At 71.2% G+C, this 202,234-nt stretch carries 183 protein-coding genes, 12 tRNA genes, 1 other RNA gene, 1 pseudogene and 1 riboswitch; of the genes and pseudogenes, 99 read left to right on the top strand and 98 right to left on the bottom strand.

Features of this window, described 5'->3' with window-relative positions:
• The 6 genes from ACIQWR_RS30560 to dnaA all read right to left on the bottom strand — a co-directional run.
• The coding region (locus tag ACIQWR_RS30560; RefSeq protein WP_404016063.1) for an ATP-binding protein at positions 1-1,301 on the bottom strand (1,301 nt) is incomplete at its 3' end.
• Positions 1,302-1,626: 325 nt separating this feature from the next.
• Positions 1,627-2,175, bottom strand: a complete 549-nt coding sequence (locus ACIQWR_RS30555) for a DUF721 domain-containing protein (RefSeq protein WP_404016060.1) — start codon at positions 2,173-2,175, stop codon at positions 1,627-1,629.
• Positions 2,172-3,323, bottom strand: coding sequence for a DNA replication/repair protein RecF (gene recF / locus ACIQWR_RS30550; protein ID WP_404016058.1), 1,152 nt, complete (start codon positions 3,321-3,323; stop codon positions 2,172-2,174). Before recF ends, ACIQWR_RS30555 begins: the two co-directional genes overlap by 4 nt.
• Positions 3,324-3,424: 101 nt before the next feature.
• On the bottom strand, positions 3,425-4,300 hold the full coding sequence (gene gnd, locus ACIQWR_RS30545; RefSeq protein ID WP_404016055.1) for a phosphogluconate dehydrogenase (NAD(+)-dependent, decarboxylating): 876 nt from the start codon (positions 4,298-4,300) through the stop codon (positions 3,425-3,427).
• Between the two features lie 176 nt (positions 4,301-4,476).
• A complete protein-coding gene (dnaN, locus tag ACIQWR_RS30540; RefSeq protein ID WP_354378837.1) occupies positions 4,477-5,607 on the bottom strand; it encodes a DNA polymerase III subunit beta in 1,131 nt (376 codons plus the stop codon).
• Between the two features lie 844 nt (positions 5,608-6,451).
• On the bottom strand, positions 6,452-8,251 hold the full coding sequence (gene dnaA, locus ACIQWR_RS30535) for a chromosomal replication initiator protein DnaA (protein WP_404016052.1): 1,800 nt from the start codon (positions 8,249-8,251) through the stop codon (positions 6,452-6,454).
• 355 nt (positions 8,252-8,606) lie between these two features.
• Here dnaA and rpmH point away from each other — a divergent pair, with 355 nt between their 5' ends.
• From rpmH to ACIQWR_RS30490, 9 genes are all read left to right on the top strand, one after another.
• A complete protein-coding gene (gene rpmH, locus ACIQWR_RS30530) occupies positions 8,607-8,744 on the top strand; it encodes a 50S ribosomal protein L34 (RefSeq protein WP_112448007.1) in 138 nt (45 codons plus the stop codon).
• Between the two features lie 24 nt (positions 8,745-8,768).
• The gene (gene rnpA / locus ACIQWR_RS30525; RefSeq protein WP_354378839.1) at positions 8,769-9,143 is read left to right on the top strand and encodes a ribonuclease P protein component; all 375 of its coding nucleotides are present in this window, start codon (positions 8,769-8,771) and stop codon (positions 9,141-9,143) included.
• On the top strand, positions 9,140-9,421 hold the full coding sequence (gene yidD / locus ACIQWR_RS30520; protein WP_385773742.1) for a membrane protein insertion efficiency factor YidD: 282 nt from the start codon (positions 9,140-9,142) through the stop codon (positions 9,419-9,421). The genes rnpA and yidD overlap by 4 nt, the downstream gene beginning before the upstream one ends.
• 3 nt (positions 9,422-9,424) lie before the next feature.
• Positions 9,425-10,534, top strand: coding sequence for a membrane protein insertase YidC (gene yidC / locus ACIQWR_RS30515; protein ID WP_404016047.1), 1,110 nt, complete (start codon positions 9,425-9,427; stop codon positions 10,532-10,534).
• Positions 10,535-10,549: 15 nt separating this feature from the next.
• Positions 10,550-11,068, top strand: coding sequence for a protein jag (locus ACIQWR_RS30510; protein ID WP_404016044.1), 519 nt, complete (start codon positions 10,550-10,552; stop codon positions 11,066-11,068).
• Positions 11,069-11,176: 108 nt separating this feature from the next.
• Positions 11,177-11,893, top strand: coding sequence for a 16S rRNA (guanine(527)-N(7))-methyltransferase RsmG (gene rsmG, locus ACIQWR_RS30505; protein WP_385773736.1), 717 nt, complete (start codon positions 11,177-11,179; stop codon positions 11,891-11,893).
• A 269-nt stretch (positions 11,894-12,162) separates the two neighbouring features.
• Positions 12,163-13,251 carry a ParA family protein gene (locus ACIQWR_RS30500; protein ID WP_404016040.1) on the top strand — a complete coding sequence of 363 codons (1,089 nt, stop codon included), beginning with the start codon at positions 12,163-12,165 and terminating at the stop codon, positions 13,249-13,251.
• Complete coding sequence (locus ACIQWR_RS30495) at positions 13,248-14,339, top strand: ParB/RepB/Spo0J family partition protein (protein WP_404016037.1); 1,092 nt, start codon at positions 13,248-13,250, stop codon at positions 14,337-14,339. The genes ACIQWR_RS30500 and ACIQWR_RS30495 overlap by 4 nt, the downstream gene beginning before the upstream one ends.
• A 105-nt stretch (positions 14,340-14,444) precedes the next feature.
• Entirely contained in the window at positions 14,445-15,062 is a 618-nt protein-coding gene (locus ACIQWR_RS30490) for a GNAT family N-acetyltransferase (protein ID WP_385773732.1), read from the top strand.
• Between the two features lie 127 nt (positions 15,063-15,189).
• Here the strand turns inward: ACIQWR_RS30490 and trxA are convergent, their stop codons facing one another.
• From trxA to ACIQWR_RS30455, 7 genes are all read right to left on the bottom strand, one after another.
• Complete coding sequence (gene trxA / locus ACIQWR_RS30485) at positions 15,190-15,534, bottom strand: thioredoxin (RefSeq protein WP_399264459.1); 345 nt, start codon at positions 15,532-15,534, stop codon at positions 15,190-15,192.
• Between the two features lie 59 nt (positions 15,535-15,593).
• The gene (gene trxB, locus ACIQWR_RS30480) at positions 15,594-16,553 is read right to left on the bottom strand and encodes a thioredoxin-disulfide reductase (RefSeq protein WP_399264461.1); all 960 of its coding nucleotides are present in this window, start codon (positions 16,551-16,553) and stop codon (positions 15,594-15,596) included.
• Between the two features lie 125 nt (positions 16,554-16,678).
• The gene (locus ACIQWR_RS30475) at positions 16,679-17,608 is read right to left on the bottom strand and encodes a hypothetical protein (protein ID WP_404016033.1); all 930 of its coding nucleotides are present in this window, start codon (positions 17,606-17,608) and stop codon (positions 16,679-16,681) included.
• Positions 17,605-18,300, bottom strand: coding sequence for an RNA polymerase sigma factor SigM (sigM, locus tag ACIQWR_RS30470; RefSeq protein ID WP_399264465.1), 696 nt, complete (start codon positions 18,298-18,300; stop codon positions 17,605-17,607). Before sigM ends, ACIQWR_RS30475 begins: the two co-directional genes overlap by 4 nt.
• Positions 18,301-18,326: 26 nt before the next feature.
• Positions 18,327-20,060, bottom strand: coding sequence for a serine/threonine protein kinase (locus ACIQWR_RS30465; RefSeq protein ID WP_404016030.1), 1,734 nt, complete (start codon positions 20,058-20,060; stop codon positions 18,327-18,329).
• Positions 20,061-20,177: 117 nt separating this feature from the next.
• Positions 20,178-22,352 carry a murein biosynthesis integral membrane protein MurJ gene (gene murJ, locus ACIQWR_RS30460; RefSeq protein WP_404016027.1) on the bottom strand — a complete coding sequence of 725 codons (2,175 nt, stop codon included), beginning with the start codon at positions 22,350-22,352 and terminating at the stop codon, positions 20,178-20,180.
• A 46-nt stretch (positions 22,353-22,398) separates the two neighbouring features.
• Positions 22,399-24,678 (bottom strand): DUF6049 family protein, encoded by a 2,280-nt coding sequence (locus ACIQWR_RS30455; RefSeq protein ID WP_404016024.1) that lies wholly within the window; start codon positions 24,676-24,678, stop codon positions 22,399-22,401.
• Between the two features lie 184 nt (positions 24,679-24,862).
• On the opposite strand from ACIQWR_RS30455, the gene ACIQWR_RS30450 reads away from it, so the two are divergent.
• A complete protein-coding gene (locus tag ACIQWR_RS30450) occupies positions 24,863-26,305 on the top strand; it encodes a CCA tRNA nucleotidyltransferase (protein ID WP_404016021.1) in 1,443 nt (480 codons plus the stop codon).
• Positions 26,306-26,373: 68 nt separating this feature from the next.
• On the opposite strand, the gene ACIQWR_RS30445 is transcribed toward ACIQWR_RS30450, so the two are convergent.
• From ACIQWR_RS30445 to ACIQWR_RS30435, 3 genes are all read right to left on the bottom strand, one after another.
• A complete protein-coding gene (locus ACIQWR_RS30445) occupies positions 26,374-27,642 on the bottom strand; it encodes an MFS transporter (protein WP_404016019.1) in 1,269 nt (422 codons plus the stop codon).
• A 116-nt stretch (positions 27,643-27,758) separates the two neighbouring features.
• Complete coding sequence (locus ACIQWR_RS30440; RefSeq protein WP_404016016.1) at positions 27,759-28,841, bottom strand: inositol-3-phosphate synthase; 1,083 nt, start codon at positions 28,839-28,841, stop codon at positions 27,759-27,761.
• Between the two features lie 48 nt (positions 28,842-28,889).
• Positions 28,890-29,492, bottom strand: a complete 603-nt coding sequence (locus ACIQWR_RS30435) for a helix-turn-helix transcriptional regulator (RefSeq protein ID WP_404016013.1) — start codon at positions 29,490-29,492, stop codon at positions 28,890-28,892.
• 267 nt (positions 29,493-29,759) lie between these two features.
• Between ACIQWR_RS30435 and ACIQWR_RS30430 the strand changes: the two genes are divergently transcribed.
• Together ACIQWR_RS30430 and ACIQWR_RS30425 are read left to right on the top strand one after the other, a co-directional pair.
• Positions 29,760-32,282 (top strand): transglycosylase domain-containing protein, encoded by a 2,523-nt coding sequence (locus tag ACIQWR_RS30430; protein WP_404016010.1) that lies wholly within the window; start codon positions 29,760-29,762, stop codon positions 32,280-32,282.
• Between the two features lie 86 nt (positions 32,283-32,368).
• Entirely contained in the window at positions 32,369-33,826 is a 1,458-nt protein-coding gene (locus tag ACIQWR_RS30425; RefSeq protein ID WP_404016007.1) for a glycosyltransferase family 87 protein, read from the top strand.
• 25 nt (positions 33,827-33,851) lie between these two features.
• Here the strand turns inward: ACIQWR_RS30425 and ACIQWR_RS30420 are convergent, their stop codons facing one another.
• From ACIQWR_RS30420 to ACIQWR_RS30410, 3 genes are all read right to left on the bottom strand, one after another.
• Positions 33,852-34,883 (bottom strand): alanine racemase, encoded by a 1,032-nt coding sequence (locus ACIQWR_RS30420; protein ID WP_354378859.1) that lies wholly within the window; start codon positions 34,881-34,883, stop codon positions 33,852-33,854.
• 59 nt (positions 34,884-34,942) lie between these two features.
• A complete protein-coding gene (locus ACIQWR_RS30415) occupies positions 34,943-36,061 on the bottom strand; it encodes a lipid II:glycine glycyltransferase FemX (protein WP_404016003.1) in 1,119 nt (372 codons plus the stop codon).
• 129 nt (positions 36,062-36,190) lie between these two features.
• Positions 36,191-36,493 (bottom strand): hypothetical protein, encoded by a 303-nt coding sequence (locus tag ACIQWR_RS30410; protein ID WP_351038210.1) that lies wholly within the window; start codon positions 36,491-36,493, stop codon positions 36,191-36,193.
• 256 nt (positions 36,494-36,749) lie between these two features.
• Here ACIQWR_RS30410 and rpsF point away from each other — a divergent pair, with 256 nt between their 5' ends.
• The 4 genes from rpsF to rplI all read left to right on the top strand — a co-directional run bounded on the left by rpsF (position 36,750) and on the right by rplI (position 38,478).
• Positions 36,750-37,040 (top strand): 30S ribosomal protein S6, encoded by a 291-nt coding sequence (gene rpsF / locus ACIQWR_RS30405; RefSeq protein WP_004950685.1) that lies wholly within the window; start codon positions 36,750-36,752, stop codon positions 37,038-37,040.
• A 76-nt stretch (positions 37,041-37,116) separates the two neighbouring features.
• Positions 37,117-37,734 carry a single-stranded DNA-binding protein gene (locus ACIQWR_RS30400; RefSeq protein ID WP_404016000.1) on the top strand — a complete coding sequence of 206 codons (618 nt, stop codon included), beginning with the start codon at positions 37,117-37,119 and terminating at the stop codon, positions 37,732-37,734.
• A 42-nt stretch (positions 37,735-37,776) separates the two neighbouring features.
• A complete protein-coding gene (gene rpsR / locus ACIQWR_RS30395) occupies positions 37,777-38,013 on the top strand; it encodes a 30S ribosomal protein S18 (protein ID WP_003956534.1) in 237 nt (78 codons plus the stop codon).
• 18 nt (positions 38,014-38,031) lie between these two features.
• A complete protein-coding gene (gene rplI / locus ACIQWR_RS30390) occupies positions 38,032-38,478 on the top strand; it encodes a 50S ribosomal protein L9 (protein ID WP_399264490.1) in 447 nt (148 codons plus the stop codon).
• A gap of 154 nt (positions 38,479-38,632) precedes the next feature.
• On the opposite strand, the gene ACIQWR_RS30385 is transcribed toward rplI, so the two are convergent.
• Complete coding sequence (locus ACIQWR_RS30385) at positions 38,633-39,970, bottom strand: MATE family efflux transporter (RefSeq protein WP_404015997.1); 1,338 nt, start codon at positions 39,968-39,970, stop codon at positions 38,633-38,635.
• Positions 39,971-40,422: 452 nt separating this feature from the next.
• Here ACIQWR_RS30385 and dnaB point away from each other — a divergent pair, with 452 nt between their 5' ends.
• Positions 40,423-41,886 carry a replicative DNA helicase gene (gene dnaB, locus ACIQWR_RS30380; RefSeq protein ID WP_404016114.1) on the top strand — a complete coding sequence of 488 codons (1,464 nt, stop codon included), beginning with the start codon at positions 40,423-40,425 and terminating at the stop codon, positions 41,884-41,886.
• A gap of 9 nt (positions 41,887-41,895) precedes the next feature.
• Complete coding sequence (locus tag ACIQWR_RS30375) at positions 41,896-43,305, top strand: serine hydrolase domain-containing protein (protein ID WP_404015994.1); 1,410 nt, start codon at positions 41,896-41,898, stop codon at positions 43,303-43,305.
• Between the two features lie 35 nt (positions 43,306-43,340).
• Here ACIQWR_RS30375 and ACIQWR_RS30370 read toward each other — a convergent pair whose 3' ends face one another.
• Together ACIQWR_RS30370 and ACIQWR_RS30365 are read right to left on the bottom strand one after the other, a co-directional pair.
• Positions 43,341-43,793: a GNAT family N-acetyltransferase gene (locus ACIQWR_RS30370; RefSeq protein ID WP_404016111.1), complete on the bottom strand. Its 453-nt coding sequence runs from the start codon at positions 43,791-43,793 to the stop codon at positions 43,341-43,343.
• 26 nt (positions 43,794-43,819) lie between these two features.
• Positions 43,820-44,707, bottom strand: coding sequence for a GNAT family N-acetyltransferase (locus ACIQWR_RS30365; protein ID WP_404015991.1), 888 nt, complete (start codon positions 44,705-44,707; stop codon positions 43,820-43,822).
• 130 nt (positions 44,708-44,837) lie between these two features.
• On the opposite strand from ACIQWR_RS30365, the gene ACIQWR_RS30360 reads away from it, so the two are divergent.
• Positions 44,838-45,488 carry an HAD family hydrolase gene (locus tag ACIQWR_RS30360; RefSeq protein WP_404015988.1) on the top strand — a complete coding sequence of 217 codons (651 nt, stop codon included), beginning with the start codon at positions 44,838-44,840 and terminating at the stop codon, positions 45,486-45,488.
• 18 nt (positions 45,489-45,506) lie between these two features.
• A complete protein-coding gene (locus tag ACIQWR_RS30355; RefSeq protein WP_404016108.1) occupies positions 45,507-46,817 on the top strand; it encodes a globin domain-containing protein in 1,311 nt (436 codons plus the stop codon).
• A 25-nt stretch (positions 46,818-46,842) separates the two neighbouring features.
• Here ACIQWR_RS30355 and ACIQWR_RS30350 read toward each other — a convergent pair whose 3' ends face one another.
• From ACIQWR_RS30350 to ACIQWR_RS30330, 5 genes are all read right to left on the bottom strand, one after another.
• A complete protein-coding gene (locus tag ACIQWR_RS30350; RefSeq protein WP_404015985.1) occupies positions 46,843-47,322 on the bottom strand; it encodes an NUDIX domain-containing protein in 480 nt (159 codons plus the stop codon).
• 53 nt (positions 47,323-47,375) lie between these two features.
• Positions 47,376-48,272, bottom strand: coding sequence for a LysR family transcriptional regulator (locus ACIQWR_RS30345; RefSeq protein WP_404016105.1), 897 nt, complete (start codon positions 48,270-48,272; stop codon positions 47,376-47,378).
• A 173-nt stretch (positions 48,273-48,445) separates the two neighbouring features.
• Entirely contained in the window at positions 48,446-49,591 is a 1,146-nt protein-coding gene (locus ACIQWR_RS30340; protein WP_404015982.1) for a cystathionine gamma-lyase, read from the bottom strand.
• On the bottom strand, positions 49,588-50,031 hold the full coding sequence (locus ACIQWR_RS30335) for a low molecular weight protein-tyrosine-phosphatase (RefSeq protein WP_404016102.1): 444 nt from the start codon (positions 50,029-50,031) through the stop codon (positions 49,588-49,590). Before ACIQWR_RS30335 ends, ACIQWR_RS30340 begins: the two co-directional genes overlap by 4 nt.
• Before the next feature lie 59 nt (positions 50,032-50,090).
• Positions 50,091-50,471 carry a phage holin family protein gene (locus tag ACIQWR_RS30330; protein ID WP_399264506.1) on the bottom strand — a complete coding sequence of 127 codons (381 nt, stop codon included), beginning with the start codon at positions 50,469-50,471 and terminating at the stop codon, positions 50,091-50,093.
• Positions 50,472-50,560: 89 nt separating this feature from the next.
• On the opposite strand from ACIQWR_RS30330, the gene ACIQWR_RS30325 reads away from it, so the two are divergent.
• From ACIQWR_RS30325 to ACIQWR_RS30310, 4 genes are all read left to right on the top strand, one after another.
• A complete protein-coding gene (locus ACIQWR_RS30325) occupies positions 50,561-50,878 on the top strand; it encodes a cupin domain-containing protein (RefSeq protein ID WP_330331521.1) in 318 nt (105 codons plus the stop codon).
• Positions 50,879-51,050: 172 nt separating this feature from the next.
• The gene (locus tag ACIQWR_RS30320) at positions 51,051-51,257 is read left to right on the top strand and encodes a DUF5326 family protein (protein ID WP_404016099.1); all 207 of its coding nucleotides are present in this window, start codon (positions 51,051-51,053) and stop codon (positions 51,255-51,257) included.
• A gap of 279 nt (positions 51,258-51,536) precedes the next feature.
• The gene (locus ACIQWR_RS30315) at positions 51,537-52,274 is read left to right on the top strand and encodes an IclR family transcriptional regulator (RefSeq protein ID WP_404016096.1); all 738 of its coding nucleotides are present in this window, start codon (positions 51,537-51,539) and stop codon (positions 52,272-52,274) included.
• A gap of 97 nt (positions 52,275-52,371) precedes the next feature.
• Positions 52,372-52,821, top strand: a complete 450-nt coding sequence (locus ACIQWR_RS30310; RefSeq protein WP_399264509.1) for an SsgA family sporulation/cell division regulator — start codon at positions 52,372-52,374, stop codon at positions 52,819-52,821.
• Positions 52,822-52,846: 25 nt separating this feature from the next.
• On the opposite strand, the gene ACIQWR_RS30305 is transcribed toward ACIQWR_RS30310, so the two are convergent.
• Complete coding sequence (locus ACIQWR_RS30305; protein ID WP_404015978.1) at positions 52,847-54,277, bottom strand: YibE/F family protein; 1,431 nt, start codon at positions 54,275-54,277, stop codon at positions 52,847-52,849.
• Between the two features lie 39 nt (positions 54,278-54,316).
• A riboswitch (TPP riboswitch) is annotated at positions 54,317-54,455 on the top strand.
• On the opposite strand from ACIQWR_RS30305, the gene thiC reads away from it, so the two are divergent.
• A complete protein-coding gene (gene thiC, locus ACIQWR_RS30300) occupies positions 54,449-56,236 on the top strand; it encodes a phosphomethylpyrimidine synthase ThiC (protein ID WP_404015975.1) in 1,788 nt (595 codons plus the stop codon). It overlaps the preceding riboswitch by 7 nt.
• Positions 56,237-56,355: 119 nt before the next feature.
• Here the strand turns inward: thiC and ACIQWR_RS30295 are convergent, their stop codons facing one another.
• From ACIQWR_RS30295 to ACIQWR_RS30285, 3 genes are all read right to left on the bottom strand, one after another.
• A complete protein-coding gene (locus ACIQWR_RS30295) occupies positions 56,356-57,162 on the bottom strand; it encodes a hypothetical protein (protein WP_404015973.1) in 807 nt (268 codons plus the stop codon).
• 147 nt (positions 57,163-57,309) lie between these two features.
• Positions 57,310-58,575 (bottom strand): metallophosphoesterase, encoded by a 1,266-nt coding sequence (locus ACIQWR_RS30290; RefSeq protein ID WP_404016093.1) that lies wholly within the window; start codon positions 58,573-58,575, stop codon positions 57,310-57,312.
• Between the two features lie 193 nt (positions 58,576-58,768).
• On the bottom strand, positions 58,769-59,884 hold the full coding sequence (locus tag ACIQWR_RS30285; protein WP_354378879.1) for a LacI family DNA-binding transcriptional regulator: 1,116 nt from the start codon (positions 59,882-59,884) through the stop codon (positions 58,769-58,771).
• 350 nt (positions 59,885-60,234) lie between these two features.
• Here ACIQWR_RS30285 and hisC point away from each other — a divergent pair, with 350 nt between their 5' ends.
• On the top strand, positions 60,235-61,317 hold the full coding sequence (hisC, locus tag ACIQWR_RS30280) for a histidinol-phosphate transaminase (RefSeq protein ID WP_404015969.1): 1,083 nt from the start codon (positions 60,235-60,237) through the stop codon (positions 61,315-61,317).
• A 35-nt stretch (positions 61,318-61,352) separates the two neighbouring features.
• Here hisC and ACIQWR_RS30275 read toward each other — a convergent pair whose 3' ends face one another.
• Positions 61,353-61,721 (bottom strand): cyclophilin-like fold protein, encoded by a 369-nt coding sequence (locus ACIQWR_RS30275; RefSeq protein ID WP_385773669.1) that lies wholly within the window; start codon positions 61,719-61,721, stop codon positions 61,353-61,355.
• Positions 61,722-61,909: 188 nt separating this feature from the next.
• Between ACIQWR_RS30275 and ACIQWR_RS30270 the strand changes: the two genes are divergently transcribed.
• From ACIQWR_RS30270 to ACIQWR_RS30255, 4 genes are all read left to right on the top strand, one after another.
• Positions 61,910-63,415, top strand: coding sequence for a cytochrome ubiquinol oxidase subunit I (locus ACIQWR_RS30270; RefSeq protein ID WP_404015966.1), 1,506 nt, complete (start codon positions 61,910-61,912; stop codon positions 63,413-63,415).
• Between the two features lie 18 nt (positions 63,416-63,433).
• Positions 63,434-64,435: a cytochrome d ubiquinol oxidase subunit II gene (gene cydB, locus ACIQWR_RS30265; RefSeq protein WP_404015963.1), complete on the top strand. Its 1,002-nt coding sequence runs from the start codon at positions 63,434-63,436 to the stop codon at positions 64,433-64,435.
• A gap of 31 nt (positions 64,436-64,466) precedes the next feature.
• The gene (gene cydD, locus ACIQWR_RS30260) at positions 64,467-68,018 is read left to right on the top strand and encodes a thiol reductant ABC exporter subunit CydD (protein ID WP_404015960.1); all 3,552 of its coding nucleotides are present in this window, start codon (positions 64,467-64,469) and stop codon (positions 68,016-68,018) included.
• A gap of 63 nt (positions 68,019-68,081) precedes the next feature.
• Complete coding sequence (locus ACIQWR_RS30255; RefSeq protein ID WP_399264526.1) at positions 68,082-69,797, top strand: GAF domain-containing sensor histidine kinase; 1,716 nt, start codon at positions 68,082-68,084, stop codon at positions 69,795-69,797.
• A gap of 53 nt (positions 69,798-69,850) precedes the next feature.
• Here the strand turns inward: ACIQWR_RS30255 and ACIQWR_RS30250 are convergent, their stop codons facing one another.
• The gene (locus ACIQWR_RS30250; RefSeq protein WP_404015957.1) at positions 69,851-70,735 is read right to left on the bottom strand and encodes a Cof-type HAD-IIB family hydrolase; all 885 of its coding nucleotides are present in this window, start codon (positions 70,733-70,735) and stop codon (positions 69,851-69,853) included.
• Between the two features lie 69 nt (positions 70,736-70,804).
• On the opposite strand from ACIQWR_RS30250, the gene ACIQWR_RS30245 reads away from it, so the two are divergent.
• Positions 70,805-71,707 carry an LLM class flavin-dependent oxidoreductase gene (locus ACIQWR_RS30245; RefSeq protein WP_404015954.1) on the top strand — a complete coding sequence of 301 codons (903 nt, stop codon included), beginning with the start codon at positions 70,805-70,807 and terminating at the stop codon, positions 71,705-71,707.
• 100 nt (positions 71,708-71,807) lie between these two features.
• Here ACIQWR_RS30245 and ACIQWR_RS30240 read toward each other — a convergent pair whose 3' ends face one another.
• The 3 genes from ACIQWR_RS30240 to ACIQWR_RS30230 all read right to left on the bottom strand — a co-directional run bounded on the left by ACIQWR_RS30240 (position 71,808) and on the right by ACIQWR_RS30230 (position 77,622).
• Positions 71,808-74,978 (bottom strand): tetratricopeptide repeat protein, encoded by a 3,171-nt coding sequence (locus ACIQWR_RS30240; protein ID WP_404015952.1) that lies wholly within the window; start codon positions 74,976-74,978, stop codon positions 71,808-71,810.
• A complete protein-coding gene (locus tag ACIQWR_RS30235; RefSeq protein WP_404015949.1) occupies positions 74,975-76,870 on the bottom strand; it encodes an HSP90 family protein in 1,896 nt (631 codons plus the stop codon). Before ACIQWR_RS30235 ends, ACIQWR_RS30240 begins: the two co-directional genes overlap by 4 nt.
• Positions 76,871-77,082: 212 nt before the next feature.
• Complete coding sequence (locus tag ACIQWR_RS30230) at positions 77,083-77,622, bottom strand: RNA 2'-phosphotransferase (protein ID WP_404015946.1); 540 nt, start codon at positions 77,620-77,622, stop codon at positions 77,083-77,085.
• 143 nt (positions 77,623-77,765) lie between these two features.
• On the opposite strand from ACIQWR_RS30230, the pseudogene ACIQWR_RS30225 reads away from it, so the two are divergent.
• Positions 77,766-78,530, top strand: a pseudogene (locus ACIQWR_RS30225) (aquaporin); the annotation flags it as partial.
• 365 nt (positions 78,531-78,895) lie between these two features.
• Here the strand turns inward: ACIQWR_RS30225 and ACIQWR_RS30220 are convergent.
• Genes ACIQWR_RS30220 through ACIQWR_RS30205 form a run of 4 tightly spaced genes read right to left on the bottom strand, consistent with a single transcriptional unit; the run spans position 78,896 to position 83,504 of the window.
• Complete coding sequence (locus ACIQWR_RS30220; RefSeq protein WP_385773651.1) at positions 78,896-79,852, bottom strand: MerR family transcriptional regulator; 957 nt, start codon at positions 79,850-79,852, stop codon at positions 78,896-78,898.
• Between the two features lie 54 nt (positions 79,853-79,906).
• Positions 79,907-80,809, bottom strand: a complete 903-nt coding sequence (locus ACIQWR_RS30215) for a metal-dependent hydrolase (protein WP_404015943.1) — start codon at positions 80,807-80,809, stop codon at positions 79,907-79,909.
• The gene (locus ACIQWR_RS30210; RefSeq protein ID WP_404016090.1) at positions 80,806-82,569 is read right to left on the bottom strand and encodes an SDR family oxidoreductase; all 1,764 of its coding nucleotides are present in this window, start codon (positions 82,567-82,569) and stop codon (positions 80,806-80,808) included. The genes ACIQWR_RS30215 and ACIQWR_RS30210 overlap by 4 nt, the downstream gene beginning before the upstream one ends.
• Positions 82,570-82,574: 5 nt before the next feature.
• On the bottom strand, positions 82,575-83,504 hold the full coding sequence (locus tag ACIQWR_RS30205; RefSeq protein WP_404015940.1) for a M24 family metallopeptidase: 930 nt from the start codon (positions 83,502-83,504) through the stop codon (positions 82,575-82,577).
• A gap of 223 nt (positions 83,505-83,727) precedes the next feature.
• Here ACIQWR_RS30205 and ACIQWR_RS30200 point away from each other — a divergent pair, with 223 nt between their 5' ends.
• From ACIQWR_RS30200 to ACIQWR_RS30180, 5 genes are all read left to right on the top strand, one after another.
• Positions 83,728-84,699, top strand: coding sequence for an ABC transporter ATP-binding protein (locus tag ACIQWR_RS30200; RefSeq protein WP_385773645.1), 972 nt, complete (start codon positions 83,728-83,730; stop codon positions 84,697-84,699).
• Positions 84,689-85,576 (top strand): ABC transporter permease subunit, encoded by an 888-nt coding sequence (locus ACIQWR_RS30195; RefSeq protein WP_404015937.1) that lies wholly within the window; start codon positions 84,689-84,691, stop codon positions 85,574-85,576. The genes ACIQWR_RS30200 and ACIQWR_RS30195 overlap by 11 nt, the downstream gene beginning before the upstream one ends.
• Entirely contained in the window at positions 85,573-86,484 is a 912-nt protein-coding gene (locus ACIQWR_RS30190; RefSeq protein WP_404015934.1) for an ABC transporter ATP-binding protein, read from the top strand. Before ACIQWR_RS30195 ends, ACIQWR_RS30190 begins: the two co-directional genes overlap by 4 nt.
• 16 nt (positions 86,485-86,500) lie before the next feature.
• Positions 86,501-87,220, top strand: coding sequence for an ABC transporter permease (locus tag ACIQWR_RS30185; protein WP_404015931.1), 720 nt, complete (start codon positions 86,501-86,503; stop codon positions 87,218-87,220).
• An 85-nt stretch (positions 87,221-87,305) separates the two neighbouring features.
• Positions 87,306-88,007 (top strand): rhomboid-like protein, encoded by a 702-nt coding sequence (locus ACIQWR_RS30180; RefSeq protein WP_404015929.1) that lies wholly within the window; start codon positions 87,306-87,308, stop codon positions 88,005-88,007.
• A 129-nt stretch (positions 88,008-88,136) separates the two neighbouring features.
• On the opposite strand, the gene ACIQWR_RS30175 is transcribed toward ACIQWR_RS30180, so the two are convergent.
• From ACIQWR_RS30175 to ACIQWR_RS30135, 9 genes are all read right to left on the bottom strand, one after another.
• Complete coding sequence (locus tag ACIQWR_RS30175; RefSeq protein ID WP_404015927.1) at positions 88,137-88,949, bottom strand: HAD family hydrolase; 813 nt, start codon at positions 88,947-88,949, stop codon at positions 88,137-88,139.
• Complete coding sequence (gene serS / locus ACIQWR_RS30170) at positions 88,946-90,235, bottom strand: serine--tRNA ligase (protein WP_404015924.1); 1,290 nt, start codon at positions 90,233-90,235, stop codon at positions 88,946-88,948. Before serS ends, ACIQWR_RS30175 begins: the two co-directional genes overlap by 4 nt.
• Positions 90,236-90,792: 557 nt before the next feature.
• Entirely contained in the window at positions 90,793-91,728 is a 936-nt protein-coding gene (pheA, locus tag ACIQWR_RS30165; RefSeq protein WP_404015922.1) for a prephenate dehydratase, read from the bottom strand.
• 42 nt (positions 91,729-91,770) lie between these two features.
• The gene (gene efeB, locus ACIQWR_RS30160) at positions 91,771-93,030 is read right to left on the bottom strand and encodes an iron uptake transporter deferrochelatase/peroxidase subunit (protein WP_404015919.1); all 1,260 of its coding nucleotides are present in this window, start codon (positions 93,028-93,030) and stop codon (positions 91,771-91,773) included.
• 5 nt (positions 93,031-93,035) lie between these two features.
• On the bottom strand, positions 93,036-94,970 hold the full coding sequence (locus ACIQWR_RS30155) for a copper resistance CopC/CopD family protein (protein ID WP_404015916.1): 1,935 nt from the start codon (positions 94,968-94,970) through the stop codon (positions 93,036-93,038).
• Positions 94,971-94,993: 23 nt separating this feature from the next.
• On the bottom strand, positions 94,994-95,467 hold the full coding sequence (locus tag ACIQWR_RS30150; protein ID WP_404015913.1) for a copper chaperone PCu(A)C: 474 nt from the start codon (positions 95,465-95,467) through the stop codon (positions 94,994-94,996).
• Positions 95,464-96,114, bottom strand: a complete 651-nt coding sequence (locus ACIQWR_RS30145; RefSeq protein ID WP_404015910.1) for an SCO family protein — start codon at positions 96,112-96,114, stop codon at positions 95,464-95,466. Before ACIQWR_RS30145 ends, ACIQWR_RS30150 begins: the two co-directional genes overlap by 4 nt.
• A gap of 46 nt (positions 96,115-96,160) precedes the next feature.
• Complete coding sequence (locus ACIQWR_RS30140; RefSeq protein WP_404015907.1) at positions 96,161-96,883, bottom strand: YcnI family protein; 723 nt, start codon at positions 96,881-96,883, stop codon at positions 96,161-96,163.
• A 113-nt stretch (positions 96,884-96,996) separates the two neighbouring features.
• Positions 96,997-97,821 (bottom strand): hypothetical protein, encoded by an 825-nt coding sequence (locus tag ACIQWR_RS30135; protein WP_404015904.1) that lies wholly within the window; start codon positions 97,819-97,821, stop codon positions 96,997-96,999.
• Between the two features lie 201 nt (positions 97,822-98,022).
• Here ACIQWR_RS30135 and ACIQWR_RS30130 point away from each other — a divergent pair, with 201 nt between their 5' ends.
• Positions 98,023-98,514: an ATP-binding protein gene (locus ACIQWR_RS30130; RefSeq protein WP_404015901.1), complete on the top strand. Its 492-nt coding sequence runs from the start codon at positions 98,023-98,025 to the stop codon at positions 98,512-98,514.
• Between the two features lie 67 nt (positions 98,515-98,581).
• Here ACIQWR_RS30130 and ACIQWR_RS30125 read toward each other — a convergent pair whose 3' ends face one another.
• A complete protein-coding gene (locus tag ACIQWR_RS30125) occupies positions 98,582-100,048 on the bottom strand; it encodes an aminopeptidase P family protein (RefSeq protein WP_404015898.1) in 1,467 nt (488 codons plus the stop codon).
• 86 nt (positions 100,049-100,134) lie between these two features.
• Positions 100,135-101,691, bottom strand: a complete 1,557-nt coding sequence (locus ACIQWR_RS30120; RefSeq protein WP_404015896.1) for a PP2C family protein-serine/threonine phosphatase — start codon at positions 101,689-101,691, stop codon at positions 100,135-100,137.
• Between the two features lie 406 nt (positions 101,692-102,097).
• On the opposite strand from ACIQWR_RS30120, the gene ACIQWR_RS30115 reads away from it, so the two are divergent.
• Together ACIQWR_RS30115 and ACIQWR_RS30110 are read left to right on the top strand one after the other, a co-directional pair.
• The gene (locus ACIQWR_RS30115) at positions 102,098-102,883 is read left to right on the top strand and encodes a bifunctional DNA primase/polymerase (protein ID WP_404015893.1); all 786 of its coding nucleotides are present in this window, start codon (positions 102,098-102,100) and stop codon (positions 102,881-102,883) included.
• Positions 102,884-103,021: 138 nt separating this feature from the next.
• Entirely contained in the window at positions 103,022-103,570 is a 549-nt protein-coding gene (locus tag ACIQWR_RS30110) for a hypothetical protein (RefSeq protein ID WP_404015890.1), read from the top strand.
• Between the two features lie 256 nt (positions 103,571-103,826).
• Here the strand turns inward: ACIQWR_RS30110 and ACIQWR_RS30105 are convergent, their stop codons facing one another.
• From ACIQWR_RS30105 to ACIQWR_RS30095, 3 genes are all read right to left on the bottom strand, one after another.
• Complete coding sequence (locus ACIQWR_RS30105) at positions 103,827-104,801, bottom strand: DUF5926 family protein (protein WP_404015887.1); 975 nt, start codon at positions 104,799-104,801, stop codon at positions 103,827-103,829.
• 247 nt (positions 104,802-105,048) lie between these two features.
• A complete protein-coding gene (locus tag ACIQWR_RS30100; protein WP_404015884.1) occupies positions 105,049-105,651 on the bottom strand; it encodes an ATP-binding protein in 603 nt (200 codons plus the stop codon).
• A gap of 85 nt (positions 105,652-105,736) precedes the next feature.
• On the bottom strand, positions 105,737-106,573 hold the full coding sequence (locus ACIQWR_RS30095; protein WP_399264579.1) for a glycerophosphodiester phosphodiesterase: 837 nt from the start codon (positions 106,571-106,573) through the stop codon (positions 105,737-105,739).
• A gap of 241 nt (positions 106,574-106,814) precedes the next feature.
• Between ACIQWR_RS30095 and ACIQWR_RS30090 the strand changes: the two genes are divergently transcribed.
• The 15 genes from ACIQWR_RS30090 (at position 106,815) to ACIQWR_RS30020 (ending at position 121,596) form a co-directional block, all read left to right on the top strand.
• Positions 106,815-108,398, top strand: a complete 1,584-nt coding sequence (locus tag ACIQWR_RS30090) for a S1C family serine protease (protein WP_404015882.1) — start codon at positions 106,815-106,817, stop codon at positions 108,396-108,398.
• A gap of 157 nt (positions 108,399-108,555) precedes the next feature.
• Entirely contained in the window at positions 108,556-109,461 is a 906-nt protein-coding gene (locus ACIQWR_RS30085; protein WP_354378917.1) for a LysR family transcriptional regulator, read from the top strand.
• 101 nt (positions 109,462-109,562) lie between these two features.
• Positions 109,563-110,117, top strand: a complete 555-nt coding sequence (locus ACIQWR_RS30080) for a cysteine dioxygenase (RefSeq protein ID WP_404015879.1) — start codon at positions 109,563-109,565, stop codon at positions 110,115-110,117.
• Complete coding sequence (locus tag ACIQWR_RS30075; protein WP_404015878.1) at positions 110,117-111,169, top strand: YeiH family protein; 1,053 nt, start codon at positions 110,117-110,119, stop codon at positions 111,167-111,169. The genes ACIQWR_RS30080 and ACIQWR_RS30075 overlap by 1 nt, the downstream gene beginning before the upstream one ends.
• Before the next feature lie 220 nt (positions 111,170-111,389).
• On the top strand, positions 111,390-112,343 hold the full coding sequence (locus ACIQWR_RS30070; protein WP_404015875.1) for a trypsin-like serine peptidase: 954 nt from the start codon (positions 111,390-111,392) through the stop codon (positions 112,341-112,343).
• A gap of 46 nt (positions 112,344-112,389) precedes the next feature.
• Positions 112,390-112,476 (top strand) — tRNA-Ser (locus ACIQWR_RS30065).
• 209 nt (positions 112,477-112,685) lie between these two features.
• Entirely contained in the window at positions 112,686-113,027 is a 342-nt protein-coding gene (locus ACIQWR_RS30060) for a DUF6344 domain-containing protein (protein WP_404015872.1), read from the top strand.
• 747 nt (positions 113,028-113,774) lie between these two features.
• Positions 113,775-114,086, top strand: coding sequence for a hypothetical protein (locus tag ACIQWR_RS30055; RefSeq protein WP_399264591.1), 312 nt, complete (start codon positions 113,775-113,777; stop codon positions 114,084-114,086).
• A gap of 154 nt (positions 114,087-114,240) precedes the next feature.
• The gene (locus tag ACIQWR_RS30050) at positions 114,241-115,407 is read left to right on the top strand and encodes an acyl-CoA dehydrogenase family protein (protein ID WP_404015869.1); all 1,167 of its coding nucleotides are present in this window, start codon (positions 114,241-114,243) and stop codon (positions 115,405-115,407) included.
• A gap of 77 nt (positions 115,408-115,484) precedes the next feature.
• Positions 115,485-116,441 (top strand): bifunctional MaoC family dehydratase N-terminal/OB-fold nucleic acid binding domain-containing protein, encoded by a 957-nt coding sequence (locus tag ACIQWR_RS30045; protein ID WP_404016087.1) that lies wholly within the window; start codon positions 115,485-115,487, stop codon positions 116,439-116,441.
• A complete protein-coding gene (locus ACIQWR_RS30040) occupies positions 116,441-117,511 on the top strand; it encodes an acyl-CoA dehydrogenase family protein (protein WP_404015866.1) in 1,071 nt (356 codons plus the stop codon). The genes ACIQWR_RS30045 and ACIQWR_RS30040 overlap by 1 nt, the downstream gene beginning before the upstream one ends.
• Positions 117,512-117,529: 18 nt before the next feature.
• On the top strand, positions 117,530-117,922 hold the full coding sequence (locus ACIQWR_RS30035; RefSeq protein ID WP_404016084.1) for a MaoC family dehydratase: 393 nt from the start codon (positions 117,530-117,532) through the stop codon (positions 117,920-117,922).
• A complete protein-coding gene (locus ACIQWR_RS30030; protein WP_404015863.1) occupies positions 117,919-119,085 on the top strand; it encodes a lipid-transfer protein in 1,167 nt (388 codons plus the stop codon). The genes ACIQWR_RS30035 and ACIQWR_RS30030 overlap by 4 nt, the downstream gene beginning before the upstream one ends.
• A gap of 170 nt (positions 119,086-119,255) precedes the next feature.
• The gene (locus ACIQWR_RS30025) at positions 119,256-119,828 is read left to right on the top strand and encodes a SigE family RNA polymerase sigma factor (RefSeq protein WP_404015860.1); all 573 of its coding nucleotides are present in this window, start codon (positions 119,256-119,258) and stop codon (positions 119,826-119,828) included.
• A gap of 118 nt (positions 119,829-119,946) precedes the next feature.
• Entirely contained in the window at positions 119,947-121,596 is a 1,650-nt protein-coding gene (locus tag ACIQWR_RS30020) for a long-chain fatty acid--CoA ligase (RefSeq protein WP_404015857.1), read from the top strand.
• A 51-nt stretch (positions 121,597-121,647) separates the two neighbouring features.
• Here ACIQWR_RS30020 and ACIQWR_RS30015 read toward each other — a convergent pair whose 3' ends face one another.
• The 3 genes from ACIQWR_RS30015 to ACIQWR_RS30005 all read right to left on the bottom strand — a co-directional run bounded on the left by ACIQWR_RS30015 (position 121,648) and on the right by ACIQWR_RS30005 (position 126,098).
• The gene (locus ACIQWR_RS30015; protein ID WP_404015854.1) at positions 121,648-122,223 is read right to left on the bottom strand and encodes an antibiotic biosynthesis monooxygenase; all 576 of its coding nucleotides are present in this window, start codon (positions 122,221-122,223) and stop codon (positions 121,648-121,650) included.
• A 13-nt stretch (positions 122,224-122,236) separates the two neighbouring features.
• The gene (locus ACIQWR_RS30010; protein WP_404015851.1) at positions 122,237-125,539 is read right to left on the bottom strand and encodes a PAS domain-containing protein; all 3,303 of its coding nucleotides are present in this window, start codon (positions 125,537-125,539) and stop codon (positions 122,237-122,239) included.
• Positions 125,540-125,669: 130 nt separating this feature from the next.
• Positions 125,670-126,098 carry an SSI family serine proteinase inhibitor gene (locus ACIQWR_RS30005; RefSeq protein WP_404015847.1) on the bottom strand — a complete coding sequence of 143 codons (429 nt, stop codon included), beginning with the start codon at positions 126,096-126,098 and terminating at the stop codon, positions 125,670-125,672.
• A gap of 189 nt (positions 126,099-126,287) precedes the next feature.
• Between ACIQWR_RS30005 and ACIQWR_RS30000 the strand changes: the two genes are divergently transcribed.
• The 11 genes from ACIQWR_RS30000 to ACIQWR_RS29950 all read left to right on the top strand — a co-directional run bounded on the left by ACIQWR_RS30000 (position 126,288) and on the right by ACIQWR_RS29950 (position 136,208).
• Positions 126,288-126,378, top strand: a tRNA-Ser gene (locus tag ACIQWR_RS30000).
• Between the two features lie 240 nt (positions 126,379-126,618).
• A tRNA-Arg gene (locus tag ACIQWR_RS29995) sits at positions 126,619-126,691 on the top strand.
• 87 nt (positions 126,692-126,778) lie between these two features.
• Entirely contained in the window at positions 126,779-127,144 is a 366-nt protein-coding gene (locus tag ACIQWR_RS29990) for a PH domain-containing protein (RefSeq protein WP_330331580.1), read from the top strand.
• A gap of 118 nt (positions 127,145-127,262) precedes the next feature.
• The gene (locus ACIQWR_RS29985) at positions 127,263-127,697 is read left to right on the top strand and encodes an Lrp/AsnC family transcriptional regulator (RefSeq protein WP_404015844.1); all 435 of its coding nucleotides are present in this window, start codon (positions 127,263-127,265) and stop codon (positions 127,695-127,697) included.
• Between the two features lie 17 nt (positions 127,698-127,714).
• Positions 127,715-128,593: a DUF2797 domain-containing protein gene (locus ACIQWR_RS29980; protein ID WP_404015840.1), complete on the top strand. Its 879-nt coding sequence runs from the start codon at positions 127,715-127,717 to the stop codon at positions 128,591-128,593.
• 46 nt (positions 128,594-128,639) lie between these two features.
• The gene (locus tag ACIQWR_RS29975; protein WP_404015837.1) at positions 128,640-129,548 is read left to right on the top strand and encodes an amidohydrolase family protein; all 909 of its coding nucleotides are present in this window, start codon (positions 128,640-128,642) and stop codon (positions 129,546-129,548) included.
• Positions 129,549-129,661: 113 nt separating this feature from the next.
• Positions 129,662-130,429, top strand: a complete 768-nt coding sequence (locus ACIQWR_RS29970; protein ID WP_399264617.1) for a response regulator transcription factor — start codon at positions 129,662-129,664, stop codon at positions 130,427-130,429.
• A complete protein-coding gene (locus tag ACIQWR_RS29965) occupies positions 130,426-132,036 on the top strand; it encodes a sensor histidine kinase (protein ID WP_404016081.1) in 1,611 nt (536 codons plus the stop codon). Before ACIQWR_RS29970 ends, ACIQWR_RS29965 begins: the two co-directional genes overlap by 4 nt.
• Before the next feature lie 25 nt (positions 132,037-132,061).
• Positions 132,062-133,330, top strand: coding sequence for a glycosyltransferase (locus ACIQWR_RS29960; RefSeq protein WP_404015833.1), 1,269 nt, complete (start codon positions 132,062-132,064; stop codon positions 133,328-133,330).
• Positions 133,331-133,346: 16 nt separating this feature from the next.
• A complete protein-coding gene (locus tag ACIQWR_RS29955; RefSeq protein ID WP_404015830.1) occupies positions 133,347-135,503 on the top strand; it encodes an ArnT family glycosyltransferase in 2,157 nt (718 codons plus the stop codon).
• A gap of 93 nt (positions 135,504-135,596) precedes the next feature.
• A complete protein-coding gene (locus ACIQWR_RS29950; protein ID WP_404015827.1) occupies positions 135,597-136,208 on the top strand; it encodes a TetR/AcrR family transcriptional regulator in 612 nt (203 codons plus the stop codon).
• Here the strand turns inward: ACIQWR_RS29950 and ACIQWR_RS29945 are convergent.
• Together ACIQWR_RS29945 and ACIQWR_RS29940 are read right to left on the bottom strand one after the other, a co-directional pair.
• Positions 136,205-137,872, bottom strand: a complete 1,668-nt coding sequence (locus tag ACIQWR_RS29945; RefSeq protein ID WP_404015825.1) for an MDR family MFS transporter — start codon at positions 137,870-137,872, stop codon at positions 136,205-136,207. The genes ACIQWR_RS29950 and ACIQWR_RS29945 overlap by 4 nt on opposite strands.
• Before the next feature lie 15 nt (positions 137,873-137,887).
• On the bottom strand, positions 137,888-138,334 hold the full coding sequence (locus ACIQWR_RS29940; RefSeq protein ID WP_404015822.1) for a MarR family winged helix-turn-helix transcriptional regulator: 447 nt from the start codon (positions 138,332-138,334) through the stop codon (positions 137,888-137,890).
• 120 nt (positions 138,335-138,454) lie between these two features.
• Between ACIQWR_RS29940 and ACIQWR_RS29935 the strand changes: the two genes are divergently transcribed.
• Positions 138,455-138,673, top strand: a complete 219-nt coding sequence (locus ACIQWR_RS29935; protein ID WP_404015819.1) for a hypothetical protein — start codon at positions 138,455-138,457, stop codon at positions 138,671-138,673.
• 51 nt (positions 138,674-138,724) lie between these two features.
• Here the strand turns inward: ACIQWR_RS29935 and ACIQWR_RS29930 are convergent, their stop codons facing one another.
• The 9 genes from ACIQWR_RS29930 to ACIQWR_RS29890 all read right to left on the bottom strand — a co-directional run bounded on the left by ACIQWR_RS29930 (position 138,725) and on the right by ACIQWR_RS29890 (position 144,924).
• Positions 138,725-139,492 (bottom strand): hypothetical protein, encoded by a 768-nt coding sequence (locus tag ACIQWR_RS29930; RefSeq protein WP_404015816.1) that lies wholly within the window; start codon positions 139,490-139,492, stop codon positions 138,725-138,727.
• An 84-nt stretch (positions 139,493-139,576) separates the two neighbouring features.
• Positions 139,577-140,437, bottom strand: coding sequence for an RNA polymerase sigma factor SigF (locus ACIQWR_RS29925; RefSeq protein ID WP_399264635.1), 861 nt, complete (start codon positions 140,435-140,437; stop codon positions 139,577-139,579).
• 220 nt (positions 140,438-140,657) lie between these two features.
• The gene (locus ACIQWR_RS29920; protein WP_404016078.1) at positions 140,658-141,467 is read right to left on the bottom strand and encodes an RNA polymerase sigma factor SigF; all 810 of its coding nucleotides are present in this window, start codon (positions 141,465-141,467) and stop codon (positions 140,658-140,660) included.
• Between the two features lie 499 nt (positions 141,468-141,966).
• Positions 141,967-142,128, bottom strand: coding sequence for a hypothetical protein (locus ACIQWR_RS29915; protein ID WP_351050749.1), 162 nt, complete (start codon positions 142,126-142,128; stop codon positions 141,967-141,969).
• A gap of 422 nt (positions 142,129-142,550) precedes the next feature.
• Positions 142,551-142,841: a hypothetical protein gene (locus ACIQWR_RS29910; RefSeq protein WP_404015814.1), complete on the bottom strand. Its 291-nt coding sequence runs from the start codon at positions 142,839-142,841 to the stop codon at positions 142,551-142,553.
• Between the two features lie 230 nt (positions 142,842-143,071).
• A tRNA-Ser gene (locus ACIQWR_RS29905) sits at positions 143,072-143,158 on the bottom strand.
• Between the two features lie 105 nt (positions 143,159-143,263).
• Positions 143,264-143,767: a tRNA adenosine(34) deaminase TadA gene (gene tadA / locus ACIQWR_RS29900; RefSeq protein ID WP_404016075.1), complete on the bottom strand. Its 504-nt coding sequence runs from the start codon at positions 143,765-143,767 to the stop codon at positions 143,264-143,266.
• Positions 143,768-143,820: 53 nt separating this feature from the next.
• Positions 143,821-144,378, bottom strand: a complete 558-nt coding sequence (locus ACIQWR_RS29895; RefSeq protein ID WP_404015812.1) for a hypothetical protein — start codon at positions 144,376-144,378, stop codon at positions 143,821-143,823.
• A gap of 348 nt (positions 144,379-144,726) precedes the next feature.
• Complete coding sequence (locus ACIQWR_RS29890; protein WP_404015809.1) at positions 144,727-144,924, bottom strand: hypothetical protein; 198 nt, start codon at positions 144,922-144,924, stop codon at positions 144,727-144,729.
• A gap of 296 nt (positions 144,925-145,220) precedes the next feature.
• On the opposite strand from ACIQWR_RS29890, the gene upp reads away from it, so the two are divergent.
• The gene (gene upp, locus ACIQWR_RS29885; protein ID WP_399264641.1) at positions 145,221-145,856 is read left to right on the top strand and encodes a uracil phosphoribosyltransferase; all 636 of its coding nucleotides are present in this window, start codon (positions 145,221-145,223) and stop codon (positions 145,854-145,856) included.
• Between the two features lie 123 nt (positions 145,857-145,979).
• Here the strand turns inward: upp and ACIQWR_RS29880 are convergent, their stop codons facing one another.
• Together ACIQWR_RS29880 and ACIQWR_RS29875 are read right to left on the bottom strand one after the other, a co-directional pair.
• Positions 145,980-146,648 (bottom strand): LytR C-terminal domain-containing protein, encoded by a 669-nt coding sequence (locus tag ACIQWR_RS29880; protein WP_404015807.1) that lies wholly within the window; start codon positions 146,646-146,648, stop codon positions 145,980-145,982.
• Between the two features lie 183 nt (positions 146,649-146,831).
• Positions 146,832-147,128 carry a type II toxin-antitoxin system VapB family antitoxin gene (locus ACIQWR_RS29875; protein WP_330331599.1) on the bottom strand — a complete coding sequence of 99 codons (297 nt, stop codon included), beginning with the start codon at positions 147,126-147,128 and terminating at the stop codon, positions 146,832-146,834.
• Positions 147,129-147,216: 88 nt separating this feature from the next.
• Between ACIQWR_RS29875 and ACIQWR_RS29870 the strand changes: the two genes are divergently transcribed.
• Together ACIQWR_RS29870 and opcA are read left to right on the top strand one after the other, a co-directional pair.
• Positions 147,217-148,800, top strand: a complete 1,584-nt coding sequence (locus ACIQWR_RS29870; protein WP_404015803.1) for a helicase HerA-like domain-containing protein — start codon at positions 147,217-147,219, stop codon at positions 148,798-148,800.
• A gap of 130 nt (positions 148,801-148,930) precedes the next feature.
• On the top strand, positions 148,931-149,863 hold the full coding sequence (gene opcA, locus ACIQWR_RS29865; RefSeq protein ID WP_404015801.1) for a glucose-6-phosphate dehydrogenase assembly protein OpcA: 933 nt from the start codon (positions 148,931-148,933) through the stop codon (positions 149,861-149,863).
• Here the strand turns inward: opcA and ACIQWR_RS29860 are convergent.
• Positions 149,812-150,318, bottom strand: coding sequence for a cupin domain-containing protein (locus ACIQWR_RS29860; protein ID WP_404015799.1), 507 nt, complete (start codon positions 150,316-150,318; stop codon positions 149,812-149,814). The genes opcA and ACIQWR_RS29860 overlap by 52 nt on opposite strands.
• Before the next feature lie 63 nt (positions 150,319-150,381).
• Entirely contained in the window at positions 150,382-150,984 is a 603-nt protein-coding gene (locus ACIQWR_RS29855; protein WP_404015796.1) for an HhH-GPD-type base excision DNA repair protein, read from the bottom strand.
• Between the two features lie 153 nt (positions 150,985-151,137).
• On the opposite strand from ACIQWR_RS29855, the gene ACIQWR_RS29850 reads away from it, so the two are divergent.
• Positions 151,138-151,950 (top strand): VOC family protein, encoded by an 813-nt coding sequence (locus tag ACIQWR_RS29850; protein WP_404015793.1) that lies wholly within the window; start codon positions 151,138-151,140, stop codon positions 151,948-151,950.
• 29 nt (positions 151,951-151,979) lie between these two features.
• Here ACIQWR_RS29850 and ACIQWR_RS29845 read toward each other — a convergent pair whose 3' ends face one another.
• Positions 151,980-152,495: an SRPBCC family protein gene (locus ACIQWR_RS29845; protein ID WP_404015789.1), complete on the bottom strand. Its 516-nt coding sequence runs from the start codon at positions 152,493-152,495 to the stop codon at positions 151,980-151,982.
• Positions 152,496-152,640: 145 nt separating this feature from the next.
• Between ACIQWR_RS29845 and ACIQWR_RS29840 the strand changes: the two genes are divergently transcribed.
• Both ACIQWR_RS29840 and ACIQWR_RS29835 read left to right on the top strand, forming a co-directional pair.
• Positions 152,641-153,789: an alpha/beta hydrolase family protein gene (locus ACIQWR_RS29840; protein ID WP_404015786.1), complete on the top strand. Its 1,149-nt coding sequence runs from the start codon at positions 152,641-152,643 to the stop codon at positions 153,787-153,789.
• Positions 153,790-153,829: 40 nt separating this feature from the next.
• Positions 153,830-154,699 (top strand): class I SAM-dependent methyltransferase, encoded by an 870-nt coding sequence (locus ACIQWR_RS29835; RefSeq protein WP_404015784.1) that lies wholly within the window; start codon positions 153,830-153,832, stop codon positions 154,697-154,699.
• Positions 154,700-154,718: 19 nt separating this feature from the next.
• On the opposite strand, the gene ACIQWR_RS29830 is transcribed toward ACIQWR_RS29835, so the two are convergent.
• The 3 genes from ACIQWR_RS29830 to ACIQWR_RS29820 form a co-directional block, all read right to left on the bottom strand.
• Positions 154,719-155,165: a molybdopterin-dependent oxidoreductase gene (locus tag ACIQWR_RS29830; RefSeq protein WP_404015782.1), complete on the bottom strand. Its 447-nt coding sequence runs from the start codon at positions 155,163-155,165 to the stop codon at positions 154,719-154,721.
• Between the two features lie 82 nt (positions 155,166-155,247).
• Positions 155,248-158,016 (bottom strand): molybdopterin-dependent oxidoreductase, encoded by a 2,769-nt coding sequence (locus tag ACIQWR_RS29825; RefSeq protein ID WP_404015779.1) that lies wholly within the window; start codon positions 158,014-158,016, stop codon positions 155,248-155,250.
• Positions 158,013-158,900 (bottom strand): FAD binding domain-containing protein, encoded by an 888-nt coding sequence (locus ACIQWR_RS29820; RefSeq protein ID WP_404015777.1) that lies wholly within the window; start codon positions 158,898-158,900, stop codon positions 158,013-158,015. The genes ACIQWR_RS29825 and ACIQWR_RS29820 overlap by 4 nt, the downstream gene beginning before the upstream one ends.
• Before the next feature lie 283 nt (positions 158,901-159,183).
• Here ACIQWR_RS29820 and ACIQWR_RS29815 point away from each other — a divergent pair, with 283 nt between their 5' ends.
• Positions 159,184-160,710 carry a helix-turn-helix domain-containing protein gene (locus ACIQWR_RS29815; RefSeq protein ID WP_404015774.1) on the top strand — a complete coding sequence of 509 codons (1,527 nt, stop codon included), beginning with the start codon at positions 159,184-159,186 and terminating at the stop codon, positions 160,708-160,710.
• A gap of 55 nt (positions 160,711-160,765) precedes the next feature.
• Here the strand turns inward: ACIQWR_RS29815 and ACIQWR_RS29810 are convergent, their stop codons facing one another.
• Entirely contained in the window at positions 160,766-161,197 is a 432-nt protein-coding gene (locus ACIQWR_RS29810; RefSeq protein ID WP_404015772.1) for a TOBE domain-containing protein, read from the bottom strand.
• Between the two features lie 384 nt (positions 161,198-161,581).
• Between ACIQWR_RS29810 and ACIQWR_RS29805 the strand changes: the two genes are divergently transcribed.
• On the top strand, positions 161,582-161,785 hold the full coding sequence (locus ACIQWR_RS29805) for a cold-shock protein (RefSeq protein ID WP_399264669.1): 204 nt from the start codon (positions 161,582-161,584) through the stop codon (positions 161,783-161,785).
• Positions 161,786-161,958: 173 nt separating this feature from the next.
• Entirely contained in the window at positions 161,959-162,252 is a 294-nt protein-coding gene (locus ACIQWR_RS29800) for an SCO5918 family protein (RefSeq protein ID WP_354378972.1), read from the top strand.
• Between the two features lie 85 nt (positions 162,253-162,337).
• On the opposite strand, the gene ACIQWR_RS29795 is transcribed toward ACIQWR_RS29800, so the two are convergent.
• Positions 162,338-163,243 carry a phosphorothioated DNA-binding restriction endonuclease gene (locus tag ACIQWR_RS29795; protein ID WP_404015769.1) on the bottom strand — a complete coding sequence of 302 codons (906 nt, stop codon included), beginning with the start codon at positions 163,241-163,243 and terminating at the stop codon, positions 162,338-162,340.
• 158 nt (positions 163,244-163,401) lie between these two features.
• Between ACIQWR_RS29795 and ACIQWR_RS29790 the strand changes: the two genes are divergently transcribed.
• Both ACIQWR_RS29790 and ACIQWR_RS29785 read left to right on the top strand, forming a co-directional pair.
• On the top strand, positions 163,402-163,677 hold the full coding sequence (locus ACIQWR_RS29790) for a hypothetical protein (RefSeq protein WP_404015766.1): 276 nt from the start codon (positions 163,402-163,404) through the stop codon (positions 163,675-163,677).
• Positions 163,674-164,120, top strand: a complete 447-nt coding sequence (locus ACIQWR_RS29785; RefSeq protein ID WP_404015763.1) for a type II toxin-antitoxin system VapC family toxin — start codon at positions 163,674-163,676, stop codon at positions 164,118-164,120. Before ACIQWR_RS29790 ends, ACIQWR_RS29785 begins: the two co-directional genes overlap by 4 nt.
• Before the next feature lie 106 nt (positions 164,121-164,226).
• Here the strand turns inward: ACIQWR_RS29785 and ACIQWR_RS29780 are convergent.
• A tRNA-Ser gene (locus ACIQWR_RS29780) sits at positions 164,227-164,314 on the bottom strand.
• Between the two features lie 117 nt (positions 164,315-164,431).
• On the opposite strand from ACIQWR_RS29780, the gene ffs reads away from it, so the two are divergent.
• From ffs to ACIQWR_RS29750, 6 genes are all read left to right on the top strand, one after another.
• Positions 164,432-164,530: signal recognition particle sRNA small type (gene ffs / locus ACIQWR_RS29775), an RNA gene on the top strand.
• Positions 164,531-164,666: 136 nt separating this feature from the next.
• Positions 164,667-166,826: a DNA polymerase III subunit gamma and tau gene (locus ACIQWR_RS29770; protein WP_404015761.1), complete on the top strand. Its 2,160-nt coding sequence runs from the start codon at positions 164,667-164,669 to the stop codon at positions 166,824-166,826.
• A gap of 60 nt (positions 166,827-166,886) precedes the next feature.
• The gene (purD, locus tag ACIQWR_RS29765) at positions 166,887-168,140 is read left to right on the top strand and encodes a phosphoribosylamine--glycine ligase (protein WP_404015758.1); all 1,254 of its coding nucleotides are present in this window, start codon (positions 166,887-166,889) and stop codon (positions 168,138-168,140) included.
• 308 nt (positions 168,141-168,448) lie between these two features.
• Complete coding sequence (locus tag ACIQWR_RS29760) at positions 168,449-170,125, top strand: hypothetical protein (RefSeq protein ID WP_404015755.1); 1,677 nt, start codon at positions 168,449-168,451, stop codon at positions 170,123-170,125.
• Between the two features lie 319 nt (positions 170,126-170,444).
• Complete coding sequence (locus ACIQWR_RS29755) at positions 170,445-171,920, top strand: N,N-dimethylformamidase beta subunit family domain-containing protein (protein WP_404015753.1); 1,476 nt, start codon at positions 170,445-170,447, stop codon at positions 171,918-171,920.
• A gap of 85 nt (positions 171,921-172,005) precedes the next feature.
• A complete protein-coding gene (locus ACIQWR_RS29750; RefSeq protein ID WP_404015750.1) occupies positions 172,006-172,917 on the top strand; it encodes a phosphoribosylaminoimidazolesuccinocarboxamide synthase in 912 nt (303 codons plus the stop codon).
• Positions 172,918-173,027: 110 nt separating this feature from the next.
• Here the strand turns inward: ACIQWR_RS29750 and ACIQWR_RS29745 are convergent.
• The 8 genes from ACIQWR_RS29745 to ACIQWR_RS29710 form a co-directional block, all read right to left on the bottom strand.
• Positions 173,028-173,100 (bottom strand) — tRNA-Gly (locus tag ACIQWR_RS29745).
• Between the two features lie 22 nt (positions 173,101-173,122).
• Positions 173,123-173,719 carry a response regulator gene (locus tag ACIQWR_RS29740; RefSeq protein ID WP_404016072.1) on the bottom strand — a complete coding sequence of 199 codons (597 nt, stop codon included), beginning with the start codon at positions 173,717-173,719 and terminating at the stop codon, positions 173,123-173,125.
• Positions 173,720-173,802: 83 nt separating this feature from the next.
• Positions 173,803-175,104, bottom strand: a complete 1,302-nt coding sequence (locus tag ACIQWR_RS29735) for a sensor histidine kinase (RefSeq protein ID WP_404015747.1) — start codon at positions 175,102-175,104, stop codon at positions 173,803-173,805.
• 15 nt (positions 175,105-175,119) lie between these two features.
• Positions 175,120-175,929, bottom strand: coding sequence for an ABC transporter permease (locus ACIQWR_RS29730; protein ID WP_404015744.1), 810 nt, complete (start codon positions 175,927-175,929; stop codon positions 175,120-175,122).
• A complete protein-coding gene (locus tag ACIQWR_RS29725) occupies positions 175,926-176,873 on the bottom strand; it encodes an ABC transporter ATP-binding protein (protein ID WP_404015741.1) in 948 nt (315 codons plus the stop codon). The genes ACIQWR_RS29730 and ACIQWR_RS29725 overlap by 4 nt, the downstream gene beginning before the upstream one ends.
• 188 nt (positions 176,874-177,061) lie before the next feature.
• Positions 177,062-177,134: transfer RNA gene (locus tag ACIQWR_RS29720), tRNA-Gly, on the bottom strand.
• Between the two features lie 93 nt (positions 177,135-177,227).
• Positions 177,228-177,299, bottom strand: a tRNA-Gly gene (locus ACIQWR_RS29715).
• An 88-nt stretch (positions 177,300-177,387) separates the two neighbouring features.
• Entirely contained in the window at positions 177,388-177,705 is a 318-nt protein-coding gene (locus ACIQWR_RS29710) for an Lsr2 family protein (RefSeq protein WP_354378979.1), read from the bottom strand.
• 327 nt (positions 177,706-178,032) lie between these two features.
• Between ACIQWR_RS29710 and purS the strand changes: the two genes are divergently transcribed.
• The 4 genes from purS to ACIQWR_RS29690 all read left to right on the top strand — a co-directional run bounded on the left by purS (position 178,033) and on the right by ACIQWR_RS29690 (position 182,286).
• Positions 178,033-178,278 carry a phosphoribosylformylglycinamidine synthase subunit PurS gene (gene purS, locus ACIQWR_RS29705; RefSeq protein WP_030009438.1) on the top strand — a complete coding sequence of 82 codons (246 nt, stop codon included), beginning with the start codon at positions 178,033-178,035 and terminating at the stop codon, positions 178,276-178,278.
• Positions 178,279-178,280: 2 nt separating this feature from the next.
• Positions 178,281-178,985, top strand: a complete 705-nt coding sequence (purQ, locus tag ACIQWR_RS29700) for a phosphoribosylformylglycinamidine synthase subunit PurQ (RefSeq protein ID WP_404015738.1) — start codon at positions 178,281-178,283, stop codon at positions 178,983-178,985.
• The gene (gene purL / locus ACIQWR_RS29695) at positions 178,982-181,255 is read left to right on the top strand and encodes a phosphoribosylformylglycinamidine synthase subunit PurL (RefSeq protein WP_404015735.1); all 2,274 of its coding nucleotides are present in this window, start codon (positions 178,982-178,984) and stop codon (positions 181,253-181,255) included. The genes purQ and purL overlap by 4 nt, the downstream gene beginning before the upstream one ends.
• A gap of 239 nt (positions 181,256-181,494) precedes the next feature.
• Complete coding sequence (locus tag ACIQWR_RS29690) at positions 181,495-182,286, top strand: sterol carrier family protein (protein WP_404015732.1); 792 nt, start codon at positions 181,495-181,497, stop codon at positions 182,284-182,286.
• 12 nt (positions 182,287-182,298) lie between these two features.
• Here the strand turns inward: ACIQWR_RS29690 and ACIQWR_RS29685 are convergent, their stop codons facing one another.
• Together ACIQWR_RS29685 and ACIQWR_RS29680 are read right to left on the bottom strand one after the other, a co-directional pair.
• Entirely contained in the window at positions 182,299-183,744 is a 1,446-nt protein-coding gene (locus ACIQWR_RS29685; RefSeq protein ID WP_404015729.1) for a sulfatase-like hydrolase/transferase, read from the bottom strand.
• Positions 183,745-183,854: 110 nt separating this feature from the next.
• On the bottom strand, positions 183,855-183,950 hold the full coding sequence (locus ACIQWR_RS29680; protein ID WP_404016070.1) for a putative leader peptide: 96 nt from the start codon (positions 183,948-183,950) through the stop codon (positions 183,855-183,857).
• A 158-nt stretch (positions 183,951-184,108) separates the two neighbouring features.
• Between ACIQWR_RS29680 and purF the strand changes: the two genes are divergently transcribed.
• Both purF and purM read left to right on the top strand, forming a co-directional pair.
• Positions 184,109-185,626, top strand: a complete 1,518-nt coding sequence (purF, locus tag ACIQWR_RS29675; protein WP_404015726.1) for an amidophosphoribosyltransferase — start codon at positions 184,109-184,111, stop codon at positions 185,624-185,626.
• Between the two features lie 49 nt (positions 185,627-185,675).
• The gene (gene purM / locus ACIQWR_RS29670) at positions 185,676-186,746 is read left to right on the top strand and encodes a phosphoribosylformylglycinamidine cyclo-ligase (RefSeq protein ID WP_404015723.1); all 1,071 of its coding nucleotides are present in this window, start codon (positions 185,676-185,678) and stop codon (positions 186,744-186,746) included.
• A 118-nt stretch (positions 186,747-186,864) separates the two neighbouring features.
• Here purM and ACIQWR_RS29665 read toward each other — a convergent pair whose 3' ends face one another.
• Both ACIQWR_RS29665 and ACIQWR_RS29660 read right to left on the bottom strand, forming a co-directional pair.
• Positions 186,865-187,134, bottom strand: coding sequence for a DUF3073 domain-containing protein (locus ACIQWR_RS29665; protein WP_404015720.1), 270 nt, complete (start codon positions 187,132-187,134; stop codon positions 186,865-186,867).
• A gap of 348 nt (positions 187,135-187,482) precedes the next feature.
• Complete coding sequence (locus ACIQWR_RS29660; protein WP_404015717.1) at positions 187,483-188,589, bottom strand: Leu/Phe/Val dehydrogenase; 1,107 nt, start codon at positions 188,587-188,589, stop codon at positions 187,483-187,485.
• A 190-nt stretch (positions 188,590-188,779) separates the two neighbouring features.
• Between ACIQWR_RS29660 and ACIQWR_RS29655 the strand changes: the two genes are divergently transcribed.
• On the top strand, positions 188,780-189,634 hold the full coding sequence (locus tag ACIQWR_RS29655; RefSeq protein WP_404015714.1) for a hypothetical protein: 855 nt from the start codon (positions 188,780-188,782) through the stop codon (positions 189,632-189,634).
• 512 nt (positions 189,635-190,146) lie between these two features.
• Positions 190,147-190,353 carry a developmental transcriptional regulator BldC gene (gene bldC, locus ACIQWR_RS29650; protein ID WP_003949541.1) on the top strand — a complete coding sequence of 69 codons (207 nt, stop codon included), beginning with the start codon at positions 190,147-190,149 and terminating at the stop codon, positions 190,351-190,353.
• 346 nt (positions 190,354-190,699) lie between these two features.
• On the opposite strand, the gene ACIQWR_RS29645 is transcribed toward bldC, so the two are convergent.
• From ACIQWR_RS29645 to hrpA, 3 genes are all read right to left on the bottom strand, one after another.
• Positions 190,700-190,903 carry a DUF6274 family protein gene (locus tag ACIQWR_RS29645; RefSeq protein WP_404015712.1) on the bottom strand — a complete coding sequence of 68 codons (204 nt, stop codon included), beginning with the start codon at positions 190,901-190,903 and terminating at the stop codon, positions 190,700-190,702.
• Positions 190,904-191,052: 149 nt separating this feature from the next.
• Positions 191,053-191,126 (bottom strand) — tRNA-Asp (locus ACIQWR_RS29640).
• A gap of 79 nt (positions 191,127-191,205) precedes the next feature.
• Positions 191,206-195,129, bottom strand: coding sequence for an ATP-dependent RNA helicase HrpA (gene hrpA / locus ACIQWR_RS29635; protein ID WP_404015709.1), 3,924 nt, complete (start codon positions 195,127-195,129; stop codon positions 191,206-191,208).
• A 118-nt stretch (positions 195,130-195,247) separates the two neighbouring features.
• Between hrpA and ACIQWR_RS29630 the strand changes: the two genes are divergently transcribed.
• The 3 genes from ACIQWR_RS29630 to ACIQWR_RS29620 are packed head-to-tail and all read left to right on the top strand — an operon-like array spanning position 195,248 to position 197,310.
• Entirely contained in the window at positions 195,248-195,643 is a 396-nt protein-coding gene (locus tag ACIQWR_RS29630) for a hypothetical protein (RefSeq protein ID WP_404015706.1), read from the top strand.
• Between the two features lie 60 nt (positions 195,644-195,703).
• Positions 195,704-196,459 carry a DsbA family protein gene (locus ACIQWR_RS29625; RefSeq protein WP_404015703.1) on the top strand — a complete coding sequence of 252 codons (756 nt, stop codon included), beginning with the start codon at positions 195,704-195,706 and terminating at the stop codon, positions 196,457-196,459.
• A complete protein-coding gene (locus tag ACIQWR_RS29620) occupies positions 196,456-197,310 on the top strand; it encodes a cytochrome c biogenesis CcdA family protein (RefSeq protein ID WP_404015701.1) in 855 nt (284 codons plus the stop codon). Before ACIQWR_RS29625 ends, ACIQWR_RS29620 begins: the two co-directional genes overlap by 4 nt.
• 37 nt (positions 197,311-197,347) lie before the next feature.
• Here ACIQWR_RS29620 and ACIQWR_RS29615 read toward each other — a convergent pair.
• From ACIQWR_RS29615 to ACIQWR_RS29600, 4 genes are all read right to left on the bottom strand, one after another.
• Positions 197,348-197,424: transfer RNA gene (locus ACIQWR_RS29615), tRNA-Phe, on the bottom strand.
• Between the two features lie 22 nt (positions 197,425-197,446).
• Positions 197,447-197,520, bottom strand: a tRNA-Asp gene (locus tag ACIQWR_RS29610).
• Positions 197,521-197,559: 39 nt separating this feature from the next.
• Positions 197,560-197,632: transfer RNA gene (locus ACIQWR_RS29605), tRNA-Glu, on the bottom strand.
• Positions 197,633-197,754: 122 nt separating this feature from the next.
• Entirely contained in the window at positions 197,755-198,105 is a 351-nt protein-coding gene (locus ACIQWR_RS29600) for a metallopeptidase family protein (protein ID WP_404015699.1), read from the bottom strand.
• Between the two features lie 101 nt (positions 198,106-198,206).
• Here ACIQWR_RS29600 and ACIQWR_RS29595 point away from each other — a divergent pair, with 101 nt between their 5' ends.
• From ACIQWR_RS29595 to ACIQWR_RS29580, 4 genes are all read left to right on the top strand, one after another.
• A complete protein-coding gene (locus ACIQWR_RS29595; RefSeq protein WP_404015696.1) occupies positions 198,207-198,734 on the top strand; it encodes a CrcB family protein in 528 nt (175 codons plus the stop codon).
• The gene (gene crcB, locus ACIQWR_RS29590) at positions 198,731-199,108 is read left to right on the top strand and encodes a fluoride efflux transporter CrcB (protein WP_404015694.1); all 378 of its coding nucleotides are present in this window, start codon (positions 198,731-198,733) and stop codon (positions 199,106-199,108) included. The genes ACIQWR_RS29595 and crcB overlap by 4 nt, the downstream gene beginning before the upstream one ends.
• 115 nt (positions 199,109-199,223) lie before the next feature.
• A complete protein-coding gene (locus tag ACIQWR_RS29585) occupies positions 199,224-199,766 on the top strand; it encodes a hypothetical protein (RefSeq protein ID WP_404015691.1) in 543 nt (180 codons plus the stop codon).
• Between the two features lie 317 nt (positions 199,767-200,083).
• The coding region (locus ACIQWR_RS29580) for a DEAD/DEAH box helicase (protein ID WP_404015689.1) at positions 200,084-202,234 on the top strand (2,151 nt) is incomplete at its 3' end.

Below are 202,234 nucleotides of genomic sequence, written 5' to 3'. Positions count from 1 at the left end.
CGGGCCTTGCGGGCCGCGACGCGCGCCGTGGCGGCCTGGATCGCCTTGCGGATGATGTCCGCGGCCTCGGTCGGGTTCCGGTCGAACCAGTCGTTGAGGTGCTCGTGGACGACCTTCTGCACGAAGGTCTTGGCCTCCGTGTTGCCCAGCTTGGTCTTCGTCTGGCCCTCGAACTGCGGCTCGCCCAGCTTCACCGAGATGATGGCCGTCAGACCCTCGCGGATGTCCTCGCCGGCGAGGTTGTCGTCCTTCTCCCGCAGGAACTTCTTCTCGCGCGCGTAGCGGTTGACGAGGCCCGTCATCGCCGCACGGAAGCCCTCCTCGTGCGTGCCGCCCTCGTGCGTGTGGATCGTGTTCGCGAAGGAGTAGACCCCCTCGGTGTACTGCGAGTTCCACTGCATCGCGATCTCGACCGAGAGCATGCGCTCCTTGTCCTCGGCCTCGACGTCGATGACGGTCGGGTGGATCAGCTCGCCCTTGCGGGAGTTGAGGTACTTCACGAAGTCGACGATGCCGCCCTCGTAGTAGTACTTCACCGTGCGCGCCTGGTCGTCGTCGGCCTCCTCGGCCGAGTCCGCGCCCATCGTCGCCTTCGCCGACTCGCGCTCGTCCGTCAGCGTCAGGGTGAGGCCCTTGTTGAGGAAGGCCATCTCCTGGAAGCGGCGCGAGAGCGTCTCGAAGGAGTACTCGGTCGTCTCGAAGATGTCGCCGTCGGCCCAGAACGTCACGGACGTGCCGGTCTCGGCCGTCTCCTCGTTCTTCGCCAGCTCGGCCGTGGGGGCGCCCACCTTGTAGTCCTGCGTCCAGCGGAAGCCGTCACGCCGCACCTCGACCGCGACCCGCTTCGACAGGGCGTTGACGACGGACACGCCGACGCCGTGCAGACCGCCGGAGACGGCGTAACCGCCGCCGCCGAACTTGCCGCCCGCGTGCAGGACGGTCAGTACGACCTCGACCGCGGGCTTCCCCTCGGAGGGGACGATGTCGACGGGGATGCCTCGACCGTTGTCGATGACGCGGACGCCGCCGTCGGCCAGGATCGTCACGTCGATGGTGTCCGCGTGCCCGGCCAGGGCCTCGTCGACCGAGTTGTCGACGACCTCGTACACCAGGTGGTGCAGGCCGCGCTCGCCGGTCGAGCCGATGTACATGCCGGGGCGCTTGCGCACGGCGTCCAGGCCCTCGAGGACCTGGATCTGGCTGCCGGTGTACTCGACGGGGTCAGCGTTCTCGCCGGCGGTGGACTGGTTGTCGTTGGGGTTGCCGGAATCGGCCACGAAGCGCCCTTTCTGGCACAGCACAGGCCGTACTCCGGGCCAGCAGGCATGCGAGCAGGAGCGGCTGCGTCAATCTGCGTTGTCAGCTTTTGTCGACTGGATCCCGCAAGGCGGCGGGATTCCCGTCAGTCTACCGGTACCACGGACATGAATGGGGGTTTGCCAGTACCTGAGTCCGCATGTGCCGCCCTCAACCCGCACTCTCCGACTCCCCATATCCGGGCAGGGGCTCAAAGAGGCTCACACGGGCATCCAGCGCTTCGGCCTGTCAACCTCCCACCACCGTGAGCGAGACCACTGGCACGTCCGCGCGGGGCGGCTTGCCCGCACGCCCCCGGACGGTCCCGGCTCAGCCGTACGTGTCCCCCGGACCGCTGGTCCCCGGGGCCCGCAGCGGCCCGTACCGCGGGCGCCGCCCGCCCGGTCCCTGCACCTTGATCAGCCGGACCGTGCCCTGCCCGAGGTCCTCGTTGAGCCGGGCCACCAGCTGCGGGGCGAGCAGCTTGAGCTGGGCCGCCCAGGCCGAGGAATCGCAGCGCACTACCAGTTCACGGTCCTCGTAGCGCTCCGGTTCACAGTGCGCCGCCACTTCCGGGCCGACGATCTGCGCCCAGCGCTCCATCACGCCCGCGACCGCCATCGGCATCTCCCAGCCGCGCTCCGTGCGCAGCCGGTCCAGCGCCGCCATCAGCGGCATCGGGTCCCGGCCGTCCGCCCGGGCGCCCGAGCGCAGGCCCGGCTGGCCGTGCCGGGACTTCTTGCCGCCGGCCGTCAGCCCGCGCGCCCGCGCCTGCTCCCGCGCTGCCGCCAGGGCCTGGCGGGCCAGGTCGACGCCCGAGGGCTCGGGCGCCTTGCGCGCCGGCCCCTGCGCCCCGGAAGCGTTCCCGTCCTCGCTCACCACCGCGTCACCTCACCGCCGGACACCCCGAACCGAGCCCCCGCCAGCACCCCCGGAACATCGTCGTCCACGGCTGCCGTCACCAGCACCTGCTCACCGCCGGCCACCAGCTCCGCCAGCCGCTCCCGGCGCCGTGCGTCCAGCTCCGCGAAGACGTCGTCCAGGATCAGCACGGGCTCGCTGCCCTCGGAGCGCAACAGCTCGTAGGAGGCCAGGCGCAGCGCCAGCGCGTACGACCAGGACTCGCCGTGGCTCGCGTACCCCTTCGCGGGCAGCTCCCCGAGGCGCAGCAGCGCGTCGTCGCGGTGCGGTCCCACCAGGGTCACCCCGCGCTCGATCTCCTGCTTGCGGGCCTCGCCGAGGGCGCCCATGAGCACCTCGTACAGCGCTTCGCGGGTCCGCGCGGCGCCGGAGTCCACCGCTTCGCCCGCCGCTCCGGCCAGCGAGGTCGGCCGGTAGACGAGCCCGAGCGGGCCGCCGCCGGGCGCGAGCTGCTCGTACGCCTTGTCCGCCAGCGGCAGCAGGGTCGCGATCAGGTCGAGGCGCTGGGCCAGCAGCTCGGCGCCGGTGCGGGCCAGGTGCTGGTCCCACACGTCCAGGGTGGAGAGGTCCATGGAGCGGCCGCCGTGGCGGCGGGCCATGGCGGCCGACTTCAGCAGGGTGTTGCGCTGCTTGAGCACCCGCTCGTAGTCGGAGCGGACCGCGGCCATCCGCGGCGAGCGCGCGGTGACCAGCTCGTCCAGGAACTTGCGGCGCTCCCCCGGGTCCCCCTTGACCAGGGCCAGGTCCTCCGGCGCGAAGAGCACCGTCCGTACGATCCCCAGCACGTCCCGGGGTCTGACCTGCGAGGACCTGTTGATCCGGGCCCGGTTCGCGCGCCCCGGGTTCAGCTCCAGCTCGACGAGCTGCTGGCGCTCGCCCTGGGTCACGGCCGCGCGGATGACGGCGCGCTCGGCGCCCATCCGCACGAGCGGGGCGTCCGCGGAGACGCGGTGGCTGCCCAGGGTCGCGAGGTAGCCGATGGCCTCGACCAGATTGGTCTTGCCCTGGCCGTTGGGGCCCACGAAGGCGGTGACGCCCGGGTCGAGCGGAACCTCGACCCGGGCGTACGAGCGGAAGTCGGCCAACGACAGATGCGATACGTGCATGACGGCGCCGACCTCCCCCGGCCACTCACTCCTTGGTACTGCTGGTGCTGCTGGTACTGCTCGTGCTGCTGGTACTGCTCGTGCTGATGTGGCGCTCGCGGCTACTTCTTCTCGACCGCGTGGCCGCCGAACTGGTTGCGCAGCGCGGCGATCATCTTCATCTGCGGGGAGTCGTCCTGGCGCGAGGCGAAGCGCGCGAAGAGCGACGCGGTGATCGCCGGCAGCGGCACCGCGTTGTCGATCGCGGCCTCGACCGTCCAACGGCCCTCGCCGGAGTCCTGCGCGTAGCCCTTGAGCCCCGCGAGGTGCTCGTCGTCGTCCAGCGCGTTCACCGCCAGGTCCAGCAGCCAGGAACGGATGACCGTGCCCTCCTGCCAGGACCGGAAGACCTCGCGCACGTCGGTGACCGAGTCGACCTTCTCCAGGAGCTCCCAGCCCTCGGCATAGGCCTGCATCATGGCGTACTCGATGCCGTTGTGGACCATCTTCGCGAAGTGGCCCGCACCGATCTTGCCGGCGTGTACGGCGCCGAAATCACCCTCGGGCTTGAGGGCGTCGAAGACGGGCTGGACGGCGGCCACGTGCTCCGGCGCACCGCCGTACATCAGGGCGTAGCCGTTCTCCAGGCCCCAGACGCCGCCGGAGACGCCGCAGTCCACGAAGCCGATGCCCTTGGCGGCCAGCTCGGCGCCGTGCTTCTCGTCGTCCGTCCAGCGGGAGTTTCCGCCGTCGACCACGATGTCGCCGGGCGAGAGCAGCTCGCCGAGTTCGTCGACGGTGGACTGGGTGGCCGCACCGGCCGGGACCATCACCCACACCACGCGGGGAGCCTGCAGGCTGTCCACAAGTTCGGACAGGCTGTGGACATCGGCGAGGTCCGGGTTGCGGTCGAATCCGATGACGGTGTGGCCTGCGCGGCGGATGCGCTCGCGCATGTTGCCGCCCATCTTGCCGAGACCGACGAGACCGAGCTCCATCAGGTGGTTCCTTAAGCGTCGAGGCGATTCTTCCCGGGATTTCCCCGCGTCCGAGCCTACGCCGGGCCGCGCGGCCCGGCCCAGCTGGCGCCCCGGGAAGGCGGCAGGCCCGGATCCGCGGGCGGCGGGTCCGGGCCTGGGCGGCCTGCTGAGGGCGGGGTGCGGACGGCTCCGGGTCAGCCGGAGAGGCGCACCGGCATGATCAGGTACTTGTACGCCTCGTCCGCCTCGGCGTCGACGGCCGGGCGGCCGCTCAGCAGCGCGGGCTTGGTCGAGGTGGTGAAGCTGAGCTGGGCGGCGGGCGAGTCGATCGCGCTCAGGCCGTCCAGCAGGAAGGTCGGGTTGAAGGCGATCGAGATGTCGTCGCCCTCCAGCTTGGCGTCGACGCGCTCCACAGCCTGTGCATCGTCGCTGGAACCGGCTTCCAGGATCAGCACGCCCTGCTCGAAGCTCAGGCGGACCGGGGTGTTGCGCTCGGCGACCAGGGCCACGCGCTTGACGGCCTCGACGAAGGGCGCGGTCTCGATCACGGCGACTGAGTTGAACTCGGTCGGGAAGAGCGTGCGGTACTTCGGCAGGTCGCCTTCGAGCAGGCGGGTGGTGGTGCGGCGGCCCGCGCCCTCGAAGCCGATCAGGCCCTCGCCCTTGCCGGAGCCGGAGAGCGCCAGGGTGACCGTGTCACCGCTGGTCAGCGACTTGGCGGTGTCCAGGAGCGTCTTGGCGGGCACCAGGGCCACGGCCGAGGCCTCCGGGTCCTCGGGCTTCCACAGGAACTCGCGGACCGCGAAGCGGTAGCGGTCGGTGGAGGCCAGGGTGACGCGCTCGCCCTCGATCTCGATGCGCACGCCGGTCAGCACCGGCAGCGTGTCGTCGCGGCCGGCGGCGATGGCCACCTGCGCGGCGGCCGAGGCGAAGACGTCACCGGGAACGGTGCCGGTCGCGGTCGGCATCTGCGGCAGCGCCGGGTATTCCTCCACAGGCAGGGTGTGGAGTGTGAATCGCGAGGAGCCGCAGACCACGGTCGCCCGTACACCGTCTGTGGAAATCTCCACCGGCCGGTTGGGCAGGGCGCGGCAGATGTCGGCGAGCAGCCGGCCGGAGACGAGGACGGTGCCGTCCTCCTCGACGTCCGCCTCGACCGAGACCCGGGCCGAGACCTCGTAGTCGAAGCCGGAGAGGCTCAGGGAGCCTTCCTCGGCCTTCAGCAGCAGGCCCGCGAGAACGGGCACCGGCGGCCGGGCCGGGAGGCTACGGGCGGCCCAAGCCACCGCCTCCGCGAGTACGTCGCGCTCCACCCGGATCTTCACCGGAAACCGCCTCCTGCTGATTGCTGGCCTTCGTCGTCGGCTGGAGGCCTGCTGGCCCCGATGCCGGAGACCAGTCTGACGTACGGCGCCGACAGGCGTCGCTGCTGGCGGTCAAGTCGGGTGGGAGGTGTCGGGAAGCCGCTCTCGACGAGTTGTGCACAGGGCCTGCTTTAAAACCAGACCAGGCCTAACTGTCTATGGGAGTAGTAGTAGGGGCTGTGGATACGGTGGATAACTCCCTTTCCGCAGGTCAGCAGCCCTTTTTTGTCCACCGACCCTGTGGGTGGAGCCGGTGGAAAACCCATGGTGTCTGTGGAGAACAAAAACTTCTGCACAGGCCGTCCCCAGGAGGGCCCGGTTACTCCACAGGTGCGTCCCCAGGTTTCCCCCGGTACTCCACAACCCAAACGTCCACATCGGTGTGACGGCTTTCACTCGGGCCGGTGAGAAGGCCCCTCGTGTTGCCGAACAGTGGACAACGGTGTGGAGAAGCACGCCGACCCTGTGCACTGCCGCTTCAAACCTGTGGGTTGCCGGTGGACAGAGCCGTGGACGAACCTGTGGACAAAAAGTTGTCCACACCCTGTGGACAACGTTTGTGCACAATTCCACAGGGTCATGACCTGGGCTGATGATCGCTCAGGCGGTACCCCTGTGGACAGATTGTGGGTGACGGGAACAGTCCCCAGGCTGTGGACGACGGAAAGTCCCCCGATCTGTGGATGAGTTGGCCCGCGGGGGGCGTATTCGAACAACTTGGGGGCGCACGCACGAAGAAGGGCGCCCCCGGTGTGGTCCGGGAGCGCCCTTCGAGGGTGCTCGCTGGCGGGCCAGAGGCCCGGAATCAGGCGTTCTTGATGCGGTTCGTGAGCTCCGTGACCTGGTTGTAGATGGACCTGCGTTCGGCCATCAGCGCGCGGATCTTGCGGTCCGCGTGCATCACGGTGGTGTGGTCGCGGCCGCCGAACTGCGCCCCGATCTTGGGCAGGGAGAGGTCCGTCAGCTCCCGGCAGAGGTACATGGCGATCTGCCGGGCCGTGACGAGCACCCGGCTGCGCGAGGAGCCGCACAGGTCGTCCACGGTCAGCCCGAAGTAGTCGGCGGTGGCGGCCATGATGTCCGAGGCCGTGATCTCGGGGGCCGAGTCCTCGCCGCCCGGGATCAGGTTCTTCAGTACGTCCTCGGCCAGGCCGAGGTCCACCGGCTGCCGGTTCAGGCTGGCGAAGGCCGTCACCCGGATCAACGCCCCCTCCAGCTCGCGGATGTTGCGCGAGATCCGCGAGGCGATGAACTCCAGCACCTCCGGCGGGGCGTGGAGCTGCTCCTGGACCGCCTTCTTGCGCAGGATCGCGATCCTGGTCTCCAGCTCGGGCGGCTGGACGTCGGTGATCAGGCCCCACTCGAAGCGGTTGCGGAGCCGGTCCTCCAGGGTGACGAGCTGCTTGGGCGGCCGGTCGGAGGAGAGCACGATCTGCTTGTTCGCGTTGTGGAGCGTGTTGAAGGTGTGGAAGAACTCCTCCTGCGTCGACTCCTTGCTCGCGAGGAACTGGATGTCGTCGACGAGCAGGATGTCCATCTCGCGGTAGCGCTTGCGGAAGGCGTCGCCCTTGCCGTCGCGGATCGAGTTGATGAACTCGTTGGTGAACTCCTCGGAGCTCACGTACCGCACCCGGGTGCCCGGGTAGAGGCTGCGCGCGTAGTGCCCGATCGCGTGCAGCAGGTGCGTCTTGCCGAGGCCCGACTCCCCGTAGACGAAGAGCGGGTTGTAGGCCTTGGCCGGGGCCTCGGCGACGGCGACCGCGGCGGCGTGCGCGAAGCGGTTGGAGGCACCGATGACGAAGGTGTCGAAGAGGTACTTGGGGTTCAGCCGGGCCGTGGGCTCCAGCGGGCCGGAGGAGGAGCCGCCGGAACCGCCGGTCGACCCCGACTGCCGGCCGGTGCCGCTCTGTCCGCCGGGACCGCCGGGACCGCCGGGACCGGTGCGTCCGGGCGCGGGGCGGGGCGCGGGCTGCTCGTATTGCTGCTGCTCGTAGCCCTGCTGACGGTTCGACTCGTACTGCTGCTGTTCGTACGAGGGCTCGTAGCCCTGGGGTTCGGGCTGCTGGAGGTAGCCGGGCTGCGGGGAGGCGTACGGGTCGCGCTCCGGGTAGCCGCCGAGGCGGGGCTGCTGCCAGCCGTACTCGTCCTGCTGTCCGCCGCGCGGCCAGGCGCCGGGCTCGGGGCGCTGCTGCTGGTAGTCCGGGTAGGCGGGCCGCCCCGTCGGGAGCTGGTCGTCGGTGGGGCCGGTGTGACCGCCGGTGCGCGAGCCGGGGTAGGGCCCCGGCTCGTAGGAGTCGTGCTGCGGGGCCGGGGGCTGGGGCGCGGGCTCGCCCGCCGAGTCGTCCACCGTGATGGCGATCCGGATGGGGCGGCCGCACTCGCGGCTCAGCGCGTCACTGATGAGGGGGGCGAGGCGCCCTTCCAGTACCCGCTTCCCCCATTCATTGGGAACGGCGAGCAGCGCGGTGTCGGCGACGAGCGCCAGCGGCTGGCAGCGCTCGACCCACTGCTTGTCCTTGGGCTCGATGCCCTGCTGACCTTCCCCGAGCAGCTTCTCGAGCACGCGCGGCCACACTGCGGCAAGATCGGCAGGTACGTCAGCCACAGAGCACGCTCTCTCACGGGGGTCCCACGAATGTGTGGTTCTTTGGGACGGTCGGGACAAAAAATCAGGGGTCGGGCAACGGTAGTCAGGCCGACGGGTACGGTTCAAGTCGTTGTCCACAGCCTGTGCACAGTGGACCACGTCACCGGCTCGGTTTGACCGGATGGCGTAGCCGCGCGTACCGTAACGAGGTCGAGTTGTCGATGGCTGCTGCCGCCTGCCTACCGATGGGCGAAGATCACTGATTGTGATCATGTAGCGGTGCCACTCGGGCGAACACGTGAGTTTCCTCGTGGGCGCACGGTGACAGCCAGGCGATGTCCCGCCACAACGATTCATTCTCTGGAGCCCCCGAGTGAGCAAGCGCACCTTCCAGCCGAACAACCGCCGTCGTGCCAAGACCCACGGCTTCCGTCTCCGGATGCGTACCCGTGCCGGTCGCGCGATCCTGGCCAACCGCCGCGGCAAGGGCCGTTCCGCCCTCTCCGCGTAACCAACGCACACAGGTCGTGACGTCGTGCTGTCTCCCGAAAATCGGCTGAGGCGGCGCGAGGACTTCGCGAGCGCGGTACGCCGAGGTCGCCGGGCTGGTCGCCCGCTTCTCGTCGTTCACCTACGTACCAGCGGTGCCACGGACCCGCACGAGCCGGGGGAGATCGATCCCTCGACGCGTGCGGGTTTCGTCGTCAGCAAGGCCGTGGGTGTCGCCGTCGTCCGTAACCGGGTCAAGCGCCGACTCCGCCATCTGGTCCGCGAGCGGCTCTCCGAGCTGCCCGCCGGTAGCCTGGTGGTGGTGCGTGCGCTGCCCGGAGCGGGTGATGCCGACTACGCCGATCTGGCCCGGGACCTGGATGCCGCACTGGCGCGGCTCCTGGGAGGCGTGGCTCGATGAAGTACCCGCTGCTCGCCCTGATCAAGCTGTACCAGTGGACGATCAGTCCGCTGCTCGGACCGGTGTGCCGCTATTACCCGTCGTGCTCTCGCTACGGGTTCGCGGCCATCGACCGGCATGGTGCGGTGAAGGGGACAGTACTGACCGCCTGGCGGATCCTGCGGTGCAATCCGTGGAGTCCTGGCGGTGTGGATCATGTCCCACCTCGTAAACGCCCGCGTTGGCACGAGCAGCTGCGCAGTGCGTTGCGTCGATCTCGCAATGCTCAAGGAGCCTGATTAGTGGACACGATTGCCAGTCTGTTCAGCTTTATCACCTATCCCGTCTCGTGGATCATCGTTCAGTTCCACAAGGTCTACGGCGCGGTCTTCGGTGCGGACAGTGGGTGGGCCTGGGGCCTGTCCATCGTGTCCCTGGTGATCCTGATCCGTATCTGCCTGATCCCGCTCTTCGTGAAGCAGATCAAGTCGACGCGGGGCATGCAGGCGCTCCAGCCGAAGATGAAGGTCATCCAGGAGCGCTACAAGAACGACAAGCAGCGTCAGTCCGAAGAGATGATGAAGCTGTACAAGGAGACGGGTACCAACCCGCTCTCCTCGTGCCTTCCCATCCTCGCGCAGTCGCCGTTCTTCTTCGCGCTCTACCACGTGCTGTCGAGCATCGCCAATGGCACGACCATCGGCGTCATCGACAAGCCGCTGCTGGAGAGCGCCCGCCAGGCGCACATCTTCGGTGCCCCGCTGGCCGCGAAGTTCATGAACACCTCTGAAGAGGTCGCGCGCCTGGGCGCCTCTATCGTCGACGTGCGCATCGTGACCGCGGTCATGATCGTCATGATGTCGTTCTCGCAGTTCTACACCCAGCGCCAGCTGATGGCGAAGAACGTCGACCTCTCGGTCAAGACGCCGTTCATGCAGCAGCAGAAGATGCTGATGTACATCTTCCCGCTGATCTTCGCGGTGATGGGCATCAACTTCCCCGTCGGTGTTCTCGTCTACTGGCTGACCACCAACGTGTGGACCATGGGCCAGCAGATGTACGTGATCAGCCAGAACCCGACGCCGGGCAGCAAGGCGCAGGACCAGTACCTGACCCGCCTGGTGAAGCACCTCGGTTCGCACGGCGAGGTCAAGGGCCGCGGCAAGAAGAAGATCGTCGCGGCGATCGTGGCCAAGGGCCCGGACCGCAACGACAACGAGCGCAAGTTCATCACCACGCTGGCGAAGCAGGGGCTGGCCGCCCAGGCGGACGGTTCGGTGATCAAGAGCTCCGAGGCCACGGCGGACGCGGACGCGGCGAGCGGTGGTGCCGCGAAGCGGCAGCAGCCGAAGCGGCAGTCGAAGTCGCAGCGGCACAGCCCGCCCCCCAGCAAGCCCTCCACCAAGAAGTAAGAAGGAGTCCATCCCGTGACGGAAGGCACCATCTCCGCCGCCGCCGCTGCCGAGGGCGGCGACACCCTGACCCGCCTGGAGCAGGAGGGTGAGATCGCGGCTGACTATCTTGAGGGTCTGCTGGACATCGCGGATCTGGACGGCGACATCGACATGGACGTCGAGGCCGACCGGGCCGCGGTGTCGATCGTCAGTGATTCGGCCGGCCGTGAGCTGAACAAGCTGGTGGGGCGGGATGGTGAGGTGCTGGAGGCTCTGCAGGAGCTGACGCGTCTGGCCGTGCACCGGGAGACCGGGGACCGCAGCCGGCTGATGCTGGACATCGACGGCTTCCGTGCGAGGAAGCGCGAGGAGCTGTCGATCCTGGGCGCGCAGGCCGCGGCCGACGCGAAGGCCTCGGGCGAGCCGGTGAAGCTGGCTCCGATGACTCCGTTCGAGCGCAAGGTCGTGCACGACGCCGTCGCGGCGGCCGGCCTGAGCAGCGAGTCCGAGGGCGAGGAGCCGCAGCGCTTCGTCGTTGTGCTCCCGGCCTGATCGCAAGCGTGAGTGTTCGGCCCCGTCTGTGTCGCAGGCGGGGCCGAAGTTTGTCAGCCTGACTGTTGAACTACACGATTTTTAGTGCGGTACGGAAGGACGGTCCCCGTGACGGAGACAGCGGAGCTTCCCCCGGCGCCGGAAGAGGCGCACGCGGTATTCGGTGAGTACTTCCCGGAAGCTGTCCGCTACGCGGAGCTGCTGGCTGACGCGGGAGTGGAGCGCGGCCTGATCGGGCCGCGCGAGGTCCCACGGCTGTGGGAGCGGCACCTGCTGAACTGCGCGGTGCTGTCCGAGGTGGTGCCCGAGGGCGTCACCGTGTGCGACGTGGGTTCCGGGGCGGGGCTGCCGGGGATTCCGCTGGCCCTGGTGCGGCGCGACCTGAAGATCACCCTGCTGGAGCCGCTGCTGCGGCGCACGAACTTCCTCCAGGAAGCCGTGGAGCTGCTGGGCCTCGACCACGTGACCGTGGTGCGCGGCCGCGCGGAGGAGGTCCTGGGCAAGGTGCAGCCGGTGCACGTGGTGACGGCGCGCGCCGTGGCCCCGCTCGACCGGCTGGCCGGCTGGGGCGTGCCGCTGCTGCGTCCGTACGGGGAGATGCTGGCGCTGAAGGGCGACACGGCCGAGGAGGAGCTGGTGGCGGCGAAGGCCGCGCTGGCGAAGCTCGGTGTGGTGAAGACCTCGGTGCTGCACGTCGGCGAGGGCGTCGTGGATCCACTGTCGACCGTGGTCCGCGTCGAGGTCGGAGAAAGCCCCGGCGGGGTGAGGTTTGCGGCCAAGCGGGCTAAGGCGGCCCGGGTCTCCCGTACTCGTCGACGTCGTTGACCGGCGGGCCGACCGGCCCCCGCTGATCCAACCATGGGTCCGTTGCGCCCTATAGGTATGGATTTCGGAGTGTCGTAGCGGGCTGATGACTCCGTCCGGGCATCGTGTTTCACGTGAAACGTCGCTCTCTGCTGCACGGAATCATCAGCCGTGGCCGCGCGGCCACCTCCCCGCGCGACCGCAAGGACAACCCGAGGGTGATCGAGTTGTCCACAACGGGGGAATCATCCACAGGAGTACGGGCCCCGCTGGTTCGCGACCCCGATGGCATGGCAGGCTCTGTTCATCGCGAGCCTGATGTCGAGGAGAGTGAACCCGTGCGGTCTGACGCCAACCTCGCGGGGCCGATGGCCGACCCGGTCCCCGGTCCCCGCTCAGAGTCGGCGGGCGACGATGTTTCACGTGAAACATCGCCTCCGCCCCTTGTAGACAACGACACCCCCATCGGCCGTGCCGCCCAATTGGCGGTAGAGGCGTTGGGCCGGGCCGGTGAAGGTCTGCCACGACCTGACCAGACCCGGATCATGGTGGTCGCCAACCAGAAGGGCGGCGTCGGTAAGACCACGACGACGGTGAACCTGGCGGCGTCACTGGCGCTGCACGGTGCGCGCGTCCTGGTCATCGACCTCGACCCGCAGGGCAATGCCTCCACCGCGCTGGGCATCGATCACCACGCTGATGTTCCGTCGATCTACGACGTGCTGGTCGAGAGCAGGCCGCTGCTGGAGGTCGTGCAGCCGGTGGCCGATGTGGAGGGCCTCTTCTGCGCTCCGGCCACGATCGATCTGGCGGGTGCCGAGATCGAGCTGGTGTCGCTGGTGGCCCGCGAGAGCCGGCTGCAGCGGGCGATCCAGGCGTACGAGCAGCCGCTCGACTACATCCTGATCGACTGCCCGCCCTCGCTGGGCCTGCTGACGGTGAACGCCCTGGTCGCGGGCGCGGAGGTGCTGATCCCGATCCAGTGCGAGTACTACGCGCTGGAGGGTCTGGGACAGCTGCTGCGCAACGTGGACCTGGTACGGGCGCACCTCAACCCGAATCTGCACGTCTCCACGATCCTGCTCACCATGTACGACGGCAGGACCCGGCTGGCCTCCCAGGTCGCCGAGGAGGTGCGCAGCCACTTCGGCAAGGAGGTGCTGCGGACGAGCATCCCGCGGTCGGTGCGCATCTCGGAGGCGCCGAGCTACGGCCAGACGGTGCTCACCTACGACCCGGGCTCCAGTGGCTCCCTCTCCTATCTGGAGGCGGCGCGAGAGATCGCGTTTCGGGGGGTCGGAATCCAGTACGACGCCCGGCACGCCCATCTGGGCGCCGGTGTGAACAGCACGCAGAGCATGTCGGAGGGGATCCAGTGAGTGAGCGACGTAGGGGTCTGGGGCGGGGACTCGGTGCGCTGATCCCCGCGGCTCCGCAAGAGAGGACTCCGGCGGCCGTGGCCGCCGGATCGACGTCACCGTCGGCCGTGCCGCTGCTGCCGTCGGAGCGGGGGATCGCGGCGGCGAAGCTGGCGTCGCTGGCGCAGGCCGATGTTTCACGTGAAACGGAGCGGGCCGCGGCCGCTGTCGAGCCGGAGTCGACCGGGCTGTTGGAAGCGACACCGGTGGCCGGGGCGACGTTCGCCGAACTGGCCATGGACGCGATCACGCCCAACCCGCGTCAGCCGCGCGACGTGTTCGACGAGGACGCGCTGGCGGAGTTGGTGACCTCGATCCAGGAGGTGGGCCTGCTCCAGCCGGTGGTCGTGCGGCAGTCGGCTCCGGGTCGCTACGAACTCATCATGGGTGAGCGGCGTTGGCGGGCCTGCCGCGAGGCGGGGCTGGAACGCATCCCGGCGATCATCAGGGCGACCGATGACGAGAAGCTGCTGCTGGACGCGTTGCTGGAGAACCTGCACCGGGCACAGCTGAACCCCCTGGAGGAGGCGGCGGCGTACGACCAGCTGCTCCAGGACTTCCACTGCACCCACGACCAGCTGGCGGACCGGATCGGGCGTTCGCGTCCGCAGGTCTCCAACACGCTGCGGCTGCTGAAGCTGTCGCCGCCGGTGCAGCGGCGGGTGGCGGCCGGTGTGCTGTCGGCCGGGCACGCGCGAGCGCTGCTGTCGGTGGAGGACTCCGAGGAGCAGGACCGATTGGCCCACCGGATCGTGGCCGAGGGTCTGTCGGTGCGTGCGATCGAGGAGATCGTCACGCTGATGGGGTCGGAGCCGACGAGTTCGGTGAAGCCGAAGGGACCGCGGGCGGGGACGCGGGTGGCTCCGGCGCTCACCGATCTGGCCTCGCGCCTCTCGGACCGCTTCGAGACGCGGGTGAAGGTGGATCTGGGTCAGAAGAAGGGCAAGATCACCGTCGAATTCGCGTCGATGGAGGACCTGGAGCGCATTCTGGGGACGCTGGCGCCGGGTGAGGGCCGCGTACTGGAACAGGGGCTCGCCGGGGAGTGATCCCCGGCCGCCGCGGGGGCGGGGCGTGCCGGTGAGAACCGGTACGCCCCGCCCCTTTGCCGTGCTCCGGTGTGGGAGAGCGGGGCCTGTGGATACGATGCGTTCATGGGTCGCCGGGTCGTACCGCTCACGCTGGACAACCTCCGGGACCTGCCCAGGCGTTGCCGCTCCTGTGTGTTCTGGGAGCTGGACCCCGTCAGCGGCAATGCCGCGGTGAAGTCCGGTACCGCGGAGCAGGAGAAGGAAGCGTGGATCTCCGCGGTCCTGCTGGAGTGGGGTTCCTGCGGCCGGGTGGTCTACGTCGACGAGGTCCCGGTGGGTTTCGTGCTGTACGCCCCGCCCGCCTATGTCCCGCGGTCGATCGCCTTTCCCACCAGTCCCGTGTCGCCGGACGCCGTGCAACTGATCACGGCGTGGATCATGCCCGGTTACCAGGGGCAGGGTCTGGGCCGGGTGATGGTGCAGACGGTCGCGAAGGACCTGCTGCGGCGCGGGTTCCGGGCGATCGAGGCCTTCGGGGACGCGCGCTGGGAAGGGCCGGCCTGCTTGCTGCCCGCCGACCACCTGCTGTCGGTGGGCTTCAAGACGGTGCGGCCGCATCCGGTGCATCCGCGGTTGCGGCTGGAACTGCGGTCCACCTTGTCGTGGAAGGAAGACGTGGAGATGGCGCTGGACCGGCTGTTGGGCGGCGCGCGCAAGGAACCGGCGCTCCGGCCGTTGTGAGCCGGGTGGTGGAGAACGCGCGGACGGGGCCGCCCCCGCAGGGGCGGCCCCGTCCGTGTTCCCGCACGTCTCAGCGGGTGGAGGTCTCGGAGACGCGGCGTCCAGGACGCCGTGGGTCCCGGACTGCTCAGGCGACCGGCTTGATGGTCACGAAGGCGTCGAGGTCGCGCAGGATGGCGGCCTTCGGCTTGGCGCCGACGATGGTCTTGACGACCTCGCCGCCCTGGTAGACGTTCAGCGTCGGGATGGACATGACGCCGTACTTGGCGGCCGTGTCCGGGTTCTGGTCGATGTTGAGCTTGACGATCTCGATCTCGTCGCCGTACTCGGCCGCGATGGCCTCCAGGGACGGGGCGATCTGGCGGCACGGGCCGCACCATTCGGCCCAGAAGTCCACCAGAACGGGCTTGTCGCTGGCCAGGACGTCTGCGTCGAAGCTCGCGTCGGTCACAGTCTTCAGGGTGCCGGCCACAGCGGCCTCCTTTTTCTTCTGCGGGGTGTGGGGTGTGGGGTGGTGCCGTTGAGAGGGACTCAGACCGCCGCGGCGGCGTGCTCGGCGTCCGTGAGGGCGGCCAGGAAGCGCTCGGCGTCGAGGGCGGCGGAGCAGCCCGTGCCGGCAGCGGTGATGGCCTGGCGGTAGGTGTGGTCCACGACGTCACCCGCGCCGAACACGCCGGTCACGTTGGTGCGGGTGGAGGGGGCGTCGACCTTGAGGTAGCCCTCGCCGTCCAGCTCCAGCTGGCCCTTGAAGAGTTCGGTGCGCGGGTCGTGGCCGACGGCGATGAAGAGGCCGGTGACGGGCAGCTCGGACGTCTCGCCGGTCTTGGTGTTGCGCAGCGTCAGACCGGCCAGCTTCGGGTCGCCGTGGATCGCGGCGACCTCGCTGTCCCAGGCGAACTTGATCTTCGGGTCGGCGAAGGCGCGGTCCTGCATCGTCTTGGAGGCGCGCAGGCTGTCACGGCGGTGGATGATCGTGACGGTCTTGGCGAAGCGCGAGAGGAAGGTGGCCTCCTCCATCGCGGTGTCGCCGCCGCCGACGACGGCGATGTCCTGGTCCTTGAAGAAGAACCCGTCGCAGGTGGCGCACCAGGAGACACCGCGGCCGGAGAGCGCGTCCTCGTTGGGCAGGCCGAGCTTGCGGTGCTGGGAACCGGTGGTGACGATGACGGCCTTGGCGCGGTGCACGGTACCGGCGGTGTCGGTGACCGTCTTGATGTCACCGGTGAGGTCGACCGAGACGATGTCGTCCGGGACCAGCTCGGCACCGAAGCGCTCGGCCTGGTCGCGCATGTTGTCCATGAGGTCGGGGCCCATGATGCCGTCACGGAAGCCGGGGAAGTTCTCGACCTCGGTGGTGTTCATGAGCGCACCGCCCGCGGTGACGGCGCCCTCGAAGACGAGGGGCTTGAGCGAGGCACGTGCGGTGTACAGGGCAGCCGTGTAGCCGGCCGGCCCGGAGCCGATGATGATCACGTTTCGGACGTCGCTCACGGGTACTTTCCTCGTCTCTGCGGACTGCTTCTTGCCTACCGGGGGGCCGGTGCGGACTCTCACCCCACCCAACGGATCCTACGGCGCGAGCATTCCCGAGTTGTCCTCGTGGCGTCCGTGACGGTTCAGCGTCGCGGGTAGGTAGTGGTCAGCAGTACCTTTCCGGGTCCGGCTCCGGGGGTGTCCGCGCAGCCGGATTCGACGAGATACGCGTCCACCCGGGCGGCGTCGCCGGAGTGCGGCAGGACGACCAGGTAGACCGGGGTGCCCTGGTAGCTGCCCGGCCCGCTCGCGAGCGGCGTCTCCGGTCGGCCGGTGCCCTCCTGGACGCACTGCGGCAGGGCATCGGCGGTCCGGCGGTCCTGGGGGGCGACCGCGCCGTCGGGGGCGACGTTCTGGAGCCCGGGGCTCTGCTGCGTCGTGGTGGCCCGCCCGGTGCTGCTCGCCGCGGTGAGCAGCTGCTCGACGCTGGAGCGCAGGTTCTGGGCGGAGTACTCCCCGGATGCCTTGGGCTGGGACAGTGTGCTGGCCGCGTCCGTGCGGGCCCGGTCCCCCGAGGGGGAGTCCGGCAGAGCGGCGAACAGGAAGATCCCGAGGGCGCAGGCGGCTGCTGTGACCAGTCCCGTCACCACGGCGAACCGCCTGCGGGCCCGGCGGCGCCCGGGGCCGGTGGACCCGCCGGGACGGCCTTCGGGGGCTCGGGTGGCGGGAGGTGTTTCACGTGAAACATCGGGCCCGGAGCGGTGAACGGGAGTCGAGAGGGGCTGCGGGGCGGGAGCGCGGGAGTCGAGGAGCGCTTCCGCGGCCAGTGCCGCGTCGATCCGGCCCGCGATCCCCACGGGCATCCGGGGCGGCCCGGGCAGGGTGCCGAGCAGGGAGCGGATCTCGTCCAGGGACGCGCGGACATCGGCGCACAGGGCGCAGTCGGCCAGGTGTCGCCGTACCTCGGACGTCCGTGAGGGAGACAACAGGCCCTCGGTGAGGTCGGAGATCTCCGAGACGTCCGGGTGTCGGATCGTGCCGGTCGCACCGGTCGCACCGTTGGTAGGGCTCATGCTCGTCCACCTCCGCCCTTCACCGAGTCTGGGTCTGGATGCCTGGGGTCTGCCGCTGGTGGGACGGATGTCCCCTGCGTCCGGTTCCTTCCCCGCTCAGCGGGGGTGTTATCCCCGGGATCGGCGCGCAGATGAGTGAGTAGTGGGACGAGTTTTGCCCGGCCACGGGCGCACCGGCTCTTCACGGTCCCGGTGGGGACGTCGAGGATCCGGGCGGCTTCGGCCACGGGATAGCCCTGCATGTCGACCAGGACCAGGGCGGCCCGCTGGTCGGCGGGCAGGGTGGCCAGGGCGGCCAGGAGCTGCCGGTGGAGCTCATGGCGCTCGGCGGGCGCCTCGGCGGACTCGTGGGGCTCCAGGAGCCGCTCCAGGCGGTCCGTGTCGTCAAGGGGCGCCGTCTTGCGCGAGGCGGCCTTGCGGGCCCTGTCGAGGCAGGCGTTGACGGTGATCCGGTGCAGCCAGGTGGTGACGGCCGATTCGCCGCGGAAGGTATGGGCGGCCCGGTAGGCGGAGACGAGGGCGTCCTGGACCGCGTCGGCGGCCTCCTCGCGGTCGCCGAGCGTGCGCAGGGCCACCGCCCACAGCCGGTCGCGGTGGCGCCGCACGAGTTCACCGAACGCGTCGGGGTCTCCGGCGGCGTGCAGCGCCAAGAGTTCCTGGTCACTACGACCACCGGGTGCGGCGTCGTCCAACGGTGAGCCCCTCCCCTGCTGCGGCCTCAGCCGGAGAACTTCACGTCCGTCACGCCCTGCTTGTAGCCCTCGCCGCTGTACTGGTCGACACCGGACATGGGCATCGCCGTGAACCAGACGAGGACGTAGCGCGTCTTGACGGGCTTCTCCGCCGTCAGGGCCAGGCTGGTCTCCGAGGTGGTGCCCGTGGTGATCTTCTTCATGGAGCCGACCTGGGTCGACGAGGACATGGAGTCGGCCGCGTAGAGCGTGACCGTGGTGTGGTCACCCGCGTAGCGCAGCCCTATCGAGGCGGCGGAGACCTCTTGTTCGGATCCGAGGTCGTAGACGATCCCGACACCCGCCTTGTAGTGGGCCTTCATCTCGGGGCCGTCGACGAAGCTCCTGGTGTGCCAGTAGCTGGAGGCGTCCCCGTCGTAGGTGTTGGGGACTCCCGCCGTGTCCTGGGCCTTGCCGTCCGGGTAGTACTCCTGCGCGGTCTTGATCGCGATGGGGGCGGGAGTCTTCTTCGCCGGCGTGTCGTCGCCCTTGGGCTGCGGGTTCTGGTCCCCGGCGCTGCCCTGGTTGCCCCGCAGGAGGGTGTCGGCCAGCTGCCAGCTGCCCAACCCGAGCGCGGCGATGAGCAGCGCCGCGACACCCCACTTCAGGGCGCGGCCGGTGCGGCTCTGGAGCGGGGGCGGCGGAGGGAGGGGGGCCAGCGGCGTGGCGGTGGTGACCCCGTTGTGCGTCGCCGGACGGCCGTAGCTGCCCTGCTGGTAGGTCGTGTGCTGGTATTCGGGCGGAGCGGTGAACGCGGGCTCGGGAGGCCGGATGCGGGGCATCGCGGCGACGGCCTTGGCCAGCTCCTCCGGGGTGGTGCAGGCGGGCTCCTGGCGGGAGGCGGTGGCCCCGTCGTTGGCGAGCGCCCGCATGGCGAGTTCGCCGAGACCGCGGTGGACGCCGGCGCGGACCTGGTCCGGGGCGATCAGGCCGACGCCCTTGGGCAGGCCGGTGAGGCCGTAGGCGTCGTTCTCGTAGGGCCAGCGCTGGGTGAGGGAGGCGTAGAGCAGTGCGCCGATCGCCTCGGTGTCCGCACGCTGCGGGGTCTCACTGGTGATGCCGCGCAGCGCGGCGTTCACGGCGAGGCCGCGGATGCGGTACTGGCCGGTGGAGGTGCGCAGTATGGCGCTCGGGGTGAGCCGCAGATGGGCCAGGCCCTCGCGGTGGGCCGCCGTCATGGCCTGGGAGATCTGGCTGACGAGCTGGTAGGCGTCGTGGGGCTCCAGCGGGCCCGCGGCCAGCAGGGCCGTCAGCTCGGTGGCGTCGGGCAGCCATTCGTGGACGACGTAGACGAGGTCGTTCTCCTCCACGGCGTCGAGGACCTGGACGAACCGGGGGTCACCGAGCAGGGCGGAGGAGCGGGCGGCGGCCAGGACCGAACGGGCCCTGGGGTGGTCGGCGGGCAGCAGGTGGACGCCCACGGCCCGGCGCAGCTTCTCGTCCATCGCACGCCAGCTGCTGAATCCGTCCAGACGGGTGACGCACTCCTCGAGCCGGTAGCGGCGGGCGAGCTTGTGACCGCTGTGCAGCTCGGGGGCGGCGGTGGGCGCGGTGGCCTTGGCCTTCTTGGGTTCGCCGTCCGATTCGGGCATGGGTCCGTCCGCGGCTCGTCCGTCCTGGATCTCAGCCCCGTCGGCCGTGGCCTTGGCCGCCTCGGCGGCCGGCGGCTCTTCGCCGCTGTTGTCGGCCACGTCGACGGCAGCCGTGCTACGTTCCGCCACCGTCGTTCCTGCCTCCCCATTCGATACGCGCTGTCGGCCAGTCTGCGAAGCCGTGCCAATTGTGCCCACAGTCCGACGCTATGCACGACACGCTAGGGGGGCCGATGGTTGTGCGCATCAGCGCCCCAGACGTCCGCGCACCATTCCGACCATGGCGTTGAGTTCCTCGATCCGCATGCGCTTGGCGGCGATGAGGAATACGGCCGCCAGAGCGATGCCGCCGGCGACGAGGGAGGCCAGGGAACCGGTCACTCCGCTGCCGAGCAGTCGGGTGACGCCGAAGGCCACGCCACCTCCCACGACGGCCGCGGGGAAACAGGCCCCGGCGAGGCGGGCGTAGGTCCGCATCACGTGCGCGCCGTCCAGGTCCCCGCCCAGGCGGGTGCGCAGGCGGCGCCAGGCCACGCCGACCCCGACCGCGTAGCCGAGGCCGTAGGCGGCGGCCATGCCGACCACGGCCCAGCGCGCGGGCAGGACCATGAACGCGGCGATCGAGACCGCCGCGTTGACGCCCGCGACGATGCAGGTGTTGTAGAAGGGGGTGCGGGTGTCCTCGTAGGCGTAGAAGCCGCGCAGGACGACGTACTGCACGGAGTAGGGGATCAGCCCGAGGCCGAAGGCCATCAGCACGTAGCCGATGTTCTGCGCGCCGGCGCCGGAGCCCGCGTAGAGCAGGGTGGCCATCGGCACGCCCAGGGCGAGGAACGCGAAGGCGCAGGGGACGATCGCGACGGCCGAGGTGCGCAGCCCGTAGGAGATGTCGTCGCGGACCGCGGCGACGTCCCCGTCGTGGGCCGAACGGGAGATCCGGGGCAGGACCGCCGTCATGACGGACACGGTGATGATGGCCTGCGGCATCTGCCACAGCAGCAGCGCGTAGTTGTAGGCGGTGATGCCGGTACCCGGGTGGCCCTGCTTCTCGGCGACCGAACCGGCCCAGGTGGCCAGCTGGGTGACGACGACCAGACCGACCTGGTTGGCGAGGACGAAGAAGAACGTCCACTTGGCCAGCCCGGCGGCCTTGCCCAGGCCGTGGCCCTTCCAGTCGAAGCGCAGCTTCGGGGAGAATCCCGCGTCCCGCAGGTAGGGCAGCATCGCCAGGGCCTGGACGGTGAGGCCCAGCAGGGTGCCCAGACCGAGCAGCCGGACGCCGTCGGCGGTGACGGTCGCGGCGTTGACGCCGGAGGTGGTGAAGCCGCCGAAGGCCCAGATGAAGGCGCCGAAGGTGGCGATGACGACGATGTTGTTGAGGACGGGGGTCCACATCATCGCGCCGAACCGGCCGCGGGCGTTGAGGATCTGGCCGAGGACCACGTGCACGCCCATGAAGAACATGGTCGGCAGGCAGTAGCGGGCGAAGGCGACCGCGACGTCCATCTGCTCCGGGTTCGAAGCGATCTTCGGCGACATCATCGTGATGAAGAGTGGCGCGGCGAGCACACAGACCGTGGTGATGCCCGCGAGCAGGACCACGACGAGGGTCAGCAGCCGGTTGGCATAGGCCTCTCCCCCGTCGTCGTCGTTCTTCATGGCCCGCACGAGCTGCGGGATGAAGACCGCGTTGAGGGCGCCGCCGCCGACGAGGACGTAGATCATCGTCGGCAGGGTGTTGGCGATCTGATAGGTGTCGTTGAAGGTGCCGACACCGATCGCACCGGCGATGACCAGGGTGCGCAGGAATCCGGTGAGCCGCGAGACGATCGTGCCCGCCGCCATGAGCGCGCTCGACTTGAGCAGGCTCGACGCGCGCCCGGCGGGCTTGCTGGGCGCGGGGGCGGCGACCGGGGGTTCTTCGGTCGCGGTACGAGGGGCCGCCTGCTGGTCCCGGTACAGGTGCGCGAAGGCGTCCGGTTCCGGCTGCTGGTCGGTGGCCTGGGTGACGAGCGAGTCGACGCCGACGAACTGCGTGGTGGTCGCGTGGTCGCCGTACGGCATGTGGCGGGAGGGGCCGTCCGGCTCGGGCGGCGGGGTCTGGGCCCAGACGCGCGGGTCCGGGGCGTAGGCGGGGGCCGCCGGGGCCGCGTAGAGCGGACCGGGCTCCTGGTAGGTGCCGGGAGGCGGCGGCGGGTGTGCGGCCCGGTCGTAGAGGACCTCGGCCACCGGATCCTGCGCCGACAGGTCCTGCGACCGGTACGGGTCGTACTCGTAGGCGCCCTGGACATACGGGTCGTGTTCCGGCGCGGCGGCAGGCGGAGGTACCTGCCCCGGTACCGGGGTGCCCGGGGCAGTGCCCTGGGCCGGCGCGGGACCGCCGGCGCCCTGCCCGTGGTCACCGTCGTACGGCGCGTTCATCGAAACCCCACCTCATCGTCCCCAGGCCGACCGGCCACGGCGTCGCTCAACGGTCCACTGTCTCACCCGTGCCGGACCCGCTGGTGCTTTGCGGTCCGGTGTCCGGGGTCTCGTCACTCTGCTGCGTGCTCTCTTCGGCGGCGGCGCGCGCGGCGACGCGCTTGCGACTGGCGTACATCTTGATGCCTGCCACGACGAGGAGGAGCACCCCGCCCGCGATGACGAGCATGACAGTCGGAGTGATCTCCGTTGCCTCCACGGTGAACCTGCGTTCCTTGCCGTACGGAACGCCGTCCCGGGTGTAGAGCTGGGCGGTGACCTCGACGGGACCACTGGCGGTGGCGTTGGCGTTGAACTTCAAGGTCTGGCTGTGCTCGGCCTGGACGTTGACCTCCTTCTCCGCCTCGCCGGCCTCGCCGAACATCAGGCGGGTGGGATTGGCGGACTTCAACCGCAGGACCAGGCCCCGGACGTCCTGAACGAGGCTGTTCTGGATCGTGACGGGGATCGTCGCGCTGTGCCCGGACAGGGTGGCGTCCGATTTGGGGACCAGCTGGACCTGCTCGGTGAGACCGATCAGGTACTGCTGGACGCCGTCGCGGTAGAGCGCGGCCTCCTCCGGGCGACCGCGCCAGGAGGCGGACATCTCCCGGTTGGTGGTGTTGCCGAAGGGGATCTCGACCCGGTCGGGGGCCGAAAGGATCACCTTGAAGTGGTCGAGGGTGTTCTGGGTGGTGCGGATCTTCTCGAACGCGGAGAGCGGGAGCTCCTGCTTGCGCAGGCCCTCGGGGTACTGTCCGGCGCCCGGCACCTGCGTGGCGGCTCCGGGGTCCGGCTTGGCGGCCGCGGCCGCCTCCAGGTCCTGGGGCTGGCTCCAGCGGCCCGGCTGGAGACCGCGCAGGGCCGCTGCCATCGTCTGGACCTGGCTGGAGGAGGGCATCCGTTGCGGGGCGACGACGAAACTGCGCTGCTCGTCGGTGCCCTGCTGGTTCAGTACGAGGCTCTGGGCGAGGAACTGCTGGACCGCGAGGACGGAGTTCCCGGCGTTCAGCATGTCGCCCTCGAAGGCGGTGGAGAGCCGTGCGTCGGCGACCACGGCGGTGGCCCCGGCCCCGATCGGGCGGGCCGCCGAGGGCACGTGGCCGAGGCCGGCGTTCTCCTGGAAGCTGTCGCTGCGGGTGAGGACGTTGTGGGCGCCGGCCGAGGTGGCGACATTGACGATCGACGGGTCGATGGCACCGTCCACGGGCCACGAGAAATCGGTGGACGGGGTGACGTGCAGGACCGTCTCCACCGCCTGCTTCGCCTTGTCGGTGGCGGGGCGCAGCTGGCCCAGGGTGCCCGAGACGTCCTTGCCGCGGTGTGCGAGCGAGGCGAGGTCCGGATCGGCGAAGGGCAGGGCGACGACCTTCTTGCCCTGCACGGCCGTTTCCAGGGCGCTCAGCCAGTGCTCGGCGACGGCCTTGTTCTTCCCCGGCACCGGCTTTCCACCGGGAACCCGGATCCGGTAGCCCTTGGTCATCGCGTCGACCGTGTACAGCAGGTCCGGGTCGATGACCCAGGTGATCGGCAGGTCCTTGCCGAGCGAGACCATCTGCTCCAGCCGTCCTCCGGGCCGCAGCTCGTCGGCGAGGTTGTCGTCCTCGAAGACGGGGGTCTGCAGTTCGTCGGAACCGGTCTCGGCCGTGAGGTGGACCCGGGAGATCAGCGGCCATACGTAGCTGAGCTGGGCGCGCTTCGCGGCGGCTTCGGGCTGCCAGGGCAGGACCGTCCGCTGGATGCCGAGCACCTGCTCGGTGGGCCGGCTCTCGCTCTCCCCCGAGACGGAGATGCCGATCTGGTAGACGCCGTCCTTGTCGAGCCCCAGCTTGTCGACGGGGACCTTCAGGGTGAAGGGCTGGCTGTTCTTCGCGGGCAGGGCGGAGAGCTTCGCGGCGAAGGCGCCGTCGATCTCCACGGGATCGCTGCTGGACCGGTACCCGGTCTGCTCCGCGGCGTCGCCGATCGCGTCGCGATCGCTCAGCACCGGCCCGACCCGCAGACCGACGTGCGCCTCGGTGATCGTCTCGCGACTGTTGTTGGTCACGGTGCCGGAGATGGTGAGGGTGTCGCCCTTCACCGGCGCGCTCGGCGTCAGGGCGTCCAGCTGGACGTCGACCGCCGCGGCGGCGGAGGCGGCGTTCTCGGTGGCCTGCGCGGCTGGGGCGGGGGCGTAGACGAGGGCGGCGAGAACCGGAGTCCCGGTGAGCATGACGATCGCGCGCCGCAGCCAGCGGCGCCTGACAGGGGCAGGTGCTGTCCCCTGGATGTCTGCCGCCTCGGCCACGCGCCCGCCCGTCCTCGAAGTGTCAGTGGTCGTCGTTTATGCGTCCACGCATGGTAACGAGGCCCGCTGTGCGCGAGTGCCGCGCCTTGCTCCACATGATCGGGGCCGCCGCGTGGGGGCGCTGCGTCAGGGTGCCCAATAAGAAGGGAGCCCCGGCCGGGCGGGGCACGTACCCTTTTCTGTTGTGCCGAACGCCAACGAAGACAACCCCAGTGCCCTGAGTCAGGTGCAGCACCGCGCGGTCAGTGAACTGCTGCGGATCGCTCCTGTCGCCGATGAGCTCGGCCGCCGTTTCCAGGAGGCGGGCTTCAGCCTCGCGCTGGTCGGCGGGTCCGTTCGCGACGCGCTGCTCGGGCGCCTCGGCAACGACCTCGACTTCACCACCGATGCCCGGCCCGAGGACGTGCTGAAGATCGTCCGACCGTGGGCGGACTCCGTCTGGGACGTCGGCATCGCCTTCGGGACGGTGGGGGCGAACAAGGGCGGCTTCCAGATCGAGGTGACGACCTACCGGTCCGAGGCCTACGACCGCTCCTCGCGCAAGCCCGAGGTGTCCTACGGCGACTCGATCGAGCAGGACCTGGTCCGCCGCGACTTCACCGTCAACGCCATGGCGCTGGCGCTCCCGCAGCAGCGGTTCATCGACCCGCACGGCGGTCTGGAAGACCTGGAGGCCCGTGTGCTGCGGACCCCGGGCACTCCCGAGGAGTCCTTCTCCGACGATCCGCTGCGCATGATGCGCGCCGCACGTTTCGCCGCGCAGCTGGACTTCGAGGTCGCCCCCGAGGTCGTCGCGGCGATGACGGCGATGTCCGACCGGATCGAGATCGTCTCGGCGGAACGGGTGCAGGCGGAGCTGAACAAGCTGCTGCTCTCGGAACGGCCCCGCACGGGCCTGGGCCTGCTCGTGGATACGGGCCTGGCCGAGCGGGTGCTGCCCGAGCTGCCCGCGCTGCGCCTGGAGAGCGATGAGCACCACCGGCACAAGGACGTGTACGAGCACTCCCTGATCGTGCTGGAGCAGGCGATCGACCTGGAGGAGGACGGCCCCGACCTGGTGCTCCGGCTGTCCGCCCTGCTGCACGACATCGGCAAGCCCCGCACCCGCCGCTTCGAGAGCGACGGGCGGGTCTCCTTCCACCATCACGAGATGGTGGGCGCGAAGATGACCAAGAAGCGCATGACGGCGCTGAAGTACTCCAACGACATGGTCAAGGACGTCTCCCGGCTGGTGGAGCTGCACCTGCGCTTCCACGGCTACGGGGCGGGCGAATGGACGGACTCCGCGGTCCGCCGGTACGTGCGGGACGCGGGTCCGCTGCTGTCGCGGCTGCACAAGCTGACCCGTTCCGACTGCACCACGCGCAACAAGCGCAAGGCCAAGGCGCTCTCCCACACCTACGACGGCCTGGAAGCGCGGATCGCGCAGCTCCAGGAGCAGGAGGAGCTGGACTCGATCCGGCCCGACCTCGACGGCAACGACATCATGCAGGTCCTGGACGTCGGTCCGGGTCCGGTGATCGGCAAGGCCTACGCCTTCCTGCTGGAGCTGCGGCTCGAAAACGGCCCGATGGAGCGGGAGGCCGCGATCGCGGCCCTCAAGGAGTGGTGGGCGGCTCAGAACTGAGGCGGTCCCGTGTCGATGTTTCACGTGAAACATCGACACGGGGTGCGAGAGGGGTCAGGGGCGATGTTTCACGTGAAACGTCGTCCCTGCCGGATGAGCAACGCGGCGGTCAGGGCATAGAGGGCGGCCACGCCCAGGATCAGCGGGACGGACTTCCCGTCGAGCGGCAGCACCAGCGAGGCCACGGCGGCGGCTCCGACGAAGGCGACGTTGAAGAGCACGTCGTAGACGGAGAAGATCCGGCCGCGAAAAGCGTCGTCCACCTGTGACTGCACGACCGTGTCGGTGGCGATCTTCGCTCCCTGCGTGGCCATTCCCAGCACGAACGCGGCGACCAGCATCGGCGCGGGCGCGAAGAAGAGACCCAGACCCGGCACCAGAACGGCCGCTATCGCCGCGCAGAGCGTGATCCAGCCCCGGGTGCCGAGCCGCCCCACCAGCCAGGGCGTGATGACGGCCGCCGCGAAGAACCCGGCCCCCGACACCCCGACCGCGATCCCCAACAGGGCGAGCCCGTCGGACTCGTTGTCCGACCAGGCGTAGCGGCAGAGGGTCAGCAGGGTCACCGTCAGCGCCCCGTAGCAGAAGCGCATCAAGGTCATGGCGGTGAGCGCCTGGGCGGCGTCACGGCGCTCGTACAGGTGCCTCAGGCCCTGGGCCATGCCCCGCACGGTCAGAGCGATCCCTTCGGCCACCGAGGGGTACTGCCGTGCGGGGGTGGAGTCGGGGCTGAGGAGCCGGACGTCGAGCCGTAGCGAGACGAGCGCCGCGCACAGGTAGAACGCGGCGCCGAGCAGGACGATGACGGCATTGGATTCGGCGGCGAGCAGGCGCACCAGGAAAGCCAGCCCCCCGCCCAGGGTTGCCGCGAGGGTCCCGGCGGTCGGGGAGAGGGCGTTCGCGGTCACCAGTTGGTCGACCCCGACGACCCGGGGCAGCGAAGCGGAGAGCCCGGCCAGGACGAAGCGGTTGACGGCGGTCACCGAGAGCGCCGAGGCGTAGAACAGCCAGTCGGGCACCTGCGCGACGATCAGCATCCCGGTGACGCAGGCCAGGAAGGCACGCAGCAGATTGCCGTAGAGGAACACCTGGCGGCGCGGCCAGCGGTCCAGGAGCACTCCGGCGAAGGGGCCGATCGCCGAGTAGGGCAGCAACAGGACGGCCATGGCCGAGGCGATGGCCACGGGCGAGGCCTGCTTCTCCGGGGAGAACACCACGTAGGTGGCGAGCGCGACCTGGTAGACGCCGTCGGCGGCCTGGGACAGGAGCCGCACGGAGAGCAGGTTGCGGAAGTCCCTCAGGCGCAGGAGTACGCGCAGATCACCTACGACAGGCATGTGGGCAAGCGTCACATACGCCGAGGGTCCCCGGGCGGATTGCCCGGGGACCCTCGGCGGAAGACCAGTCGAAGTCCAAGTGCTGGAAGCCCTTGGCGCATCGTGCTGCGTCCTGTTTAGCGCTCGACCTCGCCCTTGATGAACTTCTCGACGTTGGCCAGGGCCTCGTCGTCGAAGTACTGGACCGGCGGGGACTTCATGAAGTAGCTCGAAGCCGACAGGATCGGGCCACCGATGCCGCGGTCCTTGGCGATCTTCGCGGCGCGCACGGCGTCGATGATGACACCGGCGGAGTTCGGGGAGTCCCACACCTCGAGCTTGTACTCGAGGTTCAGCGGAACGTCACCGAAGGCGCGACCCTCGAGGCGGACGTACGCCCACTTGCGGTCGTCGAGCCACGCGACGTAGTCGGACGGACCGATGTGGACGTTCTTCTCGCCCAGCTCGCGGTCGGGGATCTGCGAGGTGACGGCCTGCGTCTTCGAGATCTTCTTCGACTCGAGGCGGTCGCGCTCCAGCATGTTCTTGAAGTCCATGTTGCCGCCGACGTTGAGCTGCATGGTGCGCTCAAGACGGACACCGCGGTCCTCGAACAGCTTCGCCATCACGCGGTGCGTGATGGTGGCGCCGACCTGCGACTTGATGTCGTCGCCGATGATCGGGACGCCCGCCTCGGTGAACTTGTCAGCCCACTCCTTGGTGCCGGCGATGAAGACCGGAAGGGCGTTGACGAAGGCGACCTTCGCGTCGATGGCGCACTGCGCGTAGAACTTCGCAGCGGCTTCGGAACCGACGGGCAGGTAGCAGACCAGAACGTCGACCTGCTTGTCCTTGAGGACCTGGACGATGTCGACCGGAGCCTCGGCGGACTCTTCGATCGTCATCCGGTAGTACTTGCCCAGGCCGTCCAGGGTGTGGCCGCGCTGAACGGTCACGCCCTTGCTGGGGACGTCGCAGATCTTGATCGTGTTGTTCTCGCTGGCGCCGATGGCGTCCGAAAGGTCGAGGCCGACCTTCTTCGCGTCAACGTCGAAGGCGGCAACGAACTCAACGTCGCGGACGTGGTAGTCGCCGAACTGGACGTGCATCAGGCCGGGGACCTTGGCCGCCGGGTCGGCGTCCTTGTAGTACTCGACGCCCTGCACCAGCGAGGCGGCGCAGTTGCCTACGCCGACGATGGCTACGCGAACCGAACCCATTCCGGTTGCTCCCTGTTTGTTCTCGGACGAGGCCTGCGAATGCGGGCCTCATTTTGCAGTTTCGTCGGACGAGTCGGGTCGTCTGCGATCCCGTCCCGCCCGCTCGCTCTCGATCAGCTCGTTCAGCCAGCGCACTTCGCGCTCCACGGATTCCATGCCGTGCCGCTGCAGCTCAAGGGTGTAGTCGTCGAGGCGCTCCCGCGTACGGGCGAGCGAGGTGCGCATCTTCTCCAGGCGCTCCTCCAGCCGACTGCGGCGGCCCTCCAGTACCCGCATGCGCACGTCCCGTTCGGTCTGACCGAAGAACGCGAAGCGGGCGGCGAAGGACTCGTCCTCCCAGGTGTCGGGGCCGGTGTGGGAGAGCAGCTCTTCGAAGTGCTCCTTACCCGCGGCCGTCAACCGGTAGACGATCTTTGCGCGGCGTCCTGCGAGTGAAGCGGCGACCGCGTCTTCCAGGGCATTGCCCGGTTCTTCGATCAACCACCCGTGGGCGACGAGCGTCTTGAGGCAGGGATAGAGGGTTCCGTAGCTGAACGCCCGGAACACCCCCAGCGAGGTGTTGAGCCGCTTGCGCAGCTCATAGCCGTGCATGGGGGACTCGCGAAGCAGGCCGAGGACAGCGAACTCGAGAATGCCTGAGCGCCGGCTCATCCGCCTGCTTCCTCCTCGCCCCTGAGTTCTTTATGCCGAGCTGATGTATCGACTCGATACATCCAGACGATAGAACGGGCGGCCCGTTACGACAAGGGGAGACGTGGTGACCGGCGTCACATCACTAATTCGTAGGAGGCAAGTTGCCTGATTTGGGGTGAACTTCGGCACTGGTTGGGTTTTGAGCGTGCGTAGTCTGTGCGCCGGGGGAACCGGAATACGCCTGCCGCTTCCAGGCCACTCGCCTGCCCGAGGAGTAGTCGTTCGATGAGCGAGCACCGCCGCAAACCGCCGCAGCAAGGCGGTGGACGGGCCGCGGCCCGCCGGGCCGCCCAGCAGCGGCCCGCCCGGGGCGCCGCGCCCGGGCACGACGCCCCCACCGCATCGCCCGGTGGGCCGTACGAGGGACAACCGGTCCACGACGGCCGTGCCGGGGCCCGTAGGGACGCCCGAGGAGCCGGCGGAGGCCGTGGCGGCAAGGGATCCGGCCGCGGCGACAAGCGGCTCATCAACTACCCGCGGTCCGACAGGGACGGCTGGAAGCGATTCCTTCCCTCCTGGAAGCTCGTCGGGGGCACGGCCCTGGGCTTCTTCGCCGTCATCACGGCCGGCTCGGGCATCGGCATCGCGATGGTGGGCACCCCCGACGCGAACAAGGCCGCCGAGGCCCAGAACAACGTCTTCTACTGGGCCGACGGGACCCAGATGGTCGCGACCGGCGGGTCGACCAACCGGCAGATCGTGCCCATCGACAAGATCCCCCGGTCGATGCAGAACGCCGTGATCTCGGCGGAGAACGAGTCCTTCGAGACCGACAAGGGCGTCGACCCGATGGGCATCGCCCGCGCCGTGGTCAACATGGCCAAGGGCGGTTCGACCCAGGGCGGCTCCACCATCACCCAGCAGTACGTGAAGAACACCTTCCTGGACTCCGACCAGACGCTGAAGCGGAAGGTCACGGAGCTGTTCATCTCGATAAAGCTGGGTGTCACCGCGGAGAAGGACACGATCCTCGCGGGCTACCTGAACACGGCGTACTACGGCCGGGACGCCTACGGCATCCAGGCCGCTTCCCGTGCGTACTTCGACAAGGACTGCGACAAGCTGACGCCCTCCGAGGGCGCCTTCCTCGCCTCGGTCCTCAAGGGTCCCAACCTCTACAACCCGGACGGCGGCATCGGATCGGCGGCCACCCCCGAGGCCAACACCAAGAGGGCCCAGAGCCGCTGGGCCTGGGTGCTCGACCGCGAGGTCGCCGTGGGCCGGATGACCCCGACCGAGCGGGCCCAGTTCCGCGAGTTCCCCAAGCTGGTCGACTCCGCGCAGGCCCGTTCGCTCGGCGGCCAGACCGGATACCTGGTCGAGACGGCCAAGCAGTACGTGATGAAGGCCAAGGGCTTCACCGCGGAGCAGATGGCACTGGGCGGCTACCAGATCACCACCACCTTCCAGAAGCCCAAGGTGGACGCGCTGGTCAAGGCCGTCGAGGACACCCGCAACGGCTTCCTGGACGAGAAGGCGCGGCCCGACTACGACACCTTCGTCCAGTTCGGCGCCGCGTCCGTGGACGTGAAGACCGGCGCCGTCGTGGCCCTCTACGGCGGGCCCGGCTGGGACCACAAGCACTTCACCAACAACGCCAACACCATCGGTGTCCCCGTCGGCTCCACCTGGAAGCCGTTCGTCCTGGCCGCGGCACTGGAGTACGGCACCCAGAACTCGCGCGGCGAGGGCATCTCGGTCAGCAGCAAGTACAACGGCAACGACCAGACCGTCATCAACAACCGGGAAGGCAAGCCGCTGCGCGCCGCCGACGGCACGCCCTTCCGGCAGAAGAACGAGAGCCCCACCGCCTACGGGTACGTGACCCTCAACGAGGCGATGGAGAAGTCCATCAACACGCCGTTCGCCCAGCTCGTCTTCGACGTCGGCCACGACAAGGTGCGCGGGGTGGCCAAGGCCTCCGGCATCCTCGACGAGTCGATGGACCCGGCCGACAACGCCTCGTTCGCCCTCGGCACCTCGACCCCGTCGGCCATCCGCATGGCCGACGCCTACGGCACCTTCGCCGACTCCGGCACGCACCACGAGCCCTTCTCGGTCACCAAGGTGCTCAAGGACGGCAAGGAGCTGTCCGGCTTCGAGGCACCGAAGTCCCAGCGGGCCATGGACAACTCCATCGCCGACAACATCACCAAGGTCCTGCGCAACGTCGTGGAGAACGGCACCGGTACCAAGGCCAAGAAGCTGGGCCGCCCCGCGGCGGGCAAGACCGGCACCACCGACCAGAACAAGTCGGCCTGGTTCGTCGGCTACACCCCGCAGCTCTCGACCGCCGTCACCCTGTTCCGCAACGACCCGAACTCGGCGGACAAGAAGTTGATGTCCATGAACCGGGTGGGCGGTGTCGACTCCATCCACGGTGGTGACATCCCCGCGGTGATCTGGACCGAGTACATGAAGGCCGCCCTCAAGGGGTCTCCGGAGAAGGACTTCCCCGAGGCCGAGGACATCGGCGTGACGGCCGACGCCGCGGGCGCTCCCACGCCGACACCCACCCCGTCGCCCTCGCCCTCGCCGTCCGTGACGGAGTCGCCGCAGGTCTCGCCGTCCCCGACGGTCTCCCCGTCCCCGTCCGCGGGGGGCAAGCCCAGCTGCAACCCGTGGAAGCTGTACTGCGACCCGGACCCGAGCGGCACGCCCACCGGGAAGCCCAGTCCGACCAAGACGGGCAGGCCCGGCCGGCCGGGCAACAGCGTCTGGGGACCCTCGGGCGCCGACACCGGCTGATCGGCCGCCTCCGCGCCCCGAGGGCCGTCGCATTCCGATGCGGCGGCCCTCGGCGCGTTCACAGCCCCGTACGGCAGGATGAGCGCATGACGAAGGTGCACGAGGACCGCCCCGTACTGCCGACCCAGCAGGACGAGGTCGCGGCGGCCGGCAGCGAGCTGATCGGCGGACCGATGGGCAGGTACGCGCGGCTGGGCGGGCACTGGCTGAGCCCCGTGCGCGTCATCGTCCTGGTGGCGATCGGCATGTTCGCGCTCGGGATGGTGCAGAAGCTGCCCTGCTACGACTGGGCGTGGTTCCGCGGCGCGGGCTCGCAGTACACCCACGCCTGCTACTCCGACATCCCGCACCTGTACGTCGTGCGCGGCTTCGCCGACGGTCTGACGCCGTACTTCGACCGGCTCAGCGGCGACATGCAGTACCTCGAGTACCCCGTGCTCACCGGGCTCTTCATGCAGGTCGCGTCCTGGCTCACGCCCACCGGCGGCTCCATGCAGCACCGCGAGCAGATGTACTGGATGGTCAACGCGGGCATGCTGATGGCCTGCGCCGCCGTCATCGCGGTCTGTGTGGCCCGTACGCACCGCCGCCGTCCCTGGGACGCCCTGCTCTTCGCCCTCGCGCCCGCCTTCGCGCTGACCGCGACGATCAACTGGGACCTCTTGGCCATCGCGCTGACCGCCGCCGCGATGCTCATGTGGTCCCGCGGTCGGGCACTGGCCTTCGGCGTCCTGATCGGCCTGGCCACCGCCGCCAAGCTCTACCCCGTGCTGCTGCTCGGACCGTTGTTCGTCCTGTGCTGGCGGGCCGGCAAGTGGCGTGCGTTCGCACTGGCCGCCCTCGGCACGGTGGCGTCCTGGCTCGTGGTGAACCTGCCCGTCATGCTCTACGCCTGGGACGGCTGGTCGAAGTTCTACACCTTCAGCCAGGAACGTCCGATCGACTTCGGGTCGGTGTGGCTGCTGATCTCCCAGCGCTCCGGGAACCCGCTGGAGGGCGCGAACACCTACGCGACGGGCCTGACCCTGCTGCTCTGCGGCGCCATCGGGTTGCTCGGGCTCACCGCCCCCCGGCGCCCCCGCTTCGCCCAGCTGGTGTTCCTGGTCGTCGCCGTCTTCATCCTGGCCAACAAGGTCTACTCGCCGCAGTACGTGCTGTGGCTCATCCCGCTGGCCGCCCTCGCCCGACCGCGCTGGCGCGACTTCCTCGTCTGGCAGGCCTGCGAGGTCATGTACTTCCTCGGGATCTGGTCCTACCTCGCCTACACGACCAGCGGGGACAAGCACCAGGGCCTGCCCATCGAGGGCTACCAGCTGGCCATCGCCGCGCACCTGCTCGGCACCCTGTACCTCTGCGCCGTGATCGTGCGGGACATCCTGCTCCCCGAGCGGGACGTGGTGCGCCAGGACGGCTCGGACGACCCCTCGGGCGGTGTCCTGGACGGCGCCGAGGACGCGTTCGTGCTCTCCCACGCCGCGAGGGCGCCGCAGGATGCGACGCCCTCGGAGGGACAGCGGGTCGAGTGGGGTGCCTACCGGGATTGATCCCGGCGGGCACCCGTACCCGGGATCAGGCGTCGAGCGCCCGGTCGAACTGGGTCGTGGTGTGCCGCAGGTGGGCCACCAGCTCGTCGCCCACGCGCGGCTCGGTCGCGTCCGAGGGCACGAACAGGATCGACACCTGCATGTGCGGGGGCTCCGCGAACCAGCGCTGCTTGCCCGCCCACACGAAGGGCGACAGGTTCCTGTTCACGGTGGCCAGCCCGGCCCGGGCGACCCCCTTGGCGCGCGGCATCACACCGTGCAGGGCCTTGGGAGCCTCCAGGCCCACGCCGTGCGAGGTACCGCCCGCCACGACCACCAGCCAGCCGTCCGAGGCGGCCTTCTGCTGGCGGTAACCGAAGCGGTCGCCCTTGGAGACCCGAGTGACGTCCAGTACGGCGCCGCGGTACTGGGTCGCCTCGTGGTCGCCCAGCCACAGCCGGGTGCCGATCCGGGCCCGGAACCGGGTCTGCGGGAACTGCTGGCGCAGCCGCGTCAGCTCCTCGGCCCGCAGGTGGCTGACGAACATCGTGTGCAGCGGCAGCCTGGCCGCGCGCAGCCGGTCCATCCAGGCGATGACCTCCTCGACGGCGTCGGAGCCGTCGGGGCGGTCCAGCGGCAGGTGCAGGGCGAAACCCTCCAGCCGCACGTCCTCGATCGCCGAGTGCAGCTGCCCCAGGTCGTGTTCGGAGATCCCGTGGCGGCGCATCGAGCTCATGCACTCGATGACGACACGGGCGCCGACCAGGCCGCGCACCCCGTCCACGGAGGACACCGAGCGGATGACCCGGTCGGGCAGCGGTACCGGCTCCTCGCCCCGCCGGAACGGGGTGAGGACCAGCAGGTCCCCGCCGAACAGATCCTTTATCGCGGCGGCTTCGTACGTCGTTCCCACGGCCAGGATGTCGGCGCCCATGCGGGTCGCCTCTTCGCACAGCCGCTCGTGGCCGAAGCCGTAGCCGTTGCCCTTGCAGACCGGGATCAGCCCGGGGAACTGATCCTGAATCTGCTTCTGGTGCGCACGCCAGCGCGCGGTGTCGACGTAGAGCGTGAGCGCCATGCCCGTCCGGAACCTCTCTAGAAAAGAACTGCTCGGTGCAGCGGGGGGTGGGGTGGGAATCAGCGGCGGGACATGTAGATGTCGAGCGCCTTGTGCAGCATCTTGTTGAGCGGGAAGTCCCATTCGCCGACGTACTCGACGGCTTCGCCGCCCGTGCCGACCTTGAACTGGATCAGGCCGAACAGGTGGTCGTTCTCGTCCAGCGTGTCGCTGATGCCGCGCAGGTCGTACACGCTCGCGCCGAGCGCGTAGGAGTCGCGCAGCATGCGCCACTGCATCGCGTTCGACGGGCGGACCTCGCGCTTGTGGTTCGCGGAGGCGCCGTACGAGTACCAGACGTGCTGGCCGACGGTGAGCATCGTGGCGGCGGCCAGCGGCTCCCCTTCGTGCGTGGCGATGTACAGGCGCATGCGGTTCGGGTCCTCGGAGTTGAGGGCCGTCCACTGGCGCTGGAAGTAGCTGAGCGGGCGCGGGCGGAACTTGTCGCGCTCGGCGGTGATCTCGTAGAGGTGCTGCCAGGTGGGCAGGTCCTCGTAACCGCCCTGGACGACCTCTACGCCGGCCTTCTCGGCCTTCTTGATGTTGCGGCGCCACAGCTGGTTGAAGCCCTTGAGGACGTCGTCCAGGGAGCGTTCGGCGAGCGGGACCTGGAAGACGTAGCGCGGCTGGACGTCACCGAAGCCGGCGCCGCCGTCCTCGGCCTGCTGCCATCCCATGCGGCGCAGCTTGTCGGACACCTCGAAGGCGCGGGGCTCGATGACCGAGGCCTCCACGTCGCGCAGGCGCTTGACATCCGGATCCTGGATGCCGGCCTTGATGGCCGTCGAGTTCCAGCGGCGGATGACGACGGGCGGGCCCATCTTCACGGTGAAGGCGCCCTGCTGCTTCAGGTGCGCCAGCATCGGCTGGAGCCATTCCTCCAGATTCGGGGCGTACCAGTTGATGACGGGGCCCTCGGGAAGGTACGCGAGGTACCGCTTCACCTTGGGCAACTGCCGGTACAACACCAGTGCGGCACCGACGAGTTCACCGGAGTTGTCGAACCAACCGAGGTTCTCCGAACGCCATTCGTTCTTCACGTCGGCCCACGCCGGAACCTGGCAGTGGCTCGCCGAGGGCAGGCTCTGGAGATATGCCAGATGCTGCTCTCGGCTGATGGTCCTCAGGGACAGGCTCATGCGGGGCGTCTCCTAGGCGGCTTCGCTGGCTATGGCGCGAAGCCTACTGCGACAAGGGCGCCACCCATCTGGGGGACGGACCCGGTCCGGGCCGAGGGCCGGCCGGCGCCCTGTCGCGGAGGTGCCCGGCTACCCGAAGAGACCGCCGTGCGCCATGGCGAGATAGAACCCGACCGCGGACGCTCCCAGGCCGACGATCAGTGCGAAGCGTTCGCGTGTCGTGGCCGAGATGAACTGTCCGTAGGCGCCGGTGAGGATGCCGATCAGCCCGGTCCACGAGCTGAGCAGGTGCAGATTGTGGAAGAACGCCGTGACGAACGCCACGATGCCGAGGATCAGGGTGACCGCCACAAGGGTGTCCTGCAGCGGGTGGGGCTTGCCGTCGGTGGAGAAGAGCGAGATGGACGACTGGGGTCGCATTGCCTGTGCCATCGGAAGGCACCTCCTGGCTGACGCAGAGCGGTGCAGCGGAGCAGCCGTCCGGCGGAGCCGGGGGCATAGCACCGAGCACACCCGATGGGTACAGGGTGTGGCCTTCAGGTGCCGGATTTCAACCGGAAGGAGGGGAGCAGGTACTCTGTACGGTCTGCACCTGTGTCCGTTCGCTCGGGCCCGGTGCGATTACGCATCACGACCCTCCTGCCACGGAACGACCGTGGCCGCTGAGTCCAAAGGAGGTGGGTTCCACATGCGTCACTACGAAGTGATGGTCATCCTCGACCCCGATCTCGAGGAGCGCGCTGTCTCCCCGCTGATCGAGAACTTCCTTTCTGTCGTCCGTGAGGGCAACGGAAAGGTCGAGAAGGTCGACACCTGGGGCCGTCGTCGTCTCGCTTACGAGATCAAGAAGAAGCCCGAGGGCATCTACTCGGTCATCGACCTTCAGGCCGAGCCTGCGGTCGTCAAGGAGCTCGACCGACAGATGAACCTGAACGAGTCGGTCCTCCGGACCAAGGTCCTCCGTCCCGAAACCCACTGAACTTCCCAGTTCAGCGGTAATCGGGATTTCGAGTAGCACAAGCAGCCAGCAGCAAAACCCGCCGAGAGGTTCATCCATGGCAGGCGAGACCGTCATCACGGTCGTCGGCAATCTCGTCGACGACCCCGAGCTGCGCTTCACCCCCTCGGGTGCGGCGGTCGCGAAGTTCCGTGTCGCGTCCACTCCCCGCACCTTCGACCGCCAGACCAATGAGTGGAAGGACGGCGAAGGCCTGTTCCTGACCTGCTCGGTGTGGCGGCAGGCGGCCGAGAACGTCGCAGAGTCCCTTACGCGGGGCATGCGTGTCGTCGTTCAGGGCCGGCTGCGCCAGCGGTCCTACGAGGACCGTGAGGGTGTCAAGCGCACGGTCTACGAGCTGGACGTCGAGGAAGTCGGCCCCAGCTTGAAGAACGCCACGGCCAAGGTCACCAAGACCACGGGTCGCGGCGGCCAGGGCGGCCAGGGTGGCTACGGCGGCGGTGGCGGCGGCGGCCAGCAGGGCGGCGGCGGTGGCAACTGGGGCGGAGCCCCCAGTGGCGGCCAGCAGGGCGGCGGAGCACCTTCCGACGACCCGTGGGCGTCCAGCGCGCCGGCCGGCGGCCAGCCGCAGCAGCAGCAGGGCGGCGGCGGGGGCGGCTGGGGCGGAAGCTCCGGCGGCTCCGGCGGTGGCTACTCGGACGAGCCGCCCTTCTAAGGGCAGCTCTACCCCACTTCTTGATCACACAGGAGAGACACAATGGCGAAGCCGCCTGTGCGCAAGCCTAAGAAGAAGGTCTGCGCGTTCTGCAAGGACAAGACCGTGTACGTGGACTACAAGGACACGAACATGCTGCGGAAGTTCATTTCCGACCGCGGCAAGATCCGTGCCCGCCGCGTCACCGGCAACTGCACGCAGCACCAGCGTGACGTCGCCACGGCAGTCAAGAACAGCCGTGAGATGGCGCTGCTGCCCTACACGTCCACCGCGCGATAAGGAAAGGGTGACCGAATAATGAAGATCATCCTGACCCACGAGGTCTCTGGCCTCGGAACTGCCGGCGACGTCGTCGACGTCAAGGACGGCTACGCTCGCAACTACCTGGTCCCGCGTGGTTTCGCGATCCGCTGGACCAAGGGTGGCGAGAAGGACGTGGCGCAGATCCGCCGCGCCCGCAAGATCCACGAGATCGCGACCATCGAGCAGGCCAACGAGTTCAAGGCCAAGCTCGAGGCCGTCAAGGTGCGTCTGGCCACCCGCTCGGGTGACACCGGCCGCCTCTTCGGCTCCGTGACCCCGGCCGACATCGCCACGGCGATCGAGGCTTCCGGTGGTCCGAAGGTCGACAAGCGTCGCGTCGAGCTGGCGTCCCCGATCAAGACCCTCGGTTCGTACCAGGTCTCCGTGCGTCTGCACGCCGAGGTCGTCGCGAACCTGGGTGTCGAGGTCGTCGCCGCCTAAGTGCCGCGCACGAAGGGCCGTACCCCTTGGGGTACGGCCCTTCGTCGTTCCCGAACGGCGTCGGAGCTCCTTCGTGCGGCGGTGTTTCACGTGAAACACCCTGTTTCACGTGAAACCATCCGTTTCACGTGAAACAGCGTGCGGTGGACCGCGGTCAGCGCGAGGCGCCCGTGACCAGCCAGCGGCCGGAGCGGGCCCTCAGCTGGAGCGTGACCATCCGTACCAACATCATCAGCGTCATCGCCCACCAGAGCGTGGTGAGGCCACCACCGATGCTGGGGACGAGCAGGGCGGCCGGGGTGAAGACGGCCAGCGTCACGACCATCGCGCCGGCGAGGTAGCGTCCGTCGCCCGCGCCCATCAGGACCCCGTCGAGGACGAAGACGATGCCGGAGACCGGCTGGGAGACCGCCACGACGAGCAGGGCGGGCAGTAGGGCGTCCTTGACCGTGGGGTCGCCGGTGAAGAGCGGTACGAACAGGGGCCGGGCCGCGACCACCAGGATGCCGAGGACGACTCCCGAGACGATCCCCCACTGCACCATGCGGCGGCACACGGCCTTGGCCCCTTCGGTGTCGCCCGCGCCCAGGTACCGGCCGATGATGGCCTGTCCGGCGATCGCGATCGCGTCCAGAGCGAAGGCGAGCAGGCTCCACAGGGAGAGCAGGATCTGGTGCGCCGCGATGTCGGCATCGCCCAACCGGGCGGCCACGGCCGTCGCGATCATCAGGACGGCCCGTAGGGACAGGGTCCGCACCAGCAGCGGTACCCCGGCCTGTGCGCAGGCGCGGATGCCCGCGGCGTCGGGCCGCAGGGAGGCGTGGTGGCGACGGGCTCCCCGGACGACGACGATCAGGTAGGCGGCGGCCATGGCGCACTGGGCGATGACCGTGCCCCACGCTGAACCGGCGATGCCGAGGCCCGCGCCGTAGACCAGGGCCACGTTCAGGCCGCCGTTGAGGGCGAACCCGCCGATGGCGACGTAGAGGGGGGTGCGCGTGTCCTGGAGGCCGCGGATCACACCGGTGGCGGCGAGCACCACGAGCATGGCCGGGATGCCGAGGGCGGAGATGCGCAGATAGGTGACGGCGTAGGGGGCCACGGTGTCGGAGGCGCCGAAGAGCGAGATCAGCCAGGGAGCCGTGGGCAGCACGAGGGCGATGACGGCTCCACCGAGCAGGAGGGCGAGCCAGATGCCGTCCATGCCCTGCCGGATGGCGGCTTGGAGGTCGCCCGCTCCGACCCGGCGGGCGACCGCCGCGGTGGTGGCGTAGGCGAGGAAGACGAAGACGCTCACGGCGGTCATCAGGAGGGCCGCGGCGACTCCGAGGCCGGCGAGCTGGGGAGTGCCGAGGTGCCCCACGATGGCACTGTCGGCCATGACGAAGAGGGGTTCGGCGACGAGTGCGCCGAAGGCGGGAACGGCGAGTGCGAAGATCTCGCGGTCGTGCCGTCTCGGGGCAGCCTTCGGGGGCTCGGTGGCCTGTGTCATGTGCTCAATCTAATCTTCCACAGGTAATAGATGCAAGACTCTTTGGATCCTTACTGGGGCGCTGACTTGGGCGTTCTTCGCACCCCTTTGGAGGCGATCTTGAGGTAGCGGCGAAGAAATTTTTCCCACGCTGCCCGTGGATGACGAAATTGCAGGTCAGTGGGGGTGCCGTGGTGGGTCGGGTGATTTTGTCCACAGCGTCGTCCCCCGGTCCGTACACAGCTTCCGGCGAGTTACCCACAGCATTCGGCTCGTCATCCACATCTCATCCACACAGCCTGTGGATAACAAGATTGGCTGACGTCGCCGGCGGCTCTACCGTGGTGCGTTGCCCGACGCGCCGAGAGCCGATCCGGGTGCCCCAAATGTCAGAGCCGTGTCGTAGAAAGAGTGACACGGCAAGGTCCGCTTTGCGGACGGGAGGAGGCGGCCCGGTGAGCAGTCCCGAGCCCATGGACGACCCTTGGGCCGACAGCGGTCCCGGTGACCGTCTGCCCGCCCGTCCACGACGCAACGGCGAAGGCCGCGGCCGCGGGGACGACCAGTCCGATCGGGGCCGTGAGGGCGGCTCCTGGGACGGCGGAGGCGGTGGCTTCGAGCGGGTCCCGCCGCAGGACCTGGACGCCGAGCAGTCGGTCCTGGGCGGCATGCTGCTCTCGAAGGACGCGATCGCCGACGTGGTCGAGGTCCTCAAGGGCCACGACTTCTACCGGCCCTCGCACGAGACGATCTACCAGGCGATCCTCGACCTGTACGCGAAGGGCGAGCCCGCCGACCCGATCACGGTCGGCGCGGAGCTCACCCGGCGCGGCGAGATCAGCAAGGTCGGCGGCGCGTCGTACCTGCACACGCTGGTCCAGTCCGTGCCGACGGCGGCGAACGCGGAGTACTACGCGGAGATCGTCCACGAGCGGGCGGTCCTGCGCCGGCTGGTCGCGGCGGGCACGAAGATCACGCAGATGGGCTATGCGGCGGACGGGGACGTCGACGAGATCGTCAACAGTGCCCAGGCCGAGATCTACGCCGTCACCGAGCAGCGGACCTCCGAGGACTACCTGCCGCTCGGCGACATCATGGAAGGCGCCCTCGACGAGATCGAGGCGATCGGCTCGCGCAGCGGCCAGATGTCCGGAGTCCCGACGGGCTTCACGGACCTGGACTCGCTGACCAACGGTCTGCACCCCGGCCAGATGATCGTCATCGCGGCCCGCCCCGCCATGGGCAAGTCCACGCTCGCGCTCGACTTCGCGCGGGCCTGTTCCATCAAGGCCAACCTGCCCAGCGTCATCTTCTCCCTCGAAATGGGGCGCAACGAGATCGCGATGCGCCTGCTCTCGGCGGAGGCCCGGGTGGCGCTGCACCACATGCGCTCGGGCACCATGACCGACGACGACTGGACCCGGCTGGCCCGCCGGATGCCGGACGTCTCCGCGGCCCCGCTCTACATCGACGACTCCCCCAACCTGTCGATGATGGAGATCCGCGCGAAGTGCCGTCGGCTCAAGCAGCGAAGCGATCTGTCGCTCGTCGTCATCGACTACCTGCAGCTGATGCAGTCCGGTGGCTCGCGCCGCCCCGAGAGCCGCCAGCAGGAGGTCTCGGACATGTCCCGAAACCTCAAGCTGCTCGCCAAGGAGCTGGAGGTCCCGGTGATCGCGCTGTCGCAGCTGAACCGTGGTCCCGAACAGCGCACCGACAAGAAGCCGATGGTCTCCGACCTTCGAGAGTCCGGCTCCATCGAGCAGGACGCCGACATGGTGATCCTGCTGCACCGCGAGGACGCGTACGAGAAGGAGTCGCCCCGCGCCGGTGAGGCGGACCTGATCGTGGCCAAGCACCGTAACGGCCCCACGGCGACGATCACGGTCGCTTTCCAGGGCCACTACTCCCGGTTCGTGGACATGGCCAACACCTAGAGTCTGATCATGAGTTCCGTAGACGCAGTTGACACAGCAGGCACGGCCGAAGACCGGGACCTGCTCCCCTCGACCCGGCGGGCGCTGCGCCACCGCCTCGCCGTCGCGCAGAGCGAGGGACGGGCTCCCTCGATCGTGGCCGCCGTGGCTCGTGGCGGCGAGATCGTCTGGGAGGGCTCCCGCACCTGTGTGGACGGGCACGGACCCGACGGTGACGTGCAGTACCGGGTCGGTTCGATCAGCAAGACCTTCACCGCCGTGCTCGTGCTGCGGCTGCGCGACGAAGGTCTGTTGAGCCTGGAGGACCCGCTGGAGAAGCACCTCCCGGGTACCGGCGCCGGCGAGGTGACCATCGCTCAACTGCTCGCCCACACAGGCGGGCTCGCGGCGGAGACCCCCGGGCAGTGGTGGGAACGCAGCCCGGGCTCGCTGAGGCCCGAACTGGCCGATGTCCTGGGCGAGGAGCCGTTCCGACACGTGCCCGGGCAGCGCCACCACTACTCCAACCCGGGCTACACCCTGCTGGGATCGCTCGTGGAGGCGGTCCGTGGGAAGGCGTGGGCCGAGGTGCTCCGGGCCGAGGTGCTGGAGCCGTTGGGGCTGGAGCGCACCACCGTGCTGCCACAGGCACCGCACGCGGGCGGTTGGGCCGTCCACCCCTGGGCCGACGTGATGCTGCCGGAGCCGCTGGAGGACCTCGGGCTCATGGCACCGGCCGGGCAGCTCTGGTCCACGACGCGGGACCTGGCCCGCTTCGCGGTGTTCCTCACCCGGGGCGACGAGCGGGTCCTGGCCGCGGACACGGTGCGCGAGATGCGCACGGCGGCCTCGCCGCCCGAGCCGGGCGTCGCGGAGGGCGGGTACGGGCTGGGCATGCAGCTGATGACCTCCGGCGGCCGCTCCCTGGCCGGGCACAGCGGTTCGCTCCCGGGATTCGTCGCCTGCCTGTGGCTGAGCGAGGCGGAGGACCTCGCCGTGGTCGCCCTGGCGAACTGCACCTCCGGCCTACCGGTCGCGCTGGTCGCCTCCGAACTGCTGGGCATCGTGGCGGAGGCGGAACCGCGGATCCCCGAGCCCTGGAAGCCCTTCCGGGAAGCCGACGAGGTGGCTCTGGAGCTGACGGGGCCCTGGTACTGGGGAGCGGCTCCGTTCGTGCTCCGACTGACCGCGGACGGGACCCTGGCGCTCGGCCCGGTCTCGGCGACCGGACGGGCGGCCCGCTTCCGGGCGGCAGCGGACGGGAACTGGACCGGGGTGAGCGGCTATTACGCCGGCGAGACCTTGCGCGCGGTGCGGCGCGAGGACGGGTCCCTGAGCCACTTGGACCTCGGTTCGTTCGTGTTCACCCGTGCGCCCTACGACCCGTCCGCGCCGGTCCCGGGGGGCGTCGATCCCCTGGGGTGGCGCGGCGTGGGCTGATCGAGCGGCCGGCGCGCTGCGCCGGCCGCTCGCCGTCAGAGCTGGTACTTGAAGCCGACGTGCGAGGCGACGAAGCCGAGCCGCTCGTAGAACCGGTGGGCATCGGTACGGGTGACGTCCGAGGTGAGCTGCACCAGCTGGCAGTTCTCCGCCCGGGACTTTTCGATCGCCCATTCGATGAAGAGCGTGCCCAGTCCGCTGCCCCGTTCGTCGGCGTGCACCCGGACGCCTTCGACGATGGAACGGGTGGATCCCTTGCGGGACAGGCCCGGGATGACGGTCAGCTGGAGGGTGCCGACCACCCGGTCCCCGCGGACGGCGACGACGACGTGCTGGTTCGGGTCGTCCGTGAGCCGCTTGAGGGCCGCGATGTAGGGCGTGAGGTCGTCCGGGGACTCCCTGGTGGCACCGAGCGGGTCATCGGCGAGCATCGCGACGATGACGGGAAGGTCGGCCTCGGTGGCGGGCCGGATGTCCAGCTGGGGCAGGTCGTTCATGGAAGGGTGTTCCTTTCTCAGCCCGCGGCCACGGTGAGCGGGGCCCAGCGGCGGGTCCAGTCTCCGGGCAGGTCGGGGAGGTCCCGGGTCATGACGGTGTTGAAGGTGATCGAGTCGAGACCGCGGTCCTTGAGCCAGTCGCGCAGTTCCTCGTGGCGCACGTCGATGTCCGTGCGCAGGGGGCGGTCGGTCGTCGCCGCGAGGGCCGTGATGAGGGCCTGGGCGCCGGCGGTGTCGCGCGCGATCAGTGGGCCGACGACATGGGTGTCCATGTTCGGCCAGATGGCGGCGTACCCGACGAGGTCGCCGGTGCGGTCCTCGGCGACGACCAGCCGGTCCGCGAAGGCGGGCAGCCGGGCGATGATGTGGGTCCGGTCGGTGCCGAAGACCTCCGCGTCGAGCCGCAGGATCCGCGGGAGGTCCTCCGCGGTGGCCGGGCGGACCGGGACGGTGCCGGCGCCGGGCACCGCGGGGTCGGGCCGGAAGGCGCCCTTGAGCATTTCGCCCCGGCCCGTGGTGGCGAAGCCGAGTTCCTCGTAGAGGGGCCGGCCGTACGGGGTGGCGTTGAGGGTGAGCGGGACGCCCTTGAGGACGTCGTCGCAGACGTACGCCATCAGATGGCGGCCCAGTCCCCGTCGGGAGTAGCGCTCGGCGATGAGGACCATGCCGATGGCGGCCAGCTCCGCCGTGTCGTACGTCTGTCCGTACCGGGTGACGACGCACGCGGCTGCGAGGCCCTGCCCGTCGGGTGCGTCGACCCCGTAACCGCTTCCGGCGGCGAGGAGCAGGCCCCATTTGTGGTCCTCGCGAGGCCACCCGCGGTCTTCGGAGAGGTCGGCGCAGCGCCGGAGATCGTCCAGGGTCAGTGCGCGGATCGGTAGATCGATGAGCTGTGGTGGTGTCACCGGCCCAGCCTGGATCACTGGCTGGGGAGCGTCCAGAGGTTTTGGAGGCGGATGTTTCACGTGAAACCAGCCGCTGTTTCACGTGAAACGCGCTGTTTCACGTGAAACGGACGGACTAATCTCACCTCTCATGACTCGCCTGCACCTCTTCGACCTCGACGGCACGCTCATGTTCGGCTCTGCGGCGCCGGTCGAGATCTCACGGCAGCTCGGCCTGGGCGCCGAGATCGCGGAGCTGGAGAGGGCCTTCGGAGCGCGGGAGATCGGGCCCCAGGAGTTCTCCGTGGGAGTGCACACGCTGTGGACGCAGCTGACGCCGACGCACGTCCGGGCGGCATTCGACGGTGCGCCGTGGATCGAGGGCATTCGCGAGGTGTGGCAGGAGATCCGCGAGTCCGGGGACTACTGCGCGGTGGTCTCCCTGTCGCCGTCGTTCTTCGTGGAACTCCTGCTGGAGTGGGGTGCGCACGCGGCGCACGGCTCGGTCTTCCCGGAGGTGCCGTTCACCCGACCCGTGGACGTGACGGGGATCTTGACCCCGGAGGGCAAGCTGGAGGTGGCGGACCGGCTCTGTGCCCGGTTCGGAGTGAGCCGGAGCGACTGTGTCGTCTACGGGGACTCCATGACCGATGCGGTGCTGTTCGGTGCGCTGCCGGTCTCGGTGGCGGTCAACGCGCGGCCCCAGGTGGCTGCCCTGGCGACGTACGTCTACGAAGGAAGGGATCTTCGAGAGGCCTATCGGCTCGCCGGGACGCTCGCCCCGAAGGTCGAGGCATCTTAAGCGGAGGGTCGGTGAGAACTGCGGATTTTCCGCATTTCCCCGCAAGCCACTCCCTCGGCTGGCATGCTGCGAAGCCCGGAACCACGGATTCGAAGCCGTGGCGCGTGCAAACCGACCGAGATGCTCGAAGCGAGGCACCGCATGGACGCTCCGCCCACCAGATCGGCCAGATGGGGGACCGACGGGATACCCACCGGGGGCGGCGCGACCGAGCCTTCCCCCGATGCCGTGCTCATCCGCAAGACCCTCGCCGAGGTCGGCCCGATAGCCGACAAGGTGACGTCGTACTTCTACGCCCTGCTCTTCACGGGGCATCCGGAATTACGGTCGATGTTCCCCGTGGCCATGGACGTGCAGCGGGAACGGTTGCTGAAGGCCCTGCTCACGGCTGCCGAACACATCGACAATCCGCAGGTGCTCGCCCCGTATCTGAGCCGACTGGGTACCGGCCACCGCAAGTACGGCACGATGGCCGGGCACTACCCGGCCGTGGGCGAGGCCTTGATCGGCGCGCTGGCCCGGTTCGCGGAACGGACGTGGGGCCCGGAGGCGGAAGCCGCCTGGGTGCGGGCGTACACCGCGATCTCCCAGATCATGATCGACGCCGCCGCGGCGGACGAGCAGAAGGCCCCCGCGTCCTGGCAGGCCGAGGTGATCTCCCACGAACTGCGCACTCCTGACATCGCCGTACTGACGGTCCGCCCCGATCAGCCCTACCCCTTCCTGGCGGGTCAGTACACGAGCCTGGAGACCCCGTGGTGGCCGCGGGTGTGGAGGCACTACTCCTTCGCCTCGGCGCCGCGCTCGGACGGCCTGCTGGCCTTCCACGTCAAAGCCGTCCCCGCCGGGTGGGTCTCCAACGCGCTGGTGCGCCACGCCCGCCCGGGCGATGTCCTGCGGCTGGGGCCGCCGGCGGGCTCGATGGTGGTCGACCACACCACGGACAACGGGATGCTGTGCCTCGGGGGCGGCACGGGCATCGCCCCGATCAAGGCATTGATCGAGGACGTCGCGGGACACGGCGAGCGCCGGCCGATGGAGGTCTTCTTCGGAGCGCGCAGCGACGGGGACCTCTACGACAAGGACACCCTGTTGGGCATGCAGCGCACGCACCCGTGGCTGTCGGTGCGGCCGGTGGTGTGCGACGGTCTGGCCGGGCAGTTGCCGCAGGCGGCCGGTGAGCACGGACCGTGGAACTCCTACGACGCCTTCGTCTCGGGTCCGCCCGGAATGATCCGCAGTGGTGTGGACGCCCTCAAGCAGATCGGGATCCCGGGCGACCGGATCCGGTACGACTCGGTCGAGGAGCCGGTGGGGGTCTCCGGCTGAGCCGGAGACCCCCACCGGGCCCGGCTCAGCCCAGGTCGGGAGCGTGCATGGCACGGACTCCCTCGATGTTCCCGTCGAGGTAGTGGCGCAGGGACAGCGGAACGAGGTGGACGGCGGCGATGCCGACGCGGCTGAAGGGCACCCTGACGATCTCGTACTCGCCTTCGGGCTGATCGATCTCGGGCCCGTGGCGCAGGCTGGGGTCCATCGATTCGAGGTGGCAGACGAAGAAGTGCTGCACCTTGACGCCGGTCACCCCGGCCACGGCGATGTGCTCGACGGTGTCGACGAAGCAGGGCACCACATCGGTGATCTTGGCCCCGAGTTCCTCGTGGACCTCTCGGTGCAGGGCGTCGACGACGGTGGCGTCCGTGGACTCCACTCCGCCGCCGGGGGTGAGCCAGTACGGATCGACGCCGGGCCTGGTGCGCTTGATCAGGATCAGATCGTCACCGTCGAGCAGGATCGCGCGAGCGGTGCGTTTGACCACAGGACGTTCGGTCATGGATGAAGCGTGGCCCAGGACTCCGCTTCTGAAACGCGCTACCGCGAATCGGGTCACCAATGCGCCGCGGCGCGCAGGAGGTGGTCGTGGGCGCGCGCGAGGTGGGCGAGGGCGAGACTGCCCGCGCGCACCACGAGGAACCAGGTGCGCAGCGGCGGCACGACGGGCTCCATGAGGGCGACGACCCGACCGCTGTCGAGGGCGTCCTGGCACAGGTAGCGGGGCAGTACGGCCAGTCCGCCGCCCGTGGCCGCGCACTCCAGGACCGCCCGCAGGTCGGGAGCGACGACGGTGGCCGCGGCCGTGGGGAGAGCGTCGAAGACCGCTGCCCAGTAGCGCGTGATCAGGGGCAGGGACTCGTGCACTTCGACGAGCGGGATCCCGTCCATGGCGGCCGGGCCCTTGGCGCGGAGCAGTTCGGGGTCGATCAGCGCGGCCCAGTAGGGAGCCGCGACCAGGACGTGCTCCTCGTCGCACAGGGCGGTCGCGGTGAACATCGAGCCCCGGGGGCGGGTGGTGGTGACCCCGAGGTCGAACTGGCAGGCGGCCAGCCCTTCCACCACCTGAGCCGCTTCCGTGGGAAGGGAGGCGCGCAGGCTCTGTCCTTGGCCCACGAGCGGCGCCAGCGCCGGGAGCACCCGCAGGCACAGGAACTCCGGCGGCCCGGCCAGATGAAGGGTGCGGACCGCCCCGGCCGCTTCCTGCTGGGTCCCGGCGATCTCCAGCAGGGCGTCCAGGTGCGGGGCCGCCTTGCGGGCCAGCTCGTCGCCGATGGCGGTGGAGGTGACGCCGCGGGACTGGCGGTGGAACAGCGGTCGCCCGAGCTGGCGTTCGAGGGTGCGGATCTGCGAGGTGACGGCGGGCTGGGAGAGTCCCAGCAGCGCGGCGGCCCGGGTGAAGGAGCCGGCCCGGTGCACGGCGACGAAGGTGCGCAGCAGCGCCAGGTCCATGGCCACCCCTCTCGGTGAGGCCATCCACTATAAATATGTCGATAGCTACCTGTCGCTACCGTGATTGGACACTGACAGAGAGTCAATTAGCCTTCTCCGTGTGGTTCTTCACGCGGGAACCCGGGGCGGTCCGAGCCACCAGGGGGGAGGCTCGGACCGCCCGCGCGCGCTGGTCAGGCCCCGGAACCGGCGACGTCAAGGGCCCGCAGGACGTCCGCGACGAGGTCCTCGGTGTCCTCGGCTCCGGCGGAGAAGCGGATGAACCCCTCCGACACGGCGTCACCGCCCCATCGGCGGCGCCGCTCGGCCGTCGAGCGGACCCCACCGAAGCTCGTGGCGTCCTCCACCAGGTGCAGAGCGCTCATGAACCGTTCGGCACGGGACCGGTCCGCCAGGGTGAAGGAGACCACCGAGCCGTAGCCCGCCATCTGCCGGGCGGCCGTCTTGTGGGACGGGTCATCGGGCAGCCCCGGGTAGCGCAGGCCGGTGACGTCGGTGCGCTCGGCCAGCGCCTCGGCGACCGCCAGGGCGTTGTCCCACTGACGGTGGGTCCGCAGTTGCAGGGTGGCCAGGGAGCGGTGGGCCAGCCAGGCCTCCATGGGTCCCGGGATCGCACCGACGACCTTGCGCCACAGGCGGACCCGGGCGGCGAGCTCCGGGTCGCGGCAGCTGACGTAGCCGAGGAGCAGGTCGCCGTGGCCGGTGAGGCCCTTGGTGCCGCTGGCCACCGAGAAGTCCGCGCCGAGTTCCAGGGGGCGCTGCCCCAGGGGGGTGGCGAGGGTGTTGTCCACGGCGACCAGGGTGCCGCTCGCGCGGGCCGCCTCGACCAGCCGCCGTACGTCGCAGACGTCGAGCCCCGGGTTGGACGGGGTCTCGATCCAGAGCAGCCGGGCCCCGTCGAGCACGGCGAGCTGTGCCTCCTGCGCGGTCGGGGCGGTGCGCACGTGGACCCCGTACGCCTCCAGCTGGGCCCGGACGAGCGGCAGGGCCTGGTACCCGTCGTCCGGCAGGACGACGGTGTCGCCGGCGCGGGTCTGGGAGAGCAGGACGGCGGACACCGCCGCCATGCCGGAGGCGAAGACGACGGTCTCCACCTCGTCCCCCGGGGCTTCGAGTTCCCCCACGGCCCGTTCGAGCAGGGTCCAGGTGGGGTTGGTGTCACGACCGTAGGTGTACGGACCCTCGACGTCGCCGGGCAGGTGGAAGTGGGCGGCGAAGACCGGCCCCGGCAGGGTCGGTTCGTTCTTGACCGGCTCGGGCAGCCCGGCGCGCACCGCGCGGGTGCCTTCGCCGATGCGGGATCGGTCCTGGGGGTTCACGGGGTGTGCTCCTTCAGCGCGGTGCGGACGGCTGCCAGCAGGCCGGGTCCTGCTGCTTCGACCAGCTCCAGGCACGCCTCGAACCCGTCGAGGGGTCCGTAGTACGGATCCGGTACGTCCGGGTCGAGGCCGTCGGCGGCCGGATCGTAGGACCGCAGGAGCCGGACCTTGGCGGCGTCCTCCCGGGTCGGGGCCATCCTGCGCAGGTCACGCAGGTGTCCCGTGTCGAGCGCGATGACGAGGTCGAGGCGGCCGAACCACGAGGCGCGGAACTGCCGGGCCCGGTGTCCGTGTCCGTATCCGGCGGCCGCCAGCACGGAGACCGTGCGCGGGTCGGCGCCGTCGCCCTCGTGCCAGCCCCCGGTGCCGGCGCTGTCGACCTCGACCAGGTCGCTCAGCCCGGCCTCGGCGACCTGGGCGCGGAAGACCGACTCGGCCATGGGCGAGCGGCAGATGTTGCCGGTGCAGACGAAGCACACGCGGTACACGGGCAGCTCGCTCAGTCCTTGTCGGGCAGGACCATGTTCACGGCCCAGGAGACGACGGAGATGATCAGGCCGCCGATGACCGCGGTCCAGAAGCCCTCGACGTGGAAGGACAGGTCGAGCTTTCCGGCCAGCCAGGAGGTCAGGAGCAGCATCAGGGCGTTCACTACCAGGGTGAACAGGCCGAGGGTGAGGATGAACAGGGGCAGCGAGAACAGCTTCACCACGGGCTTGACGATGAGGTTGACCAGGCCGAAGACCAGGGCGACCACGATCACGGTGAGGGTCCGGTGACCCATGCTGCTGCCGTCGTCGAGGGAGATGTCGGGGACCAGCCAGATCGCCACGGCCAGGGCCGCGACGTTGGCGATCGTCTTGACTACGAAATTCGTCATGTGTCTGATCGTTGCAGAGAAGATCCGGCTGGGACATCAGCACGACAGCCGAAGCCAGGGCACGAAAGAGCGCGAGGGGCGTAAGAACGATGAAGGCATTCCGGCTGGACGAGCTAGAGGCCGAGCGACTGGCCAATGACGGGGCCTACCTCCAGTTCCTGCGGGAGCGGAACATGTCCGTCGGTCTGTACGCGTTGGACGCCGGGCAGAGTGATCCCCAGCAGCCGCACGCCCAGGACGAGGTCTATTTCGTCGTCAGCGGTCGGGCCTCGATCACCGTCGGGGAAGAGACGACGACGGTGGCGCGCGGGGGCGTGGTCTACGTTCCGGCCGGAGTCCCGCACCGCTTCCACCACATCACCGAGGACCTGAAGGTGCTGGTCGTCTTCTCGCCGCCGGAGGGCTGACCCGCTCCCCGAGCCGGTGGACCCCTGACTCCCCGGTGGTCAGGGGGGTGGGGGCCCCTAGGGGTCGGGTCAGGGGACTCCAAGGGATCTGGAGCCCCCATCGCGTTTCTCCGCCTCCTAGCATCGGAGTCAGGAAGTCACGCATCAGGAAGAGGTTGAGGACATGGACGGCATCCGGGAGACATTCGCAGGTATGCCCTGGTGGGTTAAGTGGGTCGCGGTTCCGCTGCTGGCGCTGTTCGTCTTCGGCGGCCTGCTCACCGCCCTCATCGGTTTGATCTTCAAGGTGCTGCTCTTCGTCGGCCTCGTCGGCGGTCTGATCTTCGTCGTGAAGAAGTTCGCGGGCGGCGGTTCGAAGTCCTCTTCCAGCGACTGGTAGGGAGCGGCTCCGCAGCGGATTAACCCAGGTGGGCGAACATGGAGCCCTGGACCGCTCGTTCAGCGGGAGGCCGCCGATACAGTGGCAATCTGTGCATTTTCCTGGGTACCGACGCCGGTGATCCGCTCTGACCCGCGGTGCCTTCACGTATCAGCCGAGCACGACCCCCAGGAAGCGCGGACATGCGGGGGCGGCCCCCGCGAGCGGGCCGGCCCCAAGGTCCGCCGCCACGCCTGGGGGTGAGCTTTGGCATCGCTTCACAATGCCGGTGTGCCGACTCTGATCGGCTCCGTGCAAAGGGCCCTGAGGCTGCTCGAAGCGGTCGGCTCCCATAGTGAGGGAGCCCCGGCGAAGCAGCTGGCGCGCGAGGCGGGGCTGCCGCTCCCCACCGCGTACCACCTGCTGCGGACCCTCACCCACGAGGGTTATCTGCGCCGCGAGGGCGGGGTGTTCATCCTCGGGGACGCCGTCGGGCGACTGGCCGGCGGTGGACTCCAGCAGAAACGTCGCACCATGATCCTCGACTCCCTCGCGCACTTCCGCGAGACGGTCGGGGCCCCCGTGTACTTCGCTGTCTACCGCGAAGGTGAGATCGAGGTCGTCGGCGTCTCGGACACGCCGACCGGCCCGGCCGTCGAGGAATGGGCCGCCTTCCGCGAGACCGGCCACGCGCACGCCATCGGGCAGTGCCTGCTGGGACAGCTCGACGAGAAGGTCCGCAAGGACCACTACGCCCGCCATCCGGTCCAGCCCGTCACCCCGTACACGGTTTCGGACGTGCACGCTCTGGAGCAGAAGATCGGAACGCTGGGTAACATGCAGCCGGTTACGGAGCGTCAGGAATATTCTCTCGGCACGGTATGCGCGGCCATCCCGATTACGGCCGGAGACACCGCTGCGACCATGGCTATTTCCCTTCCGCTGCACTTGGAAGGCCGGTTGCCCCATGCGCTCGAACGGCTACGGAGTGAAGTAGGCGCGCTGTTGAGCTCGCTTTCGTTCTCTATCAGTATCTGAAAACTCACTCCTTGTGATCTCCCGGCGCTTACACCACTCTTGTCAAGAGGGCCTTGGGGGACCATTCCTGGCCACTTCCACAACAGCGGGGTAGTCAATGCGCGAGTCGGTACAGGCAGAGGTCATGATGAGCTTCCTCGTTTCCGAGGAGCTTTCGTTCCGGATCCCGGTGGAACTCCGGTACGACGCACGGGACCCCTACGCAGTGCGTCTGACGTTCCACCTCCCCGGAGATGCGCCCGTGACCTGGGCGTTCGGCCGGGAACTGCTTCTCGACGGCATCAACAAGCCGTGTGGTGACGGCGATGTGCACATCGCTCCCAGTGATCCGGAGGAGCTGTCGGACGTGCACATCCGACTTCAGGTCGGTACGGACCGGGCCCTGTTCCGGGCGAGTGCGGCGCCCCTGGTGGCGTTCCTCGACCGCACCGACCGGATCGTGCCGCTCGGTCAGGAGCGCAACCTCGGTGATTTCGAGGAGAACCTGGAGGAGGCGTTGGACAAGATCCTGGCCGAGGCCCGGCAGAACGAGCAGAACGCCGGCTGAGCCACCGTCACGCCGTCACACCGAGTCACCGCTTCCGGCGACGACCGCGCCCACTGCGGCTCGGCCCCGAGGCCGCTCCGGCGGTCGGGGACCCCGGCCGGTCGGCGGAGACGACGAGTGCGGCCAGGGCCGTGGTCACCGGGACCGAGGCGACGAGACCGATCGAACCCACGAGGGTCCGCACGATCTCCTCCGCCACCAGCTCGCTGTTGGCCACCGCTCCCACACTGCTGTTCGCGATGGAGAACAGCAGCAGCAGCGGCAACGCGGCGCCCGCGTAGGCGAGTACCAGGGTGTTGACGACGGACGCGATGTGGTCGCGACCGATCCGGATGCCCGCCCGGTACAGAGCGCGCGGCCCCATCGACGGGTCCGCCTGGTGGAGTTCCCATACTGCGGACGTCTGGGTGACCGTCACGTCGTCGAGCACGCCGAGCGATCCGATGATCACGCCTGCCAGCAACAGGCCGCTCATGTCGATGTGCGGGTAGAGCCCGTGGATCAGACCGGTGTTGTCGTCGGTGTTGCCGCTGAGGAAGGCCCAGCCGATGAACACCGAGCCCAACAGCCCGATCAGCAGCAGCGAGGCCAGGGTCCCGAGCACGGCGACCGAGGTCCTGGCGGTCAGGCCGTGGCACATGTAGAGCGCGATCAGCATGATCGCGCTGGCGCCGACCACCCCCACGACCAGCGGATTCGAACCCTGGAGGATGGCGGGCAGGATGAAGAGGGTCAGCACGGAGAAGCTGACCGCGAGGGCGATCAGCGCGAACAGACCGCGCAGCCGGCCGACCACGACCACGGCGACGGCGAAGATCCCGGCCAGCAGTGCCAGCGGAAGCTTCCGGTTCACGTCGATCACGGAGTACTGCAGGTCGCGCGGAGCAGCCGGTGCGTACGCCACCACGATCCCCTGGCCGGTCTCCAACTGCCGCGGTGCGCCCGGCTGGACGATCTCGACGAACCGGTGTCCTCGATCGGGCCCGGTGCCGATCTCGACCGTGGCCTTCTTACAGTCGCCGGACGGGGCGGCCTTGCCCCCCTTGGGAGCGGGCGTGCCACTGGACGGCGGGACCTGGGCGGCGTTGACGGACTTGCAGTCGACCAGCTCGATCGACACGACCTTGCCCTGCTGGGTCTGTCGGTCGAAGCCGACTCCGGTGCGCTCGTGCGCGGGGGCGCCTCCCGGCCACAGGACGATCATGCCGACGAGGACGGCGGCGGCGAAGGGGATCAGGACCGCCGCGATGACCTTGCGCAAGTGCTTCGATACGGGGGCCGCCGGGCCGTGGCTGTGGGAGTGCGAGTGCCCGTGGGACGCGCCGGCGGACGGTTCGTGCGAGGACCCGCGGGGAGGGTGGGCATGGCCCGAGTGATCCGTGTGATCCGTGGGCTCGGTGGGGGGCTGCGGCGAGGACGTCACCGAGTGATCATCGCAAGAGATGAGGGGGCCCACTGTTCAGCACGCCAAGGATGACGCTAGCGTGGGGGCACCTTTGCACAACGCGGGAGCTCGGAGCACCGGGCTGAGAGGGCGCTGATCACCGTACGTGGACACGTACGGGAGGAGGCTGCGCCGACCGCCGAACCTGTTACCGGGTAATGCCGGCGTAGGGAGATAGGTCTTATGACCATTCAGGACGCACACACGCCTGCCGTCAGCCAGGACAGCAACGGCCAGGAAGAGCGCCAGCCTGGCTGGCACAAGGGGTACGTTGCGGGCTCCCGCCCGGACCTCCGCGTGCCGGTTCGCCAGGTGCACCTCACCAACGGCAAGGACGTGACGCTCTACGACACGTCCGGCCCGTACACCGACCCGCAGATCGAGACCGACGTCCGCCGGGGCCTCGCGCCGCTGCGCGAGAACTGGATCATCAGCCGCGGTGACACCGAGGAGTACGCGGGTCGCCCCGCGCGCCCCGAGGACGACGGCATCAAGCACACCTCGCCCCGCGGCGGACTCAAGAACCTCGACGCGGTCTTCCCGGGTCGCCCGCGGCTGCCCCGCCGGGGCCGCGACGGCCAGGCCGTGACCCAGCTCGCGTATGCCCGCCGCGGTGAGATCACCCCGGAGATGGAGTACGTCGCGATCCGGGAGAACGTCTCCCCCGAGGTCGTCCGTGAAGAGATCGCGGCGGGTCGTGCCGTCCTCCCCGCGAACGTGAACCACCCCGAGATCGAGCCGATGATCATCGGCAAGCGCTTCCTGGTGAAGGTCAACGCCAACATCGGGAACTCGGCCGTCACCTCCTCCATCGAGGAGGAGGTGGACAAGATGACCTGGGCCACCAAGTGGGGCGCCGACACGGTCATGGACCTCTCCACCGGCCGCAACATCCACACCACCCGCGAGTGGGTGCTGCGCAACTCCCCCGTCCCGATCGGCACCGTCCCGCTCTACCAGGCGCTGGAGAAGGTCGACGGCCGGGCCGAGGACCTGACCTGGGAGATCTACAAGGACACGGTCATCGAGCAGGCCGAGCAGGGCGTCGACTACATGACCGTCCACGCGGGCGTGCTGCTGCCGTACGTGCCGCTGACCGCGCGCCGCAAGACGGGCATCGTGTCCCGCGGCGGCTCGATCATGGCCGCCTGGTGCCTCGCGCACCACAAGGAGAACTTCCTCTACACGAACTTCGAGGAACTCTGCGACATCCTGGCCGCCTACGACGTCACGTACTCGCTGGGTGACGGCCTGCGCCCCGGGTCCATCGCGGACGCCAACGACGCGGCGCAGTTCGCGGAGCTGAAGACGCTGGGCGAGCTGAACACGATCGCCAAGCGCCACAACGTCCAGACCATGATCGAGGGCCCGGGCCACGTCCCGATGCACAAGATCAAGGAGAACATCGACCTTCAGCAGGAGATCTGCGAGGAGGCCCCGTTCTACACCCTGGGTCCGCTGACCACGGACGTCGCACCCGCCTACGACCACATCACCTCGGGCATCGGCGCCGCGATGATCGCCTGGTGGGGCACCGCGATGCTCTGCTACGTGACGCCCAAGGAGCACCTGGGCCTGCCCAACCGTGATGACGTCAAGACCGGAGTCATCACCTACAAGATCGCCGCGCACGCGGCCGACCTGGCCAAGGGGCACCCTGGCGCACAGGAGTGGGACGACGCGCTGTCCGACGCGCGTTTCGAGTTCCGCTGGGAGGACCAGTTCAACCTGGCGCTCGACCCCGTCACGGCACGGTCGTTCCACGACGAGACCCTGCCGGCCGAGCCGGCGAAGACCGCGCACTTCTGCTCCATGTGCGGTCCGAAGTTCTGCTCGATGAAGATCTCCCAGGACATCCGCCGCGAACACGGCGGTGACCTGAAGGCCGACGAGATCCAGGCGGGCATGGCGGAGAAGTCCGCCGAGTTCGCTGCCGCGGGCAACCGCGTCTACCTGCCGCTGGCCGACTGACACCGGCGCCGTCGCGTCGCTTCCGGGGGCCGTCCCCCTCGGGAGCGGCACCGGGCGGGGCGGGGCGTAACGGTGAGCGCTGTTTCACGTGAAACAGCGCTCCGTCGACCCTGCCGGCCTCACTCCGGTTCGTGCTCCGGGCCGCCGAAGTCGGGGCTGGTGAAGTCCGGCGGCGTATAGCCGGGGCGGGGGCTCTGCCCACCCGTACCCCCGGGGCTGGTGAAATCGGGCGGGGTGTAGCCGAGCTGGGGGATGCGTCGTGGCTGACGGCGCGGTGCCGGGAAACCGCCACCGGCGCTGGGATCTGCCAGTGCGTCCCGCAGGAACGGCATGATGCCCCGCTCCAGCAGCGCGTGCCGCCAGGCCTCCCGGGCGCGCGAGACCTCGTCCGGGACGGCCTCGGCCACATTCACCGTCACTTCGGTGGAACTGTTGCGGATGGCGGTGACCAGCAGGCCTATCGCCGCGAAGAGGATGGCCGCCGCGGTGAGGGCGCCGAAGAGCCAGCCCGCCGTCAGCATGGTCTCGGCGAAGGCGGGCTCCGGTTCGATCATCTTCAGGATGTAGCCCACCAGCAGGAAGATGAGCATGGCCGTGCCGGCCAGGACCGGCGCGAGGACGGCGACCACGGCGCTCACTCCGGCGCCGCCGCCCTGATCGTCGTCCGACGCGGTCGCGGGGGTGGTCGCCGTCTCCTCCCGCAGATCACCGCGGATCTTCACGTAGTGGTCGTACTCGGCCGCGGCCGCGGCCGTCAGCAGCGCACTGGCGTCGAGAGCCATGGTGCGCAACTGTTCGGCGTTCAGCCGTTCGCCCAGACTCGCGAGTTCGGGCCGTTCGTGTGCGGTGCGCAACGCCTCGTCGAGGAGCCGATCGAACTCCGGTCGGTCTTCGGTCAGCAGGTGCGGAGCGCTGGTCATGTGCATCCCCCGATGCTCCGTGGAGGCCGGTTGGCCCGCGTGGACCGGGCGCCGGCACAAACGGAGGAGAGCCTGCTACGGACAGTGCGATGGTAGAGCGCCCACGCCACGCGGTGACAGGGGCTTTCCGGAAATACCCCGCTCCAAGAACACTCAGTCGTTCAACGGGAGTTGTACGACCAGCAGTTTTCCGGCCATAGTGACCCCGCCGTCCATGGCGATGGCGAGGCCGTCCGCGTAGACGTGGGGGCCGTCGATGGACTCGGGCCCGTGGGTGTGCTCGCCGTCCTCGGCGCCCACTTCGCCCAGCAGGTACGGGATGGGACTGTGCCCGTGCACCACGCGCCCGCCCCCGTAGGTACCGAGCAGCTCGCGCACGGCCTGCGGTCCGGTCTCCTGGTCGCGGAAGGCGAAGCGCTTGGTGAACTTGCGGAACAGGTCCCAGGTCTCGTCCGCGTCGTGCTGGTTGAGCAGCTCGTGGACCTTGTCGTTGACGTCCTCGATGGAATCGCCGTAGTCCAGGTAGGCCGTGGTGTCGGAGTGCAGCAGCAGGTGGCCGTCCTCCAGGGCGGCCGCGTCCAGCCGGGACATCCACTGCAGGTGTACGTCCTCCAGGCGCTCCATGTCGGTGCGCTGGCCGCCGTTGAGGAGCCAGGCGGCCTGGAAGGTCGCGGTGCCCGCGCCGGACATGACCGGGGTGTCGCCGAACCTCTTGGCGCCGATCAGGAGCAGCTCGTGGTTGCCCATGAGGGCCTTGCAGTAGCCGCCCGCGGCGGCGGCCTCGGCGGAGAGCCGCATGACCAGGTCGATCACGCCGATGCCGTCGGGCCCGCGGTCCGTGAAGTCGCCGAGGAACCAGAGCCTGGCGTTGCCGGCCGACCAGTGTCCGTCGGCGTCGATCAGATCCTGGGCCTGGAGCTCGGTGTACAGCTCGTCCAGGTAGCCGTGCACGTCGCCGACGACGTAGAGCGGCCCGGGCCCGTCGGCGGGCGCGTCCTGGTGGACGTACTGGACCTGGACGGTGTCGCCCGGTCCGCCGCGACTGATGACGGGGAGGTCGCGCTGGGTCGGCGTGTAGTCCTCGGAGTCCGCGCCCTGATCGGACCGGCCGTGCTGCTCGGGGTGTTCGGACACCACCGCGGCGAAGGCCACGTCGGGATCCGGAGCGGAGTGCGGGCCGGGGCCGTGCGCGGGAGCGGGGGTGGGAGCGTAGGCGGGCCGTGGCGGCGGCACGGGCGCGCCGTCGTCGTAGTACGCCGGGTACTCGCCGTAGACGGGGACCTCGCCCGGCATCGCGGCCGCGGCTGTGTCCGTGCCGTACGCGACGGGTGGGGCGGTCGGCACTCGGAAGTCCCGCAGCGTCGCCGTCCGCATCGCGGGTCCCTGACCGGCCCCCTGAGTCATCGACCCCTCCACCACCGTCGCGCTGCCGTACATCTGCGGACCCTCCTGACCTCCAGGGTCGGAGGGTCCGTGATGTCGTGCGCCCATCATAGGAATGTGGCTCGCGCTCTGTGACGCACCAGGGGTGGTGAATCCTGGCCGGAGCGATCCGTTCCTACCGTTTTCTTCCGATATGTGTGTTGCGGGATGGTGCGGGAATCCTCGAAGGTCAGTCTCCGGCCGGGGATCGGGGCGGACTGACGGTGGTGCGCGGCTGCCTGCGCTGTGAGGAAGTTCTGACGATCAGTTCGGTCGGAACCACCTGTTCGACGGGTCGTCCGGTGTCCACTCCCTCGATCGCGTCGATGAGCAACTGCACGACGGCCGTGCCGATGCGACGCGGTTTGAGGGAGAGGGTGGTGATGGGCGGTTCGGTGGTGGCGTACACGGTGGACTCGCTGCAGCAGACCAGGAGGAGGTCCTCGGGGACCCTCAGGCCGTACCGCCGGGCGGCGGCCAGCAGGTCGGTGCCGTTGGGGTCGAACAGCCCGTAGACGGCATCGGGGCGGTCGGGGCGCGCGAGCAGCCGGTCGGCGGCCACGGCTCCGGCGCACGGGTCGTGGGCGGGGTAGGACTCGTAGACGGGATCCTGTCCGACCCGCTCGCACCAGCTGAGGTAGGCGGTGGTCGAGAGCCGGGTGTAGGTGTCGGTGGTGGTGCCGGTGAGGAGTCCGATGCGACGGGCTCCCGCGGCGGCGAGGTGGTCGAGCAGGTTGAGGACGGCGGCCTCGTGGTCGTTGTCGACCCAGGCCGTGACGGGGAGCGATCCCGCGGGGCGGCCGTCCGACACCACCGGCAGGCCCTGGCGGACCAGCTCGGTGACGACGGGATCGTGGTCGGAGGGGTCGATGACGACGGTGCCGTCGAGGGCGACGTTCGACCAGACGTCGTGTCGGGAGGTGGCGGGGAGGATGACCAGGGCGTAGCCGCGCGCGAGCGCGGCGGAGGTGGCCGCCCTGGCCATCTCGGCGAAGTACGCGAACTCGGTGAAGGTGAAAGGTTCATCCCCGTACGTGGTCACGGTCAGGCCGATGAGGCCCGATTTGCCGGTACGGAGGGTGCGGGCGGCGGCGGAAGGGCGGTAGCCCAGCCGGTCGGCCACCTCGCGGACGTGGCGGCGGGTGGCGTCCGGGAGCCGCCCTTTGCCATTGAGCGCGTCGGAGACGGTCGTGATCGAGACGCCGGCCGCGGCGGCCACGTCCCTGATTCCCGCGCGGCCCGGACGGCCTGCGGTCCGCCGGGGGGTGTCGGTCCGGCTCACCTGATGCTTCCCTGCTGCTGTCATGGCGAGCCGATAGTAGGGCTCGGTGGGGTGGCTGGTCCGTATGCATATGCAGGCGTTGACAGGAACGGTTCTGCATGGTTCGCCACCCCCAATGACCTTGGAAATAAAGGCATTTAGTAGCAATGAGTGACCATGGCGCTTGTCGTCGGGTACGAGCATGCCAAAGTGAGGAGGTCTCGGACCGGTCTCAACTCACCTGCACGAGGGACGCGCGCCACGGCGCAGGCCACCGGCGCACGCATATATGCATGCGCTCCCCCTCATTCCTGGCACCGGCCATTCTCGGGAGCGCGGAATCCTCATAAGGTGAGCAGTATTGAGTTGCACGGGATGGTCGAGGAGGACCTGCGGTGAGCGAGAAGAGCCCGAGGCTGCGCGCCGAGCTGGATGGCATTCCCACCTACAAGCCGGGGAAGCCCGCCGCCGCCGGAGGCCCGGTGGCGTACAAGCTGTCCTCCAACGAGAACCCCTACCCGCCGTTGCCGGGCGTGCTGGAGAGCGTCGTGGCGGCGGCCGGGGACTTCAACCGCTACCCCGACATGGCCTGCACGGGGCTCGTCAACGAGATCGCCGAGCGCTTCGGCGTGCCGGTCGAGCACGTAGCGACCGGCACCGGGTCGGTCGGCGTCGCGCAGTCGCTGATCCAGGCGACGGCCGGTCCGGGCGACGAGGTCATGTACGCCTGGCGGTCCTTCGAGGCGTACCCGATCATCGTCCAGATCTCCGGGGCGACCTCGGTGAAGGTGCCGTTGACCGCGGGTGACCTGCACGACCTGGACGCGATGGCCGACGCGATCACCGAGCGCACCCGGCTGATCTTCATCTGCAACCCCAACAACCCGACCGGCACCGCCGTGCGCCGGGCGGAGCTGGAGCGGTTCCTGGACCGGGTGCCCTCGGACGTCCTGGTGGTGCTGGACGAGGCCTACCGCGAGTTCGTGCGCGACGCCGAGGTGCCGGACGGGATCGAGATCTACCGGAACCGGCCGAACGTGGCGGTCCTGCGCACCTTCTCCAAGGCGTACGGGCTGGCCGGCCTGCGGGTCGGCTTCGCGGTGGCGCACGAGCCCGTGGCGGCGGCGCTGCGCAAGACGGCGGTTCCCTTCGGCGTCAGCCAGCTCGCCCAGGACGCGGCGGTCGCGTCGCTGCGGGCCGAGGACGAGCTGATGGGCCGGGTCGGCTCGCTGCTCGGTGAGCGTGCGCGGGTGTACGAGACGCTGATCGCGCAGGGCTGGTCCGTGGTTCCCGAGACCCAGGCGAACTTCGTGTGGATGCGGCTGGGGGAGCGCACCGCCGACTTCGCGGCGGCCTGCGAGAAGGCCGGCGTGGTGGTCCGACCCTTCGCGGGTGAGGGCCTGCGGGTCACGATCGGTGAGACCGAGGCGAACGACCTGTTCCTGCACACGGCAGAGGCCTTCTTCAAGGAGCTGTGAGGGGCCGCGGCCGCAGGCCGCGCCCCGCGGAACCGTTACGCCAGTTCCACCCGGATGGGGTCGCCGTCATGGACGGTGGCCAGCAGGCGGGGGTCGCCGTCGAACGAGCCCAGGACGTTGCAGGGGCTCGCCAGGCGACTCTCGCCTCCCCGTGAGATGGGGGTCGGGCCGTAGGGCAGCGCGAGCGCGTCGCCCTCGGTCCAGAAGGCGACCGTGCCCGGGTCGACGACCTGCCGGGCGTCGTCCTCCAGCGCCACGGAGACCCCGGTGTCGAAGTAGACCTCCTCGCCCCAGGTGTTGGCGGAGGCGGAGATCGGGAGTGCCTCCAGCAGGGCCTTGGCCGTGGGGGTGTCGTCGAGGGTCGCGGTGAGCTGGCCGGAGGGCCAGGAGATTCGTATCTGCATGGGCCGCATTCAACAATCTGTTGAATCAGTTGGCTAGGGGTACCCCGCCTGAAAGATGCCGACAGGTGTGCGACATAATGCTTGTGAATGTGAACGCTTTCACAAGCGTGTCTTGTTCCTCCCGTATTGGGTGGGATGTAAGGGGCACACTGCGGCTGTGACCACGGCGACGCGAAGGAGAAGACGACGTGGACCTAGCTTTGGCGCCGGAGACCCTGGCGCGATGGCAATTCGGCATTACCACCGTCTACCACTTCCTCTTCGTCCCCCTGACGATCTCGCTCGCCGCCCTCGTCGCGGTGTTGCAGACGGCATGGGTGCGGACGGAGAAGGAGAAGTACCTCAAGGCCACCAAGTTCTGGGGCAAGCTCTTCCTGATCAACATCGCGATGGGCGTCGTCACCGGCATCGTCCAGGAGTTCCAGTTCGGCATGAACTGGTCCGACTACTCGCGGTTCGTCGGTGACGTCTTCGGTGCCCCGCTGGCCTTCGAGGCGCTCATCGCCTTCTTCTTCGAGTCGACCTTCATCGGCCTGTGGATCTTCGGCTGGGACAAGTTGCCGAAGAAGATCCACCTCGCCTGCATCTGGATGGTGTCGATCGGCACCATCCTGTCCGCCTACTTCATCCTCGCGGCCAATTCCTGGATGCAGCACCCCGTCGGGTACCGCTTCAACAAGGAGACCGGCCGCGCGGAGCTGACCGACTTCTGGCTCGTGCTGACCCAGAACACCGCGCTCAGCCAGGTCTTCCACACCCTGACGGCGGCCCTGCTGACCGGCGGCGCCTTCATGGTCGGCATCGCCGCCTTCCACCTGCTGCGCAAGAACCACATCGCGGTGATGCGCACCTCGCTGCGCCTCGGCCTGGTCGCCGTGGTGATCGGCGGCCTGCTGACCGCGATCAGCGGCGACACCCTCGCCAAGGTCATGTTCAAGCAGCAGCCGATGAAGATGGCCGCCGCCGAGGCGCTGTGGGACGGGGAGAAGGGCGCGCCCTTCTCGGTCTTCGCCGTCGGGGACGTGGACAAGGGCCACAACAAGGTGGCCATAGAGCTGCCCGGCCTGCTGTCCTTCCTCGCCGACAGCGACTTCGACTCCTTCGTGCCCGGCATCAACGACGTCAACAAGTCGGAGCAGCAGAAGTACGGGCCCGGCGACTACCGCCCGAACATCCCGGTCGCCTACTGGGGCTTCCGCTGGATGATCGGCTTCGGCATGACCTCCTTCGCCATCGGCGCGCTGGGGCTCTGGCTGACCCGACGCAAGTTCCTGCTCCCACCGGCCCTGCGGACCGGCGAGGACGAGCGGCCCCACCTGGTCCTCTTCAAGAGCGCCCTGAGCCCGCGGCTCACCCGCCTCTACTGGCTCGGCGCGATCTGGACGCTCGGCTTCCCGCTGATCGCCAACTCCTGGGGCTGGATCTTCACCGAGATGGGCCGTCAGCCCTGGGCCGTCTACGGGGTCCTGCGCACCGCCGACGCGGTCTCGCCGTCGGTCTCCCAGGGTGAGGTGATCACCTCGATGGTCGTCTTCACCGCGCTCTACGCCGTCCTCGCTGTGATCGAGGTGAAGCTCCTCGTGAAGTACGTCAAGGCCGGCCCGCCGGAGTTGACCGAGGCCGACCTCAACCCGCCCACCAAGATCGGTGGCGACGACGCCGACGCCGACCGGCCGATGGCCTTCTCGTACTGAGGCTGGGGAGACCACACCATGCAACTCCACGACGTCTGGTTCGTACTCATCGCCGTCCTCTGGATCGGCTACTTCTTCCTGGAGGGATTCGACTTCGGGATCGGCGTACTGACCAAGCTGCTGGCCCAGGACCGCAAGGAGAAGCGGGTCCTGATCAACACGATCGGGCCCGTCTGGGACGGCAACGAGGTCTGGCTGCTCACCGCGGGAGGCGCGACCTTCGCCGCCTTCCCCGACTGGTACGCCACCCTCTTCTCGGGCTTCTACCTGCCGCTGCTGATCATCCTGGTGTGCCTCATCATCCGGGGCGTGGCCTTCGAGTACCGGCACAAGAGGCCCGAGGACAAGTGGCAGTCCAACTGGGAACACGCCATCTTCTGGACCTCGCTGATCCCCGCCTTCCTGTGGGGCGTCGCCTTCGCCAACATCGTGCGCGGCGTGAAGATCGACGAGCACAAGGAGTACGTCGGCACCTTCTTCGACCTGCTCAACGTCTATTCGATCCTCGGCGGTCTGGTCACCCTCACCCTGTTCACCTTCCACGGCGCGGTCTTCGCCTCGCTCAAGACGGTCGGTGACATCCGGGGCCGCGCGCGGGCGCTGGCGACCCGGCTGGGTGTGGTGACCGCCGTGCTGGCGCTGGTCTTCCTGATCTGGACCCAGGTCACCAAGGGCGACGGCGCGAGCCTGGTCGCGATGGCCATCGCGGTGCTCGCCCTGCTCGGCGCGCTCGGCTGCAACCTGGCGGGCCGCGAAGGCTGGTCGTTCGCCCTGTCCGGGATCACCATCGCGGCCGCGGTCGCGATGCTGTTCCTGACGCTCTTCCCGAACGTCATGCCCTCGTCGCTGAACGACGCCTGGAGCCTCACGGTCACCAACGCCTCGTCCACGCCCTACACCCTCAAGATCATGACCTGGTGCGCGGGAGTGGCCACGCCGCTCGTCCTGCTCTACCAGAGCTGGACCTACTGGGTGTTCCGCAAGCGGATCGGCACGCAGCACATCGCCGACGCGCACTGATCCCACTCTCCTGCCCGACCCTCCTTGGGGGATGTTTCACGTGAAACCGATCGACCCGCGCCTGCTCCGGTACGCCCGCTCCACCCGTCTCTTCCTGGGGGCCGTGGTGGCTCTGGGACTCGCCGGAGCGGGGCTGGTCGTCGGTCAGGCGATGCTGATCGCCGAGATCGTGGTCGGCGCCTTCGAGGACGGGCTCGACGGGGAGGCCCTCCGGACGCCCCTGTTGCTGCTCGCGGCGGTGGCCCTGGGCCGGGGCCTGGTGGCCTGGCTCACCGAGCTGGCCGCCCACCGGGCCAGCGCCGCGGTCAAGTCGGAACTGCGCGGCCGACTGCTGGAGCGCGCCGCTGACCTGGGCCCGTCCTGGCTCAGCGGGCAGCGGACGGGCTCCTTGGTGGCACTGGCCACCCGGGGCGTGGACGCACTGGACGACTACTTCTCCCGGTACCTGCCGCAGCTCGGGCTCGCGATCGTGGTGCCGGTGGCGGTCCTCGCCCGGATCGTCACGGAGGACTGGGTCTCGGCGGCCATCATCGTGGTGACGCTGCCGCTGATCCCCGTCTTCATGATCCTCATCGGCTGGGCCACCCAGTCCCGGATGGACCGCCAGTGGAGGCTGCTGTCCCGGCTCTCGGGCCACTTCCTCGACGTGGTCGCCGGACTGCCGACGCTGAAGGTCTTCGGGCGCGCCAAGGCACAGGCCGAGTCCATCCGGACCATCACCGACGACTACCGGCGCGCCACGATGCGCACGCTGCGGATCGCCTTCCTCTCGTCCTTCGCGCTGGAACTGCTCGCCACCCTTTCGGTGGCCCTGGTCGCCGTGACCATCGGCATGCGGCTCGTGCACGGTGACCTCGATCTGTACACCGGGCTGGTCATCCTGATCCTGGCGCCCGAGGCGTACCTGCCGCTGCGCCAGGTCGGTGCGCAGTACCACGCGGCTGCCGAGGGACTGGCGGCGGCGGAGGAGATCTTCGAGGTCCTGGAGACGCCGGTGACCGGCGCGGGCGGGACGGCCGCCCCGGCGCCCGTCGCCAGCGCCGCGCTGAGCTTCGAGGGCGTCGCCGTGCGCTACGAGGGCCGGGCCGAGCCCTCGCCCGGGCCGCTCTCGCTGACGGTCGCGCCGGGGGAGTGCGTCGCGCTCACCGGTCCCAGCGGGGTGGGCAAGTCCACCCTGCTCCAGGTGCTGCTCGGATTCGTGACGCCGACCGAGGGGCGGGTGCGGATCGGGGGCGTGGACCTGTCCGAGCTCTCCCTGGAGCAGTGGCGCGAGCGGATCGCCTGGGTGCCGCAGCGCCCCCACCTGTTCGCGGGGACCATCGCGGAGAACGTACGGCTGGCGCGCCCGGGGGCCTCGGACGAAGAGGTCGCACGGGCGCTGCGGGACGCGGGGGCCGAGGAGTTCGTGGCCGCGCTGCCGGCCGGAGCGGAGACCCTGCTGGGCGAGGGCGGGGTCGGCCTCTCCGCCGGCCAGCGGCAGCGGCTCGCGCTCGCCCGGGCGTTCCTGGCGGACCGGCCGGTGCTGCTGCTGGACGAGCCCACGGCCGCCCTCGACGGGCAGACCGAGGCCGCGGTGGTGGACGCCGTGCGCCGACTGGCCGCCGGTCGCACGGTGCTGCTCGTGGTGCACCGGCCGGCGCTGCTGGCGGTGGCGGACCGGGTGGTGACGGTGGGCTCCGGAGCCGCGCCGGCGGCCCCGGTGCCCGCGCCGGCCCGGGCACCCCACGCGCCGGCGGAGCCGCACGCCGAACCCGGGGGCTGGATCCTCGGGGAGGTCGCCGAGAGGGAGGCGGCCGCCGCGACCGGTGGCGGGCGCGATGGAGGCCACCCGCTCGCCCGGGTGCGGGCGGCCGCGGCGCAGTGGCAGGGGCGGTTCCGGCTCGGCCTCTTCCTCGGCGCGCTGGCCGTCGGGTGCGGAGTCGCTCTGATGGCCGTCTCCGGCTGGCTCATCTCCCGGGCCTCCGAGCACCCTCCCGTGCTCTACCTGATGGTCGCGGTCACCGCGACCAGGGCCTTCGGCATGGGCCGGGCCGTCTTCCGCTACGCGGAGCGCCTCGTCTCCCACGACGCCGTGCTGCGGATGCTCGCGGAGCTGCGGGTCTCCGTGTACCGGCGGCTGGAGCGGATCGCGCCCGGCGGGCTGCGCGAGCGGCGCCGTGGTGACCTGCTGACCCGGCTGGTGGCCGACGCCGACGCCCTGCAGGACTACTGGCTGCGCTGGCTGCTGCCGGTCGGCACCGCCGTGCTCGTCGGGCTCGGCTCGGTCGGCTTCACGGCCTGGCTGCTGCCGGAGGCCGGAGCCGTGCTCGCCGTCGGGCTGCTGGCCGCGGGGATCGTGGTGCCCCTGGTCAGTGGTGCCTGCGCACGACGGGCTGAGCGCAGGCTCGCCCCCGCACGCGGTGAGCTGGCCACCCGGGTGGCGGATCTGCTGTCCGGCACCGCCGAGCTGACCGTCGCCGGGGCGCTGGGCGGCCGTAAGGAGCGGGCGCGCGAGAGCGACGCGGTCCTCACCCGGATCGCCGCCCGGGGCGCCGCGGCCACCGGCATCGGCAGCGGGCTGTCGGCCCTGATCTGCGGCCTGACCGTGGCGGCGGCCGCCGCGGTCGCCGCGGGCGCGGTGCACCAGGGCCGGCTCGGCGGGGTGGCCACGGCCGTGGCGGTGCTCACCCCGCTCGCCGCCTTCGAGGCGGTCAACGGGCTTCCGCTGGCCGTCCAGTACCGCCAGCGGGTGTGGCGCAGTGCGGAGCGGGTCCACGAGGTCATCGACGCCCCGGCGCCGGTCGTCGAGCCCGAGGTGCCCGGCCGGGCGCCCGCGTCCGCCTTCCCGCTGCGGCTGACCGGGCTCGCCGCCCGCCACCCCGGGCAGGAGGGCGACGCGCTGCGGGGGATCGACCTGACCCTGGAGGCGGGCCGCCGGCTCGCCGTCGTGGGACCCTCCGGCGCGGGCAAGACCACCCTGGCCCAGGTGCTCCTGCGGTTCCTGGACGTGGCCGAGGGCGCGTACACCGTCGCGGGGGTCGACGTACGGACCCTGGACGGGGACGACGTACGCCGCAGCGTCGGCCTGTGCGCGCAGGACGCGCACATCTTCGACAGCTCGGTCCGGGAGAACCTGCGCCTGGCGCGGACCGGGGCGAGCGAAGCGGAGCTGCGCGCGGCCCTCGCCGCCGCCCGGCTGCTGGAGTGGGCGGACGGGCTGCCCGAGGGGCTGGACACGCTCGTCGGCGAGCACGGCGAGAGGATCTCCGGCGGTCAGCGCCAGCGGCTCGCCCTGGCCCGGGCGCTGCTGGCCGACTTCCCCGTACTGGTCCTGGACGAGCCCGCCGAGCACCTGGACGTGGTCACCGCGGACGCGCTGACCGAGGACCTGCTGCACGCGACCGAGGGGCGGACGACGGTGCTGATCACGCACCGGCTGGCCGGCCTGGACGCGGTGGACGAGATCCTCGTGCTGGACGCTGGAAGGGTGGTGCAGCGCGGTCCGTACACCGAGCTCGTCGCCGTACCGGGCCCGCTGCGGCGGATGGTCGAGCGGGAACGGGAAGGGGACCTGGCCGGTGCCGGGCAGCTGGAATCGGCTTGATCGGGCGGTGGGAAGGCCGGTGCCGACTTTCCCCAGCAAAAGGGACTAACTAGTCTCAAGGACATGTCAGTGCAGGAGTCGCAGGAATCGCCGGACCCGATGGAGGCCGCCACTCAGGCCACCCGGAGTCTGCAGGGGCTGTCCACCGAGCTCACCGCCCGTGTCCCGCAGCTGCTGGAGGCGATGCGGTCGGTCGGCACCGGCCTCGAACTGCACTCCACGCTGGACCGGATCTGCGAGACCGCCGCGGAGCTGGCCGCCGCCCGCTACGCGGCGATCGGAGTGGTGGACACCGAGGGGCGCGGCCTCTCCGACTTCGTCACCTACGGCATCGACGACGAGACGGCCCGGCTCATCGGGCACCGCCCCGACGGCAAGCGGGGCCTGCTCGGGGCGCTGATCGAGCATCCGGACGCGGTCCGCCTCGCCGATCTGTCGAGCGACCCGCGCTCGGCGGGCTTCCCGGCGGGCCACCCGCCGATGAAGACCTTCCTCGGCGTACCGATCCGCGTCCAAGGAGAGATCTTCGGCAATCTGTACCTCGCCGAGAAGCACGGCGGCGCCGAGTTCAACGACTACGACGTCCACATGGTCCGGGTGCTGGCGACCGAGGCGGGCATCGCCATCGGCAACGCCCGCCTGTACGAGGCCGCCACCCAGCGCGAGCGGTGGATCGACGGATCGGTGGCCGTCACCACCGCGCTGCTGTCGGGCGGTGACGCCGACGACGCGCTGGCCGTCGTCGCGGAACAGGCCCGTCGGCTGGCGGACTCGGCGGCCGGGATCGTCATGCTGCCCTCGGAGGAGGGCGGGATGGAGATCGTGGCGGTCTCCGCCGACCACCCGGGCAACTCGCTCGGAGTGCTGATCCCCGGCGACAGCCCCGTGGTGGACAAGCTGCTCCACGGGGAGCCGGTGTTCGTGGACGACGCGTCCGCGGATCCGCGGATGATCGGCCGCCTGACCAGTCAGTACGGACCCTGCATGATGCTCCCGCTGCACAGCGGCGGGCGGGTGCTGGGCGCGCTCGTGACGCCCCGGGCACGCGGGAAGCGGCCGTTCAGCGAGGCGGAGCGGACCCTGGCCACGCAGTTCGCCTCGCAGGCCGCCCTCGCGCTGATGATGGCCGAGGCCCAGCGCGACCGGGAGCGGCTCGCGGTGTTCGAGGACCGCGACCGGATCGCCCGTGACCTGCACGACCTGGTCATCCAGCGGCTGTTCGCCACCGGGATGATGCTGGAGGGCGCCCAACGCCGGTCCATCGTTCCCGAGGTGCGCGACGGGGTGGGCAAGGCCGTCGACGAGCTGGACGTGACGATCCAGGAGATCCGGACCGCGATCTTCGCCCTCCAGCAGGGCCCGGCGGAGGCCCCGTCGGGTCTGCGCACGCGGGTGCTGCGCGAGATCAACATGGCGGCTGTACCGCTGGGCTTCAAGCCCGCGCACCGCTTCCTGGGGCCGATCGACGCGGTGGTCGGCGAGCTGGTCGGCAAGAACCTGATCGCCGCGCTGCGCGAGGCGCTGTCCAACGCGTTCCGGCATTCGGAGGCGGGTCGGATCGAGGTGGTGCTGGACTCGACGATCACGCTCGCGGACGGGCGGCCCGGTGTCCGGCTGGAGGTCGCGGACGACGGGGTGGGCATCCCCGAGGGCGGTCGGCGCAGCGGGCTGCGGAACCTGCGGCGCCGGGCGGAGTCGCTGGGCGGGTCCAGCTCGTACGGCCCGGGCATCGGCGAGGACGGCGGCGGGACCACCCTGGTGTGGGAGGCCCCGCTCTGACGGGACGCCTGTGACCGGGCCGCCTGTGACCGGGGTGGGTCCGGCTTCCCGCGTCAGTGCGGGCGGTGGGCCAGGTCCGCCAGGATCTGCTCGATGACGAGGGCGACCCCGTCCTCGTTGTTGGCGAGGGTGCGTCCGGACGCGGCCGCGGTCACGGCGGGGTGGGCGTTGCCCATCGCGTACGAGGTGCCCGCCCAGCTCAGCATCTCCACGTCGTTGGGCATGTCCCCGAAGGCGACGACCTCGGCGCTGGAGATGCCGCGTTCGGCGCAGCAGAGTTCCAGGGTGCTGGCCTTGGACACGCCGAGGCCGCTGATCTCCAGCAGCGCGGTCGGGCTGGAGCGCGTGATCGAGCCGTACTCCCCCGCGGCGGCCCGGGCCAGGGTCAAGAACGCGTCCGGCGACAGCTCGGGGTGGTGGGCGAGCAGCTTGAGCACGGGCGCGGCCGGCGTGGCCGGGTCCGCGTACAGGAGCTTCTCGGCGGTGGCCACCGTGGCGCCCGGGTCCTGGTAGAAGGGCGGGTACGCGGGCTCGTAGTGGATGCCGGTGGTCAGCTCGACGGCGAAGGAGCTGCCGGGGGCGGCGGCGCGCAGCGCGTGCACGACGGCCAGTGCGTCGGCCCGGGGCAGCTCGCGGACCTGGACGAACTCCCGGCCGGCGTGCAGATCGACGACGGCAGCGCCGTTCGCGCAGATGGCGAGGCCGTGGCCGTGCACGTGCTCGGCGACGACGTCCATCCAGCGGGCCGGCCGGCCGGTCACGAAGAAGACCTCGATCCCGGCTTCCTCGGCCGCCGCGAGGGCGGCGACGGTGCGGTCGGACACGGACTTGTCGTCGCGCAGCAAGGTGCCGTCGAGGTCGGTGGCGATGAGGCGGGGCGTGGGTGCGGGCCCGTCCGGGCGCTGGGGAGCCGAGGTCACCGGTCCATCTTCGCCCATGGGCCCGCCCGGCCCGACCAGGGCCGCGGCGGACGGGGTGGTCGTCCGGACCGCCGTAGGCTCTGTGACATGAGTCTGCGTCTGAGCACTGTGATTCTTCCGGTACGTCGCTGGCACGAGGGCGGCCGCGACGAGTGGGTGCGAGCCGAGGAGCTCGGCTTCCACACCGCTTACACCTACGACCACCTCTCCTGGCGGACCTTCCGCGACGGCCCGTGGTTCGGCGCCGTGCCCACCCTTACCGCCGCGGCCGCCGCGACCGGGCGGATGCGCCTGGGCACCCTCGTGACCTCGCCGAACTTCCGGCACCCGGTGACCCTCGCCAAGGACCTGATGTCGCTGGACGACATCTCCGGCGGCCGGATCACCCTCGGCATCGGGGCGGGGGGCAACGGCTTCGACGCGACCGCGCTCGGGCAGGAGGCGTGGACCCCGCGCGAGCGGGCCGACCGGTTCGCGGAGTTCGTGCCGCTGCTCGACCGGCTGCTGACCGAGGAGTCGGTGACGTACGAGGGCACCTTCTACTCAGCGGACCAGGCCCGCAACATCCCCGGCTGCGTCCAGGGGCCCCGGCTGCCGTTCGCGGTGGCCGCCAACGGCCCGCGCGGGCTGAAGCTGGCCGCCCGGCACGGGCAGGCCTGGGTGACCACGGGGGACCCGAAGCTCTTCGAGGCGGGCACCGGGGAGCAGTCGGTCGAGGCGCTGCGGGGCCAGATCGAGAAGCTGGGCAAGGCCTGTGCCGAGATCGGCCGGGATCCGGAGTCGGTCGAGAAGATCCTGCTGACCGGGTTCACCCCGGAGGCGAACACGATGCTGAGCTCGCTCGACGCGTTCGTCGACTTCGTGGGACGCCACCGCGAGCTGGGCTTCAGCGAGCTGGTGATCCACGCGCCGATCCCCGACTCGGACTTCGCGGTGGACCAGGACGTGTTCGAGAAGATCGCCACCGAGGGGCTCGCCCAGCTGGCCTGACGCGTGGAGTGCCCGACGCGTGGGCTGCCGGGCGGTCCGGGGTGGTCGGTCCGGGGTGGGCGGTTCGTCAGCCGTCCCGAACCGCCCACCCCGATCGACCTCAGGGCGCCAGCTGGTCCCGTGCGGCCTCGGCCCGGGTCAGCAGCCAGTCCGGCGCCGCCCCCTGCGGCAGCGCGCGCAGGTCCTCGACGAGGGCGGTCAGCCGGGCCGTCGCCCGCTCCGTCCGGCCCAGCTCCCGGTCCGCCCGGGCGGCGCTCCGCACGCACCAGAACCGCTCCGAGACGCGCTCGGACCCGAGTCCGGCGTAGCGCGAGGCCGCCCGGTCCCAGAGGTCGACCTGCTCCTCCCGGAGCAGCCGCACCTCCGCTCCGGTCAGCGGCAGGTAGCCCTCGGCGCTCTCCTCCTCCTCCTCCTCGCCCGTGGTGCCGTCCTCGTCCTCGTCGAAGTGGCCCTCGTCCTCGGGTGTCAGCCGGCGGTCGATCAGCTGGGCGAGCTGCTGCCAGGTCTGGGCGAGTTCGAAGCGCAGTCGCGGGTCGTCGGCCGCTTCACCGGACGCCTCCCCGGCCGCCGCCTCCAGCACGGCCACCGCCGCGTCCATCAGGGCCCGGGCCCGGGCGAACCGCTCGTCGGCGCTCTCCCCCTGCTTGTCCTGTCCCTGTCCCTGCACCGTCAGCCAGGCCAGTGAGCGCAGCATCCGCACCTCGGACACCGGGTTGTCACCGATCGCCCGGCGCAGTTCCAGCGCCCGCTCGTAGGCGGCGACCGCGTCCGACCACCTGCGGGCGGTGGACAGGGCGTCGGCCGCCGACTGCGCGAGGTGGGCCTGGGGCCGGGGATCCTCCCAGCCCTTGGTGACGTCGGCGGCCAGCAGGTACTGCTCGGCCGCACCCGCCGCGTCGTGCAGCGCGCCGAGCAGGTCGCCGAGCAGCTCCCGTGCCTGTACCTCGGGGTACTCCCCCTGTCCGGCCAGGTCCGCCACCGCGGACTGGAGCACCTCCACCGCCTCGACCGTGCGCCCGGCCGCCGCGTAGGCGCGGGCGAGCAGGAGCCGGGCCCGCGCCCCGCCGGCCTCGGCGAGGCCGGCCAGATCGAACCAGTGCGCACTGTCCAGGGCGTGCCCGGCGGCCTCCGCCACGGCCTCCTCGTCCCCGCGCAGCAGGATCTCCGCGAGGGTCAGGCGTACGGAGCCGTGCGTCTCGGCGTCGGTCACCTCGGCCGAGTGCGCCACGGCGGAGCGCGCCGCTTCCTCGGCCTCCGCCGGGCGCCCGAGCGAGAGGAGCACCTGCGCCCGCAGGGCCAACGGGTCCACCGCCAGCCACGGCCGGCCCGCCCCGACACCGTGCTCGGCGGCCGAGGCGAGCAGGGCCACCGCCCGCTGCGCGTCGCCCTCCTGGAGCCGTAGGCGCGCCGACAGCTCCTCGGCGTCGGCCGCCAGGTCGGACAGGTCCGTGCCCGTGGTGGCGGCGACGAGGGCGTCGAGCCCCGCGATCAGCTCCGGGTCCACCTCGCGGTGGTCGTGGTCGTCCTGCGCCGCGCGCAGGTACGACTCCACGCGCATCCGGGTCAGCTCGGCCGACGCGATCCGGCGCGCGCGCAGCGGATCCGCCGGGTCCAGCGCCGCGGCGGCTCCGACGGCCGCCGCCAGCAGCTCGCGCAGCTCGGCCGGTTCGGCGCCCGCCTGGAAGGCCGCGCTGACCAGCCACAGCTGCGCCAGCGCCGCCCGGTCCGGCTGGCCGGCGGCCCGCTGGGCGTCGCGGGCTTCGGCGAGCAGGACCCGTACCCGCTCGGGCCCGGTGTCGCCGGCGGTCGCTCCCGTGGCCGGTTCCCGGCCCGCGGTCCGCGCGGCCGTCAGGGCCCGGTGCTCCAGCAGGTCGGCGGCCAGCGCGGCGTCCACCGGAGCGGCGGGGCCGGACGCGCTGGTCTCCTCCCGAGCAGCCCCGTCCACCGGGGCGGTCGCGGCCCGCGCCGCCACCTGGGCCCACAGCGCCGGCGCCCCCGGACGGCCCTCGGCCCGCGCCGCCCGGGCCCGGGCCACCAGCTCCGCGAAACCGATCGCGCCCGGGGCCGTCCCCGCGACGACCGCAGCCGGGCCCGCTGCCGTGTTCGGAGTCGTGTTCGGAGCCGGGGCCGCGGTCCCGTCCGGGCGGGCACCGGGCAGCGGGGCGCTGCGCACCCCGAGCGGCAGTGCCCGCGCCAGCGGTGCCTGTTCGATCCGCGCCGTGAACCGGTCGGAGGCCCGGGAGTTCCCGTTGCGCGCGTCGAAGCGCCGTACGCCTTCCCACGCGTCGGCGTGCAGCAGCGCGTACAGCTCGCGCACGCTCCGGACGGCTCCCTGGTGGGCGACGGCCGGTCCGTCGCCGAGGCCCAGCTCGGTCAGCCGGCGCAACAGGACGAGGACGCCGCCGTAGAACTCCACCAGGGCGTCGACGTCGTTCGGTCGGCCGAGGTGCGTGGCGTGCTCGGCGAGGATCTCCAGTCCGCGCGGCTCGTTGCCGGTCAGCGCGCAGAACTCGATGTGCTTGCCGATCGAGCGCAGCAGGCTGTCGTTGCCCCGGGCCATCCGGTAGCCCCGCAGGTGGTGCGAGCGGGCCTCGTCGAGCCGGCCCAGCCGCAGCAGCGGCAGCAGGGACTGGGCCAGCACCCGGTGCGGCTCCTCCGCGCAGACCTGCTCGCCCGCGAGGACCGGCCGCCAGACCTCGATGGCCTTGGCATCGTCGCCCTTGTGCACCCGGAACCAGCCCTGGACGTTGATCTCACAGGCGTGGCAGTCCGTCATGCTGTCCCGATCGGCGGCCATCCACCGGGAGACGGCCAGCTCGGCGCGCTCGTCGTCGGCGAGGGCGTCCGCGAGGAACAGCTCGGCCTCGCGCACCGGACGTTCCCCGTAGCCCGCGAGCCGGTAGCGGCGTTCCATCTCGGTGAGCCAGCCGCTGGCCTGGTCGAGCGATATCTCGGGGGAGTTGGCAATCGCCGAGGCGACCCACTTGAACTGCCAGAAGAGGGATCTGACCTCGCGCTGCGCGAACGCACCGGGATCGCGGTCGTACTCCTGGAGCAGCCGGGCGAAGGGCACGAGCATCCGCGGCCGCTCGGAGGAGTACTCGTAGGCGTTGATCTGGTGGTCCAGGGCCGTGCGGAAGAGCGCCCGGTCGCCGCAGGCTTCGGCGGCGGCGCTCAGCTCCTCCGCGCGCGCGTTGCGCGCGGCGCCGTTGGGCGTGCTCGCATTGGCCTGGAGGGCCTGGCGGATCTCGTCCGGGGTCATCGCGCTCACTTCTGCGTCCCTTCGGTTCCGGTGGAGTGGGTCGCCCATTCCAGGAGTCCGAGGAAGGCCCGGTTGAGCAGGCTGGAGTCCGCCGGGCGCAGCGGGCGCTGCGCCATCAGCAGGGCCTGTCCGTACAGCGATTCGACCGCCGTACCGGCCAGTGCCGGGTCCGGGATCGAGGCGATCCGGCGGACCAGCGGGTTGTTGTGGTTGAGCACGAGCCGGGCGCGCGGGGCGGCGCCGCGCAGCGAGCCGAGGATGCCGCTCCACAGCGAATCGGCGCTCTCCTGCGCGCTCGCCCGGTCCTTCTCCTGCCGGGTCCGGCGGTCGTCGAGGAAGAGCGCGGGCACGGAGACGGGTTGGAAGGCGCGCAGCACGACGTCGCAGCTCTGCGCCTCCAGCCGGATCCGCGCGGTGGAGAGGAAGGAGGCGAGGGCCAGTTCGGCGTCGGCCGGAACGGGGTCGAGCCGGTCCGTGACGGCGCCGGCGTCGAGCTCGGTGACCTTGATGCCGGGGCGGACGGTCGGCAGCAGGGCCAACAGATCGGCGTCGTAGGTGTATCCGGCGTTGATGACGCCCAGGCCGTGGGCCGCCGCGATCGGGGCGATCTGGCGGAACTCCTCGACCGTGCGCGTGAAGTGGATCTCGCGGTGCGCCGCGGCGAACTCCTCCAGGCTCATGGAGCCGTCGCTCGTCTCGAACGGCAGCCAGGGCAGCATCAGCCCGAGCAGCTCGGCGTCGTGGCGGGCGAGGGACTTCACGCCGAGGTGGTGGACGCGCAGGAAGGCGGCCAGCCGGTCCGGCTCGCTGGCGGCGAGCTCGGCCAGCCAGGTGCGGATGCGGGCGCCGAGGGCTTCGCGCACGGCGGCGAGGGTCTCGTCGTCGTAGAGGTTCTCGCGGGAGGCGGTGGGCCGCAGGGTGTCCGTGTCCAGGACGGCGCGGACGAAGAAGGCCCAGTCCGGCAGCAGGTTGTCGGCCCGGTCGGTGAGCAGCATGCCCTTGAGGTGGACGCGGTGACCGGCGCGGTGGGCGGGGCTGGTCGGCTCGGGGAGCACGTACGCGACGCCGCGCACGCCCGCGACGGGCAGGTCGAGGTCGATGCTGTCGAGGGGGCTGAAGCCGAAGAGGGCCGTGCAGTGTCCGGCGAGGGCGACCCGGCGGGCGTCGGGGGTGGCGTACGGGCGGTCCCAGACGGCGGGTCGGTCGGTGATCGGGCGGGCGGCGCCGCCGGAGCCCGGGTCGGTGGCCCGCGCCGCTTCCTCGAAGGTGATGTCGTAGGGCAGCAGGGAGCCGTAGTCGCGGGCGAGCTGCTCGACCTTGGCGGGCACGGTCCATTCCTCGGCGCCCGGACGCGCTTCCAGGTGGACGGTGGTGCCGGGCTCGGGGCGGGCCTCGTGGGGGAGTTCGCGCACGGTGTAGGAGCCGTCGTCGGTGGCGAGCCACTCGACGGGCGCGGCCCGCGGGTCGCGGGCGGAGCGGGTGACGACGCGGATCTGCCGGGCGACGACGAAGCAGGCCAGCAGGCCGATGCCGAACTGGCCCAGGAACTCCTGCCGGGTGGTCTCCAGGCCGTGCTCGCCGCCGCGCTTGGAGCTGCGGCCGATGGTGGCGAGCAGCGAATGCGCCTCGGCGGCCGTCAGGCCGATGCCGCTGTCCTCGATGGTGACGCGCCCGGCCCCGGCGGACAGCCGGATGCGGACGACCGCGTCCGGATCGTGCGCCCGGCGGGCGGTGACGGCGTCCACCGCGTTCTGGAGCAGCTCGCGGACGTAGACGCGCGGGCTGGAGTAGAGGTGGTGGGAGAGCAGGTCGACGAGTCCGCGCAGGTCGACCTGGAAGGAGTTGGCAGCCGCTTCGGACGGCGTGTCCGCAGCTCCGGTGGGCGGGACGGTGGACGTCATGGAAAGTCACCTCGCGTGTGCTGGGGTTGTCCGGTGATCGCGAGGTACCCCCCTCTCAACCGACCGTGCGCACCAGGGTAGGGGGCGGCCCTGACAGGGCGCCCCGGCAATTTCTCGGGGGATGCGGAGCGGGGGCGTGGGGGTGTGGCGTGGGGTTGTGGGGCGCGGGGTCCGGGGGCGTGAGGTCCGGGGTCCGGGCCGTGTCCGCCCGGCTACGGAAGGCGCAGGAATTCCGGAGGGACGGCGTCCACGAGCCACACCCCGTTGGCGCTCACCCGGAACACGTGCCCGGCCGCCCGCATCGCGCCCGCGTCCACGCTGAGCACCACCGGCCGGCCGCGCCGCGCGCCCACCCGGGTGGCGGTCTCCCGGTCGGGGGACAGGTGCACGTGGTGGCGCCGCATGGGCCGCAGGCCCTCGGCGCGGATCGGGTCCAGGGCGGCGGCGACGGTGCCGTGGTAGAGGTAGGCGGGCGGTTCGGCCTCGGGGAGGTCCAGGTCGACCTCGACGGTGTGGCCCTGGTTGGCCCGGATGCGGGTGCCCACCACGGCGAAGCGCTGCTTGTCGTTGGCGGCGACGACGTGGTCGAGTTCGGCGCGGGTGATGGGGAAGCGGTGGTCCGCGGCCGCGCGCAGGAGGTCGTCGATCTCGACCCAGCCCTGGGCATCGAGCACCAGTCCGATCCGTTCCGGCTGATGTCGCAGGTGTTTCGAGACGTATTTGGACACCTTCACGGTGCGTTTCTCGTCCATGGACGCCAGGTTGCCCGGTGGAGCGCGGCCTGCCAACGGCTTTACGTTCCCTCGGGCCCTCCGGCTCCCGGTGAGACCCCTCTATCGCACTTTCGGTATACGGAATACTTTTTCCGTTGGACTTGAATCCTGGGGGAGACACCATGACCGCACCCGCCGTGACCGCAGCCGCGGTGACCGCATCGGCCGCGCCCGCCGCGCCCGTCGTACCGGCTGTGACCGCACCCGCCGTGCCCGCCGCGGCCTCGCTGCCGCGCCGCGCGGCTGCCGAGCTCATCGGCACCTGCGGGCTCCTCGTCGTCGTCATCGGTTCCGGAATACAGGCCGCCGCCCTGAGCCGGGACGTGGGCGTGGCCCTCGTGGCCAACTCCCTGGCCTCGGCGATCGGCCTCGGCCTGATCATCACGCTGCTCGGGCCGTTGTCCGGGGCGCACCTCAATCCCGTCGTCAGCCTCACCTCCTGGTGGGCGCGCCGGGGCGGGGGCGAGGGCCTGGACGGTCGCGAGGCCCTCGTCTACACCGTGGCCCAGACGCTGGGGGCGATCGGCGGCGCGGTGCTCGCCGAGGCCATGTTCGGGCGGGTGCCGGGGAACTTCGCCACCCAGGTGCGGGGCGGTGGGCACCTTCTGGTCGGCGAGGTCGTGGCCACGGCCGGGCTGGTCCTGGTCATCCAGGGACTGGGGCGGATCGGGCGGTCGCGGCTGATACCGGTGGCGGTGGCCGCGTACATCGCCGCCGCGATCTGGTTCACCTCCTCGGGCTCCTTCGCCAACCCCGCCGGGACCGTCGGGCGCGCCTTCAGCGACTCCTTCACCGGGATCGCGCCGCGCTCGCTGCCCGGGTTCGTCCTGGCGCAGCTGGTGGGCGGGGTGTTGGGCCTGCTGCTCGCGGCCTTCTTGTACGGGCGGGGTGCGGGTGCGAGTGCGAGTGCGGGCGCGGTCGCGGTTGCGGAGTCGGGTTCAGGGTCGGGTTCACGGTCCGGTTCAGGGTCCGGCGAGGGCGAGGCGGCGGCGGCTGCCGGGGCCGGCGAGGTGGTCGTCGTGGCGGCCAAGGGCGTGGCGGCCGGGCCCGATGCCGACTACGCGCGCGCGGGCTGAGCCGACGCCGGTCGAGCCGGTTCGGGCCGGCGCGCCCGAGGTCGGCGTCAGAGGGCCCGACGTCGGCGTCAGAGGGCCCGACGTCGGCGTCGGAAGGTCCGTCCACAGGAAATCCCCACTTGTCCACAGCTGATTCGGTGGGGTTTGTCGGCAAACGGGTGACCACCCTGTGGAAACTAACCGCCGCGCCGCGCCAGCTCGTTCATCGTCCTCGCCTGCAACTCCCGCTCCGTCGCGGCCCGGACGAAGGCCGCCACGTGATCGGCCCCGACCAGCTCCTGCACCGCCCGTACGGTCTCGGCCGGCAGCACCACCGGAGTGGGCCCGGGCGGCTGCGGCGGACCGACCGTACCCAGGTGCCGCTGGAGGTGCCGGGTCGCGAACAGGCGCATGGCCCGGGCCAGCTCGGCGTCCACCGTCTGCTGGGCCAGCGGCCGCAGCCTGCGCACCATGGCGGCCGCGGCGGTCGCCGCGGCGTCCGTCAGGGTCAGCTCCACGGCGCAGGCGGGGTCGATCGCGGCCGTCGCGTCGGTGTGGTGACCGAGGTAGCGGGCGAAGACGTGCTCGGTGGTGAACTCCAGGAAGCGCGAGGCGATGTGCTCGACCTGGCCGCGCAGCTCCCGCAGGTGCCCGGTGATCGCCGCCAGCGGCACCCCGGCCGCATACAGCTCGGCGGCCACGGCCAGCTCCTGGGGCGAGGGGACCAGGAACTCGTCCTCCCGCCCCGGGATCCGCTCCAGGACACCCAGCTCGCAGGCCTCGTCCACCGCGGTGTCGTCGGGCTTGCCGCCGAACCGCTCGTTCAGCTCGGCCCGGCTGATCCGGGCCGCCTCCTCGTCCGTCCACGGCCCGTGCACCTCGGCGACCAGACCGAGTACGCCGCCCAGCCCGCGCCCCGCGTCCCAGGCCTCCAGCAGCTCCTTGATGGAGGCCAGGGTGTAACCGCGGTCCAGCAGGTCGGCGATCTGGCGCAGCCGGGCCAGATGCGTGTCCCGGTACACGTTGGACCGGCCCCGCCGCTCCGGCTTCGGCAGCAGGCCTCGGTCCTGGTACGCCCGGATCGTGCGCACCGTCGCCCCGCTGTGGTGCGCCAGGTCCTCGATCCGGTACTCGGCTACCGCCTGATCGGACAATCCCACTCCCTACGACAGGCCCACGACAGGCCCACCAGGGGCCCACGACGGGCCCTACGACACGGCGGCTCGGCCGACCGCGCCCGCCGCGACGCGGGCGGCGGGCGAAGTCGCCAGGTACTCGACTGCCCTGCGCAGCGAGCCCTCCTGCGAGGGATGGTACGACCGCCGGAAGTAGCGGGGTATGGCCGCGCCCAGCTCTCTCCAGGTCGGTAGCAGGCCCTTGGCCACGGCCTGGTTGTGGGCGCGCAGCGAATACCGCAGCCGGCCGGCGAGTTCCGGGTCGTTGCGTATCAGGTACGCCGTCCCCCACACCCACAGCCAGGCCAGTACCGGGGCGACCACGGCCATGCCCTCGATCCGGCGCGCGTACCGGGCCGCGCCGGTGCCGGCGCAGTGCTGGTACATGTCGAAGGCGACGGAGCGGTGCTCCACCTCCTCCGCGCCGTGCCAGCGCAGCAGGTCCAGCATGATCTCGTCCGAGCCCGCCCGGTCGAGCCCCTCGGCGCGCAGCACCCAGTCTCCGAGCACGGCCGTGAACTGCTCGATCGCGGCGACCAGCGAGAGCCGGAAGCGCAGCCATTCCTGTGCGGGCAGCGGCGCGCCGAACGGCGGGGTCTCGCCGAGCAGCTTCTCGAAGAGGAAATCGACGTACCGGGTGAATTCCGCGGTCGGGAGACGCTGTTCGGCGAGGTGGTCCAGGACGTAGGAGTGCTGCACGCTGTGCGTGGCCTCCTGCCCCATGAACCCCTTGACCTCCTGTCGCAGCCCGGGGTCGGTGACCAGGGGTAGGGCTTCCTTGAAGACCTTGACGAACCACCGCTCCCCGGCGGGCAGCAGCAGGTGCAGCACATTGATCACGTGGGTGGCGGTGGGCTCGTCCGGTATCCAGTGCAGCGGGGTGGTCCGCCAGTCGAAGGCCACCCGGCGCGGAGCGATCCGGTACGCCCCGCTCACAGCCGGGGCTCCAGCTTCGCGAAGGCCCGCAGCGCACCGGGGGCGAAGCGGGACATCCACCGGGCGCCCTTGGACTCGGGGGTCACCGGAACCACCGCCTGGTTCTTCACCACGGCGAGCAGGATCGCGTCGGCGACCTTCTCCGGCGGGAAGTTGCGCAGGCCGTAGAGCCGGGAGGACTTCTGCTGGCGGCGCTTCTCCTCCGCCGCGTCCACCCCGGTGAACCGGGAGGTGGCGGTGATGTTGGTGTTGACGATGCCGGGGCAGATCGCCGAGACGCCGATCGAGCGGCCCGCCAGTTCGGCGCGCAGGCACTCCGACAGCATCAGCACCGCCGCCTTCGAGGTGCTGTAGGCGGGCAGGCTCTTGGTGGGCAGGTAGGCCGCGGCGGAGGCGGTGTTGACGATGTGGCCGCCCTGGCCGCGGTCGGCCATCTGCTTGCCGAAGATCCGGCAGCCGTGGATGACGCCCCACAGGTTGACGTCGAGGACCTTCTTCCAGTCCTCCGAGCTGGTCTCCAGGAAGGGCCCGGAGAGCCCGATCCCGGCGTTGTTGACCAGGACGTCGACGATGCCGTACTCGGCGGCGACCTTCGCCGCGAGCTTCTCCATCGCCTGTTCGTCGCTGACGTCCACGCACTCGCCCCAGGCCTGCGGGGCGCCCACGAGCCGGGCCATCTCGGCGGTGCGGGCGGCGCCCTCGCCGTCGCGGTCCACGGCCACCACCCGGGCGCCGGCCTCGGCGAAGGCGAAGGCCGTGGCCCGCCCGATGCCGCTGGCCGCGCCGGTGACCAGGACGAGCTGCCCGCCGAAGCGGTCGGCGTAGCGCCCCGGGGCCTTCCGCTCCGGCGCGCGGGTCGCGGGCTCCTCGCGGGAGGTGACGAACTCGCCGATCCACGCGGCCAGCTGGTCGGGTCGGGTGCGCGGGATCCAGTGCTTGGCCGGCAGGGTCCGGCGCAGCAGATCGGGCGCCCACAGCTCCAGATCGTCGTAGAGCCGCTCGGACAGGAAGGAGTCCCCGGTCGGGGTGATCAGCTGGACGGGCACGTGGGCGTAGGCGTCGGTGCGCGGGTGGCGCAGCCTGGGACGGATGTTGTCCCGGTAGAGCCAGGCGCCGTGCGCCGCGTCGGAGGCGAGCGAAGCGGTCGGGTAGTCACCGGCCGGGATCTTCTCCAGCCGCTCCAGCATCACGGGCCACCGCTTGCCGAGCGGCCCGCGCCAGGCCAGCTCCGGCAGCACCGGGGTGTGCAGCAGGTACACGTACCAGGACTTGGCGCCCTGCCCCAGCAGCTGCGCGGCCCGGCGCGGGGTCGGCCGGGACATCCGCTTCTTGATCCAGTGCCCGAAGTGGTCCAGCGAGGGCCCCGACATGGAGGTGAAGGAGGCGATCCGACCCTCCGTGCGCCGTACGGTCGCGAACTCCCAGCCCTGTACGGACCCCCAGTCGTGCCCGACCAGGTGCACCGGGCGGTCGGGGCTCACGGCGTCCGCGACCGCGAGGAAGTCATCGGTCAGCTTCTCCAGCGTGAAGCCACCGCGCAGCGGCACGGGCGCCGTGGACCTGCCGTGCCCGCGCACGTCGTAGAGCACCACGTGGAAGTGCTCCGCGAGGCGCTCGGCCACCTCCGACCAGACTTCCTTGCTGTCCGGGTAGCCGTGCACCAGCACCACGGTCGGCCGCTCGGTGTCGCCCAGTTCCACGACGCACAGCTCGATCCCGCCGGTGCTCACCCGGCGCTCCCGCGCTCCTGCCAGTCCCATCTCGCTCACGCCGCCTTCTCCTCCGCCCAACGCCGCACGTGCGGCAGATCGTCATCCAGCCAGAAGGCGCTCTCCGCGGGATCCCGGGAGTCGGTCACGACCAGGATCTCCTCGAACTTGGCGCCGGTGCCGCGGAAGCCCAGGTGCGGCTCCACCGCCCACAAGCCGGGCTGCGGCGGGTGGTCGGAGAAGGAGTACGGGCTCCACAACGGGGACCATCCTTCACGGTGCCCGTGCAGCGCGTCACTGGCCAGCCCCTTCAGGGCCTGGGTGCCGAAGCCGAAGGCGGTCGGTGACCACCGCCGCTCGGCGACCCGGTCCACCTTGTGCGCGATCACCCCGAAGGGATAGGCGCGGTGCCGGTTCGCGTACCCCTGGCGGACCATGAGCCGCTCGACGTCCTCGTAGATGTCGCGCAGCGAACGGCGCTCGCGCACCTGCTCCAGGATCAGCTCGCGGTGCGCCTTCAGGTCGGACAGCAGCCGGTCGTGCACGGGATTGAGCCCGAGGCAGCCGGAGTACCCGACGTCCGCGGTGTACCCCTTGTAGACCGGTGCCATGTCGAGGATGAACGGCATCCCCGGCTCCAGCTTCCGCTGGGTGGGGAAGAACTGGAGCGGGATCCGGAAGTTCACGAAGGCGGTCCGGTCCCCGAACCAGGCGAAGGGCATGTGGAACCAGTCCCGCACCCCGCGCTCGCGCAGCCAGTCGCGCTGCATCCGGGCCGCCTCGCGCTCGGTCACCCCGGGCCGCAGCTGCGCCGCGACCGCCTCGGCGCAGGCGTACGACAGGCGCTGCACCTCCCTGAATCCGTCGAGATCTGCGGCCGTTGGGCGGCCGGCCCCCGCGCCGGCCCGTACGCCGGCCTTCGACCCGCCCGGCGCCCGTACTCCGGCCGCCCGCGCGGTGCTCCGTTGCTTGGTGTCCCCTGCCATGCCAGCCGTCCGTCCGAGTAGCCGTACGCGTCCGTAACTTGACACTGATGAATGTGACAATGCTTGGAGATCACGTCAAGGCCCGTGCACGGACCTGTGGAAAAGTCCTGCGATGTGGACAGCCGCATCAGCCTTCCGACAGGCCGTGTACGCCTGAAGGCGGAGACGGGGTCCCGCTCCAGGTCTGACGATCCGCGCGGGCCCGGCCACTAACGTCGGTCCCGTGACTGTCATCGCGACCGAAAGCCTGAGCAAGCGGTACCCCCGAGTGACCGCCCTCGACCGGCTCTCCCTGGACATCGGGCCCGGCGTAACGGGTCTCGTGGGTGCCAACGGAGCCGGCAAGTCCACGCTGATCAAGATTCTGCTGGGACTGTCCCCCGCCACCGAGGGCCGTGCCGCCGTGCTCGGGCTCGACGTCGCCACGCATGGCAGTGCCATCCGTGAGCGCGTCGGCTACATGCCCGAACACGACTGCCTGCCACCCGACGTCTCGGCCACCGAGTTCGTCGTGCACATGGCCCGCATGTCGGGGCTGCCGCCGACCGCCGCACGTGAGCGGACCGCCGACACGCTGCGCCACGTCGGGCTCTACGAAGAGCGGTACCGCCCCATCGGCGGCTACTCCACCGGCATGAAGCAGCGCGTCAAGCTGGCCCAGGCGCTGGTCCACGACCCGCAGCTGGTCCTCCTCGACGAGCCCACCAACGGCCTCGACCCGGTCGGCCGCGACGAGATGCTCGACCTGATCCGCCGCGTCCACACCGACTTCGGGATCTCGGTCCTGGTCACCTCCCACCTCCTCGGCGAGCTGGAGCGGACCTGCGACCACGTCGTGGTCGTCGACGGCGGCAAGCTGCTGCGCTCCAGCTCCACGAGCGACTTCACCCAGACCACGACGACCCTCGCGGTCGAGGTCACCGACACCGACGCCCACCCCGACGGGACCGCCGCGCTGCGCAAGGCGCTGACCGGGGCGGGCCTGACCCTCCACGCGGCGCAGGAGCAGGGCCTGCCCGGTGCGGGCCACATCCTCCTCGTCGAGGCCGTCGGTGAGGAGACCAACGACACCATCCGCGACATCGTGTCCGACCTCGGCCTCGGCCTGGTCCGGATGGAACAGCGCCGCCACCACATCGCGGAGGTCTTCCGCGACCACGACCAGCAGAAGGGAGCCGGTTCCGATGGCGCCTGACACCTCGACCCAGATCCACAACATCGGCTACCGGTCCTACGAGGGCTCCCGGCTCGGCCGCGCCTACGCGCGCACCTCGCTGTTCTCCCAGTCCCTCCGGGGTTCCTACGGGCTCGGCCGCTCGGCCAAGTCCAAGGTCCTCCCGATGATCCTCTTCGCGGTGATGTGCGTCCCCGCTCTGATCATGGTCGCGGTGGCGATCGCGGTGCCGGGCAACACGGACCTGCCGATCAAGTACACGACGTACGCCCTGACCACGCAGATGATCATCGGGCTGTACCTGGCCTCCCAGGCCCCGCAGTCCGTCTCCCGCGACCTGCGGTTCAAGACGGTCCCGCTCTACTTCTCGCGGCCCATCGAGCGCGTCGACTACGTCCTCGCCAAGTTCGCCGCGATGGCCAGCGCGCTCTTCATCCTCACGGCCACGCCGCTGCTGATCATGTTCATCGGCGCCATGCTGGCCAAGTTCGACTTCGCCCACCAGGCGAAGGGACTCGGGCAGGGTCTGGTGTCCGTACTGCTGCTCTCGCTGCTCTTCTCCGGCCTCGGGCTGGTCGCCGCGGCCCTCACCCCGCGGCGCGGCTTCGGCGTCGCCGCCGTCATCGGGCTGCTGATCATCCCCTACGGCGCCGTCACCACGGTGCAGGCCGTCGCCTACAACACCGGTACGCCCGAAGCGGTCCAGTGGATGGGCCTGTTCTCCCCGATCACCCTGATCGACGGCGTCCAGACCGCCTTCCTCGGCGGCGCCTCCGCGTTCCCCGGCGGCGAAGGACCCACGGTCGGCGTCGGATTCGTCTATCTGCTGGTCGTACTCGGCCTCATCGTCGGCTCCTACGCCGCGCTGATGGCCCGCTACCGGAAGGCCGGGCTGTGAGCATCATCGACATCGACCACGCTTCCCGCTGGTTCGGGAACGTCGTCGCCGTGAACGACGTGACCATGCGCATCGGTCCCGGCGTGACCGGTCTACTGGGCCCCAACGGGGCCGGGAAGTCGACCCTCATCAACATGATGGGTGGCTTCCTCGCCCCCTCCACCGGCACCGTCAAGCTCGACGGGGCGCCGATCTGGCGCAACGAGCAGGTCTACAAGAGCGTGGGCGTCGTGCCCGAGCGCGAGGCCATGTACGACTTCCTCACCGGCCGGGAGTTCGTCGTCGCCAACGCCGAACTCCACGGGCTCGACGACGCGGCCGCCCAGCGGGCGCTGGCCACCGTCGAGATGGAGTCCGCCCAGGACCGCAAGATCTCGACCTACTCCAAGGGCATGCGCCAGCGCGTGAAGATGGCCTCCGCCCTCGTTCACGACCCGTCCGTGCTCCTGCTCGACGAGCCGTTCAACGGCATGGACCCGCGTCAGCGCATGCAGCTCATGGAGCTGCTGCGGCGCATGGGCGACGAAGGCCGCACCGTCCTGTTCTCCTCCCACATCCTGGAGGAGGTCGAACAGCTCGCCTCCCACATCGAGGTGGTCGTCGCCGGACGGCACGCCGCCTCCGGCGACTTCCGCAAGATCCGCCGGCTGATGACGGACCGCCCGCACCGCTACCTGGTCCGCTCCTCCGACGACCGGGCGCTCGCCGCGGCCCTGATCGCCGATCCGTCGACCGCCGGGATCGAGGTCGACCTCAAGGAGGGCGCCCTGCGGATCCAGGCCGTCGACTTCGGGCGCTTCACCGAGCTGCTCCCGCGGGTCGCCCGCGCGCACGGCATCCGACTGATGACGGTCTCGCCCTCCGACGAGTCCCTCGAATCGGTCTTCTCCTACCTCGTCGCGGCCTGAAAGGAGCTGGCACCCGATGTACAACCCCACCGTTGCCCGGCTCACCTACCGAGCCCTGCTCGGCCGCCGTCGCGCGCTGATCCTCTTCGCGCTGCCCGCCCTGCTGATCATCATCTCCATCGCCGTCCGCACCCTGACCGGCGTCGACGACAAGGTCGCCGCCGATCTGCTCGGCGGTTTCGCCCTCGCCACGATGGTTCCGCTGATCGGCGTCATCGCCGGTACGGGCGCCATCGGACCGGAGATCGACGACGGCTCGATCGTCTACCTGCTCGCCAAGCCGGTGAAGCGGCCCACGATCATCATGACCAAGCTGATCGTCGCGATCGCCGTGACCATGGCCTTCTCCGCGATCCCCACCCTGATCGCCGGGTTCATCCTGAACGGCAACGGTCAGCAGATCGCCGTCGCCTACACCATCGCGGCGCTCGTCGCCTCGATCGCCTACAGCGCGCTGTTCCTGCTGCTGGGCACCGTGAGCCGGCACGCGGTCGTCTTCGGCCTGGTCTACGCCCTGATCTGGGAGTCGCTCTTCGGCAGCCTGGTCGAGGGAGCGAAGACCCTGAGCGTCCAGCAGTGGGCGCTCGCGCTCGCCGAGAAGGTGAGCGGTCCCGGGTACGTCGACTCCTCCGTCGGCCTGACCACGGCAGTGGTCCTGCTCGCCGCAGTCACCGTGGGCGCCACCGTCTACGCCGGTCAGAAGCTGCGCCGTCTGACCCTGGCGGGCGACGAGTAGGACCCGCCGCCCCGCACCAGGTCACCCGTGCCCCGCCCGGCCCACATGCCGGGCGGGGCACAGGTTTGCGCGTCATGATCGGGACATGCTGTCGCACTCCGAGCCCGAGCCCTCCAGGCCCCTGTGGTCCTGGGTCCGGGCCTCGCCCGGTACGCACGTCTGGCTCCTGATCATCGCCGTCACCAGCATCATCGTGGCCGTCTCCCCCGACGCGGTCGACCACTTCCTCTTCCACCGCAACAGCAGCAACATCCACCAGCTCGTCAAGCACCCCTTCCAGGCGCTGATCGGCAGTGCCTTCTGGATCGAGAACCCGGCCTCACTGGCCCTCTACGCCGTGCTCTTCGAGGTGTTCCACGCCTCGGTGGAACGCTGGCTGGGCACCCTGCGCTGGCTGATGATCGTCGCCAGTGCGCACGTCGTCGCGACGCTGATCAGCCAGAAGCTCGTCCTCACGGCGATCCAGGACCACCGTGCCCCACGGAGCATGGCCCACGTCGTCGACATCGGAGTCAGCTACGGCCTCGCCGCGGCCATCGGCGTCCTCGCCTACCGGCTGCCGAACCCCTGGCGGTGGCTCTACCTGGCCGGAGCCGTGGCCTTCTTCGGGCTCCCGCTGCTCACCGGCGGCACCTTCACGGACGCCGGGCACGCCATCGCGCTCTCCATCGGCCTGATCGCCTGGCCGCTCACCCGGCACCCGCACCCGCACGTGCACTCCGACGCGCACCACCCTCGTGTTTCACGTGAAACAGGAAGCGGTCCGCGCCCCGCCGACCGGCGGTAATTCGCTGGTAAGGGACACGGCCCGGGGGCAGAGTGAGCTGTGCGGGGAGCAACAAAAAGGTCCGGGGCGGCCACTTCGAGCGCGCCTCGCGGCGCGGGCCGTCCCGGACCTTCCCTGCGGTCCTCGTGCTCAGGCGGCGCCGAGCAGACGCTCCAGCACCACCGCGATGCCATCGGCCTGGTTCGACGTGGTCACCTCGTCGGCCACCGCCTTCAGCTCCGCGTGGGCATTGGCCATCGCCACGCCGTGCGCGGACCATCCGAACATCGGGATGTCGTTGGGCATGTCGCCGAAGGCGATGGTCTGCGCCGCCTTCACGCCCAGCCGACGGGCCGCCAGCGACAGGCCGGTGGCCTTGCTCAGGCCGAGCGGCAGGATCTCCACTATGCCCGGCCCGGCCATCACCACGTCCACGAGGCTGCCCACGGTCGCCCGTGCCACCCGGACCAGCTCGTCGTCGCCGAGCCCGGGGTGCTGGATGTACAGCTTGTTGAGCGGAGCCGTCCAGACCTCCGTGGTGTCCCGCAGGTACACCGCCGGAAGCCCTTCCTGCACCTGGTACCCGGGACCGAACAGCACCTCGCCGTCCACCCCGTCACGGCTCGCCGCGAGGGCCAGCGGCCCCACCTCGGCCTCGAGCTTGGCGAGCGCCAGACCGGCCAACTGCCGGTCCAGCGTCACCGAGGTGAGGAGCCTGCGGGCACCGGCGTCGTACAGCTGTGCACCCTGCCCGCACACCGCGATGCCCTTGTAGCCGAGGTCGTCCAGCACGTGCCGGGTCCAGGGCACGGCGCGCCCGGTGACGATGATGTGCACCGCACCCGCCGCGGTGGCCGCGAGCAGGGCTTCGCGGGTGCGTTCGGAGACCGTGTCGTCGTCACGCAGGAGCGTGCCGTCGAGATCGGTCGCGACGAGCTTGTACGGGAACGGTGCGGGGGTCACTTGGCGATCGGCTCCAGAATTTCCCGGCCGCCCAGGTAGGGACGGAGGATCGGGGGCACCCGCACCGAACCGTCGGCCTGCTGGTGGTTCTCCAGGATGGCCACGATGGTGCGGGGGACGGCGCACAGGGTGCCGTTGAGCGTGGACAGCGGGCGCGTGACCTTCTTGCCGTCCTTGGTCTCGCGCATCCGCACGGACAGGCGGCGGGCCTGGAAGCCGTTGCAGTTCGAGGCGGAGGTCAGCTCGCGGTACTTGCCCTGGGTCGGGATCCACGCCTCGCAGTCGAACTTGCGGGAGGCCGAGGAGCCCAGGTCCCCGGTGGCGACGTCGATGACCTGGAACGGCAGCTCCAGAGCGGTGAGCCACTGCTTCTCCCACTCCAGGAGACGCTGGTGCTCGGCCTCGGCGTCCTCCGGTGCGACGTACGAGAACATCTCGACCTTGTCGAACTGGTGGACGCGGAAGATGCCGCGGGTGTCCTTGCCGTACGTGCCGGCCTCGCGGCGGAAGCACGGCGAGAACCCGGCGTAGCGCAGCGGCAGCTGGTCCGCCTCCAGGATCTCGTCCATGTGGTAGGCCGCGAGCGGGACCTCGGAGGTGCCGACGAGGTAGAAGTCGTCCTTCTCCAGGTGGTACACGTTCTCCGCGGCCTGGCCGAGGAAGCCGGTGCCCTCCATGGCACGCGGGCGGACCAGCGCGGGGGTGAGCATCGGGATGAAGCCGGCCTCGCCCGCCTGCGCGATCGCCGCGTTCACCAGGGCGAGCTCCAGCAGGGCGCCGACGCCGGTGAGGTAGTAGAAGCGCGAGCCGGAGACCTTCGCGCCGCGCTCGACGTCGATGGCGCCGAGGGACTCGCCGAGCTCCAGGTGGTCCTTGGGCTCGAAGCCCTCCGCGCCGAAGTCACGGATGGTGCCGTGGGTCTCCAGGACGGTGAAGTCCTCTTCCCCGCCGACCGGGACGTCCGGGTGCACGATGTTGCCGAGCTGCAGCAGCAGTCGCTTGGCGGTCTCGTCCGCCTCGTTCTGCTCGGCCTCGGCGGCCTTGACGTTGGTCTTGAGCTGCTCGGCCTTCTTCAGCAGCTCGGCACGCTCGTCGGGCGAGGCCTTGGGGATCAGCTTTCCCAGGGACCTCTGCTCATTGCGCAGCTCGTCGAAGCGGGTGCCGGAGGACCTGCGGCGCTCGTCGGCGGAGAGCAGTGCGTCGACGAGGTCGACGTCCTCTCCACGGGCGCGCTGCGAGGCGCGGACACGGTCAGGGTCTTCACGGAGCAGCCGGAGGTCAATCACCCCACCAGGCTACCGGGCCGTCTTCGAGGCCTCGTACCGATATAACGCTGCGTGTCACTATGTCCCAATTGCCGCGAATGCAAAACTCCTGACACGTGGCCGGAAGTGGACCACCGCACTGGTCCGGTCCGCGCCAGATCCCGGGCTGATAAAACCGCCCGAATCCCCGAAATGGGGCGCATCGAGCGCCCCCGCCCCTGGGGCTGAGCAGGGGCGAAGCGGCCTCTTGTCCACAGGAATTGCGATCCTGGCCGGCTTATCCACAGGCTGTGCGCCGTATCTGTGGACACGAAAAGAGATCATTCCCGGGCGATGCGGCTCGGGGGCGAATCAGGGTTCAAACCCCCCTCACACACTCATTCGGGTGGGAATGGCTCGCCCCAAAGAGTTGATCAGCGATGCGTGGGTGACGCCGTTCACCCTCCGATCCCCAGCGCGAAACCTGGGCCCCCGACCGATTTGTCGACCTTGTCGTGCCGCACTGTCGACTTGTCCCCAGGTCTCTACATGCTCCTGTGGATAACTCTGTGGATAAGTGACGCCGTCCTGTGTGCGAGCTAGCCCCGGCCGTCCAGGCAGCGGGTCAGCCAGTCGGAAGCGGCCGTGAAATCGCCATCCGAGGTCCCGGGGCGGGCCGCGCGCACCTCACTCAGAGCGACGCCCGCGCGGGGGTAGGAGCCGAGGAAGCGGACCTGCGGGCAGGTGCGCTTGAGACCCATGAGGGCCTCGCTGACCCGGCGGTCGGAGATGTGGCCCTCGGCGTCGACGGCGAAGCAGTAGTTGCCGATGCCCTCGCCGGTGGGCCGGGACTGGATCAACATCAGGTTGACCCCGCGGACGGCGAACTCCTGGAGGAGTTCGAGGAGCGCGCCGGGGTGGTCCTCGCCGAGCCAGAGCACGACGGAGGTCTTGTCCGCTCCGGTCGGCGCCGCGGGCCGGGCCGGTCGGCCGACCAGGACGAAACGGGTCTCGGCGTTCTCCGCGTCGTGGATCTCGGTGACGAGGGGTTCCAGCCCGTAGGTGGCGGCGGCGAACTCGCCGGCGAAGGCGGCGTCGAAGCGGCCTTCCTGGACGAGCCGGGCGCCGTCCGCGTTGGAGGCGGCGGACTCCCACACGGCGTCGGGCAGGTTGGCGCGCAGCCAGTTGCGCACCTGCGGCTGGGCGACCGGGTGCCCGGTGACCGTCTTGACGTCGGACAGCTTGGTCCCGGGCCGCACCAGCAGGGCGAAGGCGATGGGCAGCAGCACCTCGCGGTAGATCATCAGCGGCTCGCCGGAGGACAGCTCGTCGAGGGTGGCGGTGACGCCACCCTCCACGGAGTTCTCGATCGGGACCAGGGCCGCTGCCGCCTCCCCGTTCCTTACGGCGTCGAGTGCCGCCGGGACCGACACCATGGGAACGAGTTCCCGGGTCGCGGCTTCCGGCAGCGTGCGCAGGGCGGCTTCGGTGAAGGTGCCCTCGGGACCGAGATACGTGAAGCGGGTGGCCGACATGTGATCAGCCTAATGCCGCTGCCCCGTGCCCCGAGGTGCTGTTCATCCTTCGAGCAGCGGCTGTCCCACGTACTCCTCGGTTCGCGGGCCGCGCGGGACGGCGTACAGCCCGCTCGCCTCGTGGCGGATGAAGTCCGACAGCGCGTCACCCCGGTCGAGCTTGCGCTGGACGGGGACGAAGCCGCGCATCGGGTCGGCCTGCCAGCAGATGAAGAGGAGACCGGCGTCGGGGGTGCCGTCGGAGCCGATGCCGTCGTGGAAGGAGAAGGGGCGCCGGAGCATGGCGGCCCCGCCGTTCTGCGCGGGGGCGGAGATCCGGGCGTGGGCGTTGGAGGGGATGACCGGCTTGCCGTCGCCGCCGAACTTGTCGAGGTCCAGCTTGGTGGTCTCGGTGCCGCCGGTCAGGGGCGCCCCGTCCGCCTTCTTCCGACCGATGACCTGCTCCTGCTTGGTGAGCGACTGCTTGTCCCAGTCGTCGAACAGCATCCGGATGCGTCGGACGACGGCGTACGAGCCTGCGGCCATCCACGCGTGTTCGGCCGGGCCGGGACCGGCGCCGGGCACGAAGATCCGCTTGTCGAAGTCGGCCTCGGACGGCTTGGGGTTGCCCGTGCCGTCGATCTGGCCCAGGAGGTTGCGGGCGGTCATCGGCTCGGCCGTGGCTCCCGGCGTCCGGTTGAAACCGTTCATCTGCCAGCGGACCCGGGCCGCTTCCCCCGCGTCCTTCTGCAGGGTGCGCAGCGCATGGAAGGCGACGAGTGCGTCGTCGGCGCCGATCTGGACCCACAGGTCCCCTTCGCCGCGCTGGGGGTCGAGCCGGTCCGCCGAGAACTCGGGGAGCGGATCGAGCGCGGTGGGCCGGCGCGCCGTGAGGCCGGTGCGGTCGAAGAACGAGCGGCCGAAGCCGAAGGTGATGGTGAGCGAGCACGGTCCGGCGTCCAGGGCGATCCCCGAGTCGGCCGCACCCGCCGTCTCGCCGGCCATCAGCCGGCGGGCGCTGTCGGACCAGCGGCGCATCAGGGCGACGACCTCCTTGCGGCCCGCCCCGGGGGCCAGGTCGAAGGCCAGCACGTGGCCCTTGGCCTGGAGCGGCGTGGTGATGCCCGCCTGGTGCTCGCCGTGGAAGTCGATCTCGGTGGCGCCGAGGGCGGCCGCCGGGCCGCTGCCGTCGGTATCCGCGATCGCGGCATGCGCGAGTACGCCACCGGTGGCGCCGAGTGCGAGACCGGCGGCGCCCGCGGCACCTACGGTGCCCAGCAGCCGGCGCCGGGAGATCTCGATGTCGGGGTTGCTCTCGGTCATGCTGTTCAGCCGATCTTGACGGTCTTCTGGACGGTCGTCTGGTCGATGTCGGAGGTACGGAGGCTTACGTCGATGCGCCATTCACCGGCCAGCGGCAGCTGGACGCCGGAGGCGCTCCAGTGCCCCGGCGCCGCGCGATCGGGGGCGAGCGGCAGCGGGCCGATGTCCTTGGCGGGGAGGGTGAAGGCGACCTTCACCTCGGGGATGTCGAAGGGCCGGCCGTCCGGGGAGTCCACCCAGACGTGCAGGCTGTTGGCGCCCACCCGGCCCGGGTCCAGTTCGATCCGGACGCTGCCCTTTCCGTTCTGGCCGCCGGTGTCGAAGGGCAGGGTGATCTTCACGGCCCGGTCGGGTACCGCGGTGACGGTGCGACCGCCCTCCAGCTCGGCGGCCCGGCCGGGCTCCGTGCCGGTCAGCAGGGTGGCGACGGCGAGCAGGACGACGGCGACGGCCGCCTCGGCGAGGACGGACCGGCGCAGTCCCGCGCGATCGGGATCGGCGTCCCGGATCCGCTTGTCCCGCGCGCTCTCGCGGGCAGCGCGCTGACGGGCCAGCTGGGCGGCGCGCTTGGCGCTCGGCGGGACGGTGACCGCCGCTTCTGTTTCACGTGAAACATCGCGCTGGGCGGCGACCTGCGGGGCGCGGCCGGCCGCGTCCCCGGCCAGCCGGCCGGTCCACTTCCGCGAGACGGAGGCGATGGCGACCAGGACGGCGATCAGGCCGACCTTGATGAGGAGGTACCGGCCGTACTCCGTGCCGGTCAGTGCGGACCAGCTGCCGAGCTGGCGCCAGGACTGGTAGACACCGGTGGCGGTGAGGACGAGGACGCTGACGAAGGCGACGCGGGAGAAGCGCCGGATGGCTTCGCGCTCGATGTCCGGGACCTTGTGCAGGGCGATCAGCAGCGCGGCGAGACCACCGAGCCAGGTGGCGACGGCCAGCAGGTGGACGATGTCGACCGGCATGGCGATGCCCGGCTGAATGCCCGTGGAGGCGTGTTCGGACAGCGACCAGGTGGCGGCGATCCCGGCGGCGACCACGGTCCCGCCGATGGCCAGCCCGAAGGTGAGGTCGCTGGTGTCCTTGGCGTCTTCCTCGCTCGCGCCGCTGCCCTGCACCTTGCGGGCGAAGGTACCGAAGAGGACGGCCATGAAGAGGGCCACGGCGCCGAGCAGCAGCAGCCGGGACACCAGGGAGGCTCCGGTCTTGGTCTCCAGGACGGCCTTGAGGCCGTCGAGGTCGAAGACGTCGGAGAAGTCGCCCGAGCCGGTGTAGGGGTTGCGCAGCACCAGCATGGCGAGCGTGGCGGCCGTCAGCGTCACCCAGGCGCGCAGTACGAGCTTTTGCAGCGGCCGCTCGGCGGCGCCCCGGCGCCAGCACAGCAGGATGAAGGCCGCGCCGCCGACGAGCACGGCGAATCCGCCGTAGGCGGCGTAGCGCGCGATGCCGTAGGCGATGCCCACCGGTCCGCCGCCCGCCACCTGCGAGGACACCGAGACGCTGGTCGCGGAGGGGGCGCCGATGGAGAAGGTGAAGGCGCCGGAGACCGGGTGGCTGTCGGCGGAGACCGCCTGCCAGGCCACGGTGTAGGTGCCGTTGGGCAGGCCGCTGTGCAACGCGGTGCCGTAACGGATGGTGGAGCCGCTGCACAGGTCGCGCAGCTCCCCGGTGTCGATCCGCTTGCCCTGGGGGTCCATGACCCGGATGGAGTCGCCGTTCATGGCGACGCCTTCGGAGAAGGAAAGGGTGACCTGGGCGGGGGCCGTGGCGACCACCGCCCCGTCCCTGGGGTCGCTCGCGGTGAGCGCGGCATGTGCCGAGGCCGGTCCGGCCGCGGTGAACAGGGCCGCGGCCAGAGCGGCGAGGACCAGCAGGAGCCGCGGCACGAATGCCGCCGTGGCCGTGCGGGCCGTGGAAGGGGCGGGGGCGGTGGCCGTCATGGCGTTGTCAGTCCCTCGGTCCGTCAGTTGGTTTTCTGCGGCTGGTACGTGCGTTCCTTCACGTCCAGCTCGACCTTGACCGGGTCCGACTTCTCGAAGCGCAGCTCGACGGTCACCTTGTCGCCGACCTTCGGCTTGTTCTTCAGGCCCATGAACATGATGTGGTCGCCGCCGCGCGCGAGCTTCAGCTCGCCGTTGGCCGGCACGTCGAGGGCCTGTACCTGCTGCATCTTCTGGTCTTTGGTCTCGTGGATCGTCACGTCGCCCGAGAGCGTGCTCGTGACGGCGGTGAGCTTGTCCGCCGCCTTCGAGCCGTTCTTGATGACCATGAACGCGCCGGCCATCTTGTCGTCGATCGGTTCGGGCATGTACCCGCCGCTGACCTTCAGCTCGGGCTTGCCGTCGCCCGCGTCGGAATCGGAGGAGCAGCCGGATATGGCGAGCGCTGCCGACAGGGAGAGGGCGGCGGCGATGGTGCGGGTGGTGCGGCGGTTCACGGGTTCTCTCCCTTGATGATCTTCGGCAGATCCTTGGTGTAGTCCTCGACGGTGGTCGACTCCCCGTAGAGGACGTAGCCCTCGTCGGTCTTCGGCGAGAAGGCGATGACCTGCGCGCCGTGCATGGAGACGATGTCGCCGTTGGCCTCCTTCTTGGCGGCCTCGATGCCGATGCCGAGGCTGCGGGCACCGGCCTGGATCTTGGCGAAGTCCCCGGTGAGTCCGATGAAGGACGGGTCCTGGGACTTGAGCCACTGGCCGAGGGACTCGGGGGTGTCCCGGTCGGGGTCGGTGGTGACGAAGACGACCTGGAGCTTGTCCTGGTCGTCCTTGGGCAGCGCCTTCTTGGCGACGGCGATGTTGCTCATCGTCAGCGGGCAGACGTCCGGGCATTTGGTGTAGCCGAAGTAGATGAGCGTCGGCTTGCCCTTGGTCTGCTCGCGCAGGCTCCACGGCTTGCCGTTGGTGTCGGTGAGCACCAGGTCCGGCTTGTCGAAGGGGCGGTCGAGCACGGTGCCCGGCTTGCTCTTGGCGGGGGCGTTGACCTCCGCGAGCGACGTGCTCTTGCCGGTGTCACTGCCACAGGCGGTGAGGGCGAGGGCGGCCGCCGCCACGAGGGCGGCGACCGTCACACGTGTGGTGCGCATGGGATGTCCCTGAGATCGGGGGTGGTTCGGATGTCTGCGGACGCGGTCAGGACGTGCGACGGCGCGAGGCCACGCCGAAGGCGACCCCGCCGAGGCCGACGACGATCCCGGCGATGCCGAGGGCGCGCGCGGTCGTGTCGGAGCCGGCCGACGCGGTGTTCTCGGCGCCGTCGCCGTTCTCGTGGTCGGTGTTCTTGGCCTCGTCGGTCTTCTTCGCACCGGCGTCGTGGTGGTCGCCACCGGCCGCGGCCGTCAGCTTGAGCACGGGCGCCGGGTTCTGCGGCTCGGCGGCGCCGTCCTTGGCCTCTTCGATCCAGCGGACGACCTCGTTGTTGTCGTACGTCTGGATGGCCTTGAAGGTGAGCTTGTCGACGTCCGAGGGGAGCTGGCCGATCGAGAGCGGGAACTGCTGGAACTTGCCGGGCTCGATCTTGCCGCCGGTCCAGGTCACCTTGGTGACGGCTTCGTTGATCTGCTTGCCGTGGACCGTGAGCGGCTTGTCGAGCTTGCTCTTCTCCACGGTGACCGTCCATCCCGGAACGTCCTGCGGCATGACCGAGGAGAGCGGGTGATCGGTCGGGAAGCTGACTTCGAGCTTGTTGGTCGCGGCGTTGTCGCGCTCGTTCGGGACCTTGAAGTTGATCGTCGCGTAGCCGCCCTTGGCGGCCTCGCCCGGCTGGATGCCGACGTGGGCGAAGGCGGTGCCGGACAGGACGAGGACGGTACCGGCGGCGAGGGCGGCGGCGAAGGAGACGCGAGAGGTCTTCATGGCAGGAACACTCCACGGAAGCAGGGGTGACGGTGACTCCGGCGCACAGGCGCGCGCGGAGTTCGCGGCACCGGTGCTCCGCAGGGTGTCCCGGGGAGTGGAGTGGTGCCGCGTCAGGCTGCGAGGGCGAGGGCCGCTGGTGGGCCGCGCCTGATCACCGTGTGGTGGAGTGCCGTCCGGCCGGGGGCCACGGCCCGGTCCGGGGTGCTGCGCGGCGACCGCGGGGTACGTCCGGCCGTGCCCGGAAGTCCGGCGCCCAGGGCGCGGACGAGGGCCAGGGCGGTCCGCAGGGCGCGGACCGGGGCGGCCGGGGCGGCGAGCCGGGACAGTTCGACGAGCCGGAACAGGGCCGCGTCCCCGCGGCTCAGCAGCCAGCCGGCGACCAGCGCGGCCACCAGGTGGCCCAGCAGCATCGGCAGGCTGAGCAGCCCGGTCGAGGGAGCCGTGACCGCCTGCGCCATGTGCGCGTGGGCGTCGTGCGCGGGGACCGCGAGCGCGGCCGGATTCAGCCCCGCTGTCTCCAGTACCTGTCGGGCGTCGGCCGGGCTGAGCGGTACGGAGTTGCCCCCGCAGACCAGCCGGGCCGCGAGCGCCGCGAGCGAGGTGTCGGAGGCGGCCTGTGCGGAAGCACCCGTGGCGGCGGAGCCGGTGGTTGCGAGGGCGGCGCCGTGCTGGCCGAGGCCGAACAGCGTGTGCAGCCCCAGCTGGCCCACGGCGAGGGCGGCGGCGAGACCCGGCAGGGTGCGCCGGCGGCCCGCGAGCAGGGAGGCGACCGCGAACACGGCCAGGAAGCCCGCGCAGAGCGTCCACCAGGGAACGGTGGCGCACGAGGCGAGGGCGTGCCCGACGGCGGACAGCACTACGCAGACCGCGGTGAACACCGCGGCCCGCAGGATCCGGAGCCCGGCTCCTGCACGCATCGTGTGGGGGGCAGTCATGGCCGGGCCATCATCGCACTGCGCTTAGGTCTCCCATACGGCAGGTCCGGAAGGTCCCTTGAGTCCCCCTGGACGGAGTCCGCCCGCCGACCCACCGGACCGTCGCATACACCGGCGTCCGGGCGGGTCGCATCGGCCGAACGAGCGCTCCGACGGCCGCACGGGGCTTACACAGTGCTCCGGGCGGCAATAGGTAACGGTATGAGCATCTGGTGGTCTCTCCACTTGAGGCGCGAGGCCGCGAGCGTTCCGCTCGCCCGGCGACTGCTGCTGGGGACGATGGAGACCGCGGGGGTGGACCCCGACATCTCCTTCGACCTGTCGGTGGCGCTGAGCGAGGCGTGCGCGAACGCGGTGGAGCACGGCGGGCCGGTGGCCGGGGACGGCGACGACGCTCCCGTCGGCGGCGTCGGGCCGGCTCCCGCCGATCCCGCGGCCTGTGCGGCGTACCGCGTCACGGCCTATCTCGACGGCGACCGCTGCCGGATCGAGGTGACCGATTCGGGCCCGGGCTTCCCGCCCACGACGGTCTCCCGCCGCAGACCCTCGCTGGCGGAGCACGGCCGGGGACTGTCGCTGATCGCCGAGCTGGCCGATCACGCCCGGTTCCGCAACCGCCCGGGCCGGGGAGCCGTCGTCAGTTTCGACAAGATCCTCAAATGGCAGGACGGAGCGCTGCTGAAGGCGTCCTGAACGGCCGATGGGCGGGGTCCCGGTACAGGGGAACCCGCCCATCGGCGGTGGTGCGGTGGCGCAAGGGTCAGCCCTTCAGCGCGGCCATCCAGCTCTCGACCTCGTCGGACCGGCGCGGCAGACCCGCGGACAGGTTCCGGTTGCCGTCCTCGGTGACGAGGATGTCGTCCTCGATCCGGACGCCGATGCCGCGGTACTCCTGCGGCACGGTCAGGTCGTCGGCCTGGAAGTACAGGCCGGGCTCGACGGTGAGGCACACGCCGGGCTCCAGGGTGCCGTCCACGTAGGCCTCGGTGCGGGCGGCCGCGCAGTCGTGCACGTCCATGCCGAGCATGTGACCGGTGCCGTGCAGGGTCCAGCGGCGCTGCAGACCCAGCTCCAGGACACGCTCGACCGGACCCTCCACCAGGCCCCACTCGACGAGCTTCTCGGCGAGCACGTGCTGCGCGGCGTCGTGGAAGTCGCGGAACTTACCGCCGGGCTGCACGGCAGCGATGCCGGCCTCCTGGGCCTCGTACACCGCGTCGTAGATCTTGCGCTGGATCTCGGTGAACCGGCCGTTGATCGGCAGGGTGCGCGTGACGTCGGCCGTGTAGAGAGATTGCGTCTCCACGCCGGCGTCCAGCAGTAGCAGGTCGCCGGAGCGGACGGGACCGTCGTTGCGGACCCAGTGCAGGGTGCAGGCGTGCGGGCCGGCGGCGCAGATCGAGCCGTAGCCGACGTCGTTGCCGTCGACGCGGGCGCGCAGGAAGAAGGTGCCCTCGATGTAGCGCTCGCTGGTGGCCTCGGCCTTGTCGAGGACCTTCACGCAGTCCTCGAAACCGCGGACGGTGGAGTCGACGGCCTTCTGCAGCTCGCCGATCTCGAACGCGTCCTTGACCACGCGCGCCTCGGAGAGGTTCGTGCGCAGCTCGCCGTCGCGCTCGGCGGTGACCTTGTCGGCCAGGGCCGCCTCGATGACCGCGTCGTGGCCGCGCACGATCCGGACCGGGCCGGTGGCCTCGGTCAGGGCCTCTGCCAGGGTGCGGACGTCCTTCGCCGGGATGCCCAGGAGCTGCTCGGCCTCGGTGAGGGAGTGGCGGCGGCCGACCCACAGTTCGCCCTGGCCGGACAGCCAGAACTCGCCGTTCTCGCGGTCGGAGCGCGGGAGCAGGTAGATGGTCGCGCTGTGGCCCGTCTCGCCGGTGGGCTCCAGGACCAGGACGCCGTTCTCGCTCTGGTCGCCGGTCAGGTAGGCGTACTCGGTCGAGGCACGGAAGGGGTACTCCGTGTCGTTCGAGCGCGTCTTGAGGCGACCCGCGGGGACGACGAGGCGCTCACCCGGGAAGCTCGCGGACAGCGTGTCGCGGCGCGCGGCCGTGTGCGCGGCCTGGGCGATGGGCTCCAGGCCGTGCAGCTCGGTGTCCGCCCAGCCGGTGCGCATGTTCTCGGCGAGTTCGTCGCTGAGGCCCGGGTACAGCCCGTTCTTGCGCTGCTTGTGCGTCTTCTTGGGCTGCTCTTCTTCCGGGGTCTCCGGGGTGAGCTCGTCAGCCACGTCATCTCCTCAGCTACGACAGGACCGGGTACGGACCCCGTCCATCGTATGTGCGAGAGGAAGTGGCCCCGCAGGGCTGTGATAAATCAGTCAAACCGGGCAGCCAGCAGGACGATGTCCTCGGTGCAGCCGCTCGTCGACCCGTTTCCGGTCCCGCCCGTGAAGTCCTCGTCCGGCAGCACGGTGCGCAGGACGTGGTCCACGATCGCGGCCGGGTCCTCGCGGGCGGCCCGCGGTACCGAGGCGGCGGCCGCGTGCAGTCGGGCGTACGCGCGGTCCATGGCGTCACCGGTACGCCGCAGCAGCCCGTCGGTGTAGAGCAGCACCGTTTCTCCGGATGCGGGCTCGATCTCCACGCTCGGCGCCTCCCAGCAGGCGAGCATGCCGAGCGGCGCGGACAGCGTGGTCTCCACGTACTCGGTGCGGTGCTCGCCGATGAGCAGCGGCGGCGGGTGTCCGGCGCCCGCCAGGACGATCTTCCGGGATCCCGGCTCGCAGTAGGCGAAGAGCGCGGTGGCCGATCGCGCGGGCTCGGTCAGCCGCAGCAGCAGCTCTAGGTCGGACAGGACCGCGACCGGGTCCTCGCCCTCCATCACGGCGTACGCGCGCAGCGAGGCCCGCAGCCGACCCATCGCGGCGATCGCGCTGGGCCCGGCTCCGGTGACGGACCCGATGGCCAGTCCGAGGGCGCCCTCGGGCAGTGGCAGGGCGTCGTACCAATCGCCGCCGCCGTGCGGTCCGGTGTGGTGGCGGGCGGCGAGCTGGACCCCCGGTACCCGGGGCAGCCTGCTCGGCAGCAGTTCCTCGGTGACGGTGGCGAGCCGGGTCCGGGCGCGCTGGGCCTCCAGGACGCGGGCCAGGTGCTCGGCCCCGTGCCGTACGTAGAGGCCGACGAGGTCGCGCTGGCGGTCGCTCGGCTCGACCTGGTCGTCGTACAGCCAGAGGACGGCGCCGAGCCGGCCGGTGGCCTCGGCGGTCAGCGGCAGCGCGTAGCTGGCGGCGTAGCCCAGGCGCGCCGCGACCTCCCGGTGCTGCGGGTCGACGGGGGTCGCGTACCCGCCGGAACCGGGGGGCGCACCGACCTCGGGGAGCACCTCGGAGCCGCCGGCGGCGCCGGGGGTTCCGTCGAGGATGCGGCCGTACGGGGTGGCGGCGCGCGGGACGGTCTCGATGTGACCGAGGTCCGCGCGGCCCAGGCCCAGCCCGATCGTGGTGGCGGGGCCGAGTCCGTCGGCGGGCTCCAGCACGATCAGCCCACGACGGGCGCCGACGAGGGCGGCTCCGGCGCGCAGGAACTCCTGGAGGCAGGAGTCGAGGCCGGCGGACCGGGCGAGGCGTTCGGTCAGCTCGTGCAGGGTGGTCAGGTCGGAGACCATGCCCGCCAGGCGGTCCTGGATCAGGGTGCTGGGGACGGGTACCGCGGTCGGTGCGGGAGCGGTGCGCGGGGGCACGGGTGCCGCAGTGTGAGGGGAAGCCGTAACTACTGGATCGATTCCAGCCACTTTCGGCGGATGCGGGGCGCTCATGGCGTCCGGCTTTCCACCTGGTGCGATTCGCCGAATAGCATCGCAAACCCCCAGATCGTTCTGCGCCGCCATCAATGGATCCACATCTACACGCACACATGGATCGATGTCCAGCATTGCCCAGGTGGGAATCCTGGTGTCCGTGAGACGACAACTCACCGTTCAGTCAAGGGTAAAACTTGGCCGGAAAAGGTTGGATGGGATGCCTTTTTGCGGTCGACTGGGCGGGCGTCTCCGTCGGCACGGGTACGTAAACGGTGGTGCGCGGGGTGAGTTGACGCCACCCCGGACCCGCCGGGAACCGTCCGGTACGGGCCGCCGTCCTTAGCGGCGGCGGCTGGGCGCGGCCCACCACGGGTCGCGCACCGCCCTTGCTGGACGTTCCATGGACCCGTACGAAAACTGCACGAACCGTGTGAACCTGCTTCTGGCGGACAGTGACGCGAAACGTGTACGTGTGGTGAAACACCGCATACATGGTGTGATGTGGCCCTCGGCGTTCAACGGAAAGGAACGAGCGCTCATGCGCGAGATCCTCGGAAGGCGTCTCCAGCGACTCCGCAGTTCCCTTCGGACCGCCCAGTCCCTTCGGACGCTCCAGTCCCTTTGGACCCTCCAGCCTCTCCGGACCCTTCAGTCCCTCCGATTCGCCCAGCGGGCCGGGTCCCGGCCGGGGTCCGCCCCCGCCCACCCGCCCTCCCTCGACGCCGCATTGGTGTGTGCCGCCGAGTGGGCGTGGCCCGTGCTCCCCGGTGTGGGCCGGGCCGGCGCGGACGGTGCGCGCTGCGCCTGCCCGGACCCGGACTGCGTGGTTCCCGGCGCCCACCCCTTCGACCCGGGTCTCCTCGCGGCCACCACCGATCCCCGGATGGTGGGTTGGTGGTGGACCAACCGGCCGAGCGCTCCCCTGCTCCTGGCCACCGGCGGGGCCGCACCCTGCGCGGTGAGCCTGCCGGCGGCGGCGGCCGCGCGGGCGCTGGTCCGGCTCGACCAGCGCGGCCTGCGGCTCGGTCCGGTCGTCGCCACGCCCACGCGCTGGTCGCTGCTGGTGGCGCCGTACTCGCTGGAGCGGCTCGGCGAACTCCTCTACGCCAAGGACCACGTGCCGTCCTCGCTGCGCTTCCATGGCGAGGGCGGGTACCTGTTGCTGCCGCCCTCCGCCGCGTCCTGCGGCGGTCAGGTGCGCTGGGAGCGGGAACCGGTGGCGCAGGACGGGCCGCCGTGGCTGCCGGAGGTGGAGGCGGTCGTGGACGCGCTGGTGGAGGCGAGCAGCGGGGCGCCGGGCGGCGGCAGCCGACTTGCGTACTGACGCCCGTACCGACGCGCGTACGGGCGCACCGGCGGCCCTACCGCCGGATCACTCGAACGGGTGTCACCAGTGCCCGATTCCAAGGGAATTGGGCGCGGGGATCTCTGTGGCCCATCGCCGCATCGCTATCTTCGGCGAATGAATCTCCGCCTGATCGGTATCGGTGCCGGTGTGCTGATCATCTTGTCGCTTCCGCTCGCGGGTGCGATCGCCGGACCGGACCTCGCCGCTCGGGACGACGGAAAGGGCGGCGGACTGCTCTCCTCGCTGGGGCTGTCGGATCCCTCCGGCCGCCCGGGCGGGACGAAGCCGGCGCCGCCCGGACCGGCCGAGCAGCCCCGCACGGACTCGCGCTGCGGCCCCGAACTCTCCTCGCCCCAGGGCGTCGAGGCGCAGACGTGCGTGCTGAGCGGCGAGGGGCAGAGCTGGGGGCGCAGTTACTACCGCAACACCAGCGGGCGAGCGCTGGAATCCGTGCTGACCGTGATGGGTCCGGCGGGTCGGACGGTGCAGATCCGCTGCGCGATCGGGACGGGCGACGAACCGGGTCTGTGCGAGACGCCCAAGGAGGACTCCCTGGGGACCCCGGACCGGTACAGCGCAGTAGCGGAATTTGCAGTTCCGGATGCTGAAGGGCCCCTGCTCCTGCGGTCCGGGAGCAACTCACCGGGACCGGGCGGCGGTTGAGCGCCACCGGAAATGGAAGGGCCCGGTCGCTGGCGACGGGGGATGCACCAGCGACCGGGCTACAAGAACGGTAACAAGAGATCGCCTGTTCGCAAATTCGATCTCGGATATTCGGACATCGATTTGCAGACGATTAGCGGGAGTTGTGACTCCGGTCACCGCCCGTGGCGCGCTCCGGGAGGGTCCGTGGGGCGCCTTCGGGGCCCGTGCGGACCCGTCGTGGGCCCGCACGGACACCCGGGGTCGGCCCAGCAGGTCAGCTCAGGGTGACCTGGCGGTTGGTCAGGCCGCCGCGTGCCCGGCGCTCCTCCGGGGTCAGCGGGGCGTCCGTGGTCAGGGCCTTGGCGAGGCGCTCCGCGAGCCGGGCCGCGGGCTCTTCCGCCTGGTCGGCGGTGTAGCCGACGGGCAGGTCCCAGACGGGGACCATCAGGCCGTGCGCGCGGAAGGACCCGACGAGCTTGGTGCCTTCGCCGAGCGAGGACTCGCCCGCCGCGGTCAGCCGCGCCAGGGCGTCGAGCAGCTGCTCCTCGGGGTGCGGCATGACCCAGCGCAGGTGGTTCTTCTCCGGGGTCTCGCACCAGTAGGCCGCGTCGACGCCGGTGAGCTTGACGGTCGGGATGGCGGCGGCGTTGGCGCGCTCCAGCGAGGCGGCGATCTCCGGGGAGGCGGCCTGGGCGGTCTCCGCATCCGGAATCCAGAATTCGAAGCCGCTGTGTACAACCGGCTCGAAAACGCCGTCCGGGTCCAGGAGATCCTGAAGTCGGGGCCCCTCGGCGGGCACCCGGCGGGCGGCGACCGGGTTGCCGGGCTCGGCGACGAGCGCGCGCTCCAGCGTGTCGGCGAGGTCGCGGGAGAGGTTCCCGCTGGACGACTCGTTCTGCAGGCCGAGCAGGACGGAGCCGTCCTCGCGGCGCAGCGCCGGCCAGGCCATGGGCAGTACGGTCACCAGCGTGACGGACGGAACGCCCTCGGGCAGGCCGCCCTTGAGGGTGAGCGGGATGGTGGCGGCCGGCACCAGCTCGCGCAGCGCCACCCAGTCGCACTCGGACGGCAGGCCCTCGAAGGGGCGCTGCACCAGCTCGGTGACGGCGTGTGAGGCGGCGGCGCCGTGGCAGGCCTTGTAGCGGCGCCCGGATCCGCAGGGGCAGGGCTCGCGGGCGCCCACCACAGGGATCTCCCCGTCCTTGAGCTGCGGCTTTGCAGTCTTCGCTGCGGGGCGCTTCTTGGCCATCGTGGGTGTCTCCCGGTTGCGGCGGTGCGTCGGTACGTGACGGCGCGAGCCTAGCCGTTCGTACCGGCGCAACCGGGCGGGTGCGGCCGGGAGCGCGGTCGGGAGCACGGTCGGGAGCACGGTCGGCGTGCGCTCCCGGGTGCGCGTTCGGTTCGCGTTCGAGTCGGAGCTCGGACGGGATCTCGGGTTCACGTTCGGGTCGGAGCTCGGGTGCGCGTCCGGCTCGGAGCGCGGGTGCGGGATCGGGTCAGGGATCCAGGTCGTCGAAGGGGGCGCCGAAGCCGATCGCGGGCGCAGCGACGCGCGTAGCGAAATCGTCGTGACGGGGTCCGCACGCGACCGTCACCCATACGGTGACCTCGCCGCCCGCGCCGTCCCGGACGCCCCAGTCCTGGGCCAGGGCGCTGATGATGTTCAGCCCCCGGCCGCCGCGCGCGGTGACCGAAGGCGTGGCCGGAACCGGACGGGTGGGCCCGCCCCCGTCCGTGACCTCGACCGTCAGTCGTCCCGCCTTGTCGACGCGCCATGCGGCGCGTATGTCCCCGTCGCCGATCTCCTGAGCGCCCAGGGGCCTGCCGTGCCGGCAGGCGTTGCTGAGCAGTTCGGAAAGGATCAGGACGGCATCGTCCACGACCGAATCGGGCAGTCCGCCGATACGCAATTGCTCACGCATGCGGTGCCTCGCCGTACCCACGCCCGCAGGGCCATGGGGTACGGCCATGCACGACGACGTGGGCACTTCCTGTGCCATCACCAACGTCACCCCCGGAACCTCCTTAGCCCCACGCCATGGTCTGAATGCCCCATTGGCCTGGACCGGAAACCGCCGTGGAGGGGGCCTCTGACGCATTCATGACGACTGAATGCGGAGCGGATGCGCCGGGGCACACCCTGTCACGGGAGGTGAAGGGGGGACGGGTGGGCAAAAGGGTGCGTCAGCGTCCAAGTTGTGACAGAACTTGGCGGGGTCGGTTCGTAATGATTGCCTCCACACCCAGATCAGCGCAGAGCTGAACGTCTTCGGGTTCGTTCACGGTCCATACGTGGACCGAGTGCCCGGCGGCCTGAAGTTTGCGGATGAAGCCGGGGTGGTTGCGGACGATCCGCATCCCCGGCCCGGCGATCCGGACCCCGGCGGGCAGTCGCCCGTCGCGCATCCGGGGCGATACGAACTGCATCAGGTACACGGTCGGGATCGTCGGCGCGGCCGCGCGGACCCGGTGCAGGGAGCGCGCGGAGAAGCTCATGATCCGTACGGGGTGGGGGCCCTCGGCGGGCGGGGAGTCCAGGCCGAAGCGCTTGAGCAGGAACAGCAGCCGCTCCTCCACCTGTCCGGCCCAGCGGGTCGGGTGCTTCGTCTCGATCGCGAGCTGCACCGGCCGTCCGGCGTCCGCGACCAGCTCCAGCAGCCGCTCCAGGGTGAGCACGGAGGTGCGCTCCGGATCGGGCTCCTTGCCGTACTCGCCGGCGGCACCCGCTCCGGCGTCCCAGTCGGGGGACTCCTCACGGTCCTTCCAGGAGCCGAAGTCGAGGGCGGCGAGATCGGCCAGTTCCAGGGCCGAGACCGCGCCGCGGCCGTTGGACGTGCGGTTCACCCGGCGGTCGTGGACCAGCACGAGATGGCCGTCGGCGGTGAGTCGGACGTCGCATTCGAGCGCGTCCGCTCCGTCCTCGACGGCTTTGCGGTAGGCGGCCAGGGTGTGCTCGGGGGCGTCCTCCGAGGCACCGCGGTGGGCGACGACCTGGATGGGGCGCGGCGTTGCGTGGGTCACCGGGTCATGGTGCCAGGGTCCGGCCCTCCGGCGTGGGGCGGGACCCTGGAGATGCGTCCGAAATGCCCGGCATAAAGGATGGGGTCAGGACACACAGGTCCGGCTTACAGTGCTCTGACGGTTGATGGGAAAGGCTTTGCCCAGGAACTTGTACGACCGGTCGAACGTTCACCCGGACCGATGTCCCGCCGGATGTACCGTCCGATATCCAGCACGCCGTGTGTGACGAGGAGAGAGCGCTGTGAGCACCGAGAACGAGGGCACCGCGGCCCCGACGCCCCCCGCGGCCCCGTCCGCACCTCCCGTGCCGGTGGCCGCGCCGACCCCCGAGCCGGTGGCTCCGGCGGATGCGGCCCCCGCGGACGCGCCCCCCGTGGACATGGGCAAGGCACCGGTCGCCGCTGACCAGGGTTACGCCGCCGAGCCCGCGACCCAGCAGCTGCCGCCGGTCCCGCCGCCCGGGGCCGAGCCGACCCAGCAGCTGCCGCCGACCCCCGCCGCGGACCCGTACGGGGCTCCGGCCGCGGCGCCGGTACCGGGCCCGCCCGCGGCTCCGTACGGCGCTCCCGCCGCGCACGGCGCCGAGGCCTGGCCGCCGCCTCCGCCGGCCGTTCCGGCGTACGGCGCCGGGGGCCACGACGGTGGCAACGGCGCCGGGGTCTGGGGCGCGCCCCCGCTCGGCGACGGTGCTCCGCAGCACAAGGCGAAGGGCCGGGGCGGCCTGATCGCGGCCGTGATCGCGGCCGCCCTGCTCGCGGGTGGGGTGGGCGGCGGCATCGGCTACAAGCTCGCCGACGGCAGCCTCGACGGCTCCGGCTCCACCACGGTCAGCTCCTCCGGCGAGGCGCCCAAGGACCTCAAGCGCGAGCCCGGTTCGATCGCGGGCCTGGCGGCCAAGGCGCTGCCCAGCGTCGTGACCATCGAGGCCCAGGGCGGTGACGGCGAGGGCGGTACGGGTACCGGCTTCGTCTACGACCAGGAGGGCCACATCCTGACCAACAACCACGTCGTGGCCTCCGCCGCCAACGGCGGGAAGCTCTCCGCCACCTTCTCCAACGGCAAGAAGTTCGACGCCGAGGTCGTGGGCCGGGCCCAGGGCTACGACGTGGCTGTGCTGAAGCTGAAGAACCCGCCCGCCGGGCTCAACCCGCTCCAGCTCGGTGACTCCGACAAGGTCGCCGTCGGTGACACGACCATCGCGATCGGCGCGCCCTTCGGCCTGTCGAACACGGTGACCACCGGCATCGTCAGTGCGAAGAACCGCCCGGTGGCCTCCGGGGACGGCGCCAGCAACAAGAACTCGTACATGAGCGCCCTCCAGACGGACGCCTCGATCAACCCGGGCAACTCCGGCGGTCCGCTGCTCGACGGCCGCGGCGCGGTCATCGGCATCAACTCCGCCATCCAGTCGGCGGGCAACGGCGGCTTCGGCGGCGGCCAGGCCGGTTCGATCGGCCTCGGCTTCGCGATCCCGATCAACCAGGCGAAGAACGTCGCCCAGCAGCTCATCAAGACCGGCAAGCCGACCTACCCGGTGATCGGCGTCTCCGTGGACCTCCAGTCCAAGACGGACGGCGCGAAGATCTCCGAGCAGGGCGCCGCGGCCAACGAGCTGGTCGACCCGGCCGGTCCGGCGGGCAAGGCCGGCCTCAAGCCCGGCGACGTGATCACCCAGTTCGGCGACAAGACGATCGACAGCGGCCCGACGCTCATCAGTGAGATCTGGACGTACAAGCCCGGCGACACCGTGAAGCTGACGTACTTGCGCGGTGGAAAGCCGACCACGGTCGACATCACGCTCGGGTCGCGGGTCGGCGACAAGTGATTCGGGGCGAGTGACCAGGGCGAGTGACCCAGGGCGAGTGATTCCGGGCGAGTGATCCCGGGCCACGGATAGTCCGGGCCACAGGAAATCCTGTCGGGAGGGGCCGTAGGCGCGATTGTGCCTACGGCCCCTCCCAACGTCCGCTTATGCTTCGGTCGTGTTCGATTCGCGGCACATACGCACGTTTCACGAGGTGGTCGCCTCCGGGTCGTACTCGGCGGCCGCCCGCGTCCTGGGCTATACCCAGCCCGCGATCACCCAGCAGATGAAGGCCCTGGAGCGGGCCGTCGGCACCCCGCTGTTCACCCGGGTCGGTCGCCGCATGCAGCTCACCGAGGCGGGCAATTCGCTGGCCAGGCACGCGGAATCGATCCTCGGGTCCCTCTCCGCCGCCGAGGCGCAGATGAAGGCCTATGCGCGACTGCGTGCCGGCAGGGTCCGGCTGTGCGGATTCCCCAGTGTCAACGTCACCCTCGTCCCCGAGGCGTTGAGCGGGCTCGCCAAGGACCACCCCGGCGTGCAGGTGGAGCTGTTGGAAGGGGAACCCCCGGACTCGCTGCGCAGGCTGGAGCGCGGGGAGTGCGACATCACGCTGGCCTTCACCTATCCCGGTCTCCACGAGGAGATACCGGAGGAGGTGGCCGAGGTGAAGCTGCTGGAGGACCAGCTGACGGTGCTGCTGCCGACCGGCCACCCCCTGGCCCGCCGGCGCGCCGTGCACCTGGCGGACCTGGCGGAGGAGCGCTGGATCGCGGGCTGCCCGCGCTGCCGGGCCAACCTGCTGCACGAGTGCGCCGAGCTGGGGTTCGTCCCCGACATCCGGTTCTCCACCGACGACAACCTGGTCGTGCAGAGCCTGGTGGCCCAGGGACTCGGTGTGGCCATGATGCCGGCGCTGGTCCTTCCCTCGCTCTCGCTGAACAAGGTGTGCGGACGGCCGCTGGCGCCGATGGCCCGCCGCCACATCGCCGCCTACGTCTACCGGGACCACCTGCGAATACCGGCGACGGCGGCCGTCCTGGACGAGCTGAAGCGGGTGGCCGCCAACCGCGTCGGCTGCTGACCCGACGGGCACCGCCTCTCCCCCAATCCATAAGCGGCACTTGGGATTTCAGGTCGAAACTGTCGTTGGACGTGATGGATCGGCTGCCGGATGCTGCCGATATGACCACCACCACACCGGCCCGTACCACCGCGAGGATGGCCGCCCTCGTCGCTGAGATCCGTACGGTCGTGGACCGGGGGCTCGCACCCGACCTCACCGCCTATCTGGTCGGAGAGCTCGTCGCGCCCCAGCTGGGTACGCCCGACCTGCTCACCGAGGAGCAGCGCGAGGGCCACACCGACCGCTACCGGCAGCACATCCTGCACGCGGAGCCGGACGGCAGCTTCTCGGTGGTGGCACTGGTGTGGCTGCCCGGCCAGGAGACGAGCATCCACGACCACGTCTCGTGGTGCGTGGCCGGAGTCCACGAGGGCACGGAGAGCGAACGGCGCTACCGGCTCGCCCCGGCAACGGGCACCGCGGGAGCCCGGCTGGTGGCCACCGAGGAGATCCTCAACGGTCCCGGGGACGTCTGCGGGTTCGCGCCCCCCGGCGACATCCACAAGGTGCGCAACTCCTGTCGTACCAAGGCGATATCCCTCCACGTCTACGGCGCGGACGTCGCCCGCCTGGGAAGCAGCGTCCGGCGGGTCTACACGCTCCCCACCGACTGATGGCGCTGCTGCACCGGTCCACACCGCGCGTCGACGGGGACCGGCCTGTTTCACGTGAAACACCCACTTCCTGGCCCGGATTGGCCGCCGCGGTGGTCGGGGCCGCGATCGCCTGGGCCGTTCACCGGCTCGTGCCCGCCGTGCCCTGGCTCACCGCTTCGGTGGTGCTGGGCATCGCCGCCGCGCATCTGCCCCGGATCCGTACCTTCGTCCACGGAGCCGCCCGGCCGGGCCTGTCGCTCGCCGGTCGACGGCTGATGCGGATCGGGATCGTCCTGCTGGGCCTGGGGCTCGGTCTGGACGACGTGCTGGGGCTGGGCTGGGCCACGGTGGCCATGGTCGTCGCCGTGGTCGCCGCGACCTTCCTGGGCACGCTGTGGCTGGGCCGGCGGCTCGGGCTGCGCGGAGACCAGCCGCTGCTGATCGCGACGGGGTACTCGATCTGCGGAGCCTCGGCGATCGGTGCGGTCAGCGAGGTCTCCGGCAGCGACGAGGAGGACGTGGCCGCCTCGGTGGCACTGGTCACCTTGTGCGGCACCCTCGCCATCGCGGTCCTGCCGCTGCTCCAGGGACCGTTGGGGCTCACGGACCCGGAGTTCGGCCGGTGGGTGGGGGCCAGCGTGCACGACGTCGGCCAGGTCGTGGCCACCGCTCAGACCGCCGGGCCGGACGCGCTCGGGGAGGCTGTGCTCGTCAAGCTGATGCGGGTGGCCCTGCTGGCCCCGCTGGTGGCCGCCGTGGCCTTCTCGGTACGGGCCCGCCGGCGCGGGGTGCGCACCGCCTCGGGGCGGCGGCCGACACCGGTTCCGCTGTTCGTCGCAGGGTTCCTGGCGGCGGCCGCGCTGCGCGCCACCGGGGTCGTGCCCGAGGCCGCACTGGGCTGGGCCCACTCGGCGCAGGAGGCCCTGCTGGCCGCCGCGCTGTTCGGTCTGGGGACCGCGGTGCACCTGCCGACGCTGGCCCGGACCGGAGGGCGGGCCGCGGTGCTGGGCCTGAGCTCGTGGGCCGTTGTGGCGGGGGTCTCGTACGCCGGGGTCCTGCTCACCATGTAGCGCGCGACGAGGCGGAGTTCAGCCGTAGCGGGCCGAACCGGCCAATCAGCGCGACGCCCCGCTGACAATCGCGCACCACCGTGCCACGCTGCCCGGGCACGCCGCACTGCTGTACCAACGCACTGCCGCACCGCCGCACTGCCGATCCGCACCGACAACTCTTCCTACCCCACCCCTGCCCGGGTCCCACGGGCCCAGGGCACGGCAGAAGGAGTCATGCGTGAATCGTCATCGAACGGCCGCGTCCGTCCTCCTGGCCGCAGGCGCCCTGATAGCGGGCGTGCTCACGGCCGCGCCCGCGTCCGCGGCGTCCCCCCTCACCCCGGACCCCGGCTTCTGGACGGCGGCCCGGATGAGGGCGGCCACCCCGCTCGACGTGACGGCGGCCCCCGGATCCACCCGCAGCGCCCCGACGGCGGTCACCGGCCCCACGACGTTCGCCCCGACCGCTCCGTCCGCCCCGTCGGCCCATGACGCGTCCCCGAGCGCGTTCCCGCAGGCGGGCGGTGCCTGGACGGGCGGCGGCGCGATCGTGAAGACCTCCGGCCGGGTCTTCTTCACCATGGGTGACCGCACGGCCTCCTGCTCCGGCGACTCGATCACCAGCGCCAACGGCAGCACGGTCATCACCGCCGGCCACTGCGTGAAGTACCAGGGCGCCTGGCACACCAATTGGATCTTCGTCCCGGCGTACAACAACGGGAGCGCGCCGTACGGCCAGTGGTCCGCCACCAAGACCCTCGCGACCGACCAGTGGGTGGCGAGCGAGGACATGAACATGGACGTCGGCCTCGCCGTGGTCGCCCCGCTCGGCGGCCGCAAGCTCAGCGAGGTCGTCGGGGCCCAGGGCATCCAGTTCAACGGCGGCTACAACAAGAAGATGTACTCCTTCGGCTTCCCCGCGGCCGCGCCGTACGACGGCACGAAGCTCGTCTACTGCAGTGGCAACACGGGCAAGGACTTCCTCCTCACCAAGGACCACAGCCTGTCCTGCAACATGACGGGCGGCTCCAGCGGCGGCCCCTGGCTCCAGAACTTCGACGAGGCCACCGGCCTCGGCACGCAGGTCTCGGTGAACAGCTTCGGCTACACCTTCCTGCCGAACCGGATGTACGGCCCGTACTTCGGCGACGAGGCGAAGGCGGCCTACGACAGGGCCCAGACCTCCTCCTGACCGCAGCCCCCGTGCACCCCACCTGCCCGGTACTCTGTACCCGCCAGGTGGGTTGCCCGAGCGGCCTAAGGGAACGGTCTTGAAAACCGTCGTGGCAGCGATGTCACCGTGGGTTCAAATCCCACACCCACCGCACTGCGGACGAGCGGCCCCTGACCGGAAAAACCGGTCAGGGGCCGTTCTGCGTCCGGTTCCGCTGGGACTCCGCAAGCGGTGATGGGCCGACCGAGTGGTGTTTGTCGGAAGATCGGCGCGGGCGTGGGACTCGCTGCGCTTGCGGTCACATCATGACGAATGTATTCAGATCCGCCCGTCGGAACATCCTGGAATGAGGGGTTCGTCATGGCCAACAGCAGCACCTTCAAGTCGATCTGGACCAGTGTCCTCGCCGCACTCGTGGCGCTCTTCGCAGCCCTGGGTCTCGGTGGCAGCGTCGCCGCTCCCGTCGTGGCTTCCGTCTCGGCTCCCGCCGTCCCGGCCGGATCCGTGGCGCGGACGACGGCGGTGCCGTCCCGGCGGAGCTGGAGGGCGATGATGCGCGGCGGATCGCTGCCGCCGACCATCGCCCAGCGGATCCGCGCCGAAGCCCACGGTTCCACCCCCTCCGTCCGCAGCCGCTCCACGACCGCCGCCGCCCACGCCCAGTCGGACCGGTCCCGGGACGCGCTGGAACTCGTCGCCTGACGTGGGTCGGCAGTGCGGAAGCAGCTCGGAATCCGCTCGGAAGCAGTGCGGAACGCGGCAGTGCGGAAGTACGGCAGCGCGGTGGTGGAGCAGTTCAGCGGTGTAGAAGTCCAGTGGTGCAGCAGTTCAGCGGTACAGCAGTGCAGTGGTGCAGAAGCGGGCTTGGTCGTCAGGTCGGACCAGGTCGTACCGTTCGCAGGTAGCAGGTAGCAGGTAGCAGGTAGCAGGTAGCAGCTCGTACGCAGTACGCAGGTTTTGTGGGACAGCCAGCCCGATCAGGTGGTGCGCCGGTCGTTCGCGCACGGTCGGGCAGTGACTTTCAGTTGGACATCAGGTCGGCGAGAGCGCCCGTGGGGGCGTACCGCTCGGCCACCCCGGCGAGCGCCGGGGGCGTGCAGGGGGCGCGCGAGCGCGTGTGCAGGACCGCAGACCCGGGAGACGGTGGGGTTCCCGGACGGAGCGGTCCTCTTTGGCATGCCCGGGGCCAGTGGGATTGGCGGAACGCTTCGCCTCTTGTGTGCCGGGGGTTTCGCCCGTTGCGCGTGCGCTGATCAGGGGCTCTGGGGGCGTGAATGGGGTTTATCCGATGTTGCTCATGCTTGCGGGGGAATCGTGGGCTCCGGGGTGGTTCGCCGGGGATTCGGTGGGCAACTCTGGTCCAGCGACGTCGTCACCACAGAACGATCGAGGCGGTCGGCCAACTGCCTTGAAAACACCCCCGTTTCAGGTTCTCTGGAGGATAAAGACATGGCAAGCATCCGTACCGCCCGCGTCATCGCCACCGTCGCCGCGCTCCCCTTCGCCCTCGCCCTCTTCGGTGGGGTGGCGCACGCCGACAACGGCGGCTTCGCGAACGACGGGTCGAATGCGAGCGTCGCCAGCATCATCGGCAGCGGCGTGGGCGGGAACAACCACGGCAACTCCGCCACCACGCAGCAGGTGGCCACCGGCGCCGGCGCGTCCAACCAGAACAACTCCGCGCAGGTCAACGGCTCCGCCTTCACCGCGATCCATCAGTCGAACAGCAACGTCGCGGTGAACTTCCACCCCTGGTGGTAGCCGCCGCCTGAGCGCTGAGGGCGCCCGCGCGACCGGACCGGCTGGGGTCCGGTAGGCGCGGGCGCCCTCGCGCGTTCCCGACCTTGACATCGACAGGGAATCTGACGGACAGTCAGGTCCACTTGATGATGTGTGATGCCGGGAGGCCTGCGCCGTGCACCTCGCCCCGACCGAAGACCAGTTGCGGCTGCGTGCCGAACTGCGCGACTACTTCCAGAACGTGATGCCGGAGGGTGCGCCGCAGGACCCCGCGGGGCAGCGCGCGCTGCTGCGGCGCATCGGCGCCGACGGTCTGCTCGGCCTCGGCTGGCCCGTCGAGTACGGCGGTCAAGGGCGCGGACCCGACGAGCAGTTCGTCTTCTTCGACGAGGCGTACCGGGCCGGAGCGCCCGTTTCCATGGTCACGCTCAACACCGTCGGCCCGACACTGATGCGGTACGGGACCCAGGAGCAGAAGGAGTTCTTCCTCCCCCGGATCCTCAAGGGGGAGATCGTCTTCGCGATCGGCTACTCCGAGCCGGAGGCCGGCACCGACCTCGCTTCCCTGCGCACCAGGGCCGTGCGGGACGACACCGGGGCGGAGCAGGGCGAGTGGGTGATCGACGGGCAGAAGATCTTCACCTCGAACGCCCAGAACGCCGACTGGATCTGGCTCGCCTGCCGCACCGACCCGGAGGCCCCCAAGCACAAGGGCATCTCCATCATCCTCGTGCCCACGGACGCCCCGGGCTTCTCGTGGACGCCCATCGACACCGTCGGCGGTCTGACCACCACCTCGACCTATTACGACGGCATCCGCGTGCCGACCGGGAACCTCGTCGGCCCCGAGCACGGCGGGTGGGGCCTCATCACCAACCAGCTGAACCACGAACGCGTCGCCCTCGCCGCGATCGGGATGCAGGCCGAGGACTTCTACGACGCCGCCCTGACCCATGCCCGCACCGCCGATCCCGTCACCGGCGAGCGCCCGGCCGACCGGCCCTGGGTGCGGTCCCGGCTCGCGGAGGCACACGCGCGTCTGGCCGCCGTACGCCTGCTGAACTGGCGCCTCGTACAGGACGTGGGCGCCGGCAGCCTGGCCCCCGGAGACGCGAGCGGAGTGAAGTTCCTGGGCACCGAATCGACCGTCGAGGTGTACCGGATGTGCCAGGAAGTGGTCGGCGAGGAGGCCCTCGTGCGCGGTCCGGCGGCCTTCGCGGGCGGCGAGCTGGAGCGGATGAACCGCGCCGCGCAGATCAACACCTTCGGCGGCGGGGTCAGCGAGGTCCAGCGCGAGATCGTCGCCATGATGCGGCTCGGCATGAAGGGGAGGAAGCGGTGACCGCGACAACACGGAGCCAGGGCGAGGGCGAGGGCCAGGGCCGGGAACGAGAGCGGACGGAGACCGGAAGCGGGCCGGTGGACACGCTGTACCCGCTGCTCAAGGCCTTCGAAGGGCGGGCCGCCGCCACTTCGGGCCGGGGCAAGGACCCGGTCAACGAGCCGATGATCCGGCACTGGTGCGAGGCGATGGGCGACACCAACCCGGCCTACACCGGTCCCGAGGCGATAGCCCCGCCCACCATGCTCCAGGCCTGGACGATGGGCGGGCTCTCCGGCCACACCGACCGTTCCTCCGCCTACGACGAGCTGTTCGTCCTCCTCGACGGCGCCGGATACACCTCCGTGGTCGCCACCGACTGCGAGCAGGAGTACCTGCGACCCCTGCGCCCCGGCAACGAGGTCACCTTCGACGCCGTGATCGAATCCGTCTCCCCCCGCAAGACCACCAAGCTGGGCACCGGGCACTTCGTGACGACCCGGATGGACATCCGCGCCGACGGCGAACCCGCCGGCACCCACCGCTTCCGCATCCTGAAGTACGCCCCCGCCGCCCGACCCGAGGACCCGGCCCGACCCGAGGCCCAAACCCAGGCCGAGGCCCAAACCCAGGCCCGGTCCCAAGCCAAGGCCAAGGCCCTGCGCCCCCGCCCCGTCGTCAACCGCGACAACCGGGGTTTCTGGGCCGGGGTCCAGGAACACCGGCTGCTCATCCAGCGCTGCGCCTCCTGCGCGGCCCTCCGCTTCCCCTGGCTCCCGGGCTGCAACGACTGCGCGGGCCTGGACTGGGACACCGTCGAGGCGTCCGGCGCCGGGACGGTCTTCAGCTACGTCGTCATGCACCACCCGCCCTTCCCGGCCTTCGACCCCCCCTACGCGGTGGCGGTCGTCGAACTCGCCGAAGGCGTCCGGATGGTCAGCAACATCACCGGCGTCCCCTACGACAAGGTGCGCATCGGCATGCCCGTCCAGCTGGAGTTCCTGCGCGTCGACGAGGAACTGGAACTGCCCGTCTTCCGGGGGAGTGAGGGCTGATGGACTTCCGGCCCACCGAGGAGCAGGCCGCCGCCGTCGGTCTCGCCGCGCAGATCTTCCGGGACCTGGCGACCCACGAGCGCCTCGCGGCCGCGGGCACCGGGACCGACGCCGAGCTGTGGAAGGCCCTGGCGGGGTCCGGGCTGATCGCCGCGGTCGAGGACGTCGGACTGCTCGGCCTGGTGCTGCTGCTGGAGGAGCAGGGCCGCACCACCGCCCAGGTCCCCTTCGCCGCCACCTGCACGTACGGGCTGCTCGCCGTCGCCGCCCACGGCAGCGCCGAGCAGCGCGCCCGGCTGCTGCCCGCACTCGCCGCCGGCGAGGCGGTGGCCACCGGCGCCTTCCCGGCGCGCGGCCGCTTCACCGCGGACGCGCACGGACGCCTGACCGGTACGGCCCAGGCCGTGCCGTGGTTGCGCGATGCCACGCACGTCCTGGTCCCGAGCGCCGACCGGCAGCTGTGGCTCGTACGGACGGACGCACCCGGCGTCGGGACGGCCCCGCAGGAGACCACCGCCCCGTGGTCGGCGGGCCGGCTGGTCCTCGACGGCGCCGAAGCCGAACGACTCGGCGACGGCGGCGACGGTGACGCGGGCGGTGACGGCGCGGGCGGCGACGGCGACGCGTACGCAGCGGTGCTCGCGAGCGCGCGCACCGCCTTCGCCGGCCTCCAGGCGGGCGTCTGCGCGGGATCCCTGGCCCGGGCCGTCGCCTACACCGGCGAACGCGAGCAGTTCGGCCGCCCGCTCTCCACCAACCAGGGAGTCATGCTGCGCGCCGCGGACGCGTACATGGACACCGAGGCCATCCGGGTGACGGCGTACGAGGCGGCGTGGCGCATCGATCAGGGGCTCCCCGCGCACGAGCACGCGCTGACCGCCGCCTGGTGGGCCTCGGAAGGGGGCAAGCGGGTCGTGCACGCGGGCCAGCACCTGCACGGCGGGATGGGCGCCGACCTGGACCACCCCGTGCACCGGCACTTCCTCTGGGGGCGTCAGCTGGACGCGTACCTCGGCTGTGGCAGCGAACTTCTGGCGGAACTGGGCGCCGTACTGGCGCAGGAGGTCTGAGGGATGAGAGCCGACGCGATGAGGGTGGGCGACAGCCTGCCGCCGCTGGAGATACCGGTCACGCGCACGCTGATCGTCGCGGGCGCGATCGCCTCCCGCGACTACCAGGACGTGCACCACGACGCCTCGCTGGCGCGGGAGAAGGGCTCTCCGGACGTCTTCATGAACATCCTGACGACCAACGGTCTGGTCGGCCGGTACGTCACCGACCACCTCGGGCCGGGCGCCGTACTGCGTAGGGTGGCGATCCGTCTCGGCGCGCCGAACTATCCGGGCGACACGATGACCCTCACCGGCACGGTCACCGCCGTCGCCGAGGACACCGTCGAGATCAAGGTGGTCGGTGCCAACGGCATCGGCCACCACGTCACCGGCACGGTCACCGCGACCCTGACGGAGGGCCCGGAATGAGCGTCCACGCCCGGGACTCCCTCGGGGGCCGCGCCGCCATCGCCGGGATCGGCGCGACCGAGTTCTCCAAGGAATCGGGCCGCAGTGAACTGCGCCTCGCCGTCGAGGCCGTGCACGCCGCGCTCGACGACGCGGGGCTCACCCCCGCCGACGTGGACGGCATGGTCACCTTCACGATGGACACCAGTCCCGAGATCACCGTCGCCCAGGCCGCGGGCATCGGGGAACTGTCCTTCTTCTCCCGCATCCACTACGGCGGCGGGGCGGCCTGCGCCACCGTGCAACAGGCCGCGCTGGCCGTGGCGACCGGAGTCGCCGAGGTCGTCGTCTGCTACCGCGCCTTCAACGAGCGCAGCGGCCGCCGCTTCGGGTCCGGGGTGCAGCAGCGCGATCCGTCCGCGGAGGGCGCGGCGCTCGGCTGGTCCCTGCCCTTCGGCCTGCTCACCCCGGCCTCCTGGGTGGCGATGGCCGCGCAGCGCTACCTGCACGCGTACGGGCTCACCCCCGAGGCCTTCGGGCACGTGGCCGTCACCGGCCGCCGGCACGCCGCCACCAACCCGGCCGCATGGTTCCACGGCAAGCCGATCACCCTCGCCGATCACGCCGCCTCGCGCTGGATCGTCGAGCCCCTGCGGCTACTGGACTGCTGTCAGGAGACGGACGGCGGTCAGGCGATCGTCGTCACGAGCGTGGAGCGGGCCCGCGAGCTGCGCCGGGCACCCGTCGTCATCACGGCGGCGGCGCAGGGGGCGGGGCGCCGCCAGGAGGCGATGACGAGCTTCTACCGGGACGACCTCACCGGCCTGCCGGAGATGGACGTGGTGGCCCGGCAGCTGTGGCGGACCAGCGGGCTGCGCCCCTCCGACATCGACGTCGCCATCCTCTACGACCACTTCACGCCCTTCGTGCTGATGCAGTTGGAGGAGTTCGGCTTCTGCAAGCCGGGGGAAGCCGCCGATTACGTCGCCGCCGACGCGCTCCCCCTCAACACCCACGGGGGCCAGCTCGGCGAGGCGTACCTGCACGGCATGAACGGCATCGCCGAGGCGGTGCGCCAACTGCGCGGCAGTTCGGTCAACCAGGTCGCGGGCGCGGCCCACGCCCTGGTCACGGCCGGAACGGGGGTGCCGACCTCCGGCCTGGTGCTGGGCGTCGACGTCTAGAACGTCCCCGGGACCCGGGCCGGGAACGCCGCGGAGCCCCAGGCGCGCGGTCCCCCACCTCCTCCACCTACAGGAGGTGGGGGAAACCCCCCGCCTACAACCTGAGAGGGACGTGGCTTCGGCACCTGCGGCCGATCCCCCGGGCTGCCGCCGCTCCTAGCGTGGGGGGTATGACCACGCCAGTGTGCACGTACGCATCGAACCAGTCGTCGCACCCGTCGTCGCACCGGTCCTACCCGTCGTACCCGTCGTACCCGTCGTTCTCGTCGTACGTACGGACCCGGGGGACGTCCCTGATGCGTACGGCGCGCTCGCTGACCGCCAACCCGTGCGATGCCGAGGACCTGCTGCAGACGGCCCTCGCCAAGACCTACGTCGCATGGGACCGGATCGAGGACCACCGGGCCCTCGACGGCTACGTCCGCCGGACCCTGGTCAACACCCGCACCTCCCAGTGGCGCAAGCGCAAGGTCGACGAGTTCTCCTGCGACGAGCTGCCGGAGACGGACGTGGCGCCGGCCGCCGATCCCGCCGAGGCGCAGGCACTGCGCGACGCGATGTGGCGCGCGGTGACCCGGCTGCCCGACCGGCAGCGGGCCATGGTGGTGCTGCGCTACTACGAGGACCTGAGCGAGGCCCAGACCGCCGAGCTGCTCGGGGTCTCGGTCGGCACGGTCAAGAGCGCCGTCTCCCGGGCCCTGGTCAAGCTGCGCGAGGATCCGGAGCTCACTCCCGTCCGCTGATGTTTCACGTGAAACAGTGACTCGCCCTCTCCGGGTAGTGACATGCCGACCGGTACGTGAGCAGAATCGGCAGCATCCGTAGCCGCCGCAGCGCTGCAGCGCCCACCGGGAGGACGCTTTGCTGAGCACCATGCAGGACGTACCACTGCTCGTCAGCCGCATACTTCGACACGGCATGACGATCCACGGAAAGTCCCAGGTCACGACCTGGACCGGGGAGGCCGAGCCGCACCGGCGCAGCTTCGCGGAGATCGGTGTCCGTGCCACCCGGCTGGCCAACGCCCTGCGGGACGAGCTGGGTGTCCAGCAGGACGACCGCGTGGCCACGCTCATGTGGAACAACGCCGAGCACGTGGAGGCGTACTTCGCGATCCCCTCCATGGGGGCGATCCTGCACACGCTGAACCTGCGGCTGCCCCCCGAGCAGCTGGTCTTCATCGTGAACCACGCCGTCGACCGGGTCGTGCTCGTCAACGGCACCCTGCTGCCGCTGCTGGCTCCGCTGCTGCCGCACCTGCCCACCATCGACCACGTCGTGGTGTCGGGCATCGGTGACCGCTCGGTGCTCGACGGCCTGGACGTCCAGGTGCACGAGTACGAGGACCTGCTGGCCGGCCGCCCGGACACCTACGCCTGGCCGGAGCTGGACGAACGCCAGGCCGCCGCCATGTGTTACACCTCCGGCACCACCGGGGACCCCAAGGGCGTCATCTACTCCCACCGCTCCATCTACCTGCACTCCATGCAGGTCAACATGACCGAGTCGATGGGTCTGACCGACCGCGACACCAGCCTCGTCGTGGTCCCGCAATTCCATGTCAACGCCTGGGGCCTGCCGCACGCCACCTTCATGACCGGCATCAACATGCTGATGCCGGACCGCTTCCTGCAGGCCGCTCCGCTCGCCGAGATGATCGAGCGCGAGCGCCCCACGCACGCGGCGGCCGTCCCCACCATCTGGCAGGGGCTGCTCGCCGAGGTCACCGCGAATCCGCGCGACCTGACCTCCATGAAGCACGTGACCATCGGCGGCTCGGCCTGCCCGCCCTCCCTCATGGAGGCCTACGACAAGCTCGGCGTCCGCGTCTGCCACGCCTGGGGCATGACCGAGACCTCCCCGCTGGGCACCATGGCCCACCCGCCGGCCGGTCTGAGCGCCGAGGAGGAGTGGCCGTACCGCCTCACCCAGGGCCGCTTCCCGGCGGGCGTGGAACCGCGGCTGGTCGGTCCGGGCGGCGACGTGCTCCCCTGGGACGGCGAGTCCGCGGGCGAGCTGGAGGTGCGCGGCAACTGGATCGCGGGCGCCTACTTCGGCGGTGCGACGGGTGAACCGCTGCGTCCCGAGGACAAGTTCAGTGCCGACGGCTGGCTCAAGACGGGCGACGTCGGCGTGATCGGCCCCGACGGCTTCCTGACGCTGACGGACCGGGCCAAGGACGTCATCAAGTCCGGCGGGGAATGGATCTCCAGCGTCGCATTGGAGAACGCCATCATGGCCCACCCCGAGGTCGCCGAGGCGGCCGTGGTGGCCGTCCCGGACCAGAAGTGGGGCGAGCGACCGCTGGCCACGGTGGTCCTCAAGGAGGGCGCGACGGTGGACTACGTCGGCCTGCGGGCCTTCCTCGCCCAGTCCATCGCCAAGTGGCAGCTGCCGGAGCGCTGGTCGATCATCGAGTCCGTACCGAAGACGAGCGTCGGCAAGTTCGACAAGAAGGTGATCCGCAAGCAGTACGCGGAAGGCGCCCTGGACGTCACCACGCTCGACTAGCCGGCCCCGCGGCCGACGACGGGGGGCCCGGAAGGTTCCGGGCCCGCCGGGTCAGCCGCGCGTGAGCCACGGCCGCAGCAGCTTGCTGACGGCGGGCATGGCGACGTACGTCATCAGGGTGCTGAAGACGACGGCGAAGGCGGCCGTCCGCAGCACGAAGTGCACGTTCGCGAGGTAGGGCCCGAGCAGCGCGTTGCCGAGCAGCGAGATCGGGAAGATGGCCAGGCCCGAACTGACCGCCATCTTCCAGCGCGGCGGCGCCGGCCGGGTGGTACCGGGCTTGGCGAACCACGTCTCCATGCCGTGCAGTTCGCGCCGGGCTATCTCGGTGTGCTGATGGCCGTGGCAGTTGGCGAACCACTCGGCCCGCTCGGCCGAGTCCTGCCACCGCTGGAAGGCCTCCTGATGGCGGAAGCGGTGGACGAGGAACCACGGCCCGCCCTCGGTCGCCGGGCGGAACAAGCCGTACCCGAGGTGGTCCGGGAAGGTCGCCGCGGTCTCCAGGATCCCGCGCGCCCAGACCTCGAACGCCTCCTCGTGGCCCGGCTCCACCTGCCGGGCGATGAGGAGGCTCACCTCTCCGTTGTCGGCGGGGACGGTGTGTTCGGTCGTGTCGATGATGGCCATCGGACCAGGGTGGCTAATTGGTCCCGATCTTGGCGAGCAGGTCCACGATGCGGCCCTGCACCTCCGCCGTGGTGGACCGTTCGGCGAGGAACAGCACGCTCTCGCCGGAGCCGAGCCGCGGCAGCTCGGACGGGTCGATCCCGGCGGTCGTGTAGACGACCAGCGGGGTCCGGTTCAGCTGCCCGTTGGCGCGCAGCCAGTCCACGATCCCGGCCCGCCGCCGACGGACCTGCATCAGGTCCATGACCACGAGGTTCGGCCGCATCCGGCTGGCCAGGTCCACCGCGTCGGTGTCGGCGCCCGCCCGTGCCACCTGCATCCCGCGCCGCTCCAGGGCGGCGGTGAGCGCGGTGGCGATCTCGTCGTGCTGCTCGATCAGCAGCACGCGGGAGGGGTGCTGCTCGCTGTCGCGCGGAGCGAGCGCCTTGAGGAGCACGGCGGGATCCGCGCCGTACGCCGCTTCGCGCGTCGCGTGCCCCAGCCCGGCCGTCACCAGGACGGGCACCTCGGCGGCCACGGCGGCCTGGCGCAGTGACTGAAGGGCCGTCCGGGTGATGGGCCCGGTCAGCGGGTCCACGAACAGCGCGGCGGGGAACGCGGCGATCTGCGCGTCCACTTCCTCGCGCGAGTGCACGATCACCGGACGGTAGCCGCGCTCGCTCAGCGCCTGCTCGGTCTGTACGTCCGGGGCGGGCCAGACCAACAGCCGCCGCGGGTTGTCCAGCGGCTCGGGCGGCAGCTCGTCGTCCATCGGGCGCGGTGCGGGCCGGTTGACCACCTCGACGGCGCCACCGGGCCCGTCGAGCGGCTCGGGGCCCTCCGCGGCGCCGGCTTCGGGTGCTCCTATGGCGAAGGCCCGACCCTGGGGCGCGGGTTCGGACAGCCGCCGCCTGCGGCCGGAGCCGGAGTCAACGGCGATGCCCTGGCCCAGGGTGCTGCCCAGGGGACGCACGCTGATCGGCTGGCCGGCCGGAGCCGGGGCCGCGGTGTCCGCGGACTGCCGGGCACCGGGCAGCGCCACCGCGGCGGCCGGCTCCTCGTCCTCGGGAGCGGTCCGCGCGGCCGGGACCGGCCAGGCGGGAGTGGCCGGCAGGGCCCGGCGCCGCCCGGTGGGCGACTCGGGGGACGCGTCGGGCTCCGCCTTGACCAGCGGCGCGGCCTTGGCCGGTGCCGGGGGCGCGAGGGGGGCCTGCGGTGCGGAGGTCTGCGGAGCGGCAGCCTGCGGTGCGGGTGGCTGCGGGCTGCCGAGCGCCCGCCGGACACCGGCGTTGCTGGTCCCGGTGCCGGGCACGGGCGTCGCGGGCGCCAGGCCCGTGGCCGGTACGGGCCGTTGGGGGCGGTCCGCTCCGTCGTCGCCCTGTGCGGGGCCCAGCGCGCGGCGGCGGCCCGCGGGGGCCTCGCCGGGCGGTCCCTGCACGGGAGCGGGCGGAAGGGCGGGCATGCCCTGCGGGGGCACCGGCCGCCGGGCCGGGCCGTCCTCGGGTCCGTTGCCGCCGTTGCCGTCAGTGCTGTCCGTGCCGTCCGCGGGGCCACCGCTGTCGCCGTCACCGGCACGGCCGCGCCGGCGACCCGTACCGAGACCGGCCGGGTTCACCGGGGACTGGGCCAGACCGCCGCCCGCGGGGGCGTCGGCGGCCTCCACGGCATCGCCCGCGCGGCGCCGCCCGGACGGCAGCGCGAGCGCGCCGCCCGCACCGGGCTCGCGCGCGGGGGGCTGACCGGAACGGACCTCGTCGTCGAGGAAGGCGTCGACGCCGCGCCGGGCCCGACGGCCACCGGGACCGTCCTTGACCTCGCCCGCGCCGTCCTCGCCCCGGCCGGCCGCCGCGGGCTCGGGCGGCGGGTCCGGCAGGGTCACCGTGCCCGCCCCGGCGCCCAGGGGAAGTTCCAGGACGAATGCGCCGCCGGGCGCGCCGGGCACCTTCACGGTCTGGAGGACTCCGCCGTGCGCGGCCACGATGCCCCGCACGATCGGCTCGTGCACCGCGTTGCCCCCGCTGTACGGGCCGCGCACCTCGATCCGTACGACCTTGCCGCGCTGTGCGGCGGCGACCACGATCGTCGAGTCCGTGTAGCCGCTGCCCTGGGGGGTCTTGCCGGTGGCGTCCACCCCGGCGACGTCCGCGATCAGGTGGGCCAGCGCCGTGGAGATCCGGTCCGCGTCCACCTCGGCCTCGATGGTCGGGGCGTGGACGGCGAACTGCACGCGCCCCGGCCCGATCAGTTCGACCGCGCCGTCGACACCGGCCGTGACGACCCCGTCGATCAGCACCTTCTTCTTCGTGAGCTTCTCGGTGCCCGAGTCCAGCCGCTGGAAGCCCAGCACGTTGTCGACCAGCGTGGTCATCCGGGCGTAGCCCGCCGACAGGTGGTGCAGCAGTTGGTTCGCCTCGGGCCACAACTGCCCGGCGTCGTCCGCGGCCAGGGTGGCCAGTTCGCCCCGCAGCTCCTCCAGCGGGCCCCGCAGGGAGTCACCGAGGACCGCCAGGAGCTGCGCGTGGCGCGCCGCCAGGGCGTCGTAGGGGCGCCGGTCGGTGAAGGTCATCACGGCCCCCACCAGAAGTTCTCCGTCGCGCACCGGTGAGGTCGTCAGGTCGACGGCGACGGGCTTGCCGCTCTTGTTCCACAGCACCTGTCCGCGCACCCGGTGCTTGCGTCCGCTGCGCAGGGTGTCGGCGAGCGGGGACTCGTCGAAGGGGAACGGCGAACCGTCGGCGCGCGAGTGCTGGATCAGGCCGTGCAGTTCGCGGTTGCCCAGGTCGGTCGCGCGGTATCCGAGGATCTGCGCGGCGGCCGGATTGACCAGCACCACGCGTCCGTCGGTGTCCGTGCCGACGACGCCCTCGGCGGCGGCGCGCAGGATCATCTCGGTCTGGCGCTGCGAGCGGGCCAGCTCGTTCTCGGTGTCGAGGGTTCCCGTGAGGTCGCGCACGACGAGCATCAGCAGTTCGTCACCCGTGTAGCCGGGGCTCGGGTCGCGGTAGGCGTCGCGGCCGTCGAGGTTGGCGCTGGTGACCTCGACCGGGAACTCGTTGCCGTCGGTGCGGCGCGCGACCATGCGCGTCGGCGTGGCGCGCTGTTCCTTGTCCTCGTCGGGACGGCGCATGGAACCCGGGATCAGCTTCGAGTCGAATCCGGGCAGGAGGTCGAGCACTCCGCGCCCCACGAGTCCCGTTCCGGGACTCTCCAGCATCTCGAGCGCGATCGAATTGGCGTTGACGACTGTGCCGTTGGCGTTCACGAGCAACAGTGCGTCAGGAAGAGCATCGAGTATTGCTGCGAGGCGAGCAGCGCCTCGGGATGGCCTGCTGCTCACGACGAGCTTCCTCCCTGACCACGACTACCGGCATGTCACGGGAGGAGTCTAAGGCCACCTCCCCCCGGCGGGACGGCGGATGCGGTGCCCGAGTCGGGCATATCCCGCATCCCGACCGCATCCTCCCTGGTCAGGAACGCGCACTCGGAAGCAGAGGTTCCAAGTCGTTCCACCGGCGGATCTCGCACCCGTTGCTGCGGTCGAACCGGGCGTTCACCTCGTGTCCGTGCCAGGTTCCGGTGACCCGGGCGGTCGCCGGACCGCCGTCCTGCAGGGTGCAGATCTGCCGCTTGGAGACCGGGGCGAAGGGGTCTTTGTGTTCCTTGGCGAATTCGGCGAGCCGCGCGCACGCCTTGGCCGCCTGCGGGTGCGTACCGCTCGGCGGCGCACCGCACTCCAGTCGGTACTCCCCGTCGGCGCGCGGATTGCCGGTGGCGGACACGCTGACGGTGAGCCGGTCGGGTGGTGCCAGCAGGCCCAGGGGCAGCGGTGGGAGCGGTCCGGTGGCGGCGGCAACCAGGGCGGAGGTGGTGACGGCGAAGGCGGCGAGACGCAGCATGGGGCACTCCAGGTCGTCCGTACGTCGTACGCCTGCCCAACGACGCGCCCGCCCCGATGTTCCGTGGGCAATGCGTGCTCTTAAGGCTTTGCCCTGAGGGCTCGCTGCCTAGTACCGTGAGAGCGGATTGGTGAGCGGCCCTGCGCCTGTGTCATCATCTGCACGCACCTTCGTACGCGGAGGTGTGCTGGAGGCGTCGCCTAGTCCGGTCTATGGCGCCGCACTGCTAATGCGGTTTGGGGCTTACCCCCCATCGAGGGTTCAAATCCCTCCGCCTCCGCACCTCACCGAAGCCCCGGTCCTCTTGGACCGGGGCTTCGGTGCGTTCCGGGCGCGAAAGGCGGCGCAGACCCTCGTGATCCGGCCGTGGAGGCGTGGGGGACGCCCGCCGAGGAATCACCCGTTCCAGGGTGTTTCCGCAGGTCAGAGGCCATGTGGCCAATGGATTTCGCGTCCCGCCGAGGTCCATGTATTGTTGTTCTCGCAAGGCCAACGGGGCGCAAAACCCCGGGAAGCACAAGCACTCGTAGCTTAACGGATAGAGCATCTGACTACGGATCAGAAGGTTGCAGGTTCGAATCCTGCCGAGTGCACAGCCCAAGAGGCCCCCTGGAGAAATCCAGGGGGCCTCTTGCGTTGAACCTGTCGGTGAGCCTGTCAACGGAACGAGGGGGGCCCTCATGGGTCTGTTCGGGAACGCGCACACGGTCGACCCCGTGTCGGCGCAGCGGGACTACGCGCGGCTGCTGGGGCACGGGGAGCAGGTGCACGCCGCGTACCTGTTGATACGCGACACGATCCTCTTCACCGACCGGCGGCTCGTGCTGGTCGACAAGCAGGGGATCACGGGCAAGAAGGTGGAGTACCACTCGGTGCCCTACCGCAGCATCACGCACTTCTCCGTGGAGACGGCCGGGCACTTCGATCTGGACGCCGAGCTGAAGATCTGGATCTCGGGTACCGCGGCGCCCCTGCAGAAGACCTTCACCAAGGGCGTCGACATCTATGAGGTCCAGGCGATCCTGACGCAGTTCGTCGCCCGCTAGCGGCGACGGGCCGAATGAAATTTGGCCCGATGGTGGTATCGCAGGATGCGGTACCGTCTCGATGAGGGTCGCCGGAGTCGCCGGGACCCGCGGGACACCGGCGGGGCGGTAGGCACACGTGGACGACATCGACCGGGCGTTGATCTTGCGACTGCAGGAGGACGCCGGACAGTCCTACGCCGCCCTCGGCGCCGCCGTCGGGCTCTCCGCCGGGGCCACCCACGAGCGGGTGCGCAAGCTGCGCGAGCGCGGGGTCATCCGGCGGACCACCATCGACGTGGACCCCGCGGCCGTCGGCAGCGGGGTCCTCGCCTACGTCCACGTCGACTCCACCGCCTGGATGGGTGAGTCCGAGGCCGCCTTCGCGGCGATCCCGGAGATCCAGGAGGCCCACATCATCGCGGGCACCGCCTCTGTCCTCGTCAAGGTCCGCACGGCCACGACCGAGCGGCTCCAGGACGTCCTGCGCAGGCTCTACGCCATCGAAGGCGTGAGCGGCACGCAGGCGACCGTGGTCCTGGAGACCTTCTTCGAGCGGCCGCTCCCGCTGTGACCTGGCGGTGCACCGGCATGGGGTGGAGCGGCGGGCAGCCCTCCATCGGCTGGTACGCCGAGAGCCGCGGCCCGGGCCCCGGGGCTGGCGAGCGCCGGAGCGTGCTCGCCTACGGGCAGCGCCTCTCCTTCGTCGGCCGGGGCGAGCGGCGCTGCCTCGGCGTCCGCCGGGCCGGGAAGCGGACGCCCTGTCCCACCGCCGCCACCGTCTCCGAGCGCGCGGGCAACGCCCAGTGCCCCGAGTGCGCCCGGCTGGACCGGTCCTTCTCGGTGGCCGCCGACACCAACGTCGCGGATCCGCGCACCTACCGCGTCTACCTCGCCTGGTTCGGGCCCGGCCTGGTCAAGGTCGGCCTCACCGCCGAGGAGCGCGGTCCGGACCGGTTGCGCGAGCAGGGCGCGGTGACCTGGAGCTGGCTCGGGCGCGGACCGTTGATGGCGGCCCGGCGCACCGAGGAACTGCTGCGGGCCGCCCTCGGGGTGCCCGACCGGATCGCCTACGCCCGCAAGCGCGCCGTACGGGCGCAGCTGCCGCCCGCCGAGGAGCGGGCCCGGGAGGTGGCCGAGCTGCACGCGCGGGCCGGCGCGCTCGCCGGCTGGCCCGAATCGCTGGAGCGCACGGGGTGCGAGGTCGCCGACCACGCCGGGCTGTTCCGGCTGGACGCCCTGCCGGTGCCCGCGCGGGGGCTCACCGGGATGATCCCCGGCGGAGCCGTCGAAGGACTGCTGGTGGGCGCGGCCGGGCCGGACCTGCACTTCGCCGACGGGCTCGTGGTCGACACCCGGCTGCTGGCCGGCTGGGCGCTCGTCGCCCCGGAGGGGCCGCACCCGCCGGTGCCCGCGCCGTGGACGGACCTCGCGCCCCCGCCCGCCGCCGAGCAGGACGGGCTCTTCTGACCCCGGGCATGGACAGGCGAGGGGGCCGCCGCCGAAGGTGGGTGCCATGAGCAACCAGTTGAGCGGCGCGGCGGCCGCGTCCGGTACGACCGGGGCGGTCCGCGCCTTCCGGGAGCGGCTCGGGCTCCCCGGGCTGATCGACGTCCACACGCACTTCATGCCCGAACGCGTGCTGGCCAAGGTGTGGGACTACTTCGACGCCGTCGGTCCGCTGACCGGCACGCAATGGCCCATCACCTACCGGCACGAGGAGCAGCACCGGGTGGCCCTGCTGCGGGAGTTCGGCGTCCGGGCCTTCACGGCGATGCTGTACCCGCACAAGCCCGCCATGGCCGCCTGGCTCAACTCCTGGTCCGCGGAGTTCGCCGCCCGCACCCCCGACTGCCTGCACACCGCGACCTTCTTCCCCGAGGCGGGGGCCGGGGGATACGTGCGCCGGGCGGTGGAGGGCGGCGCCCGCGTCTTCAAGGCACACCTCCAGGTCGGCGCGTACGACCCGAACGACGAGCTGCTCGACCCCGTCTGGGGGCTGCTCGCCGAAGCCGGTGTCCCCACGGTGATCCACTGCGGTTCCATGCCCACCCCGGCCAAGTTCACCGGGCCCGAGCCGGTGGCCCGGCTGCTCGCCCGGCACCCCCGGCTGCCGTTGGTCATCGCGCACATGGGGATGCCGGAGTACACCGAGTTCCTGGACCTCGCCGACCGCCACCCCGAGGTCCGCTTCGACACCACCATGGCCTTCACCGATTTCTCCGAGCGGATGAGCCCCTTCCCGGTCCGGGAGCTCGGGCGGCTCGCGGCGCTCGGCGACCGGATCCTGCTCGGCACCGACTTCCCGAACATCCCCTATCCCTACGAACACCAGCTGGCCGCCCTCGAAGGGCTCGGCCTCGGGGACGACTGGCTGCGCGCCGTCTGCCACGACAACGCCGCCCGGCTCTTCGACCTCCCGTAGCGCTTCCGGCGGCGCCGGCGGCCCCGGCGCCCCACGGCCCGCGCCGGGGATTCTCAGGAGAATCACAGAAAGGGCCAAGGGGGCTTTCACCGGCGCAGGCGAGCGTGGGCGCCATGACTGCGACGACCACTTCCCACGCGTCCACGTCCACCAGCAACCCCATGGCCCTCGTCCGGCCCGATGGCGGCCCGTGCCGGGTCCTCGTCGTGGACGACGAGGCATCGCTGTCCGAGCTGCTGTCCATGGCCCTGCGCTACGAGGGCTGTGAGGTCCGCAGCGCGGGTGACGGAGCGGGTGCGGTGCGGACGGCGGCGGAGTTCCATCCCGACGTGGTCGTCCTCGACATCATGCTCCCGGACATGGACGGGCTGGCCGTCCTCGGTCAGCTGCGCCGCCGGCTCCCGCACGTCCCGGTGCTCTTCCTCACCGCCAAGGACTCGGTCGAGGACCGCATCGCCGGTCTGACGGCGGGCGGCGACGACTACGTCACCAAGCCGTTCAGCCTGGAAGAGGTGGTGGCCCGGCTGCGGGGTCTGGTCCGCCGCTCCGGCGCGGCCCAGGCCGCGCGCGGCGAATCCGTACTGGCCGTGGGCGACCTGCGGCTCGACGAGGACAGCCACGAGGTGAGCCGGGGCGGTCGGGAGATCCACCTGACCGCCACCGAGTTCGAGCTGCTGCGCTACCTCATGCGCAACCCGCGCCGGGTGCTCAGCAAGGCGCAGATCCTGGACCGCGTGTGGTCCTACGACTTCGGCGGCCAGGCCAACGTGGTCGAGCTGTACATCTCCTACCTGCGGCGCAAGCTGGAGAGCGGCCCCGGCCTCCCCCCGCTGATCCACACCCGGCGCGGCGCCGGATACCTGATCAAGCCGAGCGAATAGTGGCGTTCCGGATCCCCGGTCGGCGGCCCTGGTCCCTGCGGACCCGGCTGGTCGTCTCGGCCGTGCTGCTCATCGCGGTGGTGGGCGCGGCCATCGGTACGGTCACCATCCTGGTCCTGCGCTCCTACCTCGTGGGCCAGCTCGACCGTCAGCTCGCCACCTCGGTGACCATGGCCTCCCGGGGACCCGGAGCCGAGAAGTCGTCACGGGACACCCTCGCCTTCGTCCTGGGACCCGGCAGCCCCTTCGGCGCCGCCGGAGTGCGCCTGGACTCGGACGGCAAGGTCATCGCGGCGGCCCGCAGCGTGCCCGCCGACGGGCCCGCCCCCGACCACCGTCAGACGCTCACCGATCCCCAGATCAAGGCCCTGCTGGCGGCCGCCGGGGAGGCCAGGTCGGGGGAGGAACGGCCCGTCGACGTACGCCTGCACGGCCTGGGCAACTACCGCGTGCTCACCGCCGCCGACGGCAGCCTCGTGCTGGGCTTCCCCCTCGACGGGGTCGACTCCACCGTGAACACCCTGATCGGCGTGGAGGTCTGTGTCACCCTCGCCGGCCTGATCGCCGCCTCCCTCGCCGGGCAGGCATTGGTCGCCGTGGCCCTGCGGCCGCTGCGCCGGGTGGCCGCCACCGCGACCCGGGTCTCGGAACTGCGCCTGCACAGCGGTGAGCCCGCCCTCGACGAGCGGGTCCCGGACGCGGAGGCGGATCCCCGGACGGAGGTCGGCCAGGTCGGCGCCGCCCTCAACCGGATGCTCGGCCACGTCTCCGCCGCGCTCACCGCCCGCCAACAGAGCGAGACCCGCGTCCGGCAGTTCGTCGCCGACGCGAGCCACGAACTGCGCACACCGCTGGCCTCCATCCGCGGCTACGCCGAGCTCACCCGCCGGGGCCGCGAGGAACCCGGACCCGACACCCGGCACGCCCTGGGCCGGATCGAGTCCGAGGCGACCCGGATGACCGGGCTGGTCGAAGACCTGCTGCTGCTGGCCCGCCTCGACGCCGGCCGCCCGCTGTCCTACGCCGCCACCGACCTGGCACCCCTGGTCGTGGACGCCGTCAGCGACGCCCGCGCGGCCGGACCCGACCACCACTGGAGACTGGAGCTGCCGTCCGATGCGGCCCCGGTGGCCGCCGATCCGGCCCGGATCCAGCAGGTCCTGGTGAACCTGTTGGCCAATGCCCGCACCCACACCCCGCCCGGGACCACCGTCACCGCCCGTGTTTCACGTGAAACAACCTCCGTCCGCATCGAGATCGAGGACGACGGCCCCGGCATCCCGAGCGAACTGCTCCCCCACGTCTTCGAGCGCTTCGCGCGCGGCGACGCCTCCCGCTCCCGCAACGCGGGCTCCACCGGGCTCGGGCTCGCCATCGTGCAGGCCGTCGTCTCCGCCCACGGCGGGACGGTCGGCGTCCGCAGCGCGCCCGGACGGACCCGCTTCGAGGTCCGGCTCCCCCTCCACACCGAGCCCGGACTTCCGGCGGCCGTGAACTCACAGGCCGTGAACTCACAGGCCGGCCACTCACAGACGGGCCACGCGCAGACCGGACCCGCAGAGGCCGGCCACTCACAGACGGGTCACAGGCTCACCACACAGCCGTGACAGCCCGCCCCGCGAGAGTCGGTGCATGCCAACCGACCTCTTCCCCGGGACGGGGACCCTGCCCGCCCGGGCGCCGCTCGCCCCCGTGCCCGGCGCGCCCGTACTCGACGTGGTCATCCCGGTCTTCAACGAGGAGGAGGACCTCGGCCCCTGCGTGCGCCGGCTCCACGAGCACCTGACGCGCACCTTCCCCTACGCCTTCCGCATCACCATCGCCGACAACGCCAGCACCGACAGCACCCCCGAGGTCGCGGACGCCCTGGCCCGGACCGTCGCCGGGGTCCGCAGCACCCGGCTGGAGGAGAAGGGCCGCGGCCGGGCCCTGCGCACGGTCTGGTCCGCCTCCGACGCCCCGGTCCTCGCCTACATGGACGTGGACCTCTCCACCGACCTCAACGCGCTGCTCCCGCTGGTCGCCCCGCTGATCTCCGGGCACTCCGACCTCGCGATCGGGACCCGGCTCGCCCGCTCCTCGCGGGTGGTGCGCGGTGCCAAGCGCGAGTTCGTCTCCCGCGCCTACAACCTGATCCTGCGCTCCTCGCTCTCCGCCCGCTTCAGCGACGCCCAGTGCGGCTTCAAGGCGATCCGGCGCGACGTCGCCGAGCGACTGCTGCCCCTGGTGGAGGACTCCGGCTGGTTCTTCGACACCGAGCTGCTCGTCCTCGCCGAGCGCGCCGGGCTGCGCATCCACGAGGTGCCCGTCGACTGGGTGGACGACCCCGACTCCACGGTCCACATCGTCCGCACCGCCACCGAGGACCTCAAAGGGGTCTGGCGGGTGGGCCGGGCCCTCGCGGTCGGCGCCCTCCCCCTCGACCGGATCGCCCGCCCCTTCGGCGACGACCCGCGCGACCGCGCGCTCAGCGGCGTCCCCCGGGGCCTGGCCCGCCAGCTCATGGGCTTCTGCGCGGTCGGCCTCCTGAGCACCCTGCTCTACCTGGCGCTCTACTCCGCCTTCCGCGCGGGCGTCGGACCCCAGCTCGCCAACGGCGCGGCCCTGTTGCTCTCCGCCGTCGCCAACACCGCCGCGAACCGCCGACTGACCTTCGGCGTCCGCGGCCGTGACCGGGCCGTGCGCCACCAGGCCCAGGGCCTGGTGGTCTTCGCCATCGGGCTGGCCCTGACCAGCGGCTCCCTGGCCGCCCTCGGCGCCGCCACCAAGACTCCCGCGCACGGCACCGAGCTGGCCGTCCTGGTGACCGCCAACCTCGCCGCGACCGTGCTGCGCTTCCTGCTCCTGCGCGCCTGGGTCTTCCCGGACCGCTCCGCCCCTGTGAAGGACACCCTCCGATGACCAAGGACGACCTCCGATGACCACGGCCGTGCCCCTGCTGGACTCACCCTTCCCCGAACGCGCTCCGGCGGCCGCGATCCCGCTGCGGCCGCGCTGGGAGCGCCCCGCCCTCATCGCGCTCCTGCTCGTCACCGCCGTCCTCATGCTGTGGGACCTGGGCGCCTCCGGCTACGCCAACTCCTTCTACTCCGCCGCCGTCCAGGCGGGCAGCGAGAGCTGGAAGGCCTTCTTCTTCGGTTCCTCCGACGCGGGGAACTCCATCACCGTCGACAAGCCCCCGGCCGCCCTGTGGCCGATGGCCCTGTCCGTCCGGCTCTTCGGCCTCGGCAGCTGGCAGATCCTGGTCCCGCAGGCCCTCATGGGAGTCGGCACCACCGCCGTCCTCTACGCCGCCGTACGCCGCCGGTTCGGCCCGGTGGCCGGGCTGCTGAGCGGCTCGGTCTTCGCGCTCACCCCGGTGGCCGCGCTGATGTTCCGCTTCAACAACCCCGACGCGCTGCTGGCCCTCCTGATGACCGTCACCGTCTACTGCGTCCTGCGCGCCCTGGACGGTGCCCACACCAAGTGGCTGGTCTGGGCCGGTGTCGCGGTCGGCTTCGCCTTCCTCACCAAGACCCTCCAGGCGTTCGTCGTCCTGCCGCCGCTCGCCCTGCTCTACGCCGTCTGCGCGCCCACCCGGCTGCGCCGCAGGCTCGGCCAACTCGGCCTCGCCGCACTCGCCATGGTGGTCGCCGGAGGCTGGTGGGTGGCCATCGTCGAGCTGTGGCCCGCGTCCTCCCGCCCGTACATCGGCGGTTCGCAGAACAACTCCTTCCTGGAACTGACCCTCGGCTACAACGGACTCGGCCGGATCAACGGCGACGAGACCGGCAGCGTGGGCGGCGGCGCGCGGGCCGGTGGCGGCGCGGGCGGCGGCGGGGGCGGTGGTTGGGGCGAGACCGGCATCGATCGGCTCTTCTCGGCCAACATCGGCGGCCAGATCTCCTGGCTGCTGCCCGCGGCCCTGGTGCTGCTCGTCGCCGGACTGGTGATCACCTGGCGCGCCCGGCGGGCCACCGACTCCCTGGAGAGCATGGCCCGGGCATCCTTCCTGGCCTGGGGCGGCTCCCTGCTGATCACCGCACTCGTCTTCAGCTACATGCAGGGCATCTTCCACGAGTACTACACCGTGGCGCTGGCGCCGTACGTGGCCGCGCTGACCGGCATGGGAGTGGCCGTGCTGTGGGAGGAGCGGGGCGGCCGGGCCGCCGGTATCACCCTGTCCGGTGTCCTCGCCCTGACCGCGGTGTGGTCCTACGTCCTGCTCGGCCGGGCCGAGGGCTATCTGCCCTGGCTGCGCTGGACGGTGCTGGTGGCCGGGCTCCTCGCGGCCGCGGCGCTGCTGCTGGGCGCCCGCCTCGGACGCCGGGCCGTGCTGGTCGCGGCCGCGGTGGGCGTCGCCGCCGTACTGGCCGGGCCCCTGGCCTACACCGTGGACACGGTGGGTACGGCGCACACGGGATCGATCGTCACGGCCGGTCCCGCGGTCGCGGGTGGCCGGGGGCCGGGTGGCATGGGGCCGCGGTTCGCCGGGTCGGAAGGCGGGCCCGGCCAGGGCGGCTTCCCGCAGGGCGCGCCGCCGCGGGGCGCGGGCCGGGGTACCGGGCCGGGTGCGGCCATGCCGGGCGGTGGGCCCGCGGGCCAGGGCGCCCCGGGCGGCACCGGCGGTACGGGCGCCAGGGCCGAGGGCGGCTTCGGCGGGAGCCGCGCGGGTGGCGGCGGGGGCATGGGCGGGCTGCTGGGCGGTACGAGGACGAGCGCGGCGGCCACGGCGGCCCTGCGCGCGGACGCGGACCGCTACACCTGGGCGGCCGCGGCCGTCGGTGCGCAGAACGCCGCGAGCTACCAGCTGGCCTCGGGGGCACCGGTCATGCCGATCGGTGGCTTCAACGGCAGCGACCCGTCACCGACCCTGGCGCAGTTCCAGGCGTACGTGAAGGCAGGCAGGATCCACTACTTCATCGGCCAGGGCACGGAGGAGGGCACCGAAGCAGGGGCCGGCGGCCGGGCCGTCACCCGCGGCGGCGGGGGCCCCGGAGGTGGTGCGAGCAGCTCCATCGAGACCTGGGTGAAGGCCAACTACCGGCCCACCACGGTGGGGGGAGCCACCTTCTACGACCTCACCCCGTCCTGAAGCGACCACAACACGAGGGGCACCCTCTAGCATCATCAAGAGGGCGGACCGGGCATTCCGGGTCGATCCACCCGTCTTGAGGAGGGTGCCTCCATGGCCACCACGGCGGACCCCGTGACCATCCGGACCAGCGTGTGGCTGGCCGCGCGGCCCGCCTCCGGGGCCAGACGGCGCAGCGAGGACACCTCCGGACTGGACCGGGACCGGATCACCGGCGCCGCGGTCGCGCTGCTCGACACCGACGGGCTCGCCCGCTTCTCCATGCGCCGCCTCGCGGGCCGTCTCGGAGTGACCGCGATGTCCCTGTACTGGTACGTCGACACCAAGCACGACCTGCTGGAACTCGCCCTGGACAGCGCCTTGGGGGAGCTCACCCTGCCCGCGGACTCGCCCGCGGCCGGATGGCCCGGCCGACTGCGGTCGCTGGCCAGCGGATACCGCGGGCTGCTCGCCGAGCGGCCGTGGGTGGCGACGCTGGCCGCCGAGTACCCCAACATCGGCCCGCACGCCCGGGCCTTCGACGCGGCGCTGCTGCGGCTGCTCGACGCCACCGGGCTGACGAACGGCGGCCGGACCGGAGCCCACCTCGCCGTGTCGCAGTTCCTGCACGGCTGTGGGGGTCCGGTCCGGCGGGCGCCCGAGGGCGACTTCCACTTCGCCCTCGATGTCCTCATCGCGGGCATCGAGGCGAAGACGGGGCCTTAGGCCGACTCGGAACGGGCCGGCACCTGGGCCTCCGCGACCGCGGGAACGGCGGTCGCGCCGGCGGCGGGGGAGGCGGCGGCCGGAGCCTCCGCCATCGGCTTCGAGCGCAGCGCGACCTCCTTGATGAAGACCACCAGCACCAGCGCCAGCAGCGCGGTCGGGGCGGCGTAGAGGAAGACGTCACCGACGCCGTGGCCGTAGGCGGACTCGATGACCGTGCGGAAGGGCGCGGGCAGCGTCTTCAGGTCGGGGATGGCCCCGCCGCCGGTGCCGCCGTGGCCCATCGCCGCGGCCTTCGGGCCGAGCTCGGCCAGGCCGTCCTTCACGTAGTGCGTCACCCGGTTCGCCATCACCGCGCCGAGCGCGGAGACGCCCACGGCGCCGCCGAGCGAACGGAAGAAGGTGACGACCGAGCTGGCCGCGCCCAGGTCCTGGGGGGCCACCTGGTTCTGGGTGGCGAGGACCAGGTTCTGCATCATCATGCCGAGACCGAGGCCGGTCAGCGCCATGTAGATCGAGATGTGCCAGTACGGGGTGTCGTAGCGCAGGGTGCCGAGCAGGCCCAGTCCGGCGCTCAGCAGGACGCCGCCGGAGACCAGGAACGCCTTCCACTTGCCGGTCTTGGTGATGACCTGACCGGAAACCGTGGAGGAGATGAACAGGCCGCCGATCATCGGAATCGTGAGGATTCCGGACATCGTCGGGCTCTCACCGCGGGCCAACTGGAAGAACTGACTGAAAAACACGGTGCCCGAGAACATCGCGACGCCGACGAACAGCGAGGCGGCCGAGGCCAGGGTGATGGTCTTGTTGCGGAAGAGCCGCAGCGGGATGATCGGGTCGCTCGCCTTGGATTCGACGAGGAGGAAGAGCAGGCCGAGGACCACGGCCCCGCCGGTCATCGTCCAGGTCTGCCAGGAGACCCAGTCGTACGAGGTGCCGGCCTGGGTGACCCAGATCAGCAGCGTGGAGACGGCGGCGCTGATGAGGAAGGCGCCGAGCCAGTCGACCTTGACGTCGCGGCGGACGACCGGGAGCCGCAGGGTCTTCTGGAGCACGATCAGCGCGATGATCGCGAAGGGCACGCCGACGTAGAAGCACCAGCGCCAGCCGAGCCACTCGGTGTCGGTGATGACCCCGCCGAGCAGCGGTCCACCGACGGTGGCGACGGCGAAGACCGCGCCGAGGTAGCCGCTGTAGCGGCCGCGCTCGCGCGGGGAGATCATCGCGGCCATCACGATCTGGGCGAGGGCGGACAGGCCGCCGACGCCGATGCCCTGGACCACCCGGCAGGCGATCAGCATGCCGGTGTTCTGGGACAGCCCCGCGACGACCGAGCCGAGGACGTAGATCACCAGGGATATCTGGACCAGCAGCTTCTTGCTGAAGAGGTCGGACAGCTTGCCCCACAGGGGGGTCGTGGCGGTCATCGACAGCAGGGCGGCGGTGACCACCCAGGTGTAGGAGGACTGGGTGCCGCCGAGATCGCTGATGATCTGCGGCAGCGCGTTGGAGACGATCGTGGAGGAGAGGATCGCCACGAACATGCCGAGCATCAGCCCGGACAGCGCCTTCATGATCTGCGGGTGCGTCATGGGTGCGCCGTCGGGCATGGGCTCCGACTGGCCGCCTCCCCGCACACCGGTGGGTGTGGTCGTAGCCATGTGAATCCTTATGTTCTAGAAGCTCGATCGGAGTCGGGCCAGCAGGGTGGTCAAGGTGGTGACGTCCTCGGCGGACCAGTCGCCCAGCGTCCGCTCCAGCGCGGCCGTGTAGCGGACGCCGAGTTCGCGGAGCAGGTTCCGGCCCGCCGGGGTGAGGCGCAGGATCCGGCAACGGCCGTCGCCGGGGTCGGCCTCGCGGGCGATCCAGCCGCGCTCGGCCACGTGGGCCACGTGGCGGCTGGTGACCGAGATGTCGATGGCGAGCCGCTCGGCGAGGTGGCTCAGCCGCATCTCGCCGTGCCGGTCGAGGACGGTGAGCACGGCGGCCGAACCGGGCGGGCAGTCGGGCGGGAGGGTACGGGCGAGGTCGCGCTTGATCGCACCGATCCCCGTGAGCTGGCGGGCCAGCTCTTCGTACAGCTCGTACTGCGTGCCGGTCCGTGTCTCGTCTCGCGTGAGCACCGCGCTCCCCTCCCCATCTCGTTGCTTTGAGCAACCATAGAAGCAGATGGTTGCTACAGGCAAATGAATCTGGGGTGGAGGGCGGTAAAGGAATCGGAAAACCCGCTAGGGTCCTGAGCCATGGCTGCACACACCAACTCCCAGGGCCCCGAGGGCAACTACGACCCCGCGGGCAGCACCCAGATGTTCCGTGCCTTCGTGGACGAGGCGGAGGCCGCCCGTCCGGCGGCCGCGGCCGCCTCGCACCGGCAGCAGGCTTCCAGGACGGGGGTGTGGCTGGCCGTCGTGGTCGCACTCGTGGTCGTCATCGGCGTCGTCGCCTGGCTCGCGCTGCGCTAGCCCCGACGAGCGCTGAGCTTGCGCCGGGCCGGAAGGCTCGCGCCGGGCGGCTCAGCTCCAGGTGGCGGTGACCCGCTGGGTCTCGATGTGCATGCCCAGGGGCACCCGCCAGGACTCCACGCACACCGTGTACGTCTGCGTCTTCGTCGACCCGCCCGCGATCGGCGCGGGCAGGGGCTGGGTCGAGGTGATGGTGGCCCAGTCGATGCCGAGTGCGCCGATGATGTGGGTGGAGAAGGTCACCGTGCCCGAACGGGCCGCCGTGGTGCCCGTGTTGGTGAAGGTGACGCCGACCCGCTCGCACCAGCGGTCCGCGGCCGCCGACCGGGCGGGGGCGCCGAGCTGGAGCCGGGCCGGGGTCGCTGCCGGGGGCTTGGACGGCGGGGGCGTGGTCGAACCGCCGGAGCCGCCGGACGTGCCGGAGCCGCCGGACGTGCCCGTGCCGCCGTTGCCCGCGGCGGGTGGGGGTGCGGTGGTGCCCGGGGCGTCGCCGGATCCGCCCGCCGCGGTGGATCCGGGGGCGCTCGCGGAGCCCGTGGGGGCGCCCGGGACGGCTCCACCCGCGCCGGAGCCGGCGGTCGGTGGGTTTCCCGGGGCATCGGGCGACGTACTGCTGGAGGCGGCGGAAGCGCCCGCGGGGCCGGTGAGGGATTGGTACTCCACCGCGCCCTTGGGGGCCACGGTCTCCCCCGCGCCGCGCTCGGGGCCGGGGGCGGCGGCGCCCACGGCGACGTAACCGTCGCGCGGCGGACCGCCGCAGCCCGTCAGGGTCGCGGCGGTCACGCACACGGCAAGCAGGGTGAGCGATCCCTTTCGCATCGCGCCAGTTTTCCTGACGGATCGTCAATTGGGAAGCGCCCGCGGCATGGTTACCCGGCTCGCCCGACGTGCCCGCGGTCCGGGCTACTCGCCGATCAGGCCCTGGCGCAGCTGCGCCAGAGTGCGGGTCAGCAGCCGGGAGACGTGCATCTGTGAGATGCCGACCTCCTCGCCGATCTGCGACTGGGTCATGTTCGCGAAGAAGCGCAACATGATGATCTGTCGCTCCCGCGGCGGCAGTTTGGCGAGCAGCGGCTTGAGCGACTCGCGGTACTCGACGCCTTCGAGCGCGGTGTCCTCGTAGCCGAGGCGGTCCGCGAGCGAGCCTTCGCCGCCCTCGTCCTCCGGTGAGGGCGAGTCCAGCGAGGAGGCTGTGTACGCGTTGCCGACGGCGAGGCCGTCGACGACGTCCTCCTCCGAGACCCCGAGTACGGCGGCCAGCTCGGGCACGGTCGGCGAGCGGTCCAGCTTCTGGGCCAGCTCGTCGCTCGCCTTGGTCAGCGCGAGGCGCAGCTCCTGGAGCCGGCGCGGGACGCGGACGGACCAGGAGGTGTCGCGGAAGAAGCGCTTGATCTCGCCCACGACGGTCGGCATGGCGAAGGTCGGGAACTCCACGCCGCGTTCGCAGTCGAACCGGTCGATCGCCTTGATCAGGCCGATCGTGCCGACCTGGACGATGTCCTCCATCGGCTCGTTGCGGCTGCGGAAGCGGGCCGCCGCGTAGCGCACCAGAGGCAGGTTCAGCTCGATCAGGGTGTCGCGCACGTACGCCCGGTCGGGACTGTCCGCGTCCAGCGCGGCGAGCCGGTGGAACAGGGAGCGGGAGAGCGTGCGGGTGTCATTGGGCGCTTTGGGCGCTGGCGGGGCTTCCGTGCGGTCGGACACAGCCGGCGTCTCGCTCTTTACGAGCGTGAGCACCTTGGAGCTGCCCTGTTCTACGGACATGCCACCCCCTTGGGATCGCGGACGGTCGCGGCGGGCGCGCCCGTCGGAGGAACGCAGCCTCCACCTGAATACCGGAGGCGGGGCTGCGGCAAACGCGGTTCCAGCAGAATGTCACATGTCGGCAACACGCTGTAGCGCCAAGTCGACATATAACTCCAGCGACAGAAGGGGTGTCAGCGGTTCTGTCGGTAAAGCGTCCGGAGGCTTTCACCCGTTCCGGTTACGCCTCGATCCTGTTTGCGGACCGCAGTCGCGCGAAGCTCCGGGCGAGCAGTCGGGACACGTGCATCTGGGACACGCCCAGCTCCGCGCTGATCTGCGACTGCGTCAGGTTGCTGTAGTAGCGCAGCAGCAGGATCCGCTGCTCGCGCTCGGGCAGCTGCACGAGCAGGTGGCGGACCAGGTCGCGGTGCTCGACCCCGGTCAGCTCGGGGTCCTCGTAGCCGAGCCGGTCGAGCAGGCCGGGCATGCCGTCGCCCTCCTGGGCGGCTTCGAGGGAGGTCGCGTGGTACGAGCGGCCCGCCTCGATGCAGGACAGCACCTCGTCCTCGCCGATGCGCAGCCGCTCGGCGATCTCGGGGGTCGTGGGCATGCGGCCGTGGAGCGTGGTGAGGTCCTCGGTGGCCGCGTTGACCTGGACCCACAGCTCGTGGAGGCGGCGCGGTACGTGCACGGTGCGGACGTTGTCGCGGAAGTACCGCTTGATCTCGCCCACGACGGTCGGCATGGCGAAGGTGGGGAACTGGACCCCGCGTTCCGGATCGAACCGGTCGATCGCGTTGATGAGCCCGATCGTGCCCACCTGGACGACGTCCTCCATGGGCTCGTTGCGGCTGCGGAAGCGGGCGGCCGCGTACCGGACGAGCGGGAGGTTCGCCTCGATGAGGGCCCCCCGCACCCTGCTGTGCTCGCTGGTGCCCGGCTCCAGGCCCTTGAGCCGGCCGAAGAGCACCTGGGTGAGGGCCCGGGTGTCGGCGCCCCGGGTGCTGGGGGCGCGGGGGGCCATGGGTGCGAAGGGGGCGGTGGTCACCTTGGTGGCGGTGGCGGTGGCGGTGGCGGTGGCGGTGGTGACGGTGGTCGCCGTGTCCGCGCCGGTTGCCGTGTCCGCGGCGGTGGCCCCGTTCGCGGTGTCGGCGGCTGCCACGGCCAGGAGGGTGCCGACCGCGTCGGACGGTGGATCGTCCTGGGGGTCCTGCTGGGGTGGCACCTGAGGCGCAGTACTGGCCGGCACGGTCACGCCACCCCTTCAGTCAAGTTAACCAATCAGTCAAAAGCGGTCATAGCATCACAAGACATGTGCACTGTGCGCAAGCACCGTATATCGCCGTGTTGAGGGCAAGTTGGGCATTTGGCGGGTATGCAGGGGTGATGCGAAATCGAACGGCGCGTATGACCGGGGAACGCGAACGGGGACGCGAGTGGGGAACGCGGACGGGGAACGCGAACGGGAAGGGGACGGAGAACGCAAAAGGTCCCCCACCCGTCGGAGTGGGGGACCGGAGGTCCGGAAGTCGCAGCAGCGTACGGGTTCAGCGCACCAGTTCGGTCATGAACTGGCCGATACCGGAAGCGGCATCCGAGATGCCCTGGAATCCGATCTGAACGAATTCCGCCGCTTTGACCGGTTGAGTGATGATCACATAGAGCACGAAGACGACGAGTCCGCCCACGACGATCTTCTTGATGTCCACGAGCGGGCTCGGCCTCCCCTGCCAATCCTTGCAACGTCGAGTGAGTCTAACCGCTCGGGTTCGATCACTCACCTGTCCTTTAAGGACCAATGACCCGACGGTCCAGGCCCTTTGCCGCTGCAGGGACGGGGGTGGGAGGGGCAGGATTGAAGACGAGCCCACCGGTTCTGGCAGGAAATCGGTGGGCAAGGGACAGGACCTCACTGCGGGGTCCGAGCCGCAAGCTTCCCCCCTGACTGCGGCTCGGGCTGGCAGGTTCCGTCCTCATCGGGGGAAGTGACTTGTCCCCCCGATGTCACTTCCCCCGTCCCAACCGTATGAAGGTCCCGACTCCGGTCGGGACCTTCTACGCGTTGGGCCTCCTGTGCGTCGGCCCGCTATCCGATCCGTTCGGCCTGTTCGGCCTGTTCGGTCTACTCGGTCTACTCGATGCCGGTCGCGAGGTTGGTCACCGGCGACACCGTGTCCGTCAGGGGCGAGAGCTGGTCGGGGAGGGTCATCAGCTGGTTGAGCTGCTGCAGCGGCTCGCTGACCTTCGCGCCGATCTCCTGGACCGATCCCGGCGTCGCGCCCGCGGGCATACCGGGGGCGGCGGCCGGCAGGTCCGGCAGGGTGATCGGGGCGGCGGAGGCGACGGGGGCGGTGGCGGCGGCGAAGCCCGCCGTGGCGCCCGCGAGGGCCAGGGCGGCGAGCATGCGCTTGGTCTTGGTCATGCCGTGTCAACGGCCGAGTACCCGCCCGGTCACGCACGCCCGGTCCGACGCGGCCCCGGGCTCACCGGTGCGGAGTACGTCGGGGGTGCCGGGATGCGGCGCGGAGCCGGTCCCGGAATGCCGATCGTCGGGACCCGGAACGCCGGCTGCCGGGTCCGGCAGCGCCGATCGTCGGGTCCTGGAACGCCGAGAGCCCCGACCCTTGCGGGGCGGGGCTCTCGGATTCAGAGCGGTAGCGGTGGGATTTGAACCCACGGACAGCTTGCACCATCACACGCTTTCGAGGCGTGCTCCTTCGGCCGCTCGGACACGCTACCGAGAGAGAGCTTAGCCCACGGTGGGCCGTGCTCTGAAATCGATAGGTGGCGGGGGTGAGCCGTCCCCCCGGAGGGGCAGCCGCAGGTTCCGGTCAGTGGTTCCGGTCAGAGGTTCCGGAAGAAGCCCGTCAGCTGCCGCGCGCACTCCTCGGCGAGCACGCCGGCGATCACCTCGGGCCGGTGGTTGAGCCGGCGGTCCCGCACGAGGTCCCAGAGCGACCCGGCGGCGCCCGCCTTCTCGTCGCTCGCGCCGTAGACGACGCGCGCGATCCGGGACTGTACGAGCGCGCCCGCGCACATCACGCAGGGCTCCAGGGTCACCACGAGGGTGCACCCGGGCAGCCGCCACTCGCCGAGCCGCGCGGCGGCCCGGCGGATGGCGACCACTTCGGCGTGCGCGGTCGGGTCACCGGTCGCCTCGCGCTCGTTGTACCCGGTCGAGAGGACGCTGCCGTCCGGGCCGAGCACGACGGCGCCGACCGGTACGTCACCGGCCGGAACCGCCCGGGCGGCCTCCGACAGCGCCAGGCGCATGGAGGTCCGCCACGGGTCCCGGACCGGATCGGATCCGGCGCCGGAGTCGGCATGGGCACCGGGGTCGGTGTCGATGTCGATGTCGGGGTGGACAGGGGGGTCGGGGACGGGGTGGTGCGAAGGGCCCACTAGCGGACGGCCTCCAGCACCTCGGTCGCGCCGAGCGATTCGGCGATCTGCGAGAGCGCGTCCCCGTCGAGGTCCAGCAGTTCCTTGTGGCCCACGCCGAGGTCGTCGAGCAGCCGGGGGTCGCCGAGCGGCCCCGCGGGCACCGGTTCGACGCCGGTGTCCTCGTCGTCGTCGACGTCGTCCTCGGTGGAGGACCCTTGCTCGAACACGGCGACCACTTCCGTCTCGCCGTCCTCGGTGCCGTCGAGGTCCAGCTCGTCGAGTTCGTCTTCCTCCTCGTCGCTGCCGAGCAGCTCTTCGGTGAGCATCGAGCCGTAGGAGCTGCGGGAGGCCGCGGCGGCGTTGGAGACGAAGATCCGCGGGTCCTCCTCCCCGTCCACGCGGACGACGCCGAACCAGGCGTCCTCCTGCTCGATGAGGGCGACCACCGTGTCGTCATCGACAGCGGTGGAACGGGCGAGATCGATCAGATCGGTCAGCGACTCGACGTTGTCGAGATCCGTGTCGCTCGCTTCCCACCCGTCTTCGGTGCGCGCGAGCAGTGCGGCGAAGTACACCGTGACTCTCCCACTGGTGATAGGCGTGCCGGATGGAGGTCCCCCCGGCCGGAGGATGGGGTCGAACGGCCGTCGTGCTCGCCGTCGTGCCCCGCCCAATCGGCATCGTGGCAGAAACAGCGGCTTTGCGAGAGGTCTTCCGCGCTTGCGTCGTGCCGTGCCGTGTCGTCGGTGGGCTGCTCGGGGGGTGTCCGGCGGGGGCGCGCGGGTCGCTCGGGGGGCCTGTGCGGGGGGCGTCGGGGTGGTGCGAGCGGCGTACGGGCGGGCGTGGCGGAGGCCGTGCGCGGTCGTACGGATCCCCGTGCGGACACCGGGCGGGCGGGTGCACGGGCGCCGTCCGTGCACCTGTCACCAGCGGAAGGTACGCATCCGCATCTGCTGGCGCATCCGGGCCGCGCGGGCGCGTCGGGGCTGCACCCGGTCGCGCAGCTCGCGGGCCTCGTTGAGATCGCGCAGGAACTGCGCGCGTCGCGCTCGTCGCTGCGCGGCGCTCTCCTGCGGCTGCGGTGCGTCCCTGTCCTCTTCGGTCGGCTGAACGTCGGGCATCGGCCACCACCCCGGCTGGTCCGGTCGTCCTCCTCCGCGTCGCGAAGCAGACCCCCCGCCACCCACCTTCCCCCGGACCTGCGGGTTGATGCCAGTGGATCCGCGGCATTTCGGCAGGTCACGCGAGCGGCCGGGCCGTCCGGGCGGTGGATCCGAAGGGCGGGCCGCGGGGCGGGCCCGGGGCGGGTCGCGAGGCGGGTCCCGGATCGGGTCCCGGATCGGGCCACGAGGTAGGTCACAGGCCGCGGCCCGTTCGCGCGGGCTCCGGAGGCGGTCCGCCCGGTTACTGTGGAGTCATGCGGATTCATGTCGTCGACCACCCGCTGGTGGCGCACAAACTCACCACTCTGCGCGATCGGCGCACGGACTCCCCGACCTTCCGGCGGCTCGCCGACGAGCTGGTGACCCTGCTCGCCTACGAGGCCACCCGGGACGTGCGCACGGAGCAGAGCGACATCACGACTCCGGTCGGCCCGACGACGGGCGTGAAGCTCTCCTACCCGCGCCCCCTCGTGGTGCCGATCCTGCGCGCCGGTCTCGGCATGCTCGACGGCATGGTGCGGCTGCTGCCCACCGCCGAGGTCGGCTTCCTGGGCATGGTCCGCAACGAGGAGACCCTGGAGGCCTCCACGTACGCGACGCGCATGCCGGAGGACCTCTCGGGGCGCCAGGTCTACGTCGTCGACCCGATGCTCGCCACCGGCGGCACGCTGGTCGCGGCGATCCAGGAACTGATCAAGCGCGGCGCCGACGACGTCACCGCCGTGGTGCTGCTGGCCGCGCCCGAGGGCGTCGAGGTCATGGAGCGCGAGCTGGCGGGCGCGCCGGTGACCGTCGTGACGGCCGCCGTGGACGAGCGCCTCAACGAGCACGGCTACATCGTGCCGGGCCTGGGCGACGCGGGCGACCGCATGTACGGCTCCGCGGAATAGCGGGACCCGAAACAGCAGAACAGCAGGACCCGAAACGGCGGGGACCCGAGAACAGCAGGTCCCGACACAGGAGCGCCCCCGAGCACGGCTCGGGGGCGCTCCGGCGCGTCAGCGCCCGGGACGTCAGCAGGTCGCGGCGGGCGCGGGCCTCGGGTGGGCCAGGAGGGCCAGCGTCTTGTCCGCGTCCTCCTTCTTCGTCAGTTCCTTGAAGGAGTCGCCGAGGATCAGGTCGACGTCCGCGCCCTCGCGGGCGTCGGTCTGCGGGGTGGCACCGGCCAGCTGGGCGCCGAGCACGGAGAAGACGGCCTTGTCGGTCTTGGGCGAGCCCAGCAGTATCCCGGCTCCGGTGACCTTCTTGTCGAAGTCGGCCGGGGCGTTGCCGACCTGGCCGATGACGAAGCCGCGTTTCTTCAGTTCGTCGCCGACGGCCTTGGCCAGCCCCGCGCGCGGGGTGGCGTTGTAGACGTTGACGGTGATCTGGCCGGGCTGCGGCAGTGCGGCGGCCGGGCTGGCCTTGGGCGCGGCGGCAGGTTCGCCCCGCGCGCCACCCGAGGTCCCCGCCTTGGCGACCTTCATGCAGTCCTTGGCGGCCATGGCCGCGGGGCGTTTGCTGTCGCCCCTGAAGACGCCGATGAGCTGCAGTCCCCCGTAGCCGAGCAGCGCGAGCGCGACGACCGCACCGAGCACGGCGAACACGATCCTCCGGCGACGCCGGGGACGGTGCATGCGGGGGTAGGCAGCTCCCGTGACGCGGTACTTTCCGCCCATGCCGGGGGGAGTGAGCATGCTCATGGGCGGCAGCGTAGTGCGGCCCGGTGACGATGCCTACTAAATGATCTGTTCATAGGCCAAGGGAGACCCGAAAGGCGCAATCCCGGGGATTCCCGGCACCCGCCCCGGCACCCGACCCGGCCACGTCCAGCAGGTCCTCGGCCGGGTTCCCGGCTGGGTTCCCGGCCGGGACGCAGCGGGGACTCAGCCCATTTCGAGGACGCGCGCGTGCAGCACCTGGCGCTGCTGGAGCGCGGCGCGGACGGCGCGGTGCAGCCCGTCCTCCAGGTAGAGGTCGCCCTGCCACTTCACGACGTGCGCGAAGAGGTCGCCGTAGAAGGTCGAGTCCTCGGCGAGCAGCGTTTCGAGGTCCAGCTGCCCCTTGGTGGTCACCAGCTGGTCGAGCCGGACCGGGCGCGGGGCTACGTCCGCCCACTGCCGGGTGGTTTCCCTGCCGTGGTCGGGGTACGGCCGCCCGCTTCCGATGCGCTTGAAGATCACACGGAAAGCCTACCGGTCAAGGGCCTGCGGGCGCAGCCTTGCCTCCCTGGTGCAAAAGTGACAGATAGCCCTATTACGGGAGTGATGCATGAGCGAGAGCAGCCACGAGAGCAGCGAATCGGCCGACCGGATCGTTTCCGGGTACGCCTTCACCGGACCGGCACTCGATCTGGGGGCCCTGCTCTGGGACGGGACCTGCCTGCCGGACCACCAGATCCGCATCCCGCTGTCCATGCTCAACCGCCACGGCCTGGTCGCGGGTGCGACCGGCACCGGCAAGACCAAGACCCTCCAGCTGATCGCCGAGCAGCTCTCGGCGAGCGGCGTGCCGGTCTTCCTCGCCGACGTCAAGGGCGACGTCTCCGGCATCTCGGCGCCGGGCGTGCCCGGCGAGAAGGTCCAGGAGCGGGCGAAGGACGTGGCGCAGGACTGGCAGCCCACGGGCCACCCCTGCGAGTTCTATGCGCTGGGCGGGATCGGCCCGGGAATTCCGGTCCGGGCGACCGTGACCAGTTTCGGTCCGGTACTGATGTCGAAGGTGCTCCAGCTCAACCAGACGCAGGAACAGTCGCTCGGCCTCATCTTCCATTACGCCGATGCCAAGGGCCTGGAACTCGTCGACCTCAAGGACCTGCGGGCCACCGTCGCATTCCTCGTCTCCGACCAGGGGAAACCCGAGCTGAAGGGGATCGGCGGGCTCTCCACGGTCACCGCCGGGGTGATCCTGCGCGCGCTCACGGCGTTCGAGCAGCAGGGTGCCTCGGAGTTCTTCGGGGAGCCGGAATTCGACACCAGTGAATTCCTCCGTACGGCCGCGGACGGGCGCGGCACGGTCTCCGTGCTGGAGCTCCCCGCGGTCCAGGACAAACCGCAGCTCTTCTCCACCTTTCTCATGTGGCTGCTCGCGGACCTCTACACGGACCTGCCGGAGGTCGGCGACCTGGAGCAGCCCAAGCTCGTCTTCTTCTTCGACGAGGCGCACCTGCTCTTCAACGGCGCGTCCAAGGCGTTCCTCGATTCCATCACCCAGACCGTCCGGCTCATCCGTTCCAAGGGCGTGGGCATCTTCTTCGTGACGCAGACGCCGAAGGACGTGCCCGCCGACGTCCTCGCGCAGCTCGGCAACCGGGTCCAGCACGCGCTGCGCGCCTTCACCCCGGACGACGCCAAGGCCCTGAAGGCGACGGTGAAGACGTTCCCCCGTTCGGAGTACGACCTGGAGGAGCTCCTCACCCAGTTGGGCACCGGCGAGGCCGTCGTCACCGTGCTGAGCGAGAAGGGCGCGCCGACGCCGGTGGCCGCGACCCGGCTGCGCGCGCCGCAGTCTCTGATGGGTCCGGTCGAGCCGGCCGTCCTGGACCAGGCGGTGAAGGCCTCGCTGCTCTACTCGCGCTACGCCGAACCGATCGACCGGGAATCGGCGTACGAGAAGATCAGCGCCGAACAGGCGGCCGCCGAGGCCGTGGCCGAGGCGGCGGCTGCCTCGGTGGAGGCGGAGAAGCAGGCGAAGGCGGCCGAGAAGGCGGCGCGCAGCGCCCCGAAGCCGGATCCCTCGCTGGCCGAACAGGTGGTGGGCAGCGGGCTGTTCCGCTCGCTGGCCCGCTCGATCGGGACCCAGCTGGGCCGGGAGATCTCCCGCTCGATCTTCGGCACGGCGAAGCGCCGCCGCTGAGGTCCGGGGCCGCGGGCAGGACCTTCCACGGGCCGCGGGCCGGCGCTTCCACGGCCCCGGGCCGGCGCTTCCAGGGAGAATCGAGCCATCCGGGTGACGCCGCCGTACCGGACGCTGAGAGACTCCTGGGATGCGGACCGAACTCACCGACACCACGTCCAGCCAGGTAAACCGGGCCCTCCTGGAGGCCCGCCGGGCCGTGGGCAGCCCGACCATGGGCCTCGTCCTGACCCTGGTCGTGGTCACCGACGAGGAGAACGCCTACGACGCCGTCCGTGCGGCCTCGGAGGCCTCGCGCGAGCACCCCTGTCGGATCATCGCGGTCATCAAGCGGACCTCGCGCGGTCCGCACAAGCTGCGCCAGACCCGGCTCGACGCGGAGCTGCGGGTCGGCTCGGACGCGGGGAGCGGGGAGGTCGTACTGCTGCGGCTGCACGGCGAACTGACCGGCCACCCCGGTTCCGTGGTGCTGCCGCTGCTGGTGCCGGACGCGCCCGTCGTGGCCTGGTGGCCCGCCGACGCCCCGGCCGATCCGGCCCGGGACGCGCTGGGCGCGCTGGCCAAGCGCCGGATCACCGACGCGCAGGCGGCGCTCGACCCGGTCGCGGTGCTGGACGAGCGCGCCGCGGTGTACGCCCCCGGGGACACCGATCTGGCGTGGACCCGGCTGACGCCCTGGCGGGCGCTGCTGGCCGCGGCGCTGGACCAGAAGCCGCTCCCGGTGACCGGCGGGTCCGTGGAGAGCGAGGCGGACAACCCGAGCGCCGAGCTGCTCGCCCGCTGGTTGGAGGACCGGCTCGGGGTGCCCTTCACCCGGGTGACCACCGACGGTCCCGTCATCACCCGTGTCCGGCTGGAGACCACGGGCGGCGAGATACGGGTGGACCGGCCCAAGGGGGCGCTGGCGACGCTGGTGCTGCCGGGGAGTCCGGACCGTACGGTCGCGCTGAAGATCCGCAGCGACGCCGAGCTGATCGCTGAGGAGCTGCGGCGCCTGGACGCCGACGAGACCTACGGCTCGGCGCTGCGCCGGCGGCCGCTCCAGGCGGCGCTCTCGGCGTAGTGGTTGTCGTACACGGGCGAGGAGTCCTTGATGTCCTGGACGGTGGCCTCGCCCGCGTTGACCCGGCCCAGCAGCCGGTAGTAGTCGAAGCGGCCCATGCCGGGCGTGAAGCCGACGAGGACTTCCGCGGTGTGCCCGGCGGCGGGCGCGAAGGCGTGCTTGACGCCGGGCGGGACGGCGAGGAAGTCGCCCTTGCCCAGCGTCCGGACCTCGTCGTCGACCAGCACGTCGAGCTGACCCGAGGTCACGAAGAAGAACTCGGTCGCCTTGGTGTGGAAGTGCACCGGGGCGCCGGCCGCGCCCTCCTCGAAGATCGCGGTGTTGCAGGTCAGCGCGCCGCCGGTGGTGTCGGAGTCGGCGAGCAGGGTGATCAGGCTGCCGGGGGCGTCGGAGATGGCCTCGGCGGTGGCGGAGCGGGTCAGGTGCGCGGTCTGCGGTGCGGCTTCGGTGTTCATGTCCCCTAATCTACGGGCCCTGTTGACCGGTTTCAGGGGCCAATTCCACCACTGTTTCTCCGGTCAATTCCCGGCGGGTGGGACGTGGGCGGCCGCCTTGGCGGCGGCCTTCGCCTCCTGCTTGTGCGCCCGTACCTTCGCGAGGGACTCCGGCCCGGTGATGTCGGCGGCGGAGCGGTAGACCCCGGCGTCCCCGTAGTCCCCCGCGGCCCGGCGCCATCCCTGCGGCCGTACGTCGAGCCGCTTGCCCAGCAGCGCCAGGAAGATCTTGGCCTTCTGCTCGCCGAAGCCCGGCAGCTCCTTCAGGCGCCGCAGCAGCTCGGCGCCGGTCCCGACGCCCGTCCACACGGCGGCCGCGTCCCCGTCGTAGTGCTCGACCAGGTACGCGCACAGCTGCTGCACCCGCTTCGCCATCGACGCCGGATAGCGGTGGACGGCCGGCTTCTCGGACAGCAGCGCCGCGAAGGCGTCCGGGTCGTGGGCGGCGATCGCGTGCGCGTCCAGGTCGTCCGCCCCCATCCGCCGGGCGATCGTGTAGGGGCCGGTGAACGCCCACTCCATCGGTACCTGCTGGTCCAGCAGCATGCCGACGAGGGCGGCCAGGGGGCTGCGCCCGAGCAGGGCGTCGGCCTCCGGCTGCTGGGCGAGGCGCATCGTGATGTCCATGGCTCCAGCGTCCCGCGCGCCCGTGCTCCGCGCGCGGGGGACGCACCGCGCGCCTAGCGTGGGAGGGATGACCGGTGAGGGACGGGTGAGGGACCGGTGAGGGACCAGACGGGGACCCCGGTGAGGGATCCGCAGACTCAGGAGTCGATGGCGATGACCGATTTCCCGGAAGGCGCACCGTGTTGGGTGGACGCGATGTTCACCGACGTGGAGGGTGCGAAGAGCTTCTACGGCGCAGTGCTCGGCTGGACCTTCGGCGATGCCTCCAGCGAGTACGGCAACTACACGCAGGCCTACGCCGACGGCAAGGCGGTGGCGGCCGTGGTCCCGCCGATGCCGGGGCAGGAGGGGACCTCGCAGTGGTGCCTCTACTTCGCCTCGCCCGACGCGGCCGCGACCGCGTCGAAGATCAGGGCGGCGGGCGGCGAGGTCCTGATGGAGCCGATGCAGGTCGGCACCTTCGGCACGATGGCGATCGCCAAGGAACCGAGCGGCGCGGTCTTCGGCGTCTGGCAGCCGGGGGAGCACAAGGGCTTCGAGAAGGTGGCCGAGCCGGGCGCGTACTGCTGGGCGGAGGTCTTCACCCGGGACGCGGCCGCGGCGGACGCCTTCCTGCCGAAGGTGTTCCCGTACACCTCGCACCAGGTCGACCTGGGCGACGGCCCGGAGGCCGAGGGCATGGACTTCAAGGTCTTCGGTCTGGGCGGTCCGGACAATCCGGTGCTGGGGCGGATGACGATGGGCTCCGAGTTCCCGCCGGAGATCCCGTCCTACGTCCAGGTCTACTTCACGGTCCCGGACTGCGACGCGGCGGTCGCCAGGACCACCGAGCTGGGCGGGACGCTGCACTTCGGGCCGATGGACAGCCCCTTCGGCCGGTTCGCGGCGGTCACCGACCCGCAGGGCGCGGCCCTCGCCCTGATCGACGTCACGACCACGGTGGGTGAGATGCCGAAGCTGGGCTGAGGACGCCGCCGCCGGTGCGCCGGCACCGCTCAGCGCGCCGGCGGGGCCGCTTCGAGGGCCGCCTTGAGGTTCCGCAGGGTGGTCCGGATGTTGCGCTGCTGGAAGTCGGCGAAGGTGTGCCCGCGGGTCGCCACCCGGTCGAAGGCGTTGGCCACGGGGTCGGGCCAGGAGCGACGGTCGTCGGTCCAGGTCTCCGTCACCCGGGTCCCGCCCCCGTCGGCCTCGAAGCGGTACTCCCAGGTGGCGATGGGTCCGGGCAGTCGCGGTCGCTTGAAGCCGATGGAGTGGACCCGGAAGCGGAAGAGCCGGTCCTGGTCGGCCGCCGTGACCGTGCAGCGGGTGGTCCAGCGGAAGGCGCCGCGCTTGTTGTGGCCGTCGAAGGCCATGCCGACGTACGCGCCCTCCCGGCGGTCGCCGCGCAGGGTCGCCCCCAGGTTCTCCGGACTCCAGCTCCCCATGTCGACGGGGTCGGAGACCCGCAGGTAGGCGGTGGCCGGGCTGACGTCGATGAGGATGCTGTCGGACACGCTGAAGGTGCGGGGCATGGCACTCCGATCTCGTCTCTCGGCGGCTCACGCTACCGCCGTTGCTACCCATCGGTAACCGTTGCCGAGGGGTATTTCCCGTCCGAGTCGCTGGAAATCGAGGATAGTTAGGTAAGCCTTGCCTTATTGGTTTTAGGGTGGGGTCATGAAGAGGATCATCCGTGCACTGGTCGCCGCGGCGGCCGCCCTCGCGCTCTCGGCCCCCGCCGCCCTCGCGGCGCCCGCCCCGGTCGCGCGTCTCGAACTCCCCGCCCCCACCGGCCCGTCGGCCGTGGGCCGCGACACGCTCCACCTCGTGGACCACGACCGCAAGGACCCCTGGGTGCCCACGGCCGACCGGGAGTTACTGCTGTCGCTCTACTACCCGGCGCTCGCGCACACCGGAACTCCCGCCCCCTACCTGGCCGTTCCCGAGGCCAAGGCGCTGCTGACCGACCGGGGGCGGCTCGGTGAGTACGTCACCCCCGAGCGCCTCGCCGCGACCCGCACGCACGCCCGGTCCGGCGCGCTCCCGCGGCCCGCCGCGCAGCGCTACCCGCTGATCGTGCTCTCCCCCGGCTTCACCATGCCGCGCGCGACGCTGAGCACCCTGGCGGAGGACCTGGCCAGCCGCGGGTACGTCGTGGCCGCCGTGGACCACGCCTACGAGTCGGACGGAACGCTCTTCCCCGGCGGACGGCTGCTGCCCTGCACGGCCTGCGGGCAGGTCTTCCCCGACGGGTCCCTGCGCCGGGTCTCCGACGGCCGGGCCCGCGACGTCTCCTTCGTCCTGGACCGGCTCACCGGCCCCCGGGCCGCGTGGCGCCACTCCGCACTGATCGACCCCCGGCGCATCGGCATGGCCGGGCACTCCATCGGCGGGGCCGCGGCCTCGGCGACCATGGCCGCCGACCCCCGCGTGGACGCCGGGGTCAACATGGACGGCACCTTCTTCACCCCGGTACCCGAAGGCGGCCTCGGCGGCCGACCCTTCCTGATGCTCGCCGAGGACCCCGCCCTGGTGCCGCCGGACCTGCCCGACACCTCCTGGGAGGACACCTGGCCCCGCCTGGACGGCTGGAAGCGCTGGCTGACGGTCACGGGCGCGGGCCACCCGGGCTTCACCGACTGGCCGGTGCTCGGCGACCAGGTGGGCTACGACCACCCGGAGACCCCGCTCTCGGGCACCCGCTCCCAGCAGATCACGCGGGCGTACGTCGGTGACTTCTTCGACCTGCACCTGCGCGGCGTCCCGGCCCCCCGCCTGGACGGCCCGACGGCCACCGACCCCGAGGTCGTCCTCCACCGTCGCTGAGCAGCGGCCCCCATCCCGTCGATCCGAGGAGCGCACGTCCATGTCGAAGACCCCCGATCCCGAGCACGAGCACGGCGCCGGTGCCGCCGGCAGCGGTGGCCACGGCCTCAGCGGTGTGGCCATGACCCTGCTGACCCCCCTCTACGGCCGCGCCCACGCCGCCGAACTCCTGCCGGGCACCGCGTTCCGCGACCCCGCGGCCACCGCCCTGTTGGCGGCGACCGGCTACCGCGATCCCGAGGTGCTGACCGACCGGGGCAACGCGGCCGGTTCGGTCCACCGGGCCATCGTCTTCGACGAACTGACCGCCGCCTTCTGCCGGGCACACCCCGACGCGGTGGTCGTCCAGGCGGGCATCGGCCTGGACACCCGCGCCGAGCGCCTCGCGGGCGCCGTCCCGCCCACCGTCAGCTGGCTCGGCGTCGACATGCCGGACGTCGTCGAGCTGCGGGCCGCGCTCATGCCGGCCGACCGCACCCGGGTCTTCGCCGGCTCGATCACGGAGCCGGGCTGGGCGCTCCCACTGCTACCCCTCGTCGGGGAGCGGCGGCACGTACTGGTCCTGACCGAGGGCGTGTTGATGTACCTGGACCCGGCCGGGCTGCGCGCGTTCCTGCTCTCCTGCCGGGCGGCCTTCCCCGCCGCCGAGCTGGTGGCGGACTACTTCCACCCGAAGGTCGCGCTCAGCGGGCGGCACCCGATCGTCAAGGCGACGGGGGCGCGGTTCCGCTCCGGCGCCCGGGGCGGTCGCGGACTCGCCGCCGTGGCCCCGGGCTGGGAGCGGGTGAGCGACCACCGGGTGATGGAACGGATCAGCATCGGCCACCGGATGGCCGCCGGGACCTTCCGGCTGCTGACCCTCGGTGCGCCGCTCTACGCCGTGGCCCGGCTGCGCGCCGCGGCGCCGTAGCGGTCCACCGGGCGCCGGGTCAGGTGCCCGGGCTCGGCGTCGTCAGGGCGCCGAACCAGACGTGCGTGACCGCGCTGACGTAGCGCGCCCCGCAGCGGTCGGAGGGGACCACCAGCTGGCTGCCCGCCGCGTCGAGGTCCACCCCGTCCATGCGGGTGGCCAGCAGGACCGGGCTGGCGCCGAAGTCGGCGTCCAGCTCGGCCCACGCCAGGACCGTGTGGTGGCCGTCCCCGCCGCTGATCGCGAGCAGGAAGCGCGAACGGTCCTTGCGGCGCCGGGCGTCGAAGGCCGGCCCCGCGTCCGCCACCACCTCGCGCAGCAGCGGGCCCTCGAACACGTGGTGCTGCGGGCCGTTCGTGGCGCAGTCGAAGGTCACCTCGGCCCGGTGCGCCGGCCAGCCCCGCAGGTCCGCGACGCCGAGGACGGCCGGGTGGTCCAGGTCTCCGTGCAGCATGAGTTTGGCCATGCCGTTGTCATGCCCGCGCGGGTACCCACCGGAACTCATCTGCCAGGCCCATCTCATGATGTGGGTGGCATCTGTGTGAGAACTATTCGGTACGGCCTTGCATCTTCTGCCAGACGACGTCCCGAGTGACGGGCAGTTCCGTGAACCGCACGCCCGTCGCGTCCCGCAGCGCGTTCGCGAAGGCCGGGGCCACCGGGTTGAAGGGGCTCTCGGACATGGACTTGGCCCCCAGCGGCCCGATCGCGTCCGAGGTCTCCATGAAGTGCACCTCGGTGCGCGGGACGTCCGCGTACTGCGGGAGGCGGTAGCGCCGGAACGCGGCCGTGGTGACCTCCCCGCGCTCGTCCACGCGCACCGTCTCGAAGAGCGTGGCGCCGAGTGCCTGCGCCACCCCGCCCTCGACCTGGCCGCGGCACTGCATCGGGTTCATGACCTTGCCCGCGTCGGCCGCGTGGACGCTGCGCAGGATCTTCATCTCGCCGGTGTCCGGATCCACCGCGAGGCGGAACCACTGGGCGTTGAAGGCCACCGAGCGCGGGGAGCCGCCCCAGTGGCCGTCCGCCGCGACCTCCCGCAGCGCGCCCCGGTCGTGCGCGGCCTCGTACAGCTCCTTGAGGGTGACGACGCGGCCCGCGCAGTCGAGGGCCTCGGCCCCGAGCGCGCACAGGTGCCGCGCGACGCCCGTGTGCCGGGCCGCGAAGGTCACCAGGCGCTCCGCGAGCGACTGGGCCGCCAGCATCACGGCCTTGCCCGCCACCACCGTGCCCGCCGAACCGAAGGCGCCGGTGTCGTGGCGCACGACGTCCGTGTCCGACTGGCGGACCGCGATCCGGTCGACCGTGGTGTTCAACGCGCCCGCGGTGATCTGCTTGTGGACGGTGGTGGTGCCGTTGCCGAACTCGGCCGTGCCCACCGCGATGTCGTACGTCCCGTCGCGCAGCAGGCTGACGGTGGCATCGGCGAAGTGGCCGCCCGGCGGGCCGGTCGCGATCATCGCGACCGCCGAGCCCGTCCCGGTCAGCCAGCCCGGCGGAACGTCCTCGTGGCTGCGGTCCTCGGCGATGGCCCGGCGGACGACGTCCATGCACTGCTTCATGCCGTAGGAGGCGATGAAGAGGTCCTCCTCGTGACCGATCGGGGTGACCAGGGGGTCGCCGGCGCCGATGACGTTCTTCTCGCGCAGTGCGAGCGGGTCCATGCCGAGCCGGATCGCGAGCTCGTCCATGACGGATTCGAGGGCGAAGAGGACCTGGCCGAGGCCGTAGCCGCGGAAGGCGCCCGCCGGGACCCCGTTGGTGTAGACGGAGTACGCCTCGACCTGTTTGTTCGGCGCCTTGTAGACGGCGAAGGACTCGCCGACGCTGTGGAACATCACCGCCGGGCCGTGGTTTCCGTACGCCCCGGTGTTGGAGACGACGCGGATGCGCAGCGCGGTGAGCGTGCCGTCGGCCTTGGCCCCGATCTTGATGGTGATCTTGAAGGGATGGCGGGTGGTGGCGCCGTAGAACTGCTCGGCCCGGGTGAATTCGAGCTTCACCGGGCGCCGCAGCTTCAGGGCGGCGAGGACCACGATGTCCTCGGTGAGCATCTCCTGCTTGCCGCCGAAACCGCCGCCCACGCGGCCCGCGACGACGCGGACCTCGTCCTCGCCGAGGTCGTAGAGGGCGCACAGGGCCCGCCGGGTCAGGAACGGCGCCTGGGTGGAGGAGCGGACGGTGACGCGCTCGCCGTCGCCGTCCTCCTTGGGCTCGAAGTACGCGACGCTGCCGTGGGTCTCCAGGCTCGCGTGCTGCACCCGCTGCGTCTGGAAGGTCTCCTCGTACACGACGTCCGCCTGCGCGTACCCCCGCTCCATGTCGCCCAGGGTGTGGTGGACCTCGCCGCACACGTTGTTCTCGGCGCGGAAGATGCCCGACTCGGGTCCCTTGGGGTGCAGGACGGGGGCGCCGGGGAGCATGGCCTCCTCCGGGTCGATCACGTACGGCAGTTCCTCGTACGTGACGACCACGCGCCGGCACCCCTCCTCGGCCGCCCGCTCGCTGTCGGCGACGACCGCCGCCACCCGCTGGCCGACGAAGCGGACCACGTCGTCCAGGACCCGGGTGTCCATCGGGTCCTCGGTGGGGTGCTCGTGCCGGGCGGAGGAGTACAGCCGGTCGGGGGCGTCGTGGTGGGTGAGGACCGCGTGCACGCCGGGCACCCGGAGGGCGTCGCGGGTGTCGATGGAGACGATCCGGGCGTGCGGGTGCGGAGAGCGCAGCAGCTTCATGTGCAGCAGCCCGGGCACCTCGACGTCGAAGGTGTAGCGGGCGGCGCCGGTGACGACCTGGGGGCCGGCGGGGGCGCCCAGGGACCTGCCGACGGCCTGCCCGGCCCCGGGGGACTCGGTGTGCGTGACCCCGCGCACCGCGTCCTCGATGGCCCGGTAGCCCGTGCAGCGACAGAGGTTGCCCTTGAAGGCGCGCGGCAGGTCGTCGAGTTTGCCGTCGTCGGCGGGCGTACCGCGCTCGGCTTCGAGGGCGGTGGTGGTCATGAGGAACCCGGCCGTGCAGAAACCGCACTGGAAGCCCTGGGCGTCGAGGAAGCGCTGCTGCGTCGGGTGGAGCTCGCCGTCCGGCCGGGCCAGACCCTCGACGGTGGTGACGGAGCGGCCCTCGGCGCGGACGGCCGGGTAGAGGCAGCTGTGCACCGGGCGACCGTCGACGTGGACCGTGCAGGCCCCGCAGTCGCCCTGGTCGCACCCCTTCTTGACGCCGAACCAGCCCTGGTCGCGCAGGTAGGTGCGCAGGCACTGGCCGGGGCGCGGCGCGACCTCGCAGCGGCGCCGGTTGATGTCGATCTCGAAGCTCATCGGGGTACCTCCGAGAAGTCGCCGTGGGTGTGGGTACGGGGGCCGGGGCGGGGTTCGGTGCGGTCACGGGGATCGGGGGAGAGCTCGCGGCGGACCTCCTCGGCCAGGCGCAGGCCCATGTGGTGGCGCCAGGCGGGGAGCCCGTGGATGTCGTCGAACCAGTCGGCTTCCGCTACCCCGGCCTCGATCGCGGCGCGCAGTTCGGCGGCGGTGGGCGGCAGCGGGAACCAGAAGCGGAAGGGGCGCACGGTCGCGGCGGTGATCGTGACCGTGAGCGAGCCGTCCCGGGGGTCGCTGACGCCGATGACCAGGGCCGCGGAGCGCCCGAGCCCGTACAGCGAGGCCTGCCGGAAGGCGGTACGGCCCTCCAGCGCGCGGGCGGGGAGGCGGACGGACCGCAACAGTTCGCCCTCGCGCAGGTCCTTGCGGCCGGCGCCGGTGATGAAGTCGGCGACGGGGATCCGCCGCAGCACGCCGTCCTGGCCCCGGAGCAGGCACACGCCGTCCAGCGCGGCGGTGAGGGAGATCATCGGGCCCGCGGGCAGGCCGTTGCAGAGGTTGCCGCCGACGGTCGCCATGTTCCAGATCTTGAAGGAGGCGAGGAAGGCGCGACAGCACTGCTCGATGAGCGGGGCGGCGGTGGCGGGCAGGGCCCGGCCGAAGCGGGACAGCTCGGCGATCGTGCAGGTCGCGGAGATGTCGAGGGACCCGTCCGGGCTCCAGGACAAGGGCGCCCACCCCATGCGCGAGAGGTCGATCAGGCGGCGGACGTGCGGCTGGGGCTCGGAGAAGAGGTAGGTGCCGCCGCCGAGGTAGGCGTCGCCCGGCCGCCAGGGTTCGCGGCGCCGCGGGTCGCGCACGTCGAGCACCGTGTTGAGGTCCAAGGTCGGCCACCAGCCCCGTCTGTTCCGCTCCGTCGCGCGTCGGCCGCGCATCCGTCGCGCGGTTGATCCGCAGGTTTCCAGCCAGTGAAGCAACGGCGCGGGGGGTGGCACGACTGGTCACGGGCACGGAAAAGCGGGGCCCGACCGGCCTCGCCCTGGATTATCAACCAAGAGGACTATGGCGCTCTTGCCCTGGCATTTACTATGGGTCTCCTGTATTTGCCTGGCGAATGTGGGCTGCCACCCGCCGTATGGAGTCCCCCTGCCGCAAGGAGTCCCCGCCGTGCACGTCCTCGACCTGCTCCAGTCCGAAAACCTCGGCCTCACCCTGCTCTGGGGCGAGGACGCCCTTCTCGGCCAGGAGGTCAGCGGGGTCACCGCCACCGACCTGGAGGACCCGGGCCGCTTCCTGGGCCCCGGGGAACTGGTGCTCAGCGGGCTGGTCTGGTGGGCGCAGGGCGACCCCGAAAGGGCCGACCGGTTCGTCGCCGCGCTCGCGGACGCCGGGGCCACGGCCCTGCTCGCTGGCGAGGAGACCCACGGCCGGGTCCCGGACGAGCTGGTCGCCGCCTGCAGGGCCCGCCGGGTGCCGATCGTCGCCGTGCCCGCGCGCACCAGCTTCCGAGCCGTGACGGAGGCGGTGTACCTGCGTCAGTGGGGGGACCTGAGCCGCCGCCCGACCCGGCTCTTCGCGCTGCCGGAGAACGTGCGCAGCGAGCTGAGCGGCCTGCTGGAGCGCGGCGCGGGACCGGCCGAACTCCTCGACCGGGCCTGCGCGCACCTGGGCCGGGTGCCCTGTTACCTGCTGACCGCGAGCGGGCGCACGATCGCCCGTACGCCGTCCGCGCCCGCCCTCCCGGCGCAGCGCGGGGCGGGCGCGGTGGGCGGCGCCCTGGGCGGGGTCTCGCTGAACGTCGAGGCGGAGGGCACGCCGTACGACGCCTGGCGGCTGCACCTGCCGGACGCGGACGCGGCTCCGCCGCGGGTGCTGCACGAGATCGCCGAGGTGCTCGCCCAGTACCGGGACGGCCAGGCGCGGCGGACCGCGGCGGAGCGGGCCGCGGCCCGGGAGCTGGTCGCCCTGGTGGAGGGGTCGGCGAGCGCCGACCCCGGGGCGCTGGAGGACGCGCTGGTCGCGGCCGGGCTGCCCGCGCGCGGCCCGTACCGGGTGCTCGTGGCCACCTCCGGGGACGCGTTGGCCGAGGCGCTGCGACACCTGGGTCGGGTCGCGGCGGTCGGCGGGACGGTCGCCGTGCTCCACGAAGGCCTCCACGAGGGCCTCCGCGAGGGCGCTTCCCGATCTGCTCCCGAGGGCGCTCCCCGCCCCGCCCCCGAGGGCGTCGCCGGGGTCGATCTGGGCGCTGAGCTGCGCGGGTTGTGGCCGCTGCTCCAGGCCTGCCGTCCGGGGGCGGAGCTGCGCGTGGGCGTCGGCGCGGTGGCGCGGGGCACGCAGGACCTGCGGGCCTCGCTGAACCAGGCCCGGTTCGCGCTGACCGCGGCGGGGGACGGGGTCGCGGTCCGGGTGATCGACCAACTGGACACCCTGGCAGCGCTGCTGGCGGGCGTACCGGCCGAGGTCAGATCGGTGTTCGGGGCGCGGACGCTGGGGGCGCTCGGGGAGGGGATGCTGCGGGAGACGCTGGAGGTGTTCCTCGCGCACAACTGCTCCTGGACGCGCACGGCCGAGGCGCTGCACCTGCACGTCAACACCGTGCACTACCGCATCGAAAGGGTGGAGGCGCTGACCGGTCGGGACCTGTCCCGGCTGGACCACAAGCTGGACCTGTACGCGGCGCTGCATTGCGCGTAGGAGGGGGCGGCAGGGCCTCGGTCGGGGGTGGTCCGCGGTCAGGGGCGGGCCTCGGTCAGGGCGCCGGCAGGTCGACGTGCACGTTCGTGGACTTCACCCGGGCCGTGACGGTCACCCCGACCTCGATGCCCAGTTCCTCGACCGACTCCCGGGTGACCATGGACACCAGGCGGTGCGGGCCGGACTGGATCTCCACCTGGGCCGCCACGTCGTCCACGCGCAGGCCCGTGACGATCCCGGCGAAGGAGTTGCGGACCGAGGTGGTCACCCCGCTGTCGGGCACCGGGTGCAGCCCGGCCGCGCGGTCCTTGGCGAACGCGGCGAGCGCCACCCCGTCGATGACCCGGGCACCGGCCCCGGCCCCGGACGCTCCCGCGCCGTCGGGCGGCCGGGAAGCGGGCAGGCGGCCGCTGTCCGCCCAGCGGCGGACGGTCTCCGGGCTGACGCCCAGCAGGTTCGCGGCCTGCCCGATCGAGTACGACGGCACGCCCGCACTGTAGCGGTCGGCCCGGCACCGACTGTTCGAGGGCCCGCGAAATCCACGCCGCTTCGAGGTGCTTTTGTCGATGTGTGGACTGGCGTAATACCTGCTATCGCGGATACCGAAACTGTGTTCACGCAGCGTTCAAGCAGCCGCCCGATCACGCTAATTCGAATAACTGAACCACAGCGGTGCCGCTCAAGGCCGTGGTACTGTCGAATCAGTTGCAGTTGTGGTTCCCAAAAGACGACAAGCGCTTCCGACCTGGTGTTCTCCCGGCGGACGCGCTTTTTGTTTCCGGTGCTTTCCGGGTACGGGGCAATCATCGCGGCGATGCGGGGCTCGCACAGTGCGGCCCCCGGAACTGCCCCCGTTTGAAGGAGAAGTGGCATGGCTACTGGCACCGTGAAGTGGTTCAACTCTGAAAAGGGCTTCGGCTTCATCGCGCAGGACGGCGGCGGCGCCGACGTCTTCGCCCACTACTCGAACATCGCTTCCCAGGGCTTCCGCGAGCTCCAGGAAGGCCAGAAGGTCACGTTCGACGTGACGCAGGGGCCGAAGGGTCCGCAGGCGGAGAACATCGTCAGCGCCTGATCGCCGAGGCGAATTCGCCGGGGCCCGCACCTTGGGTGCGGGCCCCGGTTCGTTTATCCACGTCCATCCCTGCGTCGCGTCGTACCAGGAGGACCTTCACCACCCGCGTCACCAGTAGGACCCCTGACCGGAATTGCCGGGCGGGGGCGCTTCCGGCCCGAGGAGGTACCACCATGCGTCTTGTGATCGCCCGTTTCCCCTTCGACCTGAGCAAGGGCGAAGTGGAGGCGTCCATGAAGGGCGTCGCACCCCAGCCGATCACCGTCGCCTCCGTGGCCTCGGTGACCATCGGCCGCCGGGTGTACCCGGTCAAGCAGGTCGGTCAGGTCATCACCCGCCAGGACCCGCGTGACTTCACGGCCAACGAAGTGGTCAGGGCGCTGACCCGGCTCGGCTTCACGTGTCAGCCCGCACTCGCCCCGGAGGAGCCGGCGCCCCCGTCCGGCGACGGCGTCAACCTCTGGTAGCCGCCCTCCCCCGCGTGACACGGCCTCCGGGCGGGGACTCCCGCAGCCCCGGCCGGCGGCCCGGTGCGGCGCGGTGCGGAGCGGCTCAGGTGGTGGTGGCGGTGGCCGCGGGACGCGCGGCGCCGTGGAAGACCTCTTCGGTGTGCCAGGCGCGATGGTCCGCCGCGACGGTCGGGGCCCCCGGCTGGGGCCCGGTGAGCGGGCGGCCCGAGAGGTCCATGACGTGCGCGCGGGCGGCCGGGCTGTGGCCGACGAAGCGCTGCGAGACCAGGATGCGGAGGTCCTCGCCGATGCCGAGGGCGCCCTTGTCGAAGAGCTTGTGGTGCAGCGAACACAGGCACAGTCCGTTGGCGACGTCGTCCGGCCCGTCGAAGGCCCACCAGCGCACGTGGGCGGCCTCCAGCCCGACCGTCACGGCGCCGAGCCTGCCGTCGTATCCGCAGAAGGCGCACCGGTACTCGTAAGCGGTCAGCACCTGTTCCCGCATCCGCCGGTCGCGCTGCCTGCGCCCGGTCGAGGGCCGTGCGGTCCCGGCGGCCGGCTCCAGCTCCAGGCCGGTGGCCTCGCACAGCTCGTCGTGGAGCGAGGGCGGGAAGTTCAGGTCGAGCAGTGTGCGCGCCATCCGGTCGAGCAGCGCCGGTTCCCGCCGCAGGGCCGCCCGCAGCTCCGGGGCCAGCCGCCCCGCGGCGCCCGTCGCCCGCAGCTCCCGCACGCCGCTCCCGGGGCTCCCGGGGCCGCGCACGGTCCGTACCTCCCACACGCCGTCGCCGACCAGGTGGTGGAAGGGGTACGCGGGCGTCGTCCGGTGCGGCGGCCCGTACTCGGCCAGCAGCCGCTTCAGGTCCTCCTCCACCGCGCTGTAGGGGAGTTCGCCGTCGGCGTCCTGCCGGAAGCGGGCGAGGGCGTACAGGAACAGCAGCGGCTTGTGCGGAGCGCGCGTCCCGCTACGGGTCCACTGCCTCAGCCGCGCGGTGCGCTCCAGCCAGTCCATGATCCGGGATCGTATCCGCCGACTGCCCCGTCCCGGCGCCCGGTGAGAGCAATGGCGGAGGGTACGGGACTCGGGTCGTTCGCGACCTTCTCCCGGGCCGCCCGGCCTAGGGTGGTCCTCAGGCATGAGCCCGTGACCACAGCGTGGAGGAGTCGATCATGAGCACTGCCCCGAACCTGCCGCTCCCGCCGCGCAGACCTGAGGAGTCCCATCCGCTGCGGACGATCCGGGAGATCCGGGAGTCCCTTCCCGAGCACCAGCTGGGGCACTTCGACGCCGAGCTGGCGGACACCGACATCGATGCCTTGCCCGACATGCTGCACCGCTGGGCGACCTTGGGCAGCGACGGATTCCTCGAGCGGCTTGCGGCGGCCCCGTTCGAGGGCCTTGAGTTCGGGCAGCGGTCCTACGACGATGCGGCGGACGGCGAGTGATCCATCTGCTCGACACCAACGTGGTCGCCGAGATCACCACCCGGCCGAAGCCCGCCCCGGCCGTCGTCGCATGGGCTCGATCGGTTCCGTCTCCTGCCCTCTACCTGAGCGTCATCACGGTTGCGGAGATCCAAGCAGGCGTCGAGGGAACACGTGATCCGCTGCGGCGCACGGCCTTCGAGCGGGCGCTCACGGACATCCGCGATCAGTACCGCGACCGGATCGCCGCCGTGGGCGAGCGGGAGGCGCTCGCTTACCTCGCTCTTCACCAGAGGCTCAAGAGTGCTGGAACCAGCATTGATCCCCCTGATGCGCTGATCGCCGCCACTGCCCTGGCGAACGGCTGGACGCTGGTGAGTCGCAACATCAAGCATCTGGCGCGATCGGGCGCACTCCTGCTCAACCCTTGGGAGTACGAGGCGGACGGGCCGGACCGGAGCTGAGACCAAGCGGCGCGTTCCGCACCCCTTGACTGTCAAGGGGTGAGGAACGCCGAAGGGCCCCGCAGCAAGCTGCGGGGCCCTTCAACGTATTGCCCGGTGAGAGCAATGGCGGAGGATACGAGATTCGAACTCGTGAGGGGTTGCCCCCAACACGCTTTCCAAGCGTGCGCCCTAGGCCACTAGGCGAATCCTCCGGGACGAACAATACAAGACGTTGGGGGGTGCTCGCGAACGTGATCGTCCGCGGAGGTCCGCGGAAGGTCCGGGTGGGGTCCGGCTCGATTCCGGGGGCTTCCATCGGCTAGGGTGGGGCCAGCCCCTCACGTGGCGCTATCTCACCCAACTCCCCCAGGGCCGGAAGGCAGCAAGGGTAAGTGGGCTCTGGCGGGTGCGTGGGGGGCGCTTTGCGTTCCGGGGCGGGTGTCGTGCCGGCGCCGGGCGGGAGTCCCGCGGCGCCCCGTGATCCGCGCCCGTGCGCGCCCGTGGTCCTCGCCCGTGTTCCTCGTCTGCGTCGCGTTGTCGGCGGGCCCGGATAACCTCGTGAGTGTGTCGTCCCTTGCGCTGTACCGCCGCTATCGCCCCGAATCGTTCGCCGAGGTCATCGGGCAGGAGCATGTCACTGCCCCGCTGATGCAGGCCCTGCGCAACAACCGGGTCAATCACGCGTACCTGTTCAGCGGGCCGCGGGGGTGTGGCAAGACCACCAGCGCCCGCATCCTGGCGCGCTGCCTGAACTGTGAGCAGGGCCCCACGCCCACGCCCTGCGGGGAGTGCCAGTCCTGCCGCGACCTCGCGCGCAACGGGCCGGGTTCCATCGACGTCATCGAGATCGACGCCGCCTCGCACGGTGGCGTGGACGACGCCCGTGACCTGCGAGAGAAGGCCTTCTTCGGGCCCGCGGCGAGCCGGTACAAGATCTACATCATCGATGAGGCGCACATGGTCACCTCGGCGGGCTTCAACGCCCTGCTGAAGGTGGTCGAGGAGCCGCCGGAGCACCTCAAGTTCATCTTCGCGACGACCGAGCCCGAGAAGGTCATCGGGACGATCCGCTCGCGCACGCACCACTACCCCTTCCGGCTCGTGCCGCCCGGCACCCTGCGCGACTACCTCGGCGAGGTCTGCGGCCGCGAGGGCGCCACCGTCGAGGACGGGGTGCTGCCGCTCGTGGTGCGCGCCGGCGCCGGTTCGGTGCGCGACTCGATGTCCGTCATGGACCAGCTGCTCGCGGGCGCCACCTCCGACGGTGTGACGTACGCCATGGCGACCTCCCTGCTCGGCTACACCGACGGCTCGCTCCTCGACTCCGTCGTGGACGCCTTCGCCGCCGGGGACGGCGCCGCCGCCTTCGAGGTCGTGGACCGGGTGGTGGAGGGCGGGAACGACCCGCGCCGCTTCGTCGCCGACCTGCTGGAGCGGCTGCGCGACCTGGTGATCCTGGCCGCGGTGCCCGACGCGGGGGAGAAGGGGCTCATCGACGCCCCCGCCGACCTGGTGGAGCGGATGCAGGCCCAGGCCTCCGTGTTCGGGGCCGCCGAGCTGAGCCGCGCCGCCGACCTGGTCAACACCGGGCTGACGGAGATGCGGGGGGCGACCTCGCCCCGGCTCCAGCTGGAGCTGATCTGCGCCCGGGTACTGCTGCCGGCCGCCTTCGACGACGAACGGTCCTTCCAGGCCCGGCTCGACCGGCTGGAGCGCGGCGGAGCCGCCTTCGCGGGTGCGGGCATCGGCGCGGGCGTCGGCGCCGGGGCCGCTGCCGTGGCCCCGCTGCCCGCCGCCGTGCCCGCCGCGCCCGTGTACGCCGCCCCGCCCGCCCCGGCTCCCGCCGCCGCCCCGGTCGCGCAGCCCGCGGCCGTCGCTCCCGCTCCCGCCATGGGCTACGTCGCCGGTCCCGAGGCGCACGCCATGGCGCCCGTGACCCCGGCCCCGGCTCCGGTCGCCGCCCCCGAGCCCGCCGCCGCCCCCGCCCCGGGCGCCTGGCCCGGCGCCGCGCAGCCCGCGCGCGGGGCGTGGCCCAGCGCCGCCGCGCCCGGCGCCCCGGCGCCCACCGCCGCTCCCGCGGCGCCGGCCCCGGCCCCGGTCGCCGCGGCTCCCGCGCCCGCCGCTCCGGTGGCCTCCGGGCCCGGGATGGCCGCCGGGGCCGGACAGGTCCAGGCGATGTGGCCCGGCGTCCTGGAGGCGGTCAAGAACAAGCGCCGCTTCACCTGGATCCTGCTCAGCCAGAACGCCCAGGTGGTCGGCTTCGACGGCGCCGTCCTCCAGCTCGGCTTCCCCAACCCCGGAGCCCGCGACAACTTCGCGAGCAGCGGCAGCGAGGACGTCCTCAAGCAGGTCCTGTCCGAGCAGTTCCAGGTCAACTGGAAGATCGAGGCCGTGGTGGGCGGCGGTCAGCCCGCCCCCGTCTCCACCTCCTACTCGGCCCCGCCGCCGTCGTACGCGCCCCCCGCCCAGGCCCCCGCGTACCAGCCGCCGCAGGCCGCGGCCCCGCAGCAGCCGGCGGCCCCGGCGTACCAGCCGCCGCAGGCACAGGGCCACCAGCAGCCCCCGGCCGCGCCCGCGCCCGTTGCGATGCGGGAGCCCGTACGCCCCGAGGACGACGTACCGGAAGAGGACGATCCGGATCTCGTGGACAGCGCGCTGACCGGACACGACCTGATCGTTCGCGAGCTCGGAGCCACCGTGGTGGAGGAATATACGAACGACTAGGGCCCCGTCATTGGGGTGGCCGCACGAAAGGCATCGTCGCAGGCGGGCTAGGCTGCACCCGTGAAGGTCCTCGTCATCGGCGGCGGCGCCCGCGAACACGCCCTGTGCCGCTCTCTGTCCCTCGACCCCGACGTCAGTGCGCTCTACTGCGCCCCCGGCAACGCCGGCATCGCCGAGGTGGCGGAGCTGCGCCCGGTGGACGCCCTCGACGGCGAAGCCGTGGCCCGGCTGGCCACCGAACTGGGGGCGGGCCTGGTCGTCGTCGGGCCCGAGGCCCCCCTGGTCGCCGGGGTCGCCGACGCCGTGCGCGCGGTCGGCATCCCCGTCTTCGGCCCCTCCGCGCAGGCGGCGCGGCTGGAGGGCTCCAAGGCATTCGCCAAGGACGTGATGGCCGGGGCCGGTGTCCCGACCGCCCGTTCCTACGTCTGCACCACCCCCGAAGAGGTGGACGAGGCCCTCGACGCCTTCGGCGCCCCCTACGTCGTCAAGGACGACGGACTCGCCGCCGGCAAGGGCGTCGTGGTGACCGAGGACCGGGCCGCCGCCCGCGCCCACGCACTGGCCTGCGACCGGGTGGTCATCGAGGAGTTCCTCGACGGCCCCGAGGTCTCGCTCTTCGCCATCACCGACGGCGTCACCGTGCTGCCGCTCCAGCCCGCGCAGGACTTCAAGCGCGCGCTCGACGGCGACGAGGGCCCCAACACCGGTGGCATGGGTGCCTACTCGCCGCTGCCCTGGGCCGACCCCAAGCTCGTCGACGAGGTCATGGCGAGCGTGCTCCAGCCCACCGTGGACGAACTGCGCCGCCGCGGCACCCCCTTCTCCGGCCTGCTCTACGCCGGGCTCGCGATCACCTCGCGCGGCGTGCGCGTCATCGAGTTCAACGCGCGCTTCGGCGACCCCGAGACCCAGGTCGTCCTCGCCCGGCTGAAGACCCCGCTCGCGAGCGTCCTGCTGAACGCGGCCCTGGGCACGCTGGACGCCGAGCCGCCGCTGTCCTGGCGCGCGGACGCGGCCGTCACGGTCGTCATCGCCTCCCACAACTACCCGGAGACCCCGCGCACCGGGGACCCGATCGAGGGTCTGGCCGAGGTCGCGGCCGAGGACGCCCCGACGGCGTACGTGCTGCACGCGGGCACCCGCCGGGAGGGCGACGCCGTCGTCAGTGCGGGTGGTCGCGTGCTGTCGGTGACGGCGACCGGTTCCGATCTGGCGCAGGCCCGCGAGAGGGCGTATAAGGCCGTCGCGCGGATCCGGCTGGCGGGTTCGCAGCACCGCACGGACATCGCGGCCAAGGCCGCCGAAGGCCGCTGAAGTCGGCCGCGGAGCACTGACCAGCGGGGTCTCCCCCACCATCCTTCACGCGGGCCCGGAGCGCACTCGACGCGCTCCGGGCCCGCGCGTGCGACTGCATCCGGCCGCGTTCGAACGCACCCAGCTTTACCCAAAGCCATTCCATCGGGTGATCGATGCCCGGTCCGCCTGACGGCCGCCCCGGCCCCAACTAGGGTGCGGCGCAAGCACTCCGGCACTTGGCCCACCGGCATTGCGATGTCAGTGGCGGGTGTCACAGTGAGGGAGTGACCAAGACCGTCGCAGGGCAGAGGGGGTGACGTCCGGCCGTGTCCGGAACCGTATCGACCAAGGAGGTGGGCGCGCAGTCCGCGCGCTCCCGGGCCCTGGCCGTGCTGCGCGTGCGCAGCAGGGCACTGGCCCTCGCACTCCTGCCCGCCGCCTTCGCGGTGGTCCTGGTGGCCGCGCGTACGACCGGGCGGCTGGCCGGTGACCGCTGGGGGACCGCCACCCTCGTCGTCTGCGCCGTCGCGGCGCTCGTGCTGCTGGTCGCCGGCGTGTTCGGCGCGGTGGTGCTGCGGGCCGCGCCGGCCGTGACGCCGACGGTCGCGCTGGCCGAGGCCGCCGCGCCCGACCTCTACCGGATGGTGCGGGACCTGGCCGACCGGATGCAGGTGCCGGCGCCCTCCGCGATAGCGCTGACCCCCGACTGCGACAGCTGGTTGGAGGACCGTACCCACCCCGCGCACCGCAGGCGGGGTGCGGTCGCCGGCCGGCCGGCCGCCCCGGAGACGGTGCCCGGCGCGGCTCCGGTCCTGGTGATCGGCTCGCCGTTCCTGTGGTGGATGCGGGTCGCCGAGCTACGGGCGGTGCTCGCCCCCGTCGTCGCGGGCACGGGCCCGTCCGCGCACCCCGACATAGCCGACGCCCGCCGTTTCGTGCGCGGGTTGGACGCGGCCGCCGACGTCGGCAACCGGCCCGGCCTCGGCTGGATCGGGCGGACGGCCCGGCTGCTGCTGCGGCTCTGCCGCACGGACGCGGCCGAGATGGAGCGCGGAGTGGCCGCGGCCGCCGCGGACCGGGCCCAGGGCGTGGACTACGGGCTGCGCATCGTCGCCCAGGAGCAGGTCGGCCTCGCCTACGCGGGCTGGGACCGGCTGCTGACCCGGGTCGCGCTGCCCGCCTGGCGGATGGGCCGCTGGCCCGCGCACCTCGACACCGGGGTGGTCCGCGCGCTGACCGAGCTGTCCCGGCGCGACCGGCTGGCCGAGGGGTTCACCTCCCGCCTCGGCGAGCGTCCCGCCTGCGATCTGCTGGAACAGCCCGGGGTGATCGACGAGGCGGCGTCGCTGCTGGCCGCACGGCTCTTCCACGGCGGTCCGGCCGAAGTGGGCCCGGACTGGTCGCCGGTGGACTGGGCGGCGTATCCGGAGGAGGTCGTGGACCGCAAGTGGCGCACGGAGGCGGCCCGCTTGCACCGCTCGCTGGACGTCCTGGCCGGGGCCGCGCCGCAGGGTGCGCAGGCCGGGGACGCGGTGACCGGACCGACGCTGGAGCGCGTGCTGCGCCACCTCGCCTCCGACGGGGCGGCCGGGGCCGACGGCGCCGACGCGGACGCACTGGCCGGGCGGCTCAGCGCGGACCTGGCGCGCGAGGAGCGCGCCGTCGCCGAGCGGGCCGGCGTGGGCGCCGGCGCGGCCGGCGCCGGGGCGAAGGCGCGCGGCGTGGACGCGGTCCCGCTGTTCCCGCTGCAAGCCCCGCGCAGCGGCCGGGACCTGCTGGCCGACCACGTCATGGCGATGGTGTGCTGCGCGGCGGTGGACTCGGCGGGCGGTGCGCCGGGCCTGGACTGGCTGGACGGACCGGTGCTGTTGGTCGCCGGGACGCGCTGTGCGGACCTGGCGCCGCCGGTGCTCGCCCTGGTGGAGGACGGCGACCCCGCCCCGCTGCGCGAGTGGCTGGCGGACCTGGGGATCCGGCCCGAGAAGCCGGTGCGGCTGGTCTGAGCGCCGGTCGTCCGCGCCGGTCGCCCGCCGCGGCGGGCGCGGCGGGCGTGCGTGCCCGCCGCCCGGGCCCGCTCCCCGCGCCCGTCACCCGCGCGCCGGGGGCGACCTCCGTGCCCCGGACGAGGGCGCGCGGCGGAGCGCGTCGGGCCGCGGAGGCGTACGGGTCGCACGGATAAGCGGATGTGAATGTTCCGGTCACGTCAATTCGCGACGAACGGTGACGGAGTGCGTGCGTTATGTGATGTGCTGGGACCGGTCGCGGGCATGGACGCGGCGAGGTCGGGCATACGCGTTCGGGGGAGCGAGGGAGGGGAGCGGTATGGGTGCGGACCAGATCCGGCGTTGGGAGTCAGGTGCGCTCGCGCACGCGGTGAACGACCCCTTCGGCCAGGGTCCGTTGCCCTGGTTCCGGGGCAGCGAGGTGTACATCGGCGACACCGGCCAGGTGCTCCCCTGGTACGTGGACCCCTCCTTGGCGCCCGGTCAGGTCCCCCGCGCCCGCACCAGCGGCCCCCGCACCGCCGATGACGTGCACCGCCAGATCAAGGGCTTCGCCTCCACCGGGGCCGTCGCCCCCGGCGAGGCCATCGACTTCCGCATCACCGTCGATCCGCCCCAGCAGTTCTCGGTCGACATCTACCGGATCGGCCACTACGGCGGCGACGGCGCCTCGAAGATCCACTCCAGCCCGCGGCTGTCGGGCATCGTCCAGCCCGCCCCGCTCACCGCCGACCGCACGGTCTCCTGCCACCACTGGTGGCTGTCGTGGCGGCTCCAGGTGCCCTCGTACTGGAACCTCGGCGCGTACGTCGCCGTCCTGACCACCGACGACGGCCACCGCTCCCACATCCCCTTCACGGTCCGCGACGACCACCCCGCCGACCTGCTGCTCCTCCTGCCCGACATCACCTGGCAGGCCTACAACCTCTACCCGGAGGACGGCCGCACCGGCGCGAGCCTCTACCACGCGTGGGACGAGGAGGGCCGCCTCCTGGGCGTGGAGGACGCGGCCATCACGGTCTCCTACGACCGCCCCTACGCGGGCGCGGGCCTGCCGCTCCACGTCGGCCACGCCTACGACTTCATCCGCTGGGCCGAGCGGTACGGCTACGACCTGGCCTACGCCGACACCAACGACCTGCACGCGGGCCGCGTCGACCCGACCCGCTACCGGGGCCTGGTCTTCCCCGGCCACGACGAGTACTGGTCGGTCCCGATGCGCCGGACCGCCGAGCGGGCCCGCGACCACGGCACCTCCCTGGTCTTCCTCTCCGCCAACACCATGTACTGGCAGGTGGAGCTCTCCCCCTCGCCGTCCGGGACCCCCGACCGGCTGTTGACCTGCCGAAAACGCCGCGGCCCCGGCCGCCCCGCCCTCTGGCGCGAGGTGGACCGGCCGGAACAGCAGCTGCTGGGCATCCAGTACGCCGGCCGCGTCCCCGAACCCGCGCCCATGATCGTGCGCAACGCCACCCACTGGCTCTGGGACTCCACCGGGGCCACGGAGAACGACGAGCTGCCCGGCCTGGTCGCCGGCGAGGCCGACCGCTACTTCCCGCGCACCCAGCTGCCCGAGCACCAGGACCGGATCCTGCTCGCGCACTCCCCGTACGACGACACCGAGGGCCACCGGCGCCATCAGGAGACCTCCCTGTACCGCGCGCCCAGCGGCGCCCTCGTCTTCGCCTCCGGCACCTTCGCGTGGTCCCCGGCGCTCGACCGCCCCGGCCACGTCGACGAGCGGGTGCAGAAGGCCACCGCGAACCTCCTCGACCGGATCTGCAAGCGCGACTGACGGGGGCGCGGGCCCCTGGGGCCGGCGCGCCGCACCCGATGCGGGAGAATGGGCCTGCGCTCGTACAGAACCACAGGGAGACCCCGTGTCCGGATTCGTCGAAAAGCCCGAGCCGGTGCAGGTGCCGGGCCTCGTCCACCTCCACACCGGCAAGGTGCGCGACCTCTACCGAGACGGGGACGGCAACCTCGTCATGGTCGCGAGCGACCGGATGTCCGCCTTCGACTGGGTGCTGCCCACCGAGATCCCGGACAAGGGCCGCGTCCTGACGCAGCTCTCCCTGTGGTGGTTCGACCAGCTCGCGGACATCACGCCGAACCACGTCATCAGCACCGAGCTGCCGGCCGGCGCCCCCGCCGACTGGGCGGGCCGCACGCTGATCTGCCAGAACCTCGACATGATCGCCGTCGAGTGCGTGGCCCGCGGCTACCTCACCGGCTCGGGGCTCGCCGAGTACGAGCAGACCCGGACCGTGTGCGGCCTCGCGCTCCCCGAGGGCCTCGTGGACGGCTCCGAGCTGCCCGCCCCGATCTTCACCCCGGCCGCCAAGGCCGCAGTCGGCGAGCACGACGAGAACGTCTCCTACGAGGAGGTCGCGCGGACCGCCGGTCCCGAGACGGCGGCGCTGCTGCGCCAGGCGACCCTCGCCGTGTACGGCCGGGCCCGCGACATCGCCCGGGACCGCGGGATCATCCTGGCGGACACCAAGTTCGAGTTCGGCTTCGACAAGGACGGCGCCCTGGTCGCCGCCGACGAGGTGCTGACCCCGGACTCCTCCCGCTTCTGGCCCGCCGACCTGTGGGAGCCGGGCCGCGCGCAGCCCTCCTACGACAAGCAGTACGTCCGCGACTGGCTGGCCTCCCCGGCCTCCGGCTGGGACCGCCACGGCGAGCTCCCGCCGCCCGCGCTGCCGCAGGACGTGGTCGAGCAGACCCGTGCCAAGTACATCGAGGCGTACGAGCGGCTCACCGGCCAGAGCTGGAAGAGCTGGACCTGATCCGCGCCTCCCGGGTCCGCCGCCGTGCGCGGCGGACCCGGGAGGGCAGGGCCCGGGTCACCGGACACGAAGAAACCCCTGGTCGATGACCAGGGGTTTCTTCCTTACAGAGCGGACAACGCGACTCGAACGCGCGACATCCACCTTGGCAAGGTGGTGCTCTACCAACTGAGCTATGTCCGCAAGCGCCGTAGGGCGAGACCTACTATACCCAACCCCGGGCGCGTGCGAGACGCACTGCCGTGTGCCGGTTCTCGGCGCCCAGCTTCGCCGCCGCCGAGGAGAGGTAGTTGCGCACGGTGCCCTGCGACAGCGAGGCCCGCTCCGCGATCTCCGCGACCGGCGCCCCGTCCGCCGCGAGCTCCAGCACCTCCGCCTCCCGGGCGGTCAGCGGGGAGTCCCCCGCGCTGATCGCGTCGGCCGCCAACTCCGGGTCCACGTACCGCCCTCCGGCGTGCACGGTCCGGATGATCTCGGCCAGCCGCTGCGCCGACACGGTCTTGGGCACGAAGGCCCGCACGCCCGCGGTCAGGGCCCGCTTCAGGTGCCCGGGGCGGCCGTGACTGGTCACGATCATGGTCCGGCAGCCCGGGAGTTCGGCCCGCAGGGATGTGGCCACGCTCACACCGTCCGCACCCGGCATCTGGAGGTCCAGCACCGCCACGTCCGGCCGGTGGGCCCGCGCCATGGCGAGGGCCTCGGGCCCCGTGGCCGCTTCGGCGACCACCAGGAGGTCGTCCTCCAGCCCCAGCAGCGCGGCCAGCGCGCCCCGGATCAGGTGCTCGTCATCGGCGAGCAGCACCCGTACGGGACCCTCCGCGCGGCCCGTACCGCCCGTACCGCCCGTACCGCCGGCGGCGCCCGCGCTGCCCGCGCTGCCCGTGTTCACGTCCGTGCCTCCTCGTGCGCGTTCTCCGCCCGCAACCGCTGCCCGGGCACCTCGGCCCGCAAGCGGAAGACGCCCGACGCGGTGGCCGGACCCGCCGCACCCGCCGCACCCGCGGCGCCCGCAGCCGGTACGGTCCCCGCCTCCAGCGAACCCCCCAGCGCCGCCAGCCGCTCCCGCAGCCCCGCGAGCCCCGACCCCCGGTCCCGACCGGCCCCGGCCGGCTCCGGCGGCGCCCCGTCGTTCTCGACGACCAGCACCACCGCCCCCGCGTCCCCGCCCGCCAGCCGGATCAGGCAGCCGCGGGCGTCCCCGTGCCGCAGGACGTTGGTGGTCGCCTCGCGGACCACCCAGCCCAGCGCGGACTGCACCGCCACCGGCAGCTCCGGCGGCTCCGACAGCTCGACCCGGCAGTCGATCCCGGCGGCGCTCAGCACCCCGCGCGCTCCCTCCAGCTCCACTGCGAGATCGGCCTCCCGGTAGCCCCGCACCACGTCCCGCACCTCCCGCTGCGATTCCCGGGCGATCCGCTGCACCTCGACCATCTGGTCCACCGCCTCCGCCCGACCGCGCCGCGCCAGTTGGACCGCCAGCTCGCTCTTGAGCGCGATCACCGCGAGGTTGCGGCCCATCACGTCGTGCAGGTCCCGGCCGAAGCGCAGCCGCTCCTCGGCGACCGCCAGCCGGGCCTCCAGCTCCCGCGCCCGGTCCAGCTCCCACACCGTGGCCAGCAGCCAGGTGGAGAAGGCATGGGTGAAGTAGAGCAGCGGGCTGCTGAGCAGCCCCCCGAGAAGCAGTCCGAGCGCCAACCCGCCGGAGTGGCCCAGCGCGAGGGCCGCCAGCGCCGTGGCGAGCGCCGCGGCCGGGGGCACGTACCGCGCGCGGCGGGTGGACTCCAGCGCCATCGTCACCGCCGCGCTGCCGAAGCCGACCGTGCCGACCACCACCGTCGTGCCCACTTTCAGGTCGAGCAGGGCGGGGTCCGTCATCAGGGCGAGCGGGACGACCGCCGCCGCGCCGGTGACCAGCGAGGTCGCGAGGGTCAGGCGCGCCGGGCGCTCGCGCCGGCCCACCACCCGGTCCAGCGCGCGCGAGGTGAGCAACCCGCACAGCGCGGCGTGCGCGCAGACCAAGAGGAGGACCAGGACGTCGAGCCGGCCGCCGTGCTCGGACGACATGACCGGGAACAGTCCGATCGCCAGGGCCTCCGTGGCCGCGAAGAAGTGGAACGAACCGCGCGTGTACAGCTCGACCTTGGCCGCGCTCCCGCGGTCCTTCCACCACCCGGTCAACCTGGACACAGGCCCGCACTCCCCCTAGCGCCGCGGTTCCCAGCGGAACCACCGACCCACAGCAAACACCGTGACGGCGATCCAGGCCAGCGTGGTCGCGGCCGGTGCGAGCAGGGCCGCGTCCCCGCCCGCCCAGCCCGCCCGCACCAGGGTCATCACCCCGCTCAGCGGCAGCAGTTCGGCCACCGCGGCGACGCCGTCAGGCAGCGAGTCGGCCGGCACGAACAGCCCGGAGCCGATCATCGAGGCGAGGAGGAGCGGCAGCGTGGTCAGGCCCGCGCTCTCCACGTTGCGGGTGAACGCGCTGGTGAGGGCCGAGAGTCCGGCCAGCAGCACGATCCCGGCGAGGACGCCGAGGACGAGCACCACGGGGTGCTGCGGGCCGCGCAGGTGCAGTACGAACACCCCCGCGAGCACCAGGACGACGGCCTGCGCCAGCGCGAGCACGGCGGCGGGCAGCGCGGTCCCGGCCAGGATCTCCAGGTCCCCGGCCTCGCCGGTGCGCAGTCGCTTGAGGACGAGCTCCTCGCGCCGGGCGACGTACGCGGAGACGAGGTTCATGTAGACGACGAGCAGCAGCACCGTGCCGATGCCGCCGGTCACGGTGGCTTCGCCGACGGCGGCCGCGCCGTTCGCGCTGAGGGTGGCCCGCAGGAAGAAGACCATCGCCAGCGGCATCAGCAGCGCCACGGACAGCGCGGCCCGGTTGCGGACCAGGAGGGTGAGTTCGGACCGGCCGAGGGCGGCGAGCCGCCGCGGCTTCAGGTCCGGGAGGCGCGGGCCGCCCGGACCGCCGGTCGCGCCGCGGGTCGCGGCCGAGCCGTTCGTGCTCATCGGCTTCCCGCCGTCGTGTCGGCGCGCTCGTCCGCGCGGTGGCTTCGGGCGATCTCCAGGAAGGCCTCCTCCAGCGAGGCCGACCGGGCGTCGAGCCCGGCCAGCTCCACCGCGGCCTCGTCGGCCCAGCGCAGCAGCTCGCCGAGCGCCGACTGGAGCCGGTCGGTACGGATCTCCACCCGCTGCCCGTCCGCGGCGGCCCGCAGCGCGAGCGGCAACCGGGCCGCCGCCACCCCCGGGGGAAGGGCGAAGCGGATCCGGGCCGGCCGGGTCGCGCTCACCTCGGCCGGGGTGCCGGACAGGACGAGTTCCCCCTCGTGCAGGATCGCCAGCCGGTCCGCCAACTCCTGCGCCTCCTCCAGGTAGTGCGTGGTCAGCAGCACCGTGGTGCCCTCGTCCCGCAGCGCCCGCACCAGCGCCCAGGTGTCCCGGCGCCCTTCCGGATCCATGCCGGTGGTCGGCTCGTCGAGGAAGAGCACCTCGGGCCGCCCGAGCAGGGCCAGCGCCAGATCGAGCCGCCGCCGCTCCCCGCCGGACAGCTGCTTGACCCGTACGTTCGCCCGCTCCCCGAGCCGGACCAGCTCCAGTACCTCCGCGCCCGGGCGGGCGCCGCTGGTGACCCCGGACCACATCCGGACGGTCTCCGCGACGGACAGGTCGGAGGGGAAACCGCCCTCCTGGAGCATCACCCCGGTGCGGGGGCGTACGGCCGCCCGTTGGCGGAAGGGGTCGAGCCCGAAGACCCGGGCCCGGCCCGCGCTCGGCGCGGCCAACCCCTCCAGCAGCTCGACGGCGGAGGTCTTCCCGGCCCCGTTGGTGCCGAGGAGGGCGAAGACCTCGCCGCGGGCGACGGAGAAGGAGACGCCGCGCACGGCCTCGAACCCGCCCGAGTAGCCGCGGCGCAGCTCCTCGGCTTCGATCACTTTCCGCTCGGTGTCAGTCATGACCCCAGCCTCCGGCCGTTTCCGCAAGCGGGTCAGTGCGCGCTGTCACCACGACCGATGACATTTGTCATCGCAGGTCGAGGAGGGCGCGGGGCGCTCGGGGGCCCGTGGGAACCGTGGGGTGAGAGGGCCAACGCAGAAGGCCCCAGTCGATGACTGGGGCCTTCTGATGAAACTCTTGAATCAAGAGCGGACGACGAGACTCGAACTCGCGACATCCACCTTGGCAAGGTGGTGCTCTACCAACTGAGCTACGTCCGCAAACTCGCGATGATCGCTTCCCGTAAGGGGGCCATCAAGCGGTTGCGAGCATCACTGTACCCGATCCACCACAGTGGTCGGTAAAGCGTGCAGAGCGGGTGACAGGAATTGCACACTGCGCCTTCCCCCTGGAAGAGGGATGTTCTGCTACTGAACTACACCCGCACGACCTTTGGGGCTTTGACCTGCGGTCTGGCCCCTCGGCGTGATCCACACACTAGCCGATCCCTGGGGGTGGATGGCAAATCGGGGGTCAGTGGGCGGCGTTGTACGCCTCGTAGACCTTCTTGGGGATGCGGCCGCGGGGCGGCACGTCGAGCTGGTTGGAGCGCGCCCAGGCGCGGACGACCGCCGGGTCGGGGGCGATCGACGTGTGCTTGAAGGTCTTCCCGGAGCGGGACTGCCGGCGCCCCGCCGCCACGTAAGGAGCCAGACCCTTGCGGAGCTTCTTTGCGTTGGCGACATTGAGGTCGATCTCGTACGACTTACCGTCCAGAGCGAAGACGACCGTTTCCGCCGCTTCTCCGCCGTCGATGTCGTCGGAGATCGTGACTACTACGCGCTGCGCCACGGATATCGGTCCCTTCGTGCGGCACCGGCACGGGTTGACGTGGGGTGATGCCGACTGTGTGGATGCTTCGGAGCATTGCTTCTTTCCCCCGGTTTTCGGGGGGATTCCTTTGTACCGTGATTCGCGTTGTATAGCGAAGCCCAGTTAATTCGCTCCGCGTGTCCCGCCGCAATCCCGGGCGCGTGTTTTTCCGAGGGATTTTGCGAAGCGTTGGTGAAGCCGAAACCGCTCGGCGGGTCTCCTCGTCCGATATCTACCCGCGTAGAAATTTTGGCCGGGTACGCTGATGGAACCGCCTTCGCACCAACCACCACACGGGAGTGCCCGATGGCACGCGTCGTAGTCGACGTCATGCTCAAGCCGGAGATCCTCGACCCCCAGGGCCAGGCGGTGCAGCGTGCGCTGCCGCGTCTGGGCTTCGAGGGGATCGCCGACGTCCGCCAGGGGAAGCGCTTCGAGTTGGAGGTGGAGGGACCGGTCGACCAGGCCGCCCTCGACCGCATCCACAAGATGGCCGAAACGTTCCTCGCCAACACCGTCATCGAAGACTTCACCGTGAAGGTCGAGGCCTGACGGTGACCACTCGCATCGGAGTCGTCACGTTCCCCGGAACGCTCGACGACCGTGACTCGCTGCGCGCCGTCCGCCTCGCGGGGGCCGAGCCGGTCTCGCTGTGGCACCGCGACAAGGACCTGCACCAGGTCGACGCGGTCGTCCTCGCGGGCGGCTTCAGCTACGGCGACTACCTGCGCGCCGGAGCCATCTCCCGGTTCTCGCCGGTGATGGAGACCATCATCGAGCAGGCCAAGGCGGGCATGCCCGTCCTCGGCATCTGCAACGGCTTCCAGGTCCTCACCGAGGCCCACCTGCTGCCGGGCGCGATGCTCCGCAACAACCACCTGCACTTCATCTGCCGCGACCAGAAGCTGCGCGTGGAGAACGCGGAGACCGCGTGGACCGGCGACTACACCGCCGGCCAGGAGATCTCCGTACCGCTGAAGAACATGGACGGCCGCTACGTCGCCGACGAGCACACGCTCGACGAACTGGAGGCCGAAGGTCGCGTGGCCTTCCGGTACCTGGTCCGCGGCGAAGCCGCTGATGGATTCGGTAACCCGAACGGTTCCCTGCGCGACATCGCGGGCATCACCAACGCCGCGGGCAACGTGGTCGGCCTCATGCCGCACCCGGAGCACGCGGTGGAACCGCTGATCGGGACGGGCCGCACCGACGGCCTCCCGTTCTTCACCTCGGTCCTGAAGAAGCTGGTCAGCGCATGAGCCTCGACACCGTCAAGAACGCCACCGGGACCCCGGACGCCTCCCAGCCCTGGAAGGAACTCGGCCTCAAGGAGGACGAGTACGCCCGGATCCGCGAGATCCTCGGCCGCCGCCCCACCGGTGCCGAGCTCGCCATGTACTCCGTCATGTGGTCCGAGCACTGCTCGTACAAGAGCAGCAAGGTCCACCTGAAGCAGTTCGGCGAGAAGATCCCGGAGAACGACGTGATGCTCGTCGGGATCGGCGAGAACGCCGGTGTCGTCGACGTCGGTCAGGGCTACGCGGTCACCTTCAAGGTCGAGTCGCACAACCACCCGTCGTACATCGAGCCCTACCAGGGCGCGGCCACCGGTATCGGCGGCATCGTGCGCGACATCCTGGCCATGGGCGCCCGCCCGGTCGCGGTCGTGGACCCGCTGCGCTTCGGCGCCGCCGACCACCCCGACACCAAGCGCGTCCTGCCGGGCGTCGTCGCGGGCATCGGTGGATACGGCAACTGCCTGGGTCTGGCGAACATCGGCGGCGAGGTCGTCTTCGACGCCTGCTACCAGGGCAACCCGCTGGTCAACGCCGGTTGCATCGGCGTGATGAAGCACGAGGACATCCACCTCGCCAAGGCCTCCGGCCCCGGCAACAAGGTCATCCTCTACGGCGCCCGTACCGGCGGCGACGGCATCGGCGGCGTCTCGGTCCTCGCGTCCGAGACCTTCGACGCTGCGTCTGATGGTGCCGATGGCACGGGCAAGCCCAAGAAGCGCCCCGCCGTGCAGGTCGGCGACCCCTTCCAGGAGAAGCTCCTCATCGAGTGCACCCTGGAGATCTTCAAGGAGAAGCTGGTCGCGGGCATCCAGGACCTCGGCGGCGCCGGGCTCTCCTGCGCCACCTCCGAGCTGGCCTCGGCCGGTTCCGGCGGCATGCGCGTCGAGCTGGACACCGTCCCGCTGCGCGACGCGACGCTCTCGCCCGAGGAAATCCTCATGAGCGAGTCGCAGGAGCGCATGTGCGCGATCGTGGAGCCGCGCTACGTGGACCGCTTCATGGAGATCTGCGAGAAGTGGGACGTCATCGCCACCGTCATCGGTGAGGTGACCGAGGGCGAGCGCCTGGAGATCTTCTGGCACGGCGAGCAGATCGTGGACGTGCCCCCGGGCACGGTCGCCCACGAGGGTCCGGTCTACAACCGCCCCTACGCGCGCCCCTCCTGGCAGGACGCGCTGCAGGCGGACGACGCGAACAAGCTGGCCCGTCCGCAGACCTCCGAGGAGCTGCGCGCGCAGGTCCTGGCCCTGGTGTCCTCCCCGAACCAGGCGTCGAAGTCGTGGATCACCGACCAGTACGACCGGTTCGTGCAGGGCAACACGGTGCTCTCGCAGCCCGAGGACGCCGGCATGGTCCGCATCGACGAGGTGACCAACCTCGGCGTGGCGATGTCCACGGACGGCAACGGTCGTTTCGCGAAGCTCGACCCCTACGCGGGCGCGCAGCTCGCGCTGGCGGAGTCGTACCGCAACGTGGCGGCCACCGGCGCCAAGCCGCTGGCGATCTCGAACTGCCTGAACTTCGGTTCCCCCGAGGACCCGGACGTCATGTGGCAGTTCGCCGAGGCCACCCGCGGTCTCGCGGACGGCTGCCTGGAGCTGGGCACCCCGGTCACCGGCGGCAACGTCTCGCTCTACAACCAGACCGGTGACACCGCGATCCACCCGACTCCGGTCGTGGCGGTCCTCGGTGTGATCGACGACGTCAACCGCCGCACGCCGATGGCGTTCGCGGAGGCCGGCCAGCTGCTCTACCTGCTGGGCGACACGACCGAGGAACTGGGCGGCTCCGCCTGGTCCGAGGTCGTCCACCAGCACCTCGGCGGCCTGCCGCCCAAGGTGGACCTGGGCCGCGAGAGGCTCCTCGGCGAGATCCTCATCTCCGGCTCGCGCGACGGCATGATCGACGCCGCGCACGACGTGTCCGACGGCGGTGTCGTCCAGGCGCTCGTCGAGTCCTGCCTCAAGGGCGGCAACGGCGCGCGGATCGTGGTCCCGGAGGCGCTGGACGCCTTCACCTTCCTCTTCTCCGAGTCCGCCGGCCGGGCCATCGTGGCCGTGCCGCGCAGCGAGGAACTCCGCTTCACCGACATGTGCGGCGCGCGCGGCCTGCCCGCCACCCGCATCGGTGTCGTGGACGGCGAAGAGATCGAGATCCAGGGCGAGTTCACGCTCACCCTGGAGGAACTGCGCACCGCGCACGAGGCGACCATCCCGGCGCTGCTCGCCTGAGCCGCCGCTCCGTCGCGAGCCGAGCCCCCGTCCGGAACCGTTTCCGGGCGGGGGCTCGTCCGTTCGGTCGAGCCGCCGGCCCCGCACCGTCGTCGGTGCGGGGCCGGCGGGGGAACGGGGGCGAGATGTCGCAGAGCCGGGGCCGATGGCTCCTCGGGCTGCGCGGCCACCTTGCCGGCGGCCCCGAAGTCCTGACGGCGCGCGCGTCCCGGTGGACCCGGGGCGCGTAGGGTCGGCCCATGCCGCCCGCCAAGAAGAAGCCGCGCACCTACGACCTCGCCAGGACCCGCGCGGCCGTCCTCGCACAGTTCGGTCATGTCCGCGACGCCGTACGGGGGTTGGACCCCGAACAGCTGGCCGGGCCGAGCGGGGTCGGGCACTGGTCCGTCGCCGAACTCGCCGCGCACATCGCCTGGATCGCCGATTCGCTGGCCGCCGGACTGGCCCGGCCGCCCGCCGCCGTCGCCGAACTGGCCGCCGAGGAGTGGCCCTCCGCCACGGCCTCCCTGGCGGGGAAGATCGCCGAGGCGGCCAAGGAGACCCTGGAGGGGGCCCCGCTCGCGGAGCTCTACGACCGGGCCGGGGCCCGGCTGGCCGAGGCGCTGGAGTCCCACCCCGGCAGCCGGGTCCTGGACCTGTGGATCGGGGCCATGACCCTGGCCGACTTCCTGGTCACCCGTACCGTCGAGCTGGTCGTGCACACCGATGACCTGCGGCGCGCCACCGGAGTGGAGGTTCCGGTCGACCGCCAGGCCCTGGCCGCCTGCACCCGGTTGCTCGCCGACGCCCTCGCGGTGAAGGCGCCGGGCGGAGCGGTGGAGTTCCGCGTCCCGCCGTTCGCGGTGGTCCAGTGCGTCGAGGGCCCCCGGCACACCCGGGGCACCCCGCCGAACGTGGTGGAGACCGACCCGATCACCTGGATCCGGCTCGCCACCGGTCGCGAGGGCTGGGCCGAGGCGCTGGCGGACGCCCGGGTCCGGGCCAGCGGCGAGCGCGCCGACCTCTCCGCGCTGCTCCCCCTGATGAGCTGACCGGGCGCGGGATCAGGCCGTCGGGTACGGGAGCAGTCCCGCGTCCGTCTTCTCCCAGGACGCCCGCAACTCCGCGAGGCGGGCCGGCTCCAGGGCCGCCTTGTCGGCCTGCTCGCGGATGTCCCCGGCCAGGTTGAAGAGCTGGTCGCGGCCCGTCTTGCCGCGGTAGTACTTCCAGTCGCCGCGGCGCAGCGCCCGCTCCCCGCGCACCCGCCAGAACAGGTCGTGCTGCGGGGCCTTCTCGCCGCGCAGCAGGTACCCGGCCAGGCTCCTGCCGTCGAGCGGGTAGGCCCGGTCGGGGCGGGCCCCGGCCAGTTCCAGCAGGGTCGCCGTCCAGTCCGGGGTGACCACCGGGACGTGGCTGACCTGGCCGCCGTCGATCCGGGCGGGCCAGCGGACGATGGTGGGGACCCGGATCCCGCCCTCCTGCAGGACGGCCTTGTTGCCGCTCAGCGGCCAGTTGTGGGAGAAGCGCTCGCCGCCGTTGTCGCTGGCGAAGAAGACCAGGGTGTCGTCCTCCTGCCCGGAGCGCTTCAGCGCGGCGAGCACCTCGCCGACCGAGCGGTCGAGGTCCTCGACCATCTGCGCGTACTTCTCGACCGAGCCGCCGTCCTGGTGCCACAGCGCGCGCCCGTCCCCCGCCTTGATCCGGCGGACGACCTCCTTGCTCGCCTCGGTGTCGCCGTCGGCTATCCAAGGCCAGTGCGGGGTGGTGAAGTTCAGGTTCAGCAGCCACGGCTTGTCGTGGCGGCGGCCGACGTACTCGCTCGCGCGCTCGGTCAGGATCCGGGTGTAGTAGCGCAGGTCCTTGTACTCGGCGTCGCCCTCGTAGAGGTCGTACTCGCCGCCCAGGCCCAGCTTGGAGTAGTACTCCAGGGCTCCGCCGAAGTTGCCGAAGAACTCGTCCCAGCCGGACTTGGTGGGGCTGTAGTCGGGGAGGTAGCCGCAGTGCCACTTCCCGATCAGCGCGGTGGCGTAGCCGGTGGAGCGCAGCAGCGAGGCCAGCGTGGGGTGGGTGGGCTCCAGCCCCGCCGTCCTGTCGGCGATGGGCTCGGCCAGTCCGCCCTTGGTACGGCCCGGGTAGCGGCCGGTGTAGAGGCTGAACCGGGTCGGCGAGCAGGTCGCCGACCCCGAGTAGGCGTCGGTGAACCGGACGCCCTGGCGGGCCAGTCGGTCCAGGTTCGGGGTCTTGATGTGGGGGGCGCCGTAGGAGGACAGGTCGGCCCAGCCCAGGTCGTCGCCGAGGATGAACAGGATGTTCGGGCGGCGCCCGGGGCGGCCGCGGGCCGCCTTGAACTCCCGTTCCCGGGGCTGCGCGTACTGCGCCTCGGGCGCGGCATCGGCGGCGGGGGCCGCCTGCGCCGGGGAGGCGGCGAGTGCGACGGCGGCGGTGGCCGCGCCGGCCCCTACCGCACCGCCGAAGGCGCGCCGGGACAGCTCGGATCGGTTCGTGCTCACAGAGGTACTCCAGTCCAGGGCGGAGCCGCCGACGGAAGTCTCCGGCCGGCCCAGACAGAAAAGACCCAGAAAGGGTCAGAAAAGGGAAAAGAACCGCGAAATGTGAGTGGTTACGCGGAACAGCGACAGATAGCGCTCGCGACACGGACCAGGTCTACGTGGCGGCGCTCAACGAGGGTGACGTGCTGGTCACCGAGGGACTGCATGGAGTGGAGCTTGTGCGAACCCACAGGTACCTGTCAACCAAGGCATCCCGGATATCGAGACGGTCACCCTGCGTCCGGTTTACCGGACTGTGCGCACTGTGACATTTCCTGGCCTTCGCCAATTCGGACCAGTGGTCGATCTCGCCTACACTCAAAGCGTGCCTCGTGGTGATGGACGACTCAACCACGACCTGCTCCCCGGTGAGAAGGGCCCCCAGGACGCTTGCGGCGTCTTCGGTGTCTGGGCTCCGGGTGAAGAGGTCGCCAAGCTCACCTACTTCGGACTGTATGCACTGCAGCACCGCGGACAAGAGTCCGCGGGAATCGCTGTGAGCAACGGTTCCCAGATCCTCGTCTTCAAGGACATGGGCCTCGTGTCCCAGGTCTTCGACGAAACCTCTCTCGGATCCCTCCAAGGTCATATCGCGGTCGGTCACGCCCGCTACTCGACCACCGGAGCCTCCGTCTGGGAGAACGCGCAACCCACCTTCCGTGCGACGGCCCACGGCTCCATTGCCCTGGGTCACAACGGAAATCTGGTGAACACCGCCGAACTCGCGGGGATGGTCGCCGACCTCCCCCGCAAGGACGGCCGTGCCACCCAGGTGGCCGCGACCAACGACACCGATCTCGTGACGGCCCTGCTCGCCGGACAGACGGACGAAGACGGCAAGCCCCTGACCATCGAGGAGTCGGCCACCAAGGTCCTCCCGCTGGTCAAGGGCGCCTTCTCGCTCGTCTTCATGGACGAGGGGACGCTCTACACCGCCCGTGACCCGCAGGGCATCCGCCCGCTGGTCCTCGGCCGCCTGGAGCGCGGCTGGGTGGTGGCGAGCGAGACCGCCGCCCTCGACATCTGCGGCGCCAGCTTCGTCCGCGAGGTCGAACCGGGCGAGCTGATCGCGATCGACGAGAACGGTCTGCGTTCCTCCCGATTCGCGGAAGCGAAGCCCAAGGGCTGTGTCTTCGAGTACGTCTACCTGGCGCGCCCGGACACCGACATCGCCGGCCGGAACGTCTACCTCTCGCGCGTCGAGATGGGCCGTCGGCTGGCCAAGGAAGCCCCGGCCGACGCCGACCTGGTGATATCGACACCGGAGTCCGGCACGCCCGCCGCCGTCGGATACGCCGAAGCCAGCGGGATTCCGTACGGCGTCGGCCTGGTCAAGAACGCCTACGTCGGCCGGACCTTCATCCAGCCCTCGCAGACGATCCGCCAGCTCGGCATCCGGTTGAAGCTGAACCCCCTCAAGGAAGTCATCCGGGGCAAGCGCCTGGTGGTCGTCGACGACTCGATCGTCCGCGGCAACACCCAGCGCGCCCTGGTCAAGATGCTCCGCGAGGCCGGCGCGGCCGAGATCCACATCCGGATCTCCTCCCCGCCCGTGAAGTGGCCCTGCTTCTTCGGCATCGACTTCGCCACCCGTGCGGAGCTGATCGCCAACGGCATGACGGTCGACGAGATCGCCACCTCCATGGGTGCCGATTCCCTCTCGTACATCTCGCTCGACTCGATGATCGAGGCGACGACCATCCAGAAGCCCAACCTCTGCCGGGCCTGCTTCGACGGCGAGTACCCCATGGAGCTGCCCGACCCGCAGCTGCTGGGCAAGCAGCTCCTGGAGTCCGAGCTGGCCGGTGGCAAGGATGCCGCCGACGCGCTCCGTCGTCCCTGATCACGCACCCGCAGTAACCGCAGTAACGACACGAAAGCTCATCCCTGTCATGACAGAGAAGACCACCGGTGCCAGCTACGCAGCCGCGGGCGTCGACATCGAAGCGGGCGACCGCGCCGTCGAGCTGATGAAGGAGTGGGTGAAGAAGACGCAGCGCCCCGAGGTCCTCGGCGGCCTCGGCGGTTTCGCCGGCCTCTTCGACGCCTCCGCCCTCAAGCGCTACGAGCGCCCGCTCCTGGCCTCGGCGACCGACGGCGTCGGCACCAAGGTGGACATCGCCCGCCAGCTCGGCGTGTACGACACGATCGGCCACGACCTGGTCGCGATGGTCATGGACGACATCGTCGTCTGCGGCGCCGAGCCGCTCTTCATGACCGACTACATCTGTGTCGGCAAGGTCCACCCCGAGCGGGTCGCGGCCATCGTCAAGGGCATCGCCGAAGGCTGCGTCCTGGCCGGCTGCGCCCTGGTGGGCGGCGAGACCGCCGAACACCCGGGTCTGCTCGGTCCGGACGACTTCGACGTCGCCGGCGCCGGTACGGGAGTCGTCGAGTACGACGCCCTGCTCGGCGCGGACCGTATCCGTACGGGGGACGCCGTCATCGCGATGGCGTCGTCCGGGCTTCACTCGAACGGGTACTCGCTGGTCCGCCACGTCCTCCTCAACCAGGCCAAGATGGCGCTGGAGGGGCACGTGGAGGAGCTCGGCCGGACCCTGGGCGAGGAGCTCCTGGAGCCGACCAAGATCTACTCGCTGGACTGCCTGGCCCTCACCCGCACCGCCGAGGTCCACGCCTACTCGCACATCACGGGCGGCGGCCTCGCGGCCAACCTCGCCCGGGTCATCCCGGACCACCTGCACGCCACGGTCGACCGCTCGACCTGGGCCCCCGGTGCGATCTTCGACCTGGTCGGCCGCGCCGGCAAGGTCGAGCGCCTGGAGCTGGAGAAGACGCTGAACATGGGCGTCGGCATGATGGCCGTGGTTCCGCAGGAGTCTGTGGACGTGGCCCTGACCACGCTGGCCGACCGGGGCGTCGACGCCTGGGTCGCCGGCGAGATCCTGGACCGCGGCGCGCACACCGAGGGCTCGACCCTCACGGGCGACTACGCGAGCTGAGCTCCGCAGGACCGGCGGAAAGCGCCGGGAACGCAATGAAACCCGGTCCGGGGCTTGGCCCTGGACCGGGTTTCACTGTTGTTCAGATGCTGGTGGTGCGGTGTAGACGCTGGATGCGTCAAGCGCCGCGACGTTGCGCCGACGGGCCGGACTCTTCGTCCTCGTCCTCGTCATCGCCGTTGTACAACTTCGCGTACTTGGCGTACGGGTCGTCGTCATCGTCGTCGTCCAGCTCGTCATCGACCTCGACGGGCGCGCTGACAGGCAGCGGGTCCGTCGGCGATGCGCCCAGCTCATTGGCCAGACGCGAGAGGTCAGTCCCGCCGCTGTTGTACTTCAGCTGGCGGGCGACCTTTGTCTGCTTGGCCTTGGCCCGGCCGCGCCCCATGGCTCGACCCCCTCGGTGACGGGGCTCGACGGCCCCAGAGTCTGACACGCGTTCATGGTTCGGAGCGGGCTCTCCGTGGAGAGACCGTCCGTAGGGCTTTAACGGTACCTGCTTCCGCGGCCATACGGTACGCCGCCCGCATGACGTGCCCCGGCACAGTGCCTGCGAGACGCCCCGTACTCGCTGGTCAGCTGCGATTTTAACCCTATATTGGCGAGCGACCCGCCGAAGCGCAGTGAGTTCCGTCTCTCCGCAACCCCGGCGGGTGCACGCACGCCCCGAACCCGTCCCGAACCGCAGCCGGCGCCGGTCTCCACCGGGCGCCGACCCGTCGGTCGAAACCGTCGACTAGCCCCGCGCGGCGCGCGCTTCGGCCATCCGCTGCTCGGCGATCCGGTCGGCCGCCGCGGCCGGCGGAATCCCATCCGACTTCGCACGTGCGAATATGGCCAGCGTGGTGTCGAAGATCTTCGTCGCCTTCGTCTTGCAGCGGTCGAAGTCGAAGCCGTGCAGCTCGTCGGCCACCTGGATCACGCCGCCCGCGTTGACCACGTAGTCCGGCGCGTAGAGGATGCCGCGGTCCGCGAGGTCCTTCTCCACGCCGGGGTGCGCGAGCTGGTTGTTCGCCGCACCGCACACCACCTTCGCGGTGAGGACCGGCACGGTGACGTCGTCGAGGGCGCCGCCGAGCGCGCAGGGCGCGTAGATGTCCAGTCCCGCCAGCCGGATCAGCGCGTCGGTGTCGGCGACCGCCGTCACCTTGCCCGGGTGCTTGTCCAGGATCCGCTGCACGGACTCGGCGCGGACGTCGGTGATGACGACCTCCGCCCCGTCCGCCAGCAGGTGCTCCACCAGGTGGTGGCCGACCTTGCCGACGCCCGCGACGCCGACCTTGCGGCCGCGCAGGGTCGGGTCGCCCCACACGTGCTGGGCGCTGGCGCGCATGCCCTGGAAGACGCCGAAGGCGGTGAGCACCGAGGAGTCGCCGGCGCCGCCGTTCTCGGGGGAGCGGCCGGTGGCCCAGCGGGTCTCGCGGGCGACCACGTCCATGTCGGCGACGTAGGTGCCGACGTCGCAGGCGGTCACGTAGCGGCCGCCGAGGGACTCCACGAACCGGCCGTAGGCCAGCAGGAGTTCCTCGCTCTTGAGGACGTCGGGGTCGCCGATGATCACGGCCTTGCCGCCGCCGTGGTCGAGCCCGGCGAGGGCGTTCTTGTACGACATGCCGCGGGCGAGGTTGAGGGCGTCGAGGACGGCCTCCTCGTCCGAGGCGTACGCGTGGAAGCGCGTACCGCCGAGCGCGGGGCCCAGTGCGGTGGAGTGAAGGGCGATGACGGCCTTGAGGCCACTGGCGCGGTCCTGGCAGAGCACGACCTGCTCGTGGCCGCCCTGTTCCGTGCGGAACAGGGTGTGCAGGACGCCGTCGGTCATTTCGGTCACGGTGGTGACTCCCATGGATGAGATGCGGCGGGAAGCGCCCTCCTGCGGGTGGGGAGGGCGTTGATGGGAGCAGCGTAAGACCTGCGGGCCGCGCCGGAGCGCCCTGTCCGGGGATCGGACGGCCGTTCGGACTTCTGAGCGGATTCCTCCCCCATCGGGGGCGCGCGGCCGCGTACGGGCGCCCGGTGCGGGGGAGTACGAGAGCGTGAGCGAATCCCCCGATCCCCGGCTGCCCGCCGCGCGCCAGGCACCGACCATCCCCTACGCGTCCTACCTGCGCGTGTACGAACCCCTGGCCGCCTTCGCGGAACCGGAGCGCGCGCACTGGGCCGACTACGCCCGGCGCGGGCACACCCCGACCGCCCAGGACGAACTGCGCCGGTCGCTGGCCGACCTGGTGCGCGTGCCGCTGGTGGGGGTGCCGGCGCACGAGAGCGCGGACGCCTTCACCGCGGAGTGGGACGGGGTGCTGCTGGTGTGCCCGTGGCGGACCCGGCTGCGCGGCTGGCTGGCGCTCCAGGAGTTGGTGGCCGACTTCCCGCTCCCGGTGCTGGACGCGGCCCTGCCGCCGGGGGTGCGCCGCCGGGCGGCCGAGGAGTACGACGCCTGGCGGGAGCGGAACCCGGACGCGCGCCCGTGGATCCGCACGGCGGTCTGGCAGGTCCCGCTGCGTTGGTTCGTCCTGGTCGCCGACGAGGAGCGGGAGTACGTGCCCGGGGAGGTGCTGCGCTACCGGACGCCGATGGTCCAGGCGCGCCGCAGGCTCGCGCGCGGGCTGCGGACCCTGCGCGAGGCGGAGGGGTACGGGGCGCTGGCGGACGGCCTGGTCGAGGTCGGCAGCTGGCTGGAGGAGTTCCATCCGCGCTCGATGGTCGAGCTGGACTACGGCGGGCTGGTCCACGGACTGCCGGCGGCGGGGCTGGCCGAGGACCGGTCGGCGGCGGAACTGGCGGCGGGGATCGCGGCGCTGCGGGCGGGGGACACCGAAGGTGCCGTAGAGACGTACGTCATATTGGCCGACCGTTGGCGGGCTGTTCGGGAGAGACTGTTCGCCAACTAGCCGTATCGTCCGAACGGCCACAACCCGTGGTACTTCAGGACGATTCACTCATTAGGGTCTTAGTGCCAGGACCTACGTCCCGATCCGGGCCATTGGCTCAAGCGTGACGGACCGCACTTTCCACACCCTTGCGCCCTTCCCCTACCCTCGTGCCAAAATAGGACAAGGAGTCCGGGGAGGGTTCCTTCCGCCCAACTTTGGGCGGATTGCTCGACATTGCACGCTATGGGGGGTCTCGCGACTCCTGGTCGCTCTGTGACTGATCGTTACGGTGGGGTGACTGTCCGTTATGGGGCGGTCCATCGGCTTCCGCCGCTGATGAACACCTCGGAGGGCAATTCCATCGGTTTGGCCGACGAGGCTGGACAGATGGTGTAGTTGTAGTGCCGAGGACAAGCCGTTCGTCCTATAACCGACTCGGCCTTCGTCTGTCCATTTCGGGCAACGAGGGCCAAGGTGCAGAATTTAGAGGAAAGAACCGAGATGGTTCGGTTCTCCCGAGGAGGCCGCTCATGACCGCTCGCACCCCTGATGCCGAGCCGCTGCTGACCCCGGCTGAGGTTGCCACGATGTTCCGCGTGGACCCGAAGACGGTCACTCGCTGGGCCAAGGCTGGCAAGCTCACGTCCATCCGCACCCTGGGTGGGCACCGCCGCTACCGCGAGGCCGAGGTTCGCGCTCTGCTCGCGGGAATTCCGCAGCAGCGCAGCGAGGCCTGAGGTCCCGCAGCACAACCTTTTACCGGGTCGATATCGGATCCCCCAATCCGATGAAACCCGTATAGCTTCATGCGGCCCGGACCTGCCCCAACAGGTTCATCAGCCGTCGGTCGCGCTGGACTCCGCCGGGTCCAGCGCGATCTTTTTTATGCCCTGATGCGGGGTGCGGGTGCCGCTTCGGTGGGGTCCCCCGAGAGGGGGTGCCATTGCACATATTAAATCGAAGAGGCGTAGGCGCGTGATAAACGTGGGCGTCTCAAAAACTCATGTGGTGACTCCCGTCACAGCTAACAACTCTTGTACATCCGGCATTGCGCCCGTAATGGGGCTGGCTGGACGGCATACGTCATGCCGGAGAGGGACCTTCGGCCCCCGGCGGGGACCCCCGCTCCGTCCGCCGCTCCGCCTCCCGCGCGGCCTCCCGCTCCGCCTCCCGCGCGAGCCGCATGAGTCGGTTGCAGAGAAGGCAGTGGCGCGTGAGGTGGCGGCGTCCGCCCGAGGCCGCCAGATGGGCCCTCAGGAGCGCTCTGAGCTCGTCACGGGCGTTCATGGGGAAATGCCACACCTCCCGCGCCTGCGGCGGCCGTACGGCCCGTGATCCTCCGGGCCGGTCGTGCGCGCCGTGCGGTGCCGTGTCGTGTCGTCGGGGGAATGCGACAGGGCCCGTATCCCTGGGGGATACGGGCCCTGTCGTTACTGCGAACCTGACGGGACTTGAACCCGCGACCTCCACCTTGACAGGGTGGCGAGCTAACCAACTGCTCCACAGGTCCTCGTTCGCGGCCACTTGGTGGCTGCGAAACCGACTGTACAACAGCTGGGGGGGTGAGGTCGAACCCGATCACGCCGCCGTCACGGCGCCAGGGCGTCGACCGCCTTCACGATGCGCTTGTCGGAGATCGGATAGGCCGTCCCGAGGGCGTGGGCGAAGTAGCTCACCCGCAGTTCCTCGATCATCCAGCGGACGTCCGTGACCGCGGTCGGCACCGGCCGGCCCTGGGGCAACTGCTCCAGCAGCCAGGCGTACTCGTCCTGCATCTCGTGGACCTTCTCCATGCGCGTGGTGTCGCGCTGGACCGAGGTCGGCATCTGCTGGAGGCGCCGGTCGGCCGCCACCAGATAGCGCATCAGGTCGGGCAGCCGCCGCAGCCCGGTGAGGGTCACGAAGCCGGCCGGCACCAGGGCCGCCAGCTGCTTCTGCACGTCCTGCACGTTCTTGACCAGGGTCAGGCTGTTCGTCGCCTTCAGGCGGCGCTCACAGGCCTGCCAGGCGGCCAGCACCTGCTGCACCTGGGCGACCGTGCGTACGGTCGTGTCCACCAGGTCGGTCCGCACCGCGTCGTAGAGCTTCCGGAAGCCGGCCTCGTCCCAGGCGGGCCCGCCGTGGTCGGCGATCAGCTTGTCGGCCGCCGCCGTCGCGCAGTCGTCGAACAGGGCCTGGATGGAGCCGTGCGGATTGCGCGAGAGCGCCAGCTTCGCCTGGTTGCCCAGCTTGTCGGAGGCGAACTTGGCGGGGTTCACCGCGATGTTGAGCAGGATCAGCCTCCGGGTCCCGCGCCACATCGCCAGCTGCTGCTCGGCCTCCGTGTCGAAGAGCCGTACGGAGACGCTCGCGCCCGCGTCCACCAGCGCCGGATAGGCCTTCACCGGCTGACCCGCCCGCCGGGTCTCGAAGACCTTGGTCAGGGTGCCGATCGTCCAGTCCGTCAGCCCGGTCCGCTCGATGGCCTCGCCGCCCGCGCGCTCGGCGGTCGCCGCGGCGGCCTGGGAGAGGGCCTGGCGGGCCTTGGGCCGCAGTCGCAGCCGCAGGGCCTCCAGGTCCTTGTCCTCGGCGAGGTTCTTGCGGCGCTCGTCGACGATCCGGAAGGTGATCTTCAGGTGGTCGGCGATCCGGCTCAGGTCGAAGTCCTCGGCCGTGACCGGGACCCCGACCATCCGCTTCAGCTCGCGCGCGAGCGTCACCGTCAGCGGCTCCTGGAGCGGAACGGCGGTGTCCAGGAAGCGGGTCGCGAAGTTGGGCGCGGGCACGTAGTGCCGGCGGATCGGCTTGGGCAGCGAGCGGATCAGCTCGGTGACGATCTCCTCGCGCAGCCCCGGGATCTGCCAGTCGAAGCCCTCGTCGGTGACCTGGTTCAGCACGGTCAGCGGGACGTGCACGGTCACGCCGTCGGCGTCCGCGCCCGGCTCGAACTGGTAGGTCACGCGGAACTTGAGCGGGCCCTGGCGCCAGGAGTCCGGGTAGTCGTCCTTGGTGACCCCGGCCGCCTTCTCGGTGAGCAGCATCTCGCGCTCGAAGTCGAGCAGCTCGGGCTCGTCGCGCTGCTTGTGCTTCCACCAGGAGTCGAAGTGCGCGCCCGAGACCACGTGCTCGGGGATCTTCTGGTCGTAGAAGTCGAAGAGGGTCTCGTCGTCGACCACGATGTCCCGGCGCCGGGCCCGGTTCTCCAGCTCCTCGACCTCGGTCAGCAGCTTGCGGTTGTCGGCGTAGAACTTGTGGTGCGTGCGCCAGTCGCCCTCGACCAGGGCGTTGCGGATGAAGAGTTCGCGCGAGACCTCGGCGTCGATCCGGCCGTAGTTGATCTTCCGCTGGGCGACGATGGGGACGCCGTACAGCGTGACCTTCTCGTACGCCATCACCGCCGCCTGGTCCTTCTCCCAGTGCGGCTCGCTGTACGTGCGCTTGATCAGGTGTTGGGCCAGCGGCTCGACCCATTCGGGCTCGACCTTCGCGTTGACCCGCGCCCACAGCCGCGAGGTCTCCACCAGCTCCGCGGACATGACGAATTTGGGCTGCTTCTTGAACAGCGCCGAACCGGGGAAGATCGCGAACTTCGCCGACCGCGCGCCCAGGTACTCGTTCTTGTCGGTGTCCTTGAGCCCGATGTGCGACAGCAGGCCCGCCAGCAGCGACACGTGGATGTGCTGCTCCGGAGCGTCCGCCTCATTGACGTGGATGCCCATCGTCTTGGCGACCGTGCGCAGCTGCGAGTAGATGTCCTGCCACTCGCGGATCCGCAGGAAGTTCAGGTACTCCTGCTTGCACATCCGGCGGAAGGAGGAGGAGCCGCGCTCCTTCTGCTGCTCGCGGACGTAGCGCCACATGTTGAGGAACGAGAGGAAGTCGCTGGTCTCGTCCTTGAAGCGGGCGTGGTTCTGGTCGGCCTGGGTCTGCTTCTCCGAGGGCCGCTCGCGCGGGTCCTGGATCGACAGGGCGGCCGCGATGACCATGACCTCGCGCACGCAGTTGTTCTTGTCCGCCTCGACCACCATGCGGGCCAGCCGCGGGTCCACGGGCAGCTGGGACAGCTGGCGGCCCATGGGCGTGAGCCGCTTCGTGTGGTCCTTCTCGGCCGGGTCGAGGGCCCCCAGCTCCTGGAGCAGCTGCACGCCGTCGCGGATGTTGCGGTGGTCCGGCGGGTCGATGAAGGGGAACTTCTCGATCTCGCCGAGGCCCGCGGCGGTCATCTGGAGGATGACGGAGGCGAGGTTGGTGCGCAGGATCTCCGCGTCCGTGAACTCCGGACGGCTCTCGAAGTCGTCCTCGGAGTACAGGCGGATGCAGATGCCGTCGGAGGTGCGGCCGCAGCGGCCCTTGCGCTGGTTGGCGCTGGCCTGCGAGATCCGCTCGATCGGCAGCCGCTGCACCTTGGTGCGGTGGCTGTAGCGGGAGATGCGGGCGTTGCCCGGGTCGATCACGTACTTGATGCCCGGGACGGTCAGCGAGGTCTCGGCGACGTTGGTCGCGAGCACGATCCGGCGTCCCGTGTGCTGCTGGAAGACGCGGTGCTGCTCGGCGTGCGAGAGGCGTGCGTAGAGGGGCAGCACCTCGGTGAAGCGCAGGTTGCGCTTGTTCAGGGCGTCCGCCGTGTCGCGGATCTCGCGCTCGCCCGAGAGGAAGACCAGGACGTCGCCCGGCCCCTCGGACTGGAGCTCGTCGACCGCCTCGCAGATCGCGGTGATCTGGTCGCGGTCGCTGTCGTCGCCCTCCTCCTCCAGGAGCGGGCGGTAGCGCACCTCGACCGGGTACGTACGGCCGCTGACCTCGACGATCGGGGCCTCGCCGAAGTGCCGGGAGAAGCGCTGGGGGTCGATCGTCGCCGAGGTGATGATCACCTTGAGGTCGGGGCGCTTGGGCAGCAGCGTGGCCAGGTACCCGAGCAGGAAGTCGATGTTCAGCGACCGCTCGTGGGCCTCGTCGATGATGATCGTGTCGTAGGCGCGCAGCTCGCGGTCCGTCTGGATCTCCGCGAGGAGGATGCCGTCGGTCATCAGCTTCACGAAGGTCGCGTCCTGGTCCACCTGATCGGTGAACCGGACCTTCCAGCCGACCGTCTGGCCGATCTCGGACTTCAGCTCCTCGGCGATCCGCTCCGCGACCGTGCGGGCGGCGATCCGGCGGGGCTGGGTGTGCCCGATCATGCCCCGGACGCCGCGCCCCAGCTCCATGCAGATCTTGGGGATCTGCGTGGTCTTGCCGGAGCCGGTCTCGCCGGCGACGATCACGACCTGGTGGTCGCGTATCGCCTCGGCGATCTCGTCCTTCTTCTGGCTGACCGGAAGGTTCTCGGGATAGGTGACCTCGGGCATGCGCGAGGCGCGGCCGGCCAGTCGCGCGGCGGCCTTCTCGGCCTCCGCGGCGATCTCGTCGAGCACGGCCTGCTTGGCCTCGGGCTTACGGATGCGGCGGGCGCCTTCGAGGCGGCGGCCGAGGCGGTGCGCGTCGCGGAGGGAGATCTCACCGAGAAGCGTCTGCAGGGCGGCGAAGGAAGTAGACATACCTGGTCGAGGATCTCACCCGCGGGCGCCGGGTGGCGAACGCATTTGTGGGGCGGCCCCGTACCATTTCCGGACGAGTCACCCCAAGTAACTCCGTCGTTCCCGTGAGAGGCCCGTCATGTCCCGCCCCGATCCGCGTCTGTGGTGCCTGTGGGGCGCCGTTCTCGCGGTGCTGCTGGGGTGTGCGGCGCAGGTACCGGCGCGGTCGCCGGCCCCCGCGCCGGCCCCCGCGACCGCGTTCGCGCGGGCGGCGGACGGGCCGGTCGGGACCCGCGCCGCCGCGGACCCGCGGGTCTCGCCCGAGCGGGGCCCCTCCTGCGCGCCGGGCGACCCGGACCGCGGACGGGTGCCCGCGCTGCCGCTGCGCGGGCCCGGGGACCACGGCTGCACGCCGCTGGCGCGGTGCGCCCCCGAGCAGGTCGAGCACGCCCGGGGCGCCCCCGTACGAGCGCCCGCGCGCGGGCCGGACCGGGCGGCGCCGGGCCCGCTGGAGCTGTCCGTGATGCGGGTCTAGGAGGACCGGTACCCCCGGTCCGTCCCCGTCCCTTCCCGTACGTCACTCCGGAGCACCCGCATGTCCTCTTCCCCTTCCCCCTCCAAGGGATCGGTACGTCCGTCCCGCAAGCCCCTGCTGATCAGCGCCGGGGTCGCGCTCGCCGCCGTCACCCTCGGCATCGTCTCCTGGCAGGCCACCTCCACCGAGGACCCCGCGGCCGCTTCGGCGCCCTCCTCGGCGTCCGCGCCCGAGGTCCCCGACGGCCGGGCCGAGCTGATGAAGCTGGCCCGCCGCGACGCGAACGACAAGCTCACCACCGGGCGCGCCGACGCGCCCGTCGTCCTCATCGAGTACTCCGACTTCAAGTGCGGCTACTGCGGCAAGTTCGCCCGCGACACCGAACCCGAACTGGTGAAGAAGTACGTCGAGGACGGCACCCTGCGCATCGAATGGCGCAACTTCCCGATCTTCGGCGCCGAGTCCGAGGCGGCCGCGAAGGCCGCCTGGGCCGCCGGCCAGCAGGACCGCTTCGGCGCCTTCCACGCCGCCGCCTACGCGGACGGCGCCAAGGAGAAGGGCTTCGGCGAGGCCCGGCTGCTGGAGATCGCCAAGGAGGCCGGGGTGCCCGACCTGGACCGCTTCGCGAAGGACATGGGCGGCGAGCAGGCGGCCGCCGCCGTCGCCAAGGACCAGGAGGAGGGCTACCGCATCGGTGTCACCTCCACCCCGTCCTTCCTGGTCAACGGGCAGCCGATCGCGGGCGCCCAGCCGATCTCGGCCTTCACCTCGGCCATCGCCAAGGCCGAGCAGGCCGCGCGGGCGGCGGCGAAGTGAGCGACATCGGATACCTGGCCGCCCTGCTGGGCGGTCTCCTCGCGCTGCTCAGCCCGTGCAGCGCGCTGTTGCTGCCCGCCTTCTTCGCGTACTCCATCGATTCCACCTCCCGGCTGCTGGCCCGGACCGGGATCTTCTACGCCGGGCTCGCGACCACCCTGGTCCCGCTGGGCGCGGCCGGTTCGTACGCGGGCCGCTTCTTCCACGGCAACCGGGACGCCCTGGTCCTCTTCGGCGGCTGGCTGATCATCGCGCTCGGTCTGGCGCAGGTGCTGGGCCTCGGCTTCGCCCCGCGCCGGATCTCGGAGCTGTCGGGTCGGATCCGCCCGACCACCGTGCTGTCCGTGTACGCGCTGGGCGCGGTCTACGGGCTGGCCGGCTTCTGCGCCGGGCCGATCCTGGGCAGCGTCCTCACCGTCGCGGCGGTGAGCGGCAGCCCGGTCTACGGCGGCCTGCTGCTCGCGGTGTACGCGCTGGGGATGGCCCTGCCGCTCTTCCTGCTGGCCCTGCTCTGGGAGCGGTTCGACCTCGGACGGCGGCGCTGGCTGCGCGGCCGGGTGGTCCGGGCGGGCCGCTTCGAACTGCACACCACCTCGCTGCTGTCCGGCCTGTTCTTCATCGCGCTCGGCGCGATGTTCCTGGCCTACGACGGGGCGAGCGCACTGCCCGGGCTGCTGGACGTGGACGACTCGTTCGCCGTGGAGGAATGGGTGCGCACCGCCGCGGACGCGGTGCCGGACTGGGCGCTGCTCGGGCTGGTCGTGGTCGGGGCGCTGGTCGCGGGCCTGGTGCAGTGGCGCCGCAAGGCCCGCCCCGCAGACGTCGCCGGGGCGGAGCCGGAGGAGGGATGACGAAGAAGGCCCCGTCCGATGGACGGGGCCTTCTTTCTGGTGGCTGGGGCCGGGGTCGAACCGGCGACCTATCGCTTTTCAGGCGATCGCTCGTACCAACTGAGCTACCCAGCCACGAAACTCTTACGAGCTTCAGCGAACCTGACGGGACTTGAACCCGCGACCTCCACCTTGACAGGGTGGCGAGCTAACCAACTGCTCCACAGGTCCTTGCTATGTGCGAGCGCAAGTCTCGCACATGGTGTTGCGTACCCCCAACGGGATTCGAACCCGTGCTACCGCCTTGAAAGGGCGGCGTCCTGGGCCACTAGACGATGAGGGCTAAAGGCCCGCCTAGGCACTTTCCAGCGCGTCGGGGACGTGAGAAGCATATGGGATCCGGGCGGCGATCGCCAAAACGGTTTCCCCCGCCCGATCCGCGGGTCGGCCGCCCCTGCCTGCGGGTCAGCCCCAGCCCAGCTCGTGGAGGCGTTCGTCGTCGATGCCGAAGTGGTGGGCGATCTCGTGCACGACGGTCACGGCGACCTCGTGCACCACGTCGTCGGGCGCCTCGCAGAAGCGCAGGGTCGGCCCCATGTAGATGGAGATCCGGTCGGGCAGCACCCCGGCGTACCACTCGCCGCGCTCGGTGAGCGGGGTCCCCTCGTAGAGGCCCAGCAGTTCCGGATCGTCCGCGGGAGGTTCGTCCTCCACGAACACGGCCACGTTGTCCATCACCCGGGTCAGCTCGGGCGGGATCCGGTCCAGGGCCTGGGCCACCAGCTCTTCGAAGTCGTCGCGCGTCATCTGCAGCACCCACCCATTGTCCGGGAGCCGGGCGCCGACCGGGAGGGATGCGCCCCGGCGCGTGAGAATGGACCGGTGGCGACAGAGTCGATGTGCGAGGGGCGGCGCGGATGACCCGGCCGGCCGAGGGCGGGACCTCCCGGGGCGAGAGCGGGGCCTCCCGGGGCGACGGGGCCGAGGCGATCGACCCGGACGTCGACCTGCACGTCCCGGCGCAGCGTGCCGAACCGCAGGGCCGCGTGCTCGCGGTCGTGGCGGCCGGCGGCGCCGCCGGCGCCTCGGCGCGGTACGCCGTCGGGCTGCTGTGGCCGGCGGCGCCCGGGGCCTTCCCGTGGGGGACCCTCTGGATCAACGCGGTGGGCTGCGCGCTCATCGGCGTACTGATGGTGCTGATCAGCGAGGGCGGTCGGTCGGCGCACCCCCTCGTACGGCCCTTCCTGGGGGTGGGGGTGCTCGGCGGGTTCACCACCTTCTCCACCTACGCCGTGGATTTCGAGCGCCTGCTGGACGCCGGTGAGGCCGGGACCGCGCTGGCCTACGCCGGCCTCACGGTGGTGGCCGCGCTGGGCGCGGTCCTCGTGGCGGCCCGGCTGACCCGGCTCGTGCTGGGCGACCGGCGGGCGCGGGCGGCCCGGTGAACTGGCTCATGGTGGTCCTGGGCGCGGTCGTGGGCGCTCCGCTGCGCTATCTGACCGACCGCGCGGTGCAGGCGCGCCACGATTCCGTCTTCCCCTGGGGGACGTTCGTGGTGAACGCGGGCGCCTGCCTCGTGCTGGGCGCGCTCACGGGGGCCGTGCTGGAGGGGGCGGCCTCGTCGAGGCTGAGCCTGTTGCTCGGGACGGGCCTGTGCGGGGCGCTGAGCACGTACTCGACGTTCTCCTACGAGACCCTCCGGCTGGCCGAACGGGGCTGGAAGTTCCTCGCGGTGGTGAACGTGGCCGCTTCCGTGCTGGTCGGACTGGGCGCCGTACACCTGGGGTTGCAGGTGGCGCGGACGCTCGCCGGGGGCTGAGTGCCCGGGCGCGTGCAGCCGGTGGCGCAAGGGGCGTGTCTCTTACGGGGCAAAGAGAGTTGGGCACATTGACCCGTTCACCGCGGAACCCTGCCCTGTCCCGGAGGTGCCACCCGTGCGCCACTTGTCCGCTTCCGTCCGACTGGCCGTCGCCACCCTCGCGCTCGCGGCCACGGCGGGCTGCATGAGTGTCGGCGCCGACGCCGCCAAGCCCGGCGCCACCTCCCCGGCCGGCCGCCGGGGGGCCGCCGCCGACTCCGAGGGCGCCTCCTCGGGGGGCAGGAGCGGCGGGGCGCACGGCAGCGGGCACGACAAGAAGGGCGGTGCGGGCGACAAGGGGAGCGCCGTGGGCCCCGACGGGAAGGCCCTGCCCCCGGGCGCCTCGGCCAGCCCCGGCGTCGTGACGGCGGGGCTGCCCGGCGGCCCCTCGCCGTCGGCCGGACCGGGCGCGGCGGCCGGCGGGGGCACGGGCGGACCGGCGGGCCCCGGCCCGGGGACCCAGCTGCCGCCCTCGGCGGGCGGGACGACCACGGGGGCGGGTGGGACGGGTGGAGGTTCGCAGCCCTCTCCCACGCCCCCGCCGGAGCCGTCACCGCCTGTGACTCCGCCCACGTCCGCGGCCCCGTCGCCGGAGCCCTCGATGAGTCCCGGGGGGTAGTCCGGCACCCCCTCCGGGACGTGCCGCACGGGTGCGCGTGATGCGTACTCCCGTTCGACGCAGTGACGTTCTTGCAGGTCAGCCGCTTCGTGTTCGGGGTGACTTGCCAGAGTGGGGGGAGGGTGCGTATGGTTATAGATCGTTTGATCCCATTGCCCGGCGCCGACTCCGAAGAGCGCCGCGTGGCGCGTACTCTCCCCAACCGTGGCTGACCGCATTGAGGCGGTCGATTTGCGATTCACGGAGTTTGGGCGCGTGCCGAGACTCCGGAAGGTTTCGCATTTCGCATGTCCATTTCCAGTTCTGACCGTCCCGTCATGCCCGAGAACGACTCCATCGACGCCGCCCAGGCCGTCGAGTCCGTCGAGATCGTCGAAGCAGTCGACACCCACGTGATCGACCCGACCCTCACCGACTCGCTCGCCGCCGACATCGATGCAATTGAGGCCGACATGACGAACGACCAGTCCATCGACGCCGTTGCAGCCGACGAGGCCGCCGACGCCGAGCCCACGATCACCTTCGGCGACCTCGGTCTGCCGGACGGGATCGTCCGCAAGCTCGCGCAGAACGGTGTCACCGCCCCCTTCCCGATCCAGGCCGCGACCATCCCGGACGCCCTGGCCGGCAAGGACATCCTCGGCCGTGGCCGCACCGGCTCCGGCAAGACCCTCTCCTTCGGTCTGCCGACCCTGGCCTCGCTGGCCGGCGGCACCACCGAGAAGAAGAAGCCCCGCGCGATCATCCTCACGCCGACCCGTGAGCTCGCCATGCAGGTCGCCGACGCGCTCCAGCCGTACGGTGACGTGCTCGGCCTGAAGCTCAAGGTCGTCTGCGGCGGTACCTCGATGGGCAACCAGATCTACGCCCTGGAGCGCGGCGTCGACGTCCTCGTCGCCACCCCGGGCCGTCTGCGCGACATCATCAACCGCGGCGCCTGCTCGCTGGAGAACGTCCAGGTCGCCGTCCTCGACGAGGCCGACCAGATGTCCGACCTGGGCTTCCTGCCCGAGGTCACCGAGCTGCTCGACCAGATCCCCGGCGGCGGCCAGCGCATGCTCTTCTCCGCCACCATGGAGAACGAGATCGGCACGCTCGTCAAGCGCTACCTCTCGAACCCCGTCACGCACGAGGTCGACAGCGCGCAGGGCAACGTCTCGACCATGACCCACCACGTCCTCGTCGTGAAGCCGAAGGACAAGGCGCCGGTCACGGCCGCGATCGCCGCCCGCAAGGGCCGCACGATCATCTTCGTCCGCACCCAGCTGGGCGCCGACCGCATCGCCGAGCAGCTCATCGAGTCCGGCGTGAAGGCCGACGCGCTGCACGGCGGCATGACGCAGGGTGCCCGCACCCGCGTCCTGGAAGACTTCAAGAAGGGCTACGTCAACGCGCTCGTCGCGACCGACGTCGCCGCCCGCGGCATCCACGTCGACGGCATCGACCTGGTCCTGAACGTGGACCCGGCCGGCGACCACAAGGACTACCTGCACCGCTCGGGCCGTACCGCCCGTGCCGGCAAGTCGGGTGTCGTGGTCTCGCTGTCCCTGCCGCACCAGCGCCGCCAGATCTTCCGCCTGATGGAGGACGCGGGCGTCGACGCCTCGCGCCACATCGTCGGCGGTGCGGGCGCGTTCGAGCCCGAGGTCGCCGAGATCACCGGTGCCCGCTCGCTGTCCGAGGTCCAGGCCGACTCCGCGAACAACGCCGCGAAGCAGGCCGAGCGCGAGGTCGCCGACCTCACCAAGCAGCTGGAGCGCGTCCAGCGCCGCGCCGTGGAGCTGCGCGAGGAGGCCGACCGCCTCGTCGCCCGTTCCGCCCGTGAGCGCGGCGAGGACCCGGAGGCCGCTGTGGCCGAGGTCGCCGAGGCAGCAGAGGCCGAGGTGGCGGCCGAGGCCGCCGCCGCGGCTGCCGCCGCCGAGGCGCAGGCCGTGCAGCGCCGTGACGACCGTGGCAACTTCGAGCGTCGCGACGACCGCGGCGAGCGCAGCGGCCGTGGTGGCTTCAACCGTGACGACCGCGGTGACCGCGGTGGCGACCGTGGCGGCTTCCGCTCCGGTGGCGACCGTCGTGACGACCGCCCCTCCGGTGGCTTCCGTCGTGACGACCGCCCGTCCGGTGGCTTCCGCTCCGGTGGCGACCGTCGTGACGAGCGTCCCGCCGGTGGCGGCTTCCGCCGCGACGACCGTCCGTCGGGCGGCTTCCGCTCCGGTGGCGACCGTCCCGCTGGTGGTGGCTTCCGCTCCGGTGGCGACCGTCCCGCCGGTGGTGGCTTCCGTCGTGACGACCGTCCGTCCGGTGGCAGCTTCCGCCGCGACGACCGCCCCTCGGGTGGCTTCAACCGTGACGACCGCGGTGGCGACCGTCCGTCGGGTGGCTTCCGCTCCGGTGGCGACCGTCCCGCCGGTGGTGGCTTCCGTCGTGACGACCGTCCGTCCGGTGGCAGCTTCCGCCGCGACGACCGCCCC

This window comes from Streptomyces sp. NPDC098789 (assembly GCF_044759975.1).
Classification (GTDB): domain Bacteria; phylum Actinomycetota; class Actinomycetes; order Streptomycetales; family Streptomycetaceae; genus Streptomyces.
Note: the sequence above shows the minus strand (reverse complement) of the source record. Positions and strands in the feature narration are given on the sequence as shown.

Excerpts from the sequence above, each read along its gene's own strand:
- rpsR (WP_003956534.1), top strand. The coding sequence starts at position 37,777 with ATGGCGAAGCCGCCTGTGCGCAAGCCTAAGAAGAAGGTCTGCGCGTTC.
- ACIQWR_RS30035 (WP_404016084.1), top strand. The coding sequence starts at position 117,530 with ATGAGGGTGGGCGACAGCCTGCCGCCGCTGGAGATACCGGTCACGCGC.
- purM (WP_404015723.1), top strand. The coding sequence starts at position 185,676 with ATGACAGAGAAGACCACCGGTGCCAGCTACGCAGCCGCGGGCGTCGAC.
- ACIQWR_RS30210 (WP_404016090.1), bottom strand. The coding sequence starts at position 82,569 with ATGGGACTGGCAGGAGCGCGGGAGCGCCGGGTGAGCACCGGCGGGATC.
- ACIQWR_RS30155 (WP_404015916.1), bottom strand. The coding sequence starts at position 94,970 with ATGACGGCCACCGCCCCCGCCCCTTCCACGGCCCGCACGGCCACGGCG.
- ACIQWR_RS29870 (WP_404015803.1), top strand. The coding sequence starts at position 147,217 with ATGAGCGAGAGCAGCCACGAGAGCAGCGAATCGGCCGACCGGATCGTT.
- ACIQWR_RS29725 (WP_404015741.1), bottom strand. The coding sequence starts at position 176,873 with ATGACTGACACCGAGCGGAAAGTGATCGAAGCCGAGGAGCTGCGCCGC.
- ACIQWR_RS30420 (WP_354378859.1), bottom strand. The coding sequence starts at position 34,883 with ATGGCGCTCACGCTCTACGTCGACACCGCGCGCTGGCGTGCGCACCAG.
- ACIQWR_RS30410 (WP_351038210.1), bottom strand. The coding sequence starts at position 36,493 with ATGGCACAGGCAATGCGACCCCAGTCGTCCATCTCGCTCTTCTCCACC.
- ACIQWR_RS30145 (WP_404015910.1), bottom strand. The coding sequence starts at position 96,114 with ATGCGCACCACACGTGTGACGGTCGCCGCCCTCGTGGCGGCGGCCGCC.
- ACIQWR_RS29630 (WP_404015706.1), top strand. The coding sequence starts at position 195,248 with ATGTCCCGCCCCGATCCGCGTCTGTGGTGCCTGTGGGGCGCCGTTCTC.
- hrpA (WP_404015709.1), bottom strand. The coding sequence starts at position 195,129 with ATGTCTACTTCCTTCGCCGCCCTGCAGACGCTTCTCGGTGAGATCTCC.
- ACIQWR_RS30195 (WP_404015937.1), top strand. The coding sequence starts at position 84,689 with ATGGCGCCTGACACCTCGACCCAGATCCACAACATCGGCTACCGGTCC.
- ACIQWR_RS30005 (WP_404015847.1), bottom strand. The coding sequence starts at position 126,098 with ATGCTGCGTCTCGCCGCCTTCGCCGTCACCACCTCCGCCCTGGTTGCC.
- ACIQWR_RS29595 (WP_404015696.1), top strand. The coding sequence starts at position 198,207 with ATGACCCGGCCGGCCGAGGGCGGGACCTCCCGGGGCGAGAGCGGGGCC.
- ACIQWR_RS30080 (WP_404015879.1), top strand. The coding sequence starts at position 109,563 with ATGACCACCACCACACCGGCCCGTACCACCGCGAGGATGGCCGCCCTC.
- ACIQWR_RS30055 (WP_399264591.1), top strand. The coding sequence starts at position 113,775 with ATGGCAAGCATCCGTACCGCCCGCGTCATCGCCACCGTCGCCGCGCTC.
- ACIQWR_RS29840 (WP_404015786.1), top strand. The coding sequence starts at position 152,641 with ATGAAGAGGATCATCCGTGCACTGGTCGCCGCGGCGGCCGCCCTCGCG.
- ACIQWR_RS30120 (WP_404015896.1), bottom strand. The coding sequence starts at position 101,691 with ATGCTGGACATCGATCCATGTGTGCGTGTAGATGTGGATCCATTGATG.
- ACIQWR_RS30435 (WP_404016013.1), bottom strand. The coding sequence starts at position 29,492 with ATGAGCCGGCGCTCAGGCATTCTCGAGTTCGCTGTCCTCGGCCTGCTT.
- purL (WP_404015735.1), top strand. The coding sequence starts at position 178,982 with ATGAGCCTCGACACCGTCAAGAACGCCACCGGGACCCCGGACGCCTCC.
- ACIQWR_RS29835 (WP_404015784.1), top strand. The coding sequence starts at position 153,830 with ATGTCGAAGACCCCCGATCCCGAGCACGAGCACGGCGCCGGTGCCGCC.
- ACIQWR_RS30295 (WP_404015973.1), bottom strand. The coding sequence starts at position 57,162 with ATGCACATGACCAGCGCTCCGCACCTGCTGACCGAAGACCGACCGGAG.
- ACIQWR_RS29855 (WP_404015796.1), bottom strand. The coding sequence starts at position 150,984 with ATGGACATCACGATGCGCCTCGCCCAGCAGCCGGAGGCCGACGCCCTG.
- ACIQWR_RS29795 (WP_404015769.1), bottom strand. The coding sequence starts at position 163,243 with ATGGACTGGCTGGAGCGCACCGCGCGGCTGAGGCAGTGGACCCGTAGC.
- purS (WP_030009438.1), top strand. The coding sequence starts at position 178,033 with ATGGCACGCGTCGTAGTCGACGTCATGCTCAAGCCGGAGATCCTCGAC.
- opcA (WP_404015801.1), top strand. The coding sequence starts at position 148,931 with ATGCGGACCGAACTCACCGACACCACGTCCAGCCAGGTAAACCGGGCC.
- recF (WP_404016058.1), bottom strand. The coding sequence starts at position 3,323 with ATGCACGTATCGCATCTGTCGTTGGCCGACTTCCGCTCGTACGCCCGG.
- dnaB (WP_404016114.1), top strand. The coding sequence starts at position 40,423 with ATGGACGACCCTTGGGCCGACAGCGGTCCCGGTGACCGTCTGCCCGCC.
- ACIQWR_RS30350 (WP_404015985.1), bottom strand. The coding sequence starts at position 47,322 with ATGACCGAACGTCCTGTGGTCAAACGCACCGCTCGCGCGATCCTGCTC.
- ACIQWR_RS30060 (WP_404015872.1), top strand. The coding sequence starts at position 112,686 with ATGGCCAACAGCAGCACCTTCAAGTCGATCTGGACCAGTGTCCTCGCC.
- ACIQWR_RS29845 (WP_404015789.1), bottom strand. The coding sequence starts at position 152,495 with ATGCCCCGCACCTTCAGCGTGTCCGACAGCATCCTCATCGACGTCAGC.
- ACIQWR_RS30030 (WP_404015863.1), top strand. The coding sequence starts at position 117,919 with ATGAGCGTCCACGCCCGGGACTCCCTCGGGGGCCGCGCCGCCATCGCC.
- ACIQWR_RS30115 (WP_404015893.1), top strand. The coding sequence starts at position 102,098 with ATGCGCGAGATCCTCGGAAGGCGTCTCCAGCGACTCCGCAGTTCCCTT.
- gnd (WP_404016055.1), bottom strand. The coding sequence starts at position 4,300 with ATGGAGCTCGGTCTCGTCGGTCTCGGCAAGATGGGCGGCAACATGCGC.
- ACIQWR_RS29665 (WP_404015720.1), bottom strand. The coding sequence starts at position 187,134 with ATGGGGCGCGGCCGGGCCAAGGCCAAGCAGACAAAGGTCGCCCGCCAG.
- ACIQWR_RS30310 (WP_399264509.1), top strand. The coding sequence starts at position 52,372 with ATGCGCGAGTCGGTACAGGCAGAGGTCATGATGAGCTTCCTCGTTTCC.
- ACIQWR_RS29935 (WP_404015819.1), top strand. The coding sequence starts at position 138,455 with ATGGCTGCACACACCAACTCCCAGGGCCCCGAGGGCAACTACGACCCC.
- ACIQWR_RS30110 (WP_404015890.1), top strand. The coding sequence starts at position 103,022 with ATGAATCTCCGCCTGATCGGTATCGGTGCCGGTGTGCTGATCATCTTG.
- ACIQWR_RS30140 (WP_404015907.1), bottom strand. The coding sequence starts at position 96,883 with ATGAAGACCTCTCGCGTCTCCTTCGCCGCCGCCCTCGCCGCCGGTACC.
- ACIQWR_RS30235 (WP_404015949.1), bottom strand. The coding sequence starts at position 76,870 with ATGACGTCCACCGTCCCGCCCACCGGAGCTGCGGACACGCCGTCCGAA.
- thiC (WP_404015975.1), top strand. The coding sequence starts at position 54,449 with ATGACCATTCAGGACGCACACACGCCTGCCGTCAGCCAGGACAGCAAC.
- ACIQWR_RS30250 (WP_404015957.1), bottom strand. The coding sequence starts at position 70,735 with ATGGGCGAAGATGGACCGGTGACCTCGGCTCCCCAGCGCCCGGACGGG.
- ACIQWR_RS30415 (WP_404016003.1), bottom strand. The coding sequence starts at position 36,061 with ATGAGCCTGTCCCTGAGGACCATCAGCCGAGAGCAGCATCTGGCATAT.
- ACIQWR_RS29990 (WP_330331580.1), top strand. The coding sequence starts at position 126,779 with ATGGGTCTGTTCGGGAACGCGCACACGGTCGACCCCGTGTCGGCGCAG.
- efeB (WP_404015919.1), bottom strand. The coding sequence starts at position 93,030 with ATGACCGAGAGCAACCCCGACATCGAGATCTCCCGGCGCCGGCTGCTG.
- ACIQWR_RS29690 (WP_404015732.1), top strand. The coding sequence starts at position 181,495 with ATGCCGCCCGCCAAGAAGAAGCCGCGCACCTACGACCTCGCCAGGACC.
- rplI (WP_399264490.1), top strand. The coding sequence starts at position 38,032 with ATGAAGATCATCCTGACCCACGAGGTCTCTGGCCTCGGAACTGCCGGC.
- ACIQWR_RS29755 (WP_404015753.1), top strand. The coding sequence starts at position 170,445 with ATGGGTGCGGACCAGATCCGGCGTTGGGAGTCAGGTGCGCTCGCGCAC.
- ACIQWR_RS30400 (WP_404016000.1), top strand. The coding sequence starts at position 37,117 with ATGGCAGGCGAGACCGTCATCACGGTCGTCGGCAATCTCGTCGACGAC.
- ACIQWR_RS29680 (WP_404016070.1), bottom strand. The coding sequence starts at position 183,950 with ATGCAGTCCCTCGGTGACCAGCACGTCACCCTCGTTGAGCGCCGCCAC.
- cydB (WP_404015963.1), top strand. The coding sequence starts at position 63,434 with ATGCAACTCCACGACGTCTGGTTCGTACTCATCGCCGTCCTCTGGATC.
- ACIQWR_RS30335 (WP_404016102.1), bottom strand. The coding sequence starts at position 50,031 with ATGGCCGAGTCGGTCTTCCGCGCCCAGGTCGCCGAGGCCGGGCTGAGC.
- ACIQWR_RS30185 (WP_404015931.1), top strand. The coding sequence starts at position 86,501 with ATGTACAACCCCACCGTTGCCCGGCTCACCTACCGAGCCCTGCTCGGC.
- ACIQWR_RS30130 (WP_404015901.1), top strand. The coding sequence starts at position 98,023 with ATGAGCATCTGGTGGTCTCTCCACTTGAGGCGCGAGGCCGCGAGCGTT.
- ACIQWR_RS30135 (WP_404015904.1), bottom strand. The coding sequence starts at position 97,821 with ATGACTGCCCCCCACACGATGCGTGCAGGAGCCGGGCTCCGGATCCTG.
- ACIQWR_RS30105 (WP_404015887.1), bottom strand. The coding sequence starts at position 104,801 with ATGGCCAAGAAGCGCCCCGCAGCGAAGACTGCAAAGCCGCAGCTCAAG.
- ACIQWR_RS29825 (WP_404015779.1), bottom strand. The coding sequence starts at position 158,016 with ATGAGCTTCGAGATCGACATCAACCGGCGCCGCTGCGAGGTCGCGCCG.
- ACIQWR_RS29955 (WP_404015830.1), top strand. The coding sequence starts at position 133,347 with ATGACCACGGCCGTGCCCCTGCTGGACTCACCCTTCCCCGAACGCGCT.
- ACIQWR_RS29625 (WP_404015703.1), top strand. The coding sequence starts at position 195,704 with ATGTCCTCTTCCCCTTCCCCCTCCAAGGGATCGGTACGTCCGTCCCGC.
- ACIQWR_RS30245 (WP_404015954.1), top strand. The coding sequence starts at position 70,805 with ATGAGTCTGCGTCTGAGCACTGTGATTCTTCCGGTACGTCGCTGGCAC.
- upp (WP_399264641.1), top strand. The coding sequence starts at position 145,221 with ATGCGGATTCATGTCGTCGACCACCCGCTGGTGGCGCACAAACTCACC.
- ACIQWR_RS30015 (WP_404015854.1), bottom strand. The coding sequence starts at position 122,223 with ATGGCCATCATCGACACGACCGAACACACCGTCCCCGCCGACAACGGA.
- ACIQWR_RS30255 (WP_399264526.1), top strand. The coding sequence starts at position 68,082 with ATGTCAGTGCAGGAGTCGCAGGAATCGCCGGACCCGATGGAGGCCGCC.
- rpsF (WP_004950685.1), top strand. The coding sequence starts at position 36,750 with ATGCGTCACTACGAAGTGATGGTCATCCTCGACCCCGATCTCGAGGAG.
- ACIQWR_RS29860 (WP_404015799.1), bottom strand. The coding sequence starts at position 150,318 with ATGAACACCGAAGCCGCACCGCAGACCGCGCACCTGACCCGCTCCGCC.
- ACIQWR_RS29850 (WP_404015793.1), top strand. The coding sequence starts at position 151,138 with ATGACCGATTTCCCGGAAGGCGCACCGTGTTGGGTGGACGCGATGTTC.
- ACIQWR_RS29975 (WP_404015837.1), top strand. The coding sequence starts at position 128,640 with ATGAGCAACCAGTTGAGCGGCGCGGCGGCCGCGTCCGGTACGACCGGG.
- ACIQWR_RS29645 (WP_404015712.1), bottom strand. The coding sequence starts at position 190,903 with ATGAACGCCCGTGACGAGCTCAGAGCGCTCCTGAGGGCCCATCTGGCG.
- ACIQWR_RS29730 (WP_404015744.1), bottom strand. The coding sequence starts at position 175,929 with ATGAGCACGAACGGCTCGGCCGCGACCCGCGGCGCGACCGGCGGTCCG.
- ACIQWR_RS29945 (WP_404015825.1), bottom strand. The coding sequence starts at position 137,872 with ATGGCTACGACCACACCCACCGGTGTGCGGGGAGGCGGCCAGTCGGAG.
- murJ (WP_404016027.1), bottom strand. The coding sequence starts at position 22,352 with ATGAACGCGCCGTACGACGGTGACCACGGGCAGGGCGCCGGCGGTCCC.
- ACIQWR_RS30425 (WP_404016007.1), top strand. The coding sequence starts at position 32,369 with ATGACGAAGGTGCACGAGGACCGCCCCGTACTGCCGACCCAGCAGGAC.
- ACIQWR_RS30180 (WP_404015929.1), top strand. The coding sequence starts at position 87,306 with ATGCTGTCGCACTCCGAGCCCGAGCCCTCCAGGCCCCTGTGGTCCTGG.
- ACIQWR_RS29830 (WP_404015782.1), bottom strand. The coding sequence starts at position 155,165 with ATGGCCAAACTCATGCTGCACGGAGACCTGGACCACCCGGCCGTCCTC.
- ACIQWR_RS30325 (WP_330331521.1), top strand. The coding sequence starts at position 50,561 with ATGAAGGCATTCCGGCTGGACGAGCTAGAGGCCGAGCGACTGGCCAAT.
- ACIQWR_RS30345 (WP_404016105.1), bottom strand. The coding sequence starts at position 48,272 with ATGGACCTGGCGCTGCTGCGCACCTTCGTCGCCGTGCACCGGGCCGGC.
- ACIQWR_RS29790 (WP_404015766.1), top strand. The coding sequence starts at position 163,402 with ATGAGCACTGCCCCGAACCTGCCGCTCCCGCCGCGCAGACCTGAGGAG.
- ACIQWR_RS29950 (WP_404015827.1), top strand. The coding sequence starts at position 135,597 with ATGGCCACCACGGCGGACCCCGTGACCATCCGGACCAGCGTGTGGCTG.
- ACIQWR_RS30430 (WP_404016010.1), top strand. The coding sequence starts at position 29,760 with ATGAGCGAGCACCGCCGCAAACCGCCGCAGCAAGGCGGTGGACGGGCC.
- ACIQWR_RS30275 (WP_385773669.1), bottom strand. The coding sequence starts at position 61,721 with ATGCAGATACGAATCTCCTGGCCCTCCGGCCAGCTCACCGCGACCCTC.
- ACIQWR_RS30360 (WP_404015988.1), top strand. The coding sequence starts at position 44,838 with ATGACTCGCCTGCACCTCTTCGACCTCGACGGCACGCTCATGTTCGGC.
- ACIQWR_RS30445 (WP_404016019.1), bottom strand. The coding sequence starts at position 27,642 with ATGCCTGTCGTAGGTGATCTGCGCGTACTCCTGCGCCTGAGGGACTTC.
- ACIQWR_RS30285 (WP_354378879.1), bottom strand. The coding sequence starts at position 59,884 with ATGACAGCAGCAGGGAAGCATCAGGTGAGCCGGACCGACACCCCCCGG.
- ACIQWR_RS30100 (WP_404015884.1), bottom strand. The coding sequence starts at position 105,651 with ATGCGTCAGAGGCCCCCTCCACGGCGGTTTCCGGTCCAGGCCAATGGG.
- ACIQWR_RS29880 (WP_404015807.1), bottom strand. The coding sequence starts at position 146,648 with ATGAGCATGCTCACTCCCCCCGGCATGGGCGGAAAGTACCGCGTCACG.
- ACIQWR_RS30040 (WP_404015866.1), top strand. The coding sequence starts at position 116,441 with ATGGACTTCCGGCCCACCGAGGAGCAGGCCGCCGCCGTCGGTCTCGCC.
- cydD (WP_404015960.1), top strand. The coding sequence starts at position 64,467 with ATGTTTCACGTGAAACCGATCGACCCGCGCCTGCTCCGGTACGCCCGC.
- ACIQWR_RS30385 (WP_404015997.1), bottom strand. The coding sequence starts at position 39,970 with ATGACACAGGCCACCGAGCCCCCGAAGGCTGCCCCGAGACGGCACGAC.
- ACIQWR_RS29980 (WP_404015840.1), top strand. The coding sequence starts at position 127,715 with ATGGGGTGGAGCGGCGGGCAGCCCTCCATCGGCTGGTACGCCGAGAGC.
- ACIQWR_RS29800 (WP_354378972.1), top strand. The coding sequence starts at position 161,959 with ATGCGTCTTGTGATCGCCCGTTTCCCCTTCGACCTGAGCAAGGGCGAA.
- yidD (WP_385773742.1), top strand. The coding sequence starts at position 9,140 with ATGAAGTACCCGCTGCTCGCCCTGATCAAGCTGTACCAGTGGACGATC.
- ACIQWR_RS29960 (WP_404015833.1), top strand. The coding sequence starts at position 132,062 with ATGCCAACCGACCTCTTCCCCGGGACGGGGACCCTGCCCGCCCGGGCG.
- ACIQWR_RS29660 (WP_404015717.1), bottom strand. The coding sequence starts at position 188,589 with ATGGGAGTCACCACCGTGACCGAAATGACCGACGGCGTCCTGCACACC.
- ACIQWR_RS30205 (WP_404015940.1), bottom strand. The coding sequence starts at position 83,504 with ATGGCAGGGGACACCAAGCAACGGAGCACCGCGCGGGCGGCCGGAGTA.
- ACIQWR_RS29805 (WP_399264669.1), top strand. The coding sequence starts at position 161,582 with ATGGCTACTGGCACCGTGAAGTGGTTCAACTCTGAAAAGGGCTTCGGC.
- ACIQWR_RS30475 (WP_404016033.1), bottom strand. The coding sequence starts at position 17,608 with ATGAGCCCTACCAACGGTGCGACCGGTGCGACCGGCACGATCCGACAC.
- pheA (WP_404015922.1), bottom strand. The coding sequence starts at position 91,728 with ATGTCGGCCACCCGCTTCACGTATCTCGGTCCCGAGGGCACCTTCACC.
- ACIQWR_RS30440 (WP_404016016.1), bottom strand. The coding sequence starts at position 28,841 with ATGGGTTCGGTTCGCGTAGCCATCGTCGGCGTAGGCAACTGCGCCGCC.
- ACIQWR_RS30500 (WP_404016040.1), top strand. The coding sequence starts at position 12,163 with ATGGCAGGCTCTGTTCATCGCGAGCCTGATGTCGAGGAGAGTGAACCC.
- ACIQWR_RS30075 (WP_404015878.1), top strand. The coding sequence starts at position 110,117 with ATGGCGCTGCTGCACCGGTCCACACCGCGCGTCGACGGGGACCGGCCT.
- bldC (WP_003949541.1), top strand. The coding sequence starts at position 190,147 with ATGACCGCTCGCACCCCTGATGCCGAGCCGCTGCTGACCCCGGCTGAG.
- ACIQWR_RS29890 (WP_404015809.1), bottom strand. The coding sequence starts at position 144,924 with ATGCCCGACGTTCAGCCGACCGAAGAGGACAGGGACGCACCGCAGCCG.
- ACIQWR_RS29970 (WP_399264617.1), top strand. The coding sequence starts at position 129,662 with ATGACTGCGACGACCACTTCCCACGCGTCCACGTCCACCAGCAACCCC.
- ACIQWR_RS29930 (WP_404015816.1), bottom strand. The coding sequence starts at position 139,492 with ATGCGAAAGGGATCGCTCACCCTGCTTGCCGTGTGCGTGACCGCCGCG.
- ACIQWR_RS30375 (WP_404015994.1), top strand. The coding sequence starts at position 41,896 with ATGAGTTCCGTAGACGCAGTTGACACAGCAGGCACGGCCGAAGACCGG.
- ACIQWR_RS30490 (WP_385773732.1), top strand. The coding sequence starts at position 14,445 with ATGGGTCGCCGGGTCGTACCGCTCACGCTGGACAACCTCCGGGACCTG.
- ACIQWR_RS30230 (WP_404015946.1), bottom strand. The coding sequence starts at position 77,622 with ATGGACGAGAAACGCACCGTGAAGGTGTCCAAATACGTCTCGAAACAC.
- ACIQWR_RS30330 (WP_399264506.1), bottom strand. The coding sequence starts at position 50,471 with ATGACGAATTTCGTAGTCAAGACGATCGCCAACGTCGCGGCCCTGGCC.
- ACIQWR_RS30025 (WP_404015860.1), top strand. The coding sequence starts at position 119,256 with ATGACCACGCCAGTGTGCACGTACGCATCGAACCAGTCGTCGCACCCG.
- ACIQWR_RS29910 (WP_404015814.1), bottom strand. The coding sequence starts at position 142,841 with ATGACCAAGACCAAGCGCATGCTCGCCGCCCTGGCCCTCGCGGGCGCC.
- ACIQWR_RS29925 (WP_399264635.1), bottom strand. The coding sequence starts at position 140,437 with ATGTCCGTAGAACAGGGCAGCTCCAAGGTGCTCACGCTCGTAAAGAGC.